We start from the raw sequence: 225,929 nt of genomic DNA on the forward strand, positions 1-225,929 counted from the left end.
GGTTGGTAGGGGGCTGGTTGCGGCTGAGCCATGGGCGGGCTTTCGTAGTACGGATGGTCTTCCAGCTCGACGGCTGTGACTCTCTTTGTACGTGGGCTCGGACGCCCTGCGCAGATGGGATAACCCGTATCAAGTGCATACTTTGCTACATTGTTCTGCGGGGTTGTAGCCCGTTACACGCGAGCAAGTCTGTTACGCCGCAGGGCGGCTGAAAAGAATTTCCGACTCCTATGATTCGCGCCGCCAGCACCCGGTAGAGGTGCTGCGAATCAGGAGGGATTTGTCGATGGGTTTTCTGGCATGGCCTTTGGAGAGCAACCGCATCCGGCGTGATGTGACGAACAACACTTTCGGCACGGTGCGGACCAACGCCGATGGGACGAAGCGTGATCACCAAGGGTGGGACTTGGTGGCGACCAAGCTCACGGCTTGCTACGCAATTGCGGACGGTGTGATCAAAAGTGCGAAGGATGAAGGGCCCAAAGGTCACGGAAAGACCGTGGTGCTGGAGTTTTCATTTCAGGGACGCGCGCTGTTTGCGCTGTACTCGCACTTGAGCCTCTTCAACGTGGCGGCGGGCTGCAAGGTCGAGCAAGGGGAAATCATTGCCTATACCGGCACCTCCGGCAATGCCAGAGGTATGACCGGGGAAGATCAGCACTTGCATTTCGAAATTCGGACGGACCAGTACGCCCGTGGAGGGCTCACCGGCAGAATCAATCCCGAGGAGCTTTACGGACGCGCTCCGAAGGGGATGACCATCGTGGAGTCACATGCGCAAAAGCGGCTGTTGTCAGGCAGCACCGGTTTGAAGATTCACGCCACAGACATGAGGCGCTGGTGATGGGCCAACACATGGTTGTAACCCTGGCCCTGTGCTGCGCCTTGGCGGCATGCCAGCGCACCGAGGAGGTCCCAATCGCTGGAGTCTCCGACGCGCAAGCCTTGCTCGGGAAAACCTACCTGTCCTCCGCGGCCCAGGGGCGTTTGGTGGAGGGCTCTCCCTGCGATTTCATGGGTGCCAGTGTGGAATGGGAGAACGAGCCAGAGAAAATCGGCTGGTCCGACGCGGTGGCAGTGTGTCAGGGCGTGCCTGTTCTTCTGATCGCCAAAACGCGTAAAAGCAATGCCCCGCTCCTCAGTTTTCCCCTCTGGGAAATCGTCGCGGTCCAGGTGCTCCCCCAAGTCAGCAACTACGCCGAAGAAGGCTTGGGGGACGACCCTCTGGAGCTCATTTCCCCCACAGCCGGTCAATGCGATGTGGGCCAGTCTGGATCGCAACCTGTCTATGTGCTGCTTCGCTGGGGTGGGCGCGATACAGTGGCCGGGCCGCCGGGGGTGGAGGCTGTATGGATGATCGATGCGGCCAATGACCGGTTCGTGGCGCTGGACCCGCGCGATGTCCGCTGTGAACAGATGACTGAATGATCGCCCCCCTGCTCGTCTGCCTCATTCCTCTAGCGGGCGCGGCCAGCGGGGTCACGCAACCGCCCAATCATCACGACTGCCGCCAACAAAAAGCCGCCCTGCTTTTCGCCAGGGCGGCTGCTTTGCGGGCTCAGCGCAACCAGTTGCGCTAGACCGTCTGTGCGGTGATCAATCAGTCCGCGTAAGAACCCGCCGCCTTGATAGCCGCACCGAACTTCTCGGTTTCTGCCAGCACGAACTTCTTGTGTTCAGCCGGCTCGACGCGCTTGTCGGTCGCGACCACGGCGCCCAGGCCTTCCTGCTTCTTGATGAACTCGGGGTCCTTCAGGGCGACCTTGAGGGCGTCGTTGATCTTGGTCAGTATCGGTGCGGGCGTGCCCTTGGGGGCGTACAGGCCGTGCCAGATGGTCACGTTGAAGTCCTTCACACCCGACTCGGCCAGCGTGGGCAGGTCTTTCAGGGCGGGGGTGGTCAGGCGCTTGCTGGTGGTCACGGCATAGGCCTTGACCTTCTTGCTTTCGATCTGCGACGTGGTGTTGGTGGTCTGGTCGCACAGCAGGTCGATCTGGCCGCCGATCAGGTCGGTGATGGCAGGTGCCGTGCCCTTGTACGGTACGGCGGTCATGTCGACCTGCACGGCGCTCTGGAAGATCAGACCGCACAGGTGCGATGCCGAGCCCTGGCCTGCGTTGCCCAGGTTGATCTTGCCCTTGTTCTGCTGCAGCCAGCCAGCCAGTTCCTTGTAGTTGTTGGCGGGCATCGAGGGGCGGGCGATGAGCGTCATGGGCACGTCGTTGATCACGCCCAGGTATTCGAAGTCGTTGGCCACGTTGAAGGCCAGCTTGCGGTACATGGTGGGCATGGTGGCCATGCTCACGTGGTTGAGCAGCAGGGTGTAGCCGTCCGGTGCGGCGCGGGCCACCTTGGCGGAGCCGATGGTGCTGCCGGCGCCGGCCGAGTTGTCCACCACCACGCTGATGCCGCCCAGGGGCTTGCGGATGGCTTCGGCCAGGTCGCGCGCCACGCGGTCGGTGGGGCCGCCAGCGGCGTAGGGGACCACGATGGTGATCGTCTTGTCCTTGGACGGGAACTCCTGGGCGCTGGCGCCAAAGGCGGTGGCTGCAGCGGCAGCGATCAGTGCGAGTTTCAGCATTTTTTTCATGGTCTCTCCTGTAAATGACGGGCCATGATAGCGAGGGGGGTCTGGCGAGGTATTGCGGATATTACGTAGCACACCCCCTGCAGGGTCTTCAAGCCAAAAAGGCCTGCAGCGCTTGCCAATCAAGCGCCAAGCGCTATTGAATAGTGAGCATGCGTTAGGGTAAATACTGCAGTTCCCGGGGGGCAGGATGGGAATGGCGGGCGGTGGCGGCCGCCTGAATGGGCGGTTTCTTGCGCTGGCGCAAACCTGCGGTGCCGTGCGGTGGACGCCTGGCACCAGGTTTGGCCGCAGCCGGCGCCCGGGCGCGCCGCGGCCAAGGTGACGGCCTACTTGTAGCTTCTGGCGTCCTCGATCACCTTGCCGTCGTTGGGCAGGGTGCCGGGGGCCACCATCTGCACGTCGCCGCGCAGCTTGGTCACTTCGCGGATGGCGTCGCCCAGTTGGCGCGCCAGGCCTTCGGCGGTCTCGGTGGTCTCGACCTGCAGCACCATCTGGTCGTTGGCCATCTCGCCGCTGACCACCAGGCGTGCGCGCAGCACCTGCGGAAACCGCCGTGCGATGGTCGCGATCTGGCCCGGGTGCACGAACATGCCGCGCACCTTGGTCGTCTGGTCCGCGCGGCCCATCCAGCCCTTGATGCGGGTGTTGGTGCGGCCGGTGGGGCAGGTGCCCGGCAGCACGGCCGAGAGGTCGCCGGTGCCGAAGCGGATCAGCGGGTAGTCGGGGTTGAGCGTGGTCACCACCAGTTCGCCCACCTCGCCCTCGGGCACCGGGTCGCCGGTGCCGGGGCGCACGATCTCGACGATGGCGCCTTCGTCCAGCACCAGGCCTTCGCGCGCCGAGGTCTCGTACGCGATCAGGCCCAGGTCGGCCGTGGCGTAGCACTGGTAGCCCGCGATGCCGCGCTCGGCAAACCAGTCGCGCAGCGACGGCGGGAACGCCTCGCCGGACACCAGCGCCTTGGTCACCGTGGGCAGCGGCACGCCCAGCTCGGCGGCTTTTTCCACGATGATTTTCAGAAAGCTCGGCGTGCCGATGTAGCCCGCGGGCCGCAACTCGGCCATGGCCTGCACCTGCTGCTCGGTCTGGCCCGTGCCGCCCGCAAACACGGTGCAGCCCAGCGCATGGGCACCGGTCTCCATCATCGAACCCGCGGGCACGAAGTGGTAGCTGAAGCTGTTGTGGATCAGCTCGCCCCGCCGGAACCCCGCCGCGTAGATCGCCCGCGCCATGCGCCAGTAGTCGGGCCGCGTGCCCTCGGGCTCGTAGATGGTGCCCGGGCTCGCGAACACCCGCGGCATGCCCGCCCCAAAGCCCAGCGCCGAAAACCCGCCGAACACATTGCTCGCGCGCTGCGCCTGCTGGCGCTCCAGCAGCTCGTACTTGCGCGTGACCGGCAGTCGCGCCAGCGCTGCACGGCTGGTCACACCCGCCGCATCCACGCCGGCCAGGATGTCCGCGAATGCCGCACTGTTCTGCTGCGCATGCCCCACCTGCCGCGGCAACGCCGCCAGCAGCGCCGCCTCGCGCTCGGCCGTGCTCCGGGTTTCCTGGGCGTCAAAAAACGTCGTCATGCCGGGATTCCTCTGCAGTGTTTTGAATGAAATAAGCCGCTACCGCACACCCATCAAGCGCCAGCAGCTATGAAATCAGGAGTAAACAAAAAAACGTTGATTGCGTCACACCGCCAAACCCCCCGCTGCCCCCACCCAGCGCACCCGTGGATCTGGCTCCGCCAGTCCACCGGGTGCGTCCCCCTGAGGGGGAAGGCGCGCAGCGCCTCAGGGGGCATGTCAAGCCAACCAGCGCTTGCGCCGCTTGTAGCTCTTGACATCCTTGAAGCTCTTGCGCTCCCCGCCGCCCACGCCCAGGTAGAACTCCTTGACGTCCTCGTTGTTGGCCAGGTCGCTCGCGGCGCCGTCCATCACCACGCGGCCGCTTTCCATGATGTAGCCGTAGTCCGAATATTTGAGGGCCATGTTGGTGTTCTGCTCGGCCAGCAGGAAGGTGACCTTCTCCTTGGTGTTCAGGTCCTTCACGATGTTGAACACCTCCTCCACGATCTGAGGCGCCAGGCCCATGGAGGGCTCGTCGAGCAGCACCATGCTGGGGTTGGCCATCAACGCGCGGCCGATGGCGCACATCTGCTGCTCGCCGCCCGACGTGTACGCCGCCTGCGAGGTGCGCCGTGTCTTGAGCCGCGGAAAGTAGTTGTAGACCTTCTCCAGGTTGGCCGCGATCTCGGCCTTGCTGGTGCGGGTGTAGCTGCCCGTCATCAGGTTCTCTTCGATGGTCAGGTGGGCAAAGCAGTGCCGCCCCTCCATCACCTGCACCACGCCGCGCTGCACCAGGTCGGCGGGCGACAAATTCTCGATGCGCTCGCCGCGCAGCTCGATGCTGCCCTTGGTGACCTCGCCGCGCTCCCCCTGCAGCAGGTTGGAGATCGCGCGCAGCGTGGTGGTCTTGCCCGCCCCATTGCCCCCCAGGATGGCCACGATGGAGCCCTGCGGCACCTGCAAGGAGACGCCCTTGAGCACCAGGATCACATGGTTGTAGATGACCTCGATGCCGTTGACGTTGAGAACGATATTGCTGTTGGAGTCCATGGTCTTCTCTTCCTTCGCTGTGCCAATCCAAAGAGCTGCGGTAGTTCGCAACGCTTTGGGTTGGCGGCTGCCCCCGGGAGCAACCGCTTCGTCACACCCGTCGGTACGGTCGCAGCCCAGACGCGAGGGCCACCGCGCAAGGGCCGCCCCGCCGCGCTGGTGGCGTCCCCCTTCCCGAATCGCGCCAGCGATTCGAGAGAAGGGGGAAGCGGCGCAGCCGCTCAGGGGGATGTACTTAGCTTTGGCAGTCCGCAGCATCCCGACGCGTCATCTTCTTGTCCGCCAAGTACTTCTCCGCACCGGCCTTCACCATGGGCTTCAGGATCTGCTCATCGGCCTGGTACCAGTCGGACGAGAAGTCCCACTTCTTGCCGTCCCAGGTGTGCACGCGTGCCCAGGTCGATCCCATGTGGTCGGCGCAGCTGGTGGACAGGGGGCGCATCACGCCGCCAAAGCCCATGGCGTCGAGCTTCTTCTGGTCCAGCGCCAGGTTCTCCATGCCCCAGCGCACCTGCTCGCCGGTCATGACCTTGCCCTTGCCGAAGCGCTCCTGCGCGCGGCGCACCGACTCGACCGCCAGCATCTGGATGATCACGCCGCGCGTGTACAGCACCGAGCCCACTTCGTCCTTGGGGCCCGTGCCCTGGCCCTTGTCGTGCACGTGCTTCATGATGTCCTGGATGACCTTGCTCTGCGTGCCGTAGCCGTTCAGCGCCAGGGCGTGATAGCCCTTGGCGCCTTCGCCCACATCGCGCACGTCCGGCTCGGCGCCGGCCCACCACACGCCATACAGCTTGTCGCGCGGGAAGCCGGTGGCCTGCGCTTCCTTCAGGGCGGTGGAGTTCATCACGCCCCAGCCCCACAGCAGCACGTAGTCGGGGCGGCTCTGGCGCACCTGCAGCCAGGTGGCTTTCTGCTCCACGCCCGGTGCGGTCACGGGCAACATCTGCAGCTCGAAGCCGTGCATCTTGGCGCGCTCCTGCAGCAGCGGGATGGGCTCCTTGCCGAAGGGGCTGTCGTGGTAGACCAGCGCGATCTTCTTGCCCTTGAGCTTGTCCAGCCCGCCGGCAGACTTGCCGATGTGCTGGATCAGGATGTCGGCGCCGGTCCAGTAGCTGCCCATGAAGGGGAAGTTCCACTTGAACGCCTGGCCGTCCTGCGCCACCGACAGGCCGTAGCCCAGCGTCATCAGCGGGATCTTGTCCACGGGCGCTTTTTCGGTCAGCGCAAAGGTGATGCCGGTGGCCTGCGGGTCGAACAGCGCCACGCCGGGCTTGCCCTTCAGCCGCTCATAGCATTCCACGCCGCGGTCGGTGGCGTAGCCCGTTTCACATTCTTCAAAGGTGAGCTTCACGCCGTTGATCCCGCCGTCGCGGGCGTTGATCATCTTGATGTAGTCCTGCTTGCCGTTGGCCCATGGCACGCCGTTGGGAGCGTAGGGGCCCGTGCGGTAAGACAGCAGCGGGAAGAACTGCTCCTTGGCTTGCGCGAAGGCACTCGTCGCGACGGACGAGGCGCCAGCGGCAACCACCGCAGCGGCGATCACGAGTTTCGAAAGCTTCATGGATGTCTCCTTTGAATGAATGTGTTGAAGCACGGGGAAGAAACTGACGGATTCAAGGGCTGCGAGCTTTGCACTGGCATGCACGAGGCCAGCGCCACCGTGGAACTGGCTCTGCCAGGCCACCGGTGGCGTCCCCCTCCCGAAGGAAAGGGGGAAGGCGCGAAGCGACTCAGGGGGTGCATATCAGTCAATGCGGGAAGGGCCACAGCCGGAGTTTTTGCTTGGCGGTAGACCACAGCTTGGCCAGGCCGTGGGGCTCGACGATCAGGAACCAGACGATGAGCGCGCCGAAGATCATCAGCTCGGCATGCGACACGCCCGCCGTGGAGATCGTGATGCCGAAGAGGCCCAGCAAGGCCGGCAGGAACTGGTTGAGCACGATGGGCAGCACCACGATGAAAGCCGCACCGAAGAAGCCGCCCATGATGGAGCCCAGGCCGCCGATGATCACCATGAACAGCAGGCGGAACGACACCTCCACCGAGAAGGCCGCCGGCTCCCAGGCGCCCAGGTGCACGAAGGCCCACAGCGCACCGGCCATGCCGATGATGAAGGAGCTCACGGCAAACGCGCTGAGCTTGGCGTACATCGGGCGGATGCCGATCACCGCGGCGGCCACGTCCATGTCGCGGATCGCCATCCACTCGCGACCGATGGCGCCGCGCACCAGGTTCTTGGCCAGCAGCGCCACCACCACCAGCACCGCCAGGCAGAAGATGTACTTGCTGGTCGCGCTCTCGATGGGCAGGCCGAAGACCTGCAGGCTGTTCACCGACACCGAGCCCGAATCGGAGTTGTTGGTGAACCACTTGATGCGCAGGAACATCCAGTCCGAGAAGAACTGTGCGGCCAGCGTGGCCACCGCCAGGTACAGGCCCTTGACGCGCAGGCTGGGCAGCCCGAACAGGATGCCGAAGAACGTGGCGCACAGGCCGCCCAGGATCAGCGCGGGCACCAGCGGCATGCCGGGGATGCGCACGAAGAAGTTGTATGCGCCGTAGGCCCCCACGGCCATGAAGGCGCCCGAGCCCAGCGAGATCTGCCCGCAGTAGCCCACCAGGATGTTCACCCCCAGGGCCGCCAGCGCCATGATGACGAAGGGGATCAGGATGGCGCGGAAGATGTAGTCGCTGGCCAGCATGGGCACGGCGATGAAGGCCACGGCCAGGATGAGGCCGATGGCGATGCGGTCCTGCGCGATCGGGAAGATCTGCTGGTCGGCGCGGTAGCTGGTCTTGAACTGGCCGTTTTCGCGGTAGAGCATGGTGTGTCTCCTGTTGGTCTTGTTATGTTTCAGACGCGATCGATGATCTTTTGCACGGGGGCGCACCTGCGGTGCCACGCGGCGCCTGCGGCCCCGCTGACAACGCGCGGTGCGCGTTGTGCCTCCTTCGAAAAATTATTGGTCGCGTACTTCATACGCGATCAATAATTTTTTCGCCGAACAAGCCCTGCGGTCTGAACAGCAGGAACACCAGCGCCAGCACATACGCAAACCAGATCTCGATGCCCCCGCCCACGAACGGGCCCAGGTACACCTCGGACAGCTTCTCGCCCACACCGATGATCAGCCCGCCGATGATGGCGCCGGGCACCGAGGTGAGGCCGCCCAGGATCACCACCGGCAGCGCACGCAGCGCCACCGTGGTCAGCGAGAACTGCACGCCGAGCTTGCTGCCCCAGATCATCCCGGCGACCAGCGCCACGACCCCGGCCACGCACCACACGATGACCCAGATGCGGTTCAAGGGAATGCCGATGGACTGGGCGGCCTGGTGGTCGTCGGCCACGGCGCGCAGGGCGCGGCCGGTGGAGGTCTTCTGGAAGAAGACGCTGAGCAGCACCACCAGCGCGGCCGCGATGCCGGCGGCGATCACGTCTTCCTTGTTGACGAGGATGCCGCCCTGGAACAGGGACTCGAGCATGAAGATCGGCTCCTTGGGCATGCCGATGTCGATCTTGTAGATGTCGCTGCCGAACATCGTCTGGCCCAGGCCTTCGAGGAAGTAGGTGATCCCGAGCGTGGCCATGAGCAGCGTGGCGCCTTCCTGGTTCACCAGGTGGCGCAGCACCAGCTTCTCGATCAGCCAGGCCACCACGAACATGATGGCGCCCGCGATGATGAAGGCGGCCACCGTGGCGACGATGGGGCTGGTGATGCCCGTCCACTTGGGGATCCATTCGGCAAAGCGCGCCATGGCCAGGGCCGCGAACAGCACCATCGCGCCCTGCGCGAAGTTGAAGACGCCCGAGGCCTTGTAGATCAGCACGAAGCCCAGCGCCACCAGCGAATACAGCATGCCGGCCATGAGGCCGCCGATCAGTGTTTCGAGAAAGAATGCCATTGTTTTTTCTCCCGCCCTTCAGTGGCTGGTGCCCAGGTAGGCGCTGATCACGTCTTCGTTGTTGCGCACCTCGTCGGGGGTGCCGTCGCCGATCTTCTTGCCGTAGTCGAGCACCACCACGCGGTCACTGATATCCATCACCACGCCCATGTCGTGCTCGATGAGCACGATGGTGGTGCCGAACTCGTCGTTCACGTCCAGGATGAAGCGGCACATGTCCTGCTTTTCTTCCACGTTCATGCCGGCCATGGGCTCGTCGAGCAGCAGCACCTGCGGCTCCATCGCGAGAGCCCGGCCCAGGTCCACGCGCTTTTGCAGGCCGTAGGGCAGCTGGCCCACGGGGGTCTTGCGGTACGCCTGGATCTCCAGGAAGTCGATGATGTGCTCGACCTTCTCGCGGTGCGCGATCTCCTCGCGCTCGGCAGGGCCCCAGCGCAGTGCCTGCAGGAGCAGGTTGCTTTTGATCTTGAGGTTGCGGCCGGTCATGATGTTGTCGATCACGCTCATGCCCCTGAACAGCGCCAGGTTCTGGAAGGTGCGGGCCACGCCCATCTCGGCCACCTGGCGCGAGTTCATGTGCGAAAACGTCTTGCCGCGGAAGGTGATGGAGCCGTCCTGCGGCGTGTACACGCCGTTGATGCAGTTGAGCATGGAGCTCTTGCCCGCGCCGTTGGGCCCGATGATGGCGCGGATCTCGTGCTCCTTGACGTTGAACGAGATGTCGGTGAGCGCCTTCACGCCGCCGAACCGCAGGCTGATGTTCTTGACGTCCAGGATGACGTCGCCGATCTTCTTGGTGGTCATGGCGTGGGGCTTCTCGGGCGGGTAGAGCGCGGGCTTCATGCGGCGGTCTTCACGGGGGTGAAGGTTTTGGTGTCGGACAGCTTGAGCGTGGCGCTCACGCTGCCGGTGCGGCCGTCCTCGAACTTGACCTGGGTCTCGATGAACTGCTCGGTGCGGCCTGCATACAGGGCCTCGACCAGCACGCCGTACTTGTCGGCGATGAAGCCGCGGCGGACCTTGTTGGTGCGCGTGAGCTCGCCGTCGTCGGCATCGAGCTCCTTGTGCAGCACCAGAAAGCGGCTGACCTGGCTGCCGGCCAGCATCGCGTCGGTGGCCAGGTCTGCGTTGACTTTTTCCACGCACTCGCGGATCAGCTCGTACACCTCGGGCTTTTGCGCCAGGTCGGTGTAGCCGGCGTAGGGCAGGTTGCGGCGCTCGGCCCAGTTGCCCACGGCGTCGAAGTCGATGTTGACCATCACGCACACCTTCTCGCGGCCGTCGCCCAGGGCGACCACTTCCTTGATGTGCGGGAAGAACTTGAGCTTGTTCTCCACGTACTTGGGCGCGAACATGGCGCCGTCGTTGGCGCCGCCCCTGATGCGGCCCACGTCCTTGACGCGGTCGATGATCTTCAAATGCCCGTGTGCGTCGAGGAAGCCCGCATCGCTGGTGTGGTACCAGCCGTCGGCCGTCAGCACCTCGGCCGTGGCCGTGGGGTTCTTGTAGTACTCCTTGAGCAGGCCGGCGGACTTGACGAGGATCTCGCCGTTGTCGGCCACCTTGATCTCCACGCCGCGGATCGGCACGCCCACCGTGTCGGCGCGGGCCTGGTTGTCGGGCTGCAGGCAGACGAACACGGCGGTCTCGGTGGAGCCGTACAACTGCTTCAAGTTGATGCCGATGGAGCGGTAGAAGGTAAACAGGTCCGGCCCAATGGCCTCGCCTGCGGTGTAGGCCACCCGCACGCGGGAAAAGCCCAGGTTGTTGCGCAGCGGGCCGTACACCAGCAGGTTGCCCAGCGCGTACTTGATGCGGTCCAGGGCGCCCACGGGCTCGCCGTCCATCAGGGCCGGGCCCACGCGCTTTGCCACGGCCATGCAGGCCTCGAACATCTTGCGCTTGATGGTGCCGGCGTCTTCCATGCGGATCATCACGCTAGTCAGCAGGCCTTCAAAAATACGCGGCGGCGCGAAGTAATAAGTGGGCCCCACTTCCTTCAGGTCGATGGTCACGGTGCTGGCCGACTCGGGGCAGTTGACCACGTAGCCGCAGGCCAGCCACTGCGAGTAGCTGAAGATGTTCTGTCCGATCCAGGCCGGGGGCAGGTAGGCCAGCACTTCCTCGCTGCTGGTGAGCTTGTCGAACTCTGCACCGGCGGAGGCGCGGTCGAGCAGCGTGCTGTGCGTGTGGACCACGCCCTTGGGGTTGCCCGTGGTGCCCGAGGTGAAGAACATCGCGGCCACGTCGTCGGGGCTGGCCTTGGCCACCTCGGCGCGGAACCACTGGGGGTGCTGGGCCACATAGGCCTGGCCGGTGGCGATCAGCGCGTCAAGCGCATCGAGGCCCTGCTCGGCATAGTTGCGCAGGCCGCGCGGGTCGTCGAAGTAGATGCGCTCGATCAGCGGGCACTGCTCGCGGATTTCCAGCATCTTGTCGACCTGCTCCTGGTCTTCCACCAGGCAAAAGCGCACCTCGGCGTTGTTGAGCGGGAAGATGCACTCCGCACCCACGGCGTCCTGGTACAGCGGCACGGGGATGGCGCCCAGCGACTGCGCGGCCAGCATGGTGGCGTACAGGCGCGGGCGGTTGGCGCCGATCACCACCATGTGCTCGTGGCGCGCAAGGCCCGCCTGGTGCAGGCCGGCGGCGATCTGCTCCACCAGCTGCGCCAGGTCGGCCCAGGTGTGGGTCTGCCAGATGCCGTACTCCTTTTCACGCAGGGCCGGCGCGGTGGGGCGTTCGGCGGCATGCCGGAGCAGTTGTTGCGGGAACGTGGTCTTCATTCCGGTCCTCGGTGTGACAAGGGGCGCCCAGGCTGGCCTGCGGCGGGGTCGATCCGGCGACAGCCGGGATCGCTCGCCGCCAGGAGGCAGCAGGCAGGCAGCGCGTTGGAATGAATGCTAGAACCCACTTTGACGTCATCTTGTCTTGCCGACGACAATTTACGGGAAACTCCTCGGTGGGTGAAACCCTCCCCAGGTGCGAAGCGCCCACCGCGCCGTGTACCGCGGAGTGCTGCCGCAGTTCGAAGGGGCACCACCCGTGTTGCCGGGGGGCGCGTCACGGGCCAGGGGTATCCTCAGGGGTATGTACGCCCCGTTTTTCGGTCTTCAGCATTCGCCGTTTTCCATCGCCCCTGACCCGCGCTATTTGTTCATGAGCGAGCGCCACCGCGAGGCGCTGGCCCACCTGCTGTACGGGCTGGATGCGGGCGGGGGCTTTGTGCTGCTGACCGGCGAGGTCGGCGCGGGCAAGACCACGGTGTGCCGCTGCTTTCTGGAGCAGATACCGCAGCACTGCAACGTGGCCTACATCTTCAACCCCAAGCTCACGGTGCAGGAGCTGCTGCACTCCATTTGCGACGAGTTCGGTGTGCCGCACAAGCCCACCGTGCCTGGCGGCGTGGAGACGGTCAAGGACTACATCGACCCACTGAACGCATCGCTGCTGGCCGCGCACGGCGCCGGGCGCAACACGGTGCTCATCATCGACGAGGCGCAGAACCTGTCGGCCGATGTGCTGGAGCAACTGCGCCTGCTCACCAACCTCGAGACCAGCGAGCGCAAGCTGCTGCAGATCATTCTGATCGGGCAGCCCGAGCTGCGCGCCATGGTGGCGCAACCGGCGATGGAGCAGCTCGCGCAGCGCGTGATCGCGCGCTTTCACCTGGGGGCGCTCACGCCGCAGGAGACGCACCAGTACATCGCCCACCGCCTGGCGGTGGCGGGGCTCAACGGCCCGCTGCCGTTCGACCGGCGCGCCATCCAGCGCGTGCACAAGCTCTCGCACGGCATCCCGCGGCGCATCAACCTGCTGTGCGACCGGGCGCTGCTGGGCGCCTACGCGGCGGGTGCGCGCCAGGTCACCAAGACCATCGTGAACCGGGCCGCGCGCGAGGTGTTCGATGCGCCCGCGTCAGGCCGGGCCTGGCAAGGAGCGCGCGCCCTGCCGCGCTGGGCGTCTGCAGGCATTGGCGCCGTGGCGGGCGCGGCGGCCGTGGCGGCCGCGGGCTGGGCGCTGGGCGTGTGGCCGGTGCCGCCTGCGGGCACGGCGGGCACTGGGGGGGCCGGCGCCGCCGCCGCACCCACGGCGCGCGGCCCCGCATCGACCGCATCGGCATCGCCCACCACGCGGCCTGCGGCAGCGTCTGCATCGGCAGCCACCACGGCCACCGACGCAGCGGCACCATCGCCTGCGCGTTCCGCGTCGGGCACCGGCACGGCGGCCATGCCTGCGTCGGCCCTGGAGCAGTTCGTGCAGGCCCAGCCCGCCAGCGATGCGGGCGCCTGGCAGGCGCTGGCGTCGGCGTGGGGCGTGAGCCTGCCCGCCGGCGCAGACGCCTGCGCCATCCTGCCGCGGGACGGCCTGCGCTGCTACCGCAACCGCCGCGCGGGCCTGAACCTGGTGCGCCAGATCGACCGGCCCGTGCTGCTGGCGCTGTATGCGTCCGAAGACGCGGAGGCGCCGGTCTCGGTGGTGCTGCGCGGCCTCGACAACGACACCGCCACGCTGGAGGGGGCGGGCCGCACGCTCAAGGTGCCTGTGGCCGAACTCGCCCAGGCCTGGCGCGGCGACATCGCCACGCTGTGGCGCATCCCCGAGGGGATGCCCGAGCGGGGCGACATCGCGGAGTCGGCTCCGGGCGCCGCCTGGCTCGACCAGCGGCTGGCCAGCAAGGCCGCGGGCGGCACGGGTGCCGCGCCCGCCAAGCCGATGACGCCCGCGCTGCGCCAGTCGCGCATCCACCGCTTCCAGCTGGCCCAGGGCGTGACGCCCGACGGACGCGCTGGCCCCCTGACCCTCATGCTGCTCAACCGCGCCACCGGCGTGAACGAACCGCGCCTGCGCAACGGAAACTGATATGTCGTACATCCTTGATGCGCTGCGGCGCGCGGACGCCGAACGGGGCCGGGGCGCTGTGCCCGGCCTGCACACGCATGCAGCGCCCACGGCCGGACTGTCGCCTTCGGCAGGGCGCAGCGGCGCCTCCGCCCTGTGGATCGGCGTGGCCTCTGCCGCCGCCGTGGCGGTGCTGGCCGTGGCCGGAACCTGGTGGGTGATGCAGCCGCGGCCAACGGCTCCGGCCGCTGACACCGTGGCGGTCGCCACGCCGCCCATGCCCGCAGCCACCTCCACCACCGCTCCCGCTGCGCAGGCACCGGTGGTGGCCGCAGCGCCGCCCGCAGCGCCAGCGCCCATCGCCCCCCCCACAGCCGCCCCCGCGCCACCGCCCGTGGTGGCAGCAGCACCTGCTTCGCCCGAGCCGCGTGCCGTGGACAAGCGCCCCGCTGCGCCCCCACGCGAGCGGCCCGTCGTCGCAACGCCGCCATCGCAGCCGCCCGCCGCCCGCCTGCCCGCACCCCTGCCGGAGCCCACCCGCGCGCGCGCTGAACCCGCCCCGCGCGAGCCCGCGGCCGCACAGCGCCCCGCGGCCGACCAGCCCGTCGCCGCCCCCTCCGGAGGCCCCGTGTTCGCACAGGCCGACCTGCCCGAGTCGGTGCGCACACAGCTGCCCACGCTCAAGATCAGCGGCGCCACGCACTCCAACAACCCGGCCTACCGCATGGCCATCGTCAACGGCCAGGTCCTGCACGAGGGTGACGTGGCCGCCCCCGGCCTGGTGCTCGAACGCGTCGAGCCCGGCCGCACCGTCTGGACCTTCCGCGGCTACCGCTACGGGGTCGCGTCGCAATAGGGTTTTGATTAAAAAAAGCCGCTACCGCTTGTCTGGCAAGCGCTAGCAGCTATCAAAAATATAGTGAGTAGCAAAGTAGCCCGCCAAGCGACCCCCTCTCCGCCCTGCCGCGGCGCCCCAGCCCCACTACCGCGCACACCGCTACCGTAGTGCCACCGCCGAGGCGTGGTGAGTGAGGACCGGTCCCCGGAGCAGCAGATGCGAGATAAAACCGGCCGCTACCGCGCATCAAGAAAGCGCTAGCAGCTATCAAATAAATAGCGCCGCAAAAAACGCCCACTACAGCCCACCACCCTCAAAGCCCGCACGCCGCCATCGCGAGTGCACCCGTGGAACCGGCTTCGCCGGGCCACCGGGTGCGTCCCCCTTGGGGGAAGACGCGCAGCGGCTCAGGGGGTCATTTAATAAATCTGCCATCCCTCCCCACCAGCGTCAGCTCCACAAACCGCGAGGCATTGCGGTCCGGCGTGCTGGCGCTCACCTCGAAGCCGCCCAGGTCCCACTTCTTCAGGTTCCAGCTCGCGTCGATGAACGCCGCGCGCGTGGGGTTGCGGCCGGCGCGCTGCAGGGCCTCTGCGAACACGCGGGCGTTGATGTAGCCCTCCAGCGCCAGATGCGACGGCTCGGCCGTGGCGCCCGAGGCCTTCCACGCGGCCTGAAAATCGCGCACCACCGGCATCACCACGTTGGATGGCAGGGGCACGACCTGCGAGATCGCCATGCCGGTGGCATCGGCGCCCAGGGCCTTGACGGTGGCGGGCGTGCCCATGACCGACAGCGCGTACAGCGTCACCCCGCGCTTCAAGGCCCGGAAGGCTTTGACGAACTCCAGCGTGGGCTTGCCGGCCAGGCCGATCACGATGGCCTCCAGATTGCCGGCGGCCAGCTTGGCGGCGGCGCTGCCCGCGTCGGAGGCGTTGTTCTCCACGGTCACCGCCATGGCCTCGGGCAGCTTGAGCCGGTCCATCGACTGCTTGGCGGCCGTGAATACCTCTTTGCCGAACGAGTTGTTCTGGTAGACGATGCCGATGCGCTGGATTCCGATGGTGGACAGGTGCTGCACCAGTTTCTCGGCCTCGTCGGCGTAGCTGGCGCGGATGTTGAACACATTGCGCGCGTTTTTGGTGCGGCTGAGCTGCGCGCCCGTGAATGGTGCAAAAAACGGAATCCCGCTGTCCACCACCTTGGGCAGCATGGCGTCGATCATCGGCGTGCCCATGCAGTTGAACAGCGCAAAGACGTCGCGGTCGGCCAGGAATTGTTCGACGTTGGCCAGGGCCTTGGGCACCTCGTAGGCGTCGTCCTGGGTCACCAGGTCGATGGTGCGGCCGTTCACGCCGCCGCGCGCGTTGATGCCTGCAAACGCCGCCTTCGCGCCCTGGTGCATGGCCGAGCCCAGGTCGCCCAGCGGGCCGGTGAGGGCGGTGGACTGGGCGATGCGGATCGTGGCGCCGTCTTGCGCGCGGGCGCGGCCGGGCCAACCCGCCAGCCCCAGCAATGGCAGTGCGGCGGCGCCCGCCAGCAGCTGCCGCCGGCCCAGGCCGCTGCGGCGGGCGGGCGCGGCAGGGCCAGGCCCGGTGCCCGTGGCTGTGCCGCACCCGGTGGATCGTTGGTTTTTCATGTTGTTGTCTCCTCGGTGGACCCGGGCCTGCGGCCTGGGGAGGCGCCATCATCCGGTGGAGATTGGCATTTTTTTGTCTTTCTGACGACAATTGCGCTCAGGATTTCCCGTACCTGACGGCCGCGCTTGGCCGTACCGGCCCAACGTCCCCACCGGCCCGACCCCATCCCCATGGACCCACGCACGCACCAGGACCTGTCGCTGCACCAGCGGCGCAGGCCGCCCACCGCCGAAGAGCTCGATGGCATTCCGTGGCTGGGCCAGCTGCAGGCGCCCGAGCGCGAGCGCGCCGTGGCGGCGCTGCTGGTGGGCGATGCCAAGGCGGGCGACTACGTGTGCCGCGTGGGCCGGCCGGTGACGTACTGGTTCGGCGTGGTGGAGGGCCTGCTCAAGATGAGCAGCGACAACGCGCAGGGCCAGACGATGACCTTCACCGGCGTGCCGCCGGGCGGCTGGTTTGGCGAGGGCACGGCGCTCAAGCGCGAGCCCTACCGCTACAACATCCAGGCGCTGCGCCGCAGCGTGGTGGCGGGCCTGCCGATCGACACGTTTCACTGGCTGCTGGACCACTCCATCGGCTTCAACCGCTTCGTGATGAACCAGCTCAACGAGCGGCTGGGGCAGTTCATCGCCGCGCGCGAGATCGACCGCTTCGGCAACCCCGACGTGCGCGTGGCGCGCAGCCTGGCGTCGCTGTTCAATCCGGTGCTGTACCCGGGCGTGGGCGAGGTGTTGCGCATCACGCAGCAGGAGCTGGCCTACCTGGTGGGACTGTCGCGCCAGCGCGTGAACGAGGCGCTCAAGGCGCTGGAGGCGCAGGGCGCCATTCGTGTGGAGTACGGCGGGCTGCGCGTGCTGGAACTGGCGGCGCTGCGCTCCAGCATCTTCCAGTTGCAGGAGGGGGCCTCGGCTGCTCGGGATTGATGCGTGCGGCGCGCATGGTGCGCCCGTTCGCCACTGGGTCGTTGCACAGCTTGCTGCCGTGTTGAGCGCTTGATGGACAGGACAGGACAGGACAGGGCGCGTGCCGAGCAGCTTTGGCTTTGCCGCACCGACGGTGCCCTCAGGTGCCTGACGGTGCAGGAAAAAGCAGGCTGAACGAGTGAGGAAGATAGAAGAAGGGGCCTCACGGCCCCTTCTTCATTCCGTCCAACTCCAGCCGCTCAGCGGCGCGGCAGCGACGGCACGCTGCGGCGCGGTGCCTGCAGGTGGGCTGCGGCAGGGGCCTTGCGCGCAGCAGGCGCCGGCACGGGGGCGGGTGCGCGCTGGGCGCTGATGGCAGAGGGCTCCCAGCTGTCGGCGTCGCCGCCGTTGCGCGACAGGCGGAACGCGCCCACCATCTGCGTGAGCCGCCCGGCCTGGTCCTTCAGGCTATCGGCCGCGGCCGCGCCTTCTTCGACCAGGGCGGCGTTCTGCTGCGTCATCTCTTCGAGCTCGCCCACCGACTGGCTCACGTGGCCGATGCGCTGGCTTTGTTCCTGCGTGGCGGCGGTGATCTCGCCCATGATGTCCGAGACGCGGCGCACCGACAGCACCAGCTCTTCGATGGTCTTGCCCGCATGGTTCACCAGCGTGCTGCCTTCCTGCACCTGGTCGACGCTGGCGCCGATCAGCGCCTTGATCTCGCGGGCGGCGTTGGCCGAGCGGCCGGCCAGGTTGCGCACCTCGCCCGCCACCACCGCGAAGCCGCGGCCTTGTTCACCGGCGCGGGCGGCTTCCACCGCAGCGTTCAGCGCCAGGATGTTGGTTTGGAAGGCGATGCCGTCGATCACGCTGATGATGTCGGCGATCTTGCGCGAGCTGGCGCTGATGGTGTCCATGGTGCGCACCACCTGCGACACCACCTCGCCGCCGCGCGTGGCGGCGTCCGATGCGGTGGACGCGAGCTGGTTGGCCTGGCTGGCAGAGTCGGCGCTCTGGGATACGGTGCCGGTCAGGTCGACCAGCGACGTGGCGGCGCTTTGCAGGTTGTGCGAGGTTTGCTCGGTGCGCTGGCTCAGATCGAGGTTGCCCGAGGCGACTTCGGAGCTGGCCACCAGGATGGAGTCGGCCGTCTGGCCGATCTCGCCCACCAGCGCGCGCAGGCGCTCCTGCATCGCGGCGATGGCTTCGAGCAGGCGGCCGGTTTCGTCGTGGATGCGCACTTCCACTGTGGAGGTGAGGTCGCCGCGCGCGATGCGTTCGGCCAGCACCACGGCGCGCCCGATGGGGGCGGTGATGCTGGAGGTGATGCGCCAGGCGATCAGTGCGCCCAGGCCGATGGCCAGCAGCACCAGCAGGCCGCCGATGGCGCGGGCCTGGCTCTGGGTGGATTCGGCCGACGCGGTGGCCTCGGCGTTCAGCGTGTTCTGCAGGTCGATGAGTTCGCGCAGCTTGGCGCGCCAGGCGGTTTCTGCCGGGGCGACGCGGGTCATCAGCGCGAGCGAAGCACTCACGGTGTCGCCGTCGTCGGCGGCCTTGATCGCCGTGTCCAGTTCGGGGCGCGCCTTTCGGCCCAGCTCCTGCACTTCACCCAGCAGCTTGACCTCGGCGGGCGTGGCGCTGTCGGGCTTGAGCAGGTCGGCCAGCGCGGCCTCCTGGCGTGCGTATTCGGTCAGCGTCTTGCCCACGCTCGTGATCTGCTCGCGGGCCTGCTTGGGGTCGATGTCGTTGAGCATCGCGGCCGAGCGGCCTTGGATGCCGATGGCGCTCACGCTCTCGAGCATGCCGTTGACCAGCTTGGCCTTGCTGGCCCCCGTGCCGGTGATCTGGAGCATCTGGTCATGCACCTTGCCCAGCGACCATTGGCCCACCCCGGCCACGGCCAGCAGCAGAATCAGCAGGCAGCCAAAGCCCAGGCCCAGGCGGGTGGAGATCGACAAGGATTTGAGTGACGAAGCGGCCGGCATGGTTTTCCTTGGGTCTCAGTGGACAAGCGAATGAACGAACAGCAAACAAACAACGAGCAACGAACTACAAGAACAGACGGGTCAACCTGTCGATCCGGGTGCGGTGCTGAAGGGGCTACCGCACGGTAACAACGCTGGAAGCAATAACGGTGCCCGTATCCGCCGGGCAGTGTAGGCAGAAAGTGCTGTTTGCGGCATGACGCTTATGGATAGCCGTATGCCCAAAGCGCATGGCCCTCTTGTTACAAATAGCCGCGACACGAATGGACGGATAGTGAGACGATAGCTGGGCCTGTGCAAGCCCCGAATTATGATTCAAAATAGGCTCTTCCGCTTGTCGTTAAATCATTTGTAGCTATTGAATTAATAGCAATAAAGGGTGGCCGGCAATGCCCGGTGCCCGGCTGTGGGTGGGGTGTTGGGGTATAAGCATGTTACAGATTCCGAGGCCTTCCATGACACTGAAAACCCTCTCTTTGGCGCGCCGTCCCGTCCTGGGTGTGGTGCTGGCAGTGGCTGCGGTGATGGCCGGTTGCGCCGCACCGCCGGCTGCGGACCCGGCCCGGCGTGAACTTGTCGTGGCGGTGACGGCCTCGCACGAGCTCATCACCTTCAACGCCGGCGAGCCTGGGCGCATCCTGGAGCGCCGCCCCGTCACGGGCCTGGCCGCCGGCGACCGGCTCGTGGGCATCGACTTTCGCGTGGCGCGCGGCGTGCTGTATGCGCTGGCGCAGTCGGGCCGGCTCTACACGCTCGACATTCCCTCCGGCGCGCTGCGGCCCGTGGGTGCCGCGCCTGCGGTGGTGCCGCTCAAGGGCCAGGTGTTCGGCTTTGACTTCAACCCCGCGGCCGACCGCATCCGCGTGGTCTCCGACACCGGCCTGAACCTGCGGCTGCATCCGGACACCGGCGCCGTGGTGGACGGCGATCCGGCGGTCGACGGCGTGCAGGCCGACCCCTGGCTGCGCTACGCTGCCAGCGACGTGAACGCCGGCCGCACGCCGCACATCGCGGGCGCCGCCTATACCTACAACACCCAGGACAGCAAACTCACCACCAACTACGCCATCGACCGCTCGCTCGGCGTGCTGGTGATGCAGGGCTCGCTCGAAGGCACCACGCCCGTGGTCTCGCCCAACTCCGGCCTGCTGCGCACCGTGGGGCCGCTGGGCCTGGGGCGGCTGACCGATGTGTCGTTTGACATTGCCGACGTGGGCAACGCCGCGCTGGCGGCGGTGCGCACTGCGGCCGACAACCCAACGCGCCTGGTGCTGGTGAACCTCAAGACCGGCGCAGCCCAGCCCCTGGGCCAGGTGGGTGACGGCGCGCCGCTGGTCGGCATGGCCATAGAGCCCTGAGTCCGCCCATGCGCGTGCCTTCCATTGCCACCCAGGCCCGCGGCTGCACCGGCCACGCGGTGCGCGCGGCGCTGGCCTGCCTGGGCCTGGCCGGTGCGGTGGCCGGCGCCCACGCCGCCACCGTGCAGGTCGATGTGCTGGACGCCGCGGGCAAGCCCGTGGCCGATGCCGTGGTGCTTCTGGATTCGGCCGATGCGAAGAAGCTGGCCAAGCCCCTGGCCAACGCCGAGATGGCGCAGGAAAAGCGCCAGTTCGTGCCCGGGGTGCTGGTGGTGCCGGTGGGCTCGGAGGTGCGCTTTCCGAACAACGACTCGGTGCGGCACCACGTGTATTCGTTCTCGCAAACCAAGAAGTTCGAGCTCAAGCTTTATGCCGGCACGCCTGCCAACCCCGTGCTGTTCGACCGCCCGGGCGTGGCGGTGCTCGGCTGCAACATCCATGACCAGATGGTGGGCTGGATCCTGGTGGTGGAGACGCCGTTCTACACCCGCAGCCTGGCCGCCACCGGCCGGGCGCAGATCGACAACGTGCCGCCCGGCAGCTACACGCTGCGCACCTGGCACAGCCGCCTGCCGGTGGGCGCGCCCGCGCTGGAGCAGCCCATCACCGTGCCTGCCACGGGCACAGGCACCGCATCGGTGCGCATGACGGGGTTGCAGCCTTGAATTGGCGTTGGCCCCGGCGCAGCCTCATTCTTCGGCTGGTGGGGCTGTCGGTGTTGCTGCTGCTCATCGTGCAGGCGGCGGGCTTTGCCGTGGTGCGCCAAAGCATCGAGCGCAACGCCCGCACCCAGATCGCGCAGGCGCTGGACCTGGACGAGAACGTCTGGCTGCGCCTGCTCGACCAGAACGCCGACAAGCTGCGCCAGGGCTCGGCCCTGCTCGCGGCCGACTACGGCTTTCGGTCGGCGGTCAATTCGGGCGACGAGCAGACCATCCAGTCGGTGCTGGAGAACCACGGCAGCCGCATCGGCGCCGCCGTGACGGCGCTACTGGGCACCGACCTGGAACTGCGCGCCGCCAGCTTGTCGGACAGCATGGAAGAGTTTCCGGCCACGCTGCGCCAGATCGTGCCGCCGCTGGCTGCCAAGCCGCAGGGCAGCCAGATCGCGGTGATGGGCGGCGTGCCCTACCAGTTCGTGATGGTGCCGCTGCGCGCGCCCGTGGTCATTGGGTGGGTGCTGATGGGTTTCCCGATCGACCAGCCGCTGGCCGACGAAATGCGCCGCCTGCTGTCGGTGCATGTGGTGCTGGCGCTTCAGGACAAGGCCGGTGCGGTGACCATGCCGGTCTCCACCCTGCCGCCCGAGGCGCTAGCCCAACTGCGCAGCCAGGGCGCCGGGGCCGGCGAGCTGACCACCGCGGACGGCACGCTGCTGGCGCGCGCCATCCGCATGGACAGCGTCGGCGGCGAGGTGCAGGCGCTGCTGCTGCGCTCGGTGGACGACGTGCTGGCGCCGTACCGCCAGCTGCAGGTGCTGCTGGCCATCATCACCGTGGCGGGCGTGCTGCTGTTTGCGGTGGGCACGGGCCTGATGGCCCAGCGCCTGGCGACGCCGCTGCGCTCGCTGCTGGGGGCCACGAAGCGGCTGTCGCGCGGCGAGTACGACGTGCCGCTGGCGCACACCCAGCGCACCGACGAGATCGGCAACCTGGCGCGCTCGTTCGACCGCATGCGCGTGGACATCGGCACGCAGCAAACCGAGATTCGCCGCCTGGCCTACTGGGACCGCCTGACCGGCCTGCCCAACCGCGAGCGGTTTCGCGAAGCCGTGGTGCAGGCCATCGCGCACAGCACGGGCCAGGGCACGCCCGTGCAGCCGCTGGCCGTGCTCACGCTCGACCTGGACCGCTTCAAACACGTGAACGACGTGCTGGGCTATGCATTCGGCGACCGCCTGCTGCAGGCCGTGGCCGAGCGGCTGCGCCAGCAGGTGCGCTCCCCTGATGACATGGTGGCGCGGCTGGGGGGCAACGGGTTTGGGGTGCTGCTGCCCGATGCCGATGCCGCGGCGGCCCACGAGATGGCGCAGCGCATCACGCGCTCGTTCGAGGAGCCGCTGGCGTTTGCGGACCAGACGGTGGACCTGAGCGCGGGCATCGGCATCGCGTGCTGGCCGGGCGATGCCGACGATGCCGACACGCTGCTTAGCCGCTCCGAGATCGCGATGTACGCCGCCAAGCGCAAGCTCAGCGGGGCGCTGCAGTACGACGCCTCGTTCGACTCGGCCAGCACGCTCACCCTGTCGCTGCTGAGCGAGCTGCGCCGCGCGGTGGAGCGGGGCGAGCTGCGGCTGTACCTGCAGCCCAAGGTGGCGCTGCACGGCCAGGGCGGCCTGGCGGCCGAGGCGCTGGTGCGCTGGGCGCACCCCCAGCGAGGCCTGGTGCCACCGATGGATTTCATCCCGTTTGCCGAGCAGACGGGCTTTGTGCGGCAGCTCACGCTGTGGATGTTCGAGGCGGTGGCGCGGCTGCTGGCGGACCCGCGCACACAGGGCCTGTCGCTCAGGGTGTCGGTGAACCTGTCCACGCGCGACCTGCTGGACCCGGAGCTGAGCCAGCGCCTGGGCGCCATCCTGGTGCGCCACGACGTGCAGGCCGCGTCGTTTTGCCTGGAGATCACCGAGAGCGCGATCATGGACGACCCGCTGCGCGCCGAGGCCATGCTCAACAAGCTGTCGGAGCAGGGCTTCAAGCTGTCCATCGACGACTTCGGCACGGGCTACTCGTCGCTGGCGTACCTGAAGCGCCTGCCGGTGGACGAGCTCAAGATCGACAAGTCCTTTGTGATGGGCATGGAGGTGGGCGAGGACGACGCCACCATCGTGCGCTCCACCATCGACTTGGCCCACAACCTGGGCCTCACGGTGGTGGCCGAAGGGGTGGAGACGGCCGGCATCCTGGAGCGGCTGCGCGTGCTGGACTGCGACGAGGCGCAGGGCTACCACATCACCCGCCCGCTGCCGGTGGAGGATTTTCTGGCCTGGCAGGCGCGCCAGGGGTAAGCTTTTTGGGTTTTTCACAGGTGGTGGGTGCCGCAGCGGCACCGCTGGCCGGTCTTTCTGCACCGGGCCCGCAAGGCCCGCCCGGCCCACACCTGGCCGACACACTGGCCGACAGGCGAAAATACGCGAATGTCTTCTTCCAGTTCCCGTCCGCCCGCCGGCCCTGCGGCGGCCCCCGCCCCCGATGCCGGCGGCCCGTCCGCACCGGCGCCCGCAACGCGCCCCGTGCTTCGCCGCCCCACCGTGGCCGCCAAGGCTGCGCCCGCGCGGCCCGCGCCACCGCCCCGGCCGTCCCGTGCGCCTGCACCGTCCGGCTACCGCACTGCGTCGGGCACCGGGTTCGTCGCCCCGGTGCGCCAGGCGCCCGCGCCTGCCGTGCGCACGGTGGCACCCAACGGCCTGGTCAGCTCGCGCCTGAACAAGCGCATGGCAGAGCTGGGCATGTGCTCGCGCCGCGAGGCCGACGAATGGGTCGCGCTGGGCTGGGTCAAGGTCAATGGCCTGGTGGCAGAGATGGGCCAGCAGGTGCTGCCCACCGACCGCATCGAGGTCGACAAGGTCGCGCAGAGCTTTCAGGAGCAGCGCGTCACCATCTTGCTGCACAAGCCCATGGGCTACGTGAGCGGCCAGGCCGAAGACGGCCACACCCCCGCCGTGGCGCTGATCAACCCCCGCACCCACTGGCGCGACGACCCCAGCCGCAACCGCTTTTCGCCCCCGCAGCTGCGCGGCCTGGCGCCCTGCGGGCGGCTCGATATCGACTCGGTGGGCCTACTGGTGCTGACGCAGGACGGCCGCGTGGCGCGCCACCTGATCGGCGAAGACTCCACGGTCGACAAGGAATACCTGGTGCGCGTGCAGTACGGCGACGTCACCACCGATGTGCAGGCGGCGTTTCCGCGCGAAGAGCTGGCGCGGCTGTGCCACGGGCTGTCGCTCGACGGCCAGGCCTTGAAACCCGCCAAGGTGGACTGGCAGAACCCCGAGCAGCTGCGCTTCGTGCTCAACGAGGGCAAGAAGCGCCAGATCCGCCGCATGTGCGAGCAGGTGGGCCTGAAGGTGGTGGGGCTCAAGCGCATCCGCATCGGCCGGGTGACCCTGGGCAACCTGCCGGTGGGGCAGTGGCGCTACCTGTCGCCCCATGAACAGTTCTGATACTGCATACGCGGCATGAGCGCCCAGGCCCGCCACCCATCGTCGCAGCGGCTCGCCTGGCGTGGGCTGCAGGGCCCGTATTCGGGCTGTTTTGAGCGGGATTGACCTCACGGCCATGGCTTCCAACACTCGCCCCCGTTCGCGCCCGGCCGCGCCAGCCGCAACACCGGCACCAACGGCTGCAGCGCCGCGGCCCTTGCGGCAACTGCGGGCGTCGGACCTGCGCGGCGTGGCACGGCTGGCCACCCAGGCCACCACGGGCATCACCCGCGTGGTCGAGGGCGTACACCAGTCGGTGCTGGGCACCCTGGGCTTGCCGGGCGGCGCGCAGCCGGGCCAGGCGCGCGGGTTCACCGGGCTGGTCTACCAGAGCATCCGCGGAGTGACCCGCCTGGTGGATGCCGGACTGCAGGCGGGCCTGCAGCGGCTCGAACCCCTGGTGCCCCTGGTGCAGGGCCCTGCGGAGGCCGGCGTGCAGTGGGAGCGCCAAGCCGTGATGGCGGCGCTGAACGGCGTGATGGGCGACCGGCTGCAGGCCGACCACAACCCGCTGTGTACGCCCATGGGCTTTTACCAGCAGGGCTTACCGCTGGACCCCGCGGCGCTGGGCACTGCGGGCCGCGCCACTGGCAAGCTGCTGGTCCTGGTGCACGGCCTGTGCATGAACGACCTGCAGTGGCAGCGCGGCGGCCACGACCACGGCGCCTACCTGGCGCTGGCGCTGGGCTACACGCCGGTCTACCTGCGCTACAACACGGGGCTGCACACCTCCACCAACGGCGCCGAGCTGTCCCGCATGCTCGACGCACTGGTGGCGGCCTGGCCCGTGCCGGTCACGGACGTCGCAATCCTGGCCCACAGCATGGGCGGGCTGGTGGCCCGCAGCGCCTGCCAGCACGCGGCTGCCGGCGACCAGGCGCCGGCCGTACGCTGGCAGGGCCTGTTGCGCCACCTGGTCTGCCTGGGCACGCCGCACCACGGCGCGCCGCTGGAGCGGGCCGGCAGCTGGGTGGACGTGCTGCTGGGCAGCTCGGCCTATTCGCGCCCCTTTGCGCGGCTGGCGCAGCTGCGCAGCGCCGGCATCACCGACCTGCGCTACGGCCACGTGTGCGATGCCGACTGGGCCGGGCGCGACCGCTTTCGCCAAAGCCCCGACCAGCGCACCCCCGTGCCCCTGCCGCCCGGCGTGGCGTGTTGCACCGTGGCGGCCACACTGGCAGTGCGCCGTAGCCCGGTGGCCGAGCGCCTGCTGGGCGACGGCCTGGTGCCATTGCGCAGCGCCCTGGGGATCCACGATGATGCGCGGCGTTGCCTGCAGTTCGCGCAGGACCGGCAGGCGGTGTTCCACGGCATGGGTCATCTGGCGATGTTGGACGACGTGCGGGTGGCCCGCCAGGTCGAACAATGGCTGACAACCGCTTGAAAACGACCGGAGGGTGCCTTTTTGGTGCCGATGGGGCTGACAGACGGAGAGACGCCGCTACCATGCGGCTGTGCGATACACAACAAGGAGAAGCTAGTGAGCGACGTGAAATACCGCCTGGTAACCCGCAGCGACTTTGACGGCCTGGTCTGTGCCGTGCTGCTCAATGAGCTCAACCTCATCGACGAGATCACCTTCGTCCATCCCAAGGACATGCAGGACGGCAAGATTGCCATCACCAGCCGCGACATCACCACCAACCTGCCCTATGTGCCCGGCGCCCACCTGGTGTTCGACCACCACGAGTCCGAAACCGTGCGCAATTCGGGCCGCCGCGACGAGAACCACATCATCGAGGCGCACGCCCCGTCGGCCGCGCGCGTGGTCTACAACTACTACGGCGGCAAGGCCGCATTCCCGCGCGTCACCGAAGAAATGATGGCCGCCGTGGACCAGGCCGACTCGGCCCAGTACTCGCGCGAGGACATCCTGGACCCGCAGGGCTGGGTGCTGCTGAACTACATGATGGATTCGCGCACGGGCCTGGGGCGCTTTCGCGACTTCCGCATCAGCAACTACGCGCTGATGATGGACCTGATCCAGTACTGCCGCGACCACACCATCGAAGAGATCCTGGCCCTGCCCGACGTACAGGAGCGCGTGCAGCTGTACCGCGAGCAGGCCGCCAAGGCCAAGGAGCAGCTGCTGCGCTGCGGCATCGACATCGGCAAGCTGGTGGTGCTGGACCTGCGCGACGAAGAGACGATCTGGGCGACCAACCGCTTCATGATCTACGCGCTGTTCCCCGGCTCCAACATCTCCATCCACGTGATGTGGGGCCTGCAAAAGCAGAACACCGTGTTCGCCACCGGCAAGTCCATTCTGGACCGCAGCAGCCAGGTGCACGTGGGCAACCTGATGCTGGAGTTCGGTGGCGGCGGCCATGCAGCGGCCGGCACCTGCCAGGTGGCCAACGACCGGGCCGACAAGATCCTGCAGTCGCTGGTGCAACGCATCACCCTCGAAGGCTGAAGCGCCGCGCTCCGGTGGTCTTGCCACCAGGAGCGCGCGCCGGGCAGTGCGCGGGGAAGCCCCCGCCGGGGCTGAAAATCGCTGGCTGCCACGCCAGTACCCGCGGGGCCTGCCCCCCGTCCTCTTGAAAATGGGGCAGCTTGCCCCCAGGTCATCGCCTGCCAGGCCGGGCGGCTCCCGCGGGGCTGCGCCGGCTGACGTTTTTTTTACCCTGATCCAGAGCATTCATCCCATGAGCAAGCAAACCCTGTCCTTCCAGGCCGAAGTGGCCCAGCTGCTGCACCTGGTCACGCATTCGCTGTATTCCAACCAGGAAATCTTCCTGCGCGAGCTGATCTCCAACGCGTCGGACGCGTGCGACAAGCTGCGTTTTGAAGCGCTGAACAACAACGCCCTGTACGAAGACGCGCCCGACCTGCAAGTGCGCGTGACCTTCGATCAGGCCGCCAAGACGCTCACCATCACCGACACCGGCATCGGCATGAGCCAGCAGGAGGCCATCGACCACCTGGGCACCATCGCCAAGAGCGGCACCAAGGACTTCATGGGCAAGCTCTCGGGCGACCAGAAGCAGGATGCGCAACTTATCGGCCAGTTCGGCGTGGGCTTCTACTCGGGCTTCATCGTGGCCGACAAGATCACCGTCGAATCGCGCCGCGCGGGCCTGCCGGCCAGTGAAGGCGTGCGCTGGGTGAGCGGCGGCACGGGCGACTTCGAGGTCGAAGCCATCACCCGTGCAGAGCGCGGCACCAGCATCATCCTGCACCTGCGCGACGATGCGGAGGAATACCTCAACGCCTGGAAGCTCAAGTCCGTCATCGCCAAGTATTCGGACCACATCAGCCTGCCCATCCTGATGGAAAAGGAAGAGTGGAAAGACGGCGAGCTGATCACCCCCGGCGACGAAGCCGGTGGCCGCCAGCCCGGCGGCATGGTCAAGACCGGCGAGTGGGAAACCATCAACAAGGCCAGCGCCCTGTGGACCCGCCCCAAGAAGGACGTGACCGAAGAGCAGTACACCGAGTTCTACAAGGCCATCAGCCACGACCACGAGGCCCCGCTGACCTGGGCACACAACCGCGTCGAGGGCAACACCGAATACACGCAGCTGCTGTACATCCCTGCCAAGGCGCCGTTCGATTTGTGGAACCGCGACAAGAAGGCGGGCGTGAAGCTCTACGTCAAGCGCGTGTTCATCATGGACGACGCCGAGGCGCTGATGCCCACCTACCTGCGCTTCGTCAAGGGCGTGATCGACTCGGCCGACCTGCCGCTGAACGTGAGCCGCGAACTGCTGCAGGAAAGCCGCGATGTGCGCGCCATCCGCGAAGGCTCGACCAAGCGCGTGCTGAGCATGCTGGAAGACCTGGCCAAGCACGACAAGCATGACGTTGCGGCTGCCGGCAGCGACGGCGCAGCCGACGCCGTCACCGACGTGGTCGATGCCGACGACAAGGCGAAGGAAGGCAAGTACACCGCGTTCTACGCCGAATTCGGCTCGGTGCTCAAGGAAGGCCTGGGCGAAGACTTCGGCAACCGCGAGCGCCTAGCCAAGCTGCTGCGCTTTGCCAGCACCACGAGCGATGCCGTGACGGTGGGCTTTGCCGACTACAAGGCGCGCATGAAAGAGGGCCAGGAGGCCATCTACTACATCACCGCCGACACCCTGGCCGCCGCCAAGAACAGCCCGCAGCTCGAGGTCTTCAAGAAGAAGGGCATCGAAGTGCTGCTGATGACCGACCGCGTGGACGAGTGGGCGCTGAACTACCTGCAGGACTTTGACGGCACGCCGCTGCAAAGCGTGGCCAAGGGCGCGGTGGACCTGGGCAAGCTGCAGGACGAGGCCGAGAAGAAGGCCGCCGAAGAGGCCGCCGAGACGTTTGCGCCCGTGCTCGCCAAGCTCAAGGAGGCCCTGAAGGACAAGGCCGACGACGTGCGCGTGACCACCCGTCTGGTGGACTCACCGGCCTGCCTGGTGGTGCAGGACGACGGCATGAGCAACCAGCTCGCGCGCCTGCTCAAGCAAGCCGGCCAGCAGGCCCCGCAGTCCAAGCCCGTGCTGGAGGTGAACGCCGAACACGCGCTGGTCAAGAAGCTCGATGGCAGCGTGCACTTCCACGACCTGGCGCACATCCTGTTCGACCAGGCTTTGCTGGCCGAAGGCGGCCTGCCCGAAGACCCGGCGGCCTATGTGCGCCGTGTGAATGCGCTGCTGGTGTGATGTGGCAGTGAAATCGGCCTCTACCGCGCGATGGTAGGGCGCTAATCGCTATTTAAAACATAGCAAACCCGGGTTCCGCCAGGACCCCGGGTTTTTTTACGCCCTCACGCTGCGCAGGCAGGGTGAGTGGCTGGGAGGAACGGCGGGGAGGAGGGTGGGCAGACCGCTGGGCGTGCAGGAAGGGGCGCGGTCAGGACCGGCTTGCGCCATGGCGCGGCTGTGGTGCGGCTGCGGGGCTCGGCGGAGCAGCCGAGCGGGTGGGCGTTGTTGTGCACCGCGCGCCGGTGGAGCTCACTCCTCGGTCTGCGCCTTTTCCAGGATGCGGGTGTGCGCCCGGTTGCGCTCCTGCGGGTCGGCGTCCATCAGTTCCTTGAGCGCGCTCTGGGGCGCCACCAGGCCCTTGCGCCGGTCGTTCTTCACCGGCATGTTGCGCCAGCCCGAAAGCACCAGCCAGTCCCACAGGTCGGGCGGCAGCTCGTGCGTAACGGTCATCTTGATCGGCCCGCGGATGATGGTGGAGCCCACCGGCGGGAGGGAGCCGACGGGCGCGCTGCGGCGCTTTTGCCGGATCGAGAGAGCGTTGCGAATCCAGTCCTTCATGGGGTCGGTGGTCAGTCCAAAGGTTGGTGATAGACGCAGCATAGCTCAGTGGCCAAGACCACATCCAGCGGCATATTGCACGGCCGAAGTGGACGACCACGCGTAGCCGAGTGGCACAAAGCCAACGCTACCAGCCGGTAGAATGTCAACGATTGTTGCAACGCGGCGAACCGCCCGTAGTATCGATAAATTCGGTCCCAGCCTTCAGCCGCTGTGCTCAAGGCAGATTTCACGCACTCCCTTTGCACCGACTTTTTTTCCAACCCGAAAGGGGCTTGGTGAGGTTGCGGCGTGACCCAAAAGGCTTGAGCCATTCCACACCCAGGAGCATTTATGTTGTTCAGTTCATTGGCGCGTCTGTTCGCGCGAGAACATCCCCCCAGTCGGCATGTGCTGGCGGCGGGCGATACCTTGCTTCCCACCCCGGTCGCGGCAGTGAAGCCGCGTGCCGTGCGGCGCCTGCGCTGGCTGCTGCTGGCGGGTGGCCTGTGTGCGGGGGCTGCGATGGCGCAGTCGGCCGACCTGGTGGTGAACCATTCGGACTCGCCAGACCCCGGCCCGGCCGGCGGCATCTTCACGTACACGCTGCGCATCGACAACAACGGCCCCAACGGTGCGACTGGTGTCACGTTGTCCGACACGCTCCCCGTGGGCTCGACCTTCATTGATGTCAACACCACCGCCGGCACCTGCAACCAGGCGGGCGGAACCGTCAATTGCGCCCTGGGCAGCATTCCGTTCAATTCCAACCAGACCGTGACCATCCGCGTGCGCCTGCCGTCTGCAGGCGTGTGGACGAACACGGCCACGGCGGGCGCCACCACGTCCGACCCCAACACCAGCAACAACGTCAACAGCATCCAGGACACGACGGCCACGCAGGCGGCCGACCTGGCGCTCACGGCCACGCCGTCGCTGGCCAACGTGACAGCCGGCCAGAACTACAGCTACGCGCTGCAGGTTGCCAACCAGGGCCCCAACGACGCCACGGGCAGCCAGCGCATCAGCTTCACCGTGCCCGCAGGCGCGTCCGTCACGGCCGCCCCTTCGGGTGGCGGTTGGACATGTACGCCATCGGCAGGCTACCCGCTGGCCAGCGGCGCATCTGTGGCTTGCACGCGCTCGGCCACACTGGCCAACGGTGCGACCACGACCGTGCTCACCGTGCCCGCGGTGTCCCATGTCAACGGCACCGTCACCGCCGCATTCGCGGTGGCGGGCTTCAAGCCCGACACCTCGGCCATGCCCGACGGCGATTCTTCCAACAACACCGTGTCGGTCGATGTGACCTCGGCATCCGGTGCCGATGTGCAGATCACGAAGACGGTGCCCGCGGGCTCCAACGTGGGCCTGGGCAGTGACGTCAGCTACACGCTCACCCCGCGCCTGAACGGCGGCGTGTCCTTGGCAGGCCAACCCATCACGGTGACCGACACCCTGGGGGCCGGCCTCACCTTCGTCTCCGCCAATGGAGCCGGATGGACGTGTGACGCCACCATCACCTGCACACGCACGGAATACACCGGTGCCAACTTCACCAACATGCCGGTCATCACGGTGGTGGCCACGGCCACCAACACGGGTGCACTGACCAATACCGCGGGCATCAGCACGGCATTGGCGGACCCGGTGCCGGGCAACAACAGTTCGTCGATCAACGTGACGTCGAGCAACGACGCGGACATGCAGCTGACCAAGACGGCCAGCATCAACCCCGTGGTGCCCAACCAGGCGTTCAACTACACCATGACCGCGCGCAACGCGGGCCCGCTCGCCGTGCCTGCCGGCCAGGTCATCACCGTCACCGACCAGGTGCCGGCGGGCGTCACGCTCAGCACGCCGCTCAATGCCTCCGGCTGGACTTGCGATGCACTGCCGTTCACCGGCCCCGGCGCCTGGACCTGCACGCGCAGCACAGGCCTTGCGGCCAACACCAATGCACCCGTCATCACGGTGTCTGCCGTGTTGACCGGCACGGGCACGGCCACCAACAACGCCTGCGTCGCCCTGGGCGGCGGTGGGCGTGTGGACAGCAACGCCGGCAACAACTGCACGGGCGTTTCCGTGTCTTCCACCGTCACGCAGGCCGACCTGCGCGTGGTGTCCAAGACGGCAGCGCCCGACCCCGTGGTCGCCGGTGCCAACCTGACCTACGTCATCACCGTGGAAAACCTGGGCCCTGCCAGCGCCACCAACGTGGTGGTGTCCGACACGCTGGCCAGCCTGGTCAACACCGGGGGCTTCCAGTCGGCCACGCCATCGCAAGGTACCTGCACACCCAACAGCGTGACCAATGGCGCGCAGCAGAACCTGAGCTGCAACCTGGGCACCCTCACCATGGGCGCGCAGGCCACCGTCACGGTGGTGGTGCGCCCCAGCATCGGCGCGACCGGCCCGCGCACCAACACCGCGACCGTACGCTCCAACGACGTGGGTGACCCCGTGCAGGGCAACAACAGCGGCAGCGTGACCAGCCAGGTCACCGCCATCGTGGATGTGACCGCAGCCAAGACCGCCACCCCGGCCTCGGTGCCAGCGGGCGCGCCCATCACGTTCGTCGCCACCATCGGCAACACCGGCCCCTCGAACGCCCAGACGGTGCAGATGGTGGACACCCTGCCATCGAACGCCGCGTACATCGACACCGTGTCGGTGAGCGGTGGCGGCACCTGCACGCCCATCGTGGCGGGCACCGTGGGCGGCACGCTGACCTGCAACTGGACCACCATCAACTCCGGCGTGCAGCAGACGGTGACCTACCGCATGCGCCCCCTGGGCACGGCGGCGGGCGGTACCGTGGTCAACAGCCTGGCGGTGACCACGGCCACGGCCGAGTCGAACGGCGCCAACAACAGCGCCACCACCACCACGGCCGTGACGGCCGCGCAGCTGGACATCCTGGTCAACAAGGTGGACAGCGCCGACCCGGTGGACCTGGGGCAGCCCACGACGTACACCATCACCATCAACAACAGCGGTCCGTCGTTCGGTACCAATGTGGTGATGACGGACATCTTCCCGGCACCCGGCTCGGCACCCACGGCCACGTTCAGCTACCAGGGTGCGCTGACGGTCAATGCCGGCGGCGTATGTACCGAGCCTTCGGTGGGCTCCTCCAGCGGCACGCTGCGCTGTGTGTTCCCGGGGCTGAACAGCGGCCAGAGCGCCACGGTGACCTATGTGATGCGCGCCGAGACGCTCACGGTGGGCGGCGCCACCAGCGGCACCGCATTCAACCGTGCGAGCGTGACGGTGGACGAAACCGAAACCACGCTGGCCAACAACGTGGTGACGCATGACACCACTGCACGCCGCTTTACCGTGGCCACCGACCTGGCGCTGGTCAAGACAGCCCCCGCGGGCCCCGTGGCCCCGGGTGCGACCCTGGACTACACCCTGGTGGTCACCAACAACGGCCCCCTCGTGAGTGACGGTGCCCAGGTGGTGGATGCGTTGCCCGCCGGTGTGAGCTTCGTGTCGGCCGCAGGCTGCGTGGATACCGCGGGCACGGTGCGCTGCTCCATTGGCTCGCTGGCAGTCGGTGCATCGCGCACTTTCACGATCCGCACGACGCTGAGCTCGCCCTACACAGGCGCCCGGCCACTGGTGAACAACGCCAGCCTGGACGCGCCCGGCGACACCAACCCGGCCAACAACACCTCCAGCGCCACCACCACGGTGTCCACACCACCCGGCGGCGCGGCCGGCATTCCCACCCTGTCCGAGTGGGGCCTCATCATCCTGTCGGGGCTGCTGGCACTGATGGCCTTCGGCCACGCTGGCGCCATCCGCCGCAGGTAACAAGGCGCGCTGCGGCCCGCGCAAGCCGGGCCGCAGTCAACCCCCTACGCCCTCTTCACAGGCCAGCACGACGACACCGGCGTGCTGGCCTGTGGCGTTTGTCGATAATGCGCGCTTCGCCTTGCATCGCTTGCTTGTCTTGCCTGCGCCGCTCGCCTGCACCCTCTACCAGCGCAGCCGGCGCTGCCTTGTTGTCCCGGAGTTCCCATGCTGCGTTTCTTCCTTACCTTTGTGGTCCTGCAACTGACGCTGTTCGGCATCAACATGCTGGGCGTGGTGCAGCAGCACGTGGTGCTGCCGTGGACGGCGCTGCTGGCCCGCGCCTGTGTGGCGCTGGTCACGCTGTTCGACTCCACCGCAGCCGCGGCGGGCAAGGTGCTGTGGAACACGGTGACGGGCTTTGGCGTCTCCATCGAGCCGGGCTGCAACGGCATCGAGGCCTGCATCGTGTTGTTCGCTGCCGTGATGGCGTTTCCGGCGTCCTGGCGCCACAAGCTGGTCGGCCTGGCCGTGGGCTTCGTTGCGGTGCAGGGCCTGAACATCGTGCGCGTGATCAGCCTTTTCTACCTGGGCCAGTGGAGCACACCGGTGTTCAACTTCGCCCACGAATACCTGTGGCAGGCGCTCATCATGCTGGACGTGCTCATCGTCTGGCTGCTGTGGGTGCGGGCCGACGCGAGAGCCCAGGCCCGTGCCAACCCGGCCCCCAAGCCCGGTACTTCCGACACCCCGGCCGCCGCTGCCTGACCCCACGGAGACCCACTGCATGCGCCGCCTCACACCGCTCACGGTCTTCGTGCTCTCGGCCTTTGGCTGGATCGTGGTGCTCACCGCACTGTGGTCGCAGGTGTCCGCCTGGACGTCCTACCCCGTGGGTGTGCTGTCGCATATGGCGCTGGAGCAGGGGGCGCCGATGTGGATCCGCCAGGCGACGGTGACGCCAGGCAATATCGAGGTGGATACCGCTGTGTCGGTGCCCGTGCCGGAGCAGGGCGGACGCAGGGGAGAACTCACCGTGGAGGCCAACCCTGCGCGTTATGCCTATGGACTGCCGATCTTCCTGGCCCTGCTGTTTGCGGCGCGGGGCAAAGGGCTTGGCTGGCGCGCGGTGGCGGGCTGGGCCCTGCTGCTGCCGGGGCAAGCTTTCAGCCTCACGATGTCCCTGCTCATGCAGATCGTGATGGCCGCACAGACCAATATCCGGCTGCTGCGCGTCTCTCAATGGCAGATGGAGGCCATCATCTACGGTTACCAACTGGGCTCGCTGGTCCTGCCCACCCTGGTGCCCATCTTGCTGTGGCTGTGGCTGGATCGCCGGTTCGTCCAGGATGTCCTGGTGCGCGGCTGGCGCGATTCGCTGGCGCCATCGGCCCCCCCGCAGTCCTGAGGGCTTGCGGACTCGCGGGGGCGCTGGCAGAGCGTTCAAGTGGTGGTGGGGAGGGGGAGCGTTCGACCTCCCTATCGAAAGGGTGGGCGCCGTGGCGTGTAGCCGACCCTGAGTCTTGGCCGGCAGGCGCGGGCGGTGAGGCAAACACCGGCATTCCCGCACGCCGACAGCGCCGCAGGCGTTGCCACTGCGAGCTTCGAACGGGTATGGCCTGCGAGCTACAGCGGGCCCCCATGCCGAAGGCGCGGTGGCGCGGCGGACCAGTTCGTGTACGAAGCCCGGCACGCGGGCCGCAAAGGCTTCATGTCCCTGCTGACGTGGGTGCACGCCTGCGGCTGTGCTGGGCTCCGGCGAATCGGCGATAGTGCCAATGCCGCAAGCGCAATGCTCGCGGCTCAGGCGCCCTGCCGTGCGTTCTTGGGTCTGCTGAAGGATTCACTCTGGATCCGGTCCTACGCCCACTTGCGCGGTCCAGAGACGCCATTTCAATAACTTGCTTTAGATTTTGCCGAGCGGCAGTTAATCGCCATTTGTCGCTCTTGCCGACGGCTTTTTTGAATAAACATACTCTTTGCAAAAGCTACATTCAATATGTGCATTGGATATCGGTGCACGCTTTGTTGCAACGCAATACTTGGCATTTTGATACATGGAGTGTTTGATATGAATGAAGCAATTCGACTGGTGCCTGTTTTCGCCTTCTGATACCGATAGTTCAAAAAGTTTTCAACTTTGGAGAAAAAATGAAGAAGAGCAAAATCGACAAACTGAAAATTCTGGTGTTTTTTGCTGGAACGACTGTATCGACAATGTCGTTCGCCGTGCATGAGCGACGACAGGAAATACCTGCCATGGCTGGCACTGAGATTCACATGGAGAATGGGGAGAGCTGCACGGTAGGCGGTGTCTTCAGAAGAAGGGGCTTTTGGCAGAACATTACAGCGTACCGAAAGAATACGCGGTACGCTGTGACTGCAAGGCACTGTGTGGTGGCAAACGAAGAGGTGAGGGTGGGCCTTGGCTTCAACAGCGGGCAGTGGCTCGGGAAGGTCGTCTGGTTGGATCAGATTCGGGACGTAGCCATGGTGCGTGTGCCGCCTGACGTGACCTGGAATCACGTGTGTGTAGTCGACCCCAAATGGAACAATCCTTGCCATTTGACGTACACGACCACACCGCGTGCAGTAGGGAGGGTGATCACTGTACCCTTCGGATTACCTACATTTTCATCATTGCCTCTTGCAGGCGTGGGCTCGCCTGCACCGGGTTTGCCGTTTTGTACCAGCGGCGCTATCACCAATATCACTTGCGATTGGGTCAGTGCTCCCATTCCGCATGGTCCGGAGTCTCCACCGGAAGGCGTTGCCAAAGGGGCTATCAATACACTTCGGCCGGTACAGCCTGGTGATTCTGGAGGGGCCGTCGTGAGTACGCATAGGCTTCTCTATGGATTCATTTCTTTCAGGCAGAACCCATTGGACCCCAATCTTCCGTATTTTATGGGATACACCCCGGTTGAATATTTTCATCAGCTGCAGCCTGATTATAGTTTGGCCCCGCCTTGATGCGGGCGCACCCGTCGGCAGTCAATGGGCCTTGGATTTCGTGGGAGCGTTTCCCGTTGGAGTCTTCGAATCCGTGTGCTGACGGATTGCTCATTTCCTGATTTTCAAACACCAACGAAAATGAGATGAAATCATGATGTACAAATCTCCGAAATTATTCCTGCGCAGTGGTCTGGCAATGGCTGTGCTGGCTTGTGGAACGGCGGCTGGAAACGTCTGGGCACAACAAAATTACTTCACAGGTCTGGACCCGCACATATTCGTACAAAATATGCCTCCTCCGAAAGGGCATCCCTCGTACGTCAGGGCCCAGCAGATGCTGGATTGCCAGGATCTGCTGGATGAAATCTCCGACCTGGAATCAGCTGGTCAAGCGCGTTCCGTGCAAGACCTTGAGTTGCCGGAGGTTCAGCAAAGGATATTTTTTTTAGAGGTGCGCAAAATCCTTTGCCAGGACGTGCCGCCGGAAGACCGCCCCCTCATTCAAAAGCTGATGACGGAAGCCGCGTTGGCAGGCGATCCTGGCGCCAGAACGTTCAAGGCCGTCGAAAAACTTGTCCATGAAGAGTCGTCCAAGAAGTGGAACGATCCTGCGAGTGAAAATGCCAAAATCGCAGCCAAGGAACTTCTCGGTTTGGCCATGACGGGCGATCCAGTCGCTATGTCCTATGCCTATGAAATTACGGTCACCGACCGGTATCATCTCTATGATCCAGTAGAGTCTGCTGCCTGGAAATTGGTTTTGTCGCCAGATCCGTCTGCTGAAATGATCGATAACTACATCACGGGCGAATTATTATCAAATAATGTCTCTCCTGGTAATGTGGATCGTGAAAAGGTATTTGCCAGAGCGCAGATCATCTTTGATGCGTGTTGCGCCGTGAGGCCATAGGACGCCCATCACAATAGGGTCGGCGAACGCGAGTTGCGTTCCATGCCAGTCAGTCAAGCCCTGGCTGGCATTTTCTTTGGCGGGTACTTCACTGCGGGTTGATCGCTGGACCTCTTGCGCAAAGCTTCGGTCGGGTCGGCGTGGCGGCAGGACAAAGCGACGAGCTTTACCGAGAACCCAGTGCAGATGCGCAGTCTTCGTGCCTGCCCGGGCCAACTGCGCGCTGTGAAGCGCCCTTCACTAAAAATTCATTTGGCGATGTTTAATCGGTATTTAAATTCTTTTTGGATACTATTTTCAATGTGATGTTATTTTATCGGGGTGCTAAATTGGTGTTGTGCATTGCTCATGCACGATGTGATCGCGAACAATGTCTTAAATTCTCACAAAAGGAGTATTTACCATGAAAAAAGCAATCTATATAGTGCCCGTGCTGGCTGCTGCATTGGCTGCCCTCATGACTGCAACAAGCGCTCAGGCTTATATCTCGACCGGTGATGAAACGAGCGTGATCCACAACAATACCAATGGCTGTGTGCGTGCCTATGTGGGCGATCACATGATCGACGTACCGCCCCATTCGTCAAGCCAATTCTTTGGCGTCGGTATTGATGTCTATTATCTGGTTTCCGTCTTCCCCACCCATTTTTGTGGCAACCATGCTCAGCGAAGCATATGGTTTGGCGGGGGCTCAGTGCACTGGGTTGTGAATCCCTGAGTTTTTGATTCGGTAACACGGGCGGTGAGGTCCGAGCGTGCAACTAGCCGCCTGTCCGGTCGCCGGGCTGTGATCCAGGCAAGTCCAGCCGGAAGTCCACACCGCGCACCGATGCGGTCGTGCCGCAGTTTTCCGGCGTCAGAGCCCAGCGCAGCGCGCGCAGCCGCCTACACCGCCAGCGGCTCTTCCTGCATCGCTTCGCACTGCTCGATGAGCATGTCCACCTGCCCGCGCCAGTAGTCGCTGCTGCCGAACCACGGAAAGTTGGCCGGGAAGATTGGGTCTTGCCAGCGGCGGGCCAGCCAGGCGCTGTAGTGGATGAGGCGCAGGGTGCGCAGCGGCTCGATCAGCGCCAGCTCGCGGCGGTCGAAGCTGCGGAACTGTTCGTAGCCGTCCAGCAGGGCGCTGAGCTGGTGGGTGCGCTGGCGGCGGTCGCCGGACAGCAGCATCCACAGGTCTTGCACGGCGGGGCCCATGCGGGCGTCGTCCAGGTCGACGAAGTGCGGGCCGCCGCGGCCGTATTCGTCGAGCGGGGTCCAGAGGATGTTGCCGGGGTGGCAGTCGCCGTGCAGCCGGATGGGCGTGGCGTCTTTCAAGCCAAAAGGACTGCTACCGCCCGATGGTAAAGCGCTGGTAGCTATCAATTCAATAGCTTTGTCGCACTGGGCCTTCCACGTGGCCTGCATGTCGAGCGGGATGATCTCGTGGGCGAGCAGCCAGTCGCGCGATGCGGTGGCGAAGGTCTCCACATCCAGCAGCGGCCGGTGCACAAAGGGCTGCGCCGCGCCCACGGTGTGGATGCGCGCCAGAAAGCGGCCGATCCACTCCAGCACCTCGAAGTCGTCCAGCTCGGGCTGGCGCCCGCCGCGCCAGGGGCTGACCGAAAACGCGAAGCCTTCGTGCTGGTGCAGCGTCTGGCCGTTCAGCACCATCGGGCCCACGGCGGGCACCTCGGCGGCCATCAGGTCGGCGGCGAAGGCGTGCTCTTCGTGGATCTGCGCCTCGCTCCAGCGGCCGGGGCGGTAGAACTTGGCGACCACGCGCTGGCCGTCTTCCAGGGTGACCTGGTACACGCGGTTTTCGTACGACGACAGGGCCATGAGGCGGCCGTCGCCGTACAGGCCCACGCTGGCCAGCGCGTCGAGCACGTGGTCGGGCGTGAGCTGGGCGTAGGGGTGCAGCGGATTGGGAGAGGCGGTCGTGTCAGCGGCGCTGGGCGTGCTGTCGGGGGGCGGTCGGGTCATGCCCCATTGTCGCCGTGTGCCGGCGCCGTTCAGGCGCAGGGGTCACGCGGCCAGGGTAGGGCGGCCGGAAGCTCCTTGGCAACCACGGGCAGAGGGCGGCAACTGTTGCCCCAGGCCCCGTCCGCGCCCCGCAGGTCAGCCCGCCTGCAAGGTCGCGATGTGCCCGGTGCGCGCGTCGCCGCTGCCTGCCAGCATGCGGGTGAACAGCGCTTGCGTGGCCTCGGGCCCTGCGTGGTGCTGCACGGTCATCCAGGGCGTGGCGGGTGACTCCACGGCGCCGCTGAACTGGTTCCACGCGCCCACCAGCCGCTGGCCCAGGCCCTGCGCGCCCCAGTCGGCATTGCGCTTCTTGACCTGCGCGGGCGCAAAGAACATCACCGGGCGCGGGCCGGGCAGCTGGCCTGCGCCGCCCAGGTCCTGCACGTGGCTCGCGCCCACGGCGCAGCTGTAGGCCAGACCGCTGAAGTGCGCGTGGATGCGCTGGCGCAGGCCCACGCTGCCTGCAAAGTCGATGTACACGCTGGGTGTGGCACCGTCGATCTCGGCCTCCAGCGCGTCGTACGTCACCACGCGGTCGTAGCAGCCCAGGCTTTCGCAAAAGGCCACGTTGCCCGGCGAAGTGAGGCCGATGACCTCGATGCCGTCGCGCTGTGCGAGCTGAAAGGCCGTGCCGTACGCCGTCTTGCTCGATGCGCTGGACAGCAGCATGCGGCGCGCGCCAAAGAACTGTTGGTCGTCCAGAAAGTCGTCGATGAGCCACGAGGTGATGAACAGCGGCCGCAGCAGCGCCTGCACGTCTTCGTTGTCGGTGCGGTAGAACGGGTCGGCCGCAGCGCGCAGGTACTGGTTGTAGACCGCGTGCAGGCTGGCGCGGTGGGGCGCGCCGTCGGCAAAGCCCGCGGGCGTGATGCGGTGCGGCGACAGCACGGCCTGGTCGGCCATGGGCCAGTAGCCGTACAGGCGCTCGCCCACCGCCACGTCCGCGCACTGCGACTGCACCACGGTGCCGAAGCCCCACACCGGCACGATGCCCCAGCCTGCCTCGCCGCTGGGGTAGAACTGCCAGTACTGCAGCATCTCGCCCATGGCCGCGTAGGTGATGTTGTTGGCGGTCAGCGCGAACTGGTCGACGCGCACGCGGACCTGGCCGTCGGCCAGTGGTGCGTCGTCATTCACGGTGTGCAGGCGGGTGGTGGCCAGCTGGTCCTGGCGCACGAGGAGGGTGGTGGTGCTCATCCTCACACGCTAGCGCAAACCGCTGCACGGCTCAACCAGGCTCGGGCGCGTGGGCGACACGGCCACGCCCTGCGGTATCCGCTCGTGTCCGGCCGCGTGTGCACGCACGGGGCAGCGCACAGGGCCCCGCCCGTTTGCAGTGGCTGACTGCCAGTTTGCAGGCACGTGGTTGCCATGAAAAATAGCCGCCACCGCTTGTTGTGCAAGCGTTGGCAGCTATTGTTTTGATAGCTTTGGCGGGTGGCCGAAGCTTACAGGCTGCGCTGTGCGGCCGGTTTGTCGAGCGCCAGCACCAGGGCCAGGGCGATGATGGCCGGCAGCGCCTGGGTGAAGAAGATCTTGGGCACGGCGGTCACGCCGCCGAACACGCCGGCCACGATCACGCAGGCCAGAAAGAAGATCTTGAACAGCCGGTTGTTGGTGAACAGGCCCCAGAACAGGCCGGCGGCCAGGAAGCCGTTGTACAGCCCCTGGTTGGCCGCCAGCGTCACGGTGGCGTCGGCCAGCTCCTGGGTCAGGTTGAAGGTCTTGAGGCCCAGAGGCTTGTTCCAGAAGAACATCTCCAGCACCAGGATGTACGCATGCTCGATGGCCACCAGGGCCACCGCGATGCGGGGAATCAGCAAGCGGTTCATGGCAAGACTGGCGAGCGCACGCCAACCACCCCGCCGCGGCCGGCGTGCGGCCACCGCGGGGTCGTCGGCATGGTCTTTACACCAGCGTGATGGTCACGTCGATGTTGCCGCGCGTGGCGTTGGAGTAAGGGCAGACCTGATGGGCTGCGTCCACCAGCTTCTGGGCGGTTTCCTTGTCCAGGCCGGGCAGGCTGATGGCCAGGCGGGCGGCGATGCCGTAGGCGTTCGGGATGGGGCCCAGGTCGACTTCGGCGTCGATGGACACGTCCTGCGGCACCGGGATGCCGATCTTGCCGCCCACGGCCTTCATCGCGCCGATGAAGCAGGCTGCGTAGCCCGATGCGAACAGCTGCTCGGGGTTGGTGCCCGTGCCGGACGTGCCGGGCGAGGACAGCTTGACGTCCAGGCGGCCGTCGTCGGTCTTGGCGGCGCCATCACGGCCACCGGTCACGTGGGCCTTGGCGGTGTACAGGACTTTTTCGAGTTGCGTCATGGTGTCTTCCTTTGAGGTTGTTGCCCACAGGCGGGCGGGGAGGGAATCGATGAAAAATTGGGCCGCTGCCGTCAGCGCTGGCCCAGCCGGTCGCGCAGTTGCTTGAGTTCGGTGGTCAGGGCCGTGAGCTCGGGGATGGTGCACTGGCTGCTTTCCAGCACGCAGGGCGGGATGGCCTCTGCGCCCTGGCGCAGCGCACGGCCGGCGGGGGTGAGGGTGATGCGCACCCGGCGCTCGTCCTGCACGTCGCGCAGGCGGGCAATCAGGCCCGAGGCTTCCAGGCGCTTGAGCAGCGGCGTGAGCGTGCCGGAGTCGAGGAACAGGCGCTCGCCCAGCTCGGACACGGTGACGCCGTCGCGCTCCCACAGCACCAGCATCACCAGGTATTGGGGGTAGGTCAGGCCGATGGCTTCGAGCAGCGGCTTGTACAGCTTGGTCATCGCCAGCGAGGCGGAATACAGCGCGAAGCACACCTGGTTGTCCAGGCGCAGCAGGGCTGGGCTGGGGGTGTCGGTGGTGGGTTTGCTGCGGGCCATGGAGTGAATTGTGCGGCGAATTTGAATTGTGCGCAATTCAATTGTGTAATCTTTTGTTGCCGGTGCGGTTTTGCGGCCGGGTCTGCCGGTGGGCGGGCGAAGGTGCTATTCACGCACGGCGCGCGTGCGGGTGCAAGCCGCGAATGACCGAGGCTCGGGCCAAGGCCGGGGTGAGGGCCCAGGCCGTGGGCCGTTCAGCGGCCGGTGAAGCGGGCAGGCCGCCGCTCCACGAACGCGCGCACGCCCTCGGCCGCGTCTTCGCTGTTGGAGAGCTGCTTTTGCACCGGGATGAAGTCGGCCACCGCGGCGGCCTGCCCCTGCTCGATGGCCTTGAGCACATTGAGGCGCGTGGCCACCACGGCGCGCGGCGCCTGGGCCTCGATGCGGCGGGCGATGGCGATGGCCTCGTCCAGCACCTGCGCGGCGGGCACCACCTTCTGCACGAAGTTCAGGCGGTACGCCTCGCTGCTGCCGAACTCATCGGCGGTCAGCAAATGCAGCAGCGCGTTGCCCGTGCCTGCGCGTTCGGCCATGCGCAGCGTGGCGCCGCCCGTGGCCATGATGCCGCGCTGCACCTCCATCTGCGAGAAGCGGCAGTCGTCCGCCGCGACCACGATGTCCGCGCCCAGCATCAGCTCGATGCCCACCGTGAAGCAGATGCCCTTGACGGCCACCACCATGGGCTTGGTGCGGCGCCGGTAGCCGGGCAGGCCGTAGTCGTGCGGCTCCACCAGGCCCTCGGGGATGGCCTTTTCGCCGCGCTGCATGTAGGCGCTGACGGCGGGCAGGTCCAGGCCCGCGGTGAAGTGGTCGCCGAACGCATGCAGCACGCCCACGCGCAGTTCGGGGTCGTCGTCCAGGCGCGTATAGGCCTCGGCCAGTTGGCGGAACATGGGCGGCGTCCAGCCATTGCGCTTGGCCGGGCGGTTGATGCCGATGAGCAGCACATGGCCGAGCACCTGGGTGTCGATGCAGCCCTCGGGCGGGGGCGTATTGGGTGTGATGGGGGTGATGGTGTGAGCGCTGGCGGGCATGGACATGGCTTGGTGTCTCCTTGCCCGCCATTGAAAACGCTATGAAACCCGAGCGCCGTCCCGCGTGGGACAGCGCTCCGTGAGGCGCAGGATCATCGACTTGCGCCACTGCGCTCGTCACCGACGCGTACCAAGCCAGTGCCACCGTGGAACTGGCTTTGCCAGGCCACCGGTGGCGTCCCCTCTGGGGGATGGCGCGAAGCGCCTCAGGGGGATCAATAGGTATAAACGCCGCGCCCGGTCTTGCGCCCGAGGCGGCCGGCCGCGACCATCTCCTTGAGCAGCGGGCAGGGGCGGTACTTGCCGTCGCCGAACTCGGTCAGGTACACGTCCATCACGGCCAGGCACACGTCCAGGCCGATCATGTCGGCCAGCGCCAGCGGGCCGATGGGCTGGTTGCAGCCGAGCTTCATGCCCGCGTCGATGTCCTCGGGCGTGGCCAGGCCTTCGGCCAGCACGAAGAAGGCCTCGTTGATCATCGGCACCAGGATGCGGTTGACCACGAAGCCGGGCGCATTCTTCACGGTGATGGGGCTCTTGCCCAGGGCCTCGGCCAGGGCCTTGACGGCATCGTGCGTGGCGTCGCTGGTCTGCAGGCCGCGGATGATCTCCACCAGCGCCATCATCGGCACGGGGTTGAAGAAGTGCATGCCGATGAACCGGTCGGCGCGGCTGGTGGCAGCCGCCAGCTTGGTGATGGAGATCGAAGACGTGTTCGATGCGATCAGCACCTCGGGCGCCACGATGGCGTCCACCTGCTTCAGGATCTTGAGCTTGAGCTCGTAGTTCTCGGTGGCGGCCTCGATCACGAGCTGGGCGGCCTTGAGGTCGTCGTAGCTGGTGGAGGTCTTGATGCGCGCCAGCGCCGCATCCTTGTCGGCCGCGCTGATCTTTTCCTTCTTGATCAGGCGGTCCAGGCTGCCGGCCACGGTGGCCAGGCCCTTTTGCACTGCCGCATCGGAGATGTCGACCATCACCACGTCAATGCCCGACACCGCGCAGGCCTGCGCAATGCCGTTGCCCATGGTGCCCGCGCCGATGATGCCAACGGTCTGAATCGTCATATAGAGAGCTCTCTTCAAAGTGAAACGGATGGACGGGATGGTAAAGCGAATCGCACGACCGTTCGGTTATCGTGCCCTGGCGTGGATCGCCCCGCCCGTGTGCAGGGGTGTGCGAACCGCCTTTCACTCTACACAACCGCCCGCTGCACAGCAGGGCGGAGGAGACAGACACCATGTTGTTCGACTACATCGTCATCGGCGGCGGCTCGGCGGGCTCGGTGTTGGCCGGCCGGCTGACCGAAGACCCCGCCGTGCGCGTGTGCCTGCTCGAAGCCGGCCCGGCCGACAGCAGCGTGCTCATCCACTGCCCGGCGGGCCTGGCGGTGATGGCCAAGTTCGAACTCAACGGCTGGGGCTTCAACACCACGCCGCAGCCCGCGCTCAACAACCGCCAGGGCTACCAGCCGCGCGGCAAGGTGCTGGGCGGCTCGAGCTCCATCAACGCCATGGTCTACGTGCGTGGCCAGCAGGCCGACTACGACCACTGGGCGAGCGAGGGCAACCCGGGCTGGGGCTGGGACGAGGTGAAGCCGTACTTCCTGAAAGCCGAGCACAACGAGCGCGGCGCCGATGCCTGGCACGGCCAGGGTGGCCCGCTCAACGTGGCAGACCTGCGCAGCCCGCACCGCTTCAGCCACCTGTTCACCCAGGCAGGCGTGCAGGCCGGCCACCCGCACAACACCGACTTCAACGGCGCCACGCAAGAAGGCGTGGGCCTGTACCAGGTCACCCACAAGAACGGCGAGCGCCACAGCGCATCCAAGGGCTACCTCACGCCGCACCGGGCGCGGCCCAACCTGCAGGTCATCACCAGCGCCCACGCCACGCGCATCCTGTTCGAAGGCCAGCGCGCCGTGGGCGTGGAATACCGCCAGGGCGGCGCGCTGCACCAGGTCAAGGCCGCGCGCGAAGTGCTGCTGAGCGCAGGTGCGCTGCTGTCGCCCCAGCTGCTGATGCTCTCGGGCGTGGGCCCGGGCGCGCAGTTGCAGCGGCATGGCATCCCGGTGCTGCACCACCTGCCCGGCGTGGGCGCGCATCTGCACGACCACCCGGATGTGGTGCAGGTGCTCGACGCACCCAACCACCGCGACCTTTTCGGCCTGTCGCCCACCGGCATGCTCAACGCGCTGCGCGGCATTGCCGAATGGCGCCGGCACCGCACCGGCATGCTGACCACCAACTTCGCCGAGGCGGGCGGCTTCATCAAGAGCGACCCCACCGAGCCGGTGCCCGACCTGCAGCTGCACTTCGTGGTCGGCAAGCTGGTGGACCATGGCCGCAAGACGGTGCTGGGCCACGGCTACTCGGCCCACGTGTGCCTGCTGCAGCCCAAAAGCCGCGGGTCCGTCACGCTGGCCAGCCAGGACCCGATGGCGCTGCCGCTGGTGGACCCGCGCTTCCTGTCCGACCCCGACGACATGCAGCGCATGGTGCGGGGCTTTCAGCGCCTGCGCGAGATCCTCACCCAGCCCGCCCTGGCGCAGTACGGCGCCCGGGAGCTGCCTGCGTCCGCCGGTGCACAGACCGACGCGCAGATCGAGCAGTTCATCCGCCAGTACGCCGACACCATCTACCACCCCGTGGGCACCTGCCGCATGGGGCCGGGCGTGATGGACGTGGTGGACAGCGCGCTGCGCGTGCACGGCGTGGCAGGCCTGCGCGTGGTGGACGCGTCCATCATGCCGCGCATCGTGAGCGGCAACACCAATGCACCCACGGTGATGATTGCCGAGAAGGCCGTGGACCTGCTGCGCGCCGCCGCGTGAAGGGCTGACGGCACACCGCGCGGGTGCCTGCGCCCGCGTCGTGGTGGACTGCCGGGCTCTGCGTCAGGCCTTGAAGCGCTTGCGGGTGAGCGCCAGCGCCACCCAGAACGCCACCACCGTGGTCACCACCAGCACCAGCCCGTGGCGCCAGGGGTGGGCGGGCCACTGGTCCATGAACAGCGGGCGCACCAGCTCGACCGCGTTGGTCAGCGGCAGCCAGTCGGAGATGGCGCGCACCACGGGCGGCAGCTGCTCGCGCGGGAAGAACACGCCCGACAGGAACATCATCGGCGTGAGCACCAGCGTGAAGTAGTACGTGAAGAAGTCGTAGCCCTTGGCCAGCGCATTGAAGATGAGCGCGATGCTGGAGAACATCACGCCCACGAACAGCAGCACCGGCCACGCCACCAGCAGCTTGGGGCTGTGGCTTATGCCCAGCGCCAGCATCACGCACAGGATCGCCGACACGGTGAACACGGCCTTGAACGCGGCCCACAGCATCTCTGCCAGCACCACGTCGTCCAGGCTCACGGGGGCGTTCATGATGCCGTCCCAGGTCTTTTGCACATGCATGCGCGAGAAGGCCGAGTACAGCGCCTCGAAGCTCGCCGCATTCATCGCGCTCATGCAGATCGAGCCGCTGGCCAGGAACAGGATGTATGGCACCTGCGTGGTGGTGCCCCCCGCACCGGCCACGTTCAGCTGCCCCACCAGGGCGCCCATGCCGTAGCCAAACGCCACCAGCCACATCAGCGGCTCGGCGATGTTGCCCACCAGGCTGGGGATGGCCAGCTTGCGCCACACCAGCAGGTTGCGCAGGAACACGGGCCACCAGCGGGTCGACAGGTGCGGCGGGCGCCAGGGAGAGGGCTGGGGCGGCGCGTCGGCGATGCCGTGGGTGGGGGACGGAGGTGTGGTCTGCATGCGCCTATTGTGCTGTGTCGATCCCGCCGCCGCCAGCACCTGCGCAGCAGTGCCGCGGGCGGTGCAGGCATGGGCATTGCTTGTGGCTGGGGTTCCTGTTCCAGCCCTTTCACACCCCCTGAGGAGACCGCATGAACCGCACCGACGTCACCGAAAAGATCATCAGCACCAAGGTCGCCAAAGGCCTGCAGTGGCACGCCATCGCCAAGAAGGTGGGCCAGTCCAAGGAATGGACCACCGCGCTGTGCCTGGGCCAGATGACCGCCACGCCCGAGCAGGCCAAGGTGCTGGGCAAGATCTTCGGCCTCTCGTCCGAAGAGCAGAAGTGGCTGCAGGTGGTGCCGTACAAGGGATCGCTGCCCACGCCCGTGCCGACCGACCCGCTGATCTACCGCTGGTACGAGGTGGTGAGCGTGTATGGCACCACGATCAAGGAGCTGATCCACGAGGAGTTCGGCGACGGCATCATGAGCGCCATCGACTTCAGCATGGACATACAGCGCGAGGCCGACCCCAAGGGCGACCGCGTGAACGTCGTGCTGTCGGGCAAGTTCCTCCCGTATAGGCAGTATTGACCCCCTGAGTCGCTTCGCGCCTTCCCCCAAGGGGGACGCACCCGGTGGCCTGGCGGAGCCAGTTCCACGGGTGCACTGGCGTAGAGCGTGCCTGTGTGGAGTGCGGTGATACAGGCAAAGAGCCACGCCTAAAGCACTTGGCGCCTGCCGTCAAAGCACCTTGACTGCGCGGCCGATGAACTGGATCGGGCCGGTGGGTTTGCCGATGGGGGAGCCTGTGGGTGGCTCCAGGGTCAGCTCGAAGAGCTGGTTGGGCTGCAGCGGCGGGAGCTTGTCGAGCTGCAACTGCAGCGGCTGGCCCGGCTGCACCAGGCCCAGGGACACGGGGCCGCTCCAGTCGTCGGCCTTGGTCCAGAATTCGAGCGCCTTGCCGGCAGGCACTTCGGCCACGCCCAGCGGGATGAGGCTGATGGTGCGTGGCGAACTGGCCTGCACCACCCAGCCGGGCGCCTTGTCCTGCGGTGCCACCAGCACCACCATGAACTGCGTGGGCGCGACCTGCGGGGCGGTGCGGGTGACCAGCACTGCGGCCAGCACGGCGGCCATCGCAAAGCCCGATCCGGCCAGCGCGCGCCACAGGCCCAGGTGGTTCCACCAGGCCGATGCGGACTTGGCGGGGTTGGTGCGGGCAGCACGCGGGGCGGTAGCCTGAGGCGCGGCCACGGTGTCCGGGCTGGCGGCCTGCAGGGACGCGTCGATGCGCCTCCACAGCGCGGGCGATGGCGCCACGGGCTCGGCCAGTTGGGTCAAGGGGTGCAGCCGGGCCTCCCAGGCGAGCACGGCGCGTTGCAGTGCGGGGTCGGTGGGCAGGCGCTGCTCCAGCGCATGGCGTGCGGCGGCGGGCAGGGTACCCAGCACGTACTCGCCGGCCAGGACGTCGTCGTCCTGCGGTGGCCGGGGTGCCGGGTTGTGGATATGCGTGGACTCGGTCATGCCATGCACTCCCTCAGCGATGTGAGGCTGCGCCGTATCCAGGCCTTCACAGTGCCCAGCGGTGCGCCCAGGCGCTCGGCGATCTCGCCGTGGGAGCAGCCGTCCACGTAGGCATGCAGCACGCAGTAGCGGCGGGCAGGGTCGAGTGCCTCCAGGCAGTGCTGCAGCCGGCCCAGGCTGGCGTTCAGCTCGAAGGCCTCGGCCACCTCGCGGTGGGCGAGTGCGGCCTGCGCGTCCTGCAGCGCTTGGGTGGTGTCGTCGTCCACATCGGCATGGCGGCCCGCGTCGCGCACGGCGTTGAGCGCCAGGTTGCGCACCACGCTGTAGATCCAGCCGCGCGCGCTGCCGCGCTGGGCGTCGAAGCTGGCAGCGCGGGTCCAGATGTTCAGGCAGGCGTCGTGCACGATGTCCTCCGCCAGGGCGCGCTGCCGCACGATGCGCAGCGCCACGCCCAGGAGCCGGGCGCCTTCGTGTTCATAGAGCCTGCGCATGGCCTGGCGGTCGCCGGCCGCGCAGGCGGCCAGCGTGGCTTCGTAGTCGAGGTCAACAGGCGGCTCGTGGGGCACGGTGGGCAGGTGTGGGGGCGCGTCGGCGGGACGGGTGGGTCTGCCGGGGAAGCCCCGGCGGCACACATCGTACCGGGCAATGCGCCCCACACCCGCGCAGTCCTGCGCAGCCCAAGGGAATTAGTGGGCGGCCCCGCCGGGCTGCGGTGGGGCGCAGGCTTACGCGGCCTTCCAGAAGATGTAGTCGGCCTGGTACTTCACGATCTGGCGCTCGCCCTTATTCGTGGCCGTGCAGGCTGCGGCAGGCGCCACGCCGCCCTTGAGGGCCACGCGCTGGATGTAGGTCACGCCCGTCATCGCGCCCGAGCCCATGGCCGGGTTGGCCTTGACCAACTGGTAGGGCAGGTTGCCGGTGCCCGATGGCGCCACGGCCAGCTGGGTGGCCGTGAGCTTGGAGCCGTCTTGCGATTCCCACGTGGCGGGCGGGCCGTAGTAGGTGCCCACTTGCTTGCCGCTGCGGTCGTTCAGCACGGCCTTGGGGCCCACGAAGAACCATTCGGTCTGGCCGGGGGCGTTGGCCTTGTCGCGGCATTCGTAGGTGATCTCGCCCACACCCACGGTTTCCATGGCGACTTTGTTGCCCGCGGGCACCTTGATGGTGTCGGGCAGGCCGTCTTGCGAATACATCATGGGGCGCGAAGACGATGCGGAAGACGAGGACATCGATCCGCAGGCCGTCAGCAGGGCGGCGGCCGTCACGGCGCCAGCGATGGCCAGGGTGCGCGAGGACAAGGTCAGGGTGGTGTTCATGGCGTTCTCTTTCTTCAGTTGGGTGGAAAGGACAGCGGCCGATGAAGCTCGGCTGCTGCAGGTACTACCCGCGAGAACGCCATTTGGATGCAGGCTGCGCGAAATATTTTTTTATTGGCCCGCCACCGGGGTGGGCGGCGTGCACGCAGGCCGGCGCGTTGCCTGCCTCAACCCGTGCGCAGTGGCGCCTGCTTGGGCGAGTAAGCCCACACATTGCGCCCGCGGTGCTTGGCCTCGTACAGGCCCGCGTCGGCAAAGGCGATGAGCTCGTCCACGGTTTGCCCATGCTCCGGAAAGTGCGAAATGCCGATGCTGGTGCCGATGTCAGCCTGCCCTGCGGCCAGCAAAAATGGCTGGTTGAGCGCGGCCACCATCTGGCTGGCAATCGCCTGGGCCGATGCTGCATCGGCACAGCGGGGCAGCACGCACAGAAACTCGTCGCCGCCCAGGCGGGCCAGCGTGTCGCCCTCTTGCAGACAGGTGGACAGGCGCTGGGTGACCTGGACCAGCAGCTCGTCGCCCGCGGCGTGGCCCAGGGTGTCGTTGACTTTCTTGAACCGGTCCAGGTCGAGGAAGAACACCGCGAACTGCACCTGCCGCGTGCGGGCGTCGGCCACGGCCTGGCGCAGGCGGTCGCGGGCGATCATGCGGTTGGGCAGGTTGGTAAGCGGGTCCAGGTTGGCCTGCTCCAGCTCGCGCCGGGTCTGGTCCAGGTCTTCGATGCGGCATTCGAGCTCGAACTCGCGCGCCTCGAGCTTGACCACCATGTGGGCGAACGATTCGGCCAACTGGGCCAGGGTGCTGTGCGCAGGCAGTTGGCCGGTCATGGCCATTAGCGGTTCGACCGCATGCAGGTCGCCCTGGTGGGCGATGCGCTGCATCACGTCGTTCAGGCGCTGAAGAAAAAGCTGGTCGTGGTCGCCGGAGGTCAAGGGGGCTCCATGGGTGAGCGTGGGCGGGGCTGTTCCGGCGGGCCGGGCTAGGCCGCTATCGTAGGAAAAGGGCGGCAGGGGCGCAAGCACTTGCGCGACCGGGGGGCGGTCGGCGGGGCGGGCGGGTGCATTAAAGTCGCCTGCACCGACCCGCCAGCCATCCGGCCCAGCGTCTGCGCGCGGGTGCTGTCCCCAACCCTTCGACTTTCTGAAAGCCTGCCATGACCACCCTCGGAACCCCCCTGTCGCCCCATGCCACCAAAGTCATGCTGCTGGGATCGGGCGAGCTGGGCAAGGAAGTGCTGATCGCGCTGCAGCGCCTGGGCGTGGAGACCATCGCGGTAGACCGCTACGACAACGCGCCCGGCCAGCAGGTGGCGCACCACGCGCGCACCATCACCATGAGCGACCCGGCGCAGCTCAAGGCCCTGATCGAAGCCGAGCGCCCCCACCTGGTGGTGCCCGAGATCGAGGCCATCGCCACCCCCATGCTCGAAGAGCTGGAAGCCGCCGGCACCGTGCGCGTGATCCCCACCGCCCGCGCCGCACGCCTCACCATGGACCGCGAAGGCATCCGCGTGCTGGCGGCTGAAACGCTGGGCCTGCCCACCAGTCCGTACAAGTTCTGCAACTCGCTCGAAGAGCTGCAGGCCGCCATCGATGCAGGCATCGGCTACCCCTGCATCGTCAAGCCGGTGATGAGCAGCTCCGGCAAGGGCCAGAGCAAGATCGACGGACCTGCCGATGTGCAAAAAGCCTGGGACTACGCCATGGCCGGTGGCCGCGTGAGCCACGGCCGCGTGATTGTCGAGGGCTTTATCGACTTCGACTACGAGATCACCCTGCTCACGGTGCGTGCGGTCGGTGCAGACGGCCAGATCGCTACCCACTTTTGCGACCCCATCGGCCACGTGCAGGTCAGCGGCGACTACGTGGAAAGCTGGCAGCCCCATCCCATGCACCCGGCGGCGCTCGAGAAGTCGCGCCAGATCGCCAAGGCCGTGACGGACAACCTCGGCGGCCAGGGCTTGTTCGGCGTGGAGCTGTTTGTGAAAGGTCAGGACGTGTGGTTCAGCGAGGTCAGCCCCCGCCCGCACGACACGGGCTTGGTCACGCTGTGCACCCAGCACCAGAGCGAGTTCGAGCTGCACGCCCGCGCCATCCTGGGCCTGCCGGTGGACACCCGCCTGCGCAACCCCGGCGCCAGCGCCGTGATCTACGGCGGCGTGGAGGCCCAGGGCATCGTGTTCGACGGTGTGGAAGAGGCCCTGCGCGTGCCCGACACCGACCTGCGCCTGTTCGGCAAGCCCGAGAGCTTTGCCAAGCGCCGCATGGGCGTGGCCCTGGCGCGTGCGGCGGATGTGGAGACGGCCCGCACCAACGCCAAGCTGGCGGCCAGCAAGGTCAAGCCACGGATGGCGTAAGCGGGCGGTTGTGGTGAAAAAGGCCGCTACCGATCGTTGGTCGGCCTTTGTTTGCTGCAAAATTAGTAGCAATCTCTGTCAACCGTCCTCGCGGATCTGGCGGCCCGTGAGTTTCAGGAACAGGTCCTCCAGGTTCGCCGGCCGGTGCAGCGTGCGCAGGTGCGGGTGCGCGCCCAGCGCCTGCAGCAGCGGCTGGGCGTTCTGGGTGTAGAAGAACACCGTCTCGCCGCTGATCTCCACGCGCGCCGCCAGGGCGCGCAGCGCGGCGTCCTCGGCCAGCGCCACCGCGCCCAGGCCGAAGACCTCCACCACGTCGGGCTCCAGGTGCTGGGCGATCAGTTCGCGCGGGCGGCCTTCGGCGATCTTCTTGCCGTGGTCCAGCACCAGGAGGCGCGAGCACAGGCGCTCGGCCTCGTCCATGAAGTGGGTGGTCAGCAAAATCGACTTGCCCTGCTGCAGCAGCAGTTGCAGGCGCTCCCACATCAGGTGGCGGGCCTGGGGGTCGAGGCCGGTGGTGGGCTCGTCCAGCAGCAAGAGGCGCGGGTCGTTGACCAGGGCGCGGGCCAGGCTCAGGCGCCGCTTCATGCCGCCCGACAGCTCCCCGGGCTTGGCGTGGGCCTTGTGCGTGAGGGCGGCGAAGTCGAGCAGGCGCGGCACCCGCTCGTCCATCACCGCGCCCTTGAGCCCGAAGTAGCGGCCGAACACGCGCAGGTTTTCGGCGCAGGTGAAGTCCGGGTCCAGCGTGTCGAACTGGGTGACCACGCCCAGCTGCGCCTTGATGGCCAGCGCGTCGCGCGGCATGTGCAGGGCCTGCGCGCCGGGCTCGGCAAAAAAGCGCACCGCCCCGCCGTCCGGCGCCGTGAGGCCCAGGCACATGCGGATCGTGGTGGTCTTGCCCGCGCCGTTGGGGCCGATGACGCCCAGGCATTCGCCCGGGGCGATGGCAAAGGAGACATCGTTCACCACGGTCGCGTCGCCGTAGCTTTTGCGCAGTTGCTCAACTTCAAAGAGTGCGGAGGTCATGCACCGATTGTGTGCGATGCGGGCGCCCCGGGCATGGCACCCCTGCGTCGCGCCCGCGACGGCCGCCGGCGCTGGCCTGCGGCATGGTGCGTGGCATGGGCCCTTGCCAAGCCATCGCGTGCCCCATTGTGACGCATACCATGAGGCCCGCGTTGGAGAGGTCTGCGGCACCGCGCTGTCATTCCCCGCATGCAGGCAGTGGGGGCTATGCCCCGCTGGGCGCGGGCCGGCACGGTGCCAGATTGAGCCCAGTCGACGCCGCCTGTTTCAGGCCGCCATGCAAACCTGAATCGGAATCCACACTTATGCACAGCCAGCCACTCTTCCAAGTCGATGACCTGAACGAATTGCACGGCCTGATGCGCGCCCACCCGCTGGCCACCGTGGTCACGCTGTCCACGGTGCCTGCGCTATCGGATGCAACCGGTCTGCAGGCGGACCTGCTGCCGCTGGAGGTGGTGGCAGCACCGGGCGGCGCGGTGTGCCTGCGCGGCCATGTGGCGCGGTCGCACGCCATGGCGCAGTCGGTGCTGAGTGGTGCCGAGGTGCTGGCGGTGTTCCAGAGCCCCAATGCCTACATCTCGCCGCGCTGGTACGTGAACGGCCAGCGCAGCGGGCGGCTGGCGCCCAGCTGGAACTACGCCGCGGCCGAAGCGCGTGGCCGGCTGCGCTGGGTGGACGATGCCGGCTGGATGCGCTCCCACCTGGGAGCGCTGGCCGCAGCGCAGGAAAGCGGCCGCGCGCAGCCCTGGTCCCTCGGCGACGCGCAGCCGGCCTTCATCGATGAGGCGGCTGCACGGCTGGTGGGGTTCGAGGTCACGGTGGACCGGTTGGTGGGCAAGCGCTTCCTGTCGCAGCAGCGCACCGAGGCCGACCGGCGCAGCGTGATCGCGCACCTGCTGCAAGAGCCTGGCGGTGCGGCGAGCGACGTGGCCCGGTTGATCGTGCCCTGACGCGTGCCCTTCGGCCCGCCGCACGTCTCAGCGAAGCGGTCAGTCCGCCAATTGAATGGAAAAAATGCCCCTACCGCTGGATGGGAGCGCGCTAGCAGCTATCAAAAAAATAGCATTCACACCCAGGCGCTAGGACGCTGCCATCAGCCGCCCCCGGCCCGCCGTCTTGGCCTCGTACAGCGCGATGTCGGCGCGGGCCATCAGCGCTGCCAGGTTGGCCTCGCCGGGCACCAGGGCCGCCATGCCCACGCTGTAGTTCAGCACAAAGCCCAACTCGGCTGCACTCGCATCCTGCAGGCGGTGGCGCAGGCGCCGGTCAAACGCCACGCCTGCAGCGGCCGTGTTGTGCAGCATCAGCACGGCAAACTCCTCACCGCCCAGCCGGGCGATCAAATCGCCGCTGCGGCAGGTGTCGCCCAGCAGGCGCGCAAACAGCTGCAGCGCGCGGTCGCCCGCGTCGTGGCCGTGGGTGTCGTTGATCTGCTTGAAGTGGTCCAGGTCCAGCATCAGCGCGGTCAGCGGCAGCCGGTGGCGCCAGGCGTGGGCCAGCAGGTTGTCGCCCTGGTTGCTGAAGCCGCGCCGGTTGAGCAGCCCGGTCAGGCCGTCGGTCATGGCCAGCGTGCGCAGCTTCTGCTCGGCCTCGTAGCGCCACGCCACCAGCACGGCCACTGTGCCCAGCACCAGGCTCACGTTGGTGGCAAGGGCCGCCGCCAGGTTGATCGGATGCGGCGATCGAAAGCTCGGGTACTCGTCGGTAAAGGCGCCCAGCAGGCCGCGCGCCAGGGTGAACACGGCGGACGTGAGCAGGCAGCCCAGCAGCACGCTGCGCCAGCGCACGTCGGCCAATATCAGCGGGTACAGCGTGGCGCGCGCCACGATGCACAAAATGGCGGCCATGAGTCCGTTGGCCCAGCCCACGCGCCAGGCGTAGTGGTCGAAGCCGAGCGCATAGCCCAGTGGCGCGGCGACCACCAGCGCCAGCAGCAGCCGGCGCAGCGGGCGCGGGCCCAGCCATTCTTCCAGCGCCCGGTACAGCATCCACTGCGCAGCGGCGTTGCAGGCGATGGACACGGTGGACAGCGTGCGGTCCCACAGCGAGCTCGACGCGATGATCGCCGCCCAGGCCAGCGCCTGCAGCAGCAGGCTGGCCTGCACATGGCGCGCCGCCCGGCTCACGTCCCGGCCCATGATCAGCGGCAGCGCGGCCGAGATCATGAACAGGTTGGCCGCCATCGCGGTCATGAGCGTGAGGAAGTCCAGCGGCATGGAGGGACGGCAGGCCTGCGGGGGCGGGTCAACTTATTGGAAGGCCACTTCGGCGAAGCTGCGCAACTTGCGGCTGTGCAAGCGGTCCACCCCGCCGTTGCGCAGGATCTCGATGGCCCGCATGCCGATGCGCAAGTGCTGGTCCACCCGCTCGCGGTAGAAGTGGTTGGCCATGCCGGGCAGCTTGATCTCGCCGTGCAGGGGCTTGTCGCTCACGCACAGCAGCGTGCCGTAGGGTACCCGGAAACGGAAGCCGTTGGCCGCGATGGTGGCGCTTTCCATGTCCAGCGCCACGGCGCGGCTCTGGCTGAAGCGGCGCTGGGGCATGTTGTCGGGCAGCAGCTCCCAGTTGCGGTTGTCGGTGCTGGCCACGGTGCCCGTGCGCATGATGCGCTTGAGCTGGTCTTCGGGCACCTGGGCCACGTCGGCCACGGCCTGCTGCAGCGCCATCTGGATCTCGGCCAGCGCCGGGATGGGCACCCACAGCGGCAGTTCCTCGTCCAGCACGTGATCCTCGCGCACATAGGCGTGGGCCAGCACGTAGTCCCCCAGCTGCTGGCTGTTGCGCAGGCCGGCGCAGTGGCCCAGCATCATCCAGGCGTGCGGGCGCAGCACGGCGATGTGGTCGGTGATGGTCTTGGCATTGGCCGGGCCCACGCCGATGTTGACCATGCTGATGCCGCTCGCGTCCTTGCGCACCAGGTGGTAGCCGGGCATCTGCGGCAGGCGCGGCGGGGCGTTGCCCAGCTCGTCGCCGGGCTGCGCGGGCAGGCCGGTGCGGCGGGTGACCACGTTGCCGGGCTCGATGAAGGCCACGTACTCGCTGTCGGGCTTGGCCATCTCCGAGTGGCCCAGCCGCACGAACTCGTCGATGTAGAACTGGTAGTTGGTGAACAGCACGAAGTTCTGGAACCACTCGGGCGCCGTTCCTGTGTAGTGGCGCAGGCGGTGCAGCGAATAGTCCACGCGCGGCGCGGTGAACAGCGACAACGGCTGCGCCTCGCCCGGGCGTGCCTGCCAGGTGCCGTTGGCGATGCCGTCGTCCATGGCGGCCAGGTCGGGCAGGTCGAACACGTCACGCATCAGCATGCGGCGCTCGGCCGTGAGCGTGCCTTCGATGTGATCGTGCTCGGCAAACGAGAAGTGGATCGGGATGGGGTGGGCGCTGGTGCCGACCTCCAGCTCGACGTTGTGGCTGGCGCGCAGCAGGCGGAACTGCTCGGCGTAGTACCGGGCGAACAGGTCGGGCCGGGTCAGCGTGGTCTCATACCGCCCCGGGCCTTCCACGAAGCCATAGGCCAGCTTCGAATCCGCCCGCGCCACGGTGGTGGTGTGCACCCGCACGAAGGGGTAGAAGGCGCGCACGGGGCTGGTGGGCGTCTCGCCCGCCACGAAGCGCTGCATCGCCTCGCGCAGGTGGCCGATCTGTTGCTGGTAAATACGCTGCACCTGGGCCAGCGCTTCGGCCGGGTCGGTGTGGCGGGTGGGGGCGTGGAAGTCGGGGATGAGGGGCATGCTGTATTTTCGCTTGCCCGCAGTCCCGCAGGAGCGCGGGCGGTCTTTTTTAGGAGGAAGAAGCCGCGGCTGCGGCCTCCGTCAGCGCGCCTGCGGCCGGCTGTCCAGCCACAGCACGGCGGCATCCAGCACTGGATCGCCGCCGGTCATGGCCCGCTGCACCAATGCGGCATCGACAGGCACCCGCAGGTCGGGCTCGACACCCTTGCCGAACACGTAGTGCTCGCCGTTGGCTCCAAGCTCAGCCACCGTGGGCGCATGCACGACGACGTCTCCCGGCAGCAGGATGCGCGTGGTCATGCCGACCGCACCGGGCGTGGGCTCGGTGGCCACGACGTGGGCCCGGCCGGCCTTTTGTAGCCATGCAGAGAACATTTCGCAAGGGCCCGTGCATTCCGGGCCGGTCAGCAGCACCAGCGGCGCGCTGTAGTAGCCCGTGCCCTGGGTGAACAGCGGCAGTTGCGGCGGCAGGCCCAGGCTGCCCCGGGTGCGCCACACCTTGGCGGTGGCATCCACCTGCCGCTGCGCGTAGCCCTGCAGCTTGAGCGGGCGGTCGTACGAGAAGAACGACGCCGCATAGTGCGGCACCAGCTGGTAGGCACCATGGTTGGCGCCGCGCAGGTCCAGCACCAAGCCGCGCAGGCGGGCCTGGTTGGCGGCGGCCAGGCTGCGTTCCCACACGTCCAGGTTGCCGCCGCCGTCGGCAAAAGAGCTGAGCACGATGTACCCGTACTGCCGGCCCGACGGACCGCGCAGCTGGAATGCCGACAACGACTCGTTGTTGGGCGCGGCGCTGGCCGGCGCAGGCTGCTCGGCCAGGCGCTGGCGCAGGTCGACGGTCAGGTCCTTGCCGTCCTGGCGCACCTTGAGCACCATGGCATCGCGTTCGTAGGCCATGAGCTTGAGCGCGTCGTAGCGCCGCCCGGCCTCGGTGGGCCGGTTGGAATAGCGCGATGCACGGCCGATGTAGCGGGACATGCTCTCGCCGTTGACCTCGACGATCTCGGCCCCAGGCCGCAGCCCGGCCAGGTCGGCGGCCGAGCGCGGCGCCACGCTGCCGACCAGGGCCCGGCCGTCCGGCAGCCACCAGACGCCTGGCAGCGGCAGCGGCGTGATGCCGCGCGGCTGCGATTGTCCAGACAGGCCGGTGTCCAGCCCCGCGGTCAGCCCCTGCGAGCCGCCCGCGCCCCGCAGTTCGACCCGGAACAGCCCGTCCTGCAGGCGTGCGCCGATGTCGGCATAGATGCGGCCCGTGGCCTGGCGGTCTTTTTGGTCGCCAGCCTGGCGGACCCGGTCGGCCAGCTCGCCCTGCAGCCGCCCCCAGTCCATGGGCTGGGCGCTGCGAAACGGGTAGCGCTCTTGCATGACGCTGGTGAATGCCTTGAAGGCGTCGGCAGGCGCCAGGCGCGACAGATCGATGTCGGTCGTCGACTGCACGCTGTATTGCGACAGCGCGATTTCGCGGCTCCGGTCAAAGCTGAAACCGCGGCTGTCCAGCGTCACCACCGTGTAGCCGCGCGGCAGCCGCACCATGGGGTCGTCGGCCGTGAAGAGTCGGCCATCGGGGCCAAAGCCCGAAGGGAAGGGCGCGCCCGCTTCGCTCGCCCACACCAGCAGCTTGCCGCCCACCGGCTCCATCGCCAGCTCGGGCTGCAGCGGCCACTCCATCTGCACCGAGCTGGTGGTGAGCATGGCGTGCTGCTCGATCGGGTCGAGCGCGCGGCGGCCAGTGCGGCGCGGCAGATTGGCATGGACCGACAGCGCGAAGATCTTCACGCCGGGGCCTGACGCGCGCGCACGGCCCGAGCCCAGGTCGAACAGGGTGCCCGGGGGCGACGACGGCAGGTCGATGGACACGGCCGAGCTGTCCGCGCGGGGCGTGGCCAGCAGCTGGTCTTGCGGCGGCGTCACGTGCGCGGCTTGCCGCTGGATGAAGTAGGCGCCCTGGTCCAGCAGTGCCACGAGGGTGCTGCTGGCGGCCATCGGGTCGCCCGCGCCACGCTCCAGCGCGGCGATGAGCCGTTGGGGGCCGCCTTCGTCGCGGGCCATCACCGCAGGCCCGGTGGGGGCCTGGAACGGCGTGCCGTTGCGGTTGTTCCAGGCCTGGCGACCGGCGTCCATGACCTGGCCGCCGGTGGACATCACCTGCTGGCCCGTGGACACCGCGCTTTCACCCCGGCTCATCACCTCGCCCGCGCGGCCGAGGTTGCCGAGCATCCCGCCTTGTGCCAACGCCCACAGGGGCGTCAGCGCCAAGGCCACCAGCACCGCGGCGGCCTGCGCGCGGCGGGTTCGCGCACGGCCACCGCGCGCCGTGCGGTGCTGCGGCGCAGCGCCCGGCAGAGGTCCCGCAGCGCGGTGGGTGAACGGGTCGCAGAGCAGGCGGACGATGGACATGGTGGCGTGGGCGTTGAGTGGGGTCGGACTCAGGTGTAGCGGATGACGAAGTCGTTGTCGGCAGCGCTCACGTCGATGGTGCCGATGGTCTTGGCATCCACCGAGGCCTGCAGGAACTCCATGGCCAGGCGCGGCAGCAGGTTCTGCGTCAGGATCGCGTCGATCATGCGGGCGCCGGATTCGACCTCGCTGCAGCGCTCGCGGATCAGCTGCACCGCGCTGTCGTCGAAGTTGAACTGCGCGCCGTGGTTGGCCTCGATGCGGGTCTGGATGCGGCGCAGCTGCAGGCGGATGATCTGCTCGAGCATGGCGTCGGAGATCGGGTAGTACGGCACCACCGTCAGGCGGCCCAGCAAGGCGGCCGGAAACTTGTCGAGCAGCGGCTGGCGCACGGCCTTGGTCAGTGCCTCCGGCCCGGGGATCAGGTCCGGGTCGTTGCACATGCTGGCGATCAGCTCCGAGCCCACGTTGGAGGTCAGGATGATCACCGTGTTCTTGAAGTCGATGTAGCGGCCTTCGCCGTCTTCCATCCAGCCCTTGTCGAACACCTGGAAGAACATTTCGTGCACGTCGGAGTGGGCCTTCTCGATCTCGTCGAGCAGCACCACGCTGTAGGGCCTGCGGCGAACCGCCTCGGTCAGCACGCCGCCTTCGCCGTAGCCCACGTAGCCGGGCGGAGCGCCCTTGAGCGTCGACACGGTGTGTGCCTCCTGGAACTCACTCATGTTGATGGTGATGAGGTTCTGCTCACCGCCATACAGCGCCTCGGCCAGCGACAGCGCGGTTTCCGTTTTGCCCACGCCCGAGGGGCCTGCGAGCAGGAACACGCCGATGGGCTTGCCCGGGTTGTCGAGCTGCGCGCGCGCGGTCTGGATGCGGCGGGTGATGGCCTCCAGGCCGTGGCGCTGGCCGATCACGCGCTTTTCCAAAGTTTGCGTCAGCGTGAGGACGGACTGCACTTCGTCGCGCACCATCCGGCCCACGGGGATGCCGGTCCACTCGGCCACGACGGCCGCGACCACGCCCGCGTCGACCACGGGGTGCAGCAGAGGGTCGTCGCCTTGCAGGGCCAGCAGCTCTTTGCGCAGTGCGTCCAGTTCTGCCGGGGTGACCGTGGGCTGGGCGGGGGGCGCAGCGGTGGGGGCAGCGGTGGGTGTGGCCGGTGCAGCCGCGCTGGCTTCGGTGCTGTTGGAGGAGGTCGCGGTGGCGGCGGCGGCCGCATCGGCGGACGTTGCTGCCTTGGTGCCGGATTCGTTGGGCACGCGCGCGGGGCGTGCGGCCATCAGCGCAGCCTCTGCATCGACGATGCGCTGGGCCAGGCCGCTTTCGCGGGTCAGCCGCTCGGACAGCGCGTCGTGTTCCTGCTGCAGGCGCTCGAGCGAGGCCGCCAGTTCGTCCAGGCGGCCGGCATCGGCGACGCCCAGGGCGGCTTCGCGCTCCACCACGTCCAGCTCCACCCGGATCGCCTCTTGCTGGCGGATCACGGACTCCAGGCGTGCCGGGGTCGCGGTCAGTGCCATCGCCACGCGCGAGCAGGCGGTGTCCATCAGGCTCACGGCCTTGTCGGGCAGCTGGCGCGACGGAATGTAGCGGTGCGACAGGCTGACTGCCGCCACCACGGCCTCGTCGGCGATCCGCACCTTGTGGTGGGCTTCGAGCTTGGCGGCCACGCCGCGCAGCATGTTCACGGCCTTGGGTTCGTCGGGCTCGAGGATGTGCACCAGCTGGAACCGGCGGGTGAGCGCCGGGTCTTTTTCGATGTATTTCTTGTACTCGGCCCAGGTGGTGGCGCCGATGGTGCGCAGCACGCCGCGCGCCAGCGCGGGCTTGAGCAGGTTGGCCGCGTCGCCGGTGCCTGCCTGGCCACCAGCGCCGATCAGCGTGTGGACTTCGTCGATGAACAACACGATGGGTGTCGTGCTGGCCTGCACTTCATCCAGCAGCGAGCGCAGGCGGTTCTCGAACTCGCCCTTCATGCTGGCGCCGGCCTGCAGCAACCCGACGTCCATCACGCGCAGTTGCACGCCCCGCAGCGGCGGCGGCACGTCGTCCGCGGCGATGCGCAGTGCCAGGCCTTCGACCACCGCGGTCTTGCCCACGCCCGCCTCGCCCACGAGGATGGGGTTGTTCTGCCGCCTGCGCATGAGGATGTCGACCATCTGGCGCACTTCCTCGTCGCGCCCGGTCACCGGGTCCAGCTCTCCATTGCGGGCGCGCTCGGTCAGATCGACGGTGTAGCGCTGCAGGGCTTCCTGCTTGCCACCGCCCAGTGGTGACGTGGCGCCGCTTGCCTCGCCGGGCGTGCCTTGCAGGCCGGAGCCGTCCGCTGCCTGCAGCTTGGCCTCTGGCGACTGGGGCAAGACCTTGGGGAACGCATCGCTCAGGCCCGGTTCGCTGAGCTTTTCGAACTCTTTGGAAATGGAGCGCAGCTCATTGGCCAGGGTGCGGGTGCGCAGCATGCCGGACAGCCAGTAGGCGCTGCGGATCTGCGACTCGTTGAACATCAGCGTGGCATACACCCAGCCGCGCTCGATGGACATTTCGATCTGGTCCGAGAAGTCGGAGATCGATGTGGCACCGCGCGGCAGCCGGTCCAGGCTGCGCAGCACGTCGGCCGCCAGTTGCTCTGCGTCGATCTCGAAGTGGCGAAAGAGGCGCAGCAGGTCGGAGTCGCTTTCCTGCAGCAACTGGTGCAGCCAGTGCACCAGCTCCACATAGGGGTTGCCCCGCAGCTTGCAGAACACCGTGGCGCCCTCCAGCGACTTGAAGAGCAAGGGGTTGAGTTTTCCGAACAGGGCAAGGCGGCTGATCTCTGACATGGGCGTGAGGGCGGTGCGTTGAAGAGAAATAACGGTGGATGGTTGTGGCTGGAAACGGGGGCGTCGCTCACAGGGCTGACGGCTGCTCGGCCCGGGCCCTGACCCGGTGGCCGCGCGACTGCAGCCAGCTCTCCGGGTCGAGGCGGAAATCGTCCGCGTCGCGGGGGGCGGGGCCGTCGAGCATCCAGCTCGTCCAGCCCAGGCGGGTTCCGCCGCCCAGGCGCGTGCCGGGGACTTCCTCGCGCTGCAGCACCAGCTCGAAATCCCAGGCGTACTCGATGCCCAGGTAGTTGCGTACCCAGTCCACGAGCGCCTTGAAATCTGGCTGGCCCGGCAGGAAGCGTTCGTACTGTGCGAGCGTCATGGGGCCGATGCGCAGCCGGAACTTGCTCTGGGCGTCCGGCACGCGCGACCCGACCACGGTGTCGACGCCCAGCTGCGAATTGCACGGGTGCCGCGACAGGCGGGTCTGCTGAGATGGCTCGAGCTCCAGGAAGTGCAGGCAGTACTCCTGCAGCACCACCCGCACGCCGAAGTAGCTGCCGATGGCGCGCTGCAGCCCCTCGGGGTTGCGGGTAGTGCGCGTGAGGTGGCCGGCCATGTGCAGCTTGGCGTGGTCTTCGACCGCGTCGCGCTGCCGCGCCGACGCCTCGCCAATGCCGACGATGCTGGCCAGGTGCCGCCCGAACATGCCGTCGCCGGGGCGGTCCAGCGACACGGTGGGCTGGGCATCGGCCCACGCCCGAAAGAACAGCAGCAGCAGCCGGTGGTGAAAGATGTCGGAGAACCGCGCCAGCGTCGGGTCATCGAACTGGCGCTGCCGCTCGCGCACATATTCCGTCAGGTGGGTGGGCATGGGCCCGTTGGGGCCGTACAGGCCAAAGCTCCAGACGGTCAGCCGCTCGGGCTGGCCCGCCACGGGCGGCAGCAGCTCTGCGATGGTGGCCGGCGCAAAGGCGAGCGACGGGTCCTGCCCCAGGCGGATGGGCTCGGCCTGCGGGCGTGCGGCGCGGCCCAGGGGCGGCAGGTCAGCATTGCGGGCCTGCAGCCAGCGCAGGGTGAAGAACAGATCGAACGCGTGCGGGTTGCGGCGCAACCTCTGCCACAGCTCCGCCGTGTCGCTGGGCCGCTGCGCCGACTGCGGCTGGGAGGAAGGCTTGGAGGAAGGCGCGGGGCCGCTCATGTGTTGGGCCTTTCGCCCGGGCGGACTTCCCACTTCGCGACCGGCCCGCGTTGCCGCGAGTGCAGGGACAGCTCGGTAAAACTGTTGACGCCCACGTGCCGCGCAAAGAAGCGTTCGAGAACGCAAGCCAGCGGCCATGCACTGACGCCCGCGAACGACGACTCGTCCACCGTGAGCGCGACGCCCACACCGCGGCCGTACACGAGCTGCCGGTGCTGTGCCAGGCGCCGCGTAATGGGCCGGATGCTGACTTCCTTGAGCCCCGCGACCTGGCCTGCGAGCGCGTGGTTGCCCAGCGCGAGGTAGAGGTTCATCAGCTCGCGCAGGGTCGCTGCGCCTTCCTGGTCCGACAGATCGGTCATGGCCAGGTAGTTGAGCGACAGGTGCGAGATCAGTCGCCAGGTGATCTCGTTTTCTGCCACGCTGCCCATCGGGCGCGACGGCCCGGCGATGGTGCGGATGGCACCGATGGGGGCCGAGTCGAGGGTGATGAAGTCCCCCTCGGGCTGGTTGGTGGGCATCAGCAGGGGCAGGTCGCGGTTGGTGCACAGCGTGCGCACGGACAGCTGCTTGAGGTCGTCCGAGAAGGGCGCGGCGCGCTGGTCCACCAGCGACAGGAACACTTCGCTGCCCAGGTACTGGGTGCGCGGGCCGAAGCGCACGGCGTGTTCCGAAAACAGCCGGGGCTCGCGCCGTACGGCAAAGTACGCCTGGTCGTCCGAGCGGATGCCGTGCACCGATGCGTACAGCGGCACGAAATCCCGGTCGTTCACCTGGCCTTCCTGGTGGCCGGTCACGCTGAGAACGCTGTACACCTCGAAGTCGCGCGGGCGGGTGCGCTCCATCACCACGTGGTATTCGTTCATGTCGGCCGACACGTGGATGCGGTCTGCCATGCGCTCGAACAGGTTGATGGCGGGCGTGCAATGGAGCAGGAAGTTCTGCTTGTCCACCACGGGCTCCAGGTCGGGGCTGGCCTTGCGCAGCAGCAGCGTCATGGCCAGTCGCCGCGCCGGAATCTGCCGCAGCGACGCCGACAAGCCCTGGATCGAAAAGAACCGGAAGCGCGGCGGAAACGCGAAGTACTCGTGCAGCAGCCGGTGACCTTGGAACGCCCTGTGCGAGTAGGGCAGCAATGCCTGCCGCTGCTCGTAGCCTTCGGCCTGCAGCGCCTGTGCAGGCAGGTAGCCGTACACCCGGGTGGGGTCCTGCACGTCGTGCACCACGATGCCCAGAAGCGACTCGTGGAGCACCTCCTGCAGGTGCGATGCGACGGCATCCGTCGCATGGATGTAGAAGTCCAGCCGGTCCATCGGCAGGTGCGCGAAGTCGGTGGCCCCCTGGGTCTCGAGTTCGAGGCGCAAATGCCCTGCGGGCTCGTGCGGCAGACCGAAGCGTGCCAGCGGAAGGTCCAGCGGCGGCCCGCCGAGCGCCGCGCGCGACAGCGCCACAGGCCACAGCGTGACGTCGTGCCCGGTGCGAAAGTCGCAGGGCGTCTGGTCGTCGGTGGTCTTGCGCGACCGCAGCATGCTGCCCGCTGGCAGGCAGTAGCCATCGGCCACGTTGCCTTCGGTGTCGCTGGGCGACATCTGGACGACCACCATCGCAGGCGTAGGCGCCAGGTAGTGCGGGCACACCATCTCGAGGATGCGTTGCGACAGCCGCGGAAATTCCGCGTCCATCTTCATCTGCACCCGCGCGGTCAAAAAGCTGAAGCCCTCCAGCAGCCGCTCGACATACGGGTCGGCCACGTCTAGGTCGCGCAGCGCGAGGCGGCTGGCCACTTTGGGAAACGCGGCGGCGAACTCGGCCCCCAGCTCGCGCAGGTAGGCCAGTTCGCGGTTGTAGTACTCGACCAGGCGCGGGTTCATCGGTGCTCTCTCACGGTCAGCTTCTCAGGTCCGAAACCATGACCTGGCCTGTTTCCAGGTCCAGGCTGGTCTTGAGCAACAGCTCCAGCGGGTACGGCATCGACCAGAACTGGCAGCGGATCTCGAACTGCAATGTGTTGTGATGGTTCAGCGAGTCGAACGACGGCAGCAGGGTCACGGTCAGCGATTGCGGCAGGACACGCGGCTCGAAGGCCAGGATCGCGCGGCTCACGTTGGCCTCGACATTCTTCCAGTCCAGATCGGACAGGAGCTTGCCTGCCAGCGGGGTCATGCCGTAGTTGAGCGTGGACCGCTCGGCGTGGGGCAGGCCATCGAAATCGATGTGGCCCGACGCATTGCTGGCATTCAGCAGCCACCCCAGGTCGCGCAGCAGTGCGGCGCGCAGGCGCGATTCGGTGACATACACCGCATCCGCTTGCTCGGTTCTTCGGGAGGGGTCGTGGTCGGTCAGCCGGTCCAGCAGGGCCGGCTGCAGGCGGTCCTTTTCGGTCCCTGACCCGCTCAGTCGCCTGGACACCATGGCAGGCCGCGTCAGGCGTTGAAGGCGATGGCGCGCACATCCAGCAGCGCGTGGTCGCCCTGGTCGGAGATCAGCACGCGCTGACCCCGGCCCGCCACATGCTCGCCACCGATGTCCGTCCATTCGGTACGCCGCGCCAGGCGCAGGGTGTCGTCGTCGCCCGCCTGCGTGGGGTAGCGCGCGGGCACCAGGCCCTGCACGGTGCTTTCGTTGACGAGGGTCAGCTCGGCAGGCTGCCAGACCAGGTCGCGCAGGTCCTGGGGCTTTTCGAACGCGATGCTGCGGATGGACGAGTACGGAACCCAGTAGTAGCAGCCGTTGGTGTGGAGTTCCAGGATCGGCCCGAGCCGCGAGTCGGAGTCGCACAGCCATTCGAACGGGTCGCCGTTGATGGTGCCCGCACAGGCCGGTGCCAGGTCCAGGGCCTGGGTGCGCAGGTTCAGCGCTGCGTCGTGCGACCCCTCGGACTGGGCCTTCAGCGCGTCCACCATGTAGCTCAGCCACTGCGGCGGTTCGCCCAGGATGTACGGGGTGCGGCGCCCCTCGAACACTTCGGTGCGCAGCAGTTCGCACCGCATGGCTTCGCGGTAGGCCTGTGCCATGGGCACCGCTTTGGGATCGAGCTGCGCGCACACCTGCAGTTGCGCCAGCGCCTTGTTCCAGTCGCCCAGCACCGCCAGCAGCTGAAAGTAGAAGGTGCGCAGAGATGCCTTGGCAGGCTCTTCGCGAATGGCGTCCTTGACGCGGCTCAGCTGCACGTCCAGGGGGCTTTGGGAATCAAAAAGAACAGCAGTCACGGTGAAAACTCATGGAAGGCTGTGGCGCGAATGCGTCCACGGCGGTTGTAGCGGACTGTCACGTAAAACCGGATCAAGCAAAACCGGCTCAGGCAGGGCAGAAGGGTTGGCGAACCTGTCCATGCCCGTTCCCATGCCTGCCCGGTTGCATTCGCCGTCTCATCTGAACTGAACTGAACTGGCGACGCGGTGCCTTGTCATGCAGCCGCGTTCAGGAAGATGGCCGGGGTGGGCGACGGTGTCTTGCCTGCAATGCGTGGATGGGCTGACCCCGGTGCACATCATCAGGACATCCGCGCGCCTGCTCGCCAACTAGCCAGTCGGGCATCGTGCGCCTATCCCGGCGCAGCGACGCCACCGCTGCCATCGCCGCCACTGCCCGGGCGGGCAGGTGCGACGCTGGCAGACACGGCATCTTTCAGCGGCCGAGCAACGGCAAACCCAGGGGACTCAGTTGCCCGCTTCCTTGACGGAGGGCAGCTTGGACACCAGGCGCAAGGACACCGTCAGGCCTTCCAGCTGATAGTGCGGACGCAGGAAGAACTTGGAGGTGTAGTAACCCGGGTTGCCTTCCACTTCGTTCACTTCGACTTCGGCAGCGGCCAGGGGCTTGCGGGCCTTGGTTTCTTGCGACGAGTTCGATGGGTCTCCATCGACGTAGTTCATGATCCAGTCGTTCAGCCAGCGCTCCATGTCGCTGCGCTCCTTGAACGAGCCAATCTTGTCGCGCACGATGCACTTGAGATAGTGCGCGAAGCGGCAGCAGGCGAACATGTAGGGAAGGCGCGCCGACAGGTTGGCATTGGCCGTGGCGTCTGCGTCGTAGTACTCGGCAGGCTTGTTGAGCGACTGGGCGCCGATGAAAGCGGCCACGTCCGAGTTCTTGCGGTGCACCAGCGGCATGAAGCCGTTCTTGGCCAGCTCTGCCTCGCGGCGGTCGCTGATGGCGATTTCGGTGGGGCACTTCATGTCCACGCCGCCGTCGTCGGTGGGGAACGTGTGCGCTGGCAGGTTTTCCACCGCGCCGCCGGATTCGACACCGCGGATGGACGTGCACCAGCCGTAGTACTTGAAGGACCGGTTGATGTTGACCGCCATGGCGTAGGCCGAGTTGGCCCAGCAATACTTGCTGTGGTTGCCGCTTGCGGTTTCTTCTTCGAAGTCGAACTCGTCCACAGGGTTGGTCTTGGCGCCGTACGGCAGACGCGCCAGGAACCGTGGCATGGCCAGGCCGATGTACTTGGAGTCGTCCGACTCGCGCAGGCTGCGCCATGCAGCGTACTCGGTGTTGGTGAAGATCTTGGTCAGGTCGCGGGGGTTGGCCAGTTCTTGCCACGAATCCATCTGCATCAGCGCGGGGGAGGCGCCGGAAATGAACGGGCAGTGGGCAGCGGCAGACACCTTGGCCATTTCACCGAGCAGTTCCACGTCAGGGGGGCTGTGGTCGAAGTGGTAGTCGCCCACCAGGCAGCCGAAGGGCTCGCCGCCGAACTGGCCGTACTCTTCTTCGTAGACCTTCTTGAAGATGGGGCTCTGGTCCCAGCCGACGCCCTTGTAGCGGCGCATGTTGCGGTGCAGCTCCTTCTTGGAGATGTTCATGACGCGAATCTTGAGCATCTCGTCCACCTCGGTGTTGGTCACCAGGTGCTGCAGGCCGCGCCAGGCGCCCTCGAGCTTCTGGAACTCCGTGTGGTGGATGACGAGGTTGACCTGCTCGGACAGCTTGCGGTCGATCTCGGCAATGATGGCCTGAACGGTCTGGTATGCATCGTTCGAGATGGTGGTGACCGAGGCCAGTGCCTGCTGCGCCAGGGTCTGGACCGCGGCTTCCACCGCGTCGCGTGCCTGGTCGGTCTTGGGCTTGAACTCCTTGTTCAGCAATGCCGCGAAGTCGTGGCCTTCCAACGACTGGGCGGTGGATGATTCATTGATGGCTACTGCGCTCATGGGTAATCTCCGTTCGCTGGGGCGGCTCAGGCGGCGTCGTTTTGAACTGGGCCTTCGGCAGGCGCAGGGGCGGGTTTGGAGCTGGCAGCCAGTGACTTGAGCAGTGCGGGGTCCTGCAGCACCTTGCGGATCAGCTCTTCGGCGCCTTGCTTGCCGTCCATATAAGACAGCAGGTTGTGCAACTGGGTGCGGGCTTCGAGCAGCGTGTTCAACGGCCCGATGTTGCGCGCCACCGCTGCGGGCGAGAAGTCATCCATGCTTTCAAAGGTCAGGTCCACACTGAGGTAACCCTCGCCGGTCAGCGTGTTGGGCACCAGGAACGAGGCCCGGGGCTTGATGGACTTCATGCGGGCATCGAAGTTGTCGATGTCGATGTCCAGAAACTTGCGGTCAGCGATTTCCGGCAGGTTTTCCAGCGGCTTGCCAGAGAGGTCGGCCATCACGCCCATCACGAACGGGATGTGCACTTTCTTTTCCGAGCCATAGATTTCCACGTCGTACTCGATCTGCACACGCGGAGCGCGGTTTCGGGCAATGAACTTCTGTCCGCTTTTTCCCACTTTGGTGATTGACATGGTTACCTCTCTCAAGTTGGCTGGCCGATAAACCCGTGGCCCGCGCTAGGGTGGCCATTTGGTTCAAATGCTTACAAAGTTGTGTGAATTCGCTACGGTTTGTGGTCGCCGAAACGAATCGTTCCTGGGTGTCATGCCCGGGCAAAGCTGCTCAGGACATGACCGCGTGACACCTGATACACAGAATCTCTCTTCGGCGCCCGAGCAATGCAAGATTTCATGCCTGTTCTTCGCCTCCAAAAGCTATGCCACTTCGGTGCTTCAGTATCCAATCTGCCTATGAAGTGTCTGTTACAGTTCGTAGTTCAGGACGACTGGTCCGGCTGGATTCCAGTGATCACCTCAATTTGCGGCAGGCTTTGCGGAGCGAGTTCACGCAGGATGTCGATGAAACTCATGCCCATGAGCTTGGCGGACCGGCGGATCAGCAGGGACGCAGGGTTGGTGGGCTCGGTGGATTCGAGAAATTCGGCGATCTTGACCAGTTGCTTGATGGCATCGTCCCGGGTCCTGATTTCCCCATTGGAGTCCGGTGGCCGGATCGTCACGGTGCTGCCTGGGGTGTCTGCAGCGTCCGCCGCGTCGGCAGGCGCCTGCGCCTCTTGCTTGCCTTTGGGCAGCATGGCGTTGAGCAGCGATACCAGGGACTGGATGTTGCCCAGGTCGGGCTGCTGGTGGTGGGGCAGCTTGTCCGTGCAGATGCGGACGAGCTTTTCGAGCCCTTCTTTGGCCGTGGGCACGGCCAGCAGCAGCGGGTAGCCCTGTTCGAGCGCGCTGCCCATGCCCAGCCGCAATTGCTCCACGGTGAGTTGCGCATTGGACTCGGCACGTTGGCCGCGTGCCAGCGCTTCCGCATCGCGGACGGTGAAACTGCCGAAGTTGGACGCGAGAAACTCCGTTTGCCGCAGCTCCCGGAGCAGTCCGGTCACATCGTTCAGCATGGCGACCGCGTTCATCCGCATGAAATAGTCGTCATCTTCCGGCAGCGGATGAATGGTGTCCCAGTAGCTCTCCAGCAAGGCGCTCATCAGCGTCAGCCCGCGTGCCAGCCCGACGAAACCTTCCGTGTTGGTCCACGACCGGCACAGCAAGCCGGCGATGCGCATGTCCTTGCTTTGCCGCAGCAGCTGCAACGCACTGCTTTCGACCGACTGCCAGTCAGGATCTTCTGCCGGGATGATGGTGTCACCGTACTGCTGCTCGATCTTTCCGCGCGCCAGTTGCTCCAATGCCAAAAACTCCGCCGCGTAGGTCATCTCGGGACCGCAGGGCGGGTTGGACGGAGCTTCGCTCAGGAGGTCGTCGATATCGGTCATGGTGGATTTCTGTGGAAGTGCGAGCAGCGGGGTGGCAGACCTGATCAGATTCTGGAGAAAAGTTGCGTGAAGAGCCAGCGGTCGCAAAGGCCTTCGTGCAGCAGTTCTTGATAGCCCACGCGGACGGTGGGAGACACCCACCAAAGACTTTGCTCGCGCAGACCGGCGGCGCGCAGCCTCCAGTCGCCGGGGGGCAGCACGATGTTTTCAGCAGGCTGTTCGCCCACCGCGGATTGATGGGCGCGCGAGGCTTCAGTCAGGTCCGTCAGGATGTCGTGAATGAGCGAGGGTTCGCGTTCGATCGGGGGGGCGGACTCGAAGGGGCTGGTCAGCTGGGTGACCCGCCTGTCCAGCTCGTCGACCGACAGCGTGCGGCGCCGCGCCTCCACGATGGCCGCGCGGGCGCCTGCCAGGAAGGACTTGACCTCCGCGTCATCGGCGAAAGGACAACCCGTCCGGGGTGCGGTCGCCATCACCGTCAGCGGGTAGTAGCGGCCGACGCGGTCCATGCTGGGCGCCAACGCACCCATCACCGGTGAGCCCGACGAAGCGACATGGGCGATGAAAAACCACAGGGGGGCACTCACAAAAGTGTCTGGCCAGCCTGCGTCGTCCGCCCTGCGCAGCTCGTCCATGCCGGCGCGCAGCCAGCCATCCCACTCTGTCGTCAGCGCGTGCGACATGCGTCGGCCCGCGAAGTCGCCGAGGCTGGGCAGCTTTCCGTACCAGGCGATGGACGCCTGCGCGTAGGCTTGCGTTTGGGTGCCGCGGGTTTCCATGCCTAGAGGTTGCTCGGACATTCGAACTCTTCCATCGCCTTGAGCCGGAATGGGTTGAAGACACTGCTGGTGGTGACTTCAAACCGGACCCTGCGACCGTCCACATTGAACACCGCCGAGAACTTCTCAGGCGCGTTGCCCGGCAGGATCTGAGCGCGGTCGAAAAGCCTGTGCAGCGCCCAGGGCCCTTCGGTGACCAGGCCCGAGTTTTCGCCGGTAGCGGTGGTGATCTGAAGCCGGACCTGGCCTGTACCACGGGTGCCGGGCCAGTTCATCGACTTCGGAATTTGCGGGCCGTGCTGGTAGCGCAGCACATCGCCATCGACATCCAGCACCATCTGTGAAATGGTCGCATCCATTTCGATAGGCTTTATGTCCAGGCGAATGCCCGGCGCCTTGCCGCCCGCGCGGAAGTACACGTCGCGGATGGTGGCGGCTTTCTGGAACGATGCCAGCGACGCCGACCCACCGACCGGTGTCCCGTCCACGCCTTGCTTGAAGGACCAGGTGGCCGCCGAGATGTCGACCATGGGTTGCAGGGTGCTGCGGAAGAACTCGTCCATCACGCCGCCGACTGCGAACAGCTTGGCAAAGTCGTCCGCAGTGACATCGCGCCCGGCGCTGCGTGTGAAGGGATAGCGGCCCAGGATGGCACGGCGGCAGAAATCGCCGATGGTGGCGTTCAGGTTGCCGCCGATGGTGCTGCGCACGTCACGCCCTACCATGGTGGATGTCGCTTCGGCCAAGTCGGTGTACATCAGATTCAGCGGAGGGGGCAGGCGTTTGGCCTCGGCACGCACCCGTTCCAGCGTCGATGACAGCGTGGGCGGTACCGTGCCGCCGGACTTGACCTGCTGCCGGGCCGATGCAATCACGGCCGATGCTTCGTTGAGCACCTGCAGGCTTTGCGTCAAGGGCGACGGACCCGAGCCATTGCTGGTGGCCAGGCGCCGGTACTCCCGGAAGCGGAAGTCGACGATGTCCGCTTCGAGCGTGCCGCTGGCCGCCAAGCCGCCCACGTTGACCTGCTTGCCGGTCAGCCTGCTGAGTTGCCGCTGTTCTTCGCGGATGCGGTTGAGCTTTTCGCCCAGCCAGCTGCTGGTGCTGGCACCGCTGTCGGTATCCGCATCGGGGCGGCGCGCCAGCGTGGTTTCCTTGGACACGGCGCGAATGAACTGCTCCAGGCTGGAGTTGGCCGAGGAGTACAGGCGCGCCTGCTCGCCCGCCTGGTCCAGCGATCCGATGCGGGTGGGGCGCACGTCGGCCAGGTAATCCTCCCACAGCTTGGCGTACTCCATGAGGTACAGGCGCTTCACTTCGTTGGCGACCTGCCCGGTCAGGACTTCCTGGGCCGTGCTGCGCTTGCCGTCCGCCTGGCCCAGCACCCAGCCTTCTTCCTTGGACAGCAAGGTGGTGACCTTGGGAAGCTCGTGCAGGAACACGCCGTGGTATCCGTCGTACGTGAAGAGGCCGGAGATGCCTTGCGTGAGGGGTCGTCCGCTGCGGCGGCTGAACACCTGCGGTGCTTCGGGGCCGCTGGCGCGCACCACGCTGAAGTCAGCGGGCAGGTTGTTGCCTGTGGTCAGCAACTGCTTGAGCCGGCTGTAGGCGCGCTGGGCCGGCGACATTTGCGCCAGCCGCTGCCGCACCTCGTTCACCAGCGCGGTGTCGACCGGGGTGGGCGACAGCACGATGCGGTCGTCCATCAAACGATCCAGGTGGTGTGACAGCCTGTCACCGACACCTGCCTGCACCAGTTGGGGCGTCAGGCTCGCATCCCACTCGTGGCGAATCCATGCCTTCACGGTGCGCGCGTCGAAACGGTCGGCGTCGTGAATCATGAGGTAAGCCTTCAGCGCTTCGTAGCTGGCCTCTGGATTGTTGGTCGAGGTTTGCTGCAGCGAGCGCCGCAGCTGCCGCACGATGCCGGGCAGCCAGGCGTCTTCCAGCAAGCGCAGGTAGGTCGTGTCCGCAGCGGTCTCCACCTTCGGCACCTGCAGCAGGCCCCAACGCCAGCTGACCGGGGGCGATCCGGTGTAGCGCTCGCTGGCGGCCAGGGATTCGGCGTGGTCCAGCAGGGGCAGCAGTGCCACCAGGTTCTCCGGGTCGCCGGTCTTGGCTTCTTCCACGGCCTGGCGCAGGGTGGCAGCGCTGGCCTTGACCTCTTCCAGGTACGCCAGGTTGTTCTGGTTGCTGACGCTCCAGGCCAGGGCTGCACCGCTCAGGGCGAGTGCCAGCGCGATCAAGCCGCCGGCCTGCATCAACCGGAGCTGCCGCTCTTTCTTGGCGTTGCGGCCGGTGAGCCCCGCTTCGTTGAACATCACGCCCTTGAAGAGCGTCTCGATGAAGAAGCTCTTGCCCTGCTGGCCCGCGCCTGCCTTGACATGGCTGGCAATCGAGAAGCGCCGCTTGAGCGCCGACAGCACGCGGTCGAACGGCATGCCTTCTTGCGTGCCGCTGGTGAAGTACACCCCGCGGAACAGCGGCTTTTCCTTGAAGCGCGATGACGAGAAGGCTTCCTGCAACGTCTGGTTCACGACCTCGCGGAGGCCCACGAACTGCTGAGGCAGGGCATAGATCAGCCCGCGGCGCGCCAGGTCCTGCTCTGCCAGCAGGCGCTGGGGCAGCAAGCGATTGATCTGCGCCACCAGTGCGTCGAACTCTGCGGTGAACTGCGCCGTCGGATCGACCGATGGAGCGTTCTCCTTGTACTTCTGCGTGAATCCCCAGACCTGCGAGCGTTCGTCGCGGGTCATCTGGCCGAAGAACTCGTTGAAACCTGCCAGCAGGTCGGCCTTGGTGATCAGAACGTAGACGGGGAACTTGATGGCGAGCTCGTCGCACAGCTCACCGAGCCGTGTGCCGATGGTCTTGGCCAGCCGTGCCCGTTCTGCTTCGGAGCTGCTCAAAAGCTCCTGCACGCTGAGCGTGACGATGACGCCATTGATGGGCTGTCTTCCCCGAAAGCGCTTGAGCAGTTGCAGAAACCCCGACCAGGCGGCCTTGTCCTGGACAGCGTCGCTTTCCTGCGTGGTGTAGCGGCCCGCGGTGTCCAGCAGCACGGCCTGGTCGGTAAACCACCAATCGCAGTTGCGAGTACCGCCGACGCCCCGGATGGAGCCCTTGCCGAATTGCTCGGCCAGCGGGAAATCCAGGCCGGAGTTGACCAGCGCGGTGGTCTTGCCCGAGCCGGGCGAGCCGATGATCAGGTACCAGGGGAGCTGGTACACGTAGCGCTTGGTGAACCGGCCGAAGAGGCCGCTTTCCGTGGCGCCGAACCGAGTCTTGGACAGGACGTCCACGGCTTCCTTGAATCGCCCCTCCAGTTCGGCCACTTCTTCCTGGCCTGGCGCGAGTTCATCGGGCGTGTCGCGGCCGGCGGTGAGCCGCGACAGCTGACCCATCAGCTTGTCGTTCATCCGCTTGGCGCGCCACCAGTGGAAGAGCAGCTTGATCACCCAGATGGCGAACAGGGCGGCAATCAGCGCCCAGCGGACGCTTTCGCTCTCCAGCGGTTGATAGGGCTTGATGTAAACCAGGGGTCCGATGAACCAGATCACCAGGCTCAGCAGGACCAGGCCGATGAAAGCCAGTGTGTAGCGGTTGAACAGCAGCGCTGCCATGTTTCTCAGCATGCTCATTTCCTGATGCCTTCCGTGCGTGGGGCATTGCCGCTGAGCTGCAATTCGTTGTCGCGCACTTGGGGCGCTACCAGCAGAACGATTTCCACACGCCGATTTTTGGCCTTGCCTTCGCTGGTGGTGTTGGGTGCCACGGGGTCGGCCTCGCCACGGCCCTCTGCGTGAACGCGCTGTCCCTCGCGCACGGTGCGCAGCAGCATGTCGGACACCGACTTGGCGCGGTCTTGGGACAGGTGCCAGTTGGACGGGTAGCGTGCGGTGCGAATGGGGGAGTTGTCGGTGTAGCCGTTGACCACGACCTTGCCGGGCACTTCGTTCAGCGCAGTCGCGATGCGCTCGATCACCTGCACGTAACGGGGCTTGACCACATTGGAGCCCAGGTCGAACAGGCCATCGCCGCGCAGGATGATGGTGCTGCGGTCGGCCTGGTCGATGACTTCGACCAGCCCTTCGCGGATCTCAGGTTCGAGGAACTGGCGCAGCCGGGGTTTGTCCACGCTGGCGACCGCCGCAATGGCCTTGGGGAACCGGATCGCGTTGATGGAGGCAAACAAGGCATCCGACTGGGCCGCGAGGCGGTAGCTGAACCACAGGAACAGCGCGAAGGCCAGCAGCAGCGCCAGGGCCGCAGCGACCCACAGCGGCACCATCGTCCAGGGAGGCGCGGCTTTGCGCTCTTCGCCTTTCCAGTGGATCGACAGCGCGCCGCTGCGGTCGCCGCGCGTGCTCTCGATCAGCGCGAGCAGCCGCGCCTTGAGGGTCTCCAGCTGGCTGCGGCCGTTCTCGATCACCCGGTAGCGGCCTTCGAAACCGAGCATCAGGCAAAAGTACATGAGCTCGATGAGGTCGATGTGCTGGTGCGGGGTCTGCACCAGCTTGGCGAGCAGCTGAAAGAACTTTTCGCCGCCCCACGTTTCGTTGTGCAGCGCCACGAGCAGGCTGAACTTGGGCCAGACGCCCGAGCCGCCCCAGGGCGTTTGCGCAGCGGCCTCGTCCACCACGGTGCAAAGGCAGTAGCGTGCGCCGATCACGGTTTCTATCGGAACGCCGGCCACCCCCGCGCTGCGCTCGAATTCGCGGATGTTCGTGAGCAGCAGGCGTTGAAAGCCTTCGGGGTCGGCGTTGGATGCCATCGCCCGGATCTGGGGGATCAGGTTGAGCAGCACGTTGGCAGAAGCGACCAGCGGGTTGCCGCCGCTCACTACGTCGGGCAGGCTCGTGCGGGGCAGGGCGTTGGCGGGCTGCGCGGGCATGGAGGTGTCCAGCAGACCTGGATCTCCCGGCCCGGTGTGGTCGCTGGCACTGAAGGCGAAGACGTTGTCCGTCATTGGCATCGTTATGGGTGTTGTTATCTACGGATCGCCCAGAACTCCAGCTGGAGTTCCGGGAACTCGCCAGAGACGTGCATGGCCAGGCCGCCAGAGTTGTTCAACTGGCGCCACAGGTCGTGCGTGGTGTCGACCTCGAAGTAGGAATACCCGGCGTGGTAAGGGATCTCGCGCGGCGCGACAGACAGCGAGCGCAGGACGACCCCCGGGAGGTGGAGGTTGACCAGATCGCGGATCTTCTCGACCGGGCCCAGTTTGGTCTGCGTCGGAAAGTGGGTGCGCAGAAACTCCACCGTGGTCTGTGCATGCACCGCGAGCACGAAGTCGCAGGTGGTGAGCAGTTCGGTAGACGGAATGAGCGCCACGCGCACACCGTACTGCCGCTCCTGCAGCTCGATCTGGATCGCGTTTTGCTCCAGCACCGAAGACAAGCCGCGGCGCAATTCCAGCATCAGCGGCGGAAAGCAGCTGCGCAGGTCATCATGGTCGTAGGCTGGCAAAGGCGCAGGGCGCCGCTGTTCGCGGGTGAAGGTGGCAAGCTCTCCGGCCATCTTCAGGAGATCATCAAAGAGCCGCTCGGGATGGATCGTGCGGACCCGGACCCAGTGCTCCACTGCAGGCTCCCATCGGTTGATGAACTGCAGCATCAGGAAGTCGCCCACCTCGCCCACGCCACCACGCCCGGGCTGGATCAGCCGCTCTTCGAGCGCGGCACCCCGTTGGCGCAGCAGGCCATGCAGTTCGCGGCAAAAGGCGAAAAGCGCGGAGGTCTCGGAGTTGTTGACCACCGTGGGGATGAAGGTCTTGTCCAGCAGTACCGAACCGTCGGACTTGCGTTCCACCACATGGGCCGCGGGCAGGGAGACCCAGCCATCCGACAGATCCTGCGATGCACGCAGGCTGAAGCGGGCAATGCCCAATTGCACCTCGGCGGGTTGCGCGCCCACGTCGTTGACATCGGCCACTTCGAGCACCTGTGCCTGGTAGCGCGTCATGCCCAGGTCACCCTCACCGAGCGTGACTTCAGCCCCGCTGCGCCGGCGCAGCGGGAGTGACAGGTGCACCAGGGTGTCCTTGGTGTCCTTGCCCACGTCCAGCGGGGCAGGGGCATCATCGACCTGCGGGATACGAAACGGTGTTCCGTCAGGCAGCACACCGTGGGCGGATACCACGGCGATCTTGCCCAGCGCCAACATCTGGGTGTCCAGGGTGAGTTCCGAGAACCCCCAATAGAACGGCTGTGCGGGCAATGCGCGGCCCTGCACCAGAAAATCGACGTACCGCTCTTGCTGCTGAAAGTGCTGCGGGCGCAGGAACATGCCCTCGGCCCACACCACCTTGCGTTGCCAAACCATGGTTCTACCTTGAAGTTATTTGATGCTGTACCCGGACGGCTTCACGCGAAACCGTGACGAGATAGTGAACGGGCTTGAGCCGCTCTGTTTCGCCCAGGCCCCACCAGCGGCGGCGCATTTCCACGGAATTCGGTGCATCGATGGACGCCCGCCAGGTGCTGCGCTCGAGGTCTCTGTAGCTGGCAAAAAAGCCGAAGGCCCGCACGTCGGGGTTGCCTTTGCGTTCGATGATGCGACGCTCGCCGGGAGCGATCAGTATCTCTTCCCGTCGCACGAAGTCGCCGCCGAGCTGGCTTTCATCCTTGTCCAGCAGATCAAAGAAACTGGAGCGTTCGAAGGTCACCGGGGTGCGCAATTCGTAGATGCGCAGCAAGACCGGTTTGGGCATGCCGTCCACATCGGGGTTCAGGCTGCGCTCGGCCATGATTTCGATGATGGCGGACGGCACCGCGGTGGGCGCCTCAGTGGGCCGATTGAGCGTGTTCACCACACCGCAACCTGCCAGCGATGCCCCTGCAATGGTCAGCAGAGGGGCTGTCTTCAGGATCGTGCGCCTTGAAATGGCGTTCTGGGTCGTGCTCATGGCAGCATCCTTCAGGTTCAGTTGACGGTGTGATTGGCGGACACCCACACCGCAAATGCGCTGAGGTTGTCTTGGTGGGGGCGGCCCTTCGACATGACGGTGTCTGCCATGTCCTGCAGCCAGACGTCGGGCCGCTCGGACGCCTGGAGCGCTTGCTCCATCGCGGATTCGTGAAGGTTCTCCCACAGTCCGTCGGAGCACAAAAGGAAGGCGTCGCCCTCCATCAGCTCCATGGACTCATGAAGCACCGTGGGCGGCACCTGCGACTCGGCACCCACCGCGCCAGCGAGCACGCTGCGATTGGGCAGCGAGCGCGGGTCGCCGTTGGCGTACATGCCCGCGTGCAACAGTTGCTGCACCACGCTGTGGTCTTCGGTCATGCGGTGGACCTTGCCGCCGCGAAACCAGTAAAGCCGCGAATCGCCCCAGTGGGCCCACAGCGCCCGGCCTGTGACGGGTTCGATGCACAGCAGCACGACGGTCGCACTCATGTGCATGCGCGAGGTGGACGTGGGCTGTTCTTCGGAGACGGTGTGCTCTGCGCGAAAAATCAGCGACGCGAGGCTCGCTGGCGCAAACATGGGGTTCTCGCGGTAGCCGCCCAGCACTGCGTCGACGGTCAGGCGCGCTGCCAGCGCGCCATTGCCGTGGCCCCCCGCGCCATCTGCCAGCGTGCAGCAAAATCCCTTGGGCCCCAGGTCGATCATGCCCAAGTAGTCTTCATTGGAGGCGCGACCTCCCTTTTGGGTAATGGCAGATACCGACAGCTGCAACCGGTGCGCCTCGCCTGCAATGTGAGCGATCAAAGGTTCTCCCCCGCAGCCTGCGCCGCAGCTTCATAGGCATCCACAAAAGTCTGACCCGAAAAAGCCATCAGGTCATCTTCTGCGTTGCGGCGAATGGCGTCGTAGCGCTTTTGGAAGTCGTCCCACAGGGCGGCTTTGCGGTGTACGGACGAAATTTTGGACAGCAGGCCGGAGCCCGCGGCCGCGTCCTTCTCCAGTTCGGCAGGGCTCAGGCGCGCCACGGCCTCGGCATAGGCGGCGCGGATTCCGGCCATCAAGGCGATCTGGTGCACTGCCAGATCCTTGTAGGCCTCTTGCATGGCCGGCACGGGCTTCATGAAGCCTGGGAACGTCTGGCCCGCCAGCTGCAGCATCACGCCGTCGGCGGTGGGCAAGAACTTGAGGGGGTTGTTGGCGCCGGAGGCAATGATGGTGACGTCCGCACGAAATTCCCGCTTGATCTCCGACCGAGCCGACAGCAGGTCGATGGAGCCTTGCACCGCCACGCGCAAGGCTTCACCGAACCCGCGCATGAAGTCGGGAGACAGGGTGATGTTCACTTTTCCGGGCTCTATCGCTGCACCTTCAATGAAGGCAGCGGCCAGCGCATCCAGCGTGGCGGTGGAAGCAGCGGTCGCTGTCGCTGTCGAGGGTGCGGGTGAAGATGGTGCAGGTGCAACAGGCATCTGAGGCGGCTGGGCGGCAATCGGCGCAGCCAAGGCCTTTGGAGGGATCGCAGCAATCGGCGCGGTTGGCGCGGTTGGCGCGATCGGGGTGATCGGTGCTGCAATGTCCACTTCCCGCAGCGCCTGAGGCGGCGGTGTGGGCTGCGCTGTCGACAGCGAGGGGACGGGGTTGCCGAGAACGCTCTCGGCATGCAGTGCACGTGCACGCTCGGGCTGCGGTCGTTGCACGGCGCTGTCCAGCCCAGCGAAATCGCCCATCGCGCTGCTGGGCTCGGCGGCTTGTGCAGGCCATGGCTCGGACGCACCCGGTGTTGTGCCCGGCGTCTGGAGGGAATCCATGCCCAGCAGTTCTGCGGAAGAGCCAGCCGTCAGGGCGTCCAGCGAGCCACCGTCAAACAGCCCGAGGTCCAGGCCTTGCATGGCGTGCAGCCCGGCGCTGACTACGGGCTCCGCAGGCGCGGGCGTCGTCGGCGCTGCTGGCGGCACGGCGTTGGTTTGGCGGTGCTGCACATCGCGCGGCATGCTGAAAACCTGCGTGAGGTCCGAGCCGCGGGACATGCCGTGGTCCTCGGACTCCACATACATCGACTCCCCCGGCTCGCGAAACAGCTTCAACGGGTTGAGTTCGACGGTGGGGTCCAGACGCTCCGGCAGACCGGTGTGCGCGGCATTGTCCATCTCTCCCGCAAATTGAGCCGACTTCGGCAGGGCTTGCAGGAGATCGTCGTTCTTGAGCTGCGCGACTTCGGCCAGGCTTTGGGCCACAAGGTCCCCGCTCCACGGGTCCTGGCGATTGGCAACCTCCTTCGGGTCGGCCGCAAACGGATCGAAGTCGTCCGGTATCACCATGGCGCGGTGAGCGATCGGCGCGGTGGGCTTAGGCCTGGCGGCGACTGCGGGTTGCCTGTCGAACGGATTCGGCAGCGCTGGCTCCGCAGGGGTCGGCAGGGGAGGCACGTCTGCCATGGGCGCTGCAACAGCTACAGGCGCAGCCTGCGGTGCATGAACGGCCTGCGCTGCATGCACCACTGGCACGTTTGGCATGGCAGAAGACGCCTGCGGAGTCTCCACACGGCCCAGCATCGCAAATGGATTGGTGTCCGAAGCAGCGCTTGCTGCCGACGATGGCAGCGGTGCGTCGGGCAGGCACGCAAGCACGAGGTCCGGCATGTAAGGGTCGCCCCCCACGATAGGCTGGATGTCTGCCCACGGATTGGGCAGCGAGGCAAGGTCCAATGACGGGCTGGACGCCACCGCGGCAGCCACAGGCAGCGGCGCGTTTTGCGGCACCGGTACCGGTGGCGCGACGGGCGAAGGCGCAGTCGAGACATCGGGACTTGCTGGAGCCTTGGTCGGCGCCTGGGTACTGGGCTTTTGGCCGGGCAGCACTGCCCGCAGCTGGTAGGGCCCGATTCCGATTTCCGCGCCGGGCACCAGGGGCACCTCCTGGCCGGAGAGAACTTCCAGTCCGTCGACCTGCACGGAGCGGCGCTCGCACAGATTGGCAATGTAGGCCTGGTCGGAATCCAGCCGAACCATGGCGTGCACGCGCGCCACCATGGCGTCGTCATCCGGCAACACCAGCTTGTTCTGGCCTGCACGCCCGACAGTTCCGCCGGCCATGCCAAAGATGGCAGACCAATGACGGCCCACCGGGCCGCCTGATTGGTGCGTCACCACCAGTTCAATCTTGTCCATTGCGTTCGCGCTCGCGTTGTCTCGGTTCTGCTCAGGATGTCTTGCGTGTGCGCTTGTTGCGCGCCGCATTGCGGGCGTTGATGAACTCACGTCCCCACACCGGGTGGCCCTTCTCGGCTTCGGTCAGCTGGAAGGTGGGGTCCTGCTCCAGCGCCAGTTCAAACTGCTGGCGGCAGGGACGCGGGCGTCCTGCAGCGCAATGGCTGAACGCCATGAACTTGCGGGCCTTGATTTGCGACGTCAGGGGCAGCTCCGGGGCGTCGGCCAACGGAGTCAGCTTGGCAATCGCTTCATCAAATTGGCCATCTGCATAGACGTTCAGCGCTTCTGTCAGCAGAGCCTCTTTCTGCGCGCGAGGGTCCACCGGTGCGACCGGTTCAGGGATGGGGGGCGCGGGCGGTGGCGCTTCCACCTTGGGCTCGGGGGCCTTGGGGGCTGTCTCGCAAGCAGTCAGAGCCAGGGCTGCGCATCCGATGATCAGAGCGCTCCAGAAACGGTTTCGCATGGGTTTATCTCGCGTCAAAGTCATGGGTGATCGTGATCGATTGTTCCGGCTCGACCTTCAGCGTCTTGCGCACGGTCTCAAAGCCGGGATTGCTGAAATCAATGGTGTGCGACCCGGGTGGAAGCTTGATTTCCGTCAGCGGTGGGGTCACCCCCAGCCGCTTGCCATTGAGGGTCACGTTCGCCCACGGCGATACGCGAAGCTGCACATTGTTTTCGGTGCGCATCGGCCTGCGTGCGCCAAACGCGCCGGGCGAGCCGCCATCCAGGGCCATCGAGTGGCCACCTGCCGCAGGTAGCAGCGGTGTGATGGCGGTAATGACGGTGCTGTTGAGCGAGAAGACGAGGGGATTGGCGCTGTCCTGGCCTGGGCGGTTGTTGCTGCCCTGGCCTGCGATTGGCCGGCTGCACTGCCAACCGCGCTTGCCTTGAGCCTTCACGTAGGCGTCGCGCCACGGTGTGTTCTGCAGCTCGTACTCTTCCAGCGCGAAAGAGGGCCGGGCGTCGAATGCGGCGTCGAAGGCCGCGTCGCACCGGGCCCACTCCTTGTTGGTGCAGTACACAAACGCCAGGTACTTGTGCGCGGTGGATCGCTCGCGGCGGTCGGGCAGGCCGGAAAACAGCGACGCCTGCAGCGCCTTTTCTGCCAGATCCAGCTTGCGCGAGTCGTAGAGCGAAATGCCTTGCCCCAGATATTGACGACCGGCTGCAGCATCCGGGCCGCGCGTGTCCGGCGCCGGGGGCTCATTGCAGTCAGAGGATGCAATGGCTGAGCCCGCACCCAGGCAGAGACAAAACGCGACCCGTCGCAGTAAAGCGTTCATTGGCATGTCAGCAGGTGTCGGCGATGGCTTTACTTTTACTACTCGAACTGATGGCTGATCACCACCGGTTCACCTTTTTTGACCTGCACTGTCTTGACGACAGGCGCGGCTGCGGGATTGCTCACCTCGATGCGGTGCGACCCTTCCGGAAGCTCGATATGGGTCAACGGAGGTGTCGTCCCCAGCGAACTGCCGTTCACGGAAATCCGGCCCCAGGGGCTGATGCGCAGCACCACGCGCCCCACATCGCCAATCGGCTTGGTCGGTTTGGGAGCCACCAACGGCTCCGTGGCAGCGGGAGTCTCTGGCTTGGGCGGGACCGTGGCCGTGGCCGACGTGCTGCCTGTTGCGGCTGGCGTCGTAGCGGAAGGCGTCGCCGGGCGCTCGGGTGTGCCAGGCGCGGTGGCAACCGTCTCGGCAGGTGGCAGCGCAGCCGGCGGCGTGGTGGTGGCCACGGGCTCCTGCACTTCCATGCGGTTGAGCAATGCCATGGCTTCGCTGCGGTGCTTGCCGGTGGGGTAGCTGCTCAGGTAGCCGTCCAGTGCCGCCACGGTACCGGCGGCCTGCGCTTCGCGCCAATGCTGGTCGTCCAGATTCACTGCCAGCTCCGCAGCTGGCGGGCTCGACGGGCTCCCTTGCGTGCCCCACCACACGGCCAGCGCCGCCACGGCGACAAATGCCACGCCGACAGCGGCCCACCGCAGGGCCGGCGCGCGGGACGCTGGTTGATGCATCTTCCCGCTCGCTGCGGCGCCGCTTTGTGGTCGTGCGGCTTTAGCAGATGTAGAGGGAGTCGATGGGATGGCGGCTTGGGGGGTGGCCGCGGCTGCAGACGCGCGTGCGTCGACTGGCGGCAAGGCCGCGTCGCTCGCATTGCCGACCACCGCGGCGTCGGACGGGGGCGCATGACTCACCATCGGCCCGTCCTGGCGATGATGGGGCTGTGCTGGCGGCAGCATCGCAAAAACTGCATCCGCAGGACTTGCCGATGGGAGCGGTATCGGCTGCCCGCCGAGTGCTGGAGCTTGCGCCAACGGATCCCAGGCAGGATTCGCCTGGGGCGCCTCAGTCGGGGCGTGTGCGGGCGCTACGGTGCGCACTGGCTCGCCCAGTGGTGCTGGGCCGGTCTGCGCCGCGTCTGCCTGCACGGCCAGGGGCACGGCGGGTGCCGAGGCGGCCGGGTCCTTCCACGGGGCAGACATGGGCATCGTGAAGGTGGTGATGCCCAGCAGCTCCTTGAGTGCGGCGATCGTCTGGGGGCGGTCCTGCGGCTTGACGGCCAACGCGCGGTCCACGCCGTGCAGAAACTGGGCCGAGTACCCCGGGTAGGTCGTGGTCGAGAGCGCTGCCACCGGGTCGTTGATCATTCTGGCCACGGAGGTGGCTGGCGGCTTGCCGGTGATCGCCAGATACAGCATCGCACCGATCTGGTAGATGTCCGTCCACGCGCCCTGCGGCATGGCGCCGTCGTCCACATACTGCTCGATCGGGGCGAAGCCGGGCTTGAGCACCATCGTCAGGGCCTGCGTCATGTCACCGATGATGCGGCGTGCAGCCCCGAAATCGAGCAGCACGGGCATCCCCGAGTTCTGCAGGAAGACGTTGTCCGGTGCGATATCGCGGTGGTAGCAGTCTGCCGCGTGCAGCATCTCCACCACATCCAGGACGGGGCCGACGATGGCCGCCAGCATGCGCTGGTTCATCCGGTCCTGCTGCGCGGTCAGAAACTCCCTGAACGTCTGCCCTTCGTAGTGGCGCATGACCATGTAGGCCGTGCCGTTGAACTCGAAGAACCGGTACACATGCACCAGGGCAGGGTGCGAGAACTTGGCCAGCAGGCGTGCTTCGTTGATGAAGCTGCGCAGCCCGGCATCGAACGCACCCCGGTGCTGGGAGCGGACGTGGATTTCATTGGAAGACTTGCGCCCAGCCAGGGTGGCTGGCATGTATTCCTTGATGGCCACCACCCGGTCCAGGCTGATATCCCGCGCCCGGTACACGATGCCAAAACCGCCTTCACCAATGACGTCGAGCAGCCGATATTCACCGACTTGCACGCCAGGCGCCAGGCAATTGGCTGATCCTCCAACGGTGTCAATCATGACGTGACGCCTCTGCTTTCATTCTCGGTTACGGCTGTACTTGATTCGCTGGCAAAGACATTTCTGCGGTACGGCCCACGAACAGGTCGGCATGTCGGATGCCGTTGTTCAGTGAAAAGATCAGTGCACCAACGCCGCCCTGGGCTGTAGATGATTGATGTCATGGCGCAACACCGCAAAACGGGACAACTCGCTGTCGGACAAGGGTTTTGGGCACATTTCGCAACACATTGGAGGCCTCCAAGCGCAGGCCATAGAGGTGCGAAAGCGCGGGCGAGTCTAACGTGAAGACATTACAAAATGCGTCACGAAATGCGGCTTTTTGAACGCGGAAACACACTGTTTCCAATGTTGCCCAGGTACGTTCATTTGCTGTCACTTGAAACCCTTTTTTTGACGCCTTCCCCGTAACATCCGCCCGCAAACGAGCTTGCGAGGGAGGGAAACCAATGCAGGCACGCCAGCGATGCGCCGTCTATCGGCGCCGTGTGTGCAGGAGCGTAGTGTGGAACAAAGACGCACTCTCGCTTTTGTAGAACACGTTTATCGCAGGCTGGTCCCTCTCAGGCAGCTTGTCTGTGAAAGGCTTCGCATCCCCTTGTGGGGCCTTGATCGTGGGCGCGTTTGCCCGCAGCAGGGTTTGTTCTCGCATTTTTTGAACCAAAAAGAGGTACGTGATGACTGTCGCAATATTTATGAAAGTGGAAGGTGCCAGCGGTGAGTCGAAAGACGCTGCGCACAAGGATTGGACCGATGTCGAGTCCTTCACCTGGGGCGTGACCCAGCCTCATTCGATGTCCAGCGGCGGTGGTGCCGGTGCGGGCAAGGCCGATTTTCAGAACCTGAACATCGTTGCCAACATCGACAAGTGCTACCCCGCCGTGCTCAAGCATTGCGCGACGGGTAAGCATTTGGGCCAAGTGGAAATCTCGATGTGCAAGGCCGGCGGCACGCAGATCGAGTTTGGCAAGATCACGCTGACCGACGTGATGGTGACCAACGTCACCGTCAGCGGCACCAGCTCTGGCGACACCGTGGTGGTGAACTACGCGTTCCAGGCTGCCAAGATCAAGACCGAGTACTCCGAGCAAACCTCGCAGGGCGGCAAGGGTGCTACGAGCCAGATGGGCTTCAGCATCAAGGAAAACAAGGAAGCCTGATAGCTGGGGCTTCGCCCCCTGGCTGCTTTCTTCGATGCGCACGCTGGCTGCGCATCCCAAGAGCCGCGTCTACGGATGCGGCTCTTTTTTGCCCGCTTGACGGCGGCCCCATCGATTTCACCCCCGCTGAACCGGCGCCACGCGTTGCACTGCCCCTGTGCGACTGTTGACTGGTGAGCGCCAAGATACACACCCATTTGCCATGACCCGCCGCGTCACGATCCAAACCCCTTTGGGCGAACAACTGCAGTTTCGCAAACTCGACGGCACCGAGTCCTTGAGCGAGCTGTACTCGCTGGACATCGACCTGGTGAGCCAGAGCAAAAGCATCGACCCCAAGGCACTGCTGGGCAAGGCGGCATCGGTCGTGGTCGAGATCGAAGGCCTGGGCAAACGGTATCTGAGCGGCCTCGTGACGCACTTTGGCATGCAGGGGCAGGACCACCGCTGGGGGTCCTACCGGATGCGCCTTCGCCCCTGGCTGTGGGTGGCCACGCGCAAGACCGACTTCAAGATCTTCCAGCACAAAACCGTGCCGGACATCATCATGGAAGTGCTCGGCAAGTACGGCTTTCCCATCGAGAAAAAGCTCACCCGCACCTACCGCACCTGGGACTACTGCACCCAGTACGGCGAGAGCGACTACCAATTCGTGGCGCGCCTGCTCGAGCACGAAGGCGCCTACTACTACTTCACGCACAGCGCGGGCAGCCACACCCTGGTGCTGGCCGACGACATCGTGGGCTCGCACAGCCCGCTGCCCGGTGGCCACGTCATCCCGTTCTACCCACCGGGCAAGGCGGCCGTGGCAGAGCGCGAGCACTTCCACGCCTGGGAGCTGACCCAGGAAGTGCAGCCCGGACGCCACTACAACGACGACTACGACTTCAAGAAACCGCGGGCCGACCTCTCCAACATGCGCCAGAACCCTCCGGGGCACGAGCATGACAAATACGAGATCTACGAATGGCCCGGCGGCTACACCGAATTCCCGGACGGCGAGACCTACGCCCGGCTGCGCCTGCAGGAACACCTGGCCAAGCAAAACCGCGTGCTGGGCCGCGCCAACAAACGCAACCTGGCGCCCGGCTACACCATCAACCTGGAAAACTACCCCCGCGAAGACCAAAACCGCCAGTACCTGGTGCTCAGCGTGCACTACCACTTCGAAGAAAACCCCGAAGTGAGCAGCGCCAAGGCAGGTGGCGCCACGGCGACCAAGAACACGCAAGAGGCGGGCTCCATCCAGCAATTCGTGATGCGGGCGCAGCCCACGAGCAGCGACTACCGCCCCCCGCGCACCACAGAAAAGCCGCGCACCCGCGGCCCGCAGACCGCGGTGGTGGTGGGCCCGCCCGGAGAAGAAATCTGGACCGACAAGTACGGCCGCGTCAAAGTGCAATTCCACTGGGACCGCATCGGCGCGATGGACGAGAACTCCAGCTGCTGGGTGCGCGTGTCCACCAGCTGGGCCGGCCCGCAGTTCGGCGCCGTATTCATCCCGCGCATCGGCATGGAAGTGATCATCGACCACCTGAACGGCGACCCGGACTACCCCATCCTCACGGGCTGCGTCTACAACGCCGTCAACATGCCCCCCTGGAGCCTGCCGGGCAACGCCACGCAAAGCGGGATCCTCACGCGATCGAGCAAAGGGGGCGCTGCGGGCGCGGGCATGAAAAATGGCCCGGGTGACGCCAACGCCCTGCGGTTTGAAGACAAGGCGGGGCAGGAGCAGCTGTGGCTGCACGCGCAGAAAGACCAGCTGACCGAAGTCGAGAACGACGAAGAAAAGTGGGTGGGCCGCGACCGCGAGAAGACCATCGACCGGGACGAGACCAACACGATCCACCGGGACCGCACCGAGACGGTGGACCGCAACGAGAAGATCACCGTGCACGGCTGGCGCACGGAAGAGGTCGATGGCGACGAGACCATCACCATCCACAGCAACCGCAAAGAGCGGGTGGACCACAACGAAACCGTGGACATCGGCGACAACCAGACCTTCAAGATCGGCATCAACCGCACCAAGACGGTGGGCAAGAACGAGAAGGACAAGATCGGCAGCAACTGGTCCATCAAGGTGGGCAAGTTCAAGACCGAAACCATCGGCATCGCCTACCTGCAAAACGTGGGCGTAGGCCGGATGGAGAACGTGGGCGTTGTCTACAACCTGAACGTGGGCGCCATGATGGCCACGCTGGTGGGCAAGACCCAGACCACCAAGGTAGGCAGCGACAAAAGCACCACGGTAGGAACCAAATACACGCTGACCGTGGGCGGTGGTAGCGCGGGTGCTGGCGGAGGGGCGGCCGGAGCAGCAGGGGTGAAGAACATCGTGGCGCCATCCGGAGGCGAAGGAGATGGCGCTGGCGGAGGAAATAAATCCAACATCACCATGGAGGCAGACAGCATCACCCTCCAGGTGGGGCAAAGCGTCATGGTGATGAAGGCCGATGGCACCATCACCATCAACGGCCAGGAAATCGACATCGTGGGCTCCAAACACGTTGGTGTGGAGTCCAAGCGCATCGACTTGAACTGAGCAGGCACCATGAACGGACCGGACCTGCTGATGCCCGCGCCGGTGCAGGCAGCACCCTTGGCGGAAATGCGCAACCACACTAGCTTTGAAAGTCAGTACTTTCAGATGATGGACACAGGCGACGAGGTGTTCCACGTCATTGCCTGCCGCGTCACCTATGACCTCGCGCGCCTTGACGCCGATGGAACGCCCCAGTTGGCGCAACATCAGGTGCCCTTGGTCGATGCGGACCAGTTTTACGCACAGCCCACCACCAGCAGCTGCATTCAAGAAAGCGACTTCGCGCCCTACAAGCCGCAGTGCGACATCCTGCTGGCCAACGCCACCGCTTACTCGCCAGAGGGCCAGCCAGAACGCCGCTGGCCCGTGGGCGCGCGCATCGGCAATTGGCAAAAAGTGCTGGCAGTCACCGGCCCGCGCCGAATGCACGAAGGAGTGCTTGGATGGAAGGTTACAGAGCCAGAAAAAGCCACCGAAGTCCCATTGCGCTGGGAGCTGGCCTACGGAGGCACCTGCCAATGGCCCCTGCATCCCGCTGCCGACCAAGAGCCTGAGATATGGGCACCCTACGAGGCGAACCCCATAGGCTGCGGTTGGGTCGACAAAGCGTGGCACAAGAAAAGCCGAGTGGACGAATTCTCTGCGCCACAGATCGAGGCCTTCAACCAACCTTTCGATGCCAACGCAGCCAATGCCATGCGATACACACCTGTGGGTGTGGGCCCGGTCGGCAAATGGTGGACCCCCAGGCGCGCAAAGGGCGGCACTTACGACCAGGCCTGGAAGGAAAGCCGATGGCCCAGGCTGCCCAAGGACTTCGACTTCGGCTACTGGAACTGCGCCCCCGAAGATCAACAAATACCTTACCCGGAAGGCGGTGAAGAAATCCTTCTGGTGGGCCTGACTCCCGGTCAACGCGTGTTTAAGTGCCAATTGCCTCCACCGGCCGTGCACGCCGTGGCCCGCCTGAAGGTCGGCCCGGTGCTGCCTCTGCCCATGCGTCTGGACACCATCACCGTCGATTTCAAGGCCAGGACGCTCAGTTGCGTCTGGCGTATCCAAGTAGCGGCACAGTTTGGCGTGCGCGTGCTGGAGCTGCGACGCGGGCAGGTGCCTGCATGAGCCCGACGCCAGCGTCCATCCCCGCAAGCAACGCTGGGACAGCCAAAGCGCAGGTCAAGCCCAACAGCTACCCGCGCCCAGGTGACATGGGTAACTGCGTCGGTTGTGTTCTGCCCAAGACCAGCCCGCTGCTCAGCCCGCCCAATAATCGCCCCGAGACCGAGGAAGAAGGCTGGTTCGACAAGTTCAAGCAAGGAGCCAAGGACGCAGCGCAGTACTACAAGGACAACATCTCGGAGTCGATGCACGAGTTTGGCGCCAACGCCATGGACACAGGGGGTAAGGTGGCCATGGCCGGGGGGGCCACTGCGGCTGCTGGTGGCATGGTGGCGGCCACGGGTATCGGAGCGCCAGTGGGTGCGGGCATGGCCACGGCGGGTGGCGCAGCGGCAGCAGCTGGAGGCGTGGTGGGTGCAGTGGGGGTGGGCACTGACTCAGCGGCGACCGTGTTGGACACAGCAGCCACTTGGATCACTGAGGGCAAGCCGCCAGACATAGTGAAGCCAGTTGTAGCCTTGGGAGAGCGGGTTCTGACCAGCATAGTGCTGAGGAAGGTGCCAGGATTGGGTGGGGGTAAGCCCCCGACCAAAAAATCTAATAGCAATTCCGGCGGGTACACCAAGGGGTGCAAGCATTTAGAGAAAGGCCCGCCCGGAGCCAAATACCAAGGTGGTAGCCACCGGAGAGTTCAGGAAGATAGTCAGAAATATGTGCGTGAATCACACCATATACCGCCAAAAAGTGTCAGCCCTCATGGGGCGCTTGATGGTCCAGCAATATCAATGGACTATGAAGATCACCGGGCGCTTAATAGTACTGGCAGGCGTCTGAATAGTGCGGCTTCAAAAGCACAAGAACGCTTAGCGCATTCTGGACCTAAGGGTTTTGCGGCCGCAATTCTTGAGGAAATCAATGATATTCAGAAGGTCAATAAAGATGGAAAATACAACGCAGCAATAGAATGGATGTTGTTGTACGCTGCATGCATGGGTTATATAGGTATCGGTAAGAAATAATATTGAGGTTTTTATGAGTAACCTGGATTCATTGCTCTCTTCTTTGTTGAAAGATGCTAGCAGCGAGGAGTTGAATACGCCATTGGTGTCCTCGGGTGATGTTCATTCTCACAAGGGGGGAAATAACGGACATATTTATGTGGGATGCCTGGCGCTGTGGCTTCTGGAAAGAAAGGCATTAGTTTTTGGTATGCATATAAAACAGCAGCACAAAAAAATGGTTGATGACGTCATGAAGATAAACCCTGGCGCCATGTCTGAGAAATATCTCGATGGCGAGATATGGATGGACGATGTTGGCGAGAATTTGAAGACGTTTGTGGCAGACTACGTTAGAAATGATGCGCTATATCCTGCGGATTTTGAAGAGATAACTATTGTTAAAGCGGGTAAAAATATAGGGGATTTCATACCTGATGATAAGGAAACTTACAAGATTGTCGCAAATATTATTAATCAAAGATATGCTTTGTATGCTTCCGGAGATGCTCGGTGGAAGTTCGTAGAAAGTAAATATGTAGAGTTAGAATTGGAGGAGTGGGAGAGGTCGGAGGCTGGCTGGCTCAATGCAATGAGCCAATTGAATATAATTAACCCCGTATCAGAGCAGGGTAGGCGACAAGATTTAAATAAGTTTTGGGCGCTGGTTGATCATTCTGCAGAAATCGCATCCGAAAAAGTGGCCTCGGTATTAGTCGCACAGACGGGTAAGGATCTGGGCGACGGCGTATGGGAGTCTGTCAGAAATTCCTTGGCAAATTTTCCATTTGAAGTGGCAATTAATGCCATTTTCAAAGATGCGATGCGGCTCAATAAGATTGGATCTCTGAGTGAAATCTTGAGTCCTTGGGATAATCTCGATAAAGATCAAGTAATTGAATTATCGGTGATTTTCGATTCTTTGGATAATGATCGAAAGCTTGCAATACTATCAGCGATTAGGGAAGGTGTGAGAAATCGCGAAGACTGGGCAAGAGAGTGGGATGAGGTTCTCTCGCACTAATATGACACGAATTACATATTGATTTATGGCCAATGAAGCAGCAACTGCCAAAGATGCTCAGTTCGTTCTTGTCAATTTGGTGCCCGATGTGTGTTTGACGCCGTCCAAAAAGGGTTATCCAGTACCTTACGTGATCACTCACCAGATGGACCAGAGTGAGCAAACGTCACCCAATGTCTTCTTTCGAGGTAAAGAAGCGTATTTGCATAACGAAAGCTATGTGGATAACGTGCGCGGCGATGAGCCAGGTGCGGGCAAGGGGGTGGTCAGCGACACCCACGTGCAGATCAGCCACAACATCGATAAAAGCGCCACGGTATTTGTAAACGGGCGACAGATCGTGCGCACGGGCGACAAGATGTGGATGAACTGGCGCAAGCCGTGACGAATACGTGGTCCGTTTACTACTAAATTGATAGCTATTTGCGCTTGTAAATAAAGCGGTAGATGTCAATTCAACTTCAGTAAATAAGCACGCCAAGCTGTGGTGGCTGCACAGTTTGGCGTGCGCGTGCTGGAGCTGCGACGCGGGCAGGTGCCTGCATGAGCCCGACGCCAGCGTCCATCCCCGCAAGCAACGCTGGGACAGCCAAAGCGCAGGTCAAGCCCAACAGCTACCCGCGCCCAGGCGATATGGGTAACTGCGTCGGTTGTGTTCTGCCCAAGACCAGCCCGCTGCTCAGCCCGCCCAATAATCGCCCCGAGACCGACGAAGAAGGCTGGTTCGACAAGTTCAAGCAAGGTGCCAAGGACGCAGCGCAGTACTACAAGGACAACATCTCTGAGTCGATGCACGAGTTCGGAGCCAATGCCATGGACACGGGGGGCAAAGTGGCGATGGCCGGAGGCGCTACGGCGGCGGCTGGTGGCATGGTGGCGGCCACGGGGATAGGAGCTCCGGTGGGCGTCGCTATGGGCGCGGCGGGCGGTGCAGCGGCAACCGCTGGAGGCGTGGTGGGTGCAGTGGGCGCAGGCACCGACACAGCAGCGACAGCGCTGGATGCAGCAGCGACGTGGATCACCGAGGGGAAGGCGCCAGACTTGGTGCAACCTGCATTGGCGTTGGGAGAGAGGTTGCTGACGAACATGGTACTCAAGAAAGTGCCGGGTTTGGGGGCAGGCGGTAACGGCAACAAAGATAAAGGAGGCGGTTCGGGCTCCGGAGGTGGGTACATCCCTGGAGTTCTCGGCCCGTGCTTAGTAGGGAGTTACCACGCGATCAAAGATGCATGTGTTGCGCAGGGCGGGCAAACCCATCATATTGTTGCGGATAAAACCTTTGGGACGACAGCACGCAAGTCGAGAGAGCAGGATATAGGCCGCATTCCAGGCAAGGGAGGCGTATCCGCTCAAAACTTCGATGCTCCGTCCATCTGTCTGCAGGGAAATGCAAAAACAGCGGGAACCCAACATAACACTGCACATCAAGCTGACGCAAAGGTCAAAGTATTAGGTGATCAGAAAGATAATGGGCCTCAAGGAACTGCGCCCATGGGTGAAATCATCAAGATTTATGAGAAAGCGGCAATTGCTGCGCGCCCTGACTGCAAAGAGCAGATCGAAAATGCAGTGAAAAAGGGTTTTAGGAATGTTGACAAGAACCAGTCAGGTCGGACCACAGACTCTTTGCCAAAGGGTGAGTCCAAAGAACATTTAGAGCAAGGTCAAAAGGCTCCTCGTCGAAACGGTACCAAGAGATAAAAAATGAAACCTATAGGAACATATCGTACTGGCGTTTCAATTGCTAGCGACTGCTTTTGCGCATCAGTAGCGATGGATGCATACGAGGATTTTGAGCGCTACTCGCGCGTCGTAACTTACGATGAGCAAGACCATGAAAAATGGATTTTTCATGAGGAAGATAGATTAATTTGCAGCGTATGTATATTTCGCGAGCCGCAAGATGGCTCTCGGTACTTTGCCAATCTATCAGAGGATGGAGAGGTACAGATCATGACTGAGAATTTTTTGGAGGAAAAAATTCTTGGCGCTGGTGTGAATGTAGAAGACTCAGTGGGTTGGGGATATTTATCGGACATTCAGCAAATCGGCGACCATCTTTATGCTTGTGGATATTCCGGGCAAGTCTACAAACGATGCGGTCCTAACGACTGGGTGCATATGGATTCAGGCTTGTTGCAGGATCCGAAAACTCCGATGGAGGATACGATAGCCCTTTCCGTCATCAATGGACCACATGAAAATGCCATCTATGCAGCGGGCTATCAACACGCCGAATGGTTGCCGCCGAAAGCATATTTTTTCAATGGCAGTCAATGGCGCGAGCTAGAGTTGCCTACCGTGGCAGAACGAATCGTTAACATGCACGTGGAGTCCGAATCTCGCATTTGGATGTGCGGCTCCAACGGCACTTTGTTGCTGGGAAATGCGCAGGATGGCTTCAAGAGTCTGTCCACAGTAGACGACAACCAATTGTTCACTTCGGTGTGCAAGTTTCAAGACAAGATATGTCTGGCATCCAATATGGGGTTATTCGCCTATGACCCCGCCAATTCAGATGCAGGCATTCGCAGGGTCATTACTGGCCTGCAACCCGAACTGCAGGACGCCAACATCGTGGACTGCTACGACAAGGTTCTCTGGTCGATTGGTCCCAAGGATATAGCGCGGTTTGACGGTAATAAGTGGGAACGTATCCAAGATCCTGATAACCTTCCAATCCGTTAAACCAAAAAAATAGAAAATCAAACTATGGCCGACGAAGCCGCCACCGCTAAAGATGCTCAATTCGTACTGGTCAATCTGGTACCGGACGTGTGCCTTACTCCATCTAAAAAGGGCTACCCAGTGCCCTACGTCATCACACACCAGATGGACCAAAGCGAGCAATGTTCGCCCAACGTTTTCTTTCGCGACAAGGCTGCGTACCTCCATAACGAAAGCTATGTGGACAACGTGCGCGGCGATGAGCCAGGTGCGGGCAAGGGAGTGGTCAGCGACACCCACGTGCAGATCAGCCACAACATCGATAAAAGCGCTACGGTATTTGTAAACGGGCGACAGATCGTGCGCACGGGCGACAAGATGTGGATGAACTGGCGCAAGCCGTGAGAACGCGATCCGTTCACTGCTAAATTGATAGCTGCTTGCGCTTGTAAATAAAGCGGTAGAGGTCAATTCGACTCAGTAAATAGGCTCGCCAAGCTGTTGTGATTGGCGCTGTTTGGCGTGCGCGTGCTACAGCTGCGACAAGGGCAGGTGCCTGCATGAGCCCGACGCCAGCGTCTATCCCTGCAAGCAACGGCGGGGCAGCTAAAGCTCAAGTTAAACCCAATAGTTACCCACGCCCTAGCGACATGGGTAACTGCGTGGGTTGCGTTCTGCCCAAAACCGGCCCAATACCAGTCCGCCCAACAATTGCCCCGAGACCGAGGAAGAAGGCTGGTTCGACAAGTTCAAGCAAGGTGCCAAGGACGCAGCGCAGTACTACAAGGACAACATCTCCGAGTCGATGCACGAGTTCGGAGCCAATGCCATGGACACGGGGGGCAAGGTGGCGATGGCCGGAGGCGCTACGGCGGAGGCTGGTGGCATGGTGGCGGCCACCGGTATAGGAGCGCCGGTGGGTGCGGGCATGGCCACGGCGGGTGGCGCAGCGGCAGCAGCTGGAGGCGTGGTGGGTGCGGTTGGAGCAGGCACTGACTCCGCGGCGACCGTGTTGGACAGCGCAGCGACGTGGATCACCGAGGGCAAGGCGCCGGATTTGGTGCAACCTGCATTGGCGTTGGGAGAGAGGTTGCTGACCGGCATGGTGCTGAAGAAGGTGCCGGGTTTGGGGGGCAGTGGGAAAAAATCAAATAATTCAAATGCGAATGGTAGTTCTGGTGGCTATTTGACGGGCGGGGGGCGCTGCAGATTGCGGCGATACAGTGAAGGTTGTAAGGACGGGCGAACTCCGCACCACGTCGTGCCCGATCACGTTTTTAAGCAACCTGGTAGTGGCGCGTATTATCCCGCGGGGAAGCAGCATCCCACCGGATTCAAGCATGCGGATGGTTGGACGGTGTGCGCGAGTGGCAAGACAAAGAGTTCGAAACCAGATGGCACTCGTGCCAAAAAAGGGCTGTTCGCGCAAGCCAGAGATTGGTTCAACGCGCTGGATGAGCATGGAAAAATCCATGCCATTCTCGATGCAGAAGAAACCATTCTGGGTGCGAAGGGCACTCCCAAAGGCACTACATCACTCGGTGAGATGGAGATTGCGGGAGTGGCGGCTGCAGCCAAGGTGCTCGGCTGCGATGCCAAGGAGATGCTGACGGACCTTCGTGCTAAACATAAAGCAGATGGCTTGCCGGCGGACATGAAAGTGCGAGCTGATCCTTACGGCAGTGTGCGTACTTTAGATCCATCACAGATGGGAACAGGTACCTCTACTGGCGGTCACGGGACAAACTAACGGAGAAGAAATGGCTGAAGTTCACTTTTTGGATGCGTGTGCAATCTCGCAGGATTTTTTGTACGTTGCCTCACAACTGGATGATGTGGATCCACGGGAAGTTGCACATACACGCATGTGTACGTATTTTTCGAAGGATGGAACATGGTTTTCTCACGATGTTGAGATGAATGCTATTTCGGTGGCCGTAAAGATTAATCATGCAAATGATTCTGAGGATCGTCGTCTCATATCACTTTCGACCGAAGGTGAAATTGATATTTTTGCAAAAGGAGATTATGTCTGGCGCACCGAGAAAATTCCTGAAGCCGGTGTGCGCCTAGGAACACGCGGCCGGATGACCCATATCAGGCAAATTGGACCACATTTGTTTGCATGTGGTCACAATGGGCAGATTTATCAGCGCAACGGTAGCGCTGACTGGTGCGCTATTGATGAAGGCGTATACAAAGCAGCGGAGTATTCCGACAGCGACGATGCTGAAGTGCGTGCTCAAGTAATGTTGGATGCGATTACGAATAAACGCATCCTTAACTGCATTGATGGCAACAGCGAGCAGGATATTTACGTAGTGGGTGACTCTGGATATATGGCCCATTATGACGGAAAAGCCTGGAGCCAAATAGATTTGCAAACCGATGAGCATTTACAATGGATTCGTTGTTACGGTGAAAATGAAGTTTGGGCTTGCGGCTATAACGGCACCTTGCTCAAGGGTAGTGTGACTTCAGGCTTTAAAGATGTTAGCAGTATTGACGACAATGACACATGGTGGTGTTTAATAAAGCATGAAGAAGAAGTTTATCTATCTGCGACATCAGGATTATTTCGATTTGATTCGAAGAGTACAAAAATTGCACGCGTCAGCACTGGCCTTAAACCAGAGGTTGAAGATACTTACCGTTTAGATGCTAAAGATGGGGCTTTATGGTCGATGGGTGAGAAGGATATTGTCCGCTTCTATAAAGGCAATTGGGAGCGCATTCATCATATTGACAATCCTCCAGTTGAGGAGTAGGTTTTATTTGACAGTCTTTCCAATGACAACTCCCAGTTCAGGCTCGAAAATAAATTCTTCAAAACTGCTGCAAGGGCTGGTCGTGTTGGTTGGCAAACACGGCTGCGGTTCCTCCTAGCAGTTTCTCGCTAGTAGCAATGCAAAAAAATATTCATTTCTGTCACAAGAGCCGAGCGAGCGAGAAGGTGCTGTTAAGAGAAATGACAGACTGATTCGTTTGCAATCGCTGCATGAAGATGGATTGGCTTTAGAGTGGATGGATGCTGATGCTGATGCTGATGCTGATGCTGATGCTGATGCTGATGCTGATGCTGATGCTGATGCTGATGCTGATGCTGATGCTGATGCTGATGCTGATGCTGTGGATAGTCGTGGTTACGTGCTGATTGGTAATAATCGCTGGGTATTGCGTAATATTTCCATCTTCGGAGGTGGTCATTTTCGATGTTGTGGCGATTTGCCGTTCGGACTGATTTGGAGCAGCAGTTTTGAGCACGCACAGTTGCTGTTGGGGAACGATCACACTGGCCCACCAAAATCAAAAGATGCACGCGTTACTTTTTTTCTTGCAGATGGGCGCAGTGTAGAAATTGTTTATGAAGCAAATCTACGAACAATAGCGCAAATAAATGTTGGCTTCGTAGGGTCATCCGTGCCTTGCATATGAAATGATTCAAACATTCGGAGCTATGTATGTCCAACGAAGCCGCCACCGCCAAAGATGCTCAGTTCGTACTGGTCAACCTGGTACCGGACGTGTGCCTTACTCCATCTAAAAAGGGCTACCCAGTGCCCTACGTCATCACACACAAGATGGACCAAAGCGAGCAATGTTCGCCCAACGTTTTCTTTCGCGGTAAGGCTGCGTACCTCCATAACAAAAGCTATGTAGACAACGTGCGTGGCGATGAGCCAGGTGCGGGCGAGGGGGTGGTCAGCGACACCCACGTACAGATCAGCCACAACATCGATAAAAGCGCGACGGTATTTGTGAACGGGCGACAGATAGTGCGCACCGGCGACAAGATGTGGATGAACTGGCGCAAGCCGTGACGAATACGTGGTCCGTTTACTACTAAATTGATAGCTATTTGCGCTTGTAAACAAAGCGGTAGATGTCAATTCAACTTCAGTAAATAAGCACGCCAAGCTGTGGTGGCTGCGCAGTTTGGCGTGCGCGTGCTGGAGCTGCGACGCGGGCAGGTGCCTGCATGAGCCCGACGCCAGCGTCCATCCCCGCAAGCAACGCTGGGACAGCCAAAGCGCAGGTCAAGCCCAACAGCTACCCGCGCCCATGCGACATGGGTAACTGTGTGGGTTGCGTGTTGCCCAAAACCAGCCCGCTACTCAGCCCGCCCAATAATCGCCCCGAGACTGAGGAAGAAGGCTGGTTCGATAAGTTCAAGCAAGGTGCCATGGACGCAGCGCAGTACTACAAGGACAACATCTCGGAGTCGATGCACGAGTTTGGCGCCAACGCCATGGACACAGGGGTAAGGTGGCCATGGCCGGGGGGGGGCCACTGCGGCGGCTGGCGGTATGGTTGCGGCGACAGGTATCGGAGCGCCAGTGGGCGCTGGCATGGCCACGGCGGGTGGCGCTACGGCAGCAGCCGGAGGTGTCGTGGGCGCAGTGGGGGCGGGCACTGACTCCGCGGCTACAGCACTGGACGTGGCGGCAGATTGGGCGCTCACAGGGAAGACTCCAGACTTGGTGAAGCCACTTGTGGCTTTGGGGGAGAGGGTTCTGACCAACATGGTCCTTAAGAAAGTGCCGGGGTTAGGCGCTGGGGGAAAAGGTAAGAATGACAAAGGCGGCGGCTCGGGATTATCGGGTGCGTATATTCCTGGTACGGGCGGACCTTGTATTGTTGGGATATATTCGTAAATCAAAAATAAATGCGGAGTTGGACAACAAGCCCACCATATCATTCCTGACACATTAGCTAGAACTAGTAACCGTGCTCAAGGTAGCAAGGGCATTGGGCGTATTCCCGGAATGGCTAGCTTTGGGGGCGGGCCTTCGATTTGTTTGCAAGGCAATGCAGGGACACAGGGATCGGAGCACAACACAGCGCACCAGTGCGATGACGAGCTTTGCGAAGCAGCCAAGCGAACGGACAATGGGCCGGTGGGGACGATACCTGTCAGCGAAGCGGTGCCTGTCGCAATGAAGGCTGCAATTGCAGCGAGGCCGGATTGCAAAGCGCAAATTGAAGCCGAGGTACGCAAGACATACCCTGATTTTGAGAAAGACAACCGGTCGATGAATGGTGCTGGTAAGCCTGCAGAGGGCGATGCCAAAGCACATCTGGATAGTGGGGGTACCGCAAACGGAAATAATCGTAAGAACCCAACCGGAGGTCGAAAATCACGATGAGCGCTGAATTAACTTTTACTGCAGCAATGGCTTACACAGATAAAAGTGCTTATATGGCCGGCGCTGGAGACGCGTTAGAGACCTTTGCTCGATTTACTCGGGTAGTTTGTTATGATACGGAGCACCATCAAAAATGGGTTCGGCACGATCAAGACTGGCGCGCCGTTTCATTAGCTTATTTTGGACCGCAAGAAGAGAATTTCGATGATATTGTTGTGCTGTCTGAGGAGGGCGATGTGCGATACATCGGCGATCATGATCCCTTGCTGGAAAAAATACCGGGTGCTGGCATATTTGGCAATGATGCCAAAGGATGGGGATATCTTGCAGATATCCAACAGATCGGAAATTCGCTTTATGCCTGCGGGTACAAAGGGCAGGTCTATAAGAGATGCGGTCCCAATGATTGGGTGCATATTGACACGGGTTTGCTACAGGATCCAAAAACCCCTCAGGAACAACAAATTGCCCTGTCGGTCATCAATGGTCCTAACGAAAACGCCATTTACGCAGCTGGCTATCAGCACGCCGATTGGCTTCCACCCAAAGCGTTCTTTTTTAACGGCAGTCACTGGAGGGAAATCGAATTACCGGAAGTAGCGGAGCGCGTTGTAAACATGTATGTGGAGTCCGAGACCCGTATCTGGATGTGCGGCTCCAACGGGACGTTGTTGTTGGGTAATGCGGAAGATGGCTTTCAAAGCCTGTCCACCTTGGATGACAACCAACTGTTCACTTCAGTGTGCAAGTTCCAGAACAAGATATGTCTGGCATCAAATATGGGCTTGTTCGCCTATGACCCTGCCGATCCAAGTGCAGGCATTCGCAGGGTCATCACTGGCCTGCAACCCGAGCTGCAGGACGCCAACATCGTGGACTGCTACGACAACGTTCTGTGGTCGATTGGCGCCAAGGACATAGCGCGGTTTGACGGCGCGAAGTGGGAACGCATCGACCATCCTGACAACCCTGCCATTCGATAGAAACCGGGAACTAAACGCCATGGCCGACGAAGCAGCCACCGCAAAAGATGCTCAGTTCGTACTGGTCAATCTGGTACCGGACGTGTGCGAAGCGCAATTTGGGTACTAAGGTGAGTTCAAATGAATATTGAAGCAGTTGCCTTGATGAAATTCTTAGGTCATAGCAGTATTCATCAACGTTTTGACGAATATTTGCATGCACATGAAATAAAGAGAAGACCTAAAATCGGCGGCAGTACCTATAATCCATACATTGAAGTCAAGAAACAAGGGCTTAATATTATATTTTTGGGTGATAATGAATCGAATGAAAAGGGTATTCTGCCAAGAAGCCGCGGAGGCTACATATTCAGCTCATTAGACATTTATGTAAAAAAAGGGGACGGTTTCTCCCCCTACTTAGGTTCACTTCCGTTTGGTTTGAGCCGCGAACTTACACAAGTAAAAGTTCGAGATGTGCTGGGAAAGCCTAGACATGTGACCTCCGATGAGGAGTGGAGTGCTAATGTTGATTTTTATTTACTCCAAGATTTGGTTGTGGCCATAAAATACACTGACATGCAAGGTGGCGCTATTAGTATGGTGGATATCCGCCTTCCGGATAGCTGGGCACGCGATCATGGTATCGCTCCTAAAGCATAGGGTATTTGCGTGGCTACGCCCTCTAATCTCACGATCACTTTGCTGAGCCTTCTAGGGCAGTCAACCAAAAGTCGTTCATTTTAGAAACTCTTGAATTGCTCAAAATTCTACAATTGCCTCACAACTTCGAAGAGCCTGAGCGAGAGGTTGGCGGAGATGATTTTGAAAAAGAAGTGATGTTGAATGTGAATTGACACTGCGTGCGTATACGCCTTCAAGGTCTTCTCGATCGCTGTTGGAAGGATTATTTGAGTTTCCCTTCAACAGCCAGAGCTACGATGCTTAAAACCAGTTGCTGGGCCATTTTGTTCCTAGCGCTAACGTGCAGGCGATTTTTGACAAGCTGAATGTCAATGTTCGGCAACGCAGGTCTTCCCACTGTCCTGAGTAAATTATAGTAGCGGAGCGCACGCGTGGTATTACGCTTCATGTGCGGGGTTCCAAGCAAGCCGGCATAAAAACACAATTAGGCGACGAAATTGCATTTCTCTTGGCCGGCATAATATTGAGACGTATGGAGGATTTGGCATCTGAACGTTACTTCGGCTACCTGCCTTATGATCTGGCTTTTGGATGACACCTGAGCAAGTACTGCAGAAAGTACCAATGCTGCCCATCTGGTGACATGGCAGTGAACAACTTGGCTCTTGTATGTGGCGGTTGCCCGATGGAAATTTTGAGCAAGCGATATTCATTTTGATTTCTTGGGAAATCTATAGAATTTCAATTTGGGCACCATTTATGGCTGAGGAATTCAAGCTGCAGAGTTTTTAGCTTTTACTTAGACTTTGTGGCGCACACGATTGCCCAAATGTGAGATTGGACGCGCGATCAGCATCAAAGGCAAAAGTCGCCAGCGCTACATGTAAGATCAGTCCGAAGTCCGTGAAGCACTGGTGTACTAACGCGATAAAGATATCTTTATCGCTGCTACGAAAGAGAAGTTCGGCTGCTGAATGCGATTCCCTCGCAGCCGCTTCTAAACGATGTCCAAGCCTACACGGCGGATACCCACCCGCTGACCACCCACCCGCTGACCACCCAGCACTGTGCGCACGAGGTAATGATGATGAACATTGAAAAGAAAATTCACCAAAACGTCGTTGGAAGCTTCTATGTCCACCTCTTGTTGTGCATGGTTTTGATTTGTCTGAATTTTTTGTTTGAGTTTGCAAATTTTATTGCAGTCGCCTCAATATTTGCATTCGCGGCATTATTTTTGATTATTAATCGAAAAATGTCGCCAGATAACTTGGGAACTATCGCTGTAGTTCAAATGACGGCAATTGTTGGAATGATTGGTTGCTATGACTATTTTTCTACAGGCCATGATCGATTGAATTTCTTCCTGAGCCTTGCTCTCGGCTCATCTTCTGCATTTTCTTGCTACGGTTTTTATTTTCGAGTGCGAGAGAAAAGATGATTTCTTCTGGCGAATTTGAGCGCTGGGAGCCATGCGCGCATTGATGTCGGTGCTGCCCTGTTTTGTGAGCAGGATGCGGGGCGTGGCAAAGGCCATAGCCAAACAACGGCGAGGGCCTTGTCTAGTAACTTGCAGAGTGGAGTGGAGCGAGCCGCACGACTAAATCTGAATGCATTATTGCGTGAGTTATATTCAATGTTATAAACTATCTTAAATTATGTCGGACCTTGATGATATTCTCAGTCAACTTCAAGAAAATTGGAGGGAAGAGGTGGCTGAAAAGCCACTGTTAAATCCTGATGATTTCGGGGATGATTTTAGATCGGCTGCTGAAGTCTTGCTGGGTTGTGCAATTAAATGGCTATTGTTGAATAGGGCGCTTACTGCTGAGAAAGTCGCAAGCATCTCCATTGAATGCGATGAATTGATGGGAAAAAGTTGTGCGTCTTGTAGTAAGGATTTTTTTCCAATGGGTATTTTTTCGGACGACGTGGCCGTCGATGTTCGTGCCTTCGCCATTGCATATTTTGGAAGCGGCGGTAGCTACTCCGATGACTTTTTTCGTAGAAACGTAATCGACGCAAATCGATTGGACATGTATTCCATTCCGGACGATTTGATGACATATCGGCGCACTGATGAGTTTATCAGTAGCAGATTTGAAGAATTTCAGCGGGGAATTTTTTGTAAAAGCCCTGGCCATTATAAAAAAATAGAGCTCAATCCCGCGGAAAAGACAGAAGCTGGATGGTTGGATGCAATAGCGGGAATTGAGCTAATTAATCCGAAAACAGAGCGCAGCAGGCTCGATGATCTCAACAAGTTTTGGGCATTGGTAGATTGCGCATCGGAGATTGCGACCGAAAATGTGGCGTCAACGTTGGTGGCGCAAGCGGGAGCAGAATTGGGCGATGGCGTGTGGGAGTCGGTTAGAAATTCCTTGGCGGCTTTTCCTTTTTTGGTCGCGATACGTTCAATCTTCGCTGATGCAGTACGTCTTGACGAAATTGGAGCATTGGGCGATATTCTGGGTCCGTGGCGTAACCTCAGCGATCATCAAGTCGCTGAGCTCTGCGAAATTTTCGACACGTTGGATGATGCTCGTAAAACGGCAGTGCTCTCCGCGGTCGAAAATGGAGTTTCTAATTGTGAGGGTTGGGCAGAAGAGTGGGATGGCATCCTGTCAAATCGATAGCATCGACAACTGTGCATGTGGTAAATATAAGGTGAATAAAATTGCCAAAAATAATTTATGCGTTATTGTGTTTTGCTACGCAGTCTTCTTTGATTTATTGGAATGTCTTCGGGGAATATACAATTTCCGCAGTTGTTCTTGTTGGCGTCGTAGTTATTTTTTTTGTTGATGCCCAATTTTTCCGACCTGAAAAAAGGGGTCCGGCGCGATGTCTTGCTCATCGAGGATGAAAAAGAAAAAAGACCGTGATGCTTTTGCGTGGCACTAATTGAAAATGAAATTTTGCGAACACGCGCCAGCGGCATGAACAGCAAAGCGTAGGCAGGCAAGCATTAACCCAAAAATCCCCTATTTGATTCGGGTGCCACTTTTTTTCGTGACGGACGTCAGGGGCACTAAAGTGCCGACGCCAAAATCAACACGCGGCTCCGTGATTTATCAACCCGCCCGCTCTGGGGCCGCAGATTTTGATGCGAACACTGGCTGGTCGAGCTTTGCTCCTGCGCTACCGCTCCAGCCAGTCCAGTGCGGCCGCTTCCCCCATCGGCATCGCCACCACATGCCCCTGAATCATGTCGCACCCCAACCCCGCCAGCAGCTCCACCTGCGCCTGCGTTTCCACCCCCTCCGCCACCGTCATGATCTGCAAGCTGCGCCCCATCTGAATGATCGCGGTGACGATGGCGACGTCATCCGCATTCCCCGGGGTATCCACCACAAACGACCGGTCGATCTTGAGTTTGTCGATGGGATAACGCTTCAGGTACGCCAGCGATGAGTACCCCGTCCCGAAGTCGTCAATGGAGATCCCCACGCCCAGCGACTTGATGGCGTTCAGGGTGCTCAGCACGTCGCCGGTCTGGTGCATCAAGACCGACTCCGTCAGTTCGATCTCCAGGTATTGCGGCGCCAGGCCCGTGTCGCGCAGCACGGCGGCGATCTCGCCGGCCACATCGCGCTGGCGGAACTCCAGGGCCGAGAGGTTGACGGCCACGGGCACCATGGCCAGGCCCTGGTCCTGCCAGGCCTTGAGCTGGCGACAAGCCTCGCGCATAACCCAGCGGCCAATGGGTGTGATGAGCCCGCGCGATTCGGAGAAGGTGATGAACTCGTCGGGGCCGACCAGGCCGCGCTCGGGGTGTTGCCAGCGCACCAGGGCTTCAAAGCCTTTGAGCGAACCGTCGGCCAGGCACATCTGCGGCTGGTAGTGCAGCACGAAGGCGTTGGTCAGGATGGCGTCGCGCAGCTGGCGTTCCTGGCGCAGCACGTCGATGCCGCCGGCGTCCATGCCGGGGGCGTAGACCTGGCGGTTGCCGCGGCCGTTGTCCTTGGCGTGGTGCATGGCGGCGTCGGCGCAGCGCAGCAGTGCGTCGCCGGTGGCGGCGTGGTCCGGAAACAGGCTGATGCCGATCGAGGGCGAAATCGTCAGCGGCACCTGCTCGACGGTGAAGGCGCCGTGCATGGCGTCCAGCAGCTTGTCGGCCACCTGCGTGGCGTCGTCGGGGCCTTGCACGTCGGTGAGCACCACCACGAATTCGTCGCCGCCCAGCCGGGCCACCACGTCCGCGTCGCGCACGCCCTGGCGCAGCCGTTCGGCCACGTGGCACAGCAGCTGGTCGCCGGCGCGGTGGCCCAGCGAGTCGTTCACGGTCTTGAAGTGGTCGAGGTTCACGAACAGCACGGCCGCGCTGCCATGGCGGCGGCGCGCCAGCGACAGCACCTGCGACAGCTGCTCCATCAGGAAGTGCCGGTTGGGCAGCTGCGTGAGCGGGTCGTGCAGCGCGATGAAGGCCTCGCGCTCCTGCGCCTGCTTGCGGGCGGTGATGTCGCGCACCACCACGATGCGGTAGTCCGCGTGGTGCAGCGGCATGGTCTTGCCCACGACTTCCACGGGAATGCCGTGGCCGTCCTTGTGGCGGATGGTCACCTCGTAGGGGTCTTCGCGGCCGGTGCGGGTGTAGTCGAGCGCCACGGACCGCCACTCGGGGCTGATGAAGTTGAAGATCGACAGGCCGGTGACTTCGGCCAGTCCGTAGCCTGTCAGGCGGGTGAGCGCCTCGTTGCCGTCGGTGATGATGCCGTCGCGGTGGAACACGATGGCCTCTTCGGTGGCCTCGGTGAATTTGCGCATGCGCTCTTCGCTCTGGCGCACGGTGCGCTCGGCGCGCCAGCGCTCGGTGATGTCGGTGATCAGCACGAAGGAGCCCACCTGCAGGCTCGCATCGGCGCCGAAGTGCGGGATCAGGTTGACCTCGATCATGCGCGCCTCGCCGTTGGGCAGGGTCTGCTCGCGGGTGTACTTCACGTGCTCGCCGCGCGTGGAGCGCTCGACATGCGGCGCTATGGCCGCCCATGCCTTGTCGCCAATGGCCTCCTGCACCGTGAGGCCCAGGATGGAGTCGGTGCTGTGGCCGTTGTAGGCGGCGTAGCCCTGGTTGGCAAAGCGGCAGCGCAGCGCGGGCACCTCGAAATACGCCATCAGCGCGGGCACCGAATCGGCGATCAGGCGCAGCAGCGAGTCGCTCGCGCCCCCCTGGCCTGCTGGTGCATTCGCTGCGGTATTGTTGGAATGTGGCATGTCCCACCCGTGCTGGATTCCCGGTTATAGCCGATACACCGGCGGCGCTGCTCGGGTAGTTGCCCGGGTGCTGGGCGCCGCGCAGGGCGTGCCGGTGCGTCGCAAAAAGGGCGTGGCCGGATAATCGGGGCATGACCTCCAAAGAAAACCAAGCCGGCACTGATTTCAGCACGCTGGCGCTGAACCCCGCCATGCTGGCCAACCTGCAGCAGCTGGGCTACACGCAGATGACCCCGATCCAGGCGGCCAGCCTGCCGCCCGCACTGCTGGGCAAGGACCTGATCGCGCAGGCCAGCACCGGCAGCGGCAAGACCGCCGCGTTTGCGCTGGCGCTGCTGGCCAACCTCAACCCCCGCCGTTTTGCGGTGCAGACCCTGGTGCTGTGCCCCACGCGCGAGCTGGCCGACCAGGTGACCACCGAGATCCGCCGCCTGGCGCGCGCCGAAGAAAACATCAAGGTCGTGACCCTGTGCGGCGGCGTGCCGCTGCGCGGCCAGATGCTGAGCCTGGAGCACGGCGCCCACATCGTGGTGGGCACGCCCGGCCGGGTGATGGACCACCTGGAGCGCCAGCACCTGAGCCTGGAAGCGCTGAACACCCTGGTGCTGGACGAGGCCGACCGCATGCTGGACATGGGCTTCTTCGACGACATCGTCACCGTGGCGCGCCAGTGCCCGAAGGAGCGCCAGACCCTGTTGTTCTCGGCCACCTACCCGGAAGGCATTGCCAAGCTGAGCGCGCAGTTCATGAAGTCGCCGGTGCAGATTACGGTGCAGGCCCAGCATGCCGAGGGCAAGATCGAGCAGCGCTGGTACGAGGTGAAGAACAGCGAGCGCCTGCACGCCGTGTCGCAGTTGCTCAACCACTTCCGGCCCGACTCTTCCATTGCGTTTTGCAACACCAAGCAGCAGTGCCGCGACCTGGTGGGCGTGCTGCAGGCGCAGGGCTTCAGCGCGCTGGCGCTGTTCGGCGAGCTGGAGCAGCGCGAGCGTGACCAGGTGCTGGTGCAGTTTGCCAACCGCAGTTGCTCGGTGCTGGTGGCCACCGACGTGGCCGCGCGCGGCCTCGATATCGCCAACCTGGCCGCCGTGATCAATGTGGACGTGACGCCCGACCCCGAGGTGCACATCCACCGCATCGGCCGCACCGGCCGGGGCGACGCCGAGGGCCTGGCGCTGAACCTGGCCAGCCTGGACGAGATGGGCAGCGTGGGCAAGATCGAGGTGCTGCAGGGCCGCGAGTCGCGCTGGTACCCGGTGGCTGACCTGACCCCCACGGGCAGCGGCCCGCTGGTGCCGCCCATGGTCACCATCCAGATCATCGGCGGGCGCAAGGAAAAGATCCGCGCCGGCGACGTGCTGGGCGCGCTGACCGGCGAGATGGGCTACACCCGCGAGCAGATCGGCAAGATCAACGTGAACGACTTCTCCACCTACGTGGCGGTGGACCGCGCCATCGGCGCACAGGCTGCCCAGCGCCTGAACCAGGGCCGCGTGAAGGGCAAGACCGTGAAGGCGCGCCTGGTGACGGGCGAGCAGGACTTTGAATGAAAAAGGCCGCTACCGCTTGTTGGTAGAGCGCTGGCAGCTATTGTTTCAATAGCATCCTGCCTCCTGGCCTGCGACACGCCTTGCAGGTGGGTGGTCAGGGTGGTCCACCACTGCGAGCGCCGGTACCAGAGGTTGGCTCGGTGCTGGTGGGGTAGAAATTCAAGTGAAACTGGCCGCTACCGCTTGTTGGTCAAGCGCTGGCAGCTATTATTTGTATAGCAATTGCCTGCCTGCCTGCCTGCCTGCCTGCCTGGCATTCGCAATGACTGGCGCTACTGCAGCCTACCGCGCCATCGCAGCCACAGCTTCAGGCCTGGCTCCGGCAGAACCAGCACAGCTCAAAGCGGCCGCCCCGCACCCGGGTTCTCCAGCATCTGCACCATCGCGGTATAGCCCCGCTGGCGCGCCAGTTGCAGCGGCGTGTTGCCCTGGCGGTCCGTCAGCGCCTGGCTGGCACCGGCCTTCAGCAGCGCCTGCAGGGTGGCCTGGTGGCGCGTGCCTCCGTCGCCCAGCACGATGGACTCGATCAGCGCCGTCCAGTGCAGGTTGTTCACATGGTCCAGCGGCGCGCCGGCCGCGATGAGCTGGCGCACCACGCCGTCGTGCCCCAGGTGCGCTGCGGCAATCAGGGCGGTGCCGTCGTAGCGGCTGGTGACCTGCGCCGCACTCGCGCCCAGTTGCAGCAGCAGGCGCAGAGTGTCTTCATCGTCCGCCACGGCGGCGATGGTCACCGCGTCGTAGCGGTCGTTCTCCAGCGCATTGATGTCGGCCTGGGCTTGCACCAGCAGCCGGATCACATCGCGCTGGCGGGCAAACGTGGCCACGTGCAGCGGCGTGCGGCCATAGCTGTCGCGCGCATTCACATCGGCACGGGCCGCCACCAGTTTTTGCACTTTGGCCGTGTCGCCGCGCGCTGCAGCGGCGTGCAGGCCCTGGTAGGCGGCGGCCTGCGCGGCCGTGGGCGGCACTTGCGCCTGGGCGGGGTGCGCCAGCAGCAGGGCGGCGGCCAGCAGGGCCAGGGGCAAGGTGGTGGTTCGGTTCATGGCGTGTGTCCCTTTTGCAGTAGAGGTTGCGGCGGCGGGTGACTGCTCAGCGTCCACGCCCTTGCTCAGGAGGCGCGGACGCTGCAGGCTTTACTTACTTACTTCAGCTGATCGGCCACCTTGGCGATGCCCGCCATGGCGCACTGCTCGTCCAGGTGGCCGCCGGGCGCGCCGCCCACGCCCACGGCGCCGATGACTTCATTGCCCACCTTCAGCGGCACGCCACCGCCCAGCAGCAGGTAGCCGGGGATCTGGCCCAGGTTGGCGGCGGCGGGGTTCTTTTGCGAGCCTTCCATGATCGCGAGCGTCGTGTTCTTGGCCGATGCGGACGTGTAGGCCTTCAGGCGGCTGGCTTCCAGGGTGTGGGGGCCTGCGTTGTCGGCCCGCTGCACGGCGCGCACGGTGCCGGCGCGGTCCACCACGGTGGCGGTCACGTTGTAGCCGTTGGCGGTGCAGGCGGCCACGGTGTGGGCGGCGATCTGGTTGGCCAGGTCGAGCGAGATGTTCTTTTCGGTGCGAACGCCTTCGGCGCTGGCGGCGGTGGCGATCAGGGCCAGGGTGATGGCGGCGGCGGTCTGGGCGATGGTCTTTTGCATGGTGTTTGTTCTCCGGTGTTTGGGGCCGGTGCCACGGGTTGTGGCGCCGTGGGAGAACTGTAGGAAATGCGCGTGTTGTTGCACATTCGTGCGGTTACGCGCAGGGCTCCGTAGAACTACGCAGTGATGGGCGGATGCCTTGCCGGGGTCTGCGGCTTGCTGCCGGTCGCGTGGTGAGTGTGTCGACGCCTTTGGCCTAGACTTCCCCGACCGTTCGGGCTGAGCTTGTCGAAGCCTGTGCGTGTTACTACCCCTATCCGTTCGGGTTGAGCTTGTCGAAACCTGGGCGCTGCTCGCTAGCTCGCTGGTTTGAGAGGCGTGCCTGTGTTGAGCGCGGGAGCCGGGGTGCGCGCCCGGCGGCGCGGTAACTTTCTCTTGGTTCGCCAAGAGAAAGTCACCAAAGAGAAGGCGACCCCAAGTCTGCGACCCCTTCGCTGCGCTACGGGGCAAACCTGCATCGGGGCGGTTGCGGGGTGCGCCGTGGAACTCACTGCGCGCCGTTGGCGCTCCGTTCAGACAGCCACGGCGAGCTAGATGACGAGGCGTGCGCGCTCCGACGCGCATGCTCACCCCGCAACCGCCCCGCCGCAGGCGCAGCCACAGGGGGTGGACAGCCGAACAGCCACACGGGCCATTGCTTCGCTCGGCCTGGCGGTCGCGGCGCGCAGCGCCTGCGCGTTCGGGGCCGAGCAACGCGATGGCCCGTGTGGATGTCCTCTCCCCCATCCCTTCAGGATGCGCCGAGGAGCGCAGGGCGTGGGGTGAGCGTGTGCCGAAGGACACACGCATCGTGAACTGACTCGCTGCGGATGTTTGAGCGTAGCGCGGCAGCGCGCAGCGAGTTCCGCAGCGCACCCCACGACCGAGCACCGCAGGTTGCCCCACTCGCCCGCAGGGCGAGTGGGGACGCAGGCTGTAGGGTCGCCCTTTCTTTGGTGACTTTCTTTCGGCGACGCGAAAGAAAGTTACTCGCACGCCGGGCGACTCCCGGCCTCCGCCCTCAACAAAGGCATGCTGCCCATCAGCGAGCCTGCGAGCAGCGCCCAGGTTTCGACAAGCTCAACCCGAACGGACGTGGACCGATGCGCCCAGGTTTCGACAAGCTCAACCCGAACGGACGTGGACCGATGCGCCCAGGTTTCGACAAGCTCAACCCGAACGGGCGTGGACCGATGCGCCCAGGTTTCGACAGGCTCAACCCGAACGGGCGTGGATCGAGCGCCCAGGTTTCGACAAGCTCAACCCGAACGGGTGGGATTCAATCTGACCCGGTCGCGAAAGACTCAACCCGAACGGATGGCGGTCGCGGGTCCTACGCCGTGAGCAGCCACCCGAGAACGCCTCACTCCACCAGCGCCGCATACCGCCGTATCAACTGCGCCAGCGACTCCGCCCCCAACTTGCCAAACAGATTGGCCCGGTGCGTCTCCACCGTACGCGGCGACAGCGCCAGCGCCTTGCCGATCTCCTTGTTGGTCAGCCCTTCCACAATAAGGCCCAGCACCTCACGCTCCCGCGCCGACAGCTGGGCAAAACGCTCGCGCGCCTGCTGGTCGGCCTGGTGACGTTCGCGCGAGCGCACATGCTGGCGCACCGCGTTCTGCAGGGCCTCGATCAGCACCTCGTCGTCCACGGGCTTTTCCAGAAACTCCGCCGCCCCGGCCTTGAAGGCGCGGCGGCACATCTCCACCGTGCCGTGGCCCGTGAGCAAGATCATGGGCTGGTCCACACCCTGCGCCAGCAACTGCTCCAGCGCCGTGAGCCCGCTGATGCCGGGCATGCGCACGTCGAGCACGATGGCGCCGATGCTGGCGCGGTCAAACCCCGCCATGAAAGCCTGCGGCTCAGCCCAGGCCTGCACGCGCAGTCCCACGGTGCTGATGAGCAGCGACAGGCCCTCGCGCACGGCGGCGTCGTCGTCCACCAGGTGGATCAGGGGGGACAGCGAGGTGGCGTTGTCGGTGGTCATGGCGATAACGTTGGCGGTGGATGTGGCGAGGGCCAGGGCTGGGCTACGGCGCGCTGGCGTGGGATGGCTGCGTGGGCTGCAGCGGGGCCGTGCCGGGCGCCGCGGGCAAGGTCAGCACAAACTCCGCGCCCCGCTCGCTGGCAGACGACGGCTGTGGCGCCAGCACCAGGCTCGCACCCATGGCCTGCGCCAGGCTTTCGCACAGCGTGAGGCCCAACCCCAGGCCGCCGGTGCGCGTGGTGTAGAACGGCTCGAACAGGTGCGCGCGCGCCTCGGGTGGCACGCCGGGGCCGTGGTCGCGCACGGACAGCGCCACATGCGCGGCGTCCGGCATCCACAGGCGCAGTGCCAGCTGGCGCTCGGCGGGCGGCACCTGGTCCAGCGCCTGCAGCGCGTTCATCAGCAGGTTGTGCACGATCTGCTGCAGGGCCACGGGCTCGGCCAGTACGGCGGGCAGGTCGGGGGCGACGGCCACCGTGGGGGCCACGCCGCGCTGCGCCATCTCGGGCTCCAGCAGGTGCAGCACGTCTTGCACGGCGGCAGCGGGCGCCAGCGGCTGGGCCTGGCCGGCCAGGTCGGGGCGCTCGACCAGGCGGCGCAGGCGGCCCACCACGGCGGTGGCGCGGCGCGCCTGCTCCACGGCGCGGGCCATGGCCGTCTGGGCGGTGGCAAGGTCCGGCGGCTCGTCGGCCAGCAGGCGCTGGGCGGCCTGCGTGCTGGACAGCAGCGCGGTGAGCGGCTGGTTCAGTTCATGCGCCATGCCGGCCGCCAGCTCGCCCAGGGTGTTGAGCCGCGCCACCTGGCCCAGGCGCAGCAGTTCTTCGGCCCGCTGGCGCGCCACGCGCTGGCGCCACCAGGCCACGCCACCGGCCCACAGTGCTGCCGTCAGCACGCACCAGCCCAGCATGGCCAGCCAGGGCAGCTCTGCCATCCCCACCTGGCGGCGCGCCACCACATCGAGCGGCTGGCTGGCCGCGGCCAGTAGCTTGTGGAATTCGTACGACCAGCCCAGGCCGCCGCCCAGCCGACCCGGCTGCACGACAAAAGCGGCGCCCGCGTGCTCCAGCGTCACACGCACCGGGCTCGTCGCCATGTCCATTGGCCATTCGTCCTGCGGCACCGTGGCGCGCAGGTCGATCTGCAGCGCATGGCTGGCCGGGGTGCTGGCCAGCACCAGGTAGAAGCGGCCTGCGGGCAGGTCGGGCAGCGCCATCTCGGGGTGGCCCGAGCGGCGCGATGCGGCCTCTGCCGCAGCCAGGGGGGCCTGCAGCGCGGCAGGCCAGGCGCCGTCGGCAGGCCGCTGCAACACCGACAGGATCTGCGGGTACACCGATGGCAGGCGGGGCAGGGTGGCAGCAGGTGCGGTGGCATCGCCGGGCGCCTGTTCAGACGGGGGCTGCAGCAGGGCCAGGGTGGACATCACCGCGTCGTGCTGCACCACGCGCTGGCTCAGCAGGCGGTGCACGATGCGGGCGTCGGTCTCGAAGGCCGCGTGCAGCTGCTGCAGGCGCGCCGATGCCAGCCACACGGCACCCGCGCAGGCAACCACCGCCCACAGCAGCAGCGCGGCGAGATGCAGTCCTGCGAAGTGGCGGCGCCATGCCTTGGTCATGCCGCCGATTCTGGCATGGGGTGCGGGGCGCGCGGCGGCGGGCAGCGCTGCAACCCGCCAGGCTCGCTGGCGGCGCCCTCCGCGCCGGCCGGGCTCTGGTGTAATGGGACGAGCGGCGCGGTGACCTGCCGCCGCACCACCATCCCGCCCATGTCTGCCAGCGCCCCACCACTTTCCCAACGCCTCACGCCCCGGCACCTGCTGTGGGCCTCGGTGGCCGTGGCCGTGGTGACCATCGTTCTCAAGACGCTGGCCTGGTACATCACCGGGTCGGTGGGCTTGCTGTCGGATGCGATGGAGTCGTTCGTGAACCTGGCCACCGCCGTGTTCGCGCTGGCCATGGTCACCATCGCGCAGCGGCCTGCGGACGATGACCACCCGTATGGCCACCACAAGGCCGAGTATTTTTCATCGGGCTTCGAGGGCATCCTCATCGTGGGGGTGTCGATCGGCATCGTGTGGGCCGCCGTGCACCGGCTGCTGACGCCGCAGCCGCTGGAGCAGATCGGCTGGGGCCTGGGGCTGTCGGTCGCCAGCTCGGTGCTCAACGGCTGCCTGGCCTGGCTCATGCTGCGCTCGGCGCGCGTGCACCGCTCCATCGCGCTGGAGGCCGATGCGCGCCATTTGCTGACCGATGTGTGGACCTCTGCGGGCGTGCTCGTCGGGCTGGCGGGCGCTGTGCTCACGGGCTGGGTGTGGCTCGACGCCGCGGCCGCCATTCTGGTGGCGCTCAATATCCTCAAAGAAGGCGTCGCGCTGGTGTGGCGCTCGTCGCAGGGCCTGATGGACGAGGCCGCCGACCCTGCGGTGCAGGCCACTATTGACGCCACGCTGCACGCGCTGGCGCAGGCCCAGCCGCCGGGCACGCTGCGTTTTGACCACGTGGCCACCCGCCGCGCGGGCCAGCGTCAGTTCGTGAGCCTGCACCTGCACATGCCCGCCGACTGGACACTGCGCCAGGCGGCCGAGCAGCGCGCCCAGGCCGAGCACGCGCTGATGGCAGCGGTGCCGGGGCTGCGCGCCACCATCGAGCTGTTGCCTGCCGACGTGGAGGCCGCCGGGCATGGCACCGGGTCCGACTGCGCCCACGGGCCTTTCCACCCACCCCAGAAAGAAGAGTCGAAGAAGTCATGATCAGTGTCTTGCAGCGTGTGCGCGAAGCGCGTGTGGATGTGGAGGGCCGCACCGTGGGGGCCATCGGCGCGGGCCTGCTGGTGCTGGTGTGCGCCGAGCGCGGCGACACCGAGGCGGAGGCCGACAAGCTGCTCGCCAAGATCTTGAAGCTGCGCATCTTTTCTGACGATGCGGGCAAGATGAACCGGAGCGTGCAGGACATTGCGGGTGGCCTGCTGCTGGTCAGCCAGTTCACGCTGGCGGCCGACACCACCGGCGGCAACCGGCCCAGCTTCACCCAGGCCGCTGCACCCGACGAGGGGCGGCGCCTGTACGACTACCTGGTGGCCCGCGCCCAGGCCGTGCATCCGCAGGTGGCCACGGGCCAGTTCGCTGCGGACATGCAGGTGCATTTGGTCAACGACGGGCCGGTGACGATACCGCTGCGGATCGCGCCTGCGGGCGCTGCAGTTGCCTGACGTGACTCGCCCGCGCGCTGGCCGTCGCACTATCCCTATCACTAGTGTCAGTGCCAGTGCCAGTGCCAGTGCCATCCGCGCTGCAGGGGCGTGTCCGCACTGCGACGGCGTGCGGGTTGCAAAGTCTGTAGGCTCGGGCGGGTGCCTTTCCATTGCGTTGCACCTTTGACTGTGCCCTTGCCTGCACCCTTGTCTGTCCCTCTCCGTGACTGAAGCCGCCATCCCACCCCCCACCCCAGCATCGTCTGCCCCGCTGCCATCGCCGCCCCGCGCCCTGTGGGCCATGTACCTGTGCCTGCTGTCGGCCTTTGCGCTGAGCCAGGCCTACCGCACGGTGACCAGCATCATCGCCACCGGCCTGCAGGCCGACTTCGGCATCTCGCCGGATTCGCTGGGCGCGTTTGCGGGGCTCTTCGGACTGTCGTTCGGCGTGGCGCAGTTGCTCATGGGCATCGGCATGGACCTGTACGGCCTGCGCCGCACGGTGCTCACGGCATTTCCGCTGGCCGCAGTCGGTGCCGCCGTGTCGGCTGCTGCGCCGAGCTACGGCTGGCTGATGCTGGGGCAGTTGCTCATCGGGGTGGGCTGTTCGCCGGCCTTTCTGGCCAGCACGGTGTTCATTGCGCGCCACTTTCCGGCGCAGCGGTTTGCGTTTTTCTCGGGCCTGGGCATGGGGGTGGGCGGGCTGGGGCTCATCTTCACCGGCACGCCGCTGGCGTTCATGGTGCAGACCTGGGGTTGGCGCACCGGCTTTGCGGTGCTGTCGGTGCTGTCGCTGCTGGCGTGGCTGTTGATTTTTCTGCGGGTGCGCGAGCCGGCGTTGCCCCGGGCGGCAGAGCAGCCGCGCGAGTCGTGGGCGCAGGCGGCGCGGCGGTTCGGGGCGCTGTTCAGGGTGCCGCACACCTGGGGCATTCTGGTCCTGGGCATGTGCTGCTATGCAGCCTTTTTGACGCTGCGCGGCCTGTGGCTGGGGCCGCTGCTGATGGGGCGGTATGGGTTTTCGCTGGTGGACAGCGGCAATGTGGCCTTGGTGCTGTCGGTGATCTCGCTGTTCATGCCCGCCCTGTTCGGCCGCGTGGACCCGGGGCCTGCGCGGCGGCGGCGCTGGATCACCAATTTCTCGCTGCTGATGGCGGCGCTGTTCCTGGGCATGGCCTTTTTGCACCATGCCGTGGCCAATGTGGTGCTGATCTTTCTGATGGGGCTGCTGTCGGGCTACGGCGTGCTGCAGTACGCGGACGTGCGCTCGTCCTACCCCGCCGAGATGACAGGGCGCGCGCTGTCGCTGTACACGATGTCGATGTTCATGGGCATTGCGCTCATGCAGTGGCTGACCGGCCTGCTGGCCGCCTGGGCGCAGCGCCAGGGGCACGAGCCCTACCAGGCGGTGATGATCTGCATTGCGTGCATGCTGGCGGCGGCGTCGACCGCATTCCGGTTCTTGCCGCGCTCGCCCTTGCTGCAGCGCAGCGCCCTGTAGTGCTTGGCGCTGCCACCGCCGTGGCAGGCGGGCCGCAGGCCTTGGCCTTCACAGCAGGCTGGCTTGCAGTGCGGCGTGGGCCTGCGGGCGCAGGCGCGCAAAGTCCAGCAGGTCCACCAGGCGCGCGCCCTTGGCCTGCCACTCGGCCATGGCGTCTTCTGCCAGCAGCACGTAGTGCCAGGGCGGGCTGCCGCGCTGCGCGGGCGTCAGCGCGTTGATGCGCTCGCACCAGGCCAGCGCCGCCGTGCGTTTGCGCAGCACGTTGGGGTGGGTGGTTTGCTGCTGCGCCTTGGTCTCGGCCAGGTACACCGCGTCCGCGGTGCGCACCAGAAAGTCGGGCGAGTAGAAGGCGGGCAAGCCGTCGTCCTTCACATAGCGCAGCCGGGCAAAGGGGTGCCGGTTTTCGCTGATGCGGCAAAACGCCAGCACCTGCGAATCCGCCTGGGCCCAGTGGATGAACGTGCGCTCCAGCCCGCCGTTCCTGGCGGGCCAGCCCAGCCGGGTGTAGATGCACTTGCTCACGGCCACGGACTGGCTCTCGCGCACCATCAGGCGCGGCGCTTCGCTCAGCCTGCGTAGATGCACCTCGGTGTGGCCCGCGGCGTGCCGCTGCTCGGACTCCAGCAAGGCCACGGCAAACACCTTGGTGATGTGGTCCACCACCGGCTGCAGCAGCAGCACGCGCCAGTTTTCGCCCGCCAGCGGGTTGAAGGCGCCGCCGAACAAGGTGGTCCAGATGTAGTCGTCCAGCCAGCCGGTCAGTTCGGCCGTGTGCACCTGCCAATACGGCTTGGCCAGGTGCGTGGCAATCTTCTGGCCCCTGGGCAGGGGTTCGCTCAGCGCCTGGCTGATGCGCCGGGTCAGGCGCGACAGGTACTCGTTGTAGCCGCCCACGTTCATCACCGCGCCGTCCACGCGGTAGTCGCCGAACAGGGTGGCGCTTTGCAGGTCTTGCGAGATGAAGGTGTCGCCCCGGCCCAGCAGGGCGGTCAGCTGATCGGCCGTCATGGCAGTGAAGGCCAGCAGCGTGGCCAGGTCGGGGCTGCGGTGCTCGCGCACCTCGTCGGCCTCCTGCAGGATGAAGGGGATGCCGAAGTCGAACGCTTCGAAGCCGTCCCGCAGTTCTGCCGCCACCACGTCGCCGGTGCTGGAGATCTCATCGGTGCCGTCGCCGGTGGTGCCGGCCAGGCCTTCGTGCAGCAAGTCGTCGTAGAACGACTGGAAGGCCGGGTGCTCCACGATGGAGAGCACGTCGATCAGGCTGCCGGGCTCCTGGCCTGCGTTGATGCGCTCGCGGTTCTCGCGCTTGAGGTCGGTGTATTCGGCGTCCCGCCACATCAGCCGCAGGCCTCGGCCAATGGTCTGCTCGAGCAGGATCTGCGCCTGGCTGGAGCGCAGCGGCACGATGACGCAGATGTTGTTCACATCAAACCCCTCGCGCAGCATCAGCACGCTGACGATGACGCGCGGCGTGGCGTGGCTGTCCACACTGAACAGGCGCTCGCGCACGGGCGCCCAGTCCTTCTCGCCCAGCTCGGCCTTTCTGCCGGAGTCGATGGTCATCACATCCTCGTCGGCGAGGCCCTCGTGCTGGCGCAAAAAGTCCGCCACCAGGGGCGACACGCCGGTGTCTTCGCACACCACCAGCATCTTGGGGTGGCGGTGCGGGTCGATGCGGGTAAAGTCGGCTTCGAGCTTGCGCAGCTTGTGCAGGCCCGCCCGCAGCATCACCCGCTGGCCCTCGCTCAGGGTCGGGCGGCCGGTCTCGTCGCGCTCGGCCTTGAACTCCAGCGGCAGCGCGCCTATCTCCTTGCGGCGGTCGAGCACCAGCGACTTCACCAGGCCGGCGCGCATGGCGCTGTGCAGGTCGAAGTCCACCACGATGTGCGGGAAGTACAGCTTGCGTCGGGTTCTGCCGCTGCCCACGTCGTTGTACGGCGTGGCCGAGAAGTCCACCTGCACGAAGCGCCGCCCCTTGCTGGCAGCGATGCGGGTCAGGCTTTTTTGCCATTCGACCTCGGTGGTCTCGCCCTCGCGCTGCAGCTCGTGGATGTGGTGCGCTTCGTCGTTGAAGACCATCAGCTCCGGCAGGCCCGCCAGGAATTCGAGCACGTTGCGGCGGGCGTAGCGGCGGTCCAGCACGTCCAGGCTGTTGCCGGTGGCGCGGCCGGGGGTGAGCGGCAGCACCGCAGCCACCACTTCATGGGCGGGCAGCGGTGTTGCGGTAGCGGCGGCGGTTGGCTCGTCCATGATGTCTTGCGGCGCTTCTCCTTCGGCCAGCAGGTGCCAGTTGGTGATGGCGATCAGGCCGTTGCCGGTGGTCTTGAGGCCGATCTCTGCCTTGGTGCACACATTGCCGCGCACGAAGGCCAGCACGGCGTCGCGGTGTGCCTCGGGCACGAAGAGGTCGGCGTACAGCGCGATGTCGGACCGGCTGAAGTCCCGCGCCGCGCTGCCCTCCACTGGTTTGCCGCAGAACGCGTCCAGCAGCCGCTCGTAGACGATGAGTCCGGGCGCCACCACCATGAACTGGCGGGTGAAACGCGCATCGTCCGCGCCGCTGGCCAGCGCCGCGGTCTTGTTCAGCAGCTGCCACACCATCAGCGCCTGCATCACCCAGGTCTTGCCGGTGCCGGTGGCCATCTTGAAGCAGTACTTGGGGTGGGCGTGGCGCGGGCGCGCCAGCTCGCCCCGGAGCGTGCCGCCCTGCAGCGCCGCGGGCGCGCAGGCCTCGTACAGCTGCAGCAGCGGCCCGTGGTCGCGGTGATTCCCCAGCACTTCGTGCGCGACGATGGCGTTCAGGATGGCCTGCTTTTGCCCCGCATGAAAGTTGAGCCCGCCGCCGCCCGCGGCCGTCGCGCCCCGTGCCAGCAGCATGTCGTCGCCAAACCACCAGTGCAGCAGCTCGGCCGTGGTGGGGGTGACCAGGTCCAGGATGTCCGCCGTGCCGGATTCGAGCCCCTGGCACAGTTGCTGGGTCTTGGCGGTCAGGCCGGCGGCCAGGGCGAGCGGGTCGGTGGTGTGCGGGACGTTGGCGTGGGCGCTCATGCGGCCTCCACCGTGGCCACCACCTCGGCCTCGAAGCCGAAGACATCCACCACCCGCACACACACCTTGCGCGGGCCGGGCCTGGCGGGGGTGGACACGACGGCGGTGCTGACCACGCGCAGCGCATCGGCGTCGCTCGCGGTGTTGCCCCGGTAGTCCTGCCACACCGAGCGGAACACCTTGCCGTCGTAGTCCGGGTCCACCGCCCAGTACTCGATCAGGGCCAGGGGCTCGGCATTGGCGACCTGTTGCAGCTTGGTGCGGTTGTCGTCATCGAGGTTGATGGCCTCTGGCGAGAGCAGCACGTAATTCTTGAGCCGCACGGTCAGCGTTTCCTCGGCCACCCCGCCCGGGTGCGCCGTGCCTGCCGACGCCTGCCGGTGCACCGGGTGGATGGTGAGGTACTGCAGGCTGGAGAAGCGCACCTGCCCGCGCAGCTTGTCGATGCCGCCCTTTTTCTTGAGCCGGTCCATCAGGTCAGGCGGGATCACCAGCACCTCCAGGCGCGGGTCGTTGAGCGCGGTGATGGTCTCGCCGATGCTGGGCTCGAAATTCCAGCCCAGCACCACCACGCGGTCCCAGCCGCCCAGCAGGTTGTCGCGCTGGGCCACCGCCTTCTTGAGCGTGGCCATGCCGGTGAGCTTGTTGGGCGAATCGGCCAGCACCAGCGTCTTGCTGCCGCGCTTGCCGCCGAAGTCGAAGCCCGCGATCTGCCCCAGGTTGCGCTGCGGGTTCACATCGGCCGGCAGGGGCAGGGCGCCGTACAGCGACAGCACGATGTGCGACAGGTCGCCCATGCGGAAGTCGCGGCCCAGCGTGGCCTTGGCGGCTTCGACCTGGTAGTCGCCGATGGCCTGGTAGAGAAACGGCCGCGCCTCCAGGTCGATCAGGCGCTTGCGCATGATCATGCACGCGGGCTTGCCCAGGTCCGTGGTGATCCAGCGGCGCGCTGCGGCGTTGGAGTAGACGCTCTTGTTGCCGTCCTTGGCCACGCGCCGCCCCTCGGCGGCGGCCGCAAAGCTGCCGCTGCCGCCAAAGAAGTCGGCCACCAGGTCGCCGGGGTTGGACGAGGCTTCGAGGATGCGCGCCACCAGCTCGATGGGTTTTTGCGTGGCGTAGCCCACCTGCTCCTGCGAGTGCGCCACGACGAAGGGCACCTCCCACACGTCGTGCATCTGCACGCCCCGGCTGGGCTCTTCGGTGCGCACGGTGACGAGCTTGCCGCTGTCGTCCGGCACATTCACACGCCGGGTGTTGCCGTGGATGGCGGCGGTGGACGCGGCCAGGGGCTGGAACAGCTGGTTGAACCTGTAGTTCTCGGACTTGCGGTAGAAGTAGATCGTGTCGTGCATCCGCTGGAACGTGCTGGCCGCGGCCGACCAGCGCTTGTACCACCAGCAGATCTCGTTGACGAAGTGCTGCTTGCCGAAGACCTCGTCCATCACCAGCTTGACGTAGTGGCCCACATGCCAGTCCAGGTGCACGTAGATGGAGCCTGTGTCCGCCAGTAACTCCCGCATCAGGATGAGGCGCGGGGTGATCATGGCCAGGTAGGAGGCCGTACCATCGCTCCAGGTGTCGGAATATGCGAACTGCTCGATGACAGTCGGGCGCTGTTCCAGCTCCAGGCCCGGCAGCGTCACCTTGGTGCGGTAGTCGGCCTTGCTGTCAAACGGTGGATCGATATAGATCAGGTCCACCTTGCCGCGCAAGCTGGGCGTATGGGCATCGCCCGCCAGCAGCGCGGCCATGGCCAACAGGTTGTCGCCATAGACCAACCGGTTGGCCCACGCGCCGTCGCTGCCGTCCCGCTGCTCCTGGCGGGCCTGGTGTTGAACCCAGTCGGTGGTGGCGCTGGCCCGGGCGGGCAGCACCACTTCGCGGGTCTGGAGGCTCACGCGGTAGCGGCCTTCCAGGCCCTCCAGAATTCTTTCGGCTTCCTTGCGGCCCTGGGCCACGATCTCGGGGAGTTGTTCAAGCAGCGATTTGGGCATACGGCGTACGCGGCCGCAGATGCCTGCAAGCCTGTTGGGTGATTCAATCAACAAATGATTGAATCCATTGTGCAACAAGAAGTTGATGGCCAATTCAACCGCCGCTTTACGGTTGGAGGATGGACAACAAGTTGGAGTTCGCCGAACGATTGCGTGACGCCATGGTGGCTGCGGGCCTGGAGCCGCGGCCAGGGGTGTTGCTGAGCCTGTTCAATGGCAAGTACTGGGGGCGCTCCGTGACCTTCCAGGCGGTGTCGCGCTGGCTCAAGGGCGAGGCGATCCCGGCGCAGGACAAGCTGGTGGTACTGGCGGAGTTGCTCAAGATCGAGCCGGAAGTGCTGCGGTTCGGCTCCAGCGTGCGGCACGCGGTGCAGGAGCACCGCAACCGCTGGCAGGTCGGCGTGGGCTATCTGGAGCGCGAGACCTTCGACGCCTTCTTGCAGCTGCCTGCACCCCAGCGCAAGCTGGTGCGCGAAATCATCCTGACCTTTGCCAAGGTGTACCCGGCGCCGCCGGTGGTGCCGCCGGTACCTGTGGCACCCGTGGTTCGCGTGGCGCGCGTTGCCCCTGCCGGGCCTGCTGCGCCCTCGGCCGCCGCTGCGACCGGCAGCACGCGCAAGAAGCCGCCCCAGGGCCGGGCGAAGTAGTCAGCCGGCCCCGCCACCGCCGCCGCCATAGGCCGCATCCCTGTGCGGGCACCCCGGGGGTGGCCGCGGTGATCGCGATGCATCGCGGCTCACGGCTGTCGCCAGAAGAACAGCCCCGCCATCACCAGCCCCGTGGCCACGATGCCCCAGCGCAGCACGGGCGCGGGCAGGCGCCGCGCCACCCGCGCGCCGCCGTAGCCGCCTGCCGTGGCCGCCACCATCATCATCAGCGCCTGGGGCCACAGCACCACCCCGCCCGCGGCGTAGATCGCCACGGCAATGGCGGTGAGCAGGGCCGAGACCCAGTTCTTGAGCCCGTTCATGGCGTTCAGGTGGGTTTGCCCCAAGAGGCCGAACAGCGCCAGCAGCAAGATGCCCAGCCCGCCATTGAAGTACCCACCGTAGGCGGCCACCGCCAGCACGCCCAGCGTGGCCTTGGCCGTGGACGGGTGGCCGCCCGCGAGCCGCCTGCGCAGCCACGGCCCGAACGCGAAGAGCGCGGTGGCGGCCAGCAGCAGCCAGGGCACCACGCGCCTGAAGGTTGCATCGGGCGTGACCAGCAGCAGCGCCGCCCCGGCCGCGCCGCCGATGAGCGCCAGCGCCACCAGCAGCCGCATCGACAGCCCCGGCGGCGGGGCGGTGTCTTCGCGAAAGCCCCAGGCACCCGCGATGTACCCCGGCAGCAGCGCCACCGTGCCCGTGGCATTGGCCACCACGGGCGGCACGCCGGTGAACACCAGCGCAGGCAGGGTCAGAAAGCTGCCGCCTCCGGCAACGGCATTGAGGGCGCCGGCGATGAACGCGGCGGTGAGCAGCAGGGCGGTCTCGAGCATGTCTCCCCCATGGGGCGCGTTGCCGGGCCCTGGGTGTTGTCATTGGATGATTGAGTCGATCTTAGGTGCGAAAACACCCGCCACGCGCGCAGATTGGGTGGGGAAAAGGTTGGAGAGATTTGCAGGCGCTGCCCAGCCGCCCCGCAGTCCAACTGAAGGACCCTGTTGAACGCAGCCGGTGGGCAGGCCGTGCGGTGGCTGCGGGAGCGCTGGTGGCGCTGGAGGGCCCGCAGTCCCAGGCTACTTGGCGTACGGGTCTTCGAACCCCAGTTCGGCGAGGATGTCCGTCTCGTACGACTCCATCTCGTCGGCGTCGGCCTCGCTGGTTTCGTGGTCCCAGCCCTGGGCGTGCAGCGTGCCGTGCACCAGCATGTGGGCGTAGTGCTCTTCCAGGGTCTTGTTCTGCTCCTTCGCCTCGCGCTCGATCACGGGGGCGCACAGGACCAGGTCGGCGGTCACGACCGGCTCCTGGGTGTAGTCGAAGGTGAGCACGTTGGTGGCGTAGTCCTTCTTGCGGTACTCGCGGTTGAGCTGCTGGCCTTCTTCGCTGCCCACGATGCGCACCGTGATCTCGGCATCGGTGGCCAGGGCGTGGCGGATCCAGCGCGCGACCTTGTGGCGCGGCAGCACCGCGCGGTGGGCGGCCAGTTCGTCGAAGCGGCCGAACTGGAGCGAGAGGGACAGTTGGTTCAGGGGCATGTTTTATTGTTATTTTTGGCCGCTACCGCTTGATCAGAAAGCGCTGGCAGCTATCAAAAAGTGAGCATCAGTCCCGGGCGCGGGCCGCGGGCGTCCGCCGTGGGGCGTCGTACGCGTCGACGATGCGCGCGACCAGCGGGTGGCGCACCACGTCGGCGGTGGTGAAGCGCGTGACCGAGATGCCCTTGACGCGCTTGAGCACGCGCTCGGCGTCGATCAGGCCGCTCATCGATCCCTTGGGCAGGTCGATCTGGCTCACGTCGCCGGTGACCACGGCCTTGGCGCCGAAGCCGATGCGGGTGAGGAACATTTTCATCTGCTCGGGCGTGGTGTTCTGCGCCTCGTCCAGGATCACGAAGGCATTGTTCAGCGTGCGCCCGCGCATGAAAGCGAGGGGCGCGATCTCCAGCGCATTGCGCTCGAACGCCTTCATCACCTTGTCATAGCCCATCAGCTCGTACAGCGCGTCGTACAGAGGGCGCAGGTACGGGTCCACCTTCTGCGCCAGGTCGCCGGGCAGAAAACCCAGGCGCTCGCCGGCCTCCACCGCGGGGCGGGTCAGCACGATGCGCTGCACCGCGCTGCGCTCCAGCGCGTCCACCGCGCTCGCCACGGCCAGGTACGTCTTGCCCGTGCCGGCGGGGCCGATGCCGAAGGTGATGTCGTGGCTGGCGATGTTCTCCAGGTACAGGCTCTGCGTGGGCGTGCGGCCGCGCAGGTCGGCGCGGCGGGTGTTGAGCACGATGGCGCCCTCGGGCGCCTCCACCAGGGCGGTGTCGCCCGCCAGCATGAGCTGCAGGTAGTCCTCTGTGACGGGCCGGTCGGCCATCTCGTACAGCGCCTGCAGCAGCTCCATGGCCTGCGTGGCCTTGGCCTTGGGGCCGTCGACCTTGAACTGCTCGTGGCGGTGCGCAATGCTCACCCCGAGGGCTTCCTCGATGGTGCGCAGATGGGCGTCGGCCGGACCACACAAGTGCGTGAGCCGCATGTTGTTGTGGGGAGTGAATGTGTGTCGCAGGATCACGCGGATAATTCCAGTCAAACAACGGAAAAGCGGCAAGAACGACGGCGCTGGCTGTGTGGCCAGCGGCATCAAAGGACACCAATGATAGGCAAATTGACCGGCACCCTGCTGGAGAAGAACCCCCCGGAAGTGCTGCTGGACTGCCACGGCGTCGGCTACGAAGTGAATGTGCCCATGAGCACCTTCTACAACCTGCCCGCCGTGGGCGAGCGCGTGAGCCTGCTCACGCAGTTCATCGTGCGCGAGGATGCGCAGCTGCTGTACGGCTTTGCCACCGCGCCCGAGCGCCAGGCTTTTCGCGAGCTCATCAAGATATCGGGCGTGGGGCCGCGCACGGCGCTGTCTATCCTGTCGGGCATGGGTGTGTCGGATCTGGCCCAGGCCATCTCACTGCAGGAGGCCGGGCGGCTGGTCAAGGTGCCGGGCATCGGCAAGAAGACGGCGGAGCGCCTGCTGCTGGAGCTCAAGGGCAAGCTGGGCGCTGACATCGGCGCAACACCGGGCGGGGCGACCAGCGACGCGCAGACAGATATCCTTCAGGCCTTGCTGGCCTTGGGCTATAACGACAAGGAAGCTGCGGCGGCGCTCAGGGCGCTGCCTGCGGACGTGGGCGTGAGCGACGGGATCAAGCTGGCGTTGAAGGCGCTGGCGAAATAACCACAAAACATTTTTCAAGGGCGAGGTATGTCGATGGATACGAACAAGAGCGCGCGTTTGGCGAAATTGCTGGCGGCAACTGCTGCCGCGGTGGTGATGGCGGGTTGCGGAGGAGGGGGCGGCGGCGACGCTGCGGCCACCCCGACGCCGGCACCGGTACCTGCGCCGGAACCGACACCGACACCTGCGCCAGCGCCTACACCCTCGCCTTCGCCTGCTCCTACCCCGGCGCCCACGCCAGCGCCCACTCCGGCGCCAGCGCCCACGACGCCGGTCACTGACCGGGTCGAGCCCTTCGATACGGGAGAGATTGCGACCAAAAGCGCTGCGGCTGTTGTGACACGCGCCGTGCCTGCGGGACGAGACGTTGCCACTGTGGTCCTGGGGCCGATAGCCAGTGGCGCGTTGCCAAAGGCATCGGCAGCACTGGGCGCGTCCGAGCCGCAAATCGGCGTTGCGCGCGATGTGCTTGCCCTGGCGAAGGCTTCCGACCTGTCGGCGAAGCTGCGCTGGACGGACACGGCACGCGGGACGCGCGCAGCGGCGTTCAGTGTCACATCGGAAGGCGCCAAGGGCGTTCGGCTGGGCCTGCTCGTCCGGGGCTTGCCCGAAGGTGCCGTGCTGCGCTTTTACGCGCAGGCAGGTGGTGCTGCTGCCATGCAGGCCACCGGCGAGCAGATCATGGCCAGCATCGAACGCAACCTGCAGGCAGGCACCCCCGACGAGGCCGCTCACACGTACTGGAGCCCGGACTTCGGCGGCGCGGAAACCACCGTCGAAATCGAGATCCCGGCCGCGGCTGCCACCGCCAGCGTCAAGCTGGCCATCCCTCGCCTGTCGCACTACGTGGTGTCGCCCGACGAGGCGCAGTCCCTGGGCCTCGCCAAGGTAGGCGAATCCGGCACTTGCGAAGTGGATGTGATGTGCAAACCTGAGTTCGCAAGCCAGAGCCGTTCGGTCGTGCGCATGCTGTTCGTGCGCGACGCGAAGACGTACCTGTGCACCGGCACCCTGCTCAACGATGCGCGCTCGAGCCGCACACCGTACTTGCTCAGTGCCAACCATTGCATCTCCAGCCAGGCGGAGGCCTCGTCCTTGATGACGGACTGGTTCTACCGGTCATCGGCGTGCAATTCGGGGAGCGTCGGCCCCAGCACCCAGCGCCGTGCGGGTGGCGCCACCCTGCTGCACTCGGCGGCGACCACCGATACGGCATTCCTGCGCCTGAACGACGCGCCGCCGGCAGGGGTCGTCTATGCCGGCTCTTACTTCGGTACGCTGGACACAGGCCATACCCTGGCTGGCGTCCACCATCCCAAGGGAGACCTGCAGAAATTCAGTTCGGGCATCCTTCTGCGCTACAGCAACTGCACGGATGAGCTGTGCTTCTCAAGCAACGCCGCTGGCGGATCTTTCATGACCGTGGGGTGGCAGCAAGGCGTGACCGAAGGCGGAAGCAGCGGCTCTGCGTTGTTCCACACGCTGGGCGACAAGCGCTACGTGGTCGGACAGCTGTACGGTGGGGCCTCCAGCTGCCAGGCACCTGCGGGGCTGGACCACTACGGCCGCTTGGATGTCGCCTACCGCAACGCCATCAAACAGTGGTTGAACCCCTGAGAAAGGCGAGCGCACCCGGTGTTACCCTAGTCTATGCACGCGACGCCCGGCGGGTGCGGCCAAGTCATTGGCCGTACGCGCTGTGATCTTGCGTCTTGCAGGGGGCGCAAAAAGCACGGTGCAGTGTTTTGCCGTGCACAGGGTTTGCTCGCATCTTTCCACGACATTGAGCCCGCATGACCATCCAGACCGACGACTTCGCCCCCGCTCCCGCCAAACGCGTCGTCTCCGCAGCCCCTGCCTCCCCGCAGGAAGAAGCCATCGAACGCGCTCTGCGCCCCAAGCTCCTGCAGGAGTACGTGGGCCAGGCCAAGGCGCGTGAGCAGCTGGAGATCTTCATCGGCGCGGCCAAGAAGCGCGGCGAGGCGCTGGACCACGTGCTGCTGTTCGGCCCCCCGGGGCTGGGCAAGACCACGCTGAGCCACATCATCGCGGCCGAGCTGGGCGTGAACCTGCGCCAGACCAGCGGGCCCGTGCTGGAAAAGCCCAAGGACCTGGCCGCGCTGCTCACCAACCTCGAGAAGAACGACGTTCTCTTCATCGACGAGATCCACCGCCTGTCGCCCGTGGTCGAGGAAATCCTCTACCCCGCGCTCGAGGACTACCAGATCGACATCATGATCGGCGAAGGGCCGGCGGCGCGCAGCATCAAGCTCGACCTGCAGCCCTTCACCCTGGTGGGCGCCACCACGCGCGCGGGCATGCTGACCAACCCGCTGCGCGACCGCTTCGGCATCGTGGCGCGGCTGGAGTTCTACACGTCCGAAGAGCTGGCGCGCATCGTCAAGCGCAGCGCCGGGCTGCTGGGCGCGCCCATGGACGAAGACGGGGGTTTCGAGATCGCCCGCCGCTCGCGCGGCACGCCGCGCATCGCCAACCGGCTGCTGCGCCGCGTGCGCGACTACGCCGAGGTCAAGGGCGACGGCCGCATCACCAAGGAGATCGCCGACCGCGCGCTGGCCATGCTCGACGTGGACCCGCAGGGCTTCGACGTGATGGACCGCAAGCTGCTCGAGGCCGTGATCCACCGCTTCGACGGTGGCCCCGTGGGGCTGGACAACATCGCCGCCAGCATCGGCGAAGAGGCCGGCACCATCGAGGACGTGATCGAGCCCTACCTCATCCAGCAGGGCTTCTTGCAGCGCACGCCGCGCGGGCGCATCGCCACGCTGGCAGCGTTTCGGCACCTGGGCGTGGCGCCGCCCAGCGCGGGGGCGCCCGGGCTGTTCGGCGCCTGAGCGGCTCCGGTTGTTGTCCTCCGTCCCCCGTCTCCCTCGCTCACCCTCTCGCTTTCGCCCATCCTTGCCGCAGCCGTCCAGGCCGCACCACAGAGCCATGGCACCACCGCGCAAGCCAGACAAAAAGAATGACCGCCGCCGCCAGCTTCGGGCCGAAGCCCGGGCGCGCGCCGCGCGGGGCTGGGTCAGTGCCAGCGGGGCGGACATCGTTCCCGAGCAACGCTTTTTGAGGTCCTGCATGTGGGCCTTGCTGGCGGGCACCTTGGCCCTGCACGCGCTGGGCGCGCTCGTCTACGGCCAGCTCTCGGTCTTCGTGCTGGAAGGTTTTGCCGATCTGCGCGGCCGCGTGGCGGTGTGCGGCGCGATCGCCGAGGCTGCGCTGGCGGTCGGCCTGGCATCGCACGTCGTCGACAGCCGCAGGCCGGGCAGTGCGGCTGGGGGATGGTCGAGCCGCCTGCTGACGTGGCGAGGCAGCGCTTACATCCTGTTCGCCGTGCTGATACCCGTGACATTCGTGTTGTCCATGGTGGACCGACCGCGCTTCTCCATGGACCTGCCCCCGCAGCGCTGGCCGGGGCTGGGCCCGCAATCGGAATGGCTGCTCACGCCCTTGCCCTGGGCCTGGCACTGGGTGCTGCCGGTGGCCAGCGACCGTTTTCAAGTCTTGTCGTTGGCCGGTGCCGTGTTGGCCGGTTGCCTGGGCGTGTGGTGCACGGCCGGTGCCACCAAGCGATGGCGCACCGGGTACGCGTTTTATGGCGCGGCGCTGGTGCTGACCGGGTTCTGGGCGCTGGGCGGCGCCCTGTACCACTACACCGCAGGGCGGGGCTTGATCGCGGTGCAGGAACCACTCATGGTCGCCCTGCTGAAGGCGCGGCCCGGCTGGTACAACGCCGACACGCTACTGTGGCTGCTCAGCGGGGGATTTTTCACCCTGGCGGGCGTGCTGTTCATTGCGGGTGCGGTGTATGTTCCGTCCGCAGCGCTGGCCCGCACGTGGTCACATTAGCCACGGCAGCAACAGGCGCAGCGACCGGCAGGCCATCAGGCGCCGTTGCCGCCTTCAGCACCCCCGCCACGATGCACGCCTGCGCCGCGTAGTAGGTGCCCAGCACCCACACCTGCGACCACGGCAGGGGCGACACGAAGCGGTGCGTGGCCAGCAGCGAGTCGCTGAGCATGAAGAACGCCGCACCCACCGCCACCAGCACCGCCGCCCTGTCGCGCAGCACGCTGGCCCGCCCGATGGCCTGCGCGGCCATCAGCGCGATCACCAGTACGTACGCTGCCACCGGCCCCCGCAGCGCGGCCGGCAGGCCGCCCGTCCACAAGAAGGCGTACATCGCTACGCCCACACCCAACGTGGCCGCCAGCGCTCCGCGGTGTGGAAACCACCGCTGGCCGGTCTTGAACAGTGCCACATAGAACAGGTGGGCGATCAAGAAACTCACCAGCCCCGGGATGAAGAAGCCCTCGACCATCAAAAACACATCCCCCGCCAGCGACCCCACCAGCGCGGCGCCCAGCAGCACCCAGGTTTTGGAGTCAAATCGGACCATGCCGCGCAACTGATAAGAGCTAGCAGCTACCAAAAGAATAGCAATCGCCATGGTGAGCGGCTTGAACACCCAGTGCCACTGCACGAACCCCAGCGCACTGGTGGCCGTGGCCAGCGCGCCGCTTTGCAGCACCAGCGCCATCAGCATGCCGATGCGCCCCTGCATCACCGCGCCCAGCGCCCACTGCGCCACCAGCAGCGTGGCAAACCAGACCGCGTTCTCGGCCAGGGGCGCGCTGTCGGCCCGCCACAAAAAGGCCGCCACGCCCGCGAGCATCAGCGTGAACTGCACCAGCGCAAACCACTGCACCGCGCGCGACATCGGCGGGTGATACGGAGTCATCTGCGCCATGCTGAACGCGGGCTTGGGAAAGCGCGCCGCCAGATCGGCCGGCCGCCAGCCCGGGGGCTTGATCCACACCCGAAGCTTGTCGGCCCAGCTGCGCGCATGCCAGCTGTCGTGCGCCAGGCCCGCGTACACCTGGGCGTTGGCCCACAGCGGGTCCCAACTGTTGAGCAGGCCGCGCGTGCCGTACACGCAGCGGTCCTGGTCGTCTTCTTCCTTGAAGGTGCCGAACATCCGGTCCCACACGATAAGGATGCCGCCGTAGTTCTTGTCCAGGTAGGCGTCGTTCACGGCGTGGTGCGCGCGGTGGTTGCTGGGGCTGCAGAACCAGCGGTCGAACCAACCGAGCTTGCCCACCTGCTCGGTGTGCACCCAGAACTGGTAGAGCAGATCGACCAGGGCCACCACCGCAAACACCAGCGGCGGCACGCCCGCCAGCGCCATGGGCACATAGAACACCCAGCCCAGCAGCGCGCCCGAGCTGGTCTGGCGCAGCGCGGTGGACAGGTTGTAGTCCTGGCTCTGGTGGTGCACCGCATGCGCCGCCCACAGCACCGCCGACTCGTGCCCCATGCGGTGCAGCCAGTAGTAGCAAAAATCGTAGAACACCAGCGCCAGCAGCCAGCCCGGCAGGCTGGTCCAGAACGCATCGCTGCGCCACAGGGCCACGTGCTCGAACAACGCGGTGTAGATGCCGATGCGCAGCAGCCGCGTGAACACCGCGCTCGTCTGGCTCAGCATGCCCAGGCTGATGCTGCTGACCGCGTCGGCCAGGCGGTAGGTGTTGCGCTGGCGCTTGTAGCCGACGGCCAGCTCGATGGCGATCAGGACGAAGAAGACAGGGGTGGCAAGGACGATGATCTGGCTGGGGCTCATGGCGGCGAGACAAAGAGTTCGCCGATTCTTGCCCCGATCAGGTCAGCGCGCCCCTGGCATCTACCCGGATGATCCGCTCCACCACGCCCATCGCGAGGCCACCGCGCACGCCGATCATGAAGTCGTGCAGGTTGACCGTGGGGTCGCAGTGGCCGGGAATGAGCCACAGCATGCGGCCGAGGGCCGGCAGGCGGGACTTGGGGCTGTCGGGGTGCAGGATGCCGTGCTCGTCGCCGCCGTTGGCGTAGCGCAGGCCGCGGTCGGGCGGCAGCAGGGCCACGGTGGGCAGGCCGGAGTCGATGGCGTGGCTCTTGTGGCCCGCGTCGCACACGGCGTGCACGTTCTCGCGCACCGACACCACCTGGGTCTTGATGAACAGCGCGTGCTCGAAGGCGGGCTGCGCCGGCTCGCGCTCGTTGCGGGCGTAGTCGGCGTCCATGAAGAGGAAGGAGCCCGCCTGCAGCTCGCCGTACACGCCGCTGGCCGCCTCGTGCACCAGCGTGCCGGTGCCCGATCCGGTGATGAGCGGCACGGGCACGCCGGCGGCTTCGATCAGGTCGCGGGTGTGGCTGGCGGCGCGCACCACGGCAGCCATGGCTTCGCGCCGGTCGGTGGCGCCCGGCAGGTGCTGGGCACGGCCGTGGTAGGCCTGCAGGCCCGCAAAGCGCAGCCCCCGGCTGCGTGCCACGGCCAGCGCCAGGGGCACGGCGGCCTCGCCGGGCGGCACGCCGCAGCGGCCCTGGCCCACGTCGATCTCCACGAACACATCGATCAGCGTGCTGTCGCCGGCCGCCCAGTGGCCTTCGCGCGGCAGGGGCATGCCGATCTGGGCGATGGTCTCGGCCAGCCGCTCGATGCCTTCAAGGTGGTCCACCGCAATCGCCAGCCGGCCGCCGCGCGCCGCCAGCAGGGCGGCCAGGCGCGCCACGCGCTGCAGCTTGGGCATGGCCACCACCTGGTTGCTGATGTAGATGTCGTTCACGCCGCCAGCGGCCAGGGCCTCGGCCTCGGCCACCTTCTGCACGCACACGCCCTGCGCGCCGGCCCGCTGCATCAGCAGGGCCAGCTCGGCGCTCTTGTGCATCTTGGCGTGCGGGCGCCAGCGCACCTGGTGCTTGCGCGCGAAGTCGGCCATGCGCTGGATGTTGCGGTCCATGGCGTCCAGGTCGACCACCAGCGAGGGCGTATCGATCAGGTCCACCCGTTGGCCGATGGACGCCTTCAGTGCCTCAGGAATGGGTTTCATCGCGCACCGCGTTGTCGTCCAGGTGTTGCGTGTCGGCCCAGCCCACCAGGGTGAGGCCGTCCGGGGTCCACAGCAGGCGGTTGATGGCGGCGTTCGACAGCTGCCAGGTGCGCGGCGCCTGGGTCTCCTGGCGCGTGGCCAGGCGGTACAGCACGTCGAGCACGCCGCCGTGCGCCACCAGCAGGATCTGCTCGCCCGCGTGCGGTGCGGCCAGCGCCATCACCGTGCGCTCGATGCGCTCGCGCAAGGTCACCAGCGACTCGCCGCCCTCGGGTGTGTAGTGCGGGTCGCGCTTGCGCCAGCGGCGCGCGTCGTCAGGCAGCTCGGCCTCGATCTCGGCGAAGGTGCGGCCCTGGAAGTGGCCGAAGCTGCGCTCGCGCAGGCCCGGCACGGTGGTCAGCGGCGCGCCGGTGGTGCGCTGCACCGCCTGCGCCGTGGCGTGGGCGCGCTGCAGGTCGCTGGTGTAGATGGCGGCAAAGCTCTCGCCGGCCAGCGCCTGGCCCAGCTGCTCGGCCTGCCACAGGCCGGTGTCGTTGAGGGGGATGTCCAGGTGGCCCTGGATGCGGGTGTCCACGTTCCAGGCGGTTTCTCCGTGGCGGACGGCAACGATGCGGGTGGCGTGCATGCGGGCGGTGGTGTGGGGCGTGTGGGGTTGAAAGGGGCAGCGCCGGTGCGTGCGGTGCGGCGCGGTCAGCGCACGGTGCCGGGCACGGCGGCGGGCATGGGCGCCAGGGACTGGCGCACCAGCCGCGGGCCTTGGGGCGGCTGCGGAAAGCCGCTGAGCGCGGCGTCGAACAGCACGCCGTACACGGCAGGGTCGCTCACCCACACGTCCTCGTGCACGGCGGAGGTCTCGTACACCACGGCCTGCGTGGCGGCGTCGCGCAGCACGATGCTCACGGCGCGGCGGTGCAGCGGCGTGGGCTCGTAGAAGCCCCAGCCGCCGTACAGGCCAACGCCCCGCCCGTGCCAGCCGCCAAAGCCCCAGCCCCAGGGCGAGGGGCCGTATCCGTAGGGCCCATAGGGGCGGAACGGGTCCGCGCGCGGCACCAGGTCGGCCTGCACGCCGACCTGGGCCAGCAGCTTGGGCGCGGCGTCGTAGCGGCGCAGGCCGGCGCGGCCCAGCGACTGCTCGGCCAGGGCCATGATCGGGTCGAACGAGGGCATCTGCTGCGACGGCAGGCGCTCGATGCGGTAGGTGGCGGGCGTGGGAATGGCCTGCAGGGTCGAAAAGCTCTGCACCTGGCCTTCGACCAGGCGCGGGCCGGTGCTGCAACCGGCAAGGACGGCCGCTGCTGTGGCGCACAGCAGGGCGACGGAGAGGGAGCGGCGCATCATGGTGAGAGTCTCCTTGGGCGGGGTAACAGGATCCCGGTGAGAGTGCGCCCGGCCCCGGAGGTTCACGACAGTGTTACCACTTGCACGCCGCCCATGCCCGGCAGCGATGGCGCCGAGAACTCTTCCTTGTCGAAAGCCTTGTCGCCGTCTTCGCTGGCCACGCCCGTGGCCCGGGCGTTCTTGAAGTCGAACAAACCGCCGTCGAGCAGGTGCGAAGGCACCACGTTCTGCAGCGCGTTGAACATGTTCTCCACGCGGCCGGGGAATTTCTTGTCCCATTCGCGCAGCATCTCGCCCACCTGCTTGCGCTGCAGGTTCTCCTGGCTGCCGCACAGGTTGCACGGGATGATGGGGAAGTCGCGGTGCGCGGACCAGCGCGCGGTGTCCTTCTCGGCCACGTAGGCCAGCGGGCGGATCACCACGTGCCTGCCGTCGTCGCTGACCAGTTTGGGCGGCATGCTCTTCATCTTGCCGCCGAAGAACATGTTGAGCAGCAGCGTCTGCAGGATGTCGTCGCGGTGGTGGCCTAGCGCGATCTTGGTGCAGCCCAGCTCGTCGGCCACGCGGTACAGGATGCCCCGGCGCAGGCGGCTGCACAGGCTGCAGGTGGTCTTGCCTTCGGGCACCAGCTTCTTGACGATGCTGTAGGTGTCCTCGTTCTCGATGTGGAAGGGCACGCCGGTGGTCTTCAAGTACTCGGGCAGCACGTGCTCGGGAAAGCCGGGCTGCTTCTGGTCCAGGTTGACCGCCACCAGGTCGAAATGGATGGGCGCGCGGGCCTTGAGCTTGAGCAGGATGTCCAGCAGGGTGTAGCTGTCCTTGCCGCCGGACATGCACACCATGACCTTGTCGCCTTCTTCGATCATGTTGAAGTCGACGATGGCCTTGCCCACCTCGCGGCACAGGCGCTTTTCGAGCTTGTGGGTCTCGCGCTCGATCTTCAGGCGCGCCGGGCCCGCTGCGGCCAGGGCATCGGCGCCCGTCGCTGCCGCTTCGGGGGGCTCGGCGGTCCAGCCGGCCTGGGGGGTGTCGTTCATCACTGCGCTCATGGGATGGGGCTCTGGGGTCGGGTAAAGCGGTGCCGCGGGGCGCAAGGGTGGTGCGCACGGGCGGTGCCAAAAGGCGTCAACAAGCCCTCAATTGTCGGTGAAACCGCCGTGCCGTGGGGTAGGGCGGGCTCTCCAGGGGGGCGTTCTGCGCCCAGGGGGCTATTTTCGCGCCTTGGGCCGCCTGTCGTCACAGGGGCTGCTGCTGCTCTGCGGCTCAGCAGCGCTGGCACGCGCGGTCAGCCACAGGCGCAGCTCGCGCTTGCCCTTGGCATTGGCGCTGCGCCAGGCGTCGCGCGCCAGCGCCACAAAGCGTTCCTCGGCCGGGTCGGGGTGCTCGGTGGCGTGCTGGGCATCCAGCCAGCCGATGTCCACGCGCGCATGCCGCTCGATCTGCCGCGCCAGCGTGTCGCCGATGGGGCGGGCGCTCTTGATCTGGCTCCACATGCTGGGCGATATCTCCAGCGAGGCGGCAAACGCCTGGTCCAGCCCCTTGGCGGGCTTGCCGGCGGCGATCTGTTGTTCGAGAAAAAGGCGGTGCAGGGCCAGCACATTGGTGCGGCGGGTCACGGTGGTGGGCGGCGGGGTCACAAAGAAAAAACAACAGACGCAAAAAAAGCGGGTACGGGGCGTTGACCGGAGTGTAAAGACTATTTACAGTCCACGGTCATCAGGACTCCATGTCCTCGTCCCCTTTCCATACGAACACGCCGACCACCGCCGAGAGACCGCCATGAACGCCCGCCACAACGCCATCCACCGCCGCACCCGCCAGGGCGCCGTGGCCGTGCGTGGGACGTTCAATGCGCAGGTGTCGTCCATCGGCTTGATGTCCAAACGACTGCCTTCGCACCAAGGCGCCGCGGCGTATTTGCAGGGCCATAGCCACATGGACAGCCAGATGGACAGCTGCATGGACGGCAGCTCCCGCACCAGCCAGCAGCAGTGGCTGGGCAATGGTTTTGAGGATACCGCTCCATCACCGGGCGGAGGTTGCAACGCAGGGCAGTAGTCCCAGAGCGTTCTCCCTCCCGATCTCTTGATCGACAAGAGGCCCGGCAACCAAGTGGTTCCGGGCCTTTTTCTTTTTGCCGGTCGTTTTTCTCCACCCTTATTTTTTGTTTGCAGCGCCAGCGCTGCCCCCGCAGGCATCGACCTGCCGGGGATTCCGTTCATTAAAAGTTTGCCGCAGGCGCCGCGCTCCGAGGGAGTGATGGCCGACCTGCATCGAAAGCAGAAGGGTTTGCGCGCTCACCGCATTGCACCCCTTCTCCATTTCGGGTGTGCCTTTGCTCACACCGCCGGACCCGGCCGCATGCGCGGCCCGGCGGGATGTGCTGGGGTTGATCGCCCAGTGCAGCGACGTGCATGCGCAGCCCCCGGCGGGCTGCGGTCGCGTGAAGGCACAGCCGAAATGGATATGCATTGGGCGAGAAACGCCCATTCAGGCTCCATGCGCGTGTAGCTCAACTGGCAGAGCACTGGTCTCCAAAACCAGCGGTTGAGGGTTCGACTCCTTCCGCGCGTGCCAACCTTTTCTTCCCGGCATGGCCCGCATTGAGCAAGCCATGCCGGGCATGCCGCAGCAGCCCTGTCGGATGGGGCGCCTGGTTGTTCCAGCCGGGGATTGCAGGTTCGACTCCTGTCTGTGGCACCCCATCCCGCTTTCCCTTTTTTTAACCCACCTACCGCGTTTCATCCATCCATTCACCTCCAGGAGATCCCCATGGCCATCCAGCATTCCTTCCCCTTGGGCGCCCAGCGGCGCCGTGTCGGCCTTGCAGGCTGGCTGGCCCGTCTGGCATCCGTGCGCGCGCGCTTGCAACGCACGGCCCCAGGCCGCGCAGCCGCAGCGCGCCGCCTTGACCAGCTCGACCTCGACCAGCGCGTGCGCGAGGTCGGCGAGTGGTAGCGGCACGCCCCTGCGAGCGTCCGCTTTCGCATTCGCGGTCCCTGCATGCCTTGGGCATGCATCCACACCGGCCCCCACCGATTGACGGTGGGCGGCCCCTGACGCTTTTGTTTGTGCTTTTGTTTGTCGCTTTGTCTTCGTTGTCGCAGTCGTCGATGACCATGTATTAACCGGGGCGTGCGCTGGGCTGGGCGGCTGCGCCCTTCATCCCCAGAAAGGAGAGCCCCATGCCCCGCACCACCATCACCCCCACCGAACCCTCGTCCCGAAAGCCCCGCACCCCCGCGCCCCGCGTGCTGCAGCTGGACCTGCACGGCACGCCCCAGTCCTGGATGCCGCTGGAGCAAGCCGCCGTGCACTACGCCAGCGGCGCTGTGGCGTGGGACGCGGGTCTGGCGCCCCTGGCCACATTGCGTGGCGGGCACAACGCGGCGACGGGCCGGCAGTCGGTGCTGGAGGTCGCGCCCATCATCGCGCTGCGCGGTGTGGCCCGGATCAACCTCTTTGACGTGGTGCCCGGCCTCACCAAGCGCCGGCTGCTGCGCCGCGACCGCCACACCTGCGCCTACTGCGGCGGTGTGTTCAGCGAGGACGTGCTGCAGTGCGAGCACATCGTGCCGCAGTCGCGCGGCGGCGCCACGTCGTGGACCAACCTGGTGGCCGCCTGCGCCGCGTGCAACGGCTACAAGGCCGCCCGCCTGCCCGAAGAGGCGGGCATGCGCCTGTTGTTCCTGCCGTACGTGCCCAGCCGGTACGAGTCGTTCTTGCTGAACGGCCGCAACGTGCGGGCCGACGTGCACGAGTGGCTGGCCAAACGGCTGCCCAAGGGCTCCCGGCTTCATTGAGAAGTCGCGGGCCCCGGCAAGGCCGCTACGATGGAGCGCTGTACCACCGATCGGAGCGTTGCCGTGAAGAACCTTGTTGTGGGTGTCTGTCTCCTGGCCCTGCATGCCGCGCCTGCGCTGGCGGCGGATGCATCGCCTGCCTGCGCCGCCAAGCAGGCGCGCATCGAAGCGCAACTGGCCGAGGCCACCGCGCAGGGCCGCACCCGCGAGGTCGCGGGGCTGCGGCAGGCGCGCCGGTCCAACAAGGCGCACTGCACCGACGCCTGGCTGGCCAAGGAGCGCGACGCGGAGATCCGCAAGGCCACGAAGAAGGTGGCCGAGCGCGAGAAAAGCCTGGCCGATGCGCAGAAGAAGGGCGATGCCAAAAAGATCGCCGCGCGCCAGGCCAAGCTGGACGAAGCCCGCAGCGCGCTGGCCGAGGCGCAAAAGCCGCTGTAGCGCAAACCCCTGGAGGGCCGTGGTCGATGACTGCGGCCCTTTCCTTTTGGGGGCGCGCGGCTTTGCTTCGTGCCGGCTACTGCGGCCGGGTGCTCGGGGCGGTCACCACTGCCCGGTCTCGATGCGGATCGCCACTTCGCAATCGTCGAAGATCTCCAGCTTGGCGATCTTCACGCGCACGCCCAGCACGCCGGGCAGTTGCATCAGCCGGTTGGCCAGTTTGCCGATCAGGCTCTCGAGCAGGTTCACGTGTTCGGCGCGGCACTCGTCGATGATGATCTGGCGCACCTTGCGGTAGTCCAGCACATGCAGGATGTCGTCGTCGCGCGGGGTGAGCGGCTGCACGCCCAGGCTCAGCTCAGCGTCGACCTGGATGGGCTGGGGGTCGGTCTTCTCGTGCGAGAGGATGCCCAGGTTGGCGTCAAAGCGCAGGCCGGTCAGGGTGAGGATCTGGGTGCCGACGGCGGTGTGGTCCATGGGAGATAGCTTCTTTCTGCGTGGGCCGGCGCCCGCTCACATCATTGAAAAATCGCGCTCGAACTTCATCAAATGCTGGCCGCCGTCCACCAGCAGCGTGGTGCCGGTGATGGAGCGGTTCTCCAGCGCAAACTTCACGGTGCTCGCCACGTCCTCGGCCGTGGACGAGCGGCCCAGCGGGCTCAGCGCGTGCAGCTGCTGGAATTTTTGCTCTTCCAGCATGTGGCTGGTGAGCGTGAGGCCCGGCGCCACACCCACCACGCGCACGCGCGGCGCCAGGGCCAGGGCCAGCATGGTGCCGGCGGCTTCCAGGGCCGCCTTGGACAAGGTGTAGCTCACGAAGTCGGGGTTCTGGTTCCAGAGCTTCTGGTCCAGCAGGTTGACCACGGCGCCCTGGGCATCGGCCTCGCCGGCAGCAGCGCGGTCGGCCAGGTGCGCGTGCAGCGCCTGGGCCAGCAGCACGGGCGCGGCGGTGTTGCTGCGCAGGTGCTTTTCCAGCGCGGCAAAGCCGAAGGTCTGGGCGTTGTCGTGCTCGAACAGCGAGGCGCTGTTGACCACCGCGTCCACGCTGCCAAAGTGCGCCACCACGCGCGGCAGCAGGCCGCGCACGGCGGCCTCGTCGTCGAAATCGGCATCAAAATGGGCGCTACCGCCCGCCAGGCTTGCGCAAACAGCTACTGTTTCGATAGCATCCTGCTCGGACGTGCGGTAGTGCACCGCCACCTGCCAGCCACCCTCGGCCAGCGCCAGCGCGATGGCGCGCCCCAGGCGCTTGGCGGCGCCGGTCACAAGCACGGTGCGGAAACGGGTGGGGTGGGGCATGGTGGCGGGGTGGGGGACAATGCGGGCCGTGACCCAACAACCCGACAGTTTAACGACCGCCCTGGCGGCCCACATCCGCCAGACCATTGCCGCCGAGGGCGGCTGGATCGGCTTTGACCGCTTCATGGCGCTGGCGCTGTATACGCCGGGCCTGGGCTACTACGCCAACGACAGTGCCAAGTTCGGCGCCATGCCCGAGTCCGGCAGCGATTTCGTGACCGCGCCCGAGCTCACGCCCCTGTTCGGCCAGACGCTGGCGCGGCAGGTGGCGCAGGCGCTGGCCGCCACGGGCACCTCCGAGGTGTGGGAGTTCGGCGCCGGCTCCGGCGCACTGGCCCTGCAGCTGCTGGACGCACTGGGCGACCAGGTGCAGCGCTACACCATCGTCGATTTGTCCGGCAGCCTGCGCGCGCGCCAGCAGGTGCGGCTGGCAGCGCATGCCCACAAGCTGCGCTGGGTGGACGCGCTGCCCGAGCGCATCGAGGGCGTGGTCGTGGGCAACGAGGTGCTGGACGCCATGCCCGTGCAGCTGCTGGCGCGCCACGGCGGCCAGGCGCAAGGCGTGTGGCACGAGCGCGGCGTGGTGGCGCAGGACGACGGCAGCTTCGCCTGGGCCGACCGCCCCACCGCGCTGCGCCCGCCCATCGACATCGAAGGCCCGCAGGACTACCTGACCGAGATCCACGCCCAGGGCGAAGGCTTCATCCGCATGCTGGCCGACCGGCTCACGCGCGGCGCGGCCTTTCTGCTGGACTACGGCTTTGGCGAGAGCGAGTACTACCACCCCCAGCGCCACATGGGCACGGTGATGTGCCACCAGGGCCACCTGGCCGACGGCGACCCGCTGGTGGCGGTGGGGCGCAAGGACATCACCGCCCACGTCAACTTCACCGCCATGGCCCTGGCCGCGCAGGAGACGGGGCTGGAGGTGCTGGGCTACACGACGCAGGCGCATTTCCTCATCAACTGCGGATTGCTACCAAAAATGGAGCAGCTACCGCAGGCGGAGCGGGCGACAGCGGCCAAATTGATCATGGAGCATGAGATGGGCGAGCTGTTCAAGGTGCTGGCCTTGGGCGCGGGGCCGGCGTGGGAGCCGATGGGGTTTGTGCGGGGGGATCGGTCGCACCGGTTGTGAGGGGGTGGAGTGGGGAGGGGCGTTGGGTGGAGGCCCTGCTGCTCATTTTCCCCTCTCCCCAGCCCTCTCCCGCAAGGGGAGAGGGGGTTTCCGGGGCGCTGGTTGCGCTGGCTGGAGAGGGGCGCCGCGCCTTTGGGGGCGATTGGGAAGACAGTTGTCGGCGACGGGCGCGGAGGCCGCCTTCGCGAATGTCTGAATGGGACGCGCGCTGTGAGCCACCGAGCGCCGGTTTTACTCCCTCTCCCCTCGCGGGAGAGGGCGGGGGAGAGGGGGCTCGTCTTGAGGCCTCTGCGGCCCGCCCGCCGGCAGCGTCACGCCATCACTGCGGTCCTTCAACGGCACGCCCGTCAGCCCCAGCCTCCGCGCCTCTGCACACAGCCACCACAGGCGCGCAGCGGCGGCGGCAGGCGGCAACCCCTGCGGACGCACGTTGGAGATGCAGTTGCGCTCCGCATCGCTGCACCCCACCCGGGGGTGCCAGGTCAGATAAATGCCCAGGCTGTCCGGCGAGCTCAGCCCCGGGCGCTCGCCGATCAGCACCGCCACCAGGCGGGCCCCCAGCAGTGCGCCCACCTCGTCGCCCAGCGCCACGCGCGCCTGCGTGGCGATCACCACGGGGCCGATGCGCCAGCCCTGGGGCGCGGTGCTGAAGATGCACTGCACCAGCGGCTCGGCATGGCGTTCGACCGCCAGGGCCGACAGGCCGTCGGCCACCACCAGCAGCAGGTCGCAGTCCGCCTGGCCGCCCTGGCCCAATGCCCGCAGACGCTGTGCATCCCCGTCGCACAGGCGCCGGCCCAGATCAGGGCGCAGCAGGTACGTGGCCCGGTCGGGTGCGGCGCTGGCCACCTGCAGCGTGGTGCAGCCCAGCGCGGCCAGCCGCTGCGCCAGCGCATCGGCATCGAGCGGCAAATGCACCGCATCGCGCGCCTGGGCATGGGCGAGGCCGAAGTCGAGCAGTTCGCGGGTGGGGATGGCCGTGCCCGCGCGGCCCAGGGCCAGGCGGGCGGCGGTGTGAGCGCGCAGGTCGGCCCAGGGGTCGGGCGGCGGGCCGAAGGGGGGTGGGGTGCCGGTGGGGTCTGTCATGCCCGCATCCCGATCTGCCGCAGCTGTGCGATGGCCGCTTGCTGCTGTGTTGCGGGCAGCAGCCGGCCCGCGCCGTCGGCCAGGTGCATGCGCGCAAGCCAGGCCTCGAACTCGGGCGCGCGCCGCAGGCCCAGCACCTCGCGCAGGTACAGCGCGTCGTGGAACGAGGTGCTCTGGTAGTTGAGCATGATGTCGTCCGCGCCCGGCACGCCCATGATGAAGGTCAGGCCCGCGGTGCCCAGCAGCGTCATCAGCGTGTCCATGTCGTCCGAGTCGGCCTCGGCATGGTTGGTGTAGCAGACATCGCAGCCCAGCGGCACGCCCAGCAGCTTGCCGCAGAAATGGTCTTCCAGCCCCGCGCGGATGATCTGCTTGCCGTCGTACAGGTACTCCGGCCCGATGAAGCCGACCACCGTGTTGGTGAGCAGCGGCGAGAACGCGCGCGCCACGCCGTAGGCCCGCGCCTCGCAGGTCTGCTGGTCCACGCCGTGGTGCGCGTCGGCCGACAGGGCGCTGCCCTGGCCGGTCTCAAAGTACATCACGTTGTCGCCCCGGCCATCGCCAAAGTCCGCGCCGCGCTGCAGGGACCGCGCCGCGTCGCGCGCCTCGCGCAGCAGGGCCAGGCTGATGCCGAAGCCCGCGTTGGCCTTCTGGGTGCCCGCGATGGACTGGAACACCAGGTCCACCGGCGCGCCGCGCTCGATCATCTGCAGCGTGTTGGTCACGTGGGTCAGCACGCACGACTGCGTGGGGATCTGCAGCGTGGCGATCACTTCGTCCAGCCGGTGCACCAGGCCGGTGAGGGCCGCGATGCTGTCGGTCGCCGGGTTGATGCCGATCACCGCGTCGCCCGCGCCGTACAGCAGCCCGTCGATCATCGACGCCGCGATGCCGCGCAGGTCGTCGGTGGGGTGGTTGGGCTGCAGCCGCACCGACAGCCGGCCCGGCAGGCCGATGGTGTTGCGAAAGCGCGTGACCACGCGGCATTTGCGGGCCACCGCGATCAGGTCCTGGTTGCGCATGAGCTTGCTCACGGCAGCGGCCATCTCGGGCGTGATGCCGGGGGCCACGGCCGCCAGCACGGCGCTGTCGGTGGCGTGGTCGAGCAGCCAGTTGCGAAAGTCGCCCACGGTGAGGTGCGCGACGGGCGCGAACGCGGCGGCGTCGTGCGTATCGATGATGAGGCGCGTGACCTCGTCGGACTCGTAGGGCACCAGGGCCTCGGTCAGGAACCGCGCCAGCGGCACGTCGGCCAGGCACATGCGCGCCGCCATGCGCTCCACCGCCGTGGCCGCCGCAATGCCCGCCAGCACGTCGCCCGAGCGCAGCGGCGACGCCTTGGCCAGCACGTCGCGCAGGCCGTCGAACTGCCAGCGCTGACCGCCTGCGGTGTGGTGGTAGCTCCAATCCATGCGTGCCCTCGGTCGGTTGCGAACATGCGAGCGTGGTGCAAGGCCCGTGCCTGCCTGCCTGACTGCGTGCCTGCCCGTCTGCGTGCGCGGTGGTGCCTCCAGCGCCTACACTCGGCGCACCATGATCCGCTGGCTCCTCGTCATCTTCCTGGCCCTGATGCTGCTCAGCTGGCTCTCGCCCCTGCTGCGGCGCATGGGCTTTGGCCGCCTGCCCGGCGACCTGCGCTTTCGGTGGCTGGGGCGCGACTGGGACGTGCCGCTCGCGTCCACGCTGCTGCTGAGCTTTGTGGTGAGCCTGCTCACCAAACTGCTGTAGCGCGCCGCTTGTTAGTCGCCATGTGGTCATGTGGTCATGCTGTCATGCCCACATCCGTCCACTATACAAACCGTTCACGCTGAGCCTGTCGAAGCGCCGCGCAGGGCTTGAACAAGCGCAGCCCGAACGGTATTCAATGCGTGCAGTGCAAACCCTAATCAGTCGCCCGCTGCTTCCAATGCTGCGAGGAACGACTTGCGCCACCAGTGCACATCGTGCTCGCGGATGCGCGCCATGAGCTTCTGGTGGCGGGCCTGCCGCTCGGCCAGCGGCATCTGCAGCGCCTGCTGGATGCTGTCCGCCGTGCCCTGGGTGTCGTAGGGGTTCACCAGCAGCGCTTCCTTCAATTGCTCGGCCGCACCCGCAAAGCGTGAGAGCACCAGCACGCCGGGGTCCTCGGGGTTCTGCGCCACCACGTATTCCTTGGCTACCAGGTTCATGCCGTCGCGCAGCGGCGTGACCAGGCCCACCGCCGCGGCGCGGCACAGGCCCGGCACACGCTTGCGCGCCACCATGCGGTGGATGTAGCGCACGGGCATCCAGTCGAGTTCCCCGTAGTCGCCATTGACGGAGCCGCACAGGCCTTCGAGCTCCTGGCGCAGGTCGGCATAGGCGTGCACGTCGTCGCGCGACGGCGAGGCGATCATGATCATCGTGGCGCTGTCGCGGTTCTCGGGGTAGCGGTCCAGCAGCTCGCGGAACGCGCGCACGCGGTGCGGGATGCCCTTGGAGTAGTCCAGCCGGTCGATGCCCAGCAGCAGCCGCCTGCGCGAATATTCGTCGCGCATGTTCTCGTAGGTTTCGACCGCGTCGGGGGCCTGGCCTAGGCGAATGAACTCGTCCACGTCGATGCCGATGGGAAACGCCTTGACCTGCACCGTAGCGCCGAACGCGCGCAGCTGCTGCACGCCCACTTCTTCGGCGCTGGCTTCGTTGCGCACGTAGCGGGTGAAGTGCGAGACATCGGCCTCGCTCTGCAAGCCCACCAGGTCGTAGGCGAACAGCGACCGCATCAGCCACTCGTGCTGCGGAATGGCCGCCATGATGAGCGGCGGCGGCATGGGGATGTGCAGGAAGAAGCCGATGCGCTGCTTGCAGCCCATGGCGCGCAGCTCGGCGGCCAGGGGGATCAGGTGGTAGTCGTGTATCCAGATGATGTCGTCGTCGCGCAGTAGCGGCAGCAGCTTGCGCGCAAACATCTGGTTGACCCGGCGGTAGCCCGCGATGTAGCGGGTGTTGAAGTCCGCCAGGTCCAGCCGGTAGTGGAAGACGGGCCACAGCACGCTGTTGCTGTAGCCGTGGTAGTAGCTGTCGTGGTCTTCGCGGCACAGGTCCACGGTGGCCAGGGTCACAGCGCCGGCCTGGCGCGTCTGCAGGTCGCTCTCGCCGGGCGTGCCGTCCTCCAGCACGTTCCCGCTCCAGCCGAACCAGAGGCCTCCGGTTTTGTTCAGGGCGTCGCCCAGGGCGACGGCCAGGCCGCCAGCGGCAGGTTTACGGGGGTCCGCAATGCGGTTCGATACAACAACGAGTCGGCTCATGCCGCATCATCGCCGCGGATGGGGTGGTCAAACTGTCGGACGTCGCCTCAAATCACACTGTCCCACGGCGCCGACAGGCGCACCGCGGCGTTGATGACGCCCACCATCGAATACGTCTGCGGAAAGTTGCCCCACATCTCCTGCGTCTCTGCATGGGTGTCTTCGGACAGCAGGCCCAGCGGGTTGCGCGCTGCCAGCATGGTCTCGAAGATGGCCCGCGCCTCGGCCTTGCGGCCGATGCGCGCGAGCGCGTCGATGCGCCAGAAGGTGCAGATGTTGAACGCCGTCTCGGGCTTGCCGAAGTCGTCGGCCGCTTCGTAGCGGCGCATGTAGGGGCCGTCGCACAGGCTCTTTTCCATGGCCTCCACGGTGCTGACGAAGCGCGGGTCCATGGGGTCGATCATGCCCACCTCGGCCATCAGCAGCACGCTGGCATCGAGCTCGTTGCCGCCAAAGCTTTCGGCAAAGGCCTGGCGGGTTTCGCTCCACGACTTGTCGATGATCTCGTCGCGCATGCGGTCGGCATGGTCGCGCCAGTACGCGACGCGGTCGGGCAGCTGCAGGGTCAGCGCAATCTTGGCCAGGCGGTCGCAGGCGGCCCAGCTCATCAGCGCAGATGATGTGTGGACCCGCGCGCGGGTGCGCAGCTCCCACATGCCCGCATCGGGCTGGCCGTACACGCGCACCGCGTTGGCGCCCACCTGCTCCAGGCGGGTGAACTCGGCCTGGCCTGCGCGGTGCAGCAGCCGGTGGTCGTGGAACGACTGCGCGGCGCCCAGCACGATGTTGCCGTACACGTCGTGCTGAAAATGCTCGGCCGCCTGGTTGCCCACGCGCACGGGGCCCATGCCGCGGTAGCCGGCCAGTTGCGGCATCACGGACTCGGGCAGGTCTTTCTCGAGGCCAATGCCGTACAGCGGCTGGATGTGGCCGTCGCCGCCTTCGATGACCACGTTGCTAAGCCAGCGCAGGTAGTCCTCCATGGTGCCCACTTCAGAGATGCTGTTGAGCGCACGCACCACGAAGAACGCGTCGCGCAGCCAGCAGTAGCGGTAGTCCCAGTTGCGGCCGCTGTGCGCGGACTCGGGGATGCTGGTGGTCATGGCCGCCACGATGGCGCCGGTGTCTTCGTACAGCGACAGCTTGAGCGTGATGGCCGCGCGGATCACCGCGTCCTGCCACTCCAGCGGCAGCGCCAGTGCGCGGCTCCAGTTGCGCCAGTAGCTGGTGGTTTCCTGCTCGAAGTAGCGCGCCGTGTCGGCGATGCCTTCGTGCAGAGGCTCGTCCGCGCCCAGCAAGAAGTTGTGCTCGCGCGTGAGCACGAACGACTGCCCTGACAGCACGTGCGAAACCGGCGCATCGGTGGACAGGCGCAGCGTCATGTCCTCGCCCACATAGCGGATGTGGTTGCTGCCGCGCGTGATGTGCGGCGTGCTGCGGCCCCAGTCGTAGCGCACCTTCAGCGCCACGCGGATGCGCGGCGCGCCTTCGATGGGCCGCACGCGGCGCACCAGCGTCATGGGCCGAAAGAACCGCGATCGGCTGTTGAAGCGCGGCGCGAAGTCGGTGATCTCCACACCGTGCCCGGCCTTGTCGAACAGCTGCGTGCGCAGGATGGCGGTGTTGGGCTCGTACCACTGGTGGGCCGATGCCAGGTCCTCGATCTCGATGGCGAAGTGGCTGCCCTCGTCGCCGGGCTGCAGCAGCGCGTTGAACACCGGGTCGCCATCGAAGCGGGGCAGGCAGCACCAGACCATGCGGGCGTGGTTGTCGATCAGTGCGCTGATGGCGCAGTTGCCGATCATTCCGAGGTTGAGCGAGCCCTGTTGGGGTTCGTTGGCGGCAGTGTTCATTGTTCTCGTTCCCAGTTGGTCCTTGCGCTGGAGAGCCAGCCGCGCAGTGCGGCAGGCGTCATGCAGCGGTGTTGTGCCATGGTCGGGCCCTCGCCCACCTTGATGCCCCACCCGCCCAGGGCCTGCACGGCGGCAAAGCCCGATTCGTCGGTGACGTCGTCGCCCACGAAGACAGGGACCCGGCCCGCAAACGGCGGCTGGGTCATGAAGTCGACGATGGCCTGCCCCTTGTGGACCCCGCGGGGCTTGACCTCGAAGACGAACTTGCCGCGCATCAGCTCCACGCCTTCCATGCCTTGCAAGGCGCGTTCCAGGGTGTCCAGACAGCGCGCCTCCATGTGGGGCGCCAGGCGGTAGTGCAGGGCGACGCTGGCGCGCTTGGGCTCCACCAGCAGGCCGGGGTGGCGCGACGCCAGGTCGTAGGCGGCCTGCAGCACCGGGGCCAGATCGGGCGGCTGTACGGCAGGGTGAGATGTGTCGTGAAGGCGGTATTGCGCACCGTGCTCGCTGGCCAGCGGCAGGTGCAGGGGCGCCAGGAAGACGTCGATGTCGGCCTCGGGTCGCCCGGTCACGATGGCCAGTGCACCACCCAGGTGCCCGTGCAGCGCGGAGAGTGTGGGTACCAGCCCGGACGCGATGCGCACCGCTTCGGGGCGCGACGCCAGCTCGGTGAGCGTGCCGTCGAAATCGAGAAAAAGGGCGTTGGCAGTTGTCAGTATCGGAAGCAGCTGCATGGGCCGAGACCTTAGCAGATGCCACCTTGCCGACCGGGCCGATAGGGTGTTCTACACGCTGTAATGCCAGGTAAATTTTTGCAAGCAGGTATTTGGCCGACAGTGCCACGGCACCTGCGCTGACTTGAAAAAACCAGCCTGGGCGCCAACTGCGCGCCTGACCTTCACAACACCCGCCATATGTCCGAAGCCCTGCACATCGTCTGCCCCCACTGCCATACCACCAACCGCGTGCAAGGTGCGCAACTGGCCAGCGCACCCGACTGCGGCCAGTGCCACCAGCCATTGTTTGCGGGCGCGCCGCTCGAGCTCGACGCCGCGTCGTTCGAGCGCCATGTGGCGCGCAGCCACATCCCCGTGGTGGTGGACTTCTGGGCGCCGTGGTGCGGCCCGTGCCGCCAGATGGCGCCCGCCTTTGCCCAGGCCGCGCGCGAGCTGGAGCCGCAGGTACGCCTGGCCAAGCTCAACACCGAAGAGCACCAGACGCTGGGGGCGCGCCATGGGATCCGCAGCATTCCGACCATGGTGATGTTCCAGCAGGGGCGCGAGGTGGCCCGCATCTCTGGCGCGCTGGGCGCGGCGGACATCGCGCGCTGGGTGCGCACCGCGGCCCCGTCCAACGCGTGAAGTTGGGCTGAGGCGGTCGGGCTCAGCGCAGGCCCAGCGCGCGGTCCAGCGACACGCCGCCCGCGCCGCGCCCCACCAGGTACAGCAGCAGTCCCGCCCAGGACAGGTGTGTGGGCCAAGCATCCGGGTACACGAACACCTGGATCACCAGCGTCATGCCCAAGAGCGCCAGCGCGGACAGCCGGGTGAATAGCCCCAGCACCAGCAGCACCGCGAACAGGTGCTCGGCCACCGTGGCCATCTGTGCGGCCAGGTGTGGCGGGATCAGCGGCAGCTTGTACTCGTCGCTGAAGAGCGCATAGGCGCTGTCGGAGATGGTGAACCAGCCCTCGACCTTGGTGCGCGCCGACAGCCAGAAGATGCCGGCCAGCGCGATGCGGTTGACGAGTGCGAGCAGGCTGTGGGGCGTGAGCCAGGCGGAGATGTGTGCCAGCCGGGCCAGCCACGCGCGGGGGCCGCCTGCGGTTGGGGAGAGCATGGGGATGGTGTTGGGTGTCATCGTGTTTCCTTTGAACATGGGGCCGGTGCAGCCGCATCGGCCGCGGCTTCGGTGAGCGCTCCTGCGTCCAGCAGCAGCATCAGCAGCGCTGCGATGTCGGTAGCTGGCTCGGCCACCAATGCCTCTGTGGCAGCGGCCTCCAGCGGAAGGCCCTGGGCGCAAGCGTCCATGAAGGCGATGCCTGCATGCGGCAACGCGCACCACACCACGGCGGAATCGGGCCGGGTCAGCAAGCCGCCATCGCCTGTCCACAGCAGGTCTGCATCCATCGGCCACTGGTCGCGGTGGCGCTGCCACAGGGCATACGCGGGGTGGTCATCACACCAGGCCCAGCGCGCCGCCGGGTGGGGGCGCAGGTGCTGCTGTGCCAGCGTGCCGGGCGGTTGGCTGCCCAGCCAGGTGGCGTCGAGCGCAGGGGCATCGGCCGCCAGGTGGCTCTCCGTCCAGCACCGGTCGAGCTGTGCGACGGCGGGTAGGTAGGGCAATGCTGCGGCCGGCCCGAACCCCTGCAGAAAGCCGGCAAAGCCCGCGCCATAGTCCATGAGCCGCCCGTCGGCTGGCGGGTGCGCGTGGGCGAAAACGCCCGCCGCTGCACGAAACCAGTCGGCACCCACCAGGCTGCACACGGTGGGGTAGTTGGCCTGCAGCGTGTCGATGCAGGCGGCGAGCACGGTGTTGCGGTACACCGCAAAGCCGGGCTGGGCGAGCAGGGCTGTGAGCCACGCGGGTGTTGGCACAGCATTGTCTGGCGAAGGCTGCAACGCAGCCGCGAGGCCATCCTGAAAATCGCTCAGATGCATGGCGCCACCTTGCATTGTTCGCGGTGTTGCGCGCAGGCAGCCAGCGCGCTGTGCGCCTCGTCGCGCTCCGCCAATAGCTCCGGCAACACGGGCACGTTGCCATCCCGCTCGATGAGCGTGGGGACGGGGCCTGTGCGCGCCAGTACGCGCTCGTACAGCGCCCACACGGCAGGCGCAATGGGCGCATCGTGACTGTCGATGAGCAGCGCATCGCCCAGCGCCTGGTCGGCATGGTGCCCGGCCAGGTGGATCTCCGCGACGGCGTGCAGCGGGAACGCATCGATGTAGGCCCGCGCATCCGTGCCCAGGTTGTGGGCGCTCACGTGCACGTTGTTCACATCCAGCAGCAGGGCGCAGCCGGTGCGCCGCACCAGCTCGGCCAGAAGGTCGGTCTCGCACCAGTCGTGCCCGTCGATGTGCAGGTAGTGCGTGGGGTTCTCGATGGCGATGGGGAGCTGCAGGGCATCCTGCGTGCGCGCGATGTTGTCCGCGATGCGGGCCAGTGCCGCGTGGGTGCGCGGAAACGGCAGCAGGTCGGGCAGGTAGTGGCCGCGCCAGGCGGACCACGCCAAGTGTTCGGACACGATGGCGGGCTCGATGCGCCGCACCAGCGCGGCCAGCCGGGCCAGGTGGTCGGCATCGGGCGGTGCATCGGCCGCGAGCGACAGCGACACCCCATGCAGCGCCACCGGGTGGCGCGCGCGGATGGCCTCAAGCCACGCCAGCCGCGGGCCGCCGTCGGCCAAGTAGTTTTCGGGATGGACCTCCCACCACAGGCCGGGCGCACCGCAGTGCAGTGCCTCGGCATAGTGCTGGGGCTTGAGGCCCAGGCCGGCGGTCAACGGGGATGGCATGGCAGATCGCTGTAGTGGTGAGGGGAGGCTTTGCCGTATCGGTTATCCATGGCGCTGCGCGCCACCCGCGGCCCGCGAAACGGGCGCGGACCAGGCCAGAGCTCCCGAGCAAGGGCCGCCCCGCCGCGCTGGGAGCGTCCCCCTCCCGGCTCGCGCAGCGAGGCGAGAGAGGGGGAAGGCGCGCAGCGCCTCAGGGGGTGTTTCATTTCAAGACTTGATGGGCATCAGCGACCCCATGCCCTTGGGCGTCTTGAGCGTGGCGCAGGTGCCGGCGGGCACGTACTTCCAGGCGTTGCCCTGGTAGTCCATCTTCGACGTGCCTGCGCAGGTGGTGCCGGCGCCGGCGGCGCAGTCGTTCTTGCCGGCCATCGACACGCCGTAGCACTTCTCCATGGCGGGCTTGGCGGCGTCGGCCATGGGCTGGGCAGGGGCCTGTGCCAGGGCGGAGGTGCAGGCAATGGCCGAGAGTGCGAGGGCGCCGAGGCTGAGGGTGCGTGTGGTCATGGCAAATTTCTCCAACAGAGTTTGATCAATAAATGACTAAGGAAGGGATCGAAGCGGACCGGTGGCGGCAACGTGCGGGGCAGAACCAACTAACTGGCTGACTGCCTGCACCCTGCAGCACCCGATCTGCGCTGTAATTCGCGCTGGCGGCGCCGCGGGTTACACGGCGCTGCCAATCCACACGCTTATTTATTTTTTGCACCCGCTGTAACCGGAGGGCCCGCTGTGACGAATACCCTGCAGGGAGACGCCATGGACATTGAAGAGCGGCTGCGCGGATTGCTGCTGCAGGGGCTGGACGCCGACGCAGCGGCCTATCAGCGATTTCTGAAGGAGCTGAGCGCGCACCTGCGTGCCTTTTTGCGCCGCCGCCTCGCGCAGCGACCCGACGAAGTGGAGGACCTTGTGCAGGAGACCTTGCTGGCCGTGCACAACCAGCGCCACACCTACCGGGCCGACTCGCCGGTGACGGCCTGGGTGCACGCCATTGCGCGCTACAAGCTCATCGACTGGCTGCGCTCGCGCGCCGCCAAGGAAGCGCTGCACGTGCCGCTGGACGACACCGACGACTTGTTCGCCAGCACCGACAGCGAAGCGGCCGAGGCGCGGCGCGACCTGGGCCGCCTGCTGGAGCAGTTGCCCGACCGCCAGCGCCTGCCCATCGTGCACATGAAGCTCGAAGGCCTGTCGGTGGTCGAGACCGCACAGCTCACCGGCCTGTCGGAGTCGGCCGTCAAAGTCGGCGTGCACCGGGGCCTGAAAGCCCTGGCCGCCAAGATCAGGGGAATGTGATGAAAACTGATGAATTGATCGACCTGCTGGCCGCCGACGCGCACCCGGTGGCCCGCCACACGGTGGAGCAGCGCCTGGCCGTGGCCGCGTTCGCCGGCATCGCCGGGGCCGCCGTGCTCATGCTGGCGCTGTTCGGGCTGCGCAGCGATCTGGCCGCCACGATGGCCATGCCCATGTTCTGGGGCAAGCTGGCCTTTGCGGGCACGCTGGCCGCGGCCGGGCTGATGGTGCTGCAGCGCATGGCACGCCCCGGCGTGCCTGCCGGTCGTGCTGCACTGTGGCTGGCGCTGCCGCCGCTGGTGCTGTGGGGCCTGGCGCTGGCCACGCTGGCGCAGGCGGCGCCGGCCGAGCGCCTGCCGCTCATCCTGGGCAGCACCTGGCGCACCTGCCCCTTCAACATCGCCGTGCTGTCGGTGCCGGCGTTCGTCGCGGGCTTCTGGGCGTTGAAGGGCGCGGCACCCACGCACCTGGCCTGGGCGGGCGCTGGGGCCGGCCTGCTGGCCGGGGCGCTGGGGGCACTGGTGTATGCCTTGCACTGCCCCGAGATGGCCACGCCGTTCCTCGCGGTGTGGTACCTGGCGGGCATGGCCATCCCTACCGTGCTGGGCGCCATTGCGGGGTCCCGCTGGCTGCGTTGGTAAGGCGGGGGGCGCTTTGCGATTGCAGCCTTGGGCGCTTCACATACCGTTCAAGCTCAGCCCGAACGGTTTTGATCGAGTATGAATCCGTAGAGAGAGCGAACGCCTAAGCCACCCGCTGGCTGTACGCCCGAAACACCGTGTCCTGCACCCAGCCCAGCGATTCATACAGCGACTGCGCCGCAGTGTTGGTGTGGGCCGTGGTCAGGTCCATGCGCACCTTGCCCTGCGCGCGCGCGTGGTCGCGCGCCGCGATCAACAAGGCGCGGCCTGCTCCCGTCTTGCGGGCGGCGGGCGCCACGAACAGGTCGTACAGCGTGTAGATGGGCGCCGCCTCCACCGAGCAGAACGTGGGGTAGAGCTGGCAAAAGCCGATGGCTGCGCCGGACGCATCGAAGGCGATGAGGATGCTGGATTCGCCGCGTGTGAGCCGGTCGGTGATGAAGCGCTGCGCCGCTGCAAGGCCGGGCGCCTGGTCGTAGAACTGGCGGTAGGCGTCGAACAGCGGGGCGATGGTGTCCGTGTCGGCAGGGGTGGCCTGGCGGATGTGCAGAGGGGTCATGGCGGAGCGGTGGTGAGTGGAACAGGGGCCTGCCCGGAGGCAATGCCGTTGCGCACGGAGTGGTCGAAAGGAGGCGGATTCTAGGGGCGTGCGAGGCTTCACTGCGTCCTCTGCACACGTGGCCCCGTGGGTGAGGTTGGCGTACGGAGTGCCCTGGCTTCGACAAGCTCAGCCCGAACGGTTGTAGGGGTGCGCCGGCCGTTGCGAAGCCTGCGCATAAGCCCGTACCGAACAGGAGCAGGTGCAGGAGCAGGAGCAGGAGCTTCTTACTTCTGCCCCGGCTCTGTCACTTGCTTCTCCTCCTGCAGCCACTGCGCCACAGCCCGCACGCGTTCCTGGTGGATCAACCCGCCCACCTGCGGCCCGGTCAGCCCCCGGCTCGCGGCCAGCGCCGCGATGTCGCGCGTGACCACCGACTGAGCAGCGGCCAGCACCGCCAGCAAACGCGGGCGCTGCGGGTAGGGCGTTTCTTCGAAGTGCAGCCGCCCGCGCGCATCGCACTCGCAGGCCAGCAACACGTCGGCAAAGCGCGCGGGCTTGCGGATCGCGTCGCAGCGCTCCAGCAGGCGCATCAGGGCACCCGCAGACAGCTCGCCGCTGCGGTGGATGTGGCCGTGTTCACGGGCCACCACGTCGGCGGTCTCGCGGCAGTCCACCGGCACGCGCAGGCGCTCGGCCACGTCCACCAGCAGCTCGGCGCTGCGTTGCTCGTGCTCGATGTGGCGCGGCAGCACGTCGGCGGGCGTGGTGCCCTTGCCCAGGTCGTGCGCCAGGCAGGCAAAGCGCACGGCCAGCGGGGCATCGAGCCGCGCGGACATGTCCAGCACCATCATCAGGTGCACGCCGGTGTCCACCTCGGGGTGGTATTCGGCGCGCTGCGGCACGCCCCACAGGCGCGCCACCTCGGGCAGCAGCACGGCCAGCGCGCCGCATTCGCGCAGCACCTCGAACATGCGCGAGGGCCTGGCTTCCATCAGGCCGCGCGCCAGCTCCTGCCACACACGCTCGGGCACCAGGTGGTCCACCTCGCCGTGGGCCACCATCTCGCGCATGAGCTGCATGGTCTCGGGCGCCACGGTGAAGTCGGTGAAGCGCGCCGCAAAACGCGCCACGCGCAGGATGCGCACCGGGTCTTCGCGGAAGGCGTCGGTCACATGGCGCAGCACGCGCGCTTCGATGTCGCGCACGCCGTGGTAGGGGTCAAACTGGCCGCTACCGCTCGATGGGTCAATGTCTTCTGCTATCGCATTGATAGTAAGGTCGCGGCGCGAGAGGTCTTCCTCCAGCGTCACGTCCGGCGCGGTGTGCACCGCAAAGCCCCGGTAGCCCTGGCCGCTTTTGCGCTCGGTGCGGGCCAGCGCATATTCCTCGCGCGTCGTGGGGTGCAAGAAGACGGGGAAGTCGCGGCCCACGGGCAGGTAGCCACTGGCCAGCATCTGCTCGGGCGTGGAGCCCACCACCACCCAGTCGCGGTCGTTCACCGGGCGGCCCAGCAGCTTGTCGCGGACGGCGCCGCCCACCATGTAGATTTTCATGGTGCGAGTTTAGAACCTGCGCTGCGCCGTATATTCGCCCCACCATGTCCCTATCGTCCGACCTCACTATCGCCCAGCTCAACCCCGACGGCAGCGTGCCCGTGCCCCCGGCGCCGGACGCCGCGGCCAACGCTGCGGCGGCCGCACTGCAGCGCGAGGCGCAGTTCGAAGCGCTGAAGTCCAAGGTGGAGGACCTGGAAGCAATCCTGGCCAAGCCCTTGAACGAAATCCTGGGCGACCGGGACAAGTTCAAGGAATCTGCCGCTGCCTGGGAGGCCTTCGGCGCGATGTGGATGCTGTCGCAGCGCGCCATGCGCCGCGTGGCCCTGGACCTGGCCGAGCAGCAGGGCGTGACCGAGGCCGAGGTGGTGGCGCGGGCGCTGGCCTATGCCAACGATGTGCTCAACGGCGACGGCGTGGATCTGGGCGGCTCGATCGCCGAGCCGCAGATGGCCCACATCGCGCGGCACAAGGCCAAGCTGCGCAAGCAGTTTCGATAGTGGATGGGCGGGTTCAGCGCTGGAAGCCCGCCTCCCGCTGGTTGCGCACCGCCAATACAAAAACGGTGTCGATGTCCGCCACGTAGTGGTACAGCGCCACGTACCCGCGAGACGCCCGACCGATCACCAGTTCGCGCTTGCCACCTTGCACAGGCCGACCGATCTGTGGGCTGTGGGACAGGATCTGCAGGGCGTCCACGATGGCGCCGATGCGTTCGGGCGCACCCTCGGGGTCGTACTGGGCGATGTGGTCGAAGAAGCGGTCGAAGTCCTCCAGAACCTCTGGCGCCAGCTCGATGCGGGTCATGCCTTGGCGGCGGGTTTGCGAGGCTGCTCGCCCTGGGCTCGGGCGGTCAGGTAAGCCTTGGCATCGTCCCACGCCACCGTCTTGCCGGTAGCGCGGATGCGTGCCCAGCGCTCGTCGGCCAGGGCGTGGAATGCGTTGTCCTGCTCCACTTGCTCCACCTTCTGGGCCAAGGCCTCCAGGATGAAAGCGTGGGCCGTCTTGCCGACTTGCGCTGCCGCGGCGTTGATGCGGCTTTTCATCTCATCTTCAAGGCGAATGGTGGTGGTGGACATGGGGGGCTCCTGCAGGAAAAGGCAATGTAGCACATTGGTGCTACATCGACTCAACGCGTTTCTCAGGCAAACACCGGCCTGAAAAAGCTCCGCTCATAGCTCACGATGCAGCCCGTCTCCTCGGCGTAGCGGAACGCCGCCAGGCACTCCGCGTCCTGCATCGATTGCTGGCGGTACACCTCGTAGGCCGCCAGGCTGTCGAAGGTGAACAGTGCCAGCGCGATGTTGTTCGCGCCCTCGCTGGGCATGAAGTAGCCGTGGTGCTGACCACCGAATTTCTCGACCAGCGGAATCCACAGCTTGCCGTAGTGCTCGAACTCCCGGAGCTTGCTGGTGTTGAGCACATAGCGCAGGTAGATGGTGACTGCCATGGGCGGGGTTCCTCAGCGCTTGGCGGGGGCCAGGCGGTAGGGTTCTTCGAAGTCGAGGAAGTCCTTTTCGGCCAATGCGTCGGCGATCCAGGCCTTCACGCCGGGCAGGGCGCGCACGCGCTGCACGTAGCCGGCGATCTGCGGCGGCAGGGGCAGGGCGTAAGTCGCCAGGCGCATGCACACGGGGGCGAAGTACGCGTCGGCGATGGTGAACTCGCCGAACAGCATCGGGCCGCCATGCTCGTCGAGCAGCGCGCTCCACATGCCCACCAGGCGCTGCACGTCGGCACGCACGCCGGCGTTGTCGCGCCACAGCAGCGCGCCGGTGTCGGGCAGGTCGGCCTCGATGTTCATGGGGCAGTTGTTGCGCAGGGCCGAAAAGCCGCTGTGCATTTCGGCGCAGATGCTGCGCGCGCGCGCCCGGGCCTTGGCGTCGGTGGGCCAGAGCTTCTTGTCGGGGTGCGTCTCGGCCGCGTATTCGGCGATGGCCAGGGTGTCCCACACCACCAGGTCGCCGTCGACCAGCACCGGCACCTTGCCGGTGGGGTTGACGGCGCCGATGGCGCGCTTGAATTCGGAGTCGGCGTCGAAGCTGTCGAAGCGCACGCGGACTTCGTCGAACGCGATGCCGGCCTGGCGCAGCAGCACCCAGGGGCGCATGGACCACGAGGAGTAATTCTTGTTGCCGATGTAGAGCTTGAGCATGGATGAAAAACCTGGTGCCGGGGTAAGGGGCATTGATGCTACCGCTGCCACGGGCCGCGCATCCATGCTGAATGACCCGCCATTTGATGCCATCTGCGCATCAAAGCCCAAAAAGCCGCCCATTCCGCCCGGCCGGGGAATTCCTCGGTGCGGCACAATCTGCCGCTTTCGAAGTGGTTTCCGCCCGACTTTTGCCGGGCCGGCTTTGATGACGCTGTCTTTTTTATCTTTGTTCCTGACGCTTGTCTGCCCCCGGTGGCAGCCCAGCGTGACTGCACGGGCCGTCGTCCTGGCGTGGATCGCCATGGCGCTTGGCGCCCCCGCCCAGGCCCAGCCTGCGGGGCGTGATGCCCCGGCCCCCGTCGCCCAGCACGCTGGCGGCATGCTGGTGGTGCCCTTCATGGGCATGTTCGAGGACAAAACCCGCCAGATGACCATCGAGGCCGTGCGCCAGCCCGAGAACGAGGCGCGCTTTGCGTACCCGGAGAATGCGCTCAAGGGTGCCGAATCGGACCGGGTGCTGTGGTTCCGGCTGCGCCTGCAACTGGCCGACCCGGCCGATGCGCTGCGCGAGTGGCTGCTGCTGGTGCCCACCGTGTCCACGCACGAGTTGCGGTTCTACGGCCCCTACGACGCCCAGGGCAAGGCGCTGGCCGAGCCGGTGGTCACGGGCATGCGCCACCCCTGGTCCACGCGGCCGGCGGGGTCCGAGCAGATGGCCTGGCGCTTCAAGCTGCGCGATGCGGGCGTGTACACGGTGTACTTCCGGGTGGAGTCGACCTTCGCGCGGTTCTACGCGGCCACGGTGTGGGACCTGCCCGACTACCTGCAGGCCACGCAGGACAAGCGCATGTTCGACGGCGTGTGCTACGGCCTGCTGCTCGGTCTGGTGGTGTTCAGCACGGTGATGCTGCTGGTGTTCCGCGAGAGCATCTACGCCTGGTACCTGGTGTCGTGCGCCGGGGCGCTGCTGGCCCTGGCGGGCTTCAACGGCCACACGCTGCGCTACCCGTTTGCGCACTGGCCCGAGGCGGCGGGGTTCTTCTACAGCGTGGCGCCGCCGCTGTGGGCCATCTCCAAGCTGATGTTCGGGCGCAGCCTCCTGCGGCTGTCGCACTTTGCGCCGCGCCTGGACAAGGTGGTGCTGGCCATGGTGGCAGCGCTGGCGCTGGCCACGGTGTACGGGCTGCTCGGGTCGCACCCGCTATGGCTGTTCCGCCTGGTGCAGGCCTCGGTCATGGCGTCCACCGTGGTGCTGACGGCCGGTGCGGTGATGGCCATGCGGCGGCGGTACTGGCCGGCCGTGCTGTATTCGGCGGGGGTGACCCTGCTGCTCATCGGCATCTGCGCCATCGTCGTGGCCAGCTGGGGCTGGGTGGCCTGGACGCCGCAGCAGATGGACATGACCCAGACCGTGCTGGTGGCCGAGTCCATCGTCTTCGCGGCTGCCATGGCCTCGCGCGTGCGGCTGCTGCGCAATTCGGAAGAAGCGCTCACCGTGCGCACGCAAGAATTAGTGGAGGCGCTGGGCACCGATGCCCTGACCGGCGCCGCCAACCGCGCCGGGCTGGCCAGCCGCGCTGGCGCCGCCATCGCGGAGAACCGGCCGTTTGCTTTGTTGCTGCTGGACCTGGACGGTTTCAAGGGCGTGAACGACACCCACGGTCACGCCGCGGGCGACGTGGTGCTGGCCACCATGGTGCAGCGCCTGCGCGCCCAGTTGCGGGCCGAAGACATGGTGGCCCGCCTGGGCGGCGATGAATTCGCGGTGCTGATCGCCGGCGCCCCGCCGCGCGACGTGATCGCCGCCATGGCCCGCCGCATGGCCGCCAGCGCCGCCGAGCCCGTGATGTTCGAAGGCCGCGCACTCACCGTGGGCATGAGCCTGGGCATCGCCAGCCACCCGGTCGACGGCGTGACCCTGGCCGACCTGCTGCGCGCCGCCGACAGCGCCATGTACGCCTGCAAACGCCGCCCTGCCGGTGGCGAGTGCTATGCCTTCGCCTCAGAACTGCGGGTGGGCTGAGGCAGCGACCCGGCGGTGCCGGGCGCCGTCACAGCAGGCGCTGAAGATGTTTCAGGGGGAGCCCACAGGCCAGACGACGCCGTTGTCGTTCAGGATGGCGTCGAGCGGCAGGTCGAACTCTTCCGGCTCGAAATCGTCCAGGTACCCGTTGGTAAAGCCCAGCCCCACCGTGAACGGCTTGGGCTGCAGCGTGGCCAGCGTGCGGTCGTAGAAACCGCCGCCATACCCCAGCCGGTAGCCGCCCGGCGCATAGCCCACGCAGGGCACGAACAGCAGGGTGGGCACGATGACCTCGGTGTCCTTGGGCTTGGGGATGCCGTAGGCGTCCTCCTCCATGGGGCAGCCGGGGTACCAGGCGTGGAAGGTCAGGGTCTTGTGCACCTTGTTGACCACCGGCAGGCCGATGCGGCGCAACTGGGGCTCGTCCAGCAGTTCGCCGTCTTCCTTCCAGCGGTGCAGGGCAGGCAACGGGTCGAACTCGCCCTTGATGGGCCAATAGGCCCCGATCACCGTGTCCGGCCGGTTGACCAGCCAGATGCGCATGACCTGCTGTAACAGGTCGGACCGCTGTAGGCGGTCGGGCAGGTTCAGGCGTTCTTCTACCAACGCGCGCCGCAGGGCTGCTTTGTCCATCAGATAATTCCCCCATGCAATTGTTTCGAATTCTGACACCGCTTCTCGCCGGCGCCCTGCTGGCCACCGCCGCGCCCCTTGTCCAGGCGCAAAACCGTGGTGACGATACCCTGCTCGAGATGCAACAGGCCTTCCGCAAGGGAGACCGCAAGAGACTGGAGCAACTGCTGCCCTCGGCGCGCGGCCACGCGCTGGAGCCCTGGGCGGCCTACTGGGAGCTCAAGCTGCGCCTGGGCGAGGCCTCGCCGGCCGAGATCCAGTCCTTCATGCAGCGCTACGCCGGCAGCTACCAGGAAGACCGCCTGCGCAACGACTGGCTGCTGCTCTTGGGCCAGCGCCGCGACTGGGCGCAGTTTGCCGAGCAGCACCCGAGCTACCGCATGTCCGACGACCGCGAGGTGCGCTGCTACGCCCTGCTGATCGACCAGATCAAGGGCACCGCGGCCGCCAACGTGGCCGACGACGTGCGCAGCAACTGGTATGCCCAGCGCGACGGCGACGACGGCTGCACCCACGCCGCTCGCGAGCTGTACGGCTACAAGAAACTCTCGGCCCTGGACGTGTGGCGCAAGGCCCGCCTGGGCATCGAGGCCAACCGCCCCCGCGTGGTGCGCACTGCGGTCGAGATCGTCTCGCCCGACTCGCTGCCCCAGGTCAAGGACGTGCTGGATGCGCCCAGCAAATATTTGCTCTCGCGCGCCACGGCTTCCGGCAAGGCCAAGCAGGAGCTGGTGCTCCTGGCCCTGCTCAAGCTGGCCATCGGCGACCCGGAAGGCGCCGCCCAGCAGCTCGACACCAAATGGGGCGTGCACCTGTCGGCCGAGGAGCGCAACTGGGCCTGGGCCGTGATCGGCAAGACCGCCGCACAGCGGCTGGCGGGCAACGCCCACGGCTACTTTGCCAACGTCACCAAGGACACCGACCTGAACGACGACCTGCTGGGCTGGAAGGTGCGCGCCGCCCTGCGCGCCGGCCAGTGGAATGCGGTGGGCAAGGCCGTCACCGCCATGAGCCCCGAAGGCCGCCAGGACAGCACCTGGGTGTACTGGAAGGCGCGCTCGCTGCTTACAGGCCGCGTGACCGACGCCGAACGCGCCGAGGCCCGCCAGCTGCTCGAAGGCATCGCCAGCACGCGCGGCTTTTATGAGCAACTGGCGCTGGAAGAAATCGGCCAGCGCATCACGGTGCCGCCTGCGCCCGCGCCGCTGACCGCCGAAGAAAAAGCCGCCGCCCGCGCCAACCCGGGCCTGAACCGCGCGCTGTACGCCATCCTGCTGGGCCTGCGCACCGAAGGCGTGCGCGAGTGGAACTACACCACCAACCTGCACCAGAGCGGCGGCATGCCCGACCGCGAACTGCTGGCCGCCGCCGACTTCGCCTGCCAGCGCGAGGTGTGGGACCGCTGCATCAACACCAGCGAACGCACCAAGAGCGTGGTGGACACCACCCAGCGCTTTCCCACACCGTTTCGCAGCGCCGTGGTCGAGCGCGCCAACAGCATCGGGCTGGACCCGGCGTATGTCTACGGCCTGATCCGCCAGGAAAGCCGCTTCATCATGGACGCGCGCTCCCACGTTGGCGCCTCGGGCCTGATGCAGGTCATGCCCGCCACCGCGCGCTGGACGGCCAAGAAGATCGGCATGAACAACTTCACCGCCGACCAGATTAACGACCGCGACACCAACATCACCATCGGCACCGCGTACCTCAAGCTCGCGCTCGATGACTTCGCGGGCTCCATGCCCATGGCCGCCGCCGCCTACAACGCCGGCCCCGGCCGCCCACGCAGCTGGCGCAACGGCCCGGTGCTGGACGCCGCCATCTGGGCCGAAAACGTGCCCTTTGCGGAAACGCGCGACTACGTGAAGAAGGTGCTGGCCAACACCACCAATTACGCCGCCATGCTCACCGGCCAGCCCCAGTCGCTCAAGAGCCGCCTGGGCACCATCGGCCCGCGTGACGCGGCCGCGCCCGAGGTGAACAAGGACCTGCCCTGAGACCGGGCATGGGGCGCGGGGCGTCCAGTGGATTGCTATAAAAATAATAGCTTGTAGCCCTTGCCTATCAAGCGGTAGATGGCATTTTGATTGTTGATGAAGAGAGGGATGGAGATGATGAACAAGACACTGTCATGGCTGGCGATGACCGCCCTGGTGTTCAGCCTGGGCGCTCGTGCGCACGCGCAACCCGTCTACAAGTGGGTGGACGCCCAGGGCAAGACCCACTACGGCTCCCAGCCGCCGCCGTCCAACGCAGACGCCGAGCCGCTCAAGCTGCAGAGCAACAACGGCGCCACCAAGAGCGTGTCGTCGTCATCCGCGTCCGGCAAGCCGGGCCAGCAGTACAACGCCGACGGCACCAAGAAAGTCCCGAAGGACGTGGAAGAGTTCGGCGAAGACATGAAGAAGGCCCTGCAGAAGGTGGACGGCAAGCAGGTGCCCCTCAACTGCTCCGCCGCCGTGGGCAACATCCACGACCAGGCCGACACCATGCTGGAAGTGGGCCAGAAGAACGTGCGCGACGGCTACATGAGCAAAGCAGAGTTCGATAAAACTGCCCCCAAGATCCGCGAGGCCCGGGGCAAGTACAGCGTGTCGGACTGCCAGTCATCGTCGGGCAACAAGAAGCTGTTTTACCAGTGCATGTCGAGCAGCAACAACCATGTGATGGGGTGCGATAAGCAGCACAAGCATGGGGAGTGAGATGTAGCTGAATCGTTGCAGTGCTTTCCGCGTGGGGAGATTTGACAAGTGGAGTGCCTGCGATCAGTTCGGCGGCTGCTCACATCACTGCCGATCATTTTGGAAGGATATGACAGGTAAGAAACGCACGCCGCACCCGCCAGAGTGGTACGCACCTGACGCTTATCGTTCTGCAGAGTTGTTGGACGCAGAGGATTGGTTGCTCAACCTCACGCTTCGTTGTTGGTTGCATCGTGATGCGCAGCCGCGCACTGAAGAAGCATTGAGGCAGGCTGGTCCAGTGCTACAGCGCAAAAATGATTCCCAGATCAAGCAGATGCATTTGGCGGACATCCATCGTTGGGTCTACTCATTTGACTGGAGCAAATGGAACGATCCACACGAGGCGTTTGAAGATGCATGTGAGCGCCCCTCGTTGCCATCTGATGTGTGGACATCCCTACGTGCAGGCGCCGTGCCAAGCGGTATCGAGCCCCTTAGCGTGAGCGCGCTGTACGTTTTCGAGAATATGCTTCCTGACGAGATAAGAGCCCGGGGAAGGCGTATGCAAGGTGGCGACTATTCTGCAAAGGGTCCTCCCGCGTTCGCGGGGCGGCTTGATGATGCGTTCCCGCAGCCTATGGTGAATCGCTTTGTTCGGATTGATTTGTCTCTGTCCGATGATGTTCTTCGCGCTGACCTTGATGCGTTTCTCTCTGCTGAGCGTCGGGGTCTGGCAAGCATAGGAGGAGAACAGCCCTATCGTGAGGCTGCTCGCTTAAAGCTGAAAGTTCATAACCTGCTTACTTTGGCAAAGATCGGTCTGCTCCAGTTCCTTGATCTGGACCGCTGGCAACGTGCGCAGGGTCTTGATTTGAGCTTGTATGCCGTACGAGAAATGGCGGGAGTCGTCGATCGCTCGCGCGAGAGCGAACTGCGCCACCGTGTGAATTTGACCCTGAACCAGATGCAACTACATGCTTGGTTTGCGCGGTTGCAAAGAGGAGGTGGTAGAGCACGATGATCTTGGATAGAACTTTCGCGCCGATCTTCCTGCATACATGTGGTCGCTTGCGAAAGACGATAGGTATCAGTCCAGCTCCTTGTAAAGCGGTGGACCGCCATCGATGATCAACCGAGGTATCTATGAACAGCAAGTCCAAATGTGTTTACGCAAGCTTCAAAAGTGACCGGGAAAGGTTGTTGGCACTCATATCCCGCGATCTCCGAATGGTGGCGGTATCGGTGGCCTGTGCTGCAGCAACCGGGGGGAGTGCTGTGATGGATGTGTTCACCCGCTGGCTGTAGGCTAGATCGACAGGGTCATTCCCTTTACGCGGCCATATGTCAAATCGTGGGGCGTTTGATCGTTGTGTGAGGATGCTGATCGTAGTTTGCAAGCCGCATCTTGGAACTGCCGTCGAGTGGGACGGGGCGTGAGTTCTCGTCAAGCTAGCCGATTTGCGTGAACCGCTTAGCCGTGCTCCAGGGGACTTCCATTGCCACCCTATCAGTGGCACAGGCTTGTTCAACAATGCGTGGCCACCAATGAACTAACTGAGCTGTCATTTCCCAATATGGCTTGCTCGCCCAAGATTTTTGCAGAACGAAAACGGAAAGTCCGTACTGTCGCTGAACTTGGCGTTCTGCTCCGTTTTGCTTGCGAAACCCGTCGCGCGAGATGATGGTCCAGCGCGTGCCTCGCTCTTCGCCGAGAGCGGTCAGCCATTGGATATCGGGCGTATGGGCAGGGAATTTTGTGGTCAGGTGCACGACTTCGCCCACCTGACCCGGATCAAATCGACGGTCACCCAGTTGAGCGACTGCAGCCGCCCAGCACGGCGGCAAATTGTTGTCAAAAATGAAATTCAATGAACTGTCCGCTTGAGGTTTTCCTCGAAGCGGATGGCTGCTGCCACTACCTTTGATGGTACGTCATACACCCGGGATGTGGCCGACAGTGCCTTGGTATCACTCCCCTCCGCCATATACGCCTGATACAGCACATTGGTCGGTGTCCCAGTTGCGTCAATGATTGGCGCTCCAAACTGGCGCGCCGGATCTATCACGATGGGGGATTTCCGTCCAGCCGGGAACCAACGGCTAGCCTGCTGCTGCTTCTGGTCGTATTCCAGACCATCGTAAAGCGAGGGCGTAATGATTTCTTTGAACACCGACTGACGGTCTCTCAAATCAACTAGTGAATTCTCTTGTAGCTCTTCGTGCAACGCTTCAGCGTAGATGGTGCGTCCATCAGTTTTGAAGCGTGGCAAGGACATAGGATGTGAAACACCGAACAAGTCCGATGCGGTGGTCAAGCATCTGCGTATAACGCGTAAGGAGACCCCGTGCTGAGTGAATTTGCGTATGAAGCGCAACTCAACCAAGTCACGGAATCCGATCACATCCTCATCAAATTGTTCGTCAGCCAATTCATGAGTCCAAAGTGGCGCCATGTCCACGCGCGAAGCCGCATCGCCTGGCGTCTTTCGGTAGTGGTAGCCGAAGAGCCAGCGACGGATATCCCGTGTTGGCACGCTTATCAAGCGTGACGCTTCTGGGATGGAATAGATGCCTGTGCCGCTGTACATAGAGCTCTGATTTTAAGCTGTGCCATCAAATCTTAGGGAGCCTGATATTGGGAAAAGAGGTAGGACTGCAGCTGCACCCGCGGGAGATCGAGGTAGGGCGGCATAAACCCGAAATGCGCTGGAAAGTAACCTCAGAAGCTTTCACACGTTGTGCAGCACGTCCCCCTGCCGCACCGCCGCCCCCGACCGCACCAGGTCCTGCGCCAGACTCTGCAGCCACGCATCCTCCTCCTGGTCCCCAAAATGCGTCTCGCGCAGCATGCCGAAGTACGGTGTGCCCTGCGCCCAGGCAGTCAGGTCCGCCATGCAGATCTGCTGCCACTCCAGCAGCTTGTATTTCAGCAGCACCTTGGCGGCATAGAGCGCGTGTTTGGTGGGGTTGCGCACAAAGCCGTCCAGCCTGCGGCGTGCGCCCTCAATGGCGCGCGGGGCGTCGGTGAAGACGGGGCCGTGGCCGGGGATCACCACGCGCGGGGCCAAGGCCTCGATCACGTCCAGCGTGGCGGCCACCTCGGCGAATGCGCTGTCGCCTTCTAGCTCCGGGAAGACGACGCCGAAGCCGTTTTCCCACAGCGCGTCGGCCGAGATCAGCACCCGGTCCTGCGGGCTGAACAGCACCACCGAATGCGGGTCGTGGCCGGGTGCGGCGTGCACCTGCCAGGGCTTGTCGCCCAGCAGCACGCAGGAGCCGGGGTCGAGCAGGGTGTCGGCGCGAAACGGCGGGCATTCCTGGCCGGTGGGGGTGTAGCTCAGCGCGTAGGCGTTCCACTGCCGCACATGGCGCGCCTGACCGGGCGGGATGGCGGTCAGCACGCGGGGCCAGGTTTTTTGCAGGGCTGCGTTGCCGCCGCAGTGGTCGCTGTGCAGGTGGGTGTTGAGCACGCGGTCGAGCGGGCGGCCCGCCAGGGCGTCCTGCACCAGGGCCACGGTCTGGTCGGCGTGGCTGCAGTAGCCGGTGTCCACGATGGCGGTGTCGTGCTGGCCGATGAAGAGGATGTTGTTGGCCGACAGCCAGCCGCGCTCCAGGACGGTGATCTCGGGGGGGAGTAAATCGTGGGGCGCGGGGCTGTGGGGCATGGATGGCAGGCGTGGGGCTGGCGGCGGGCTGGTGGCCTCGTGAGGCTTGGGCCGCCTGGGCTGGCGTGTCTGAATGGGTTGCGCGGAGCCGGCATCCATCGACCTGCACCGTTCACGCTGAGCTGGTCGAAGCGCCGGGCAAGGCTTCCACAGACAGTTCAGCCCGAACGGGTTTCAGGTTCAGGAATGCCCATTCCGTCGAAGCCAGCGTAACCCAGCCTGCGCTACCGGCAAGCTATGCAAAACCCGTAATCTGCACCGCGTTGCGGCGCCGATGTTGTGTCAGAACGTGACGCCGGCCACCAGGATCACGTTCGCGTACGGCGTGCACTCGCCGGTGCGCACCATCACGCGGGCCTGCCGGGTCAGGCGTTTGAAGTCTTCGTGCGGCATTTGCGCGGGGGGCACGGGCAGCGCGGCCGACCAGCCGGGCTGGATGCCGGCGTGGCGCTCCACGGCCTCGGTGGCGATGATGGCTTTTTCGACCTGCATCTCGGCCAGCACCACGCGCAGCACGTCGACCACGGCCGGGATGCCGGGGGTCAGCGCCAGGTCGATGCGGCGCGGGCCGTCGGGGATGGGCAGGCCCACGTCGCCGATGACCAGCATGTCGCCGTGGCCCAGGCTGGCGATGGCGTGGGAGAGTTCGGCGTGCAGCAGGGTGGTGCGTTTCACAGGGCGGTCCAGTCGGGCGGTTGGGGGCTCTGCGCCACGGCGGCGCGGGTGGGGATGGAGGGCTGCGCGCCGTGCTGCGTCACGCACAGCGCGGCGGCGCGGATGCCTTCGCGCACGCCGGCATCCAGCGGCTCGCCGCGCGCCAGCGCCACGGCCAGCGCGCCCAGAAAGGTGTCGCCGGCAGCGGTGGTGTCCACCGCGCGCACCTGCAGGCCGGGGTGGTGGCGGCAGCCATCGGCATCGGCCGCCACGGCGCCCGCGGCGCCCAGCGTGACCACGACCTGTGCAGGGCCGCGGCCGCGCAGCGCCTGGGCGGCGGCGGCAGCGTCCTGCGGGGTGTCCACGGCCACGCCGGCCAGGGCCGCGGCTTCGACCTCGTTGACCACCAGGGTGTGCACCAGGGGCCAGAGCGTGTCGGGCAGGGGCTGGATGGGCGAGGGGTTGAGCACCACCGGGCAGCCCGCGGCATGGGCCTGCTGCGCTGCCGCCACGACCTGCGGCATGGGCGTCTCGAACTGCACCACCAGCTCTTTTGCGCCATGCAGCGCGGCGCCCAGCGCGCCCGCGTCCAGCACGAAGCGGCCGTTGGCGCCGGGCACCACCACGATGCGGTTCTGGCCCGTGGCTTCGACCGTGATGGCGGCCACGCCGGTGGTGGATGCGGTATCGGTCTGCACGCCGCTGTGGTCGATGCCGTCGGCGGCCAGGCCTGCGCGCAGGGTGCGGCCGTAGCCGTCGTCGCCCAGGCGGCCGAAGAGGTGCACCTGGGCGCCCTGGCGCGCGCAGGCCACGGCCTGGTTGCCGCCTTTGCCGCCGGGCACCAGGTGCAGGCCGTCGGCCAGCACGGTCTCGCCGGCCTCGGGCGCGCGGGCGACCTGCAGCACCAGGTCCATGTTCAGGCTGCCGACCACGGCGATGCGGGGTGGGGTGTTCACGATGCCCGTACTCATGCTGCGGCTCCCGGGGCAGGTGCCGTGGACGAGCGCACGCGCAGCTCGGGCTGCAGCATCACCTTGCGCACGTCCTGGCGCTTGCCGTCGATGCGTTCCAGCAGCATGTCCACCGCCAGCGCGCCGATGCGCTGCTTGGGCTGGGCCACGGTGGTGAGCGGCGGGCTGGTGAAGGCGGCCAGTTCGATGTCGTCGAAGCCGACGATGGACAGCGCCTCGGGCACGCGCAGCGCGCGTTCGTGGGCGGCGCACAGCGCCCCCATGGCCATGAGGTCGTTGCAGACGAAAACGGCGGTGGGCGGCTCGCTCGCGCGCAGTACGGCGTGCATGGCCTCGTACCCGCCCTGGCTGGTGAAGTTGCCGTGCCACAGCAGGCCGCTGCCGTCGCCGCAACCCGCGTCGGCCAGCGCGGCGCGCCAGCCGGCGATGCGCTGTTCGCTGGGCGCCAGGCCCGCGGGCCCGCCGATGCAGGCGATGCGACGGTGGCCCTGGGCCAGCAGGTGGCGCGTGGCCAGTTGCCCGCCCTGCATGTGGGCGGTCTCGACCAGGTCGCAGGGCAGCTCGGCGATCTCGATCTCGCGGTCCACCAGCACGGTGGGGATGGACAGGCCCGCCAACTGGGTGGGCAGTGTGGCGTCATGGCCGGTGGAGACGACGATCAGCCCGTCGATGCGGCGCTCGGCCAGCACCTGCAGGTAGCTGCCCTGGCGGTGCGCCTCGTCGTTGGTGTTGCACAGGATGACGTTGTAGCCCGCGCCGAAGCACCGGTCTTCCACGCTGTGCACGATCTCGGCGAAGTAGGGGTTGGAGCTGTTGGGGATCAGCATGCCCAGCGTGCGCGTGTTGTTGCTCTTCAAGCTGCGCGCGATGGCGCTGGGCACGTAGCCCAGGGCGCGGATGGCTGTCTCGACGCGCTCGCGGCCCTCGGGGCTCACGCGGCGCGTGCCGTTGACCACGTGGGACACGGTGGTGACCGATACGTCGGCGTGGCGCGCAACGTCCTTGATAGTAGCCATGGGGTGGAAAGCGGATTCGGTGGAGGTGGGGCGAAGGTGATGTTCAGACGGCGGCGCGGCGCTGGCGCAGCGTGTCCACGATGACGGCGGCCACGATCACGCAGCCCGTGATGATGCGCTTGCTCGGCTCGCTGGCGCCCACCTGGGCCAGGCCCGCCTCCAGCACCGCGATGATCAGCACGCCGAACGCGGTGGTCACCACCGAGCCGCGCCCGCCCATGAGGCTGGTGCCGCCAATCACTACCGCGGCGATGACCTGCAGCTCCATGCCCGAGCCCGCGTTGGGGTCGGCCGCCTCGAGCCGTGCCGACTGCATGAGGCCCGCCAGGCCCGCGAGCAAGCCGGTAAGCGCGAACACGATGATCCGCACCGGGCGCGGGTCCACGCCCGCCAGGCGCATGGCCTCTTCGTTGGTGCCGATGCCCACGACCGAGCGGCCGAACACCGTGCGCGTGAGCACCAGCTGCGCCACCACCACCAGCACCAGCGCGATCAGGAAGGCCACCGAGATGCCGCCGAAGAACGGCGCGGCCAGCCACGAGATCGCATCGCCCACGTACTGCGTGCGCGAGTCGGTGACCAGGTAGGCGCTGCCGCGCACGGCTTCGAGCATGCCCAGCGAGACGATGAACGAGGGCAGCCGCCAGGCCACCGAGATGGAGCCCGTGATGGTGCCGCACACCAGGCCCGTGGCCAGCGCCAGCGCGGCCGCGGCCGGCACCGTCCAGCCCCACTGCAGGATGGCGGCCGCCGAGGTGGCGGCCGACAGCGCCATCACCGAGCCCACCGACAGGTCGATGCCCGCGATGATGAGCACGAAGGTCATGCCCACCGCCATCACGGCCAGGGCCGGGATCTCGTTGGCGATGGTGATGAAGGTCTCGGCGCTCCAGAAGTATTCGGACATCCACGAGAACAGGCCCACCATGCCGGCCAGCACGGCCAGGAGACCGAGGTAGGTGCCGAGCTGGCTGCGCCACACCGGGGTGGCGCGCGGGGCGGGGGATGCGGTGGGGGAGGAGGGGGCTGCGGCGTTCATGCGGTGGCGGAAGAAGGTGCGGACGAGGGCCCGCGGGAAGAAGAGGGTGCGGCGGCAGGCGGCTCGCTGGCGCGGCCCGCCATGTCGGAGAACGCGGCGGCCAGCAGCGACTGCTCGGACCACTCGCCGCGCTCGAACACGGCCACCAGGCGGCCGGCGCTCATCACGCCGATGCGGTCGGCCATGGCCATGAGCTCGCGCAGGTCGGACGACACCATGAGCAGCGCGCGGCCTTCGTCCGCCATGCGGTCCAGCTCGGTATAGATCTCGGCGCGTGCGCCCACGTCCACGCCGCGGGTGGGCTCGTCCAGCAGCAGCACGCGCACGGGGCGGTGCAGCCAGCGGGCAAACACGACCTTTTGCTGGTTGCCGCCCGACAGCTGGCCCACGGGCTGCTCGCCGTCTTTGCAGCGGATGCTGAGCGTGCGCACAAAGCCCTGCACCAGCCGGTGCTCCAGCGCACGCTGCAGCCAGCCACCGCGCGACACTGCCGACAGGTCGGACAGCGTGGCGTTGATGCGGATGGGCTGGGCCAGCAGCAGGCCCTGCGACTTGCGGTCTTCGGTGACCAGGCCGATGCCTGCGCGGATGGCCTGCAGGGGCGATGCAAAACCCTTGTCGATCTTGGTTGCTACTGTTTTTGTAGCTGCTTGCGCTTGCTTAGCAAGCGGTAGGGGCTGTTTTTGATCTGAATCTGAAGCTGAATCGGAACCATGCAGCGTGACGCTGCCCCGGTCCGCGCGGTCCGCGCCGAAGAGCAGGCGCACCAGTTCCGTGCGGCCCGAGCCCACCAGGCCTGCCACGCCGAACACCTCGCCTGCGCGCAGGCTGAGGCTCACGTCCTGCACGGCGGTTCCGCGGCCGATGCCGCTCACTTCCATCACCACCGGGCCGGCCGTGCGGCGAGGGCGGTGGTCCAGGTCGTTGACGGAGCGGCCCACCATGCGGCGCACCAGATCGTCCTCGGACAGGCCGGCCATGGGCAGCACGTCCACCAGCCGGCCGTCGCGCAGCACGGCGGCACGGTCGGCGATGCGGCGCAGCTCTTCGAGCCGGTGCGACACGTAGACGATGGCCACGCCGCGCGCGGTCAGGCGCGCGATCTGGTCGAACAGATAGGTGGTCTCGCGTGGCGTGAGCATGGCCGTGGGCTCGTCCAGCACCAGGATGCGCGTGTCGTCCTGCAGGTTGCGGGCGATCTCCACCATCTGCTGCTGGCCGATGCCCAGTTGCGACACCGGCGTGGCCGGGTCGATGGATTCGAGGCCGATCTTGGCCAGCTGCGTGCGCGCCGCGGCGTGCAGCACGTCCCGCTGCAGCCAGCCCGCGCGGTTCGGCAGGCGGCCCAGCAGCAGGTTCTCGGCCACGGTGAGCGTGGGCACCAGGCCCAGCTCCTGCATCACCATGCGCACCCCGTGCTGTTCGGCCTCGCGCCGCGTGGCCGGGGCAAAGGTCTGCCCCGCCAGCCGCATGCCGCCACGCGTGGCGGGCGTGAGGCCGCAGACGATCTTGGACAGCGTGCTCTTGCCCGCGCCGTTCTCGCCCGTGAGCGCCAGCACCTCGCCCGCGTTCAGCGCCAGCGTCACCCCGTCGAGCACGGTGGTGGCGCTGTAGTCCTTGCCGACCGCGTCGATGCACAGCAGGGGTGTGGGTGGCGCGGGCGGTTGGGTTGTGGGGGTTGGGGGCATGGACTGAATGTTGTGTATCGGGGGGCATTCCCCCACCCGTTCGGGCTGAGCCTGTCGAAGCCGGGGCGCTAACGTGGCGCGCCCTTCGGGCGGGCCCGGGACAGGCTTGTCAAGGCCTCGCGTGGCGCTTCGACAAGCTCAGCGTGAACGGTTCCAGGTGGGTGGATTTCGACTCGACAGGAAGTTACTTGCTGCCCTTGGTCACGAGCACCACGTCCGTCTTCACCGCAGCCGGCAGCTGGTTCTGCGGCGTCTTGGCGGCCAGGGCCTTCTGGGCCAGCTCGATGCCGAACACGGCCTGCTTGGCGGCGTACTGGTCGGCGGTGGCCAGCACGCGGCCGTCGGCCAGCATGGGCTTGATGGCGTTGATGTTGTCGTAGCCCACCACCTGCACCTTGCCGGTCTTGCCTGCGGCCTTCACGGCGGCCACGGCGCCCAGCGCCATGCTGTCGTTGCCGGCCAGCAGGGCCACGAGGTCAGGGTGCTCGCGCATCATGCCGGCGGCCACGGTGTTGCCTTTTTCGATCTCCCAGTTGCCGGACTGCACGCCCACCACGGTGATGTTGGCGGCCTTCATCGCGTCCTGGTAGCCCAGGGTGCGCTGCTGCGCATTGAAGGTGGTGGACACGCCCTCGATGATGCCCACCTTGTCGCCCGCCTTCAGGCTCTTGGCCAGGTGGTCGCCCACGAGTTTGGCGCCCGCGCGGTTGTCCGGGCCCACGAAGGGCACGGTGATGTTCTTTTCCTTCAGCGCATCGGCATCGAGCTGGTTGTCGATGTTGATCACGATCACGCCCTTGTCGATGGCGGCCTTGACGGCGGGCACCAGGGCCTTGGAATCGGCCGGGGCGATCACGATGGCGCTGGCCTTTTGGGCCACGGCCTGCTCGACCATCTTGATCTGGGCGGCGGTGTCGGTCTCGTTCTTGATGCCGTTGGCCACCAGCGTGTATTCGCTGGCATGCGCCTTCTGGTGCGCCTTGGCGCCGTCTTCCATGGTGCGGAAGAACTCGTTGGCCAGCGATTTCATGACCAGGGCGATCTTGGGCTTGTCCTGCGCCAGTGCGGGGCTGGCGAGCATGCCACCCAGCACGGCAAGGGCGGCGGCGGTCTGAACGGTACGGCGGGTGAAGTGCATGGTGTCTCCTGTTGGAATGGGGTCGAGAGCGTCAAGAACAAACAAACGGAACAAACAAAACCGACAACGGCGCGAGGGATGCAAGCCAAGCCCCGCAGGGCCAGGCACGGCATTTCCAGGTGCGCGCGACCCATGGACAACAGCCAAGGATAAGCGCCCGATCGCCTTGCGGCCCGCGGATCATAACGAAAGCAAACGTTTGCGCAAACGTTTGCTAGTTGGTGAAAACCCGAAGATGAGGGGAATTCAGGGCGTGTCGGATTCGAGCGAGGGAGGCTGGTGGGGTATGGGCGGATGTGCCTACCCACCCGTTCGGGCTGAGTCCTTCGACAGGCTCAGGACAGGCTTGCCGAAGCTTTGCGCGGCGTTTCGACAGGCTCAACGTGAACGGTTTTGGGGGTATCCGCTAGCAGCTGGTGAGAAGAGGCCTAACGGATCAGCATTCGCCCCATTCCAAACCGTTCGGGCTGAGCCTGTCGAAGCCTCGCGCGGCGCTTCGACAGGCTCAGCGTGAACGGGTCGGGGGTGTGCAACAGCTGACTGCCAGAAGATGCCGCGCGTATCAGCGCTCGTTCACTCCATGCCGTTCGGGCTGAGCTTGTCGAAGCCTTGCGTGGCGCTTCGACAAGGTCAGCCCGAATGGTGTGGTGTGGGGAGTGAAGCAGAGAACCATGCCAGCAGCTGCGCCCGCGTGCAGCTGCTGGGTTTGATACGCGCCCTACGCCTTGCGCAGTTCGCGCCGCAGGATCTTGCCCACGTTGCTCTTGGGCAGCTCGTCGCGAAACTCGATGTATTTGGGCCGCTTGTAGCCCGTCAGGTTTTCCTGGCAGAAGCGGGCCACGTCCTCTTCGCTCAGCGTGGGGTCGTTCTTGATGATGAACACCTTGATCGCCTCGCCCTGCTTCTCGTCCGGGATGCCGATGGCTGCGCATTCCACCACGCCGGGGCACAGGCTGATGACCTGCTCCAGCTCGTTGGGGAACACGTTGAAGCCGCTCACCAGGATCATGTCCTTCTTGCGGTCGATGATGCGGGTGTAGCCCTCGGCGTCCATCACGCCGATGTCGCCCGTGCGCATGAAGCCGTCGGCGGTGAAGGCCTTGGCGTTCTCTTCGGGCTGGTTGTAGTAGCCCGTCATCACGTTGGGGCCGCGGATGCAGATCTCGCCCGGGTCGCCCTGAGGCACGCTGTTGCCAGCATCGTCCTTGATGGCGATGTCGATGCCCGGCAGCGGCAGGCCGATGGTGCCGCTGAAGGACGTGTTGTTCACCGGGTTGTTGGTGCCGATGGCGCAGGTCTCGCTCATGCCCCAGCCTTCGATCATGGTGCTGCCGGTCACCTTCTGCCACTGCTTGGCCGTGCCTTCGCTGGCGGCCATGCCGCCGGCCTGCGACACGCACAGGTGCGAGAAGTCGAGCGTCTTGAACTGCGGGTTTTGCAGCAATGCGTTGAACAAGGTGTTCACCGCAGGCAGCATGTGGAAGGGGCGCTTTTTCAGCTCGGCGATGAACTTGGGGATGTCGCGCGGGTTCGGGATCAGCGTGAGGCTGGAGCCCTGGCGGATGGCCAGCAGGCACAGCGTGAGCGCAAAGATGTGGTACAGCGGCAGCGCGGCGATGCTGTTGGCCTTGCTCACGTCGCCGATCTTGGACAGCGCCGGTGTGAACCAGGCCTCGGCCTGCAGCGTGGCGGCCACGATGTTCCGGTGGGTGAGCACCGCGCCCTTGGACAAGCCGGTGGTGCCGCCCGTGTACTGCAGGAAGGCGATGGAGTCGAGCGTGGCCTGGCTGGGCGCGAGCGACTTGTGCTCGCCCAGCGACAGCGCCTTCTTGAAAGGCACGACCTTGCGGCCGTTGGTCAGCGGCAGCTCGTACGCGGGCACCATCTTGGCCAAGTGGCGCACGGCGAAGGTGATCCAGGTGCCAAAGGCTGCGCCCAGCAGGTCGCCCATGGCGGTCATCACCACGTGCTGCACGGCGGTGCGGTCCACCACCTCGGCCAGCGTGTGCGCGAAGTTCTCCAGGATCACGATGGCGGTGGCGCCCGAGTCCTTGAGCTGGTGCTCCAGCTCGCGCGCGGTGTACAGCGGGTTCACGTTCACGCAGGTGTAGCCTGCGCGCAGCACGGCCGCCATGGTCACGCCGAACTGCGGCAGGTTGGGCAGCATGATGGCCACGCGCGCACCGGGCGCGAGGCCCAGGCTCTGCAGGTAGGCGCCCAGGGCGGCCGAGCGGCGCTCCAGCTCGCCATACGTCATCCAGCGGTCCATGCAGACCGAAAACGGGCTCGATGCGTGCTTGCGGAAGGACTCTTCCAGCAGGTGGGCGACAGAGCGGTATTGCTCGGGCTTGACGTCGTGCGGTACGCCCGGGGGGTAGCTCTTGAGCCAGATCTTTTCCATGCGCTTGGTTCCTTCTTCTGCGTGCTGCGTGCGTGTCGGCTTGTGCAGCTTGTGTGCTTGCGTGACCCACCGGCCAGGCGGTGGCTGCGAAGATTGTGAAAGCGAGAGGGGCAACCAGCTACCGGGCTTGTCCTAGGGTGCGGGCCAGTTGGGTCTCGCAGGTGACACGGTCGGCATCGAAGAGCTCCGCCATCAGCGCACGCTCGCGCGCCTCGATGGTGGCCAGGAACTGCTCGACCCCGCCGCGCTGGCGCGCCAGCTGGCCGAAGGTGTCGAAGCCCGCCTCCAGAAACTGCTGCAGATCGCCCATGCCCGCCGCGTGGGCAGGTGCACGCATCATGCGCAGCATCATGCGAAGGCCGGGCGTGCGCGTGAGGCGCGCCAGGTCGGTGCCCATGGCCAGCACGCGCTGCAGCTGCTGCTCGCGCGCCGCGCGGTCGCCCACGGCGCGCCAGGCGGCCACGTAGCGGGCGGCGTCGGTGGTGTCGTTGCGTGCGGTGGTGGTTGCCGGGCCGGTGATGGCATCGGACGCGCCGCCGGCTGCGGCGGGCCACGCGAGGCCCATCGCGTGGTCCAGTGCTTCGGTCTGCGCGTGCAACACGGCCAGGGCCACGGCCGTGGCCACCACCGCCGCCGGGAACATGGTCTGCAGCGTGCCTGCGATGCGGCTGAATTGCTGGTCGCGGGCGGTGTAGTCGGAGTCGCTGTACAGCTCCTCCAGAAAGAATTTCGCGGCGGGGCCGAACGACGGCGACGCCATCAGGTCGGCATACGTGCCCCGGAACCGCCGGGCCTGCAGCGTCTTGACCTGGCCCACCGCCGCGCCGAGCCCCGGGTCGCCCGTGCGGTGCTGCCGCAGGGCGGTGACATCGGCAATGCGCTCACGGATGGTCTGGGCTGCGTCCATGGTGGTGGGGCCTTTGTCGGTCTGTGATGGCGGGCAGTGGCTTTGGCTTTGGTCTGTGCGCGCTCGCGGGGCCGGGCTGCGAGGGCCAGAGGCCGCACAATGCGTCGAGCGGATGACTGGGTGGGTGACATCATCGCATCAGGTGCCTTGCCATAGCCACCCCTTCGGCGATGCCTCCATGGGTCACTTGTTCATCTTCTTTTCTTCCTTCATTCCTTCATTCATCGCAAAACCATGATTGCGCGCTGGCAACGGGCCTTGATTCTTTTCATCCTTGTCGCCATGGCCGCCTGGCTGATTTGGCAGTGGCCCCGCTCGCCCCAGGTGGCCATCGTGGGCGCACTCGTCCCGCTGGCGGTGTACCTGCTGGTGATGGCCGTGGAGTTCGTGCTCATGCACATCACCAACCGCACTGACGCGGCGCCGCGTGCGCGGCTGGCCCAGGTGGTGAAGGCCTGGTGGGCCGAGGTGTGTGTGGCTTTGGCGCTTTTCGGCTGGCGCCAGCCGTTTCGCCACCAGTCCCTGCCCGACTGGCTGCCCGCAGAGCCCACGGGCCGGCGGGGTGTGGTGCTGGTCCACGGGTTCATGTGCAACCGGGGGCTGTGGCTGCCCTGGTTTGCGCCTCTGCGCGCGCGCGGTCATGCCTATGTGGCCGTGAACCTGGAGCCGGTGATGGGCTCCATCGATGAGTACGCTGCCACCATCGAAGAGGCCGTGGCGCGTGTGACGGCTGCCACGGGGCAGGCGCCGGTGTTGGTGTGCCACAGCATGGGTGGGCTGGCAGCGCGGGCGTGGCTGCGGGCGCACCAGGCGGATGGGCGTGTGCACCGGGTGTTGACGCTGGGCACGCCGCACGGAGGCACGTGGCTGGGGCGGTTCAGCCGGGCGGTGAATGGGCGGCAGATGAGTCTGGCGGGGGAGTGGGTAGGGGCGCTGCAGCGGGCGGAGCCGGCGGGGCGGGCGGCCTTGTTCACTTGTTGGTATTCGAATTGCGACAACATTGTTTTTCCGGCGACGACTGCGGCGTTGGCGGGGGCGGACAACCGGTTTGTGGAGGGGGTGGCGCATGTGCAGATGGCGTTTCATCCGCGGGTGATGGGGGAGTGTTTGGATGAGGTGGGGCGGGGGTGAGGCTTCGGTTTCGGTTCGGGCTGAGCTTGTCGAAGCCTTTGTCCGTCATCACTATCCGTTCGGGTTGAGCTTGTCGAAACCTGGGCGCTGCTCGCGAGCTCGCTGATTGGGCAGCATGCCTGTGCAGAGGGCGGGAGCCGGGGTGCGCGCCCGGCGGCGCGGTAACTTTCTCTTGGTTCGCCAAGAGAAAGTCACCAAAGAGAAGGCGACCCCAAGTCTGCGACCCCTTCGCTGCGCTACGGGGCAAACCTGCGTCGGGGCGGTTGCGGGGTGCGCCGTGGAACTCACTGCGCGCCGTTGGCGCTACGTTCAGACAGCCACGGCGAGTCAGTTAACGAGGCATGGGCGCTCCGACGCCCATGCTCACCCCGCAACCGCCCCGACGCAGGCGCAGCCACAGGGGGGGGAGCCGAACATCCCAACAGCCGAACAGCCACACGGGCCATCGCGTTGCTCGGCCCCGAACGCGCGGGCGCAAGCGCCACGCGCTGCGCAGGCGGGCCGAGCGCAGCGATGGCCCGTGTGGATGTCCTCTCCCCCATCCCTTCAGGATGCGCCGAGGAGCGCAGCGGCCAGCGGATAAGGGCTCGCGATTGTCTGAGCGCAACGCAGTGAAGCGAGTTGGAGCGAGACCCCGCTGGACGCGAGCACCGCAGGTTGCCCCAATCGCCCAACGGGCGAGTGGGGACGCAGGCTGTAGGGTCGCCCTTTCTTTAGTGACTTTCTTTCGGAGGGTGTAGAAGAAATCTACTTCAGCCGGCTCAACAGCATCCTGGACTGCGCGAGCCATACCCATGCCTGCGCATAAAACGGCTTGCGATCATGGTGCATCACAAGCCTTCGGTTGCGCTCCAGCCATGCGTGGGTGCGCTCCACCACCCAGCGCTTCTTAGGCATGACTACCGGTTTCTCTTCGCTCCACAACGATTGCTGCGCGTCATCCCAGGGGTGCCGTGCGCTGTGGCGCACGATCTGAACCCGCACACTGTGCGCCTTTTCGATCTCTTGAGCACATTGCCCAGCGTACGCGCTGTCGGCCCACAAAACCTTCAACGAGCCGCCCGTGCGTGCGCATGCCTGTGCCACTGCCTGCCCAGCCGCTGCCCGGTCCTGTACAGCGGCACTGGTAACCACCACGGCCAGCAGCAAGCCCAGCGTATCCACCACCAAGTGGCGCTTACGCCCTCGGACCTTCTTGCCAGCATCAAAGCCCAGCGTTCCGCCTTGAGGGCTGCCACGGTTGGACTGGGAGTCGATCACGCCTTCGCTCGGTTGTGCGGCACGCTCCACACGTAGGCGCCACTGCTGGCGCAGGCGCTCGTGCAGCGCTTCAAACTTGCCCTGCCGAGCCCAGCGTACAAATGCCTTCTGCACCGATTGCCAAGGCGGATAGATCTGGGTGGGCAGGTTGCGCCAGGAAGAGCCTGTACGCAGCACATAGCAACACGCTTCGACAACGCTACGCCGGCTGTAGGTTGCGGGCCTTCCGCGCAAGCCTGGCTCTGGCTCGAACAGGTCCTGGGCCAGCGCCCATTCGGCGTCGGTGAGCGCACCCGCCATGCCCGAGGAACTGCCGGGGCGATGTTGGGCGGTGTAGCCGTAACGCGTGCCCAACTGTTGGGGCTGGGCGCGAGCGAGCTGTTGCTTGGGTCGTGTCCGTTGCAAACCAGCAGCCTTCAAAGCAGCGCGCATGGTCACAGTGCTGGGGGCATTGCGGCCCATGCGCTCACCCCACGCCAGAGCCAGTTCGGGAAGGGTCGCCTGCGAGTTATCGCGCACCACTTCTCGCAGGGCTGCGTACTCCCCAGGAGATATCACTGGGGGCCGGCCAGTCTTTGCCATCGTATTGCTCCTGTGGAATCGGCACGATGGGATCATAATTTATTTCTTCTACACCCTCTCGGCGACGCGAAAGAAAGTTACTCGCACGCCGGGCGACTCCCGGCCTCCGCCCTCAACAAGGGCATGCGGCCAATCAGCGAGCCTGCGAGCAGCGCCCAGGTTTCGACAGGCTCAACCCGAACGGGATGTGGGGTCGCCGTGCCCCGGTTTCGACAGGCTCAACCCGAACGGATGTGGGTCGCTGTGCTCAGGTTTCGACAAGCTCAACCCGAACGGATGTCATCAATCAAGCCGCCACAGCCTCCCGCTCATCCGCAGCAAACTCCGGCAACCCCCTGAGCCGCTCATAGATCGGCGCAAAGTCCGCCGCCGTCATCTCGAACAACTGCTCAAAACTATCAATCACAAAATACGTCTGCTGGTACGTATCGATCTTGTACCGCGTACGCATCGTCCGCTCCAGCGCCAGCGGAATCCGCTGCGGCTCCGGGCTCTGCACCGCATACGCAAGCTCTCCTGAAGAGCTCAAGATCCCCGCCCCATACGCCCGCAACTCCCCCGCCTCACGGATCAGCCCGAACTCGATCGTGTACCAGTACAGCCGCGACAGCATCTCGCACGACCCCAGCCCCTGCGCCTTCAGACCGCCCTGCCCGTAACGCTGCACGTAGTCCGCGAACACCGGGTTGAACAGCAACGGCACATGCCCGAACAGGTCGTGAAAAATATCCGGCTCGACGATGTACTCGAACTCCTCGGGCTTGCGGATCCAGTCCGTCACCGGGAACTTGCGGTTGGCCAGCAGTGTGAAAAAAGGCACCTCCGGGATCAGGCCCGGCACGCCCACCAGCTCCCAGCCGGTGGCTTTCAACAGGCGCTCGTTGACCTCTTCGAAGCGCGGGATGCGGTCGCTCGCGCCCAGCGAGGGCAGGGCCGCAATGAAGGCATCGCTCGCCAGGCCCGGCAGAAGGGCGCGCTGGCGCTCGTACAGGCGGCGGTAGGTGTCGTGGTCGGCGGCGGTGTAGCTCGCGTAATCCTGCGGGCAGGTGTAGTCCTCGCTGGCGCGCGAGTAGTCGCCGCGGGGTGGGCGGGCGGATTGGCCATAGACGACAGGGGCTTGTCCCATTTTCTTGTACTCCTTGCCGCCCTGACCGCGCGCCGGGGTGGCGCGCACCTGCCCTGGCGGCTGCTAATCGATCTTGATTTTTGCGGCCCGGATCAGGAACTCGTACTTGCTGTTTTCCGAGCGCACGAACTGGGCGAACGTGTCGAGCGTCAACTCTTCGGGCGTGATGCCCATCTTTTTGAACTTCTCCTTGCCGGCGGGCGAATGCATGGCTGCCGCAAAGGCGGTGGCATAGCGGCGCGCGTCTGCGTCGGGCAGCGAGGCGGGCGCGAACAGGCCGAACCAGGTGGACACGTTGAAGCCCTGCACGCTGTCGTTGATGCTGTGCACGTCGGGCAGCGCCTCGTTGCGGCTCAGCGTGGTCACACCCAGCGCCAGGAACTTGCCCGACTTGATCTGCGGCAGGGCCGACGCCAGGTTGTCGAACACCAGCAGCACCTGGCCGGACTCCAGCGCCGCCAGCGCGGGCTTGGAGCCCTGGAACGGCGTGTGGTCCATCTTGGTGTTGGTGAGCGACTCGAACATCTCCGCCGCGATGTGGCCGATGCTGCCGTTGCCGCCCGAGCCGTACTTGAACTGGTTCGGGTTCTTCTTGAGGTACTGCACCAGGTCCGGCGTGGTCTTGATGCCGAGCTTGCTGGCCTGCTCGGCGTTCACCACCAGCACGTTGGGCGTGCGCGCCACCAGCACCAGGGGCTTGAAGTCCTTGATGGGGTTGTACGGAAAATTCTTGTACAACCACGGGTTCACTGCATGCGTGGCCACCGCGCCCATCAGCACCTGGTTGCTGTTCTTGCCGGCCTTGGCCACCTGGTCGGCCCCGGTATTGCCGCCCGCGCCAGGCTTGTTCTCCACCGTGATGGGGCCCAGCTGGGTCGTGCCCTCGGCCACGATGCGGGCCGAGATGTCGAGCGGGCCGCCCGCAGGGTAGGGGACCACGATGGTGAGCGGGGCGGCGGGGTTCTGTGCCAGGGCGGGCGTGGCTGCTGCAGCAGCAGCCAGGAAGATGCTGGACAGCCAGAGAGTACGGAGCGACATCGGGATCCTTTTGAGTTCCGGGGAGCGCGCAGTATAGGCACCTGCCCAGGGTTAACCCAAAGATGTCTGATGTCTTAGGTGTTCAGCACGCCCCGGCGGATCTGGTCGCGCTCCAGCGATTCGAACAGCGCCTTGAAGTTGCCTTCGCCAAAGCCGTCGCGGTAGTCGCCCTCGCGCTGGATGAACTCGAAGAACACCGGGCCCAGCATGGGCGTGGAGAAGATCTGCAGCAAGAGGCGCGGCGTGCCGTCGGCCGTGGTGCCATCCAGCAGAATGCCGCGCGACTGCAGCTCGGGCACGGGCTGGCCGTGGCCGGGCAGGCGGGTGTCCAGCATCTCGTAGTAGACGTCGTTGGGCGCGGTGGCCAGGCCGACACCGGCCATGCCCAGCTTGTCCACCACGTCCTGCAGGTTGTCGCAGATGAGCGCGATGTGCTGGATGCCTTCACCGTTGAACTGCATCAAAAACTCTTCGATCTGGCCGCCGCCCTGCTTGGACTCTTCGTTCAGCGGGATGCGGATCTTGCCGTCGGGCGCGGTCATGGCCTTGGACGTCAGGCCCGTGTATTCGCCCTGGATGTCGAAGTAGCGGATCTCGCGGAAGTTGAACAGCTTTTCGTAGAAATTGGCCCAGAAGCCCATGCGGCCCCGGTACACGTTGTGCGTGAGGTGGTCGATCAGGTTCAGGCCGTGGCCCACGGGGCGGCGGTCCACGCCTTCGATGAATTCGAAGTCGATGTCGTAGATGGACTTGCCGTCTTCGAACCGGTCGATCAGATACAGCGGCGCACCGCCGATGCCCTTGATGGCGGGCAGGCGCAGCTCCATCGGGCCGGTCGGGATCTCGATGGGCTGGGCGCCCAGCTCCAGCGCGCGGTTGTATGCCTTGTGCGCATCCTTCACGCGAAACGCCAAGCCGCAGGCCGAAGGGCCGTGCTCGGCGCCGAAGTAGGCCGCCTGGCTGTGGGGTTCACGGTTCAGGATGAAGTTGATGCCGTTCTGGCGGTACAGCACCACGTCCTTGGAGCGGTGCTTGGCGATCAGCGTGAAGCCCAGTTTTTCAAACACCGCCTCCAGCACACCGGGCGTGGGCGAGGTGAACTCGATGAACTCGAAGCCCATCAGCCCCATGGGGTTGTCCCAGGCTTCGAGCTGGGCGGCGGTTTCTTGCGGCAGGGCGGCGTTCATGGGGTGTCTCCGGCATTCGTGGTGGGGTGAATGGCATCGACTGTAGGCGCGCATGGCCTCATGTTTCTGGCGAAATCAAGACGCTGGGGCTCCCGATTTGCAGGAATCTTGCGAATGGTCAAAATATGACGCAGTTGGGGAGCGTTGGCTCGCTCCCGGGGGGCGGCTGGCGGCGTGCGCGCTACGCAGCGGCAGGCGCCTGCCAGCCGTCAGGAGCCGGCAGCCTGGGCGCCTGCCTTGCGCAGCGTCAGGGCCGCTTCCACGCGCTGCTGCTCGTCGCTGGTGAAGAGCTGCTGACGCAACTGCTGCACCGTAGCGCTCTGGTCACCCTGTTGCGCGCGGGCCTGGCTGTACTGGGTCAGGCGTTGCTGCCAGTGCTGTTCGTCCCGGTCGAGCTGCGCCAGGGCGTGGGCCGCCGCCTCGCCGTATTGGGCGCTGCGAGCCTGGTGGCGGGTGTAGGCACTGGCGTTTTGTGCGTCGAATGCGGCCGTCTGGGCCGCGGCCGCCATGTGTTCGGTGGCGGCGGCGCGCTCTGCACGGCGCTCCGCGGGCAGTGCGTTGTCGGCGGCCTGCAGGGCCTGCGCACGCTGCTCGGGGGTGAGGGCGGTGTTGCGCGCGATCTCCAGGCGCGCCAGGGTGTAGCGGTCCAGCTCGGCCTCGCGGGCAAAAAGTGCGTCGTACTCGGCACTGTCGAAGAACTGCAGGCGCACCTGCTGGCGGGCCTGCAGCGCATCGCGCAGCGCGCGCGGGTCGCCCAGGTCCTGGGGCGCCCGCCCGTTGAGTGCGCCCAGCGCCACGCGGTAGTCCACATAGCGCTCGGCCAGCGCCAGCGCGCGGGTGGCCAGGTCCGGCGGGAAGTGCTGGGCGACCAGCGCGGCCAGCCGCTGCTTGAGTGCCGCCGGGTCGCTGACGTCGCCGGCCTCCAGCAGCAGTGCTTCGAGCGTGTCGCGCAGGCCCTGCACCAGTAGCGGGTCGGATGCGTCCGCCTGCGCCGCGGACCGCCGCGCAGTGACGGCGCTGCCCTGTGCGCCCCCACTCGGCGCAGCAGCGCCGGCGGCCGCAGCGGCTGACGCCCCAGCTGACAGGGCGCCGAGCCCCTGTGCTGGCGCGCCGGCATCCGTGCCGGGGCTTTGCCACCACAGCGCGGCCCCCGCCACGGCGGCCAGCGCAACGGCTGCTGTGATCACGCGGCTGCGCTGCATGGCTTACAGGCCCTGCGCCTTCAGGCGGTTGGCGTGCTGGCGGTACAGCGTCACCGGGTCGGTGGAGAACCAGTCGCGCAGGCCCACCAGCTGGTTCACTTCGTCCAGGTGGTTCTGGCGGTAGTCGCCCAGGTGCTTGCCCAGGCGCGATGAGCAGGCCGACACCAGGCCGTCGTTGGCTTCGCCGAACACGAGGCTCAGCACGCTGAGCAGGCCGTCGCTGGCGTCGAGGACGTTGGTCAGCGGCTGCGTGCCCGTCCAGGAGTAGTAGCGCACGCCGTTGACCAGCTCGGCCCCGCTGCCGCAGCCGCTGGGCAGGCCCTGCGGAAAGCGGCGGTTGAAGCTGGCCAGGCCTGCGGTGGTGAGCGAGTCCAGCGCGGCGGTCGGCATCTGCGGCAGGCCGGTGCCGCCGGAGGTGAGGTTGATCAGGCTGACCAGCGCCCTGGCCGCGGCGTTGGCCACGGTTTCGGACACCGACCCCGCTGGCGCCACGCCGCGCAGGATGTCGGCGACGCGCGAGCCCTTGTTCACGCCCCCGATGGAGGTGACCGACGCGACCAGTTGCGGCGCCACGCCCGCCACATAGCGCGTGGTGGGCCCGCCGTGCGAGTGGCCGACCAGGTTCACCTTGGCCGCACCCGTGATCGCGAGGATGGTCTTGACCTGCGCCAGCAGTTGCTCGCCGCGCACCTCGCTGCTGTTGGCCGCAGAGACCTGCGCCACGTAGACCTTGGCGCCGCCCTGGCGCAGCGCGTCGGGGATGCCGTAGAAGTAGTCGATGCCCAAGGCGGAGTCGAAGCCGAACAGCCCGTGCACCAGCACGATGGGGTAGCGCGTCTGCGTGTAGCCGCTTTGTGCGTGCGCACCCGCCCCCAGCAGCAAAAGCCCCGCGGTAGCCGCCAGCACAAGTCGCCGCAGAAAGCGGCTCAAAAATCCTGTCATGTGTTTGTCTCCAGTGATGTGATTTCTTGTATTTACAAAATAGAACGGTCGTTCTTTTTTGCAGGATTCATTCTTCGTGGGAGCGGCGTTTGTCACTATCGGGACATACCCGAGCCCGCAATGTGGCGGTTAAAAAGTTGCCCAATTTCGTAGAATCCTGCGCCATGAAAGCCTTTGACGCACTCGACAAGCTGGACCGCGCCATCCTGCGCCGTCTGCAGGAAAACGGCCGCGAGACGTATGACGTCATCGGTGAGCAGGTGGGCCTGTCGCCCAGCGCCGTGCTGCGCCGCGTCAAGCGTCTGGAGGACAGCGGCGTGATCGAGCGCTACGTGGCGCTGGTCCCGCCCGAGGCGGTGGGCCTGGGGCTCACGGCGTACCTGAATGTGCGGCTCGAAAAGCACACCGAAAGCCACAAGCGCAACCCGATGGACCTGTTTCGCGCCAGCGTGCAGACCTGGCCCGAGGTGGTGGAATGCGCGTCGCTCACCGGCGAGATGGACTACCTGCTGCGCGTGGTGGTGGCGGACATGGCGCACTACAGCCGCTTCATCATGGACACGCTGCTCAAGCACCCGAGCGTGCAGGATTGCAAGACGAGCTTCGTGCTCGACCGCGTGAAGGCGACCACCGCAGTGCCTGTCTGAGCCCCGCGCGAGCACCTTCCGAGCCTGTGTGACAATCCGCGCGCCCTCGGCCCCGGGGGTGTTACGGATTGTTCATGATCGCTATCGACAACCTGCAGTTCGGCTATGGCCGACACCTGCTGTATGACGGCTTTGCCGCCCGTGTGGAGCAGCCCGGCATCTACGGCCTTTTCGGGCGCAACGGCAGTGGCAAGTCCACGCTGCTCAAGCTGATCTGCGGCCTGCTCACGCCCTGGGCCGGGCAGCTTCTGGTGCTGGGGCGCAACCCCCGCGCACGCGCGGCGGACCTGCTGGCGTCCATCTACATCGTGCCGGAAGAATTCCACCTGCCCAACCTGACGTGCGCGCAACTGGCCGCCACGCAGGGCGTGTTCTACCCGCGCTTTTCAAACGCGCTGCTGAACGAGTACCTGGCAGAGCTGGAGGTGCCGGCCACCGCGCGTTTCGAGTCCATGAGCCTGGGCCAGAAAAAAAAGGCCGCCATTGCCTTCGCCCTGGCCACGTGCACGCCTCTGCTGCTGATGGACGAGCCCACCAACGGCCTCGACATCGTGGGCCGCACACAGTTTCGCAAGCTCCTGCAGCGCCCCGAGCACGCGCACCGCGCGGTGCTCATCAGCACCCACCAGGCGCACGACCTGGAAAGCATCCTGAGCCACATCTGGTTCATCGACCAGGGGCGGCTGGCGCTGTCGGCGCGCATGGACGACCTGGCGCGCCTGCTGCAGATGGGCGTGGCGCCGGACGACGACGCTGCGCGGGTGCAGGCGGGCGGCGCGCTGCTGTACCAGGAGCGCATCGGCCAGCAACTGGCCTACGTGGCACTGCGCGCCCACGAACAACCTGAGGCTGAGGCGGCCGTGCCGACAGGCAGCTCGGTGCAGCTGGAGCTTTTGTACAAGGCGCTGAGCCTGAACCGTGACCAGGTGCTGCAGGCACTGGCCCCGCTGCGCGAGGCCCCGGCGGCCGGGGAGACGGCATGAGCAACGCAAACAACCACCCATCTGCACCCGCATCCACACCACTGTCGAGCGCAGGCAGCGCCTCGTTTTCGTGGCACCGCTTCACGCTGCTGGCCCGTGCCCACTGGGCGGAGCACATGCGGCAATACCTGGGCCACCTGCTGGTGACGGGCATCCTGTACTGCGTTCTGCTGGTGTTCAGCCTGAGCGTGTCGCGCGGAGAAGTGTTTGTGACCGGGGGGCAGTCGGCCTTCTATTTCTGGGGGCTGTACCTCACGGGGTTCGTGTTTGCGGGGCGGTACTTCGACGGCATGGCACGGCGCGAGTCCGCGCTGCTGGTGTTGATGCGTCCGGCGTCGGTGCTGGAAAAGTGGCTGCTGTGCGTAGGCGTCGTGGTCGTCGGATACCCCGTGGCCTACACACTGTTGTTCCTCGCGATCTCGTGGCCTGCGCAGGGTGTGGCGCTGGCGATGCGGGCGGCCTGGGCGGACCCTGCCAACCTCGATCCGCAGAACTACGCGCTCTTCGTGCCGCTGCTGCGCCAGCCGCTGCGCGAAGCCCTGCTCAGCATTCCGCAGCAATGGGGGCTCTTCATTGCCGCATGGGCCCTGCAGGGGGCGGCCGTGACGGGCTCGCTGTACTTTCGCAAGGCGGCGATGCTCAAGACCTTGGTGCTCGGCGTGGTGCTGTTCATTGCCACGGTCATGGTCTCTGTGCTGTCGCGTCCTCGGGACGAGGTGCTCTTTGCCTGGTGGCGGGACGGGGCTGCAACGCTGGGCCCCGAGACCCACGCACTGAACGCCGCGCTCTGGCTGGCCCTGCCGGTGCTGCTGTGGTGGCAAACCTACCAGCACCTGCGAGAAAAGGAGCTCACGTGATGGCGCGGTTTCGCTCCCGTGCGGGCGCGCCGCGCAAGCTGGGCCCCTGGCTTTTTACCGGTGTGTTCGTCATTTTCTGGGTCCTGCTGGCCATCAGCGGAATGGACCGCTTCAAGGCCAAGGACGACGACAGCCGCCAATACACCGTCCCTTCGGCACAACTGCAAGGCGTGACGCGGCTGCGCATCGAAGGCGACCCAGGCGACGCGCGGGGCTACGTGCCCACGACACGCGTCGTGCTGCGAAGCACAAGCGACGTCACGCTGAACCTGCACCTGCGCCGCGAGGGCCGCCGCAAGGGCGCCCGCGCGGCCACGCCAGCGCCCGGCGCCGAGCCGCCGCTGGTGGCCGTGCGCGAGGGCGACACGCTGGTGCTGCGCTGGTTGCCACGCACGCCTTCGCCCACAGCAGGGTCCGACGACCTTCAGGAGCAGTGGCTGGGCGAGATCGTGCTGCCCGCGCGCTTTCAGCACCTGGCGCTGTCGCACGCGCTGGTGGAGGTGCTGGATCCGGTGGAGCAACTGCACGTCTCGGGCCGCGCGGTCGAGGTCCGCGGCCTGGCGGCGCATCTGGACCTGCAATCGACGCAGTGCCGGCGCTGTGCTGACACCGGAGCCGCAGCGGCTCCGGATGACAGCAGCGCGTGCGACGAGAAGACGCACCCAGGACGGGACGCGGTGCTGGAGGTCAATGCCAAGAACATGCTGTCCGTGCGCGTCGTGGCCGGTGTGGGCAACGTCAAGCTCAACGAAACGCGGCTGCTGCGGCAGCTGGACCTGCAACTGGGCGACAGCGTGGGGCTGTTGGTCGACCGGGCGGCCGTGCTCCGGCTGGGGCGCGGCGCTGGCGGTGGGGTCGCAGGTGCGGCGCAAGGGCCGGTGGTGGCGCCGGCAGACTGCGCTGCGCCGCCAGCCGCCGGGCGCAATCCGGTGCCGTCGTTGCCGTCGGTGCCGCTGGACCTGGTCCGCGTGGCTGAGCGCTCGCTGCCGGGCCAAGCGCCCGCTTCCGAGTGAGTCAGCCGCGCGTTGCGGAGGTCAGGGTTCCTGCGCACAACAGTGTGGGGCGCGGGTCGCCTCGGCGACGGCGCAGCAGGATGTGCTGTGGCGAATTGCTCTTGATTTGATAGCTGCTGGCGCTGATTGAGAAAGCGTTGGAGGGTGATTGTGCAGGGTTTGGAGTGGCCTCACTACTTTGTTGCAATGCAGCAAATTCACTGGAAATAGTGAGGGAAAACCCTTATATTCGATCCATGTTCGCAACGAAAGACTGGCTCAAGGCATCCTGGTATGCAGGCAGGGGCATGCTGCGCCCTGTGACAGGTGCTCCATCGGCGGCGGAAAGCCGCGTCAAGAAGGAGGTTCCCGTGATGGTTCCCATCCGTGCCCTGGGGCCCTCGTACCGCGAGCGCATCACCCAGCATCTGTTGCAGCTGGAGCCGTCGGACCGCTACCTGCGGTTCGGCTATGCGGCCAACGACGAGCAGATCCGCCGCTACGCCGAGCAACTCGATTTCAACCGCGACGAGATCTTCGGCATCTACAACCGCCGCCTCGAACTCATCGCGATGGCCCATCTGGCTTTTTCCGAACACCCCGAGCACAAGCACTGCGCGGAGTTCGGCGTGTCCGTGCTCAAGCAGGCCCGGGGCCGCGGGTTCGGCGCGCGGCTGTTCGAGCGCGCCGTGATGCACGCCCGCAACGAAGGCGTGAACATGGTGTTCATCCATGCGCTGTCCGAAAACACGGCCATGCTCAAGATCGCACGCAGCGCCGGCGCCACGGTGCGCCGCGACGGCTCGGAGTCCGAGGCCTACCTGCAGATTCCGCCTGCCAGCTTTGACACCCGCATGGCCGAGATCGTGGGCCAGCAGTTCGCCGAGGTGGACTACCAGCTCAAGAAGCAGGCCAAGCAGTTCTGGGATTTCCTGGCCAACGTGCAGGAAGTGCGCAGCGGCGTGCAGCACGCGCGCCACCAGTCGGCCGAATAACCTCAAAACGCCCGCAGACCCCCGCAGAACCCCGTGAGAGACCGGCGCACTGCCGGCCGGGTCCTGCCGATGGGCCCCGTTGCAACGCCAGCGGCGGCTTGTCACCACAATCCGCTATCCTAGGGGCCTGATTCACTACCGCACGTCCTGCACTAGACGACAGTGTCTGACCCGCACCCCGCGCACCCTGGGCGACCGTCCGAAAGGGAAGACAAGCGCACCTTCCTGCAGAAAGTGGCCGAGTTCATCCACCCCGGCCCGGACTCCACGGAAGAACTCATCGAGACCCTGGCCGAGGCCGAAGACAACGAGGTCATTGGCGCCGAAGCGCGTGTGATGCTCGAGCGCGTCATCCGCATGGCCGACATGACGGCAGGCGACGTGATGGTCGCGGCGCCGCGGATGGACCTCCTCAACATCGAGGCCCCGTTCGAAGACCTGCTCAACCTCGTCATCCACACCGCGCATTCGCGCTTTCCGGTGTACCAGGGTGAGCGCGAGAACATCATCGGCATCCTGCTGGCCAAAGACCTGCTCAAACTGCAGCGGGCGCCCGAGCTGAACATCCGCGCGCTGCTGCGCCCGGCCATCTTCGTGCCCGAGAGCAAGGGCCTGAACGACCTGCTGCGCGAGTTCCGCGGCAGCCGTAGCCATCTGGCCGTGGTGATCGACGAGTTCGGCCGCGTGGCTGGGCTCATCACCATCGAAGACGTGCTCGAACAGATCGTCGGCGAGATCGAAGACGAGTTCGACATCCCCGAGGACGACGGCGATATCTTCGGCCTGGCCGACCACACCTACCGGGTCAGCGGCGACACCTCCATCGAACGTGTCTGCGAGGCGTTCGACGTGCTGATCCAGGGCAGCGACCCGGATGAAAACTTCGACACCATCGGCGGCCTCATCGCCCATGAAATGGGCCATGTGCCCAAGCGGGGCGAACATCTGCAACTGTCGGGCCTGAACTTCGTCGTGCTTCACACCAAGGGCGGGGCGGTGCGCTGGTTCAAGGTGTCGCGGGCCGAAGAGCCTGGCGCCAGCGCCGAGTGATGGCGCGCGTCCGAGCCCCCGCGGGACTGCCGCTGGTCCCGCAGGCGGTGCTGGCGGTGGCCGCGGGCCTGGCCCAGGCTGCTTCGCTGGCATGGCCCGGCAGCGGCGAGCCGCTGTGGTGGCTGCAACTGCTGTCGATGGCGGTGCTGGCCTGGCTGGTGCGGCCGTCGCCGGTCCAGGCCATTGGCTGGCGGCGCGGCGCGCTGACGGGGGGGCTGTTTGCCACGGCCTGGCTCTCAGGCACGTTCTGGTGGCTGTATATCTCCATGCACACCTACGGCGGGCTGGCCGCGCCCCTGGCCGTGGCCGCGGTGCTGGGCCTGGCCGCGTTCCTGGGCAGCTACTACGCGCTGGTTGTAGGCATTTTTTGCCGCCTGTCGCTTGCCAGCCGTGCGCTGAGTGCTATATTTTTCGGAGCAATGTGGCTGGTCGCCGAACTGGCGCGGGGCACGCTGTGGACCGGCTTTCCCTGGGGCGCCGGGGGTTACGCGCATGTCGATGGGCCACTGGCGGCCCTGGCGCGTTACGTGGGCGTCTACGGCATCGGTGCCGTGGCCGCGGTGCTGGCGATGTACGTGGTGCAGTTGCGTGGCGTAGACCTGCGCCGCTGGCGCGCCTGGGTTTTGCCCGTCGTGGCCGCTGTCCTGCTGGCTGCGGCTACGGCCGACCGCTTTTGCGCGGTGAACCTGTGCTACACGCCCCCCCATGCGCAGTCCAAGCCCCTGACCCTCGCGCTTCTGCAAGGCAACATCCCGCAGGACGAGAAATTCCAGCAGGGCAGCGGGGTGCCGCTGGCCCTCCAGTGGTATGCCGAGCAGCTGCAAGCGGCCAAGGCCGACCTGGTGGTGGCGCCCGAGACCGCCATTCCGCTGCTGCCCCAGCAGCTCCTTCCGGGTTATCTGGAGGGCATCGAGCAGCGCTACGCCCAGGGCCCGCAGGCGGCCCTGGTGGGCATTCCGATGGGCGACGAAACCATCGGCTACACCAACACCGTGCTCGGCATGGGCGCTGGCGTGGCCCCGCCCGGCACGCCGTACCGTTACGACAAGCACCACCTGGTGCCGTTCGGCGAGTTCATCCCGCCGTTCTTCAAGTGGTTCACGGCCATGATGAACATCCCGCTGGGCGACTTCAACCGCGGCGCCGTGGGCCAGCCGTCGTTTGCGTGGGCCGGGCAGCGCATTGCGCCCAACATCTGCTACGAGGATTTGTTCGGCGAAGAACTGGGCGCCCGCTTCATCGACCCGGCCCAGGCGCCCACGGTGTTTGTCAATTTCAGCAATATCGGCTGGTTCGGCAATACCCTGGCCATCGACCAGCACCTGCACATCAGCCGCATGCGGTCCCTGGAGTTCGAGCGCCCGATGGTGCGCGCAACCAACACCGGGGCCACGGCTGTCATCGACCACCGCGGTGTCGTGACGCATGCTCTGGAGCGCCACACCCGCGGCGTTCTGCTGGGCGAGGTGCGGGGCCGCGGGCTCAATGCGCAAGAGGGCTGGGCGATCACGCCGTACGCCTGGTGGGTGTCGCGCTGGGGGCTCTGGCCACTGTGGATTCTGGGTGCCGTGGCGGTGGTTTTTGCAGCGGTAACCCGGCGGATGCGCACCGTGGGCGGGGTTTGATCCAGGTCAGCGCGCTGGGGGAGCCCCAGCGCTCCGGTGGGCCAAAACGCCCCGCACTGCCTGCTGCCTTGATAATGGAGCCCCACAAGCGGGGGCTTGTGTTGGGTTTCGTGTTGGTTACAACGATGATTTGAGGCGGGCCAACCCGCCGTTCTGGAGCAAGACTGAAGATGGCTGATTCCTTTTCCTACGAACAACTGATCGCCTCGGGTGAGGGCCGGCTGTTCGGCGCCGACAGTGGCCGCCTGCCGCTGCCGCCCATGCTGATGTTCGACCGCATCACGCACATCGACAGCGATGGTGGCGAGCACGGTCTGGGAAAGATCCGCGCCGAACTGGACGTGCGTCCCGACCTGTGGTTCTTTGCCTGCCACTTCCAGGGCGACCCGGTCATGCCCGGTTGCCTGGGGCTCGATGCCATGTGGCAGCTGATCGGCTTTTACCTGACCTGGCTGCAACTGCCGGGCAAGGGCCGGGCCCTGGGGGCTGGTGAAGTCAAGTTCACCGGCGAAGTGGGCCCCAACGTGAAACTCGTGACCTACGAAATCGACATCAAGCGCGTGATCAAGCGCAAACTGGTCATGGCCATCGGCGATGCACGCCTGTTGGCCGACGGCCAGGAAATCTACGTGGCCAAGGACCTGCGCGTGGGCCTGTTCAAGCGCGAGGAACAGGCTGCGGGGGTAGAAGGAGCAGCAGCATGAAACGCGTAGTCATCACCGGCGCGGGCATCGTCTCGTGCATTGGCAACGACCTGGCCACGGTGGAGGCCTCGCTGCGCGCCAGCAAGAGCGGCATCAAGGCCGTCGAAAAGTTCAAGGAACTGGGCCTGCGCAGCCAGGTGGGCGGCGCACCCGAGATCGACATCGAGTCGCGCATCGACCGCAAGCAGCTGCGCTTCATGGGCGATGCCGCGGCTTACGCGCAGATCGCCCTGGAAGACGCGATTGCCCAGGCCGGCCTCACGCCAGAGCAGGTCAGCCACCCGCGCACCGGCCTCATCATGGGCTCGGGCGGCGGCTCGCCCAACAACCAGATCGAGGCGGCCGACACGCTGCGCGAAAAGGGCATCCGCCGCGTGGGGCCCTACCAGGTCACGCGCTGCATGAGCTCCACCGTGTCCGCGTGCCTGGCGACCAACTTCAAGGTCAAGGGCATCAACTACTCCATCACGTCTGCCTGCTCCACGTCGGCGCACTGCATCGGCGCGGCCGCGCAGCAGATCGCCTGGGGCATGCAGGACGTGATGTTCGCAGGCGGCGGCGAAGAGCTGTCCTGGGGCATGTCGCTGCTGTTCGACGGCATGGGCGCCATGTCCAGCAAGTACAACGACACGCCCGAGAAAGCCTCGCGCGCCTACGACGCCAACCGTGACGGCTTCGTGATCGCCGGCGGCGGCGGCGCCGTGGTGCTGGAGAGCCTGGAGCACGCCCAGGCGCGCGGCGCCACCATCCTGGCCGAAGTGGTGGGCTTTGGCGCCACCAGCGACGGCGAGGACATGGTGGCCCCGTCGGGCGACGGCGCCATTGCCTGCATGAAGCAGGCGATGGAGGGGCTCGACGCGCCCATCGACTACATCAACACCCACGGCACCTCCACGCCCGTGGGCGACATGCAGGAAGTGCGGGCCATGCAGGCGCTGTTCGGCGACAAGGTGCCGCCGTTCTCGTCCACCAAGTCGCTCACCGGCCACTCGCTGGGCGCCACCGGTGTGCAAGAGGCCATCTACTGCATGATCATGCTGAACAAGGGGTTCATCGCCGGCTCGGCCAACGTGGATACGCCCGACCCCGCGCTGGGTTCCATGCCGCTGGTCACGCAGACCCGCGATGCGGACCTGACCACGGTGCTGTCCAACAGTTTCGGCTTTGGCGGCACCAACGCCAGCCTGGTGCTGCGCCGCTGGACCCACTGACCCCCGCGGTGCATAGCGCACAGCCCGCCCTGTCTCTGGACCAGGCGGGCTTTTTACTATGGGCCTGACTTTTCGCCTGACGTGCCTTGCCGTCAGCCTGCCACTCCGCCTGATCCGCCCGATCCACGCCGTGCGGCCTTGGCGGCGGTGGGCGCCAGCGCATCGTGCAGCACACCCGGCAGCATCGCCAGCATGCGCGTGGCCTGCAGCCCTGGTGGCGACGAGCGTGCGTGGTAGCTGTACAGCGAGATCGGCGGCAGCTCGTGCAGCTCCAGCGTGACCATGCTGGCCGGGTCCAGGCGCGTGGCGGTCAAAAAGTCGACCACCGTCCAGCCCATGCCCAGGCGCACCAACTCCAGCGCCAAGCGCGATGTCTGCACCTGGATGCCCGGACCCGCCGGTGTGCCCAGGCGCTGCGCGATCTCGTCGATGGACTGGCGCATGGGGTCGTCGCCCACCAGGCGAATCACCGGCACCTGCGCAAGCGGGGCGCTGTGCGAGGTGGCGCGGGGTGCCCGGCTCCACAGCGCCTCGGCCACCGCCAGGTACATGCGCCCGCTCACCAGCAGGTCGCTGCGGATCTGCGGGTGCGGGTGCTTGTAGAACCCCAGGCAGAAGTCCACGCTGCGCGTGAGCAGGGCCTGCGTCATCTGGTCCTGGTGGATGGTGCGCACCTCCACGCCCACCTGCGGGTAGCGCAACGCGTGCTGTTGCAGCAGCAGCGGCAAGAACTCATGACTCACCGCCGGGATCGCAGCCAGCCGCACATCGCCCGTGTCGCTGGCGGCCAGGTTGCGCGCGGTGCGGCGCAACGCGTCGAGCTGGCGGTGGATGCCGGTGGATTCGGAGGCCAGCACCTGCGCCTCTGGCGTGGGGGTTAGGCCGGCCGGCGTGCGCACGAACAGGCGGTAGCCCAACTGCAGCTCGGTGTGCGCCACCGCCTTGCTGATGGCCGACGGCGTGATGCACAGCAGCCGCGCCGCTGCGCTCATGTTGCCGGTCTGGAGCACCGCCTGAAAAACTTCCAGCTGCCGCAGGTTCATACGTCGGTCCCTGTTTTGGGGTGTGAGTGAAATTCACATGGGGGTGCTGATTATTCCGCAACAGTGTGTGTCGATCTCTCATAGGATGCGCCACCGCTCGAAAGCGGCGCGGTGGCCGCAAGGCGCCGTGACACACAAACACAACACACCTGTTCCAGGAGACTTTTCACCATGCGTATTTCCCCACCTGCTGCCACTGCCGCCCACCGCTGGCTGGCCGGCCTGCTGCTCTCGGCCGCATCGGCCGTGGCCATGGCCCAGGCCGCCCAGCCCCATGTCGTGGTGTTGGCCACCGGCGGCACCATTGCGGGCGCGGGCGCGTCGGCCGCCAACAGCGCCACCTATGCCGCGGCCAAGGTACCGGTGGACAAGCTGCTGGCCGGCCTGCCCGAGCTGGCCAGCGTCGCCAAGGTCTCCGGCGAGCAGGTGTTCCAGATCGCGTCCGAGAGCTTCACCAACGAGCACCTGCTCAAGCTCGGCCAGCGCGTCTCGGCATTGTCCAAGCAGGCCGATGTGGATGGCATCGTCATCACCCACGGCACCGACACGCTGGAAGAAACCGCCTACTTCCTGAACCTGGTGGTGCGCACCAACAAGCCCATCGTCGTGGTCGGCTCCATGCGCCCCGGCACGGCCCTGTCGGCCGACGGCGCGCTGAACCTGTACGACGCCGTGACCGTGGCCGCCAGCAAGGATGCCGCCGGCAAGGGCGTGCTCGTCACCATGAACGACGAGATCCAGAGCGGCCGCGACGTGAGCAAGACCATCAACATCAAGACCGAGGCCTTCAAGAGCCAGTGGGGCCCGCTGGGCATGGTGGTGGAAGGCAAGAACTACTGGTTCCGCGCGCCGGTCAAGCGCCACACTGCCAACTCCGAGTTCAACATCGACGAGATCCAGGCCCTGCCTGCGGTGGACATCGTGTACGGCTACGGCAACATGAACACCACCGGCATCGAGGCCTACAGCAAGGCTGGCGTGAAGGCGCTGATCCACGCCGGCACCGGCAACGGCTCGGTGGCCGCCCAGGCGGTGGATTCGCTCAAGGCCCTGCGCGGCAAGGGCGTGCAGGTGATCCGCTCGGCCCGCGTGCCCGACGGTTTTGTGCTGCGCAACGCCGAGCAGCCCGACGACAAGTACGACTGGGTGGTGGCGCACGACCTGCGCCCGCAAAAGGCCCGCATCCTGGCCATGGTGGCCTTGACCAAGACCAACGACAGCAAGGAACTGCAGCGCATTTTCTGGGAGTATTGAAGCCCCCTGAGGCGCTGCGCGCCTTCCCCCCTGAGGGGGGACGCACCCGGTGGCCTGGCTAAGCCAGATCCACGGGTGCTCTCGCGATAACGGCGCGCCTTGTTGTACGGGCTGGGTGTGGCGAGCGACGGGTTTTTTACTGATTTGGTGCACTGCTGTGCACCGATGGTTGCCTGAAAGGGCGGCACCTGCACGCGGTGGCTTATGGGCGGCGCGGATGGGTTGGAAAGGCTGGGGCTCCACGAGGGCCCTGGCCTTTTTTCATGGGGCGGGCGGTTTGGACCTCTGGCTGCTGGCAGCAACTGGCGCTGGCGTCGCGGTGTTTGCAGGGCGGCCTTGCTGCGGCGCCGTAAAATGATCGGTTCGCGTGTGCGATGCCCGTCCGTGCTGCCTGGGGTGGTAGGCAGGCCTTGCGCCAACGCCTTGCATCGTTTCCTTTTTCTCTTCCTACTAGCCCGGCCCTGGCTTGCCAGTGCCACAGACGCCATGTTGACATTCCAGCAAATCATTCTGAAGCTGCAGTCCTATTGGGACGCGCAGGGTTGCGCTCTTTTGCAGCCCTACGACATGGAAGTGGGCGCCGGCACCTCGCACACCGCCACCTTCCTGCGCGCCATCGGACCCGAGCCCTGGAAGGCCGCCTACGTGCAGCCCAGCCGCCGCCCCAAGGACGGCCGCTATGGCGAGAACCCCAACCGGCTGCAGCACTACTACCAGTACCAGGTGGTCCTGAAGCCCGCGCCGGCCAACATCCTGGAGCTGTACCTGGGTTCGCTCGAAGCCCTCGGTTTCGACCTCAAGAAGAACGACATCCGCTTCGTCGAGGACGACTGGGAGAACCCCACGCTCGGCGCCTGGGGCCTGGGCTGGGAGGTGTGGCTCAACGGCATGGAAGTCACGCAGTTCACGTATTTCCAGCAGGTCGGCGGCATCGACTGCAAGCCCGCCACGGGCGAGATCACGTATGGCCTGGAGCGCCTGGCGATGTACCTGCAGGGCGTGGACAACGTCTACAACCTCAAGTGGACCGACACGCTGAGCTATGGCGACGTCTACAAGCAAAACGAGGTGGAGCAGTCCACCTACAACTTCGAGCACAGCGACGCGGACTTCTTGTTCACCGCCTTCAATGCGCACGAGAAGCAGGCCAAGTACCTGATGGAGCAGCAGCTCGCGCTGCCCGCCTACGAGCAGGTGCTCAAGGCCGCGCACAGCTTCAACCTGCTGGATGCGCGCGGCGCCATCAGCGTGACCGAGCGTGCCGCGTACATCGGCCGCATCCGCAACCTGGCCCGTGCCGTGGCGCAAAGCTACTACGAGAGCCGCGAGCGCCTGGGCTTCCCCATGGCGCCCCGCGAGTGGGTGGACCAGATGGCCAAGAAGGCAGCCTGAGCGGACGAAAGAGAACAAGAACATGACGACGACCCAAAACCTTCTCGTAGAACTGTTTGTCGAAGAGCTGCCGCCCAAGGCGCTGCAAAAGCTGGGCGATGCCTTTGCCACCGTGCTGGGTGACCAGCTCAAGGCGCAGGGCCTGGCCACGGCAGCGTCCGTGGTCACGCCCTTTGCATCCCCCCGCCGGCTGGCTGCGCACGTGACCGCCGTGGCCGACAAGGCGGCCGACAAGGCCGTGCAGCAAAAGCTCATGCCCGTGACCGTGGCGCTCGATGCCAGCGGCAACGCCAGCCCGGCGCTGTTGAAAAAGCTGCAGGCCCTGGGCGCCGATGTGTCCGACCCGGCAGCCGCCGTGGCCGCGCTCAAGCGCGCGCAGGACGGCAAGGCCGAAGCGCTGTTCTACGACAGCGTGGTGCCCGGCGCCACGCTGCAGGAAGGCCTGCAAAAGGCTTTGCACGAAGCCATTGCCAAGCTGCCCATCCCCAAGGTCATGAGCTACCAGCTCGAAACCGACTGCGAGCTGCCCGGCTGGAGCAGCGTGAACTTCGTGCGCCCCGCGCACGGCCTGGTCGCGCTGCACGGCAGCACCGTGGTGCCGGTGAAGGCGCTGGGCCTGTCGGCGGGCAACAGCACGCAGGGCCACCGTTTTGAAGCCGCCGTGTCGCCCGTGGTGCTGCAGGACGCCGACAGCTACGCCGCCACGCTCAAGAAGGACGGCGCCGTGATCGCCTCCTTTGCCGAGCGCAAGGCCGAGATCGCCCGCCAGCTGACCGCGGCCGCCGCCCAGGTGGGCAACGGCGCGCGCCCCATCGAAGACGAGGCCCTGCTCGACGAAGTGACCGCGCTGGTCGAGCGGCCCAACGTGGTCACCTGCTCGTTCGAGACCGAGTTCCTCGACGTGCCGCAGGAATGCCTGATCCTCACGATGAAGGCCAACCAGAAGTACTTTCCGCTGCTCGACGCCGCGGGCAAGCTCACTCACAAGTTCCTGGTGGTCAGCAACATCAGTCCCGAAGACACGAGCTTCGTGACCGGCGGCAACGAGCGCGTGGTGCGTCCGCGCCTGGCCGACGCGAAGTTCTTCTTCGACCAGGACCGCAAGAAGACCCTGGCCTCGCGCGTGGAAGGCCTGGGCAAGGTGGTTTATCACAACAAGCTGGGCACGCAGGGTGAGCGCGTGGAGCGCGTGCGCGCTATCGCCAAAGCCATCGCCACGCAACTGGGCGACGCTGCTTTGGTCGCTGATGCCGACAAAGCCGCGCAACTGGCCAAGACCGACCTCGTGACCGACATGGTGGGCGAGTTCCCTGAGCTGCAGGGCATCATGGGCGGCTACTACGCCCTGAACGACGGCCTGGGCGAAACCGTGGCGCACGCCATCGAAGACCACTACAAGCCTCGCTTCGCGGGCGACACGCTGCCGCGCAACACCGCCGGCGTGGTGGTGGCGCTGGCCGACAAGCTCGAAACCCTGGTGGGCATGTTCGGCATCGGCAACCTGCCCACGGGCGACCGCGACCCGTTCGCGCTGCGCCGCCATGCGCTGGGCGTGATCCGCATGCTGGTCGAAAAAGACCTGCCGCTGCAGCTCAACGACCTGCTCGCCAGTGCGGTGCCCGCCTTTGGCGACAAGATCACCGACGCATCGGCGCCCCTGGCCGACTTCATCTACGACCGCCTTGCCGGCAGCCTGCGCGAGCAGGGCTACCGCGCGCAGGAAGTGGACGCCGTCATGGCCCTGCGCCCGCAGCGCCTGGCCCTGGTCGAAAAGCAGCTCGCGGCCGTGCGCGCCTTTGCCGCACTGCCCGAAAGCCCGGCCCTGGCCGCGGCCAACAAGCGCGTGGGCAACATCCTGAAAAAGGCCGAGGTCGAGGGCCCGGTGGATGCCCACGTGAACCCCGAGCTGCTGCAGGAAAAGGCCGAGCAGGACCTGTATGCCGCGCTGCAGCGCTTCGTGCCCGAAGCCAACGCCCAGTTCGACGCGGGCGACTACACCGCCAGCCTGCAGACCCTGGCCGTGCTGCGCGCGCCGGTGGATGCGTTCTTCGACGACGTGATGGTCAACGCCGAGCAGCTGGATGTGCGGATGAACCGCCTGGGCCTGCTCAAGATGCTGCACAACGCGATGAACCGCGTCGCGGATCTTTCCCGCCTGGCCGTTTGACCGGATGGCCCAAGCTGATAGGCTGGCGATTCTCACAAGGTAACCAAGCCCCATGAAACTCGCCATCCTCGACCGCGACGGCACCCTCAATCCGCTGGGGGAGGACTTCATTACCACCGCCGACGAGTGGACCGCCGTGCCCGGCGCGCTCGAAGCCATTGCGCGGCTCAACCACGCGGGCTGGCATGTGGTGGTCGCCACCAACCAGCCGGGCCTGGGGCGCGGGCTGTTCGACGTGATGGCCATCAACGCCATCCACGCCAAGATGCACCGCCAGCTGGCCGCCGTGGGCGGGCGCATCGATGCGGTGTTCTACTGCCCCCACGCCCCGGACGAGGACTGCGCCTGCCGCAAGCCCGCGCCGGGTTTGCTGGAGCAGATCTGCGACCGCTACGGCGTGGAGCGGCACGACGTGCAGATCGTGGGCAGCTGCGCTGTGCACCTGCAGGCGGGCGCCGCCGCCGGGGCCCAGCAGCTGCACCTGGTCTGCACCGGCCAGTCGGCCCTGGTCGATGCCCGCGGTGCGGTGCCCGAGGGGTTTCCGCCCGGCACCGTGCTGCATGAGAGTCTGAAGAATTTTGTGGACCAGCTGCTGCCTGCCGTGCCGGTGCCTGCACCCGCGGCTGCGGCGCAGGCTACACCGGCCGCACCAGCTGCTGCGGCCCATCCACCTGGTGCTATTTAATTGATAGCTGCTGGCGCTTGTCCATCAAGCGGTAGCGGCCCCAAAGGCTTGATTTACTCCATGGCTTTCATCCGTTCTCTCCTTCACTTCCTCTGGATGGGCATCACCGTGGTGCCCTACACGCTGGCCATCATGCTGGGCTCACTGTTCGGCATGCGCGGCCGGCCGCTGTACCGCATTGCGCGGGCGTGGCTGTCGCTGTGCATCAGCAGTGCCCGGGTGATCCTGGGCGTGCGCGCCAACGTGATGGGCATGGAGAACCTGCCGCAGGGCGAGAACGACGGGGCCGTGCTGCTGGTCAAGCACCAGTCCACCTACGAGACGTTTTTGATGCCGTCGATCATGCCGCGCCCCCTGGCGTACGTGTTCAAGAAAGAGCTGCTGCACGTGCCGTTCTTCGGCTGGTCCATCGGCCGGCTGGACATGATCCACATCGACCGCAACCAGCGCACGCAGGCGTTCAACAAGGTCGTGCAGCAAGGCAAGAAGCTGTTGGACAAGGGCATCTGGATCATCATGTTCCCCGAAGGCACGCGCATCGAGCGGGGCCAGAAGGGCAACTACAAGACCGGCGGCACGCGCCTGGCCATCGACACCGGCGCGCCGGTGGTGCCGATCGCGGTGACGTCCGCCAAGGTGTGGCCGCGCAAGGCGTTCATCAAGCGCCCCGGCGTGGTGGACGTGTCCATCGGCAAGCCCATCCCCAGCGCCGGCCGCCAGCCCGAAGAGCTGATGCGCGAGGTGGAAGCCTGGATCGAGGCCGAGATGCGCCGCCTGGACCCTGAGGCGTACCCCACCGCCAGCGCTACGGGCGCCACCACCCAGACGCCCGGGAAGTAAATCACCGTGATGCAGCGGCTGGTGCAACTGGCGCTCGACCTGTTCGATCCACCCCCGGCATCGGCTGGTGCCACAGCGCCGGTAGCGCCGCCTGCCACCCCCAGATCCGGCCCCAAAGTGCCTGTACCGCGCCAGAGGCGGGCGGGAGACGCTACTGAAAATATAGCGGACGCTGTGCCTGCTGCGCCACTCGTACCCACTGCGCCGGTCGCCGACCCCCCGGCTGCCCGCACACCTGCCATGCACACCCCGGGCGTGCCGCTGCCCTCGCTGCTGTCCCCCGCCGAATTCCGCCACCCCCAGGCCAACCGCGAGGTGCTGCTGGGCGATGCTGTGGTGGGCTATGCGCTGACGCGGGCGCGGCGCCGCACCATCGGCTTTACCGTGGGCGCCGACGGCCTGGCGGTGCGCGCGCCCAGCTGGGTCACGCTGTCGGCGGTGGACGCCGCGCTGCGCGAGAAGTGCGACTGGATCTTGCGCAAGCTGGGCGAGGCGCGCGAGCGCCAGCAGCGCATGGAAGGCGGGCGCATCGTCTGGGCCCACGGCGCCGTGCTGCCGTACCTGGGCGAGCCGCTCACCGTGGTGCTGGACCCGAGCCATGGCTTCACCGGCAAGGGCGGGGCGCTGGTGTCGGCTGCACCGTCTTCAGCCCAGCAGGTGCCCGGCAGTGCCGCACCCGAAGGCGCAGCCCCGGCCGAAGCCCGCAGCCTGCACATCGGCCTGCCCCACAGCGCCAGCCCCGCGCAGATCCGCGACGCCGTGCAGGCCTGGCTGATGCGCGATGCCCGCCGCCACTTCACCGCGCGGCTCGACCACTTTGCGCCGCTGCTGGGTGTGCGCTGGGCCAGCCTGCGTCTGTCGAGCGCCCAGACCCGCTGGGGCAGCGCCAAGGCCGACGGCTCCATCCGCCTGAACTGGCGCCTGCTGCACTACCGCCCGGCCATCATCGACTACGTGGTGGCGCACGAATTGGCCCACCTGCGCGTGATGGACCACAGCCCGCGCTTCTGGGACACCGTGGCCACGGTGGTGCCCGACTACGCGCAGCTGCGCGGCCATTTGCGCGAGGAGCCCGCGCCGCTGTGGTGAAGGCCGGCGGCACCGGCTGCATCGATGCCTGCGCTGCGCCCTGGTGAAGACCCGAGACTGAGACACGAAGGAGTGGACCGATGACAGCAAGCCCGACGATCACCCCCGCCGACGGATACGCCGGCGATGTTTCCCCGCAGCAGGCCTGGCAATGGGTCGAGGCCGGCCAGGCCGTGCTGGTGGACGTGCGCAGCGATGCCGAGCGCGACTGGGTCGGCCAAGTGCCCGGCGCCGCGGCCGTGGCCTGGAAGCAGTGGCCCGGCATGGCCATGAACGCAGACTTCGACGCACAGATCCGCGCCGCCGTCCCTGCCGGCACCCCCGCCGTGCTGCTGTGCCGCAGCGGCGTACGCTCCATCGCCGCCGCCCGCCGCGCCACGGAACTGGGCCTGACCGCCTACAACATCCTCGAAGGCTTCGAAGGCGATGCCGACGCCCAGGGCCACCGCGGCCAACGCGGCGGCTGGCGCTTCCACGGCCTGCCATGGAAACAGAGCTGATGCTCCTAAAAAAATAGCTGCTAGCGCTTGTCTATCAAGCGGTAGCAGCTATTTTTCTTTGAATTCGACGGTGTTGGACGGCCCAGCGATAGCGCAGACCCGCCGCGCCCAAATCACCCCCGCCCCCCGCCAGTGCACCCGTGGAACCGGCTTGTATGGTGGAGGTGTTGGGGTGGAGGGCCTGAGTACTGGCTATCGGCTTTGACCGACTGGCAAAGATAGCCCCCACCCCGCCCCTGAGCGTCGATAAGGAACTGAGCCGCACCTCAGCGCCGATCTGTAAGCAAGCTAACGCCTGTGGCGGGATTCCACCCCAACGATCGTCATTGTTCATTGGAGGAATCTCATCATGCAAGTACCCCTTTGTTTCATCGGCGTGGACGTCTCCAAGGCTGAGCTGGTCGTGGCCACCCACGGCCAGGACGCTTGCCTTGCCGTCTCTAACGAGTCCACTGCCATCGTGCAGTGGTTGCACACCCTGCCCCCTGGCGCGCTCTTGGCCATGGAGTCCACCGGCCGCTTTCACCAGCTGCTGGCCACCCTGGCCGCCGGCATGGGTTTGACGGTGTTCGTGCTCAACGCCCGCGATGTGTACTTCTACGCCAAGGGCCTGGGCGCGCGCGGCAAGACCGACCGGGTGGATGCCCGGATCATTGCCCGCTACCTGGCCGAGCACCACGAGCGGCTGCACCCGCACCGTGTCCCCAGCGCCTGTCAGGCCGAACTGGAGCAGTTGCTGGGCCAGCGCTGGACGGTGGTGACCAAGCGCACCGCGCTGCGCCAGTCGCTGCGCGACTGCAGCACGAGCATCGCGCAGGCGGCCGCGGGGCTGGAGGACGCCTTTGGCACCTTGCTGCACACCATCGATGGGCGCATTACGCAGTTGATCAAAGAGCAAGAGCAGTTGCACCGCGCTCGCACGTTGCTGCAAAGCATCGTGGGCATCGGTCCCCAATCGAGCGCGTTGCTGGTCACCGTGCTCGATCGCGTGGCGTTTTGCAGCTGTGATGCGCTGGTGGCCTACAGCGGGCTGGATCCCCGGGCCCACGACTCTGGGCGTAGCAGGGGGCGCAGGCACTTGTCCAAGCGAGGGAATCCGGCGCTGCGCCACCAGATGTTCATGGCGGCGATGTCGGCGTGCCACACGGTCACGTTTGCGGCGACCTACCAAGCGCTGCGCGCCAGGGGGCTCAAGAGCACAGAGGCCCTGGTCGTGCTGGCGCGCAAGCTGCTGCGCATTGCCTTTGCTGTGTGGCGATCGGGCAAGCCGTTTGATGCTCATCGCATCACCCCAAGCGCTTGACTCGAACCATAGAACCTTTGCCGGGCCACCGGGTGCGTCCCCCTTGGGAGAAGGCGCGCAGCGGCTAAGGGGGTGGCCCATCCTTCCCGTAGAACCGGCTTTGCCGGGCTACGGGGTGCGTCCCCCTCGGGGGAAGGCGCCGAAGGCGACTCAGGGGGGCTTATTTAACCTCTGGGATGCGCAGCTTCTGGCCCGGATAGATCTTGTCCGGGTGGCTCAGCATCGGCTTGTTGGCCTCGAAGATCACGGGGTACTTGTTGGCATCGCCGTAGAACTTCTTGGCGATGGCCGAGAGCGTGTCGCCGCGCACCACGTCGTGGTACTGGGCTTCGGGCTCGGGGTTGGTCACGTCCATCAGGTTTTCGACGCTGGTCACGTTGGCCACGTTGCCGCAGCACAGGGTGACCTTTTCTTTCGCCGACTGCGTGGGGGCCGTGCCCTTCACGGTGACCTTGCCCTGTGTGCCGTCGAAGGCCACCTGCACGTTGGTGGCGCCCAGGCTTTGCGACGCGATGTAGGCCTCGATGGCCTTGGCCGCCTTGGTGTTGAGTTCATCCTGCGTGGGGGCTGCTGCAGTGGCCGCCTGGGCTTCCTTGCCGCCGAACAGTTTTTCGCCGGCTTCCTTGATGAAACTGAAAAGACCCATGTCGTACCTCCTAGAGTGAAACAAAAACAGGAAGGACCAATGTAGCGGCAAAGCCCGCGCCCTCCGTGTCGGACAGGGACGTGAAACGATTTTTGACAATACCGCGCCGGCGACCGTCCGCGGCGCGCCCCGTCTCGGCCCTTGTTGCCCTGTGTCGCCCCCGAATCAGGGTGCGCGGCAAAACTCGTGATAATCCGCCGCATGACTTTTCTGGCCATCGACGTCGGCAACACCCGCCTCAAGTGGGCCTTGTACGACGCACCCCGTCCCGGGGCCCCGTTGCTGGCCCATGGCGCCGAATTCCTGGACAACATCGACCGGCTCGCCGAAGGCAGCTGGGCGCCGCTGCGCCACCCTGAGCGCATGCTGGGCTGCGTGGTGGCCGGCGATGCCGTCAAGCGGCGCGTGCAGGAGCAGATGGAGATCTGGGACGTGCAGCCTTCGTGGGTGGTCTCGTCCACGGAAGAAGCGGGGCTGGTCAACGGCTACGACCATCCGTCGCGCCTGGGCTCGGACCGCTGGGTGGCGATGGTCGGCGCGCGCCACCATGTGCTGCGCCAGGGACCCGCGCGCCCGCTGGTGGTGGTGATGGTGGGCACGGCGGTCACGGTGGAGTGCATCGATGCCCAGGGCCGCTTCATGGGCGGGCTGATCCTGCCTGGCCACGGCATCATGCTGCGGGCGCTGGAGTCCGGCACCGCAGGCCTGCATGTGCCCACGGGCGAGGTGCGCATGTTCCCCACCAACACCAGCGACGCGCTCACCAGCGGCGGCACCTATGCCATCGCAGGGGCCGTGGAGCGCATGGTGCAGCACGTGATCCAGCACTGCGGCGAGGAGCCGGCCTGCCTGATGACCGGCGGCGCAGGCTGGAAGATGGCGCCCAGCATGACGCGTCCCTTCGAGCTGGTGGACAACCTGATCTTCGACGGACTGCTGGAGATCGCCGCGCGGCGGTTCGGGGGCTGATTTGGAGAATGGGCCTCGTGGCCCATGCGTATTTTTCGGTGCCACTTCCGGCGCCGACCTCAAAGACTGGCGCGACCAAGTCCAGCAACCGCCGCGCAAGGGCCGCCAAGCCGCAAAGGCGGCGCATCGCTTGCGGGCGCTGGCGGTGTCCCCCTTCCCGAATCACCCAGTGATTCGAGAGAAGGGGGAAGGCGCGAAGCGCCTCAGGGGGATGCCCCCTTACTCCTCTTCCAATTCCGCGCGCGCCATCTCGATGTCCAGGCGCTCCATCGCGTCGACCGGCTCGCTCGCGGCGGCTTTCTCGTACAGCTGGGTGGCTTCCTTCATCTTCTTGTCGCCCTCCAGCATCACCAGTGCGTTGGCGTATTCGATCATGCCGATGGCCGAGCCGGGGTTGAGCTTGAGCGCCTCCTGGAACAGCTTCAGGCCCGTGTCCTTCTTGGCTCCATAGGTCATGCCGCCGATCAGCGAGCCCACCTTGTCGATCACCTCGGCATGGAAGGCGCCCAGGGCGATGCGGGCGTCGGCATGCTTGGGCGACAGGGCGATGGCTTTCTCCAGCGATTCCTTCACCTTGCCGCCCAGGCCCTGCGCCAGCGCCTTGGCCACGCTGATTCCCTGGCTGTAGCGGCCCAGCGCATACGCGTGCCAGTACCAGGCGTTGGCATTGCCGGGCTCTGCTGCGGCCTGCGCTGCGGCGCGTTCTGCCACCTGCATGAAGAGGTCGAGCCGGGTCTTTTCCTTTTGCTCCAGGTAGTTGGCATAGATCGCCGTGGCCTTGTTGGCGACGGTGATGCCCGCGCCGCCCGCGGCGATGCCGGCCGCGGCGGCCTTCTCGAAGTCGCCGCTGTGGAACAGCGCCCAGGCCTGCAGCACGGCCGGCTCTTTGGGGACGGGCTCGGCGTCGCCGTTGTGCAGGCGCGCCCATTGCTTCTTGATGCTCACAGCATCGAACATGTATTCACCAGCGTGTGGGAAAGAGGTCCACTTGGCCATGGTCTGTGTCTCCTGAGGTTCTTGTTGGTGAAGATATAGGGGTGGTGGCGGGCAGCCCAGGCCCGTCAGCCGGGCGCTGCGGCGTAGGCCTCCACGAGCTGCAGCAGGTGCGCGCGCTGGCCGGCCTCCAGGTACGGCATCAGCAGGTTGAGCACATGGTGGGCGCCGCGCAGCAGCGCCGCCTGCGCGCTCTCGGGCTCCAGGGCCCGGCGCGGGTCGCGCACGTACTCGAAGCTGAGCCAGTAGGTGAGCACCACGACCATGCTGGTCGCAGTGGCCTCCAGCTCGCGCGTGTCGATGTGCAGCGCGTCCGCACGGCCCATGCCGTCCAGCATGGCGCGCACCGCGCGGGTCTTGTTCTTCAAAATGGCCTGGAAGTGCGTCTCCAGGCGCCGGTTCTTGGACAGCAGGTCGTTGAGGTCGCGGTACAGAAAGCGGTACTGCCAGATCAGCTCGAACAGCGTGTGCATGAAGAACCAGGCGTCCTCCACATTGCGCACTCCGTCGGCGGCGGCCAGCAGTTCGTTGAGCGACTGCTCGTAGCGATCGAACAGCGCGTTGATCAGCTCGTCCTTGGCGGGGTAGTGGTAGTACAGGTTGCCGGGGCTGATGCGCAGCTCGGCGGAGATGAGCGTGGTGGAGACGTTGGGTTCGCCGAACCGGTTGAACAGGTCCAGTGTCACTTCCAGAATGCGTTCTGCGGTGCGGCGTGGCGCTTTCTTCACCATGTGGGCGGGCCCTCTTCGCGTCTTTGGGGATCGGTTTGTGCTTGTCTCTGGCAACACTCTAACCGAGCGGCGGATGCTGCATTGCATCAAATCTGATAGGCCCTGCGCGGCGCGCTGCGCCCGGGCCGCATGGCAAAACGGCCGGCACGCCAAGGCATGCCAGCCGTTTTTTCTTCGCCTCTTCAGCGCGGGCGGACGGCCCGTGCCGTGGCGTGCCGCAGCATCAGCTGGATGCTGCGGTCGCCGCCTTCTTGGCGGCGGCGCGGGGCTTGGCGGCGGCCTTCTTGGCTGGTGCTGCAGCGGCCTTGGCGGGCGCTTTCTTGGCGGCGGCCTTCTTGGCGGGAGCTGCCTTCTTCGTTGCGGCGGCCTTGGGTGCAGTCTTGCTCGTGCCCTTGGACAGCGCGTCGATGCGGGCGTTCAGGGCTTCGATATCGCGGGCAGAGGGCACGCCCAGCTTGGCCAGGGCCTTGGCCACGCGGTCTTCAAAAATGTTCTCCAGCTTGTCCCACTGGCCCTGGGCCTTGGAGCCGATGTCGGTGGCCATGTTGGTCACGCGGCTGGTGGCTTCAGAGATCTTTTCTTCGGCCACGGCCTGGGTCTTGCGCTGGATGGTCAGGCCTTCCTTGACCAGGGCTTCGAACACCTTGCCGCCTTCTTCCTGGGCCTTGGAAAAGGCGCCCAGGCCGGCCAGCCAGATCTGCTGGGCCGAGTCCTTGACGGTGCCCGACAGCTGGGCGTTGCTCTTCTTGTTGTCAGCGCTGAGTTTCTGCAGTTTCTTGACCATGGGGCCTCCGTTGTGGGATGGGTTGGGTTTGTCAGGGCACGACGCTGCCTTTGACGCATGGCCGGACTGTACGCGGCGCGGCGCGCAAGGTGTAGGCACCGGCTCCTAAAAGTGTAGAGCGTGCCGTCTACTGGCGGCGCCGGGGCTGCCCCCGATTCGGCGCGGGTTTGTGCTGAATCCGCGCCCGGTGGGCCTGCGCAAGAATCGGGCGATCACACAGGAGTTATCCATGCAGTATTTCGTGACGGGGGCAACAGGGTTCATCGGCAAGCGGCTGGTCAAGAAGCTGCTGGAGCGCAAGGGAGCGGTGGTGCATTTCCTGATCCGCCGCGAAAGCGCTGACAAGGTGGCCGACCTGCGCAGCTTCTGGGGCACGACGGCCGCCCGCGCGGTGCCGGTGTTCGGCGACCTCACGGCCAAAAAGTTGGGCGTGGTCGCGGACGACATCAAAAAGCTCAAGGGCCAGATCGACCACTTCTACCACCTGGCCGCGGTGTACGACCTGGGCGCCGACGAAGAGACCCAGGTGGCCGTGAACATCGAAGGCACGCGCAACACGGTGGACCTGGCCAAGGCCATCGACGCCGGCCACTTCCACCACGTCTCGTCCATCGCCGCCGCCGGTTTGTACGAAGGCGTGTTCCGCGAAGACATGTTCGAGGAGGCCGAGGGCCTGGACCACCCGTACTTCCAGACCAAGCACGAGAGCGAGAAGATCGTGCGCCAGGACTGCAAGGTGCCCTGGACGGTGTACCGCCCGGCCATGGTGGTGGGCGACAGCACGACCGGCGAGATGGACAAGATCGACGGCCCCTACTACTTCTTCAAGCTGATCCAGCGCCTGCGCCAGCTGCTGCCGCCCTGGATGCCCACCGTGGGCCTGGAAGGCGGGCGCGTGAACATCGTGCCGGTGGACTTCGTGGTCAATGCGCTGAACGTGATCAGCCACCAGAAGGACATCGTCAAGAAGTGCTACCACTTGGTGGACCCGGTGGGCTACCGCGTGGGCGACGTGCTGGACATCTTCAGCCGCGCCGCGCACGCACCGCGCATGAACCTGTTCATCAACGCGGCGCTGCTGGGCTTCATCCCCAAGAGCGTGAAGAAGGGCCTGATGGCGCTGGCCCCGGTGCGCCGCGTGCGCAACGCCGTGCTGAAGGACCTGGGCCTGCCCGAGGACATGCTGACGTTTGTGAACTACCCCACGCGCTTCGATTGCCGCGAGACACTCGCGGCGCTCAAGGGCTCGGGCGTGACCTGCCCCAACCTCAAGGACTACGCCTGGCGCCTGTGGGATTACTGGGAGCGCAACCTGGACCCGGAGCTTTTCATCGACCGCTCGCTCAAGGGCACGGTGGGCGGCAAGGTGGTGCTGGTGACCGGGGGCTCTTCGGGCATCGGCCTGGCTGCCGCGCACAAGTTTGCCGAGGCGGGCGCCACCACGGTGATCTGCGGGCGCGACCAGGACAAGCTCGACGAGGCCTGCGCCGAGGCGCGGGCCAAGGGCTACGAGTTCATCGCCTATGCGGCCGACATCGCCGACATGGCCGACTGCGACCGCTTCGTGCAGCTCTTGATCGACAAGCACGGCGGCGTGGACTTTCTCATCAACAACGCGGGCCGCTCCATCCGCCGCGCCATCGAGTCGAGCTACGACCGCTTTCATGACTACGAGCGCACCATGCAGCTCAACTACTTCGGCTGCCTGCGCGTGACCATGGGCTTCCTGCCCGGCATGGTGGCCCGGCGCAAGGGCCATGTGGTGAACATCAGCTCCATCGGCGTGCTGACCAATGCGCCGCGCTTCTCGGCCTATGTGGCCAGCAAGGCGGCGCTCGATGCCTGGACGCGCTGTGCATCGAGCGAGTTCGCCGACCAGGGCATCACCTTCACCACCATCAACATGCCGCTGGTGCGCACGCCCATGATCGCGCCCACCAAGATCTACAACAACGTGCCGACGCTGAGCCCCGAGGAGGCGGCCGACATGATCGCCCAGGCCTGCATCTTCAAGCCGGTGCGCATCGCCACCCGCCTGGGCATCACCGGGCAGATCCTGCATGCCCTGGTGCCGCGCGTGGCGCAGATCACGATGAACACGAGCTTTCGCATGTTCCCGGACTCCACCGCCGCGGCCAAGGGGGACAAGGGCGACAAGGCCGCCAAGCCGCAGCTGTCGGCCGAGGCGGTGGCACTGCAGCAGATGATGCGCGGCATCCATTTCTGAGTCCTGGTGCCGGCCTGTGCCCGTTGGGCTTGTTACGTCCAGCCGGAAACGCGGGTGGGATAATCGCCAGCTTTGCCGCAAGGCATTCTCAGACGGCTTACCCATGATTCTGGTTACCGGCGGCGCAGGCTTCATCGGCGCCAACTTCGTTCTTGACTGGCTCGCTGCCTCCAGCGAGCCCGTGGTCAACCTCGACAAGCTCACGTACGCGGGCAATGTGCACAACCTGGACGGTGTCCAGGGCGATGCGCGCCACATCTTCGTGCAGGGCGACATCGGCGACACCGCCCTGGTGGCCGGCCTGCTGGCCGAGCACAAGCCCCGCGCCGTGGTCAACTTCGCGGCCGAGTCGCATGTGGACCGGTCCATCCACGGGCCCGAGGATTTCATCCAGACCAACATCGTGGGATCGTTCCGCCTGCTCGAAGCCGTGCGGGCCTACTGGGGCGCACTGCCCGAGAGCGAGCGCGCGGCCTTCCGCTTCCTGCACGTCTCCACCGACGAGGTGTATGGATCGCTCGCGCCCACCGACCCGGCGTTTGCCGAGACGCGCGGCTTTGAGCCCAACAGCCCCTACAGCGCCAGCAAGGCCGCCAGCGACCACCTGGTGCGCGCCTGGCACCACACCTACGGCCTGCCGGTGCTCACCACCAACTGCAGCAACAACTACGGGCCGTACCACTTCCCCGAAAAGCTCATCCCGCTGATGATCGTCAACGCCTTGGCCGGCAAGAACCTGCCGGTCTACGGCGACGGCATGCAGGTGCGCGACTGGCTGTACGTGAAGGACCACTGCAGCGCGATCCGCCGCGTGCTGGAGGCCGGTGCCCCCGGCGAGACCTACAACGTGGGCGGCTGGAACGAGAAGCCCAACATCGAGATCGTGAACATGGTCTGTAGTCTGCTCGACGAGCTGCGCCCCCGCGCCGACCGCCAGAGCTACCGCACCCAGATCACCTACGTGAAGGACCGCCCCGGCCACGACCGCCGCTACGCCATCGACGCGCGCAAGATCGAGCGCGATCTGGGCTGGAAGCCCGCCGAGACCTTCGACACCGGCATCCGCAAAACGGTGCAGTGGTACCTGGACCATGCCGATTGGGTGGCCAGCGTGCAGACCGGCTCCTACCGGGACTGGGTGCAGACCCAGTACGCGGCGCAGGAGCCCGCGGCCGTGGCGGACGCCAGCGCATGAACATCCTGCTCTTTGGCAAAAGCGGCCAGGTCGGCTGGGAGCTGCAGCGCAGCCTGTCGGTGCTGGGCGCTGTCACGGCGCTGGACTTCGACAGCACCGAGCACTGCGGCGATTTCTCGAACACCGCTGGCGTGGTGGAGACAGTGCGCACCCTGCGCCCCGACGTCATCGTCAATGCCGCGGCCCACACCGCCGTGGACAAGGCCGAGAGCGAGGCCGACTTTGCACGCACGCTCAACGCCACCACCCCCGGCGCCATCGCGCAGGAGGCCGCAAGGCTCGGCGCCTGGCTGGTGCACTACAGCACCGACTACGTGTTCGACGGCAGCGGCAGCCGCCCCTGGGTGGAGACCGACGCGCCCGCGCCCTTGAGCGTGTACGGCCGCACCAAGCTCGAAGGCGAACGACTCATTGCAGAGGCGGGTGCCCAGCACCTCATCCTGCGCACCAGCTGGGTCTACGCCGCCCGCGGCGGCAACTTCGCCAAGACCATGCTGCGCCTGGCGCAGGAGCGCGAGCGCCTCACGGTGATCGATGACCAGTGGGGCGCGCCCACCGGCGCCGACCTGCTGGCCGACGTGACGGCCCACGCCATCCGCCACCTGCAGCAACGCCCGCAGGACGCCGGCCTGTACCACTGCGTGGCCGCGGGTGAGACGACCTGGAATGCGTACGCCAAATACGTGCTGGCGCAGGCGCAGATTGCGCAACCTGCTATTGAAATCAAAGCAAAAGAGGTCGCGCCAGTGCCTACGAGCGCATTCCCCACCCCTGCGGTGCGCCCGCACAACTCGCGCCTGAATACCGGCAAGCTGCAAGCCACCTTCGGCCTGCAGATGCCGCATTGGCAAGCGGGCGTGGCGCGCATGCTGGCTGAAACTCTGTGAACGGCACCTGACCATGACGCAACGCAAAGGCATCATCCTCGCCGGGGGCTCCGGCACCCGCCTGCATCCGGCCACCCTGGCCATCAGCAAGCAACTGCTGCCGGTGTACGACAAGCCCATGATCTATTACCCGCTGAGCACGCTGATGCTCGCGGGCATCCGCGACATCCTCATCATCAGCACCCCGCAGGACACCCCGCGGTTCGAGCAACTGCTGGGCGACGGCAGCCAGTGGGGCATCCGCCTGGAATATGCGGTGCAGGAGAGCCCGGACGGCCTGGCCCAGGCTTTCGTCATCGGCGAAAAGTTCCTGGACGGCGCGCCCAGCGCGCTGGTGCTGGGCGACAACATCTTCTACGGCCACGACTTTCACGAGCTGCTCGGAAACGCGATGCAGCGCACCGAAGGCGCCAGCGTGTTCGCCTACCACGTGCACGACCCCGAGCGCTACGGCGTGGCAGAGTTCGACGCACAGGGCAAAGTCCTTTCTCTGGAAGAAAAGCCCGCGCAGCCCAAGTCGAGCTATGCCGTCACCGGCCTGTACTTCTACGACAGCAGCGTGGTGGAACTGGCCAAGAGCCTGAAGCCGTCAGCGCGGGGCGAGTACGAAATCACCGACCTGAACCGCCTGTACCTGGACAAGGGCCAGCTCAACGTGGAGATCATGGGCCGCGGCTACGCGTGGCTGGATACCGGCACGCACGAGAGCCTGCTGGAGGCGGGGCAGTTCATTGCGACGCTGGAGCACCGGCAGGGGTTGAAGATTGCGTGTCCTGAAGAGATCGCCTGGCGCTATCAATGGATAGACAGCGTGCAACTGGAGCGGTTGGCGCAACCCCTCATCAAAAGCGGCTACGGGCAATACCTGCTGCGCGTGCTGAAAGAAAAGATCTACTGATACGCCTATGCAAGTCACACCACTCGCCATTCCGGACGTCTTTCTCATCGAACCCAAAGTGTTTGGGGACGCTCGGGGCTTCTTTCATGAAAGCTTCAACCAGCGTGCCTTCAATGAGGCGACCGGTACGGACCACCAGTTTGTGCAGGACAACCACAGCCGCAGTGCCAAGGGCGTGCTGCGCGGCCTGCACTACCAGATCCAGCAGCCGCAGGGAAAACTGGTTCGCGTCGTCCGCGGCGCTGTTTTCGATGTGGCGGTGGACATCCGCCGCAGTTCTCCGACGTTCGGGCGCTGGGTGGGCGAAGAGTTGAGCGAGGACAACCATCGCCAACTGTGGGTGCCCCCTGGTTTTGCACACGGCTTCCTGGTGCTGAGCGACACTGCCGAATTCTTGTACAAGACCACGGATTACTACGCGCCTGCCCATGAGCGGTGCATTGCGTGGAACGATCCGACCTTGGCGATCGATTGGCACGGTGGGGACAGCGCCCCCCTGTTGTCGGCCAAGGATGCAGCGGGTCTGCCGCTGCAAGCGGCAGAACTGTTCCCCTGAGGCTGGCCGCACCGGCCGCAGGCCTCCGGCTAGGGTCAACCCAGTTCGCCAGCGTTCCCGCTATCGGGGCGAGGCCAGGTGCTGTTGCACTGCTTCATAGAGTTTGTCGGCACCGAACTTTCGGTTGTCTGGATCGAAGGAGAACAGATTGTGTCCGCGTGCGACCACCTGCCCTTCCCAATACGGCTCGATAAAGAACGAGAGAAAGTCTGCGCCCTGCCGCTCATGTTGCCGCAGTGTCTCGCGCAGTTCGCCTGTGCTCATGGGCTTGAGCGGGTGGAATTCCGTCACGCCATAGCTGTGGTGGCCGGTGGAGGCGTACCACTTGGGAAAACCGGGTCCGTAGGAGGCATGCCCGTACAAGCTGACTCCCAGCCTGATGCCCGGGGTGTTCTTCTGTTGAAGTGACGCTTGAATGGCGAACTTGTTCGCGTCCCAACTCGGGTTGGTGAACGGAATGATCTGGTGGGTGTAGTGGGGCGTGGCTTTCAGGCACGATCGGCTCACCACATTGTCAAAAAATCGCAAATAGTCAGCCACCTGCTTGCCGCGAAATGCATGCCACAGCGGGACCAGCGGGTTGTAGTAGTAGGACGCCTGCTCCAGGGGCTGGTCGATGTGGAACTGCACCGAGCTCGGGGCCGGTGAATGCTTCGGAAGCTCAGCCTGGGCACGCAGGACAGGCGTGTTCTGGCGCTGGTCCATGATCGCGATGTGCCGTGTACCCAGCAGTGCCATCTGGCCTGGTGCGTCTTCCAGCAGCACATCGATGCGGTGCAAGCCGGCCGGCAGGCGGCGGAAATCCAAGTCCATGCGCCAGCCCGTGTTCGCATACCCGAACTCCGGCTTGGCCGCGAGCACATCTTGCCGCCCCTGGTCGACAGGGGTTTTGCCCACGAACACTCCGTTGGCGTACACGTGCACCCAGGGTGTGCGTGTGGGTATTTTCTGCACGGACGGGAACACCCAGCCAGAGACGGGCAGGGTGCCCTGCGCGAAGGAATCGATGTGCTCGGTGTAGCGCCGCAGTGGCTCGGTGCGGATGTCGCGCGCAGGGGGCTGCACTTCTTGAAAAGATCCGTAGGCGGAGCCCAGCACCCGATTCAGTTGCGCAATGCTGGTGAATTCCTGCTGGAGATACTGCTGAAATCCCGCGGTCGACTGCGGGCTGTAGTCGGTCACGCGGTAAGGGCGGTCAAAGCCCATGCCTGCTTCGAAATCTGGAAACAGGTGGTGCAGTTCCCCGAGCAGCGTCACCCCGCGTATCTTGGCGAGGTCGGCTGCCGGGAGACGGCAGACTTCGGACAGCAAGGCCTCGGTCGCCTGCACCCGGCGCGCCGTGAGTTCCGTGTCGGTACTGGCAATCGACCAGTTGTTGATGGCGGAGTCGTAGTAGCGGCTTTGGGCCATGGGGCCGTCACGCGTGTGTGCCAGATTTTTCGGGTCGGATGCCAGGGCGGCTTCCAGCGGCGCGTCGGCGGCAAAGTGTGTGGCAAAGAGGTACAGGATGACCGGTCGGCTCGTATCCCGTATGGTCCGGGCGATGCGCTGAACCCGCTCGGTGTCTATGACCCAACCATCGCCTTCTGGTCGAAACAGTTGAAGAAGTGGCGCGGCGAGCGTGTAGCCGACAGCCTGAGATGGCGCAGTGGGGCCGCCAGCCTGCAAGGCGGACAAGGTGGACTCCACCAGTGGGGCTGCGGACCCGTTCGGGCCTGTGCACGACTGCGCCAGTGCGTCGACGCGCGCATCTCCGGTGGTGGCCGGTTGCGAGGGCTGCATGATGCAGGGGTCGGCCACCGCGATCATGGGTGCCAGCAGCATGGCGCCCACCCGGGGCTGTTCGGCAGGCGCATGGGTTTTCCATAACGCTGTGCCCCCCCAACCGGCCAGCAGGACTGCGGCTGCGGCGAGGAGGGCGGCGATGGTGGGGGCTTTGCCTTGAGCTGGCGTTTTCATTGTTCGGTGAGGACTTGGATTCTTCAGACCCGCGACTGTAAAGTACCTTGGATTGAACGCGGATGTTGGGCCATCGAGTCGTGCAGAGATGTCTGCAGTCGGCATGGGAAACGGTCGAACCGGGGCTTGAAGCTGCAGAGAACGACAGCGACACGCGGCGGCCGGGCGAAGCCCCCGGCTACACTCAGCGATTCCGTTCAAGCCTTCGGTGCTGTCGTCAGCAGAGCCACGTACCTGCTGTCCATAGTGCTATCTGAGCATTCATGACTACCAATACACATTCCTCCGTAGCCGAGGCCCTCATTCCGGCCGCTGCTGCGCGCACGCGCATTGGCGATCTGCTGGTGCAGGCTGGGAAACTGAGCGCCCGCGACCTGGAGCGTGCGCTGTCTGCGCAGCAGGAAATGGGTGGGATGCTCGGACGCGTGCTGGTGCGGCTTGGCATTGTCTCGGACGCGGACGTCGCAGGCGCGTTGTCGGTCCAGCTCGGCATTCCGCTGGTGTCGGCGGTCGGATTCCCGGATCTCATGCCCGAAGTCAAGGGGCTGCTGCCAGAATTTCTTCAGGCCAACGTCGTCTACCCTTTGCGTCTGGAGGACGGCCAGCTTCACATGGCCATGGCTGTCCCGCAGGACGCTTTCGTCGTCAAGGCCCTTCGTTTGGCCACCGGCTACTCCATCCATCCGCATCTGGCGCTGGAGTCCGATATCGAGAGGGCTCTGGCGGAGCCGGTGGAGGAGCCCGAGGGAGACGAGGGCGATGAAGGCGACGGATTTGGCGATGGTTCTGACGGTGGAGATTTTGTTGAGCATCTGAAGGATCTGGCCAGCGAAGCGCCAGTCATCCGGCTGGTCAACACCATCATCGGGCGAGTGACGGATTTGCGGGCTTCCGACATTCACCTGGAGCCTTTCGACGATGGCCTGCATGTGCGCTACCGCGTGGACGGCGTCATTCATGCTGGCGAAGTGGTACCCCCGCGCCTCAGCGCGGCGGTCAATTCACGGGTCAAGCTGTTGGCGCACTTGGATATTGCTGAGCGGCGGCTTCCCCAGGATGGCCGTATCAAAACGCGTGTCAAGGGGCGCGAACTCGATCTGCGGGTCTCCACAGTCCCCACGGTGCATGGCGAAAGCGTCGTGATGCGAGTGCTGGACCGCGCAAGTGTTCGCTTGAATCTGGAGAAGATGGGTTTTGAAAAAGACACCCTGGAGCGGTTCAACCACCTGTTGAACAAGCCCCACGGCATCTTGCTGGTCACCGGCCCCACGGGCTCCGGAAAAACCACCACGCTGTACGCCGCGCTGTCCAAGATCGATGCAGATTCCAACAAGATCATCACGGTGGAAGATCCGGTGGAGTATCAACTCGAGGGTATCAACCAGATCCAGGTCCACCCCCAGATCAACCTGACGTTTGCGAACGCGCTGCGCTCCATTCTTCGGCAGGATCCGGACATCATCATGATTGGGGAAATGCGGGACGGTGAAACGGCTCAAATTGCAGTGCAATCTGCCTTGACCGGGCACTTGGTGCTCTCCACGCTTCACACCAACACGGCGGCTGGGGCTGTGATCCGCATGCAGGACATGGGGGTGGAAAGTTACCTGATCACGTCTGCGGTCAATGGGGTGCTGGCTCAGCGGCTTGTGCGCACGCTGTGCGGCAGCTGCAAAGAGGCTTACGAGCCGGGCCCGGACGTGCGGGAGCGCACTGGATTGATGCGATTCGCCGAGCCGGGAAAACTGATCTACAAGGCTCGCGGCTGTGACCAATGCCGCAACACAGGCTACCGCGGGCGTACCGGCATCCATGAGCTGCTCACCCTTGATGAGCCCATGCGCAGGGCGATCATTGATGGATTGGACGCCAATGCCTTGAATGCGTTGGCGGCGCAGCGGGGCATGCTGAATCTCTACGAGGACGGATTGCGCAAAGTTGCTGCCGGCGTGACCACTCTGGATGAATTGGCGCGTGTAACGCAGGATCAGACCGATGCCTGATTTCGTATGGCGCGCAGCGTCCGGCACAGGGAAGATCGCTGAAGGGCAGTTGAGTGCCATCAGCGAGGCGGCTGCATTGAAGCAATTGCGTGAGCAGGGCCTCACGCCGCTGAGCATTCATGAAGGAGCCGGTGGTGCAGCACCGCAGGCTGCCAGCGCCGGCGGCTCGGCATCATCCATCATGCCGGCTTCCAGCAAGCGCGCGGGCAAGGGGCCTGTCAAGTTGGCGGATGTGCAGGCCCTGACCTCCGAGCTGTCGATCATGCTCAGGGCCGGATTGGCCCTGGACAACGCGTTGCGTGTGCTCATCGACATGAGCTACAAGCCCAGCGTGGCCGCCTTGCTTCAAGGTGTGCTCGATGCCGTCAAGGGCGGAACTCCGCTGAGCCGTGCGCTGGCCGCACACCGGGAGTTGTTTGGTGATTTCTACATCAACATGATCCGGTCTGGAGAAGCGAGCGGACAAATGTCTGCAGTGCTGGAGCGTTTGGTGGAGCACCTGGAGCGCCAGCGTGCACTGCGCGAAAGTGTGGTGTCGGCAACCATTTACCCGGCGATTTTGCTGGCGGTGGCGGCGCTTTCGCTCATCGTCATGCTGGGCTTCGTCGTCCCGCAGTTCGAGAAACTGTTCACGGACATGGGCGACGCATTGCCTTTGCCCACCCAATGGGTCATGGCGCTGGGGCATGCGTTCAAGAAATATGGTCTTGTGATTGCGGTCGCGGGATTCGGGCTCGGGGCCGTGCTCCAGAAATGGTTCCGTTCACCGGGCGGACGCCATTGGTGGCAGGCGCGCCTTCTCAGGCTGCCCCTCATCGGTCGGTTGACGCTGAAATACCAACTCACACTCTTCTCCCGCTCATTGGGAACTCTGCTCGGAAACGGGGTTCCGATGCTCACAGCGCTGCACATTGCGACGGAAACGGTGGGAAACGCCGTTTTGCAGCAAGCCCTTGTGAAAGTGGCGCCCATCGTCAAGGAAGGCGGAAAGGTCGTGCAGGCCATCTCTGCGACTGGCATTTTCGAGCCTCTGGCGATCAATCTGATTCGCGTGGGGGAAGAGACTGGTCGCATCGGTCCCATGATGCTGGAGCTTTCCAACATATTGAACCGGGAGGTCGAAACCGGTATCAAACGACTGCTCACCTTGGTAGAGCCAGTGCTCATCCTGGTTCTGGGTGTGCTGATAGCGGCCATCATCGTCTCCATCCTGTTGGGGATCCTGTCGGTCAATGACTTGGCCGTATAATTTTTTTGCTTTGGAGGTTAAGTTGATGGTCTACCAAACTGCTCGAGCAGACTTGCGTCAACGTCTGTTGGGCAACATGCGCAAGAACACCAAAAACAAAGGGTTCACGCTGATTGAACTGCTGGTGGTGCTGGCAATTCTCACCATGCTGGCGGGCCTTGTAGGCCCCAAGGTACTCAATTCGCTGGGTGGCGCGAAGTCAAAGACGGCAGCGGTTCAGATTGCCGACCTGGACAAGTCGCTTGAACTGTTCAAGCTGGACGTCGGGCGTTACCCCTCCACTGAAGAAGGCCTGAACGCCCTGGTGACCAAGCCCGGGTCTGCCAATGGCTGGAACGGGCCTTACTTGAAGGGCGGATTGCCCTCAGACCCCTGGGGTAACGCCTACAAGTACTCCACCTCTGCGGCGGGTATTGAAATACTGTCGTTGGGCTCCGACAACGCTGCGGGCGGCGACGGCGAAGCTGCGGACGTGCGCAACACCAAATAGTACGTAGAGCGCTCACGAAGGGCCGCGCAGCGGCTGAACGGAGCGCTCTATGGAAGGCAATCAGCACAGTGACAGGCGCACCCCGCCGCGTGAGCGGCTTCACTTTGATCGAGTTGCTGGTTGTCTTTGCGATCATTGCGCTCGTCGTGGGGCTCGTGCCTGTCGCGATGGACCGCATGCGTGAGGGTGCCCAGTACCGCGATGTTGTCCGTACCGTTGTCGGCCAATTGCGATTGGCCCGCGAGCAGGCCGTGGCGTCAGGACGCGACGTTCAATTCACCGTCGATGTGGCGCAGCGTCGTTACGGTCTGGGTCCAGACCCGTCGCTCCTGTTGCCGGACGCCTTGCAAATGAAAGCGGTGGCCGCGGCATTGGAGGGTGATGAGCAATCGACTGGAAAACTGAGCATCCGGTTTTTGCCCTCCGGTGGGTCGTCTGGCGGTAGTGTCCAGATACTCCGCGGCGCAGGAGACGGTGTGCGCTTGCGCGTGGACTGGTTGTCGGGGCGGGTGACGCAAGAGGCGCTGATTCCATGAGCCGATCCGCTCGCAACACACACCGGCCACGACTGACCGCCACTGCGCGCGCGGTTTCCGGCTTCACGCTGCTGGAGCTGTTGGTGGCGTTTTCCATCATGGCCATGGCGTTGGGCCTGTTCTATCGCGCACTGGGTGGCAATGCCAGGGCGGTCGACCATGTGCAGCGGTACCAGGGGGCCGTCGTGCTGGCCCAGTCGCTCCTTGAGCTGCGGGATTCCGTGCCCGCGGGCGGCTGGAACGACGAGGGCGACAGTGGCGGATACCACTGGCGGGTGCAATCGCAGCCCTACAGTACAGACGCACAGGGCCCCAGGGTGCCGGTGCTCTACCAGGTGTCCATCGCCATCAGCTGGGGACAGGGAAGCGAGAATGTCCGCAATTTGGCGTTGAGCACGCTCAGGCCGGAGCGCATCCCACCCGTGGGGATACGGCCGTGATGCAGTTGCTTCGCAGTTCTCTACCGAAAGCCTGTACCGCCAGCGCGCGTGTGCAGCGCAAGACCGCCGGTTTCACGCTGCTGGAGCTATTGGTGGTCATGGCGCTGATGTCGCTTCTGATTCTGGCAATGGCCTCGGCGCTGCAAACCACCTCGCAGACCAGCGAGCGGGTGGATCTCGCGCTGACCCGTTCCGATGATCTGCGCATCGTGTCGGGGTTTCTGCAAACGACGGTGGGCCGCATATCGTTGCAGAGGCGAGGCTATCCCTACAAAGAGGGAACCAACCGATATTATTTCGAAGGGCAGGAGGCGGAACTGATGTGGCTCGGCGTCATGCCCGCCGGTTACGCCGCGAGCGGACGCAGTCTCATGCGGTTGCGTCAGGAAGTGACCGATCAGGGAAGCCCTGCTCTGGTGCTGCAGTACCTGCCTTGGGCTGGTGCGGCGGTGGAACCAGATTGGTCTCAGGCGACCAGCCATGTGCTGCTCAACGGTGTGACGCAATTGCAGATCCTGTACCAGGACGCACGTCCTGAGCCGCCCGTTTGGTCATCCAGTTGGACGCTGACGGACCAGGTGCCGCAGCGTGTGCGGATCGTGCTGCAAACCGATAGAGGCGCGCTGCCGGATCTTGTCGTGAGCATGCGGCCCCTTCCGGCCAGCGACCCCCGCTCCCGTGGAGCAGTTTTTGGGGGAGACGTTCGGTGAGCGAGTCGACTACAAGTTTCGGATGCTGTGGGGTGAGAGTCCAGATCGGGCGTTGCGCCGTGTCGATGCGAAGCACAACACGGACACGCGGGATGGCGCTCATTGCCGTGCTTTGGCTGGTGGCGGCGCTCAGCATCATGGTCGGAAGTTTGTCGACCAGCATTCGCCAGGAATCCCGGACCATATCCGCCAAGCGCGAGTTGGTGACCGCGCAGGCGACTGGCGATGCTGTGGTGCAGTTGGCATTGCAAAAGCTGAGAGCCGCTGACCGGGCGCCAGACCGCTGGATGCAGGCAAAGTTAGCTTTCGAGGGGCAGGAGCTGGCGGTCCAGGTCACCCCGCTCAACGGTTTGATTGACCTCAATCGGGCGGAGGCGCCATTGCTGTCGCGTTTGTTCGCGGTGGCCGGAGGATTGCCTCCTGACGGCGCACAGGCCTTGGCGCAAGCCATTGTCGACAAGCGCCAGGCGCGCGACAGCCAGGGCGGATTGATGCGTTTCGAGGCAGAAGAAGACCTGCTCCAGGTGTCCGGGGTCAGCTATGACCTCTATGCTAGACTGGCGCCCCTTGTGACGCTGGAGGGGCGTGGTTCCAGCAGAGTGAATGCCAACGCGGCCCCTTTGCCTGTGCTTGTGGTGCTTGCCAATGGCGATCAGCGCGTGGCCGAGGCGATCCATGCCAAGCGGCTTGCAGGGGACGTGGGTATCGACACCTCAGGCCTGGATCCCAGCCTGACGGACAATTCATCCTCGACACGCGTCCGGGTCACGGCATTGGTGCCGATAGATTCCGGCAAGGTTGTTCACGTGTCTCGTAGCGTGGACCTCATGACTGCGGCAGCCGATGGCACGCCATGGTCCACGTACCGCGTCTCCACCAGTATCCAGGCTGCGGCCTCCGAGAATTGAACACAAAACCCTCACATGCCTGCCTTTTCGTCTGAGGCCCGCTTTCTGGGCGTTGATCTGAGCGGTCTTGTGCAAGACACCCGCAAGGCCTGGGCGCACGCCCAGAGCTGGCCGCTTTTCGCATGGCTCACGCCTTCGCTGCCCGTCCTGCTGATTCATCCTGACGGCAGCCAATCCCATTGGCAAGGCCACCGCCCGGCCCGCAAGCCAGCGTCGCCCAGGGACGCGAAGGCCCGCGGCGCGTTTGTCGCTTTGGAACTGCCCTCGGACCTGGTGCTCTCCAGGACCATTCGCCTACCGGTGGGAATGAGCCGTGCAGACACGGGCAACGCCCTGGCGCTGCAAGCGCGCACCTTCAGTCCATTCCCCCCTGAAGATCTGATCTGGGTCAGCGACGCAACCCCAGTGCCAAGCACCTACACGCTGGTGTTGGCGTCTCGCCTGCAGGTCGACCAATATGTGCAGGAGCTTCGCCAGCGGATGCCTGCGGTCGTCGGCGCGTCGCCGGCCGAGGTGTGGGTGGCTGTCGGTGCGCAGAAATACGCGGCCTTGCCAGGTGCAGGCGTCGAGCGGCGCCAACGCCTGATTGCCCGCCAGCGCAACCTGGGGTACGCATTGCTGCTGTGCATCGTGGCTGTGCTCACTGCCATGGCCGTGACGCCGACACTCCAGCTCCGGGTGCGTGCGTTGCAGGCCGCTGCAGCCTACGAAGACGTCGTGCGGCGCACTGCGCCCGTCGTTCGCGACCGCGAACAGGTGGTACTAGCTTCCAACAAGCTGAACGCACTGTCAGAAATACTGGGCGAACGCATCGAGCCACTGCGTGTGATCGACACCCTGACGCAAATCCTGCCGGACGACGCAGCTGTGCAGGCTTTGCAGCTGGTCGGCACCAAGGTTTCGCTGAGTGGTCAGGCCACCGATGCTGCCGAATTGATGCAGAAGCTGGGCCAGCACCCTGGCATTCGAGAAGTGAAGGCGCCAGCTGCAGCGACCCGTCTGAACAACTCCAACAAGGAAAGCTTCAGTATCGAGTTCGTCGTCGATCCCAAGGTGTTCGGCACTGCTGGTCCGCAGACTGCTGTGGCGGGTGCGACTCAAGTGACTGGATCGGCAGCGGTGGCACCCACAGCAGCGACCTCGGCGACCTCAGTGGCACCCGCTGTATCGACAGCCTCTGGCGCAGGAGTGCGTCGATGAAGCCTATCCGTTTTCCCAAAGATGTCGTGTTGGTCTTGGCGTCCATCCTGTTGGCTTTGGTGCCTTTGATCGCCGGAGGGATCTATGTGTACCAAAAGCACCAGTGGGCCCGTGACCTTGTGGCCCAGCTGGAGCCGCGCTATGCACGCCTGACCGGCCTGGACTTGCAGAAGTCAGAGATCGAGGACGTTCGCAAGCGCGTCCAGCAGGCGCAGACCGAGTATGTGTACCCTGCCACCATGGATGTCAGCCAGGCGGGCAATGCTGCCCAGCAGCACGTCCGCGAAATCTTCGCTGCCGCCGGCATGCAGATCAGCAGCAGCCAGGTGCTCCAGCCCAAGGATGAAAAAGGCTACGACCGTATTTCCCTCAAGGTGCAGGCGGAAGGCGAGTTGCTGGCCCTGCAGAGCGTGTTGACCGTGCTTGGCAGCCAGAAGCCGGTCATCATCATTGACGGTGTGGTAGTCCAGCTCATTGGTGGCCTCAACGTGCCGAGTTCTGCCAAGCAGACCCCTGTGCGGCTGACGACGCAGTTCTCGCTCAGCGTGCTGAAAGACCGCACATGAAAATACGTGCCGTAGGAGTGCTGGCTTTCATCAACCTCGCGCTCCTGTGCGGGCTGGCGCTAATGTGGGTCAAGCCCGATGGAACTCCCCGCAACATCCGCTGGAACGAGCCTGCGCCTTTGAAGGCAGACATCGCCAGTCTTGCGCCAGCGCTCATGCCCGACAAACAGATGGAGTCCAGCCGCTTCCTCGCTATGCTGGAGCGCCCGCTGTTTTCTGCCACGCGGCGGCCGCCGCCGCCTCCACCGCCCGAGCAGCCCCCGCCGCCGCCAGACTACCTCAGCACTGCCCGTGTGACCGGCATCGTGCGGGGCGAAGGGGTGGGCTATGCCATCTTGCTGGTCAACGGCAAACAGCGCCGCGTGCAGCAGAACCAGAGCGTGGAGGGCTGGACCCTCAAAAGTTTTGGCGACCGTCAGGTCACCTTCATCCGTGGTGAGCAATCTCAAACGCTGACCATGCAACGGGCAGATGTCAGCAAGTATGGCGGTCTGGCGCAACCGGCGCCCACCATGCAGAGCGCGCAGCCAGTTCCAGCTCCTTCCTCCATTGAGCGGCGGGGAGATGGTTCCGCCGCATCTGCGGGGACCGCAGCCGGTGGCAGCACCGGCACAGCAGAGGCGCCCGCAAGGCCGCGCCCCCCGCCACCGCGGTTTGGTCCCTGATGCAGAGACCCACCCGGTTCATCCTGAAGTAATCGTAGGCTCCTGAACAATGACTCTCCCCCGCTTCGGCTACTCCTTGCTCGCCCTCGCCATGCTGCAAGGCCTGAGCGCCACATCGTGGGCGCAGGCTGCACCCGGCGCTGCGGCAGTTCCCGCCACCCCCACGCAGGCCGCCCCCGCCACAGATGCCGCTCGTGTGCAGCCGCAAGCCGAGCCTGCCGAAACGCGGCCCCGCATCATCCGCGGCAACGACCAGGTCATTGCGCCCGGCAAGCCAGCTGCAACCTTGAGCGGTGCGCCGCTCACCTTCAGCTTTGAAGATGCTCCGGTGGCCGACGTCGTGCGCACCGTGCTGGGCGACATCATGGGCGTGCCCTATGTGCTGCACCCGCCCATCGCCGGCACCGTGACATTGGCCAGCCGCAACGCCATTCCGCCAGACCAGGCCGTGTTTCTGCTGGAAAGCGCGCTGCAGGCCAACGGCCTAGCCCTGGCGCGTGACGCCCGCGGCACCTACCACGTGGGCCGGGCAGACATGCTGCGCAACATTGGCTCCGATGTGCGCCAGGCCAGCCCGCGTGCGCCCCTGTCCCCCGGTTTTGGTGCCATCGTCATTCCGCTCAACTACATCGGCGCCGGAGAGATGGCCTCCATCCTGCGCCCCATGGTTCCGGGCGATGCCATCATCCGCGTGGACACGGTACGCAACCTGTTGGTCATGAACGGCACCCGCACCCAGGCCGAAGGGTGGCTGGAGCTGGTCAACACCTTCGACGTCGATTTGCTCAAGGGCATGTCGGTGGGTGTGTTCCCGCTCAAGCACGCGAGTGTCAAGGAGATCGAGGCGGCCTTGAGGTTGGTCAGTGGCGGCAGTGCTGCCCCGGCCGGAGGTGCAACGGGCGGCGCTGCTGGCAGCGTGGGAACGCAGGCGGGTGCCGCGGGACGCGGGCAAGCGGGCAACGCTGGCGCTGCAGCCTCTGCGGTTCTGGGTGAAGGCAATCCTTTGTTCGGCGCCTTGCGCATCATGCCCATCGAGCGCATCAACTCGATCTTGGTCGTGACCCCTCGCGCCGCCTATCTGGACGAAGCGCGCCGCTGGATCGAACGCTTCGATCAGCCCACCGACAGCGGTGGCGAGCCACAGCTGTACATCTACCAGGTGCAGAACGTCAACGCGAAACACCTTGCCAATGTGCTCAGTGGAATTTTTGGTGGGCAAACGAGCAGCATGGGTAACGTGGCCAACAGTGGAGTGGCCCCCGGTCTGTCCACCGCAACCGGCAATTCGTTCGGTCAAAACTCCATGTCGAGCGGCACGTTTGGCAATTCCAACTCGTCTTTTGGCGGTGGCATGTCGAGCAGCACGTTCGGCAACCGCGCCGGGGTCCAGAATTCGGGCTTCAACAGCCTGGGTGGTCGAAACAACCAGAACAGCGGTACTCAGCAGCAGCCCGCTGCTGCTGCCAGCATCGGCAATATTCGGGTCATGGCAGACGAGTTGAACAACTCGGTTCTGGTCTGGGGTACCAAGTCCGAATACAGCAAGATTGAAGCGACGCTCAAACGACTGGATGTGCCGGTGACCCAGGTCCTGATCGAAGCCACCATCGTTGAAGTCACCCTCTCCGACGAACTGGAGTACGGTCTGCAATGGGCCTTCAATGACAACCCTACCCGCAACGGTTCGACCTACCGCGGCAATGGCCAGCTGACCAACAACGCCAACGGAATCATCAGCGGTCTGGCACAAGGCTTCTCGTACACGGTGGGGCGGTCAACAAGCGACATCCGAGCCACATTGAATGCGCTGGCGACGAAGTCGTTGGTGAAGGTGATCTCAAGCCCATCGCTGATGGTGTTGGACAACCACACTGCAAGCATCGCTGTCGGCAACCAGCAACCTGTCAAAACCAACACCACCACGCCGATCACGGACATCACCACGGGTGTGACCACCAGCACCATTCAGTACAAGGACACCGGCGTCAACCTGACCGTCACGCCGTCGGTCAATGCAGGCAACCTGGTGACCATGCAGGTGGACCAGACCGTGACGGATGTGGGTGCAGACGTGCCGAGCGCAGATGGTCAGCCTGCTTTCTTGCAGCGACAGATCAGCAGCAAGGTGGCGGTGCGCACGGGCGAGGCCATCGTGCTGGGGGGGTTGATCAAGGACAACTCCAATACGGGCAAGTCTGGCGTACCGTTCCTGCAAGATGTCCCGCTGGTGGGCAAGCTGTTTGGCTCCAACACGGTCAATAAGGGCCGCACCGAGCTGCTGGTAGTCATCACGCCGCGGGTCGTGCGTACCGACATTGACATCCGCGAAGTGAGCGAAGATCTTCGAGATCGACTCAAGGGTCTGAAGGCCATCGAAAACCTGGGCATCGGAACCAAAGCCCCGGTACTCGACTCGGTACCGCAGCGTTCTGCACCGGCTAACTAACCAAAGTGCCGAATGTGACCTGAGCCAGACCAACCCCTTTGAAGCCGCCCGCATTGCGGGCGGACTTTTTTGGAGAGTTCGGCAAAGCGATGTGAGCAGTCGCTATCATTTTTTTGTAGGAGTAAGTATTCATGACGATTCTTCAG

202 protein-coding genes and 2 tRNA genes (2 of these 204 running past the window's edge) are annotated in these 225,929 nt (G+C 65.7%); 100 read left to right on the forward strand and 104 right to left on the reverse strand.

What is annotated here, in order from left to right:
• Positions 1-32 carry the start of a Bug family tripartite tricarboxylate transporter substrate binding protein gene (locus ACSQ3N_RS03190; RefSeq protein ID WP_235507274.1) on the reverse strand. It extends 1,096 nt beyond the left edge of the window, so 32 of the gene's 1,128 nt are visible here — the first part of the coding sequence; the start codon lies at positions 30-32; its stop codon lies off the left edge, out of view.
• A 254-nt stretch (positions 33-286) separates the two neighbouring features.
• Here ACSQ3N_RS03190 and ACSQ3N_RS03195 point away from each other — a divergent pair, with 254 nt between their 5' ends.
• Complete coding sequence (locus ACSQ3N_RS03195) at positions 287-844, forward strand: M23 family metallopeptidase (protein WP_056164197.1); 558 nt, start codon at positions 287-289, stop codon at positions 842-844.
• 11 nt (positions 845-855) lie between these two features.
• Entirely contained in the window at positions 856-1,428 is a 573-nt protein-coding gene (locus ACSQ3N_RS03200; protein WP_436145574.1) for a hypothetical protein, read from the forward strand.
• A 172-nt stretch (positions 1,429-1,600) separates the two neighbouring features.
• Here the strand turns inward: ACSQ3N_RS03200 and ACSQ3N_RS03205 are convergent, their stop codons facing one another.
• From ACSQ3N_RS03205 to ACSQ3N_RS03240, 8 genes are all read right to left on the reverse strand, one after another.
• Positions 1,601-2,590 carry a tripartite tricarboxylate transporter substrate-binding protein gene (locus ACSQ3N_RS03205; protein WP_056164202.1) on the reverse strand — a complete coding sequence of 330 codons (990 nt, stop codon included), beginning with the start codon at positions 2,588-2,590 and terminating at the stop codon, positions 1,601-1,603.
• Between the two features lie 326 nt (positions 2,591-2,916).
• Entirely contained in the window at positions 2,917-4,164 is a 1,248-nt protein-coding gene (locus tag ACSQ3N_RS03210) for a phenylacetate--CoA ligase family protein (protein ID WP_056164204.1), read from the reverse strand.
• 219 nt (positions 4,165-4,383) lie between these two features.
• Complete coding sequence (locus tag ACSQ3N_RS03215; protein WP_055400025.1) at positions 4,384-5,196, reverse strand: ABC transporter ATP-binding protein; 813 nt, start codon at positions 5,194-5,196, stop codon at positions 4,384-4,386.
• Positions 5,197-5,431: 235 nt separating this feature from the next.
• Positions 5,432-6,760, reverse strand: coding sequence for an ABC transporter substrate-binding protein (locus ACSQ3N_RS03220; RefSeq protein WP_056164207.1), 1,329 nt, complete (start codon positions 6,758-6,760; stop codon positions 5,432-5,434).
• A 187-nt stretch (positions 6,761-6,947) separates the two neighbouring features.
• Complete coding sequence (locus ACSQ3N_RS03225; protein WP_056164211.1) at positions 6,948-8,024, reverse strand: branched-chain amino acid ABC transporter permease; 1,077 nt, start codon at positions 8,022-8,024, stop codon at positions 6,948-6,950.
• A gap of 151 nt (positions 8,025-8,175) precedes the next feature.
• Positions 8,176-9,105, reverse strand: coding sequence for a branched-chain amino acid ABC transporter permease (locus ACSQ3N_RS03230; RefSeq protein WP_056164213.1), 930 nt, complete (start codon positions 9,103-9,105; stop codon positions 8,176-8,178).
• 18 nt (positions 9,106-9,123) lie between these two features.
• Positions 9,124-9,909, reverse strand: a complete 786-nt coding sequence (locus ACSQ3N_RS03235; protein WP_056164565.1) for an ABC transporter ATP-binding protein — start codon at positions 9,907-9,909, stop codon at positions 9,124-9,126.
• A 35-nt stretch (positions 9,910-9,944) separates the two neighbouring features.
• Positions 9,945-11,891, reverse strand: a complete 1,947-nt coding sequence (locus tag ACSQ3N_RS03240) for an AMP-dependent synthetase/ligase (protein ID WP_056164216.1) — start codon at positions 11,889-11,891, stop codon at positions 9,945-9,947.
• A gap of 304 nt (positions 11,892-12,195) precedes the next feature.
• Here ACSQ3N_RS03240 and ACSQ3N_RS03245 point away from each other — a divergent pair, with 304 nt between their 5' ends.
• Complete coding sequence (locus ACSQ3N_RS03245) at positions 12,196-13,968, forward strand: ExeA family protein (RefSeq protein ID WP_056164219.1); 1,773 nt, start codon at positions 12,196-12,198, stop codon at positions 13,966-13,968.
• 1 nt (position 13,969) lies between these two features.
• On the forward strand, positions 13,970-14,803 hold the full coding sequence (locus tag ACSQ3N_RS03250) for a general secretion pathway protein GspB (RefSeq protein ID WP_056164221.1): 834 nt from the start codon (positions 13,970-13,972) through the stop codon (positions 14,801-14,803).
• A 397-nt stretch (positions 14,804-15,200) separates the two neighbouring features.
• Here the strand turns inward: ACSQ3N_RS03250 and ACSQ3N_RS03255 are convergent, their stop codons facing one another.
• Positions 15,201-16,424 (reverse strand): ABC transporter substrate-binding protein, encoded by a 1,224-nt coding sequence (locus ACSQ3N_RS03255; RefSeq protein ID WP_235507275.1) that lies wholly within the window; start codon positions 16,422-16,424, stop codon positions 15,201-15,203.
• Between the two features lie 171 nt (positions 16,425-16,595).
• Here ACSQ3N_RS03255 and ACSQ3N_RS03260 point away from each other — a divergent pair, with 171 nt between their 5' ends.
• On the forward strand, positions 16,596-17,348 hold the full coding sequence (locus ACSQ3N_RS03260; protein ID WP_056164224.1) for a Crp/Fnr family transcriptional regulator: 753 nt from the start codon (positions 16,596-16,598) through the stop codon (positions 17,346-17,348).
• Positions 17,349-17,587: 239 nt separating this feature from the next.
• Here ACSQ3N_RS03260 and ACSQ3N_RS03265 read toward each other — a convergent pair whose 3' ends face one another.
• On the reverse strand, positions 17,588-19,312 hold the full coding sequence (locus tag ACSQ3N_RS03265; RefSeq protein ID WP_056164227.1) for a methyl-accepting chemotaxis protein: 1,725 nt from the start codon (positions 19,310-19,312) through the stop codon (positions 17,588-17,590).
• A gap of 455 nt (positions 19,313-19,767) precedes the next feature.
• Between ACSQ3N_RS03265 and ACSQ3N_RS03270 the strand changes: the two genes are divergently transcribed.
• From ACSQ3N_RS03270 to htpG, 7 genes are all read left to right on the forward strand, one after another.
• Entirely contained in the window at positions 19,768-20,670 is a 903-nt protein-coding gene (locus ACSQ3N_RS03270) for a DUF4394 domain-containing protein (protein ID WP_056164230.1), read from the forward strand.
• An 8-nt stretch (positions 20,671-20,678) separates the two neighbouring features.
• Entirely contained in the window at positions 20,679-21,335 is a 657-nt protein-coding gene (locus tag ACSQ3N_RS03275; RefSeq protein WP_436145575.1) for a methylamine utilization protein, read from the forward strand.
• A complete protein-coding gene (locus tag ACSQ3N_RS03280; RefSeq protein WP_056164236.1) occupies positions 21,332-23,674 on the forward strand; it encodes a putative bifunctional diguanylate cyclase/phosphodiesterase in 2,343 nt (780 codons plus the stop codon). The genes ACSQ3N_RS03275 and ACSQ3N_RS03280 overlap by 4 nt, the downstream gene beginning before the upstream one ends.
• 129 nt (positions 23,675-23,803) lie before the next feature.
• A complete protein-coding gene (locus ACSQ3N_RS03285; protein WP_082516768.1) occupies positions 23,804-24,829 on the forward strand; it encodes a pseudouridine synthase in 1,026 nt (341 codons plus the stop codon).
• A 115-nt stretch (positions 24,830-24,944) separates the two neighbouring features.
• On the forward strand, positions 24,945-26,252 hold the full coding sequence (locus ACSQ3N_RS03290; protein WP_082516769.1) for an esterase/lipase family protein: 1,308 nt from the start codon (positions 24,945-24,947) through the stop codon (positions 26,250-26,252).
• A 96-nt stretch (positions 26,253-26,348) separates the two neighbouring features.
• On the forward strand, positions 26,349-27,284 hold the full coding sequence (locus ACSQ3N_RS03295; protein ID WP_056164242.1) for a hypothetical protein: 936 nt from the start codon (positions 26,349-26,351) through the stop codon (positions 27,282-27,284).
• Positions 27,285-27,516: 232 nt separating this feature from the next.
• A complete protein-coding gene (gene htpG / locus ACSQ3N_RS03300; protein WP_056164245.1) occupies positions 27,517-29,505 on the forward strand; it encodes a molecular chaperone HtpG in 1,989 nt (662 codons plus the stop codon).
• A gap of 291 nt (positions 29,506-29,796) precedes the next feature.
• Here the strand turns inward: htpG and ACSQ3N_RS03305 are convergent, their stop codons facing one another.
• On the reverse strand, positions 29,797-30,105 hold the full coding sequence (locus tag ACSQ3N_RS03305; protein ID WP_056164249.1) for a hypothetical protein: 309 nt from the start codon (positions 30,103-30,105) through the stop codon (positions 29,797-29,799).
• Between the two features lie 333 nt (positions 30,106-30,438).
• Between ACSQ3N_RS03305 and ACSQ3N_RS03310 the strand changes: the two genes are divergently transcribed.
• The 6 genes from ACSQ3N_RS03310 (at position 30,439) to ACSQ3N_RS03335 (ending at position 38,468) form a co-directional block, all read left to right on the forward strand.
• A complete protein-coding gene (locus ACSQ3N_RS03310) occupies positions 30,439-33,906 on the forward strand; it encodes an IPTL-CTERM sorting domain-containing protein (RefSeq protein WP_436145576.1) in 3,468 nt (1,155 codons plus the stop codon).
• 207 nt (positions 33,907-34,113) lie between these two features.
• A complete protein-coding gene (gene xrtH, locus ACSQ3N_RS03315) occupies positions 34,114-34,653 on the forward strand; it encodes an exosortase H (RefSeq protein ID WP_056164252.1) in 540 nt (179 codons plus the stop codon).
• A gap of 19 nt (positions 34,654-34,672) precedes the next feature.
• The gene (locus ACSQ3N_RS03320; protein ID WP_436145577.1) at positions 34,673-35,293 is read left to right on the forward strand and encodes an exosortase H-associated membrane protein; all 621 of its coding nucleotides are present in this window, start codon (positions 34,673-34,675) and stop codon (positions 35,291-35,293) included.
• A 743-nt stretch (positions 35,294-36,036) separates the two neighbouring features.
• The gene (locus ACSQ3N_RS03325) at positions 36,037-36,858 is read left to right on the forward strand and encodes a hypothetical protein (RefSeq protein ID WP_156370505.1); all 822 of its coding nucleotides are present in this window, start codon (positions 36,037-36,039) and stop codon (positions 36,856-36,858) included.
• Between the two features lie 133 nt (positions 36,859-36,991).
• The gene (locus ACSQ3N_RS03330; RefSeq protein ID WP_436145578.1) at positions 36,992-37,750 is read left to right on the forward strand and encodes a hypothetical protein; all 759 of its coding nucleotides are present in this window, start codon (positions 36,992-36,994) and stop codon (positions 37,748-37,750) included.
• Between the two features lie 403 nt (positions 37,751-38,153).
• Positions 38,154-38,468, forward strand: coding sequence for a hypothetical protein (locus ACSQ3N_RS03335; protein WP_436145579.1), 315 nt, complete (start codon positions 38,154-38,156; stop codon positions 38,466-38,468).
• 167 nt (positions 38,469-38,635) lie between these two features.
• Here ACSQ3N_RS03335 and ACSQ3N_RS03340 read toward each other — a convergent pair whose 3' ends face one another.
• From ACSQ3N_RS03340 to ACSQ3N_RS03370, 7 genes are all read right to left on the reverse strand, one after another.
• Complete coding sequence (locus ACSQ3N_RS03340) at positions 38,636-39,712, reverse strand: serine/threonine protein kinase (protein WP_436145580.1); 1,077 nt, start codon at positions 39,710-39,712, stop codon at positions 38,636-38,638.
• A 135-nt stretch (positions 39,713-39,847) separates the two neighbouring features.
• Positions 39,848-40,948, reverse strand: coding sequence for a DUF2855 family protein (locus tag ACSQ3N_RS03345; RefSeq protein ID WP_436145581.1), 1,101 nt, complete (start codon positions 40,946-40,948; stop codon positions 39,848-39,850).
• Between the two features lie 251 nt (positions 40,949-41,199).
• Complete coding sequence (locus ACSQ3N_RS03350; protein WP_396505070.1) at positions 41,200-41,583, reverse strand: DUF1304 domain-containing protein; 384 nt, start codon at positions 41,581-41,583, stop codon at positions 41,200-41,202.
• Between the two features lie 76 nt (positions 41,584-41,659).
• A complete protein-coding gene (locus tag ACSQ3N_RS03355) occupies positions 41,660-42,076 on the reverse strand; it encodes an organic hydroperoxide resistance protein (RefSeq protein ID WP_056409762.1) in 417 nt (138 codons plus the stop codon).
• 71 nt (positions 42,077-42,147) lie between these two features.
• Complete coding sequence (locus ACSQ3N_RS03360) at positions 42,148-42,612, reverse strand: MarR family winged helix-turn-helix transcriptional regulator (protein ID WP_056409759.1); 465 nt, start codon at positions 42,610-42,612, stop codon at positions 42,148-42,150.
• 194 nt (positions 42,613-42,806) lie between these two features.
• Entirely contained in the window at positions 42,807-43,646 is an 840-nt protein-coding gene (locus ACSQ3N_RS03365) for a crotonase/enoyl-CoA hydratase family protein (RefSeq protein ID WP_436147911.1), read from the reverse strand.
• A 215-nt stretch (positions 43,647-43,861) separates the two neighbouring features.
• Complete coding sequence (locus ACSQ3N_RS03370; protein WP_436145582.1) at positions 43,862-44,710, reverse strand: 3-hydroxybutyryl-CoA dehydrogenase; 849 nt, start codon at positions 44,708-44,710, stop codon at positions 43,862-43,864.
• Positions 44,711-44,886: 176 nt separating this feature from the next.
• On the opposite strand from ACSQ3N_RS03370, the gene ACSQ3N_RS03375 reads away from it, so the two are divergent.
• Positions 44,887-46,476, forward strand: a complete 1,590-nt coding sequence (locus ACSQ3N_RS03375) for a GMC family oxidoreductase (protein ID WP_436147912.1) — start codon at positions 44,887-44,889, stop codon at positions 46,474-46,476.
• 63 nt (positions 46,477-46,539) lie between these two features.
• Here ACSQ3N_RS03375 and ACSQ3N_RS03380 read toward each other — a convergent pair whose 3' ends face one another.
• The gene (locus ACSQ3N_RS03380; RefSeq protein ID WP_056164278.1) at positions 46,540-47,400 is read right to left on the reverse strand and encodes an ABC transporter permease; all 861 of its coding nucleotides are present in this window, start codon (positions 47,398-47,400) and stop codon (positions 46,540-46,542) included.
• Between the two features lie 131 nt (positions 47,401-47,531).
• Between ACSQ3N_RS03380 and cynS the strand changes: the two genes are divergently transcribed.
• Positions 47,532-47,975, forward strand: a complete 444-nt coding sequence (cynS, locus tag ACSQ3N_RS03385; protein ID WP_436126139.1) for a cyanase — start codon at positions 47,532-47,534, stop codon at positions 47,973-47,975.
• A 150-nt stretch (positions 47,976-48,125) separates the two neighbouring features.
• Here cynS and ACSQ3N_RS03390 read toward each other — a convergent pair whose 3' ends face one another.
• The 4 genes from ACSQ3N_RS03390 to ACSQ3N_RS03405 all read right to left on the reverse strand — a co-directional run bounded on the left by ACSQ3N_RS03390 (position 48,126) and on the right by ACSQ3N_RS03405 (position 51,156).
• Positions 48,126-48,908, reverse strand: a complete 783-nt coding sequence (locus ACSQ3N_RS03390) for an anti-sigma factor (protein WP_436145583.1) — start codon at positions 48,906-48,908, stop codon at positions 48,126-48,128.
• Entirely contained in the window at positions 48,905-49,474 is a 570-nt protein-coding gene (locus ACSQ3N_RS03395; RefSeq protein ID WP_436145584.1) for a sigma-70 family RNA polymerase sigma factor, read from the reverse strand. Before ACSQ3N_RS03395 ends, ACSQ3N_RS03390 begins: the two co-directional genes overlap by 4 nt.
• 159 nt (positions 49,475-49,633) lie before the next feature.
• On the reverse strand, positions 49,634-50,224 hold the full coding sequence (locus ACSQ3N_RS03400; RefSeq protein WP_436145585.1) for a DUF3455 domain-containing protein: 591 nt from the start codon (positions 50,222-50,224) through the stop codon (positions 49,634-49,636).
• A 167-nt stretch (positions 50,225-50,391) separates the two neighbouring features.
• On the reverse strand, positions 50,392-51,156 hold the full coding sequence (locus ACSQ3N_RS03405) for a diguanylate cyclase domain-containing protein (RefSeq protein WP_436145586.1): 765 nt from the start codon (positions 51,154-51,156) through the stop codon (positions 50,392-50,394).
• A gap of 221 nt (positions 51,157-51,377) precedes the next feature.
• Here ACSQ3N_RS03405 and purT point away from each other — a divergent pair, with 221 nt between their 5' ends.
• Positions 51,378-52,580: a formate-dependent phosphoribosylglycinamide formyltransferase gene (gene purT, locus ACSQ3N_RS03410; protein ID WP_436145587.1), complete on the forward strand. Its 1,203-nt coding sequence runs from the start codon at positions 51,378-51,380 to the stop codon at positions 52,578-52,580.
• Between the two features lie 78 nt (positions 52,581-52,658).
• Here the strand turns inward: purT and ACSQ3N_RS03415 are convergent, their stop codons facing one another.
• Positions 52,659-53,603, reverse strand: a complete 945-nt coding sequence (locus ACSQ3N_RS03415) for an ATP-binding cassette domain-containing protein (protein ID WP_436145588.1) — start codon at positions 53,601-53,603, stop codon at positions 52,659-52,661.
• Between the two features lie 305 nt (positions 53,604-53,908).
• Between ACSQ3N_RS03415 and ACSQ3N_RS03420 the strand changes: the two genes are divergently transcribed.
• Positions 53,909-54,556 (forward strand): FMN-binding negative transcriptional regulator, encoded by a 648-nt coding sequence (locus ACSQ3N_RS03420; protein WP_056164300.1) that lies wholly within the window; start codon positions 53,909-53,911, stop codon positions 54,554-54,556.
• Between the two features lie 129 nt (positions 54,557-54,685).
• On the opposite strand, the gene ACSQ3N_RS03425 is transcribed toward ACSQ3N_RS03420, so the two are convergent.
• The 21 genes from ACSQ3N_RS03425 to ACSQ3N_RS03525 all read right to left on the reverse strand — a co-directional run bounded on the left by ACSQ3N_RS03425 (position 54,686) and on the right by ACSQ3N_RS03525 (position 85,068).
• Positions 54,686-55,822: a GGDEF domain-containing protein gene (locus ACSQ3N_RS03425; protein ID WP_056164303.1), complete on the reverse strand. Its 1,137-nt coding sequence runs from the start codon at positions 55,820-55,822 to the stop codon at positions 54,686-54,688.
• A gap of 33 nt (positions 55,823-55,855) precedes the next feature.
• The gene (locus ACSQ3N_RS03430) at positions 55,856-57,337 is read right to left on the reverse strand and encodes an AMP nucleosidase (RefSeq protein ID WP_056164306.1); all 1,482 of its coding nucleotides are present in this window, start codon (positions 57,335-57,337) and stop codon (positions 55,856-55,858) included.
• An 81-nt stretch (positions 57,338-57,418) separates the two neighbouring features.
• Complete coding sequence (locus tag ACSQ3N_RS03435; protein ID WP_436145589.1) at positions 57,419-59,734, reverse strand: S41 family peptidase; 2,316 nt, start codon at positions 59,732-59,734, stop codon at positions 57,419-57,421.
• A gap of 29 nt (positions 59,735-59,763) precedes the next feature.
• On the reverse strand, positions 59,764-62,553 hold the full coding sequence (gene tssH / locus ACSQ3N_RS03440; protein WP_436145590.1) for a type VI secretion system ATPase TssH: 2,790 nt from the start codon (positions 62,551-62,553) through the stop codon (positions 59,764-59,766).
• Between the two features lie 67 nt (positions 62,554-62,620).
• On the reverse strand, positions 62,621-63,736 hold the full coding sequence (tssG, locus tag ACSQ3N_RS03445; protein WP_082516771.1) for a type VI secretion system baseplate subunit TssG: 1,116 nt from the start codon (positions 63,734-63,736) through the stop codon (positions 62,621-62,623).
• A complete protein-coding gene (tssF, locus tag ACSQ3N_RS03450; RefSeq protein ID WP_056164315.1) occupies positions 63,733-65,607 on the reverse strand; it encodes a type VI secretion system baseplate subunit TssF in 1,875 nt (624 codons plus the stop codon). Before tssF ends, tssG begins: the two co-directional genes overlap by 4 nt.
• Positions 65,608-65,623: 16 nt before the next feature.
• Positions 65,624-66,148, reverse strand: a complete 525-nt coding sequence (tssE, locus tag ACSQ3N_RS03455) for a type VI secretion system baseplate subunit TssE (RefSeq protein WP_056164318.1) — start codon at positions 66,146-66,148, stop codon at positions 65,624-65,626.
• 11 nt (positions 66,149-66,159) lie between these two features.
• On the reverse strand, positions 66,160-66,945 hold the full coding sequence (locus tag ACSQ3N_RS03460) for a type VI secretion system accessory protein TagJ (protein WP_436145591.1): 786 nt from the start codon (positions 66,943-66,945) through the stop codon (positions 66,160-66,162).
• Between the two features lie 450 nt (positions 66,946-67,395).
• Positions 67,396-68,892 carry a type VI secretion system contractile sheath large subunit gene (gene tssC, locus ACSQ3N_RS03465; RefSeq protein WP_056164323.1) on the reverse strand — a complete coding sequence of 499 codons (1,497 nt, stop codon included), beginning with the start codon at positions 68,890-68,892 and terminating at the stop codon, positions 67,396-67,398.
• A gap of 26 nt (positions 68,893-68,918) precedes the next feature.
• Positions 68,919-69,467 (reverse strand): type VI secretion system contractile sheath small subunit, encoded by a 549-nt coding sequence (gene tssB, locus ACSQ3N_RS03470; RefSeq protein ID WP_056164327.1) that lies wholly within the window; start codon positions 69,465-69,467, stop codon positions 68,919-68,921.
• Positions 69,468-69,772: 305 nt separating this feature from the next.
• Entirely contained in the window at positions 69,773-70,783 is a 1,011-nt protein-coding gene (gene tssA / locus ACSQ3N_RS03475; RefSeq protein WP_436145592.1) for a type VI secretion system protein TssA, read from the reverse strand.
• Positions 70,784-70,827: 44 nt separating this feature from the next.
• Positions 70,828-71,583: a type VI secretion system-associated protein TagF gene (gene tagF, locus ACSQ3N_RS03480; protein WP_082516772.1), complete on the reverse strand. Its 756-nt coding sequence runs from the start codon at positions 71,581-71,583 to the stop codon at positions 70,828-70,830.
• On the reverse strand, positions 71,565-75,197 hold the full coding sequence (tssM, locus tag ACSQ3N_RS03485) for a type VI secretion system membrane subunit TssM (protein ID WP_436145593.1): 3,633 nt from the start codon (positions 75,195-75,197) through the stop codon (positions 71,565-71,567). Before tssM ends, tagF begins: the two co-directional genes overlap by 19 nt.
• A gap of 2 nt (positions 75,198-75,199) precedes the next feature.
• Positions 75,200-76,537: a DotU family type VI secretion system protein gene (locus ACSQ3N_RS03490; RefSeq protein ID WP_056164335.1), complete on the reverse strand. Its 1,338-nt coding sequence runs from the start codon at positions 76,535-76,537 to the stop codon at positions 75,200-75,202.
• 14 nt (positions 76,538-76,551) lie between these two features.
• Positions 76,552-77,886 carry a type VI secretion system baseplate subunit TssK gene (tssK, locus tag ACSQ3N_RS03495; protein ID WP_436145594.1) on the reverse strand — a complete coding sequence of 445 codons (1,335 nt, stop codon included), beginning with the start codon at positions 77,884-77,886 and terminating at the stop codon, positions 76,552-76,554.
• A gap of 4 nt (positions 77,887-77,890) precedes the next feature.
• Positions 77,891-78,469, reverse strand: a complete 579-nt coding sequence (gene tssJ, locus ACSQ3N_RS03500; RefSeq protein WP_436145595.1) for a type VI secretion system lipoprotein TssJ — start codon at positions 78,467-78,469, stop codon at positions 77,891-77,893.
• Between the two features lie 17 nt (positions 78,470-78,486).
• A complete protein-coding gene (locus ACSQ3N_RS03505) occupies positions 78,487-79,275 on the reverse strand; it encodes a PP2C family protein-serine/threonine phosphatase (protein ID WP_056164345.1) in 789 nt (262 codons plus the stop codon).
• The gene (gene tagH, locus ACSQ3N_RS03510) at positions 79,272-81,638 is read right to left on the reverse strand and encodes a type VI secretion system-associated FHA domain protein TagH (RefSeq protein ID WP_436145596.1); all 2,367 of its coding nucleotides are present in this window, start codon (positions 81,636-81,638) and stop codon (positions 79,272-79,274) included. The genes ACSQ3N_RS03505 and tagH overlap by 4 nt, the downstream gene beginning before the upstream one ends.
• A 31-nt stretch (positions 81,639-81,669) precedes the next feature.
• On the reverse strand, positions 81,670-82,143 hold the full coding sequence (locus tag ACSQ3N_RS03515) for a TssQ family T6SS-associated lipoprotein (protein WP_436145597.1): 474 nt from the start codon (positions 82,141-82,143) through the stop codon (positions 81,670-81,672).
• A 4-nt stretch (positions 82,144-82,147) separates the two neighbouring features.
• Positions 82,148-82,966, reverse strand: coding sequence for a PEGA domain-containing protein (locus tag ACSQ3N_RS03520; protein ID WP_436145598.1), 819 nt, complete (start codon positions 82,964-82,966; stop codon positions 82,148-82,150).
• 38 nt (positions 82,967-83,004) lie between these two features.
• Positions 83,005-85,068, reverse strand: coding sequence for a protein kinase domain-containing protein (locus tag ACSQ3N_RS03525; RefSeq protein WP_436145599.1), 2,064 nt, complete (start codon positions 85,066-85,068; stop codon positions 83,005-83,007).
• Between the two features lie 677 nt (positions 85,069-85,745).
• Here ACSQ3N_RS03525 and ACSQ3N_RS03530 point away from each other — a divergent pair.
• The 17 genes from ACSQ3N_RS03530 to ACSQ3N_RS03610 all read left to right on the forward strand — a co-directional run bounded on the left by ACSQ3N_RS03530 (position 85,746) and on the right by ACSQ3N_RS03610 (position 103,974).
• The gene (locus ACSQ3N_RS03530; protein WP_056164359.1) at positions 85,746-86,228 is read left to right on the forward strand and encodes an Hcp family type VI secretion system effector; all 483 of its coding nucleotides are present in this window, start codon (positions 85,746-85,748) and stop codon (positions 86,226-86,228) included.
• Between the two features lie 202 nt (positions 86,229-86,430).
• On the forward strand, positions 86,431-88,776 hold the full coding sequence (locus ACSQ3N_RS03535) for a type VI secretion system Vgr family protein (RefSeq protein ID WP_436145600.1): 2,346 nt from the start codon (positions 86,431-86,433) through the stop codon (positions 88,774-88,776).
• Positions 88,777-88,785: 9 nt separating this feature from the next.
• Positions 88,786-89,898 carry a DUF2169 family type VI secretion system accessory protein gene (locus tag ACSQ3N_RS03540; RefSeq protein ID WP_436145601.1) on the forward strand — a complete coding sequence of 371 codons (1,113 nt, stop codon included), beginning with the start codon at positions 88,786-88,788 and terminating at the stop codon, positions 89,896-89,898.
• Positions 89,895-90,914, forward strand: a complete 1,020-nt coding sequence (locus ACSQ3N_RS03545; protein WP_436145602.1) for a hypothetical protein — start codon at positions 89,895-89,897, stop codon at positions 90,912-90,914. The genes ACSQ3N_RS03540 and ACSQ3N_RS03545 overlap by 4 nt, the downstream gene beginning before the upstream one ends.
• A 13-nt stretch (positions 90,915-90,927) precedes the next feature.
• A complete protein-coding gene (locus tag ACSQ3N_RS03550; protein ID WP_156371956.1) occupies positions 90,928-91,917 on the forward strand; it encodes a hypothetical protein in 990 nt (329 codons plus the stop codon).
• 25 nt (positions 91,918-91,942) lie between these two features.
• Positions 91,943-92,302, forward strand: coding sequence for a DUF4150 domain-containing protein (locus ACSQ3N_RS03555; protein ID WP_056164364.1), 360 nt, complete (start codon positions 91,943-91,945; stop codon positions 92,300-92,302).
• Between the two features lie 158 nt (positions 92,303-92,460).
• Positions 92,461-93,618, forward strand: a complete 1,158-nt coding sequence (locus tag ACSQ3N_RS03560; RefSeq protein WP_156371957.1) for a hypothetical protein — start codon at positions 92,461-92,463, stop codon at positions 93,616-93,618.
• Between the two features lie 3 nt (positions 93,619-93,621).
• A complete protein-coding gene (locus ACSQ3N_RS03565; RefSeq protein WP_156371958.1) occupies positions 93,622-94,605 on the forward strand; it encodes a hypothetical protein in 984 nt (327 codons plus the stop codon).
• A 24-nt stretch (positions 94,606-94,629) separates the two neighbouring features.
• Positions 94,630-94,989 (forward strand): DUF4150 domain-containing protein, encoded by a 360-nt coding sequence (locus ACSQ3N_RS03570; RefSeq protein ID WP_056164370.1) that lies wholly within the window; start codon positions 94,630-94,632, stop codon positions 94,987-94,989.
• A 262-nt stretch (positions 94,990-95,251) separates the two neighbouring features.
• Positions 95,252-96,334 (forward strand): hypothetical protein, encoded by a 1,083-nt coding sequence (locus ACSQ3N_RS03575; RefSeq protein WP_436145603.1) that lies wholly within the window; start codon positions 95,252-95,254, stop codon positions 96,332-96,334.
• Positions 96,335-96,344: 10 nt separating this feature from the next.
• Positions 96,345-97,352 (forward strand): hypothetical protein, encoded by a 1,008-nt coding sequence (locus tag ACSQ3N_RS03580; protein ID WP_156371960.1) that lies wholly within the window; start codon positions 96,345-96,347, stop codon positions 97,350-97,352.
• 217 nt (positions 97,353-97,569) lie between these two features.
• Positions 97,570-98,019: a hypothetical protein gene (locus ACSQ3N_RS03585; RefSeq protein ID WP_436145604.1), complete on the forward strand. Its 450-nt coding sequence runs from the start codon at positions 97,570-97,572 to the stop codon at positions 98,017-98,019.
• Between the two features lie 26 nt (positions 98,020-98,045).
• On the forward strand, positions 98,046-98,405 hold the full coding sequence (locus ACSQ3N_RS03590; RefSeq protein WP_056164379.1) for a DUF4150 domain-containing protein: 360 nt from the start codon (positions 98,046-98,048) through the stop codon (positions 98,403-98,405).
• A gap of 1,322 nt (positions 98,406-99,727) precedes the next feature.
• Positions 99,728-100,714 carry a hypothetical protein gene (locus ACSQ3N_RS03595; protein ID WP_156371962.1) on the forward strand — a complete coding sequence of 329 codons (987 nt, stop codon included), beginning with the start codon at positions 99,728-99,730 and terminating at the stop codon, positions 100,712-100,714.
• Between the two features lie 120 nt (positions 100,715-100,834).
• A complete protein-coding gene (locus ACSQ3N_RS03600; RefSeq protein ID WP_436145605.1) occupies positions 100,835-101,356 on the forward strand; it encodes a hypothetical protein in 522 nt (173 codons plus the stop codon).
• Between the two features lie 1,069 nt (positions 101,357-102,425).
• Positions 102,426-102,779: a hypothetical protein gene (locus ACSQ3N_RS03605; RefSeq protein WP_436145606.1), complete on the forward strand. Its 354-nt coding sequence runs from the start codon at positions 102,426-102,428 to the stop codon at positions 102,777-102,779.
• Positions 102,780-102,996: 217 nt separating this feature from the next.
• Entirely contained in the window at positions 102,997-103,974 is a 978-nt protein-coding gene (locus ACSQ3N_RS03610; protein ID WP_436145607.1) for a hypothetical protein, read from the forward strand.
• A gap of 505 nt (positions 103,975-104,479) precedes the next feature.
• Here ACSQ3N_RS03610 and ACSQ3N_RS03615 read toward each other — a convergent pair.
• On the reverse strand, positions 104,480-106,552 hold the full coding sequence (locus ACSQ3N_RS03615) for a putative bifunctional diguanylate cyclase/phosphodiesterase (RefSeq protein ID WP_436145608.1): 2,073 nt from the start codon (positions 106,550-106,552) through the stop codon (positions 104,480-104,482).
• Between the two features lie 131 nt (positions 106,553-106,683).
• Between ACSQ3N_RS03615 and dbpA the strand changes: the two genes are divergently transcribed.
• On the forward strand, positions 106,684-108,102 hold the full coding sequence (gene dbpA / locus ACSQ3N_RS03620) for an ATP-dependent RNA helicase DbpA (protein ID WP_436145609.1): 1,419 nt from the start codon (positions 106,684-106,686) through the stop codon (positions 108,100-108,102).
• 338 nt (positions 108,103-108,440) lie between these two features.
• Here the strand turns inward: dbpA and ACSQ3N_RS03625 are convergent, their stop codons facing one another.
• The 4 genes from ACSQ3N_RS03625 to ACSQ3N_RS03640 form a co-directional block, all read right to left on the reverse strand.
• Entirely contained in the window at positions 108,441-109,145 is a 705-nt protein-coding gene (locus tag ACSQ3N_RS03625) for an ankyrin repeat domain-containing protein (RefSeq protein WP_436145610.1), read from the reverse strand.
• A 98-nt stretch (positions 109,146-109,243) separates the two neighbouring features.
• Positions 109,244-109,741, reverse strand: coding sequence for a GlcG/HbpS family heme-binding protein (locus tag ACSQ3N_RS03630; RefSeq protein ID WP_056417144.1), 498 nt, complete (start codon positions 109,739-109,741; stop codon positions 109,244-109,246).
• Positions 109,742-111,083: 1,342 nt separating this feature from the next.
• A complete protein-coding gene (locus ACSQ3N_RS03635; protein WP_056164402.1) occupies positions 111,084-111,710 on the reverse strand; it encodes a response regulator transcription factor in 627 nt (208 codons plus the stop codon).
• A gap of 43 nt (positions 111,711-111,753) precedes the next feature.
• Positions 111,754-113,322, reverse strand: a complete 1,569-nt coding sequence (locus ACSQ3N_RS03640) for a sensor histidine kinase (protein ID WP_056164406.1) — start codon at positions 113,320-113,322, stop codon at positions 111,754-111,756.
• 150 nt (positions 113,323-113,472) lie between these two features.
• Here ACSQ3N_RS03640 and ACSQ3N_RS03645 point away from each other — a divergent pair, with 150 nt between their 5' ends.
• The 3 genes from ACSQ3N_RS03645 to ACSQ3N_RS03655 all read left to right on the forward strand — a co-directional run bounded on the left by ACSQ3N_RS03645 (position 113,473) and on the right by ACSQ3N_RS03655 (position 116,394).
• Entirely contained in the window at positions 113,473-114,456 is a 984-nt protein-coding gene (locus ACSQ3N_RS03645) for a cation diffusion facilitator family transporter (RefSeq protein WP_056164409.1), read from the forward strand.
• The gene (gene dtd, locus ACSQ3N_RS03650) at positions 114,453-114,914 is read left to right on the forward strand and encodes a D-aminoacyl-tRNA deacylase (protein ID WP_056164412.1); all 462 of its coding nucleotides are present in this window, start codon (positions 114,453-114,455) and stop codon (positions 114,912-114,914) included. Before ACSQ3N_RS03645 ends, dtd begins: the two co-directional genes overlap by 4 nt.
• Positions 114,915-115,119: 205 nt before the next feature.
• The gene (locus ACSQ3N_RS03655; RefSeq protein ID WP_369817116.1) at positions 115,120-116,394 is read left to right on the forward strand and encodes an MFS transporter; all 1,275 of its coding nucleotides are present in this window, start codon (positions 115,120-115,122) and stop codon (positions 116,392-116,394) included.
• Positions 116,395-116,442: 48 nt separating this feature from the next.
• On the opposite strand, the gene ACSQ3N_RS03660 is transcribed toward ACSQ3N_RS03655, so the two are convergent.
• Together ACSQ3N_RS03660 and ACSQ3N_RS03665 are read right to left on the reverse strand one after the other, a co-directional pair.
• Entirely contained in the window at positions 116,443-119,442 is a 3,000-nt protein-coding gene (locus tag ACSQ3N_RS03660) for a DEAD/DEAH box helicase family protein (protein ID WP_056164414.1), read from the reverse strand.
• Entirely contained in the window at positions 119,439-121,436 is a 1,998-nt protein-coding gene (locus tag ACSQ3N_RS03665; RefSeq protein WP_056164418.1) for a DNA methyltransferase, read from the reverse strand. The genes ACSQ3N_RS03660 and ACSQ3N_RS03665 overlap by 4 nt, the downstream gene beginning before the upstream one ends.
• Before the next feature lie 119 nt (positions 121,437-121,555).
• Between ACSQ3N_RS03665 and ACSQ3N_RS03670 the strand changes: the two genes are divergently transcribed.
• Positions 121,556-122,083, forward strand: a complete 528-nt coding sequence (locus ACSQ3N_RS03670; RefSeq protein ID WP_436145611.1) for a transcriptional regulator — start codon at positions 121,556-121,558, stop codon at positions 122,081-122,083.
• Between the two features lie 89 nt (positions 122,084-122,172).
• Here ACSQ3N_RS03670 and ACSQ3N_RS03675 read toward each other — a convergent pair whose 3' ends face one another.
• From ACSQ3N_RS03675 to ACSQ3N_RS03685, 3 genes are all read right to left on the reverse strand, one after another.
• A complete protein-coding gene (locus ACSQ3N_RS03675; RefSeq protein WP_056414152.1) occupies positions 122,173-122,916 on the reverse strand; it encodes a sulfite exporter TauE/SafE family protein in 744 nt (247 codons plus the stop codon).
• A 240-nt stretch (positions 122,917-123,156) separates the two neighbouring features.
• Positions 123,157-123,615: an rRNA maturation RNase YbeY gene (gene ybeY / locus ACSQ3N_RS03680; RefSeq protein WP_056164422.1), complete on the reverse strand. Its 459-nt coding sequence runs from the start codon at positions 123,613-123,615 to the stop codon at positions 123,157-123,159.
• 67 nt (positions 123,616-123,682) lie between these two features.
• Positions 123,683-124,639: a PhoH family protein gene (locus ACSQ3N_RS03685; RefSeq protein ID WP_436145612.1), complete on the reverse strand. Its 957-nt coding sequence runs from the start codon at positions 124,637-124,639 to the stop codon at positions 123,683-123,685.
• A gap of 81 nt (positions 124,640-124,720) precedes the next feature.
• On the opposite strand from ACSQ3N_RS03685, the gene ruvA reads away from it, so the two are divergent.
• The 4 genes from ruvA (at position 124,721) to ACSQ3N_RS03705 (ending at position 129,160) form a co-directional block, all read left to right on the forward strand.
• The gene (gene ruvA / locus ACSQ3N_RS03690) at positions 124,721-125,296 is read left to right on the forward strand and encodes a Holliday junction branch migration protein RuvA (protein WP_056164426.1); all 576 of its coding nucleotides are present in this window, start codon (positions 124,721-124,723) and stop codon (positions 125,294-125,296) included.
• A gap of 465 nt (positions 125,297-125,761) precedes the next feature.
• Complete coding sequence (locus ACSQ3N_RS03695) at positions 125,762-126,913, forward strand: trypsin-like serine peptidase (protein ID WP_436145613.1); 1,152 nt, start codon at positions 125,762-125,764, stop codon at positions 126,911-126,913.
• Positions 126,914-127,089: 176 nt separating this feature from the next.
• On the forward strand, positions 127,090-128,151 hold the full coding sequence (gene ruvB / locus ACSQ3N_RS03700) for a Holliday junction branch migration DNA helicase RuvB (protein ID WP_056164429.1): 1,062 nt from the start codon (positions 127,090-127,092) through the stop codon (positions 128,149-128,151).
• Between the two features lie 238 nt (positions 128,152-128,389).
• Positions 128,390-129,160 carry a hypothetical protein gene (locus tag ACSQ3N_RS03705; protein WP_056164432.1) on the forward strand — a complete coding sequence of 257 codons (771 nt, stop codon included), beginning with the start codon at positions 128,390-128,392 and terminating at the stop codon, positions 129,158-129,160.
• On the opposite strand, the gene ACSQ3N_RS03710 is transcribed toward ACSQ3N_RS03705, so the two are convergent.
• The 6 genes from ACSQ3N_RS03710 to ACSQ3N_RS03735 form a co-directional block, all read right to left on the reverse strand.
• Entirely contained in the window at positions 129,102-130,931 is a 1,830-nt protein-coding gene (locus ACSQ3N_RS03710) for a lysoplasmalogenase family protein (protein WP_056164436.1), read from the reverse strand. The genes ACSQ3N_RS03705 and ACSQ3N_RS03710 overlap by 59 nt on opposite strands.
• Positions 130,932-130,968: 37 nt before the next feature.
• Entirely contained in the window at positions 130,969-132,177 is a 1,209-nt protein-coding gene (locus ACSQ3N_RS03715; protein WP_056164439.1) for a DSD1 family PLP-dependent enzyme, read from the reverse strand.
• On the reverse strand, positions 132,161-132,802 hold the full coding sequence (locus ACSQ3N_RS03720; RefSeq protein ID WP_056164442.1) for a histidine phosphatase family protein: 642 nt from the start codon (positions 132,800-132,802) through the stop codon (positions 132,161-132,163). Before ACSQ3N_RS03720 ends, ACSQ3N_RS03715 begins: the two co-directional genes overlap by 17 nt.
• Positions 132,803-132,867: 65 nt before the next feature.
• Positions 132,868-133,515, reverse strand: coding sequence for a DUF4136 domain-containing protein (locus ACSQ3N_RS03725; protein ID WP_436145614.1), 648 nt, complete (start codon positions 133,513-133,515; stop codon positions 132,868-132,870).
• A gap of 62 nt (positions 133,516-133,577) precedes the next feature.
• Complete coding sequence (gene ttcA, locus ACSQ3N_RS03730; RefSeq protein WP_056164448.1) at positions 133,578-134,564, reverse strand: tRNA 2-thiocytidine(32) synthetase TtcA; 987 nt, start codon at positions 134,562-134,564, stop codon at positions 133,578-133,580.
• 159 nt (positions 134,565-134,723) lie between these two features.
• Positions 134,724-135,131, reverse strand: coding sequence for a hypothetical protein (locus ACSQ3N_RS03735; RefSeq protein ID WP_235507280.1), 408 nt, complete (start codon positions 135,129-135,131; stop codon positions 134,724-134,726).
• A 163-nt stretch (positions 135,132-135,294) separates the two neighbouring features.
• Here ACSQ3N_RS03735 and ACSQ3N_RS03740 point away from each other — a divergent pair, with 163 nt between their 5' ends.
• The 6 genes from ACSQ3N_RS03740 to ACSQ3N_RS03765 all read left to right on the forward strand — a co-directional run bounded on the left by ACSQ3N_RS03740 (position 135,295) and on the right by ACSQ3N_RS03765 (position 137,756).
• Complete coding sequence (locus ACSQ3N_RS03740) at positions 135,295-135,573, forward strand: hypothetical protein (RefSeq protein ID WP_056164454.1); 279 nt, start codon at positions 135,295-135,297, stop codon at positions 135,571-135,573.
• A 443-nt stretch (positions 135,574-136,016) separates the two neighbouring features.
• Positions 136,017-136,092, forward strand: a tRNA-Trp gene (locus tag ACSQ3N_RS03745).
• A gap of 48 nt (positions 136,093-136,140) precedes the next feature.
• Positions 136,141-136,215: transfer RNA gene (locus ACSQ3N_RS03750), tRNA-Asn, on the forward strand.
• A gap of 72 nt (positions 136,216-136,287) precedes the next feature.
• Complete coding sequence (locus ACSQ3N_RS03755; protein WP_056164457.1) at positions 136,288-136,473, forward strand: hypothetical protein; 186 nt, start codon at positions 136,288-136,290, stop codon at positions 136,471-136,473.
• A 227-nt stretch (positions 136,474-136,700) separates the two neighbouring features.
• The gene (locus tag ACSQ3N_RS03760) at positions 136,701-137,318 is read left to right on the forward strand and encodes an HNH endonuclease (protein ID WP_436145615.1); all 618 of its coding nucleotides are present in this window, start codon (positions 136,701-136,703) and stop codon (positions 137,316-137,318) included.
• A 63-nt stretch (positions 137,319-137,381) separates the two neighbouring features.
• Positions 137,382-137,756, forward strand: coding sequence for a DUF1090 domain-containing protein (locus ACSQ3N_RS03765; protein WP_436145616.1), 375 nt, complete (start codon positions 137,382-137,384; stop codon positions 137,754-137,756).
• Positions 137,757-137,858: 102 nt separating this feature from the next.
• Here ACSQ3N_RS03765 and ACSQ3N_RS03770 read toward each other — a convergent pair whose 3' ends face one another.
• Complete coding sequence (locus ACSQ3N_RS03770) at positions 137,859-138,233, reverse strand: dihydroneopterin aldolase (protein ID WP_056414111.1); 375 nt, start codon at positions 138,231-138,233, stop codon at positions 137,859-137,861.
• 36 nt (positions 138,234-138,269) lie between these two features.
• Positions 138,270-139,055 carry an SDR family oxidoreductase gene (locus tag ACSQ3N_RS03775; RefSeq protein WP_436145617.1) on the reverse strand — a complete coding sequence of 262 codons (786 nt, stop codon included), beginning with the start codon at positions 139,053-139,055 and terminating at the stop codon, positions 138,270-138,272.
• A gap of 19 nt (positions 139,056-139,074) precedes the next feature.
• On the opposite strand from ACSQ3N_RS03775, the gene ACSQ3N_RS03780 reads away from it, so the two are divergent.
• The gene (locus tag ACSQ3N_RS03780; protein WP_436145618.1) at positions 139,075-140,193 is read left to right on the forward strand and encodes a class I SAM-dependent methyltransferase; all 1,119 of its coding nucleotides are present in this window, start codon (positions 139,075-139,077) and stop codon (positions 140,191-140,193) included.
• A 231-nt stretch (positions 140,194-140,424) separates the two neighbouring features.
• Here ACSQ3N_RS03780 and eutC read toward each other — a convergent pair whose 3' ends face one another.
• Positions 140,425-141,279: an ethanolamine ammonia-lyase subunit EutC gene (eutC, locus tag ACSQ3N_RS03785; protein ID WP_436145619.1), complete on the reverse strand. Its 855-nt coding sequence runs from the start codon at positions 141,277-141,279 to the stop codon at positions 140,425-140,427.
• The gene (locus tag ACSQ3N_RS03790) at positions 141,276-142,691 is read right to left on the reverse strand and encodes an ethanolamine ammonia-lyase subunit EutB (RefSeq protein WP_436145620.1); all 1,416 of its coding nucleotides are present in this window, start codon (positions 142,689-142,691) and stop codon (positions 141,276-141,278) included. The genes eutC and ACSQ3N_RS03790 overlap by 4 nt, the downstream gene beginning before the upstream one ends.
• Before the next feature lie 121 nt (positions 142,692-142,812).
• Between ACSQ3N_RS03790 and ACSQ3N_RS03795 the strand changes: the two genes are divergently transcribed.
• Positions 142,813-143,007 (forward strand): DUF2905 domain-containing protein, encoded by a 195-nt coding sequence (locus ACSQ3N_RS03795; RefSeq protein WP_056164478.1) that lies wholly within the window; start codon positions 142,813-142,815, stop codon positions 143,005-143,007.
• A gap of 158 nt (positions 143,008-143,165) precedes the next feature.
• Here ACSQ3N_RS03795 and otsA read toward each other — a convergent pair whose 3' ends face one another.
• The 3 genes from otsA to otsB are packed head-to-tail and all read right to left on the reverse strand — an operon-like array spanning position 143,166 to position 147,132.
• On the reverse strand, positions 143,166-144,545 hold the full coding sequence (gene otsA, locus ACSQ3N_RS03800) for an alpha,alpha-trehalose-phosphate synthase (UDP-forming) (RefSeq protein WP_396506121.1): 1,380 nt from the start codon (positions 144,543-144,545) through the stop codon (positions 143,166-143,168).
• Between the two features lie 47 nt (positions 144,546-144,592).
• The gene (locus ACSQ3N_RS03805) at positions 144,593-146,398 is read right to left on the reverse strand and encodes a glycoside hydrolase family 15 protein (RefSeq protein WP_436145621.1); all 1,806 of its coding nucleotides are present in this window, start codon (positions 146,396-146,398) and stop codon (positions 144,593-144,595) included.
• The gene (gene otsB, locus ACSQ3N_RS03810) at positions 146,395-147,132 is read right to left on the reverse strand and encodes a trehalose-phosphatase (protein ID WP_436126092.1); all 738 of its coding nucleotides are present in this window, start codon (positions 147,130-147,132) and stop codon (positions 146,395-146,397) included. Before otsB ends, ACSQ3N_RS03805 begins: the two co-directional genes overlap by 4 nt.
• Before the next feature lie 180 nt (positions 147,133-147,312).
• Between otsB and trxC the strand changes: the two genes are divergently transcribed.
• Positions 147,313-147,759: a thioredoxin TrxC gene (gene trxC / locus ACSQ3N_RS03815; protein WP_436145622.1), complete on the forward strand. Its 447-nt coding sequence runs from the start codon at positions 147,313-147,315 to the stop codon at positions 147,757-147,759.
• A gap of 22 nt (positions 147,760-147,781) precedes the next feature.
• On the opposite strand, the gene ACSQ3N_RS03820 is transcribed toward trxC, so the two are convergent.
• From ACSQ3N_RS03820 to ACSQ3N_RS03835, 4 genes are all read right to left on the reverse strand, one after another.
• Complete coding sequence (locus tag ACSQ3N_RS03820) at positions 147,782-148,258, reverse strand: DoxX family protein (RefSeq protein WP_436145623.1); 477 nt, start codon at positions 148,256-148,258, stop codon at positions 147,782-147,784.
• On the reverse strand, positions 148,255-149,058 hold the full coding sequence (locus tag ACSQ3N_RS03825) for an HvfC/BufC N-terminal domain-containing protein (protein ID WP_436145624.1): 804 nt from the start codon (positions 149,056-149,058) through the stop codon (positions 148,255-148,257). The genes ACSQ3N_RS03820 and ACSQ3N_RS03825 overlap by 4 nt, the downstream gene beginning before the upstream one ends.
• A complete protein-coding gene (gene bufB / locus ACSQ3N_RS03830; RefSeq protein WP_436145625.1) occupies positions 149,049-149,912 on the reverse strand; it encodes an MNIO family bufferin maturase in 864 nt (287 codons plus the stop codon). The genes ACSQ3N_RS03825 and bufB overlap by 10 nt, the downstream gene beginning before the upstream one ends.
• A 207-nt stretch (positions 149,913-150,119) precedes the next feature.
• Positions 150,120-150,416, reverse strand: a complete 297-nt coding sequence (locus ACSQ3N_RS03835; RefSeq protein ID WP_056414230.1) for a BufA1 family periplasmic bufferin-type metallophore — start codon at positions 150,414-150,416, stop codon at positions 150,120-150,122.
• Between the two features lie 252 nt (positions 150,417-150,668).
• On the opposite strand from ACSQ3N_RS03835, the gene ACSQ3N_RS03840 reads away from it, so the two are divergent.
• Positions 150,669-151,208: a sigma-70 family RNA polymerase sigma factor gene (locus ACSQ3N_RS03840; RefSeq protein ID WP_056164502.1), complete on the forward strand. Its 540-nt coding sequence runs from the start codon at positions 150,669-150,671 to the stop codon at positions 151,206-151,208.
• On the forward strand, positions 151,208-151,849 hold the full coding sequence (locus ACSQ3N_RS03845) for an NrsF family protein (protein WP_436145626.1): 642 nt from the start codon (positions 151,208-151,210) through the stop codon (positions 151,847-151,849). The genes ACSQ3N_RS03840 and ACSQ3N_RS03845 overlap by 1 nt, the downstream gene beginning before the upstream one ends.
• 103 nt (positions 151,850-151,952) lie before the next feature.
• On the opposite strand, the gene ACSQ3N_RS03850 is transcribed toward ACSQ3N_RS03845, so the two are convergent.
• On the reverse strand, positions 151,953-152,408 hold the full coding sequence (locus tag ACSQ3N_RS03850; protein WP_436145627.1) for an N-acetyltransferase family protein: 456 nt from the start codon (positions 152,406-152,408) through the stop codon (positions 151,953-151,955).
• Between the two features lie 266 nt (positions 152,409-152,674).
• A complete protein-coding gene (locus ACSQ3N_RS03855) occupies positions 152,675-153,943 on the reverse strand; it encodes a multifunctional CCA addition/repair protein (RefSeq protein ID WP_436145628.1) in 1,269 nt (422 codons plus the stop codon).
• Positions 153,944-153,987: 44 nt separating this feature from the next.
• Between ACSQ3N_RS03855 and ACSQ3N_RS03860 the strand changes: the two genes are divergently transcribed.
• Positions 153,988-154,443 (forward strand): hypothetical protein, encoded by a 456-nt coding sequence (locus ACSQ3N_RS03860; RefSeq protein ID WP_396506106.1) that lies wholly within the window; start codon positions 153,988-153,990, stop codon positions 154,441-154,443.
• 13 nt (positions 154,444-154,456) lie between these two features.
• On the opposite strand, the gene ACSQ3N_RS03865 is transcribed toward ACSQ3N_RS03860, so the two are convergent.
• The 4 genes from ACSQ3N_RS03865 to ACSQ3N_RS03880 all read right to left on the reverse strand — a co-directional run bounded on the left by ACSQ3N_RS03865 (position 154,457) and on the right by ACSQ3N_RS03880 (position 156,098).
• Entirely contained in the window at positions 154,457-154,750 is a 294-nt protein-coding gene (locus ACSQ3N_RS03865; protein WP_436145629.1) for a type II toxin-antitoxin system RelE/ParE family toxin, read from the reverse strand.
• Positions 154,747-155,022, reverse strand: a complete 276-nt coding sequence (locus tag ACSQ3N_RS03870) for a type II toxin -antitoxin system TacA 1-like antitoxin (RefSeq protein ID WP_056164521.1) — start codon at positions 155,020-155,022, stop codon at positions 154,747-154,749. Before ACSQ3N_RS03870 ends, ACSQ3N_RS03865 begins: the two co-directional genes overlap by 4 nt.
• Before the next feature lie 62 nt (positions 155,023-155,084).
• Positions 155,085-155,393, reverse strand: a complete 309-nt coding sequence (locus ACSQ3N_RS03875; RefSeq protein WP_436145630.1) for an NIPSNAP family protein — start codon at positions 155,391-155,393, stop codon at positions 155,085-155,087.
• Positions 155,394-155,405: 12 nt separating this feature from the next.
• Positions 155,406-156,098 carry a glutathione S-transferase family protein gene (locus ACSQ3N_RS03880; protein ID WP_436145631.1) on the reverse strand — a complete coding sequence of 231 codons (693 nt, stop codon included), beginning with the start codon at positions 156,096-156,098 and terminating at the stop codon, positions 155,406-155,408.
• 304 nt (positions 156,099-156,402) lie between these two features.
• Between ACSQ3N_RS03880 and ACSQ3N_RS03885 the strand changes: the two genes are divergently transcribed.
• On the forward strand, positions 156,403-158,124 hold the full coding sequence (locus tag ACSQ3N_RS03885; RefSeq protein WP_436145632.1) for a diguanylate cyclase: 1,722 nt from the start codon (positions 156,403-156,405) through the stop codon (positions 158,122-158,124).
• 51 nt (positions 158,125-158,175) lie between these two features.
• On the opposite strand, the gene ACSQ3N_RS03890 is transcribed toward ACSQ3N_RS03885, so the two are convergent.
• Positions 158,176-158,757, reverse strand: a complete 582-nt coding sequence (locus tag ACSQ3N_RS03890) for a 5-formyltetrahydrofolate cyclo-ligase (RefSeq protein WP_056164526.1) — start codon at positions 158,755-158,757, stop codon at positions 158,176-158,178.
• A gap of 14 nt (positions 158,758-158,771) precedes the next feature.
• Here ACSQ3N_RS03890 and ACSQ3N_RS03895 point away from each other — a divergent pair, with 14 nt between their 5' ends.
• The 3 genes from ACSQ3N_RS03895 to ACSQ3N_RS03905 all read left to right on the forward strand — a co-directional run bounded on the left by ACSQ3N_RS03895 (position 158,772) and on the right by ACSQ3N_RS03905 (position 162,462).
• Positions 158,772-160,754 (forward strand): transglycosylase SLT domain-containing protein, encoded by a 1,983-nt coding sequence (locus tag ACSQ3N_RS03895; RefSeq protein ID WP_436145633.1) that lies wholly within the window; start codon positions 158,772-158,774, stop codon positions 160,752-160,754.
• 114 nt (positions 160,755-160,868) lie between these two features.
• On the forward strand, positions 160,869-161,459 hold the full coding sequence (locus ACSQ3N_RS03900) for a DUF4124 domain-containing protein (protein ID WP_436145634.1): 591 nt from the start codon (positions 160,869-160,871) through the stop codon (positions 161,457-161,459).
• 109 nt (positions 161,460-161,568) lie between these two features.
• Complete coding sequence (locus ACSQ3N_RS03905) at positions 161,569-162,462, forward strand: hypothetical protein (protein ID WP_156371966.1); 894 nt, start codon at positions 161,569-161,571, stop codon at positions 162,460-162,462.
• Between the two features lie 428 nt (positions 162,463-162,890).
• On the opposite strand, the gene ACSQ3N_RS03910 is transcribed toward ACSQ3N_RS03905, so the two are convergent.
• The 11 genes from ACSQ3N_RS03910 to ACSQ3N_RS03960 all read right to left on the reverse strand — a co-directional run bounded on the left by ACSQ3N_RS03910 (position 162,891) and on the right by ACSQ3N_RS03960 (position 174,920).
• On the reverse strand, positions 162,891-163,310 hold the full coding sequence (locus tag ACSQ3N_RS03910; RefSeq protein ID WP_156371967.1) for a hypothetical protein: 420 nt from the start codon (positions 163,308-163,310) through the stop codon (positions 162,891-162,893).
• Positions 163,307-164,029 carry a hypothetical protein gene (locus ACSQ3N_RS03915; protein WP_056164538.1) on the reverse strand — a complete coding sequence of 241 codons (723 nt, stop codon included), beginning with the start codon at positions 164,027-164,029 and terminating at the stop codon, positions 163,307-163,309. The genes ACSQ3N_RS03910 and ACSQ3N_RS03915 overlap by 4 nt, the downstream gene beginning before the upstream one ends.
• A gap of 141 nt (positions 164,030-164,170) precedes the next feature.
• A complete protein-coding gene (locus ACSQ3N_RS03920) occupies positions 164,171-165,106 on the reverse strand; it encodes an MBL fold metallo-hydrolase (protein WP_436145635.1) in 936 nt (311 codons plus the stop codon).
• Positions 165,107-165,388: 282 nt separating this feature from the next.
• A complete protein-coding gene (gene rbsD, locus ACSQ3N_RS03925) occupies positions 165,389-165,781 on the reverse strand; it encodes a D-ribose pyranase (protein WP_056164544.1) in 393 nt (130 codons plus the stop codon).
• Positions 165,778-166,731 carry a ribokinase gene (gene rbsK, locus ACSQ3N_RS03930; protein ID WP_436145636.1) on the reverse strand — a complete coding sequence of 318 codons (954 nt, stop codon included), beginning with the start codon at positions 166,729-166,731 and terminating at the stop codon, positions 165,778-165,780. Before rbsK ends, rbsD begins: the two co-directional genes overlap by 4 nt.
• Complete coding sequence (locus ACSQ3N_RS03935) at positions 166,728-167,747, reverse strand: LacI family DNA-binding transcriptional regulator (RefSeq protein ID WP_436145637.1); 1,020 nt, start codon at positions 167,745-167,747, stop codon at positions 166,728-166,730. The genes rbsK and ACSQ3N_RS03935 overlap by 4 nt, the downstream gene beginning before the upstream one ends.
• Before the next feature lie 43 nt (positions 167,748-167,790).
• Positions 167,791-168,786 (reverse strand): ABC transporter permease, encoded by a 996-nt coding sequence (locus ACSQ3N_RS03940; RefSeq protein ID WP_056414035.1) that lies wholly within the window; start codon positions 168,784-168,786, stop codon positions 167,791-167,793.
• Positions 168,783-170,474 (reverse strand): sugar ABC transporter ATP-binding protein, encoded by a 1,692-nt coding sequence (locus tag ACSQ3N_RS03945; RefSeq protein ID WP_436145638.1) that lies wholly within the window; start codon positions 170,472-170,474, stop codon positions 168,783-168,785. The genes ACSQ3N_RS03940 and ACSQ3N_RS03945 overlap by 4 nt, the downstream gene beginning before the upstream one ends.
• 184 nt (positions 170,475-170,658) lie before the next feature.
• Positions 170,659-171,612: a sugar ABC transporter substrate-binding protein gene (locus ACSQ3N_RS03950; RefSeq protein ID WP_396506085.1), complete on the reverse strand. Its 954-nt coding sequence runs from the start codon at positions 171,610-171,612 to the stop codon at positions 170,659-170,661.
• 718 nt (positions 171,613-172,330) lie between these two features.
• Positions 172,331-174,013, reverse strand: coding sequence for an AMP-binding protein (locus ACSQ3N_RS03955; protein WP_436145639.1), 1,683 nt, complete (start codon positions 174,011-174,013; stop codon positions 172,331-172,333).
• A gap of 118 nt (positions 174,014-174,131) precedes the next feature.
• Complete coding sequence (locus ACSQ3N_RS03960) at positions 174,132-174,920, reverse strand: FFLEELY motif protein (RefSeq protein ID WP_436145640.1); 789 nt, start codon at positions 174,918-174,920, stop codon at positions 174,132-174,134.
• 234 nt (positions 174,921-175,154) lie between these two features.
• On the opposite strand from ACSQ3N_RS03960, the gene ACSQ3N_RS03965 reads away from it, so the two are divergent.
• A complete protein-coding gene (locus tag ACSQ3N_RS03965; protein WP_056164560.1) occupies positions 175,155-176,051 on the forward strand; it encodes an esterase/lipase family protein in 897 nt (298 codons plus the stop codon).
• Between the two features lie 747 nt (positions 176,052-176,798).
• On the opposite strand, the gene ACSQ3N_RS03970 is transcribed toward ACSQ3N_RS03965, so the two are convergent.
• From ACSQ3N_RS03970 to ACSQ3N_RS03995, 6 genes are all read right to left on the reverse strand, one after another.
• Positions 176,799-177,893, reverse strand: a complete 1,095-nt coding sequence (locus ACSQ3N_RS03970; protein WP_436147913.1) for an IS5 family transposase — start codon at positions 177,891-177,893, stop codon at positions 176,799-176,801.
• Between the two features lie 286 nt (positions 177,894-178,179).
• The gene (gene phhA / locus ACSQ3N_RS03975) at positions 178,180-179,019 is read right to left on the reverse strand and encodes a phenylalanine 4-monooxygenase (RefSeq protein ID WP_056166898.1); all 840 of its coding nucleotides are present in this window, start codon (positions 179,017-179,019) and stop codon (positions 178,180-178,182) included.
• Positions 179,020-179,082: 63 nt separating this feature from the next.
• On the reverse strand, positions 179,083-180,057 hold the full coding sequence (locus ACSQ3N_RS03980; RefSeq protein WP_436145641.1) for a Bug family tripartite tricarboxylate transporter substrate binding protein: 975 nt from the start codon (positions 180,055-180,057) through the stop codon (positions 179,083-179,085).
• 74 nt (positions 180,058-180,131) lie between these two features.
• Positions 180,132-181,244 carry a 4-hydroxyphenylpyruvate dioxygenase gene (gene hppD / locus ACSQ3N_RS03985; protein ID WP_436126071.1) on the reverse strand — a complete coding sequence of 371 codons (1,113 nt, stop codon included), beginning with the start codon at positions 181,242-181,244 and terminating at the stop codon, positions 180,132-180,134.
• Positions 181,245-181,453: 209 nt separating this feature from the next.
• The gene (locus ACSQ3N_RS03990) at positions 181,454-182,446 is read right to left on the reverse strand and encodes a lipase secretion chaperone (RefSeq protein WP_436145642.1); all 993 of its coding nucleotides are present in this window, start codon (positions 182,444-182,446) and stop codon (positions 181,454-181,456) included.
• A 3-nt stretch (positions 182,447-182,449) separates the two neighbouring features.
• Complete coding sequence (locus ACSQ3N_RS03995) at positions 182,450-183,388, reverse strand: lipase family alpha/beta hydrolase (protein ID WP_436145643.1); 939 nt, start codon at positions 183,386-183,388, stop codon at positions 182,450-182,452.
• A gap of 164 nt (positions 183,389-183,552) precedes the next feature.
• On the opposite strand from ACSQ3N_RS03995, the gene ACSQ3N_RS04000 reads away from it, so the two are divergent.
• The 9 genes from ACSQ3N_RS04000 (at position 183,553) to fabB (ending at position 192,452) form a co-directional block, all read left to right on the forward strand.
• Positions 183,553-184,035, forward strand: a complete 483-nt coding sequence (locus tag ACSQ3N_RS04000; protein ID WP_056166892.1) for an Lrp/AsnC family transcriptional regulator — start codon at positions 183,553-183,555, stop codon at positions 184,033-184,035.
• A 74-nt stretch (positions 184,036-184,109) separates the two neighbouring features.
• On the forward strand, positions 184,110-185,018 hold the full coding sequence (locus ACSQ3N_RS04005; RefSeq protein WP_436145644.1) for an ATP-binding cassette domain-containing protein: 909 nt from the start codon (positions 184,110-184,112) through the stop codon (positions 185,016-185,018).
• Positions 185,015-185,875 carry a hypothetical protein gene (locus tag ACSQ3N_RS04010; protein WP_436145645.1) on the forward strand — a complete coding sequence of 287 codons (861 nt, stop codon included), beginning with the start codon at positions 185,015-185,017 and terminating at the stop codon, positions 185,873-185,875. Before ACSQ3N_RS04005 ends, ACSQ3N_RS04010 begins: the two co-directional genes overlap by 4 nt.
• On the forward strand, positions 185,875-186,888 hold the full coding sequence (locus ACSQ3N_RS04015) for a hypothetical protein (protein ID WP_436145646.1): 1,014 nt from the start codon (positions 185,875-185,877) through the stop codon (positions 186,886-186,888). The genes ACSQ3N_RS04010 and ACSQ3N_RS04015 overlap by 1 nt, the downstream gene beginning before the upstream one ends.
• Before the next feature lie 236 nt (positions 186,889-187,124).
• Positions 187,125-187,862, forward strand: a complete 738-nt coding sequence (locus ACSQ3N_RS04020) for an N-acetyltransferase family protein (protein ID WP_436126066.1) — start codon at positions 187,125-187,127, stop codon at positions 187,860-187,862.
• A gap of 162 nt (positions 187,863-188,024) precedes the next feature.
• Positions 188,025-188,912: an HlyC/CorC family transporter gene (locus tag ACSQ3N_RS04025; RefSeq protein WP_436145647.1), complete on the forward strand. Its 888-nt coding sequence runs from the start codon at positions 188,025-188,027 to the stop codon at positions 188,910-188,912.
• Positions 188,912-190,537, forward strand: a complete 1,626-nt coding sequence (gene lnt, locus ACSQ3N_RS04030; RefSeq protein WP_436145648.1) for an apolipoprotein N-acyltransferase — start codon at positions 188,912-188,914, stop codon at positions 190,535-190,537. Before ACSQ3N_RS04025 ends, lnt begins: the two co-directional genes overlap by 1 nt.
• A gap of 170 nt (positions 190,538-190,707) precedes the next feature.
• Positions 190,708-191,241, forward strand: coding sequence for a 3-hydroxyacyl-[acyl-carrier-protein] dehydratase FabA (gene fabA / locus ACSQ3N_RS04035; RefSeq protein ID WP_056166862.1), 534 nt, complete (start codon positions 190,708-190,710; stop codon positions 191,239-191,241).
• Positions 191,238-192,452 (forward strand): beta-ketoacyl-ACP synthase I, encoded by a 1,215-nt coding sequence (gene fabB, locus ACSQ3N_RS04040; RefSeq protein WP_436145649.1) that lies wholly within the window; start codon positions 191,238-191,240, stop codon positions 192,450-192,452. The genes fabA and fabB overlap by 4 nt, the downstream gene beginning before the upstream one ends.
• Positions 192,453-192,544: 92 nt before the next feature.
• Here fabB and ACSQ3N_RS04045 read toward each other — a convergent pair whose 3' ends face one another.
• Entirely contained in the window at positions 192,545-193,495 is a 951-nt protein-coding gene (locus ACSQ3N_RS04045; protein WP_436145650.1) for a LysR family transcriptional regulator, read from the reverse strand.
• A gap of 171 nt (positions 193,496-193,666) precedes the next feature.
• Between ACSQ3N_RS04045 and ACSQ3N_RS04050 the strand changes: the two genes are divergently transcribed.
• The 8 genes from ACSQ3N_RS04050 to ACSQ3N_RS04085 all read left to right on the forward strand — a co-directional run bounded on the left by ACSQ3N_RS04050 (position 193,667) and on the right by ACSQ3N_RS04085 (position 202,725).
• A complete protein-coding gene (locus ACSQ3N_RS04050; protein WP_436145651.1) occupies positions 193,667-194,749 on the forward strand; it encodes a type II asparaginase in 1,083 nt (360 codons plus the stop codon).
• A 486-nt stretch (positions 194,750-195,235) separates the two neighbouring features.
• On the forward strand, positions 195,236-196,141 hold the full coding sequence (gene glyQ, locus ACSQ3N_RS04055; protein WP_436145652.1) for a glycine--tRNA ligase subunit alpha: 906 nt from the start codon (positions 195,236-195,238) through the stop codon (positions 196,139-196,141).
• Between the two features lie 22 nt (positions 196,142-196,163).
• The gene (gene glyS / locus ACSQ3N_RS04060; RefSeq protein ID WP_436145653.1) at positions 196,164-198,308 is read left to right on the forward strand and encodes a glycine--tRNA ligase subunit beta; all 2,145 of its coding nucleotides are present in this window, start codon (positions 196,164-196,166) and stop codon (positions 198,306-198,308) included.
• 52 nt (positions 198,309-198,360) lie between these two features.
• On the forward strand, positions 198,361-198,993 hold the full coding sequence (gene gmhB, locus ACSQ3N_RS04065; RefSeq protein WP_436145654.1) for a D-glycero-beta-D-manno-heptose 1,7-bisphosphate 7-phosphatase: 633 nt from the start codon (positions 198,361-198,363) through the stop codon (positions 198,991-198,993).
• A 60-nt stretch (positions 198,994-199,053) separates the two neighbouring features.
• The gene (locus tag ACSQ3N_RS04070; RefSeq protein ID WP_436145655.1) at positions 199,054-199,833 is read left to right on the forward strand and encodes a lysophospholipid acyltransferase family protein; all 780 of its coding nucleotides are present in this window, start codon (positions 199,054-199,056) and stop codon (positions 199,831-199,833) included.
• A 9-nt stretch (positions 199,834-199,842) separates the two neighbouring features.
• Positions 199,843-200,922 carry a YgjP-like metallopeptidase domain-containing protein gene (locus tag ACSQ3N_RS04075; RefSeq protein ID WP_436147914.1) on the forward strand — a complete coding sequence of 360 codons (1,080 nt, stop codon included), beginning with the start codon at positions 199,843-199,845 and terminating at the stop codon, positions 200,920-200,922.
• An 80-nt stretch (positions 200,923-201,002) separates the two neighbouring features.
• Positions 201,003-201,422, forward strand: coding sequence for a rhodanese-like domain-containing protein (locus tag ACSQ3N_RS04080; protein WP_436145656.1), 420 nt, complete (start codon positions 201,003-201,005; stop codon positions 201,420-201,422).
• A 349-nt stretch (positions 201,423-201,771) separates the two neighbouring features.
• Positions 201,772-202,725 (forward strand): IS110 family transposase, encoded by a 954-nt coding sequence (locus tag ACSQ3N_RS04085; RefSeq protein WP_436145657.1) that lies wholly within the window; start codon positions 201,772-201,774, stop codon positions 202,723-202,725.
• Positions 202,726-202,885: 160 nt separating this feature from the next.
• Here ACSQ3N_RS04085 and lysM read toward each other — a convergent pair whose 3' ends face one another.
• Entirely contained in the window at positions 202,886-203,371 is a 486-nt protein-coding gene (lysM, locus tag ACSQ3N_RS04090) for a peptidoglycan-binding protein LysM (protein WP_056164113.1), read from the reverse strand.
• A 201-nt stretch (positions 203,372-203,572) separates the two neighbouring features.
• Between lysM and ACSQ3N_RS04095 the strand changes: the two genes are divergently transcribed.
• Positions 203,573-204,340, forward strand: a complete 768-nt coding sequence (locus tag ACSQ3N_RS04095; protein WP_056164110.1) for a type III pantothenate kinase — start codon at positions 203,573-203,575, stop codon at positions 204,338-204,340.
• Positions 204,341-204,559: 219 nt separating this feature from the next.
• Here the strand turns inward: ACSQ3N_RS04095 and ACSQ3N_RS04100 are convergent, their stop codons facing one another.
• The 3 genes from ACSQ3N_RS04100 to ACSQ3N_RS04110 form a co-directional block, all read right to left on the reverse strand.
• Positions 204,560-205,336 carry a tetratricopeptide repeat protein gene (locus tag ACSQ3N_RS04100; protein WP_436145658.1) on the reverse strand — a complete coding sequence of 259 codons (777 nt, stop codon included), beginning with the start codon at positions 205,334-205,336 and terminating at the stop codon, positions 204,560-204,562.
• Positions 205,337-205,401: 65 nt separating this feature from the next.
• Positions 205,402-206,064, reverse strand: coding sequence for a TetR/AcrR family transcriptional regulator (locus ACSQ3N_RS04105; protein WP_056413963.1), 663 nt, complete (start codon positions 206,062-206,064; stop codon positions 205,402-205,404).
• Between the two features lie 223 nt (positions 206,065-206,287).
• The gene (locus ACSQ3N_RS04110) at positions 206,288-206,848 is read right to left on the reverse strand and encodes a phasin family protein (protein WP_436145659.1); all 561 of its coding nucleotides are present in this window, start codon (positions 206,846-206,848) and stop codon (positions 206,288-206,290) included.
• A gap of 229 nt (positions 206,849-207,077) precedes the next feature.
• Between ACSQ3N_RS04110 and ACSQ3N_RS04115 the strand changes: the two genes are divergently transcribed.
• The 5 genes from ACSQ3N_RS04115 to rfbC all read left to right on the forward strand — a co-directional run bounded on the left by ACSQ3N_RS04115 (position 207,078) and on the right by rfbC (position 212,611).
• A complete protein-coding gene (locus ACSQ3N_RS04115) occupies positions 207,078-209,075 on the forward strand; it encodes an SDR family oxidoreductase (RefSeq protein ID WP_436145660.1) in 1,998 nt (665 codons plus the stop codon).
• A gap of 103 nt (positions 209,076-209,178) precedes the next feature.
• Positions 209,179-210,270 carry a dTDP-glucose 4,6-dehydratase gene (rfbB, locus tag ACSQ3N_RS04120; RefSeq protein WP_436145661.1) on the forward strand — a complete coding sequence of 364 codons (1,092 nt, stop codon included), beginning with the start codon at positions 209,179-209,181 and terminating at the stop codon, positions 210,268-210,270.
• Positions 210,267-211,157 carry a dTDP-4-dehydrorhamnose reductase gene (rfbD, locus tag ACSQ3N_RS04125; protein ID WP_056164092.1) on the forward strand — a complete coding sequence of 297 codons (891 nt, stop codon included), beginning with the start codon at positions 210,267-210,269 and terminating at the stop codon, positions 211,155-211,157. The genes rfbB and rfbD overlap by 4 nt, the downstream gene beginning before the upstream one ends.
• 13 nt (positions 211,158-211,170) lie before the next feature.
• Positions 211,171-212,055: a glucose-1-phosphate thymidylyltransferase RfbA gene (gene rfbA / locus ACSQ3N_RS04130; protein WP_056164089.1), complete on the forward strand. Its 885-nt coding sequence runs from the start codon at positions 211,171-211,173 to the stop codon at positions 212,053-212,055.
• Positions 212,056-212,062: 7 nt separating this feature from the next.
• On the forward strand, positions 212,063-212,611 hold the full coding sequence (rfbC, locus tag ACSQ3N_RS04135) for a dTDP-4-dehydrorhamnose 3,5-epimerase (RefSeq protein WP_056164086.1): 549 nt from the start codon (positions 212,063-212,065) through the stop codon (positions 212,609-212,611).
• Between the two features lie 60 nt (positions 212,612-212,671).
• Here the strand turns inward: rfbC and ACSQ3N_RS04140 are convergent, their stop codons facing one another.
• Positions 212,672-214,570, reverse strand: coding sequence for a hypothetical protein (locus tag ACSQ3N_RS04140; RefSeq protein WP_056164083.1), 1,899 nt, complete (start codon positions 214,568-214,570; stop codon positions 212,672-212,674).
• 263 nt (positions 214,571-214,833) lie between these two features.
• Here ACSQ3N_RS04140 and gspE point away from each other — a divergent pair, with 263 nt between their 5' ends.
• From gspE to gspD, 11 genes are all read left to right on the forward strand, one after another.
• Positions 214,834-216,573 (forward strand): type II secretion system ATPase GspE, encoded by a 1,740-nt coding sequence (gspE, locus tag ACSQ3N_RS04145; protein ID WP_436145662.1) that lies wholly within the window; start codon positions 214,834-214,836, stop codon positions 216,571-216,573.
• Complete coding sequence (locus ACSQ3N_RS04150) at positions 216,566-217,822, forward strand: type II secretion system F family protein (RefSeq protein WP_056164077.1); 1,257 nt, start codon at positions 216,566-216,568, stop codon at positions 217,820-217,822. The genes gspE and ACSQ3N_RS04150 overlap by 8 nt, the downstream gene beginning before the upstream one ends.
• 76 nt (positions 217,823-217,898) lie before the next feature.
• The gene (gene gspG, locus ACSQ3N_RS04155; RefSeq protein WP_056164169.1) at positions 217,899-218,312 is read left to right on the forward strand and encodes a type II secretion system major pseudopilin GspG; all 414 of its coding nucleotides are present in this window, start codon (positions 217,899-217,901) and stop codon (positions 218,310-218,312) included.
• 89 nt (positions 218,313-218,401) lie between these two features.
• Positions 218,402-218,848, forward strand: a complete 447-nt coding sequence (locus tag ACSQ3N_RS04160; RefSeq protein WP_235507272.1) for a GspH/FimT family pseudopilin — start codon at positions 218,402-218,404, stop codon at positions 218,846-218,848.
• The gene (locus ACSQ3N_RS04165) at positions 218,845-219,288 is read left to right on the forward strand and encodes a prepilin-type N-terminal cleavage/methylation domain-containing protein (RefSeq protein WP_082516766.1); all 444 of its coding nucleotides are present in this window, start codon (positions 218,845-218,847) and stop codon (positions 219,286-219,288) included. The genes ACSQ3N_RS04160 and ACSQ3N_RS04165 overlap by 4 nt, the downstream gene beginning before the upstream one ends.
• On the forward strand, positions 219,288-219,998 hold the full coding sequence (locus tag ACSQ3N_RS04170; protein ID WP_082516765.1) for a prepilin-type N-terminal cleavage/methylation domain-containing protein: 711 nt from the start codon (positions 219,288-219,290) through the stop codon (positions 219,996-219,998). The genes ACSQ3N_RS04165 and ACSQ3N_RS04170 overlap by 1 nt, the downstream gene beginning before the upstream one ends.
• 92 nt (positions 219,999-220,090) lie before the next feature.
• Entirely contained in the window at positions 220,091-220,906 is an 816-nt protein-coding gene (locus tag ACSQ3N_RS04175) for a general secretion pathway protein GspK (protein ID WP_082516764.1), read from the forward strand.
• Positions 220,907-220,921: 15 nt separating this feature from the next.
• A complete protein-coding gene (locus ACSQ3N_RS04180; protein WP_056164072.1) occupies positions 220,922-222,106 on the forward strand; it encodes a PilN domain-containing protein in 1,185 nt (394 codons plus the stop codon).
• Entirely contained in the window at positions 222,103-222,672 is a 570-nt protein-coding gene (gene gspM, locus ACSQ3N_RS04185) for a type II secretion system protein GspM (RefSeq protein WP_056164069.1), read from the forward strand. Before ACSQ3N_RS04180 ends, gspM begins: the two co-directional genes overlap by 4 nt.
• Positions 222,669-223,337 (forward strand): hypothetical protein, encoded by a 669-nt coding sequence (locus ACSQ3N_RS04190; protein ID WP_156371948.1) that lies wholly within the window; start codon positions 222,669-222,671, stop codon positions 223,335-223,337. Before gspM ends, ACSQ3N_RS04190 begins: the two co-directional genes overlap by 4 nt.
• A 91-nt stretch (positions 223,338-223,428) precedes the next feature.
• Positions 223,429-225,783: a type II secretion system secretin GspD gene (gene gspD, locus ACSQ3N_RS04195; RefSeq protein ID WP_436147915.1), complete on the forward strand. Its 2,355-nt coding sequence runs from the start codon at positions 223,429-223,431 to the stop codon at positions 225,781-225,783.
• Here the strand turns inward: gspD and ACSQ3N_RS04200 are convergent.
• The gene (locus ACSQ3N_RS04200; RefSeq protein ID WP_436145663.1) at positions 225,776-225,916 is read right to left on the reverse strand and encodes a hypothetical protein; all 141 of its coding nucleotides are present in this window, start codon (positions 225,914-225,916) and stop codon (positions 225,776-225,778) included. The genes gspD and ACSQ3N_RS04200 overlap by 8 nt on opposite strands.
• On the opposite strand from ACSQ3N_RS04200, the gene ACSQ3N_RS04205 reads away from it, so the two are divergent.
• On the forward strand, positions 225,915-225,929 hold the 5' portion of the coding sequence (locus tag ACSQ3N_RS04205; RefSeq protein ID WP_436145664.1) for a hypothetical protein. Its footprint extends 453 nt past the window's final position; 15 of the gene's 468 nt are visible here — the first part of the coding sequence; the start codon lies at positions 225,915-225,917; its stop codon lies off the right edge, out of view. The genes ACSQ3N_RS04200 and ACSQ3N_RS04205 overlap by 2 nt on opposite strands.

It is taken from the genome of Acidovorax sp. LjRoot194 (genome assembly GCF_964253015.1).
Taxonomy (GTDB): Bacteria; Pseudomonadota; Gammaproteobacteria; order Burkholderiales; family Burkholderiaceae_C; genus Acidovorax.

Excerpts from the sequence above, each read along its gene's own strand:
- ACSQ3N_RS03195 (WP_056164197.1), top strand. The coding sequence starts at position 287 with ATGGGTTTTCTGGCATGGCCTTTGGAGAGCAACCGCATCCGGCGTGAT.
- ACSQ3N_RS03200 (WP_436145574.1), top strand. The coding sequence starts at position 856 with ATGGTTGTAACCCTGGCCCTGTGCTGCGCCTTGGCGGCATGCCAGCGC.
- ACSQ3N_RS03205 (WP_056164202.1), bottom strand. The coding sequence starts at position 2,590 with ATGAAAAAAATGCTGAAACTCGCACTGATCGCTGCCGCTGCAGCCACC.
- ACSQ3N_RS03210 (WP_056164204.1), bottom strand. The coding sequence starts at position 4,164 with ATGACGACGTTTTTTGACGCCCAGGAAACCCGGAGCACGGCCGAGCGC.
- ACSQ3N_RS03215 (WP_055400025.1), bottom strand. The coding sequence starts at position 5,196 with ATGGACTCCAACAGCAATATCGTTCTCAACGTCAACGGCATCGAGGTC.
- ACSQ3N_RS03220 (WP_056164207.1), bottom strand. The coding sequence starts at position 6,760 with ATGAAGCTTTCGAAACTCGTGATCGCCGCTGCGGTGGTTGCCGCTGGC.
- ACSQ3N_RS03225 (WP_056164211.1), bottom strand. The coding sequence starts at position 8,024 with ATGCTCTACCGCGAAAACGGCCAGTTCAAGACCAGCTACCGCGCCGAC.
- ACSQ3N_RS03230 (WP_056164213.1), bottom strand. The coding sequence starts at position 9,105 with ATGGCATTCTTTCTCGAAACACTGATCGGCGGCCTCATGGCCGGCATG.
- ACSQ3N_RS03235 (WP_056164565.1), bottom strand. The coding sequence starts at position 9,909 with ATGACCACCAAGAAGATCGGCGACGTCATCCTGGACGTCAAGAACATC.
- ACSQ3N_RS03240 (WP_056164216.1), bottom strand. The coding sequence starts at position 11,891 with ATGAAGACCACGTTCCCGCAACAACTGCTCCGGCATGCCGCCGAACGC.
- ACSQ3N_RS03245 (WP_056164219.1), top strand. The coding sequence starts at position 12,196 with ATGTACGCCCCGTTTTTCGGTCTTCAGCATTCGCCGTTTTCCATCGCC.
- ACSQ3N_RS03250 (WP_056164221.1), top strand. The coding sequence starts at position 13,970 with ATGTCGTACATCCTTGATGCGCTGCGGCGCGCGGACGCCGAACGGGGC.
- ACSQ3N_RS03255 (WP_235507275.1), bottom strand. The coding sequence starts at position 16,424 with ATGAAAAACCAACGATCCACCGGGTGCGGCACAGCCACGGGCACCGGG.
- ACSQ3N_RS03260 (WP_056164224.1), top strand. The coding sequence starts at position 16,596 with ATGGACCCACGCACGCACCAGGACCTGTCGCTGCACCAGCGGCGCAGG.
- ACSQ3N_RS03265 (WP_056164227.1), bottom strand. The coding sequence starts at position 19,312 with ATGCCGGCCGCTTCGTCACTCAAATCCTTGTCGATCTCCACCCGCCTG.
- ACSQ3N_RS03270 (WP_056164230.1), top strand. The coding sequence starts at position 19,768 with ATGACACTGAAAACCCTCTCTTTGGCGCGCCGTCCCGTCCTGGGTGTG.
- ACSQ3N_RS03275 (WP_436145575.1), top strand. The coding sequence starts at position 20,679 with ATGCGCGTGCCTTCCATTGCCACCCAGGCCCGCGGCTGCACCGGCCAC.
- ACSQ3N_RS03285 (WP_082516768.1), top strand. The coding sequence starts at position 23,804 with ATGTCTTCTTCCAGTTCCCGTCCGCCCGCCGGCCCTGCGGCGGCCCCC.
- ACSQ3N_RS03290 (WP_082516769.1), top strand. The coding sequence starts at position 24,945 with ATGGCTTCCAACACTCGCCCCCGTTCGCGCCCGGCCGCGCCAGCCGCA.
- htpG (WP_056164245.1), top strand. The coding sequence starts at position 27,517 with ATGAGCAAGCAAACCCTGTCCTTCCAGGCCGAAGTGGCCCAGCTGCTG.
- ACSQ3N_RS03305 (WP_056164249.1), bottom strand. The coding sequence starts at position 30,105 with ATGAAGGACTGGATTCGCAACGCTCTCTCGATCCGGCAAAAGCGCCGC.
- ACSQ3N_RS03310 (WP_436145576.1), top strand. The coding sequence starts at position 30,439 with ATGTTGTTCAGTTCATTGGCGCGTCTGTTCGCGCGAGAACATCCCCCC.
- xrtH (WP_056164252.1), top strand. The coding sequence starts at position 34,114 with ATGCTGCGTTTCTTCCTTACCTTTGTGGTCCTGCAACTGACGCTGTTC.
- ACSQ3N_RS03320 (WP_436145577.1), top strand. The coding sequence starts at position 34,673 with ATGCGCCGCCTCACACCGCTCACGGTCTTCGTGCTCTCGGCCTTTGGC.
- ACSQ3N_RS03325 (WP_156370505.1), top strand. The coding sequence starts at position 36,037 with ATGAAGAAGAGCAAAATCGACAAACTGAAAATTCTGGTGTTTTTTGCT.
- ACSQ3N_RS03330 (WP_436145578.1), top strand. The coding sequence starts at position 36,992 with ATGATGTACAAATCTCCGAAATTATTCCTGCGCAGTGGTCTGGCAATG.
- ACSQ3N_RS03335 (WP_436145579.1), top strand. The coding sequence starts at position 38,154 with ATGAAAAAAGCAATCTATATAGTGCCCGTGCTGGCTGCTGCATTGGCT.
- ACSQ3N_RS03340 (WP_436145580.1), bottom strand. The coding sequence starts at position 39,712 with ATGACCCGACCGCCCCCCGACAGCACGCCCAGCGCCGCTGACACGACC.
- ACSQ3N_RS03345 (WP_436145581.1), bottom strand. The coding sequence starts at position 40,948 with ATGAGCACCACCACCCTCCTCGTGCGCCAGGACCAGCTGGCCACCACC.
- ACSQ3N_RS03350 (WP_396505070.1), bottom strand. The coding sequence starts at position 41,583 with ATGAACCGCTTGCTGATTCCCCGCATCGCGGTGGCCCTGGTGGCCATC.
- ACSQ3N_RS03355 (WP_056409762.1), bottom strand. The coding sequence starts at position 42,076 with ATGACGCAACTCGAAAAAGTCCTGTACACCGCCAAGGCCCACGTGACC.
- ACSQ3N_RS03360 (WP_056409759.1), bottom strand. The coding sequence starts at position 42,612 with ATGGCCCGCAGCAAACCCACCACCGACACCCCCAGCCCAGCCCTGCTG.
- ACSQ3N_RS03365 (WP_436147911.1), bottom strand. The coding sequence starts at position 43,646 with ATGCCCGCCAGCGCTCACACCATCACCCCCATCACACCCAATACGCCC.
- ACSQ3N_RS03370 (WP_436145582.1), bottom strand. The coding sequence starts at position 44,710 with ATGACGATTCAGACCGTTGGCATCATCGGCGCGGGCACCATGGGCAAC.
- ACSQ3N_RS03380 (WP_056164278.1), bottom strand. The coding sequence starts at position 47,400 with ATGCAGACCACACCTCCGTCCCCCACCCACGGCATCGCCGACGCGCCG.
- cynS (WP_436126139.1), top strand. The coding sequence starts at position 47,532 with ATGAACCGCACCGACGTCACCGAAAAGATCATCAGCACCAAGGTCGCC.
- ACSQ3N_RS03390 (WP_436145583.1), bottom strand. The coding sequence starts at position 48,908 with ATGACCGAGTCCACGCATATCCACAACCCGGCACCCCGGCCACCGCAG.
- ACSQ3N_RS03400 (WP_436145585.1), bottom strand. The coding sequence starts at position 50,224 with ATGAACACCACCCTGACCTTGTCCTCGCGCACCCTGGCCATCGCTGGC.
- purT (WP_436145587.1), top strand. The coding sequence starts at position 51,378 with ATGACCACCCTCGGAACCCCCCTGTCGCCCCATGCCACCAAAGTCATG.
- ACSQ3N_RS03415 (WP_436145588.1), bottom strand. The coding sequence starts at position 53,603 with ATGACCTCCGCACTCTTTGAAGTTGAGCAACTGCGCAAAAGCTACGGC.
- ACSQ3N_RS03420 (WP_056164300.1), top strand. The coding sequence starts at position 53,909 with ATGCACAGCCAGCCACTCTTCCAAGTCGATGACCTGAACGAATTGCAC.
- ACSQ3N_RS03425 (WP_056164303.1), bottom strand. The coding sequence starts at position 55,822 with ATGCCGCTGGACTTCCTCACGCTCATGACCGCGATGGCGGCCAACCTG.
- ACSQ3N_RS03430 (WP_056164306.1), bottom strand. The coding sequence starts at position 57,337 with ATGCCCCTCATCCCCGACTTCCACGCCCCCACCCGCCACACCGACCCG.
- ACSQ3N_RS03435 (WP_436145589.1), bottom strand. The coding sequence starts at position 59,734 with ATGTCCATCGTCCGCCTGCTCTGCGACCCGTTCACCCACCGCGCTGCG.
- tssH (WP_436145590.1), bottom strand. The coding sequence starts at position 62,553 with ATGTCAGAGATCAGCCGCCTTGCCCTGTTCGGAAAACTCAACCCCTTG.
- tssG (WP_082516771.1), bottom strand. The coding sequence starts at position 63,736 with ATGAGCGGCCCCGCGCCTTCCTCCAAGCCTTCCTCCCAGCCGCAGTCG.
- tssF (WP_056164315.1), bottom strand. The coding sequence starts at position 65,607 with ATGAACCCGCGCCTGGTCGAGTACTACAACCGCGAACTGGCCTACCTG.
- tssE (WP_056164318.1), bottom strand. The coding sequence starts at position 66,148 with ATGGTGTCCAGGCGACTGAGCGGGTCAGGGACCGAAAAGGACCGCCTG.
- tssC (WP_056164323.1), bottom strand. The coding sequence starts at position 68,892 with ATGAGCGCAGTAGCCATCAATGAATCATCCACCGCCCAGTCGTTGGAA.
- tssB (WP_056164327.1), bottom strand. The coding sequence starts at position 69,467 with ATGTCAATCACCAAAGTGGGAAAAAGCGGACAGAAGTTCATTGCCCGA.
- tssA (WP_436145592.1), bottom strand. The coding sequence starts at position 70,783 with ATGACCGATATCGACGACCTCCTGAGCGAAGCTCCGTCCAACCCGCCC.
- tagF (WP_082516772.1), bottom strand. The coding sequence starts at position 71,583 with ATGTCCGAGCAACCTCTAGGCATGGAAACCCGCGGCACCCAAACGCAA.
- tssM (WP_436145593.1), bottom strand. The coding sequence starts at position 75,197 with ATGCTGAGAAACATGGCAGCGCTGCTGTTCAACCGCTACACACTGGCT.
- ACSQ3N_RS03490 (WP_056164335.1), bottom strand. The coding sequence starts at position 76,537 with ATGCCAATGACGGACAACGTCTTCGCCTTCAGTGCCAGCGACCACACC.
- tssK (WP_436145594.1), bottom strand. The coding sequence starts at position 77,886 with ATGGTTTGGCAACGCAAGGTGGTGTGGGCCGAGGGCATGTTCCTGCGC.
- tssJ (WP_436145595.1), bottom strand. The coding sequence starts at position 78,469 with ATGAGCACGACCCAGAACGCCATTTCAAGGCGCACGATCCTGAAGACA.
- tagH (WP_436145596.1), bottom strand. The coding sequence starts at position 81,638 with ATGGACAAGATTGAACTGGTGGTGACGCACCAATCAGGCGGCCCGGTG.
- ACSQ3N_RS03515 (WP_436145597.1), bottom strand. The coding sequence starts at position 82,143 with ATGCGAAACCGTTTCTGGAGCGCTCTGATCATCGGATGCGCAGCCCTG.
- ACSQ3N_RS03520 (WP_436145598.1), bottom strand. The coding sequence starts at position 82,966 with ATGAACGCTTTACTGCGACGGGTCGCGTTTTGTCTCTGCCTGGGTGCG.
- ACSQ3N_RS03525 (WP_436145599.1), bottom strand. The coding sequence starts at position 85,068 with ATGATTGACACCGTTGGAGGATCAGCCAATTGCCTGGCGCCTGGCGTG.
- ACSQ3N_RS03530 (WP_056164359.1), top strand. The coding sequence starts at position 85,746 with ATGACTGTCGCAATATTTATGAAAGTGGAAGGTGCCAGCGGTGAGTCG.
- ACSQ3N_RS03535 (WP_436145600.1), top strand. The coding sequence starts at position 86,431 with ATGACCCGCCGCGTCACGATCCAAACCCCTTTGGGCGAACAACTGCAG.
- ACSQ3N_RS03540 (WP_436145601.1), top strand. The coding sequence starts at position 88,786 with ATGAACGGACCGGACCTGCTGATGCCCGCGCCGGTGCAGGCAGCACCC.
- ACSQ3N_RS03545 (WP_436145602.1), top strand. The coding sequence starts at position 89,895 with ATGAGCCCGACGCCAGCGTCCATCCCCGCAAGCAACGCTGGGACAGCC.
- ACSQ3N_RS03550 (WP_156371956.1), top strand. The coding sequence starts at position 90,928 with ATGAGTAACCTGGATTCATTGCTCTCTTCTTTGTTGAAAGATGCTAGC.
- ACSQ3N_RS03555 (WP_056164364.1), top strand. The coding sequence starts at position 91,943 with ATGGCCAATGAAGCAGCAACTGCCAAAGATGCTCAGTTCGTTCTTGTC.
- ACSQ3N_RS03560 (WP_156371957.1), top strand. The coding sequence starts at position 92,461 with ATGAGCCCGACGCCAGCGTCCATCCCCGCAAGCAACGCTGGGACAGCC.
- ACSQ3N_RS03565 (WP_156371958.1), top strand. The coding sequence starts at position 93,622 with ATGAAACCTATAGGAACATATCGTACTGGCGTTTCAATTGCTAGCGAC.
- ACSQ3N_RS03570 (WP_056164370.1), top strand. The coding sequence starts at position 94,630 with ATGGCCGACGAAGCCGCCACCGCTAAAGATGCTCAATTCGTACTGGTC.
- ACSQ3N_RS03580 (WP_156371960.1), top strand. The coding sequence starts at position 96,345 with ATGGCTGAAGTTCACTTTTTGGATGCGTGTGCAATCTCGCAGGATTTT.
- ACSQ3N_RS03590 (WP_056164379.1), top strand. The coding sequence starts at position 98,046 with ATGTCCAACGAAGCCGCCACCGCCAAAGATGCTCAGTTCGTACTGGTC.
- ACSQ3N_RS03595 (WP_156371962.1), top strand. The coding sequence starts at position 99,728 with ATGAGCGCTGAATTAACTTTTACTGCAGCAATGGCTTACACAGATAAA.
- ACSQ3N_RS03600 (WP_436145605.1), top strand. The coding sequence starts at position 100,835 with ATGAATATTGAAGCAGTTGCCTTGATGAAATTCTTAGGTCATAGCAGT.
- ACSQ3N_RS03605 (WP_436145606.1), top strand. The coding sequence starts at position 102,426 with ATGAACATTGAAAAGAAAATTCACCAAAACGTCGTTGGAAGCTTCTAT.
- ACSQ3N_RS03610 (WP_436145607.1), top strand. The coding sequence starts at position 102,997 with ATGTCGGACCTTGATGATATTCTCAGTCAACTTCAAGAAAATTGGAGG.
- ACSQ3N_RS03615 (WP_436145608.1), bottom strand. The coding sequence starts at position 106,552 with ATGCCACATTCCAACAATACCGCAGCGAATGCACCAGCAGGCCAGGGG.
- dbpA (WP_436145609.1), top strand. The coding sequence starts at position 106,684 with ATGACCTCCAAAGAAAACCAAGCCGGCACTGATTTCAGCACGCTGGCG.
- ACSQ3N_RS03625 (WP_436145610.1), bottom strand. The coding sequence starts at position 109,145 with ATGAACCGAACCACCACCTTGCCCCTGGCCCTGCTGGCCGCCGCCCTG.
- ACSQ3N_RS03630 (WP_056417144.1), bottom strand. The coding sequence starts at position 109,741 with ATGCAAAAGACCATCGCCCAGACCGCCGCCGCCATCACCCTGGCCCTG.
- ACSQ3N_RS03635 (WP_056164402.1), bottom strand. The coding sequence starts at position 111,710 with ATGACCACCGACAACGCCACCTCGCTGTCCCCCCTGATCCACCTGGTG.
- ACSQ3N_RS03640 (WP_056164406.1), bottom strand. The coding sequence starts at position 113,322 with ATGACCAAGGCATGGCGCCGCCACTTCGCAGGACTGCATCTCGCCGCG.
- ACSQ3N_RS03645 (WP_056164409.1), top strand. The coding sequence starts at position 113,473 with ATGTCTGCCAGCGCCCCACCACTTTCCCAACGCCTCACGCCCCGGCAC.
- dtd (WP_056164412.1), top strand. The coding sequence starts at position 114,453 with ATGATCAGTGTCTTGCAGCGTGTGCGCGAAGCGCGTGTGGATGTGGAG.
- ACSQ3N_RS03660 (WP_056164414.1), bottom strand. The coding sequence starts at position 119,442 with ATGAGCGCCCACGCCAACGTCCCGCACACCACCGACCCGCTCGCCCTG.
- ACSQ3N_RS03665 (WP_056164418.1), bottom strand. The coding sequence starts at position 121,436 with ATGCCCAAATCGCTGCTTGAACAACTCCCCGAGATCGTGGCCCAGGGC.
- ACSQ3N_RS03670 (WP_436145611.1), top strand. The coding sequence starts at position 121,556 with ATGGACAACAAGTTGGAGTTCGCCGAACGATTGCGTGACGCCATGGTG.
- ACSQ3N_RS03675 (WP_056414152.1), bottom strand. The coding sequence starts at position 122,916 with ATGCTCGAGACCGCCCTGCTGCTCACCGCCGCGTTCATCGCCGGCGCC.
- ybeY (WP_056164422.1), bottom strand. The coding sequence starts at position 123,615 with ATGCCCCTGAACCAACTGTCCCTCTCGCTCCAGTTCGGCCGCTTCGAC.
- ruvA (WP_056164426.1), top strand. The coding sequence starts at position 124,721 with ATGATAGGCAAATTGACCGGCACCCTGCTGGAGAAGAACCCCCCGGAA.
- ruvB (WP_056164429.1), top strand. The coding sequence starts at position 127,090 with ATGACCATCCAGACCGACGACTTCGCCCCCGCTCCCGCCAAACGCGTC.
- ACSQ3N_RS03705 (WP_056164432.1), top strand. The coding sequence starts at position 128,390 with ATGTGGGCCTTGCTGGCGGGCACCTTGGCCCTGCACGCGCTGGGCGCG.
- ACSQ3N_RS03710 (WP_056164436.1), bottom strand. The coding sequence starts at position 130,931 with ATGAGCCCCAGCCAGATCATCGTCCTTGCCACCCCTGTCTTCTTCGTC.
- ACSQ3N_RS03715 (WP_056164439.1), bottom strand. The coding sequence starts at position 132,177 with ATGAAACCCATTCCTGAGGCACTGAAGGCGTCCATCGGCCAACGGGTG.
- ACSQ3N_RS03720 (WP_056164442.1), bottom strand. The coding sequence starts at position 132,802 with ATGCACGCCACCCGCATCGTTGCCGTCCGCCACGGAGAAACCGCCTGG.
- ACSQ3N_RS03725 (WP_436145614.1), bottom strand. The coding sequence starts at position 133,515 with ATGATGCGCCGCTCCCTCTCCGTCGCCCTGCTGTGCGCCACAGCAGCG.
- ttcA (WP_056164448.1), bottom strand. The coding sequence starts at position 134,564 with ATGAGCGCAGTGATGAACGACACCCCCCAGGCCGGCTGGACCGCCGAG.
- ACSQ3N_RS03740 (WP_056164454.1), top strand. The coding sequence starts at position 135,295 with ATGAACGCCCGCCACAACGCCATCCACCGCCGCACCCGCCAGGGCGCC.
- ACSQ3N_RS03755 (WP_056164457.1), top strand. The coding sequence starts at position 136,288 with ATGGCCATCCAGCATTCCTTCCCCTTGGGCGCCCAGCGGCGCCGTGTC.
- ACSQ3N_RS03760 (WP_436145615.1), top strand. The coding sequence starts at position 136,701 with ATGCCCCGCACCACCATCACCCCCACCGAACCCTCGTCCCGAAAGCCC.
- ACSQ3N_RS03770 (WP_056414111.1), bottom strand. The coding sequence starts at position 138,233 with ATGGACCACACCGCCGTCGGCACCCAGATCCTCACCCTGACCGGCCTG.
- ACSQ3N_RS03775 (WP_436145617.1), bottom strand. The coding sequence starts at position 139,055 with ATGCCCCACCCCACCCGTTTCCGCACCGTGCTTGTGACCGGCGCCGCC.
- ACSQ3N_RS03780 (WP_436145618.1), top strand. The coding sequence starts at position 139,075 with ATGCGGGCCGTGACCCAACAACCCGACAGTTTAACGACCGCCCTGGCG.
- eutC (WP_436145619.1), bottom strand. The coding sequence starts at position 141,279 with ATGACAGACCCCACCGGCACCCCACCCCCCTTCGGCCCGCCGCCCGAC.
- ACSQ3N_RS03790 (WP_436145620.1), bottom strand. The coding sequence starts at position 142,691 with ATGGATTGGAGCTACCACCACACCGCAGGCGGTCAGCGCTGGCAGTTC.
- ACSQ3N_RS03795 (WP_056164478.1), top strand. The coding sequence starts at position 142,813 with ATGATCCGCTGGCTCCTCGTCATCTTCCTGGCCCTGATGCTGCTCAGC.
- otsA (WP_396506121.1), bottom strand. The coding sequence starts at position 144,545 with ATGAGCCGACTCGTTGTTGTATCGAACCGCATTGCGGACCCCCGTAAA.
- ACSQ3N_RS03805 (WP_436145621.1), bottom strand. The coding sequence starts at position 146,398 with ATGAACACTGCCGCCAACGAACCCCAACAGGGCTCGCTCAACCTCGGA.
- otsB (WP_436126092.1), bottom strand. The coding sequence starts at position 147,132 with ATGCAGCTGCTTCCGATACTGACAACTGCCAACGCCCTTTTTCTCGAT.
- trxC (WP_436145622.1), top strand. The coding sequence starts at position 147,313 with ATGTCCGAAGCCCTGCACATCGTCTGCCCCCACTGCCATACCACCAAC.
- ACSQ3N_RS03820 (WP_436145623.1), bottom strand. The coding sequence starts at position 148,258 with ATGACACCCAACACCATCCCCATGCTCTCCCCAACCGCAGGCGGCCCC.
- ACSQ3N_RS03825 (WP_436145624.1), bottom strand. The coding sequence starts at position 149,058 with ATGCATCTGAGCGATTTTCAGGATGGCCTCGCGGCTGCGTTGCAGCCT.
- bufB (WP_436145625.1), bottom strand. The coding sequence starts at position 149,912 with ATGCCATCCCCGTTGACCGCCGGCCTGGGCCTCAAGCCCCAGCACTAT.
- ACSQ3N_RS03835 (WP_056414230.1), bottom strand. The coding sequence starts at position 150,416 with ATGACCACACGCACCCTCAGCCTCGGCGCCCTCGCACTCTCGGCCATT.
- ACSQ3N_RS03840 (WP_056164502.1), top strand. The coding sequence starts at position 150,669 with ATGGACATTGAAGAGCGGCTGCGCGGATTGCTGCTGCAGGGGCTGGAC.
- ACSQ3N_RS03845 (WP_436145626.1), top strand. The coding sequence starts at position 151,208 with ATGAAAACTGATGAATTGATCGACCTGCTGGCCGCCGACGCGCACCCG.
- ACSQ3N_RS03850 (WP_436145627.1), bottom strand. The coding sequence starts at position 152,408 with ATGACCCCTCTGCACATCCGCCAGGCCACCCCTGCCGACACGGACACC.
- ACSQ3N_RS03855 (WP_436145628.1), bottom strand. The coding sequence starts at position 153,943 with ATGAAAATCTACATGGTGGGCGGCGCCGTCCGCGACAAGCTGCTGGGC.
- ACSQ3N_RS03860 (WP_396506106.1), top strand. The coding sequence starts at position 153,988 with ATGTCCCTATCGTCCGACCTCACTATCGCCCAGCTCAACCCCGACGGC.
- ACSQ3N_RS03865 (WP_436145629.1), bottom strand. The coding sequence starts at position 154,750 with ATGACCCGCATCGAGCTGGCGCCAGAGGTTCTGGAGGACTTCGACCGC.
- ACSQ3N_RS03870 (WP_056164521.1), bottom strand. The coding sequence starts at position 155,022 with ATGTCCACCACCACCATTCGCCTTGAAGATGAGATGAAAAGCCGCATC.
- ACSQ3N_RS03875 (WP_436145630.1), bottom strand. The coding sequence starts at position 155,393 with ATGGCAGTCACCATCTACCTGCGCTATGTGCTCAACACCAGCAAGCTC.
- ACSQ3N_RS03880 (WP_436145631.1), bottom strand. The coding sequence starts at position 156,098 with ATGCTCAAGCTCTACATCGGCAACAAGAATTACTCCTCGTGGTCCATG.
- ACSQ3N_RS03885 (WP_436145632.1), top strand. The coding sequence starts at position 156,403 with ATGGCGCTTGGCGCCCCCGCCCAGGCCCAGCCTGCGGGGCGTGATGCC.
- ACSQ3N_RS03890 (WP_056164526.1), bottom strand. The coding sequence starts at position 158,757 with ATGGACAAAGCAGCCCTGCGGCGCGCGTTGGTAGAAGAACGCCTGAAC.
- ACSQ3N_RS03895 (WP_436145633.1), top strand. The coding sequence starts at position 158,772 with ATGCAATTGTTTCGAATTCTGACACCGCTTCTCGCCGGCGCCCTGCTG.
- ACSQ3N_RS03900 (WP_436145634.1), top strand. The coding sequence starts at position 160,869 with ATGATGAACAAGACACTGTCATGGCTGGCGATGACCGCCCTGGTGTTC.
- ACSQ3N_RS03905 (WP_156371966.1), top strand. The coding sequence starts at position 161,569 with ATGACAGGTAAGAAACGCACGCCGCACCCGCCAGAGTGGTACGCACCT.
- ACSQ3N_RS03915 (WP_056164538.1), bottom strand. The coding sequence starts at position 164,029 with ATGTACAGCGGCACAGGCATCTATTCCATCCCAGAAGCGTCACGCTTG.
- ACSQ3N_RS03920 (WP_436145635.1), bottom strand. The coding sequence starts at position 165,106 with ATGCCCCACAGCCCCGCGCCCCACGATTTACTCCCCCCCGAGATCACC.
- rbsK (WP_436145636.1), bottom strand. The coding sequence starts at position 166,731 with ATGAGTACGGGCATCGTGAACACCCCACCCCGCATCGCCGTGGTCGGC.
- ACSQ3N_RS03935 (WP_436145637.1), bottom strand. The coding sequence starts at position 167,747 with ATGGCTACTATCAAGGACGTTGCGCGCCACGCCGACGTATCGGTCACC.
- ACSQ3N_RS03940 (WP_056414035.1), bottom strand. The coding sequence starts at position 168,786 with ATGAACGCCGCAGCCCCCTCCTCCCCCACCGCATCCCCCGCCCCGCGC.
- ACSQ3N_RS03945 (WP_436145638.1), bottom strand. The coding sequence starts at position 170,474 with ATGCCCCCAACCCCCACAACCCAACCGCCCGCGCCACCCACACCCCTG.
- ACSQ3N_RS03950 (WP_396506085.1), bottom strand. The coding sequence starts at position 171,612 with ATGCACTTCACCCGCCGTACCGTTCAGACCGCCGCCGCCCTTGCCGTG.
- ACSQ3N_RS03955 (WP_436145639.1), bottom strand. The coding sequence starts at position 174,013 with ATGGAAAAGATCTGGCTCAAGAGCTACCCCCCGGGCGTACCGCACGAC.
- ACSQ3N_RS03960 (WP_436145640.1), bottom strand. The coding sequence starts at position 174,920 with ATGGACGCAGCCCAGACCATCCGTGAGCGCATTGCCGATGTCACCGCC.
- ACSQ3N_RS03965 (WP_056164560.1), top strand. The coding sequence starts at position 175,155 with ATGATTGCGCGCTGGCAACGGGCCTTGATTCTTTTCATCCTTGTCGCC.
- ACSQ3N_RS03970 (WP_436147913.1), bottom strand. The coding sequence starts at position 177,893 with ATGGCAAAGACTGGCCGGCCCCCAGTGATATCTCCTGGGGAGTACGCA.
- phhA (WP_056166898.1), bottom strand. The coding sequence starts at position 179,019 with ATGGGACAAGCCCCTGTCGTCTATGGCCAATCCGCCCGCCCACCCCGC.
- ACSQ3N_RS03980 (WP_436145641.1), bottom strand. The coding sequence starts at position 180,057 with ATGTCGCTCCGTACTCTCTGGCTGTCCAGCATCTTCCTGGCTGCTGCT.
- hppD (WP_436126071.1), bottom strand. The coding sequence starts at position 181,244 with ATGAACGCCGCCCTGCCGCAAGAAACCGCCGCCCAGCTCGAAGCCTGG.
- ACSQ3N_RS03990 (WP_436145642.1), bottom strand. The coding sequence starts at position 182,446 with ATGCAGCGCAGCCGCGTGATCACAGCAGCCGTTGCGCTGGCCGCCGTG.
- ACSQ3N_RS03995 (WP_436145643.1), bottom strand. The coding sequence starts at position 183,388 with ATGACAGGATTTTTGAGCCGCTTTCTGCGGCGACTTGTGCTGGCGGCT.
- ACSQ3N_RS04000 (WP_056166892.1), top strand. The coding sequence starts at position 183,553 with ATGAAAGCCTTTGACGCACTCGACAAGCTGGACCGCGCCATCCTGCGC.
- ACSQ3N_RS04005 (WP_436145644.1), top strand. The coding sequence starts at position 184,110 with ATGATCGCTATCGACAACCTGCAGTTCGGCTATGGCCGACACCTGCTG.
- ACSQ3N_RS04010 (WP_436145645.1), top strand. The coding sequence starts at position 185,015 with ATGAGCAACGCAAACAACCACCCATCTGCACCCGCATCCACACCACTG.
- ACSQ3N_RS04015 (WP_436145646.1), top strand. The coding sequence starts at position 185,875 with ATGGCGCGGTTTCGCTCCCGTGCGGGCGCGCCGCGCAAGCTGGGCCCC.
- ACSQ3N_RS04020 (WP_436126066.1), top strand. The coding sequence starts at position 187,125 with ATGTTCGCAACGAAAGACTGGCTCAAGGCATCCTGGTATGCAGGCAGG.
- lnt (WP_436145648.1), top strand. The coding sequence starts at position 188,912 with ATGGCGCGCGTCCGAGCCCCCGCGGGACTGCCGCTGGTCCCGCAGGCG.
- fabA (WP_056166862.1), top strand. The coding sequence starts at position 190,708 with ATGGCTGATTCCTTTTCCTACGAACAACTGATCGCCTCGGGTGAGGGC.
- fabB (WP_436145649.1), top strand. The coding sequence starts at position 191,238 with ATGAAACGCGTAGTCATCACCGGCGCGGGCATCGTCTCGTGCATTGGC.
- ACSQ3N_RS04045 (WP_436145650.1), bottom strand. The coding sequence starts at position 193,495 with ATGAACCTGCGGCAGCTGGAAGTTTTTCAGGCGGTGCTCCAGACCGGC.
- ACSQ3N_RS04050 (WP_436145651.1), top strand. The coding sequence starts at position 193,667 with ATGCGTATTTCCCCACCTGCTGCCACTGCCGCCCACCGCTGGCTGGCC.
- glyQ (WP_436145652.1), top strand. The coding sequence starts at position 195,236 with ATGTTGACATTCCAGCAAATCATTCTGAAGCTGCAGTCCTATTGGGAC.
- glyS (WP_436145653.1), top strand. The coding sequence starts at position 196,164 with ATGACGACGACCCAAAACCTTCTCGTAGAACTGTTTGTCGAAGAGCTG.
- gmhB (WP_436145654.1), top strand. The coding sequence starts at position 198,361 with ATGAAACTCGCCATCCTCGACCGCGACGGCACCCTCAATCCGCTGGGG.
- ACSQ3N_RS04070 (WP_436145655.1), top strand. The coding sequence starts at position 199,054 with ATGGCTTTCATCCGTTCTCTCCTTCACTTCCTCTGGATGGGCATCACC.
- ACSQ3N_RS04075 (WP_436147914.1), top strand. The coding sequence starts at position 199,843 with ATGCAGCGGCTGGTGCAACTGGCGCTCGACCTGTTCGATCCACCCCCG.
- ACSQ3N_RS04080 (WP_436145656.1), top strand. The coding sequence starts at position 201,003 with ATGACAGCAAGCCCGACGATCACCCCCGCCGACGGATACGCCGGCGAT.
- ACSQ3N_RS04085 (WP_436145657.1), top strand. The coding sequence starts at position 201,772 with ATGCAAGTACCCCTTTGTTTCATCGGCGTGGACGTCTCCAAGGCTGAG.
- lysM (WP_056164113.1), bottom strand. The coding sequence starts at position 203,371 with ATGGGTCTTTTCAGTTTCATCAAGGAAGCCGGCGAAAAACTGTTCGGC.
- ACSQ3N_RS04095 (WP_056164110.1), top strand. The coding sequence starts at position 203,573 with ATGACTTTTCTGGCCATCGACGTCGGCAACACCCGCCTCAAGTGGGCC.
- ACSQ3N_RS04100 (WP_436145658.1), bottom strand. The coding sequence starts at position 205,336 with ATGGCCAAGTGGACCTCTTTCCCACACGCTGGTGAATACATGTTCGAT.
- ACSQ3N_RS04105 (WP_056413963.1), bottom strand. The coding sequence starts at position 206,064 with ATGGTGAAGAAAGCGCCACGCCGCACCGCAGAACGCATTCTGGAAGTG.
- ACSQ3N_RS04110 (WP_436145659.1), bottom strand. The coding sequence starts at position 206,848 with ATGGTCAAGAAACTGCAGAAACTCAGCGCTGACAACAAGAAGAGCAAC.
- ACSQ3N_RS04115 (WP_436145660.1), top strand. The coding sequence starts at position 207,078 with ATGCAGTATTTCGTGACGGGGGCAACAGGGTTCATCGGCAAGCGGCTG.
- rfbB (WP_436145661.1), top strand. The coding sequence starts at position 209,179 with ATGATTCTGGTTACCGGCGGCGCAGGCTTCATCGGCGCCAACTTCGTT.
- rfbD (WP_056164092.1), top strand. The coding sequence starts at position 210,267 with ATGAACATCCTGCTCTTTGGCAAAAGCGGCCAGGTCGGCTGGGAGCTG.
- rfbA (WP_056164089.1), top strand. The coding sequence starts at position 211,171 with ATGACGCAACGCAAAGGCATCATCCTCGCCGGGGGCTCCGGCACCCGC.
- rfbC (WP_056164086.1), top strand. The coding sequence starts at position 212,063 with ATGCAAGTCACACCACTCGCCATTCCGGACGTCTTTCTCATCGAACCC.
- ACSQ3N_RS04140 (WP_056164083.1), bottom strand. The coding sequence starts at position 214,570 with ATGAAAACGCCAGCTCAAGGCAAAGCCCCCACCATCGCCGCCCTCCTC.
- gspE (WP_436145662.1), top strand. The coding sequence starts at position 214,834 with ATGACTACCAATACACATTCCTCCGTAGCCGAGGCCCTCATTCCGGCC.
- ACSQ3N_RS04150 (WP_056164077.1), top strand. The coding sequence starts at position 216,566 with ATGCCTGATTTCGTATGGCGCGCAGCGTCCGGCACAGGGAAGATCGCT.
- gspG (WP_056164169.1), top strand. The coding sequence starts at position 217,899 with ATGCGCAAGAACACCAAAAACAAAGGGTTCACGCTGATTGAACTGCTG.
- ACSQ3N_RS04165 (WP_082516766.1), top strand. The coding sequence starts at position 218,845 with ATGAGCCGATCCGCTCGCAACACACACCGGCCACGACTGACCGCCACT.
- ACSQ3N_RS04170 (WP_082516765.1), top strand. The coding sequence starts at position 219,288 with ATGCAGTTGCTTCGCAGTTCTCTACCGAAAGCCTGTACCGCCAGCGCG.
- ACSQ3N_RS04175 (WP_082516764.1), top strand. The coding sequence starts at position 220,091 with ATGGCGCTCATTGCCGTGCTTTGGCTGGTGGCGGCGCTCAGCATCATG.
- ACSQ3N_RS04180 (WP_056164072.1), top strand. The coding sequence starts at position 220,922 with ATGCCTGCCTTTTCGTCTGAGGCCCGCTTTCTGGGCGTTGATCTGAGC.
- gspM (WP_056164069.1), top strand. The coding sequence starts at position 222,103 with ATGAAGCCTATCCGTTTTCCCAAAGATGTCGTGTTGGTCTTGGCGTCC.
- ACSQ3N_RS04190 (WP_156371948.1), top strand. The coding sequence starts at position 222,669 with ATGAAAATACGTGCCGTAGGAGTGCTGGCTTTCATCAACCTCGCGCTC.
- gspD (WP_436147915.1), top strand. The coding sequence starts at position 223,429 with ATGCTGCAAGGCCTGAGCGCCACATCGTGGGCGCAGGCTGCACCCGGC.
- ACSQ3N_RS04200 (WP_436145663.1), bottom strand. The coding sequence starts at position 225,916 with ATGAATACTTACTCCTACAAAAAAATGATAGCGACTGCTCACATCGCT.